The 230686-nt window shown below is 34.4% G+C and carries 172 protein-coding genes and 5 pseudogenes (2 of these 177 cut by a window edge); 79 read left to right on the top strand and 98 right to left on the bottom strand.

The window, feature by feature from the left end; genetic code table 11:
• The 3 genes in view from QLS97_RS12230 to QLS97_RS12220 are tightly spaced (at most 2 nt apart) and all read left to right on the top strand, a layout consistent with a single transcriptional unit that may run on beyond the window.
• Positions 1-626: the 3' portion of an efflux RND transporter periplasmic adaptor subunit gene (locus tag QLS97_RS12230; RefSeq protein WP_282717011.1), read on the top strand. 469 nt of this gene lie to the left of the window's left edge; only the last 626 of its 1095 coding nucleotides appear in the window; its start codon lies off the left edge, out of view; the stop codon is at positions 624-626.
• Positions 626-1882 carry an ABC transporter permease gene (locus QLS97_RS12225; protein WP_282717010.1) on the top strand — a complete coding sequence of 419 codons (1257 nt, stop codon included), beginning with the start codon at positions 626-628 and terminating at the stop codon, positions 1880-1882. Before QLS97_RS12230 ends, QLS97_RS12225 begins: the two co-directional genes overlap by 1 nt.
• A gap of 2 nt (positions 1883-1884) precedes the next feature.
• The gene (locus QLS97_RS12220) at positions 1885-2565 is read left to right on the top strand and encodes an ABC transporter ATP-binding protein (RefSeq protein ID WP_282717009.1); all 681 of its coding nucleotides are present in this window, start codon (positions 1885-1887) and stop codon (positions 2563-2565) included.
• A gap of 2 nt (positions 2566-2567) precedes the next feature.
• Here the strand turns inward: QLS97_RS12220 and QLS97_RS12215 are convergent, their stop codons facing one another.
• The 8 genes from QLS97_RS12215 to QLS97_RS12180 form a co-directional block, all read right to left on the bottom strand.
• Entirely contained in the window at positions 2568-3137 is a 570-nt protein-coding gene (locus QLS97_RS12215) for a pentapeptide repeat-containing protein (protein WP_282717008.1), read from the bottom strand.
• 98 nt (positions 3138-3235) lie between these two features.
• On the bottom strand, positions 3236-3670 hold the full coding sequence (locus QLS97_RS12210; protein WP_282717006.1) for a DUF6526 family protein: 435 nt from the start codon (positions 3668-3670) through the stop codon (positions 3236-3238).
• Between the two features lie 293 nt (positions 3671-3963).
• A complete protein-coding gene (locus QLS97_RS12205) occupies positions 3964-6123 on the bottom strand; it encodes a S9 family peptidase (protein ID WP_282717005.1) in 2160 nt (719 codons plus the stop codon).
• A gap of 167 nt (positions 6124-6290) precedes the next feature.
• A complete protein-coding gene (locus QLS97_RS12200; protein ID WP_282717004.1) occupies positions 6291-8075 on the bottom strand; it encodes a DUF885 domain-containing protein in 1785 nt (594 codons plus the stop codon).
• A 651-nt stretch (positions 8076-8726) separates the two neighbouring features.
• On the bottom strand, positions 8727-8933 hold the full coding sequence (locus QLS97_RS12195) for a hypothetical protein (protein ID WP_282717003.1): 207 nt from the start codon (positions 8931-8933) through the stop codon (positions 8727-8729).
• Between the two features lie 224 nt (positions 8934-9157).
• Positions 9158-9613: a hypothetical protein gene (locus tag QLS97_RS12190; RefSeq protein WP_282717001.1), complete on the bottom strand. Its 456-nt coding sequence runs from the start codon at positions 9611-9613 to the stop codon at positions 9158-9160.
• A 120-nt stretch (positions 9614-9733) separates the two neighbouring features.
• On the bottom strand, positions 9734-11221 hold the full coding sequence (locus QLS97_RS12185) for a Fic family protein (protein ID WP_282716999.1): 1488 nt from the start codon (positions 11219-11221) through the stop codon (positions 9734-9736).
• An 864-nt stretch (positions 11222-12085) separates the two neighbouring features.
• Positions 12086-12301, bottom strand: a complete 216-nt coding sequence (locus tag QLS97_RS12180; RefSeq protein WP_282716997.1) for a site-specific integrase — start codon at positions 12299-12301, stop codon at positions 12086-12088.
• 788 nt (positions 12302-13089) lie between these two features.
• On the opposite strand from QLS97_RS12180, the gene QLS97_RS12175 reads away from it, so the two are divergent.
• From QLS97_RS12175 to QLS97_RS12150, 6 genes are all read left to right on the top strand, one after another.
• On the top strand, positions 13090-14034 hold the full coding sequence (locus QLS97_RS12175) for a FecR family protein (protein WP_282716995.1): 945 nt from the start codon (positions 13090-13092) through the stop codon (positions 14032-14034).
• Positions 14024-14632: an RNA polymerase sigma factor gene (locus tag QLS97_RS12170; protein ID WP_282716993.1), complete on the top strand. Its 609-nt coding sequence runs from the start codon at positions 14024-14026 to the stop codon at positions 14630-14632. Before QLS97_RS12175 ends, QLS97_RS12170 begins: the two co-directional genes overlap by 11 nt.
• A gap of 86 nt (positions 14633-14718) precedes the next feature.
• Entirely contained in the window at positions 14719-18108 is a 3390-nt protein-coding gene (locus QLS97_RS12165) for a SusC/RagA family TonB-linked outer membrane protein (RefSeq protein ID WP_282716991.1), read from the top strand.
• An 11-nt stretch (positions 18109-18119) separates the two neighbouring features.
• Positions 18120-19784 carry a RagB/SusD family nutrient uptake outer membrane protein gene (locus QLS97_RS12160; protein ID WP_428831792.1) on the top strand — a complete coding sequence of 555 codons (1665 nt, stop codon included), beginning with the start codon at positions 18120-18122 and terminating at the stop codon, positions 19782-19784.
• A gap of 56 nt (positions 19785-19840) precedes the next feature.
• Entirely contained in the window at positions 19841-21103 is a 1263-nt protein-coding gene (locus QLS97_RS12155; RefSeq protein ID WP_282716988.1) for a YdcF family protein, read from the top strand.
• 9 nt (positions 21104-21112) lie between these two features.
• The gene (locus QLS97_RS12150; protein WP_282716986.1) at positions 21113-23179 is read left to right on the top strand and encodes a glycoside hydrolase domain-containing protein; all 2067 of its coding nucleotides are present in this window, start codon (positions 21113-21115) and stop codon (positions 23177-23179) included.
• 597 nt (positions 23180-23776) lie between these two features.
• Here the strand turns inward: QLS97_RS12150 and QLS97_RS12145 are convergent.
• The 8 genes from QLS97_RS12145 to QLS97_RS12110 form a co-directional block, all read right to left on the bottom strand.
• Complete coding sequence (locus QLS97_RS12145; protein ID WP_282716984.1) at positions 23777-25048, bottom strand: acyltransferase family protein; 1272 nt, start codon at positions 25046-25048, stop codon at positions 23777-23779.
• A gap of 84 nt (positions 25049-25132) precedes the next feature.
• On the bottom strand, positions 25133-28132 hold the full coding sequence (locus QLS97_RS12140; RefSeq protein WP_282716983.1) for a serine hydrolase domain-containing protein: 3000 nt from the start codon (positions 28130-28132) through the stop codon (positions 25133-25135).
• Between the two features lie 54 nt (positions 28133-28186).
• The gene (locus tag QLS97_RS12135; RefSeq protein WP_282716982.1) at positions 28187-29695 is read right to left on the bottom strand and encodes a sodium:solute symporter; all 1509 of its coding nucleotides are present in this window, start codon (positions 29693-29695) and stop codon (positions 28187-28189) included.
• A gap of 64 nt (positions 29696-29759) precedes the next feature.
• Positions 29760-30587: an N-acetylmuramic acid 6-phosphate etherase gene (gene murQ / locus QLS97_RS12130; RefSeq protein ID WP_282716981.1), complete on the bottom strand. Its 828-nt coding sequence runs from the start codon at positions 30585-30587 to the stop codon at positions 29760-29762.
• A 109-nt stretch (positions 30588-30696) separates the two neighbouring features.
• A complete protein-coding gene (locus QLS97_RS12125) occupies positions 30697-31893 on the bottom strand; it encodes an exo-beta-N-acetylmuramidase NamZ family protein (protein WP_282716979.1) in 1197 nt (398 codons plus the stop codon).
• A 200-nt stretch (positions 31894-32093) separates the two neighbouring features.
• Positions 32094-33029, bottom strand: a complete 936-nt coding sequence (locus QLS97_RS12120; protein ID WP_282716978.1) for a hypothetical protein — start codon at positions 33027-33029, stop codon at positions 32094-32096.
• 26 nt (positions 33030-33055) lie between these two features.
• Positions 33056-34654 (bottom strand): SusD/RagB family nutrient-binding outer membrane lipoprotein, encoded by a 1599-nt coding sequence (locus QLS97_RS12115; RefSeq protein WP_282716977.1) that lies wholly within the window; start codon positions 34652-34654, stop codon positions 33056-33058.
• Positions 34655-34666: 12 nt separating this feature from the next.
• Positions 34667-37735 (bottom strand): SusC/RagA family TonB-linked outer membrane protein, encoded by a 3069-nt coding sequence (locus tag QLS97_RS12110; protein ID WP_282716976.1) that lies wholly within the window; start codon positions 37733-37735, stop codon positions 34667-34669.
• Between the two features lie 244 nt (positions 37736-37979).
• Here QLS97_RS12110 and QLS97_RS12105 point away from each other — a divergent pair, with 244 nt between their 5' ends.
• The 3 genes and pseudogenes from QLS97_RS12105 to QLS97_RS12095 form a co-directional block, all read left to right on the top strand.
• Positions 37980-38729: a DeoR/GlpR family DNA-binding transcription regulator gene (locus QLS97_RS12105; RefSeq protein WP_282716975.1), complete on the top strand. Its 750-nt coding sequence runs from the start codon at positions 37980-37982 to the stop codon at positions 38727-38729.
• A gap of 133 nt (positions 38730-38862) precedes the next feature.
• The gene (nagB, locus tag QLS97_RS12100; protein ID WP_282716974.1) at positions 38863-40788 is read left to right on the top strand and encodes a glucosamine-6-phosphate deaminase; all 1926 of its coding nucleotides are present in this window, start codon (positions 38863-38865) and stop codon (positions 40786-40788) included.
• Positions 40789-40959: 171 nt separating this feature from the next.
• A pseudogene (locus QLS97_RS12095) lies at positions 40960-41670 on the top strand (FAD-binding oxidoreductase); the annotation flags it as partial.
• Positions 41671-42420: 750 nt separating this feature from the next.
• On the opposite strand, the gene QLS97_RS12090 reads toward QLS97_RS12095, so the two are convergent.
• The 4 genes from QLS97_RS12090 to QLS97_RS12075 form a co-directional block, all read right to left on the bottom strand.
• Positions 42421-43572: a M43 family zinc metalloprotease gene (locus QLS97_RS12090; RefSeq protein ID WP_282716972.1), complete on the bottom strand. Its 1152-nt coding sequence runs from the start codon at positions 43570-43572 to the stop codon at positions 42421-42423.
• A gap of 221 nt (positions 43573-43793) precedes the next feature.
• A complete protein-coding gene (locus QLS97_RS12085; protein ID WP_282716970.1) occupies positions 43794-45395 on the bottom strand; it encodes a hypothetical protein in 1602 nt (533 codons plus the stop codon).
• A 136-nt stretch (positions 45396-45531) separates the two neighbouring features.
• A complete protein-coding gene (locus QLS97_RS12080) occupies positions 45532-45849 on the bottom strand; it encodes a hypothetical protein (protein WP_282716969.1) in 318 nt (105 codons plus the stop codon).
• A 275-nt stretch (positions 45850-46124) separates the two neighbouring features.
• Positions 46125-46460, bottom strand: a complete 336-nt coding sequence (locus QLS97_RS12075) for a DUF6943 family protein (RefSeq protein ID WP_428831791.1) — start codon at positions 46458-46460, stop codon at positions 46125-46127.
• An 843-nt stretch (positions 46461-47303) separates the two neighbouring features.
• Here QLS97_RS12075 and QLS97_RS12070 point away from each other — a divergent pair.
• The gene (locus QLS97_RS12070; RefSeq protein WP_282716966.1) at positions 47304-48584 is read left to right on the top strand and encodes a DDE-type integrase/transposase/recombinase; all 1281 of its coding nucleotides are present in this window, start codon (positions 47304-47306) and stop codon (positions 48582-48584) included.
• A 192-nt stretch (positions 48585-48776) separates the two neighbouring features.
• Here the strand turns inward: QLS97_RS12070 and QLS97_RS12065 are convergent, their stop codons facing one another.
• The 28 genes from QLS97_RS12065 to QLS97_RS11935 form a co-directional block, all read right to left on the bottom strand.
• Positions 48777-49967 carry a DUF3570 domain-containing protein gene (locus tag QLS97_RS12065; protein ID WP_282716964.1) on the bottom strand — a complete coding sequence of 397 codons (1191 nt, stop codon included), beginning with the start codon at positions 49965-49967 and terminating at the stop codon, positions 48777-48779.
• An 11-nt stretch (positions 49968-49978) separates the two neighbouring features.
• Positions 49979-50200, bottom strand: a complete 222-nt coding sequence (locus tag QLS97_RS12060; RefSeq protein ID WP_282716962.1) for a DUF4266 domain-containing protein — start codon at positions 50198-50200, stop codon at positions 49979-49981.
• Entirely contained in the window at positions 50181-51083 is a 903-nt protein-coding gene (locus tag QLS97_RS12055; RefSeq protein WP_282716960.1) for an FAD:protein FMN transferase, read from the bottom strand. The genes QLS97_RS12060 and QLS97_RS12055 overlap by 20 nt, the downstream gene beginning before the upstream one ends.
• 26 nt (positions 51084-51109) lie before the next feature.
• A complete protein-coding gene (locus tag QLS97_RS12050; RefSeq protein WP_282716958.1) occupies positions 51110-51520 on the bottom strand; it encodes a thioredoxin family protein in 411 nt (136 codons plus the stop codon).
• Positions 51521-51851: 331 nt separating this feature from the next.
• Positions 51852-52667 carry a carboxypeptidase-like regulatory domain-containing protein gene (locus tag QLS97_RS12045; RefSeq protein ID WP_282716956.1) on the bottom strand — a complete coding sequence of 272 codons (816 nt, stop codon included), beginning with the start codon at positions 52665-52667 and terminating at the stop codon, positions 51852-51854.
• Between the two features lie 631 nt (positions 52668-53298).
• Positions 53299-54597, bottom strand: a complete 1299-nt coding sequence (locus QLS97_RS12040) for a serine hydrolase domain-containing protein (RefSeq protein WP_282716955.1) — start codon at positions 54595-54597, stop codon at positions 53299-53301.
• Between the two features lie 202 nt (positions 54598-54799).
• Positions 54800-55162, bottom strand: coding sequence for a DUF1801 domain-containing protein (locus tag QLS97_RS12035; protein WP_282716953.1), 363 nt, complete (start codon positions 55160-55162; stop codon positions 54800-54802).
• Between the two features lie 68 nt (positions 55163-55230).
• A complete protein-coding gene (locus tag QLS97_RS12030; RefSeq protein ID WP_282716952.1) occupies positions 55231-55629 on the bottom strand; it encodes a GyrI-like domain-containing protein in 399 nt (132 codons plus the stop codon).
• A gap of 210 nt (positions 55630-55839) precedes the next feature.
• The gene (locus QLS97_RS12025) at positions 55840-56310 is read right to left on the bottom strand and encodes a DinB family protein (RefSeq protein ID WP_282716951.1); all 471 of its coding nucleotides are present in this window, start codon (positions 56308-56310) and stop codon (positions 55840-55842) included.
• Between the two features lie 48 nt (positions 56311-56358).
• Positions 56359-57048 (bottom strand): DUF4386 domain-containing protein, encoded by a 690-nt coding sequence (locus QLS97_RS12020; protein ID WP_282716950.1) that lies wholly within the window; start codon positions 57046-57048, stop codon positions 56359-56361.
• 119 nt (positions 57049-57167) lie between these two features.
• Positions 57168-57992, bottom strand: coding sequence for a DUF4249 domain-containing protein (locus QLS97_RS12015; protein WP_282716949.1), 825 nt, complete (start codon positions 57990-57992; stop codon positions 57168-57170).
• 11 nt (positions 57993-58003) lie between these two features.
• Positions 58004-60415 carry a TonB-dependent receptor gene (locus QLS97_RS12010; protein WP_428831788.1) on the bottom strand — a complete coding sequence of 804 codons (2412 nt, stop codon included), beginning with the start codon at positions 60413-60415 and terminating at the stop codon, positions 58004-58006.
• 497 nt (positions 60416-60912) lie between these two features.
• Positions 60913-61296 carry a carboxymuconolactone decarboxylase family protein gene (locus QLS97_RS12005; protein ID WP_282716948.1) on the bottom strand — a complete coding sequence of 128 codons (384 nt, stop codon included), beginning with the start codon at positions 61294-61296 and terminating at the stop codon, positions 60913-60915.
• A 288-nt stretch (positions 61297-61584) separates the two neighbouring features.
• Positions 61585-61719 carry a hypothetical protein gene (locus tag QLS97_RS12000; RefSeq protein ID WP_282716947.1) on the bottom strand — a complete coding sequence of 45 codons (135 nt, stop codon included), beginning with the start codon at positions 61717-61719 and terminating at the stop codon, positions 61585-61587.
• Positions 61720-61907: 188 nt separating this feature from the next.
• Positions 61908-62300: a DoxX family protein gene (locus tag QLS97_RS11995; protein WP_282716946.1), complete on the bottom strand. Its 393-nt coding sequence runs from the start codon at positions 62298-62300 to the stop codon at positions 61908-61910.
• Positions 62301-62434: 134 nt separating this feature from the next.
• Positions 62435-63130 (bottom strand): LytR/AlgR family response regulator transcription factor, encoded by a 696-nt coding sequence (locus QLS97_RS11990; RefSeq protein ID WP_282716945.1) that lies wholly within the window; start codon positions 63128-63130, stop codon positions 62435-62437.
• Entirely contained in the window at positions 63123-64190 is a 1068-nt protein-coding gene (locus tag QLS97_RS11985) for a sensor histidine kinase (protein WP_282716944.1), read from the bottom strand. The genes QLS97_RS11990 and QLS97_RS11985 overlap by 8 nt, the downstream gene beginning before the upstream one ends.
• 380 nt (positions 64191-64570) lie before the next feature.
• Positions 64571-65914 (bottom strand): serine hydrolase domain-containing protein, encoded by a 1344-nt coding sequence (locus tag QLS97_RS11980; protein WP_282716943.1) that lies wholly within the window; start codon positions 65912-65914, stop codon positions 64571-64573.
• Between the two features lie 6 nt (positions 65915-65920).
• Positions 65921-66517 carry a hypothetical protein gene (locus QLS97_RS11975; RefSeq protein ID WP_282716942.1) on the bottom strand — a complete coding sequence of 199 codons (597 nt, stop codon included), beginning with the start codon at positions 66515-66517 and terminating at the stop codon, positions 65921-65923.
• A complete protein-coding gene (locus QLS97_RS11970; RefSeq protein ID WP_282716940.1) occupies positions 66514-66849 on the bottom strand; it encodes a PadR family transcriptional regulator in 336 nt (111 codons plus the stop codon). The genes QLS97_RS11975 and QLS97_RS11970 overlap by 4 nt, the downstream gene beginning before the upstream one ends.
• A 738-nt stretch (positions 66850-67587) precedes the next feature.
• The gene (locus QLS97_RS11965) at positions 67588-67791 is read right to left on the bottom strand and encodes a tyrosine-type recombinase/integrase (protein ID WP_282717230.1); all 204 of its coding nucleotides are present in this window, start codon (positions 67789-67791) and stop codon (positions 67588-67590) included.
• 786 nt (positions 67792-68577) lie between these two features.
• Entirely contained in the window at positions 68578-69066 is a 489-nt protein-coding gene (locus tag QLS97_RS11960) for a Crp/Fnr family transcriptional regulator (RefSeq protein ID WP_282716938.1), read from the bottom strand.
• 539 nt (positions 69067-69605) lie between these two features.
• Complete coding sequence (locus QLS97_RS11955; protein ID WP_282716936.1) at positions 69606-69818, bottom strand: hypothetical protein; 213 nt, start codon at positions 69816-69818, stop codon at positions 69606-69608.
• A 257-nt stretch (positions 69819-70075) separates the two neighbouring features.
• Positions 70076-70639, bottom strand: coding sequence for a Crp/Fnr family transcriptional regulator (locus tag QLS97_RS11950; RefSeq protein ID WP_282716935.1), 564 nt, complete (start codon positions 70637-70639; stop codon positions 70076-70078).
• 157 nt (positions 70640-70796) lie between these two features.
• Positions 70797-70994, bottom strand: a complete 198-nt coding sequence (locus QLS97_RS16935) for a LytTR family transcriptional regulator DNA-binding domain-containing protein (RefSeq protein WP_428831787.1) — start codon at positions 70992-70994, stop codon at positions 70797-70799.
• Positions 70995-71001: 7 nt separating this feature from the next.
• Positions 71002-71493: a LytR/AlgR family response regulator transcription factor gene (locus QLS97_RS11945; protein ID WP_282716933.1), complete on the bottom strand. Its 492-nt coding sequence runs from the start codon at positions 71491-71493 to the stop codon at positions 71002-71004.
• A gap of 213 nt (positions 71494-71706) precedes the next feature.
• On the bottom strand, positions 71707-72255 hold the full coding sequence (locus QLS97_RS11940; protein WP_282717228.1) for a sensor histidine kinase: 549 nt from the start codon (positions 72253-72255) through the stop codon (positions 71707-71709).
• Between the two features lie 740 nt (positions 72256-72995).
• A complete protein-coding gene (locus QLS97_RS11935; protein WP_282716932.1) occupies positions 72996-74423 on the bottom strand; it encodes a C1 family peptidase in 1428 nt (475 codons plus the stop codon).
• A gap of 225 nt (positions 74424-74648) precedes the next feature.
• Here QLS97_RS11935 and QLS97_RS11930 point away from each other — a divergent pair, with 225 nt between their 5' ends.
• Both QLS97_RS11930 and QLS97_RS11925 read left to right on the top strand, forming a co-directional pair.
• Positions 74649-75698 (top strand): sensor histidine kinase, encoded by a 1050-nt coding sequence (locus QLS97_RS11930; RefSeq protein WP_282716930.1) that lies wholly within the window; start codon positions 74649-74651, stop codon positions 75696-75698.
• On the top strand, positions 75695-76402 hold the full coding sequence (locus QLS97_RS11925) for a LytR/AlgR family response regulator transcription factor (protein ID WP_282716928.1): 708 nt from the start codon (positions 75695-75697) through the stop codon (positions 76400-76402). The genes QLS97_RS11930 and QLS97_RS11925 overlap by 4 nt, the downstream gene beginning before the upstream one ends.
• 684 nt (positions 76403-77086) lie before the next feature.
• Here QLS97_RS11925 and QLS97_RS11920 read toward each other — a convergent pair.
• Both QLS97_RS11920 and QLS97_RS11915 read right to left on the bottom strand, forming a co-directional pair.
• Positions 77087-78112 carry a serine hydrolase domain-containing protein gene (locus QLS97_RS11920; protein WP_282717226.1) on the bottom strand — a complete coding sequence of 342 codons (1026 nt, stop codon included), beginning with the start codon at positions 78110-78112 and terminating at the stop codon, positions 77087-77089.
• Positions 78113-78142: 30 nt separating this feature from the next.
• Positions 78143-78610: a transposase gene (locus tag QLS97_RS11915; protein ID WP_282716926.1), complete on the bottom strand. Its 468-nt coding sequence runs from the start codon at positions 78608-78610 to the stop codon at positions 78143-78145.
• A 785-nt stretch (positions 78611-79395) separates the two neighbouring features.
• Between QLS97_RS11915 and tnpA the strand changes: the two genes are divergently transcribed.
• From tnpA to QLS97_RS16930, 6 genes and pseudogenes are all read left to right on the top strand, one after another.
• Entirely contained in the window at positions 79396-79689 is a 294-nt protein-coding gene (gene tnpA / locus QLS97_RS11910; RefSeq protein ID WP_282716925.1) for an IS66 family insertion sequence element accessory protein TnpA, read from the top strand.
• Positions 79686-80015 (top strand): IS66 family insertion sequence element accessory protein TnpB, encoded by a 330-nt coding sequence (gene tnpB, locus QLS97_RS11905; protein ID WP_282716923.1) that lies wholly within the window; start codon positions 79686-79688, stop codon positions 80013-80015. The genes tnpA and tnpB overlap by 4 nt, the downstream gene beginning before the upstream one ends.
• 140 nt (positions 80016-80155) lie before the next feature.
• Complete coding sequence (locus tag QLS97_RS11900) at positions 80156-80449, top strand: hypothetical protein (protein WP_282716922.1); 294 nt, start codon at positions 80156-80158, stop codon at positions 80447-80449.
• Between the two features lie 16 nt (positions 80450-80465).
• Positions 80466-80774 carry a hypothetical protein gene (locus QLS97_RS11895; protein WP_282716921.1) on the top strand — a complete coding sequence of 103 codons (309 nt, stop codon included), beginning with the start codon at positions 80466-80468 and terminating at the stop codon, positions 80772-80774.
• Between the two features lie 222 nt (positions 80775-80996).
• Positions 80997-81614 (top strand): annotated as a pseudogene (locus tag QLS97_RS11890) (IS66 family transposase).
• Positions 81536-81703, top strand: coding sequence for a transposase domain-containing protein (locus QLS97_RS16930; protein WP_428831790.1), 168 nt, complete (start codon positions 81536-81538; stop codon positions 81701-81703). The pseudogene QLS97_RS11890 and the gene QLS97_RS16930 overlap by 79 nt, the downstream one beginning before the upstream one ends.
• 338 nt (positions 81704-82041) lie before the next feature.
• Here QLS97_RS16930 and QLS97_RS11885 read toward each other — a convergent pair whose 3' ends face one another.
• The 8 genes and pseudogenes from QLS97_RS11885 to QLS97_RS11850 all read right to left on the bottom strand — a co-directional run bounded on the left by QLS97_RS11885 (position 82042) and on the right by QLS97_RS11850 (position 90140).
• Positions 82042-82698 carry a tetratricopeptide repeat protein gene (locus QLS97_RS11885; RefSeq protein WP_282716920.1) on the bottom strand — a complete coding sequence of 219 codons (657 nt, stop codon included), beginning with the start codon at positions 82696-82698 and terminating at the stop codon, positions 82042-82044.
• Positions 82699-82771: 73 nt separating this feature from the next.
• A pseudogene (locus tag QLS97_RS11880) lies at positions 82772-83320 on the bottom strand (serine hydrolase domain-containing protein); the annotation flags it as partial.
• A gap of 15 nt (positions 83321-83335) precedes the next feature.
• Positions 83336-83542 (bottom strand): hypothetical protein, encoded by a 207-nt coding sequence (locus QLS97_RS11875; protein ID WP_282716919.1) that lies wholly within the window; start codon positions 83540-83542, stop codon positions 83336-83338.
• 156 nt (positions 83543-83698) lie between these two features.
• Positions 83699-84091, bottom strand: a complete 393-nt coding sequence (locus QLS97_RS11870; RefSeq protein WP_282716918.1) for a response regulator — start codon at positions 84089-84091, stop codon at positions 83699-83701.
• Positions 84084-86360, bottom strand: a complete 2277-nt coding sequence (locus QLS97_RS11865; RefSeq protein WP_282716916.1) for a PAS domain-containing sensor histidine kinase — start codon at positions 86358-86360, stop codon at positions 84084-84086. The genes QLS97_RS11870 and QLS97_RS11865 overlap by 8 nt, the downstream gene beginning before the upstream one ends.
• Positions 86361-86854: 494 nt before the next feature.
• A complete protein-coding gene (locus tag QLS97_RS11860) occupies positions 86855-87463 on the bottom strand; it encodes a hypothetical protein (RefSeq protein WP_282716915.1) in 609 nt (202 codons plus the stop codon).
• Between the two features lie 790 nt (positions 87464-88253).
• Positions 88254-89075 carry a YncE family protein gene (locus QLS97_RS11855; protein ID WP_282716914.1) on the bottom strand — a complete coding sequence of 274 codons (822 nt, stop codon included), beginning with the start codon at positions 89073-89075 and terminating at the stop codon, positions 88254-88256.
• A 714-nt stretch (positions 89076-89789) separates the two neighbouring features.
• Entirely contained in the window at positions 89790-90140 is a 351-nt protein-coding gene (locus QLS97_RS11850; RefSeq protein ID WP_282716913.1) for a hypothetical protein, read from the bottom strand.
• 1722 nt (positions 90141-91862) lie between these two features.
• On the opposite strand from QLS97_RS11850, the gene QLS97_RS11845 reads away from it, so the two are divergent.
• Together QLS97_RS11845 and QLS97_RS11840 are read left to right on the top strand one after the other, a co-directional pair.
• Positions 91863-96293, top strand: coding sequence for a beta strand repeat-containing protein (locus QLS97_RS11845; protein ID WP_282716912.1), 4431 nt, complete (start codon positions 91863-91865; stop codon positions 96291-96293).
• 760 nt (positions 96294-97053) lie between these two features.
• Entirely contained in the window at positions 97054-102135 is a 5082-nt protein-coding gene (locus QLS97_RS11840) for a tail fiber domain-containing protein (protein ID WP_282716911.1), read from the top strand.
• A gap of 695 nt (positions 102136-102830) precedes the next feature.
• Here the strand turns inward: QLS97_RS11840 and QLS97_RS11835 are convergent.
• Both QLS97_RS11835 and QLS97_RS11830 read right to left on the bottom strand, forming a co-directional pair.
• Positions 102831-102992, bottom strand: a complete 162-nt coding sequence (locus QLS97_RS11835) for a hypothetical protein (protein WP_282716909.1) — start codon at positions 102990-102992, stop codon at positions 102831-102833.
• Positions 102993-105902: 2910 nt separating this feature from the next.
• Positions 105903-106055, bottom strand: a complete 153-nt coding sequence (locus tag QLS97_RS11830; protein WP_282716907.1) for a hypothetical protein — start codon at positions 106053-106055, stop codon at positions 105903-105905.
• Between the two features lie 466 nt (positions 106056-106521).
• On the opposite strand from QLS97_RS11830, the gene QLS97_RS11825 reads away from it, so the two are divergent.
• The 9 genes and pseudogenes from QLS97_RS11825 (at position 106522) to QLS97_RS11790 (ending at position 121992) form a co-directional block, all read left to right on the top strand.
• Positions 106522-114732: a fibrobacter succinogenes major paralogous domain-containing protein gene (locus QLS97_RS11825; RefSeq protein WP_282716905.1), complete on the top strand. Its 8211-nt coding sequence runs from the start codon at positions 106522-106524 to the stop codon at positions 114730-114732.
• Positions 114733-114780: 48 nt separating this feature from the next.
• Positions 114781-116226: a redoxin domain-containing protein gene (locus tag QLS97_RS11820; RefSeq protein WP_282716904.1), complete on the top strand. Its 1446-nt coding sequence runs from the start codon at positions 114781-114783 to the stop codon at positions 116224-116226.
• A gap of 236 nt (positions 116227-116462) precedes the next feature.
• The gene (locus tag QLS97_RS11815) at positions 116463-117191 is read left to right on the top strand and encodes a T9SS type B sorting domain-containing protein (RefSeq protein WP_282716902.1); all 729 of its coding nucleotides are present in this window, start codon (positions 116463-116465) and stop codon (positions 117189-117191) included.
• Between the two features lie 2 nt (positions 117192-117193).
• Positions 117194-118108, top strand: a complete 915-nt coding sequence (locus tag QLS97_RS11810) for a PorP/SprF family type IX secretion system membrane protein (protein WP_282716900.1) — start codon at positions 117194-117196, stop codon at positions 118106-118108.
• A gap of 120 nt (positions 118109-118228) precedes the next feature.
• Positions 118229-118606 (top strand): Crp/Fnr family transcriptional regulator, encoded by a 378-nt coding sequence (locus tag QLS97_RS11805; protein ID WP_282716898.1) that lies wholly within the window; start codon positions 118229-118231, stop codon positions 118604-118606.
• 396 nt (positions 118607-119002) lie between these two features.
• The gene (locus QLS97_RS11800) at positions 119003-119209 is read left to right on the top strand and encodes a hypothetical protein (protein ID WP_282716895.1); all 207 of its coding nucleotides are present in this window, start codon (positions 119003-119005) and stop codon (positions 119207-119209) included.
• Positions 119210-119417: 208 nt separating this feature from the next.
• A pseudogene (locus QLS97_RS16925) lies at positions 119418-119789 on the top strand (nitronate monooxygenase).
• Between the two features lie 441 nt (positions 119790-120230).
• A complete protein-coding gene (locus QLS97_RS11795) occupies positions 120231-121250 on the top strand; it encodes a sensor histidine kinase (protein ID WP_282716894.1) in 1020 nt (339 codons plus the stop codon).
• A complete protein-coding gene (locus QLS97_RS11790) occupies positions 121231-121992 on the top strand; it encodes a LytR/AlgR family response regulator transcription factor (protein WP_282716892.1) in 762 nt (253 codons plus the stop codon). The genes QLS97_RS11795 and QLS97_RS11790 overlap by 20 nt, the downstream gene beginning before the upstream one ends.
• Before the next feature lie 127 nt (positions 121993-122119).
• Here the strand turns inward: QLS97_RS11790 and QLS97_RS11785 are convergent, their stop codons facing one another.
• Entirely contained in the window at positions 122120-122833 is a 714-nt protein-coding gene (locus QLS97_RS11785) for an alpha/beta hydrolase (protein ID WP_282716891.1), read from the bottom strand.
• An 87-nt stretch (positions 122834-122920) separates the two neighbouring features.
• Positions 122921-123340 carry an organic hydroperoxide resistance protein gene (locus tag QLS97_RS11780; protein ID WP_282716889.1) on the bottom strand — a complete coding sequence of 140 codons (420 nt, stop codon included), beginning with the start codon at positions 123338-123340 and terminating at the stop codon, positions 122921-122923.
• Between the two features lie 425 nt (positions 123341-123765).
• Here QLS97_RS11780 and QLS97_RS11775 point away from each other — a divergent pair.
• Positions 123766-125708: pseudogene (locus QLS97_RS11775) on the top strand (protein-disulfide reductase DsbD family protein).
• Positions 125709-125823: 115 nt separating this feature from the next.
• The gene (locus QLS97_RS11770) at positions 125824-126579 is read left to right on the top strand and encodes a DUF1223 domain-containing protein (protein WP_282716887.1); all 756 of its coding nucleotides are present in this window, start codon (positions 125824-125826) and stop codon (positions 126577-126579) included.
• 123 nt (positions 126580-126702) lie between these two features.
• On the opposite strand, the gene QLS97_RS11765 is transcribed toward QLS97_RS11770, so the two are convergent.
• From QLS97_RS11765 to QLS97_RS11755, 3 genes are all read right to left on the bottom strand, one after another.
• Positions 126703-126828, bottom strand: coding sequence for a DEAD/DEAH box helicase family protein (locus QLS97_RS11765; protein WP_282716886.1), 126 nt, complete (start codon positions 126826-126828; stop codon positions 126703-126705).
• Positions 126829-127142: 314 nt separating this feature from the next.
• Positions 127143-127328 (bottom strand): DDE-type integrase/transposase/recombinase, encoded by a 186-nt coding sequence (locus QLS97_RS11760; RefSeq protein ID WP_282717224.1) that lies wholly within the window; start codon positions 127326-127328, stop codon positions 127143-127145.
• Between the two features lie 230 nt (positions 127329-127558).
• Positions 127559-127924, bottom strand: coding sequence for a hypothetical protein (locus QLS97_RS11755; RefSeq protein WP_345956948.1), 366 nt, complete (start codon positions 127922-127924; stop codon positions 127559-127561).
• Between the two features lie 486 nt (positions 127925-128410).
• Between QLS97_RS11755 and QLS97_RS11750 the strand changes: the two genes are divergently transcribed.
• The 6 genes from QLS97_RS11750 to QLS97_RS11725 all read left to right on the top strand — a co-directional run bounded on the left by QLS97_RS11750 (position 128411) and on the right by QLS97_RS11725 (position 134984).
• Positions 128411-128896: a T9SS type A sorting domain-containing protein gene (locus QLS97_RS11750; RefSeq protein ID WP_282716884.1), complete on the top strand. Its 486-nt coding sequence runs from the start codon at positions 128411-128413 to the stop codon at positions 128894-128896.
• Between the two features lie 96 nt (positions 128897-128992).
• A complete protein-coding gene (locus QLS97_RS11745) occupies positions 128993-129505 on the top strand; it encodes a hypothetical protein (protein WP_282716883.1) in 513 nt (170 codons plus the stop codon).
• Positions 129502-130440, top strand: a complete 939-nt coding sequence (locus QLS97_RS11740; protein ID WP_282716882.1) for a hypothetical protein — start codon at positions 129502-129504, stop codon at positions 130438-130440. The genes QLS97_RS11745 and QLS97_RS11740 overlap by 4 nt, the downstream gene beginning before the upstream one ends.
• Positions 130441-130550: 110 nt before the next feature.
• The gene (locus QLS97_RS11735; RefSeq protein ID WP_282716880.1) at positions 130551-131237 is read left to right on the top strand and encodes a hypothetical protein; all 687 of its coding nucleotides are present in this window, start codon (positions 130551-130553) and stop codon (positions 131235-131237) included.
• A gap of 637 nt (positions 131238-131874) precedes the next feature.
• A complete protein-coding gene (locus tag QLS97_RS11730) occupies positions 131875-133593 on the top strand; it encodes a beta strand repeat-containing protein (protein WP_282716879.1) in 1719 nt (572 codons plus the stop codon).
• Between the two features lie 1142 nt (positions 133594-134735).
• Positions 134736-134984 carry an ATP-binding protein gene (locus tag QLS97_RS11725; RefSeq protein WP_428831786.1) on the top strand — a complete coding sequence of 83 codons (249 nt, stop codon included), beginning with the start codon at positions 134736-134738 and terminating at the stop codon, positions 134982-134984.
• Positions 134985-135880: 896 nt separating this feature from the next.
• Here the strand turns inward: QLS97_RS11725 and QLS97_RS11720 are convergent.
• The 7 genes from QLS97_RS11720 to QLS97_RS11690 form a co-directional block, all read right to left on the bottom strand.
• Positions 135881-136597: a PRTRC system protein B gene (locus QLS97_RS11720; protein ID WP_282716878.1), complete on the bottom strand. Its 717-nt coding sequence runs from the start codon at positions 136595-136597 to the stop codon at positions 135881-135883.
• Positions 136594-137208 (bottom strand): hypothetical protein, encoded by a 615-nt coding sequence (locus QLS97_RS11715; protein ID WP_282716877.1) that lies wholly within the window; start codon positions 137206-137208, stop codon positions 136594-136596. The genes QLS97_RS11720 and QLS97_RS11715 overlap by 4 nt, the downstream gene beginning before the upstream one ends.
• Before the next feature lie 350 nt (positions 137209-137558).
• Positions 137559-137735, bottom strand: a complete 177-nt coding sequence (locus tag QLS97_RS11710; protein ID WP_282716876.1) for a hypothetical protein — start codon at positions 137733-137735, stop codon at positions 137559-137561.
• A 3-nt stretch (positions 137736-137738) separates the two neighbouring features.
• Positions 137739-137957 carry a PRTRC system protein C gene (locus QLS97_RS11705; protein WP_282716875.1) on the bottom strand — a complete coding sequence of 73 codons (219 nt, stop codon included), beginning with the start codon at positions 137955-137957 and terminating at the stop codon, positions 137739-137741.
• Positions 137951-138490 (bottom strand): prtrc system protein e, encoded by a 540-nt coding sequence (locus QLS97_RS11700; RefSeq protein ID WP_282716874.1) that lies wholly within the window; start codon positions 138488-138490, stop codon positions 137951-137953. Before QLS97_RS11700 ends, QLS97_RS11705 begins: the two co-directional genes overlap by 7 nt.
• A gap of 27 nt (positions 138491-138517) precedes the next feature.
• On the bottom strand, positions 138518-138880 hold the full coding sequence (locus QLS97_RS11695) for a DUF7222 domain-containing protein (protein WP_282716872.1): 363 nt from the start codon (positions 138878-138880) through the stop codon (positions 138518-138520).
• Positions 138881-138925: 45 nt separating this feature from the next.
• Positions 138926-139315, bottom strand: coding sequence for a single-stranded DNA-binding protein (locus tag QLS97_RS11690; protein WP_282716870.1), 390 nt, complete (start codon positions 139313-139315; stop codon positions 138926-138928).
• A 304-nt stretch (positions 139316-139619) separates the two neighbouring features.
• Between QLS97_RS11690 and QLS97_RS11685 the strand changes: the two genes are divergently transcribed.
• Both QLS97_RS11685 and QLS97_RS11680 read left to right on the top strand, forming a co-directional pair.
• The gene (locus QLS97_RS11685; protein ID WP_282716869.1) at positions 139620-140087 is read left to right on the top strand and encodes a helix-turn-helix transcriptional regulator; all 468 of its coding nucleotides are present in this window, start codon (positions 139620-139622) and stop codon (positions 140085-140087) included.
• Between the two features lie 23 nt (positions 140088-140110).
• The gene (locus QLS97_RS11680; RefSeq protein ID WP_282716868.1) at positions 140111-140761 is read left to right on the top strand and encodes a nucleotidyl transferase AbiEii/AbiGii toxin family protein; all 651 of its coding nucleotides are present in this window, start codon (positions 140111-140113) and stop codon (positions 140759-140761) included.
• A gap of 145 nt (positions 140762-140906) precedes the next feature.
• Here QLS97_RS11680 and QLS97_RS11675 read toward each other — a convergent pair whose 3' ends face one another.
• The 3 genes from QLS97_RS11675 to dinB all read right to left on the bottom strand — a co-directional run bounded on the left by QLS97_RS11675 (position 140907) and on the right by dinB (position 145751).
• The gene (locus QLS97_RS11675; protein ID WP_282716866.1) at positions 140907-141356 is read right to left on the bottom strand and encodes a DUF1810 domain-containing protein; all 450 of its coding nucleotides are present in this window, start codon (positions 141354-141356) and stop codon (positions 140907-140909) included.
• A gap of 152 nt (positions 141357-141508) precedes the next feature.
• On the bottom strand, positions 141509-144565 hold the full coding sequence (locus tag QLS97_RS11670; protein WP_282716864.1) for a DNA polymerase III subunit alpha: 3057 nt from the start codon (positions 144563-144565) through the stop codon (positions 141509-141511).
• Positions 144566-144569: 4 nt separating this feature from the next.
• Positions 144570-145751, bottom strand: a complete 1182-nt coding sequence (dinB, locus tag QLS97_RS11665) for a DNA polymerase IV (RefSeq protein ID WP_282716862.1) — start codon at positions 145749-145751, stop codon at positions 144570-144572.
• A gap of 88 nt (positions 145752-145839) precedes the next feature.
• Between dinB and QLS97_RS11660 the strand changes: the two genes are divergently transcribed.
• Complete coding sequence (locus QLS97_RS11660; RefSeq protein ID WP_282716860.1) at positions 145840-146607, top strand: XRE family transcriptional regulator; 768 nt, start codon at positions 145840-145842, stop codon at positions 146605-146607.
• Positions 146608-146848: 241 nt separating this feature from the next.
• On the opposite strand, the gene dgt is transcribed toward QLS97_RS11660, so the two are convergent.
• From dgt to QLS97_RS11615, 9 genes are all read right to left on the bottom strand, one after another.
• Positions 146849-148243 carry a dGTP triphosphohydrolase gene (gene dgt / locus QLS97_RS11655; RefSeq protein ID WP_282716859.1) on the bottom strand — a complete coding sequence of 465 codons (1395 nt, stop codon included), beginning with the start codon at positions 148241-148243 and terminating at the stop codon, positions 146849-146851.
• Positions 148244-148253: 10 nt separating this feature from the next.
• Positions 148254-148853, bottom strand: coding sequence for a 7-cyano-7-deazaguanine synthase (locus tag QLS97_RS11650; protein ID WP_282716857.1), 600 nt, complete (start codon positions 148851-148853; stop codon positions 148254-148256).
• Positions 148841-150028, bottom strand: coding sequence for a PfkB family carbohydrate kinase (locus tag QLS97_RS11645; protein ID WP_282716856.1), 1188 nt, complete (start codon positions 150026-150028; stop codon positions 148841-148843). The genes QLS97_RS11650 and QLS97_RS11645 overlap by 13 nt, the downstream gene beginning before the upstream one ends.
• Position 150029: 1 nt before the next feature.
• A complete protein-coding gene (locus tag QLS97_RS11640) occupies positions 150030-150347 on the bottom strand; it encodes a hypothetical protein (RefSeq protein WP_282716854.1) in 318 nt (105 codons plus the stop codon).
• Positions 150348-150716: 369 nt separating this feature from the next.
• Positions 150717-151007 (bottom strand): hypothetical protein, encoded by a 291-nt coding sequence (locus tag QLS97_RS11635; protein ID WP_282716852.1) that lies wholly within the window; start codon positions 151005-151007, stop codon positions 150717-150719.
• A gap of 14 nt (positions 151008-151021) precedes the next feature.
• Complete coding sequence (locus QLS97_RS11630; RefSeq protein ID WP_282716850.1) at positions 151022-152224, bottom strand: tetratricopeptide repeat protein; 1203 nt, start codon at positions 152222-152224, stop codon at positions 151022-151024.
• Between the two features lie 396 nt (positions 152225-152620).
• Positions 152621-154603 carry a conjugal transfer protein MobC gene (gene mobC, locus QLS97_RS11625; protein ID WP_282717222.1) on the bottom strand — a complete coding sequence of 661 codons (1983 nt, stop codon included), beginning with the start codon at positions 154601-154603 and terminating at the stop codon, positions 152621-152623.
• A gap of 17 nt (positions 154604-154620) precedes the next feature.
• Entirely contained in the window at positions 154621-155937 is a 1317-nt protein-coding gene (locus QLS97_RS11620; protein WP_282716848.1) for a relaxase/mobilization nuclease domain-containing protein, read from the bottom strand.
• Complete coding sequence (locus QLS97_RS11615) at positions 155925-156311, bottom strand: plasmid mobilization protein (RefSeq protein ID WP_345956803.1); 387 nt, start codon at positions 156309-156311, stop codon at positions 155925-155927. The genes QLS97_RS11620 and QLS97_RS11615 overlap by 13 nt, the downstream gene beginning before the upstream one ends.
• A gap of 667 nt (positions 156312-156978) precedes the next feature.
• Between QLS97_RS11615 and QLS97_RS11610 the strand changes: the two genes are divergently transcribed.
• Positions 156979-157269, top strand: coding sequence for a hypothetical protein (locus QLS97_RS11610; protein ID WP_282716846.1), 291 nt, complete (start codon positions 156979-156981; stop codon positions 157267-157269).
• A 171-nt stretch (positions 157270-157440) separates the two neighbouring features.
• On the opposite strand, the gene QLS97_RS11605 is transcribed toward QLS97_RS11610, so the two are convergent.
• Positions 157441-159864, bottom strand: coding sequence for an aminotransferase class I/II-fold pyridoxal phosphate-dependent enzyme (locus tag QLS97_RS11605; RefSeq protein WP_282716845.1), 2424 nt, complete (start codon positions 159862-159864; stop codon positions 157441-157443).
• A gap of 156 nt (positions 159865-160020) precedes the next feature.
• Here QLS97_RS11605 and QLS97_RS11600 point away from each other — a divergent pair, with 156 nt between their 5' ends.
• The 4 genes from QLS97_RS11600 (at position 160021) to QLS97_RS11585 (ending at position 163462) form a co-directional block, all read left to right on the top strand.
• The gene (locus QLS97_RS11600; RefSeq protein WP_282716844.1) at positions 160021-160485 is read left to right on the top strand and encodes a DUF7793 family protein; all 465 of its coding nucleotides are present in this window, start codon (positions 160021-160023) and stop codon (positions 160483-160485) included.
• Between the two features lie 34 nt (positions 160486-160519).
• Positions 160520-161440 (top strand): helix-turn-helix domain-containing protein, encoded by a 921-nt coding sequence (locus QLS97_RS11595; RefSeq protein WP_282716842.1) that lies wholly within the window; start codon positions 160520-160522, stop codon positions 161438-161440.
• Between the two features lie 160 nt (positions 161441-161600).
• Complete coding sequence (locus QLS97_RS11590; RefSeq protein ID WP_282716841.1) at positions 161601-163103, top strand: MauE/DoxX family redox-associated membrane protein; 1503 nt, start codon at positions 161601-161603, stop codon at positions 163101-163103.
• Between the two features lie 92 nt (positions 163104-163195).
• Entirely contained in the window at positions 163196-163462 is a 267-nt protein-coding gene (locus QLS97_RS11585) for a hypothetical protein (RefSeq protein WP_282716840.1), read from the top strand.
• A gap of 57 nt (positions 163463-163519) precedes the next feature.
• On the opposite strand, the gene QLS97_RS11580 is transcribed toward QLS97_RS11585, so the two are convergent.
• The 3 genes from QLS97_RS11580 to QLS97_RS11570 are packed head-to-tail and all read right to left on the bottom strand — an operon-like array spanning position 163520 to position 170512.
• Positions 163520-166180 carry a S9 family peptidase gene (locus QLS97_RS11580; RefSeq protein ID WP_282716839.1) on the bottom strand — a complete coding sequence of 887 codons (2661 nt, stop codon included), beginning with the start codon at positions 166178-166180 and terminating at the stop codon, positions 163520-163522.
• Position 166181: 1 nt separating this feature from the next.
• A complete protein-coding gene (locus tag QLS97_RS11575; RefSeq protein WP_282716837.1) occupies positions 166182-167570 on the bottom strand; it encodes a RagB/SusD family nutrient uptake outer membrane protein in 1389 nt (462 codons plus the stop codon).
• Positions 167571-167590: 20 nt separating this feature from the next.
• Positions 167591-170512 (bottom strand): SusC/RagA family TonB-linked outer membrane protein, encoded by a 2922-nt coding sequence (locus tag QLS97_RS11570; protein ID WP_282716835.1) that lies wholly within the window; start codon positions 170510-170512, stop codon positions 167591-167593.
• 1072 nt (positions 170513-171584) lie between these two features.
• Between QLS97_RS11570 and QLS97_RS11565 the strand changes: the two genes are divergently transcribed.
• The 6 genes from QLS97_RS11565 (at position 171585) to QLS97_RS11540 (ending at position 182956) form a co-directional block, all read left to right on the top strand.
• On the top strand, positions 171585-171860 hold the full coding sequence (locus QLS97_RS11565; protein ID WP_282716834.1) for a helix-turn-helix domain-containing protein: 276 nt from the start codon (positions 171585-171587) through the stop codon (positions 171858-171860).
• Between the two features lie 94 nt (positions 171861-171954).
• Complete coding sequence (gene dptF, locus QLS97_RS11560; RefSeq protein WP_282716833.1) at positions 171955-173694, top strand: DNA phosphorothioation-dependent restriction protein DptF; 1740 nt, start codon at positions 171955-171957, stop codon at positions 173692-173694.
• A complete protein-coding gene (gene dptG / locus QLS97_RS11555) occupies positions 173691-175157 on the top strand; it encodes a DNA phosphorothioation-dependent restriction protein DptG (RefSeq protein ID WP_282716831.1) in 1467 nt (488 codons plus the stop codon). The genes dptF and dptG overlap by 4 nt, the downstream gene beginning before the upstream one ends.
• The gene (gene dptH, locus QLS97_RS11550) at positions 175138-180402 is read left to right on the top strand and encodes a DNA phosphorothioation-dependent restriction protein DptH (protein ID WP_282716829.1); all 5265 of its coding nucleotides are present in this window, start codon (positions 175138-175140) and stop codon (positions 180400-180402) included. The genes dptG and dptH overlap by 20 nt, the downstream gene beginning before the upstream one ends.
• Positions 180392-181966 (top strand): ATP-binding protein, encoded by a 1575-nt coding sequence (locus QLS97_RS11545; protein WP_282716827.1) that lies wholly within the window; start codon positions 180392-180394, stop codon positions 181964-181966. The genes dptH and QLS97_RS11545 overlap by 11 nt, the downstream gene beginning before the upstream one ends.
• A 36-nt stretch (positions 181967-182002) precedes the next feature.
• A complete protein-coding gene (locus tag QLS97_RS11540; protein WP_282716825.1) occupies positions 182003-182956 on the top strand; it encodes a hypothetical protein in 954 nt (317 codons plus the stop codon).
• Between the two features lie 15 nt (positions 182957-182971).
• Here the strand turns inward: QLS97_RS11540 and QLS97_RS11535 are convergent, their stop codons facing one another.
• The 5 genes from QLS97_RS11535 to dndC form a co-directional block, all read right to left on the bottom strand.
• Positions 182972-183595, bottom strand: a complete 624-nt coding sequence (locus QLS97_RS11535) for a class I SAM-dependent methyltransferase (RefSeq protein WP_282716823.1) — start codon at positions 183593-183595, stop codon at positions 182972-182974.
• A gap of 1 nt (position 183596) precedes the next feature.
• Positions 183597-184274 carry a hypothetical protein gene (locus QLS97_RS11530; protein WP_282716822.1) on the bottom strand — a complete coding sequence of 226 codons (678 nt, stop codon included), beginning with the start codon at positions 184272-184274 and terminating at the stop codon, positions 183597-183599.
• 126 nt (positions 184275-184400) lie between these two features.
• Complete coding sequence (locus QLS97_RS11525) at positions 184401-184793, bottom strand: DndE family protein (protein ID WP_282716820.1); 393 nt, start codon at positions 184791-184793, stop codon at positions 184401-184403.
• A complete protein-coding gene (dndD, locus tag QLS97_RS11520) occupies positions 184777-186876 on the bottom strand; it encodes a DNA sulfur modification protein DndD (RefSeq protein ID WP_282716818.1) in 2100 nt (699 codons plus the stop codon). The genes QLS97_RS11525 and dndD overlap by 17 nt, the downstream gene beginning before the upstream one ends.
• On the bottom strand, positions 186873-188237 hold the full coding sequence (dndC, locus tag QLS97_RS11515) for a DNA phosphorothioation system sulfurtransferase DndC (protein ID WP_282716816.1): 1365 nt from the start codon (positions 188235-188237) through the stop codon (positions 186873-186875). The genes dndD and dndC overlap by 4 nt, the downstream gene beginning before the upstream one ends.
• 734 nt (positions 188238-188971) lie before the next feature.
• Between dndC and QLS97_RS11510 the strand changes: the two genes are divergently transcribed.
• The 5 genes from QLS97_RS11510 to QLS97_RS11490 all read left to right on the top strand — a co-directional run bounded on the left by QLS97_RS11510 (position 188972) and on the right by QLS97_RS11490 (position 194129).
• Positions 188972-189379 carry a hypothetical protein gene (locus QLS97_RS11510; protein WP_282716814.1) on the top strand — a complete coding sequence of 136 codons (408 nt, stop codon included), beginning with the start codon at positions 188972-188974 and terminating at the stop codon, positions 189377-189379.
• Positions 189380-189620: 241 nt separating this feature from the next.
• Entirely contained in the window at positions 189621-190349 is a 729-nt protein-coding gene (locus QLS97_RS11505) for a hypothetical protein (protein WP_282716812.1), read from the top strand.
• Between the two features lie 384 nt (positions 190350-190733).
• Complete coding sequence (locus QLS97_RS11500) at positions 190734-191441, top strand: hypothetical protein (protein ID WP_282716811.1); 708 nt, start codon at positions 190734-190736, stop codon at positions 191439-191441.
• Between the two features lie 183 nt (positions 191442-191624).
• Complete coding sequence (locus QLS97_RS11495) at positions 191625-192659, top strand: hypothetical protein (RefSeq protein ID WP_282716810.1); 1035 nt, start codon at positions 191625-191627, stop codon at positions 192657-192659.
• 369 nt (positions 192660-193028) lie between these two features.
• Positions 193029-194129, top strand: a complete 1101-nt coding sequence (locus QLS97_RS11490) for a hypothetical protein (RefSeq protein WP_282716809.1) — start codon at positions 193029-193031, stop codon at positions 194127-194129.
• A gap of 427 nt (positions 194130-194556) precedes the next feature.
• Here QLS97_RS11490 and QLS97_RS11485 read toward each other — a convergent pair whose 3' ends face one another.
• From QLS97_RS11485 to QLS97_RS11470, 4 genes are all read right to left on the bottom strand, one after another.
• A complete protein-coding gene (locus QLS97_RS11485) occupies positions 194557-194733 on the bottom strand; it encodes a histone H1 (RefSeq protein ID WP_282716808.1) in 177 nt (58 codons plus the stop codon).
• A 171-nt stretch (positions 194734-194904) separates the two neighbouring features.
• A complete protein-coding gene (locus QLS97_RS11480; RefSeq protein WP_282716807.1) occupies positions 194905-196917 on the bottom strand; it encodes an ATP-binding protein in 2013 nt (670 codons plus the stop codon).
• A 90-nt stretch (positions 196918-197007) separates the two neighbouring features.
• Positions 197008-197211 carry a hypothetical protein gene (locus QLS97_RS11475; protein ID WP_282716805.1) on the bottom strand — a complete coding sequence of 68 codons (204 nt, stop codon included), beginning with the start codon at positions 197209-197211 and terminating at the stop codon, positions 197008-197010.
• Positions 197212-197519: 308 nt separating this feature from the next.
• Complete coding sequence (locus tag QLS97_RS11470; protein ID WP_282716804.1) at positions 197520-198233, bottom strand: LytR/AlgR family response regulator transcription factor; 714 nt, start codon at positions 198231-198233, stop codon at positions 197520-197522.
• 99 nt (positions 198234-198332) lie between these two features.
• Between QLS97_RS11470 and QLS97_RS11465 the strand changes: the two genes are divergently transcribed.
• The 10 genes from QLS97_RS11465 to QLS97_RS11420 all read left to right on the top strand — a co-directional run bounded on the left by QLS97_RS11465 (position 198333) and on the right by QLS97_RS11420 (position 219395).
• The gene (locus QLS97_RS11465; RefSeq protein ID WP_282716803.1) at positions 198333-198989 is read left to right on the top strand and encodes a response regulator; all 657 of its coding nucleotides are present in this window, start codon (positions 198333-198335) and stop codon (positions 198987-198989) included.
• A gap of 337 nt (positions 198990-199326) precedes the next feature.
• Positions 199327-201657 carry an outer membrane beta-barrel family protein gene (locus tag QLS97_RS11460; RefSeq protein ID WP_282716802.1) on the top strand — a complete coding sequence of 777 codons (2331 nt, stop codon included), beginning with the start codon at positions 199327-199329 and terminating at the stop codon, positions 201655-201657.
• A gap of 572 nt (positions 201658-202229) precedes the next feature.
• Positions 202230-202436, top strand: a complete 207-nt coding sequence (locus tag QLS97_RS11455) for a hypothetical protein (RefSeq protein ID WP_282716801.1) — start codon at positions 202230-202232, stop codon at positions 202434-202436.
• A gap of 394 nt (positions 202437-202830) precedes the next feature.
• Positions 202831-204081 (top strand): radical SAM/SPASM domain-containing protein, encoded by a 1251-nt coding sequence (locus QLS97_RS11450; RefSeq protein ID WP_282716799.1) that lies wholly within the window; start codon positions 202831-202833, stop codon positions 204079-204081.
• Between the two features lie 2 nt (positions 204082-204083).
• Positions 204084-206291 (top strand): peptidase domain-containing ABC transporter, encoded by a 2208-nt coding sequence (locus QLS97_RS11445; RefSeq protein ID WP_282716797.1) that lies wholly within the window; start codon positions 204084-204086, stop codon positions 206289-206291.
• Between the two features lie 673 nt (positions 206292-206964).
• Positions 206965-207417 (top strand): T9SS type A sorting domain-containing protein, encoded by a 453-nt coding sequence (locus tag QLS97_RS11440; RefSeq protein WP_282716795.1) that lies wholly within the window; start codon positions 206965-206967, stop codon positions 207415-207417.
• Between the two features lie 3 nt (positions 207418-207420).
• On the top strand, positions 207421-213831 hold the full coding sequence (locus QLS97_RS11435; protein ID WP_282716793.1) for an RHS repeat-associated core domain-containing protein: 6411 nt from the start codon (positions 207421-207423) through the stop codon (positions 213829-213831).
• 3 nt (positions 213832-213834) lie between these two features.
• Complete coding sequence (locus QLS97_RS11430; RefSeq protein WP_073355264.1) at positions 213835-214341, top strand: Imm26 family immunity protein; 507 nt, start codon at positions 213835-213837, stop codon at positions 214339-214341.
• A 236-nt stretch (positions 214342-214577) separates the two neighbouring features.
• The gene (locus QLS97_RS11425) at positions 214578-215354 is read left to right on the top strand and encodes a hypothetical protein (RefSeq protein WP_282716790.1); all 777 of its coding nucleotides are present in this window, start codon (positions 214578-214580) and stop codon (positions 215352-215354) included.
• A 30-nt stretch (positions 215355-215384) separates the two neighbouring features.
• Positions 215385-219395 (top strand): T9SS type B sorting domain-containing protein, encoded by a 4011-nt coding sequence (locus QLS97_RS11420; RefSeq protein WP_282716788.1) that lies wholly within the window; start codon positions 215385-215387, stop codon positions 219393-219395.
• Between the two features lie 192 nt (positions 219396-219587).
• On the opposite strand, the gene QLS97_RS11415 is transcribed toward QLS97_RS11420, so the two are convergent.
• Entirely contained in the window at positions 219588-221264 is a 1677-nt protein-coding gene (locus QLS97_RS11415) for an AraC family transcriptional regulator (RefSeq protein WP_282716786.1), read from the bottom strand.
• Between the two features lie 352 nt (positions 221265-221616).
• Here QLS97_RS11415 and QLS97_RS11410 point away from each other — a divergent pair, with 352 nt between their 5' ends.
• From QLS97_RS11410 to QLS97_RS11365, 10 genes are all read left to right on the top strand, one after another.
• Complete coding sequence (locus tag QLS97_RS11410; protein ID WP_282716784.1) at positions 221617-222357, top strand: hypothetical protein; 741 nt, start codon at positions 221617-221619, stop codon at positions 222355-222357.
• A gap of 331 nt (positions 222358-222688) precedes the next feature.
• The gene (locus QLS97_RS11405; RefSeq protein ID WP_282716783.1) at positions 222689-223558 is read left to right on the top strand and encodes a helix-turn-helix domain-containing protein; all 870 of its coding nucleotides are present in this window, start codon (positions 222689-222691) and stop codon (positions 223556-223558) included.
• An 89-nt stretch (positions 223559-223647) separates the two neighbouring features.
• Positions 223648-224853: a hypothetical protein gene (locus tag QLS97_RS11400; RefSeq protein ID WP_282716781.1), complete on the top strand. Its 1206-nt coding sequence runs from the start codon at positions 223648-223650 to the stop codon at positions 224851-224853.
• A 31-nt stretch (positions 224854-224884) separates the two neighbouring features.
• Positions 224885-225436, top strand: coding sequence for a hypothetical protein (locus tag QLS97_RS11395; protein WP_282716780.1), 552 nt, complete (start codon positions 224885-224887; stop codon positions 225434-225436).
• Positions 225437-225750: 314 nt separating this feature from the next.
• Entirely contained in the window at positions 225751-226224 is a 474-nt protein-coding gene (locus QLS97_RS11390) for a hypothetical protein (RefSeq protein WP_282716779.1), read from the top strand.
• 131 nt (positions 226225-226355) lie between these two features.
• A complete protein-coding gene (locus tag QLS97_RS11385) occupies positions 226356-226694 on the top strand; it encodes a DUF4134 domain-containing protein (protein ID WP_428831785.1) in 339 nt (112 codons plus the stop codon).
• A 58-nt stretch (positions 226695-226752) separates the two neighbouring features.
• Complete coding sequence (locus tag QLS97_RS11380) at positions 226753-227070, top strand: DUF4133 domain-containing protein (protein WP_282716778.1); 318 nt, start codon at positions 226753-226755, stop codon at positions 227068-227070.
• Between the two features lie 41 nt (positions 227071-227111).
• Positions 227112-229580: a TraG family conjugative transposon ATPase gene (locus QLS97_RS11375; RefSeq protein ID WP_282716776.1), complete on the top strand. Its 2469-nt coding sequence runs from the start codon at positions 227112-227114 to the stop codon at positions 229578-229580.
• A gap of 61 nt (positions 229581-229641) precedes the next feature.
• A complete protein-coding gene (locus QLS97_RS11370; protein ID WP_282716775.1) occupies positions 229642-230334 on the top strand; it encodes a conjugal transfer protein TraI in 693 nt (230 codons plus the stop codon).
• A gap of 31 nt (positions 230335-230365) precedes the next feature.
• Positions 230366-230686, top strand: partial view of a hypothetical protein gene (locus tag QLS97_RS11365; protein WP_282716774.1) — the 5' portion only. It continues 291 nt past the right edge of the window; the window shows 321 of its 612 coding nt (coding positions 1-321); it begins with the start codon at positions 230366-230368; its stop codon lies beyond the right edge, outside the window.

Raw genomic sequence — 230686 nt, 5'->3', positions numbered from 1 at the left:
GTTCCAAAATTAATTATGAATCGGCTCGAAAGCAATTGGCACAACTCAAAGCCCAATTGAAGAATGATCAAAGCAGAAACAGTGTCAACCTAAAAATCAATCAGAAATCCCAAAGTGATTTTAGTGTTAAAAGTGTCTTTTCCGGAAAGCTGTTTGATGTTTTGGTGAAAGAAGGAACGTTAGTTACGCCACAAACCCCTTTGGCAATAATTGGTCAGGAAAATTCATTTTTATTGGAACTGGAAGTGGACGAAAATGACATGGTTCGCGTGAGCACGGGACAAAAAGTACTGGTGACAATGGATAGCTATAAAGGACAGGTTTTTGATGCCGTCATTGATAAAATTTACCCGATAATGAACGAACGTTCCCGTACTTTTAAAATTGAAGCACATTTTATAAAACCACCCGAAAAACTTTACCCAAATCTTACAGCCGAAGCCAATATTATCATTCAGATTAAGCAAAATACCATTACGATTCCAAAAACATATTTAATCGAAGGCAAATATGTTTTAGTAAATAAAGACGAAAAACGCGAAGTGAAAACGGGTTTAAGCGATTATCAGAAAGTGGAAATAGTATCGGGATTAACCGCCGAAGAAACGATTTATAAACCCAAATAATGAATTTTAAACTTATTTTAAACATTGCATTGCATTTGCTTCGGGCGCGATTGAAACAAACGATTGTCGCGGCTATTGGAGTAACTTTCAGTATTGCCATGTTTATTGCTTTGGTTAGTTTTATGAATGGTTTGAATGACTTACTGGATGGCTTAATGCTCAATAGAACGCCCCATGTGCTGCTGTACAATGAAATTAAACCTTCAGAAAACCAACCCGTTTTCTTGTCTGAGGAGTTCAAAAAAAACACCAATTTTGTTCGTTCGATTAAACCTAAAGACAGAGGAAAATCCATTTACAACAGTAAAACAATTCTGGCTGTTTTAAAACAAGATCCACGCGTTATTGATGTTGCTCCAAAGGTGACTTCTCCGGTTTTTTTTAATTCGGGGACGATTGAAATTTCAGGGATAATTAATGGAATTGATGTTTTATCCGAAGATAAATTATTTAAAATCAGCGATTATATCATTGAAGGAAAAGTAGCTGATTTGCTTCAGAATAACAGTATTATTATAGGGAAAGGTTTGTCAGACAAAATGCTGCTTACCAAAGGAGATATCATCAAGATTACCACTTCTAAGGGAAATTTGGCTTCGCTCAAAATTGTGGGTATTTCAGAAATTGGAATTGCTGAAATCGACAATATAACGAGTTATACTTCTTTGGCTACAGCCCAAAAATTACAAGGAGAACCTACAAATTACATCACGGATATACAGATAAATTTATATGATATGGCTTCAGCACCTGCTGTTGCAAAAGAGTTTCAGGATACCTTTAATCTGGATACGATTGATTACCAAACCGCAAATTCTCAGTTTGAAACCGGAAGTACGGTACGAAGTATCATTTCCTATTCCGTTGGAGTAGTGTTGCTGATTGTAGCCGGTTTTGGAATTTATAATATTCTGAACATGATGATTTATGAAAAAATGGACAGTATTGCGATTTTGAAAGCCACTGGATTTTCCGGTAATGATGTGAAATGGATTTTTGTTTCGCTTTCTATCATTATTGGACTTGCGGGAGGATTGTTTGGATTGCTGTTTGGCTACGTTTTCTCTTCTATTATAGATGTTATACCGTTTGAAACGGCTTCATTACCTACGGTGAAAACCTATCCTATTAATTACAATCCCATATATTATGGCATCGGGATTACTTTTGCATTATTTACAACGACCATTGCCGGACTTTTCCCTGCTTTAAAAGCCAGTAAAGTAGATCCGGTAGAAATTATCAGAGGAAAATAACGATGGAAAACAATACTGTTTTAGAGACAATTGGACTAAGTAAATATTTTTACGATCCTGTAAAATTCGAAGTTTTAAAGGAAATTAGCATGCGTGTTAATCATGGTGAGTTTGTTTCTATAGTAGGAAAGTCGGGCTGTGGAAAATCGACTTTGTTGTATTTACTTTCTACGATGGATACGGATTATGACGGTCAGATATTGATTCACAACGAACTTGTTACGGGAAAAACCGACAAAGAATTAGCATTAATTAGAAATGAAAAAATAGGTTTTGTGTTCCAGTTTCATTACTTACTGGCAGAATATAATGTCCTGAAAAATGTAATGCTTCCGGGGATGAAATTAGCTAAATATTCGGATAAAGAATTAGAGCATCGCGCCATGGAACATTTGAAAACACTAGACATGGAAGATCAGGCACTGAAAATGCCAAATCAATTGAGTGGCGGACAAAAACAGCGCGTGGCAATTGCGCGTGCTTTGATAAACGATCCGTTAATTATAATGGGGGATGAGCCTACAGGGAATTTAGACAAGAAAAACAGTGACTTGGTTTTTGATATTTTTAATAAATTGACTCAGGAGAAAAATCAGACTTTGTTGGTAGTTACCCACGATACTGATTTTGCCCAAAAAACGAATAGAATTATTACTATGGAAGATGGAAAAATAATTTCGTAATATTATTGAACCATGATTTCATGTTTGTAGAGCAATCCTTTTATACCCTCTAAAGCAAAGACCGCTTTCTTTAATTTTGTTGTTTTGGGATCAATTGTATAATTATAGCTTGTTTTAAAATCAGCTTTGTTGGCAATTGCTTTTGCAAACTCAGAACGGTATAAATCGCAATTGTCAAAAACAACTTCAGTCAAATCAGTACTCATAAAATCAACGGCAATAATACTGCAATTGGTGAAGGATGTTCCTTTTATCTTTAACGTATAAAATTTGGAGAAATCCAAAATACAATTATTAAAAGTAATTTCGAAAATCAATTTATCACACATGGCAAAATTGACATCTTTGATTTCACAGCGATTGAAAGTCACGGTTCTAAAGGCTACATAATTTATTTTGGCATTGCTAAAAATGCAATCATTGAAAGTACAATCAATGAAAGTAACCGCCACAAAAGCACATTTAGAGAAATTACAATTGGTAAACGTACAGCACTCAAATTCCTTGAAATTGACTTCTTCCTCGTGGTATGTGATATCATTATACTCAATATCTAGAAAATATTCTGCCATTTATGGGTTTTAAATTCAGTTTTTAGTGCTGTTTTCGGAACAAAGAAACAAAATTCTGAATCGTTATATAGGATAAATTAGAGTATTATTTTTTGGATTTAAACTCTTTCATAGTCGCCTTTCCAGTGCTGAATCGCTTTTTTAATTTCCTTTCCCGAAAGATTTTCATTCATCGCTTTTTGCGTAAGCGCTGGAAATTCATCATCTGGTGTAAACCGCAAGGCAAATAATTGGTCGTCATTTAATCGATGCTCAAAATCCTCCAATCTTTTCCCTGTAATAGAAAAATAGCGGTACCGAAGCTCTAAACGTACTATTCGGTTTTGTAAAGTCAATGCATAATGTTGGCGTAGCATGAAAGCCAGACAAAACAGAACAACGAAAATTCCACTAATAAATACCCAAATTAATGAATCTTCGGTGGTGCAACTAAAATAAATACTAAACGACAAAAATATCATTATTATAGGATAGTAAACAAAATGATGGGGTGGGTAATACCGAATATGATTTTTATAGGATTGTGTTTCCATTATTTTATTTTAAAGTTTTTTAAAGATAGTCAAAACAACTTGCTTTGAAGGCAGCAGGTTTTTTAATTATGTAAATCCCAAAATTATATATGTTTTGGTAGTGTCTAATGATAAAAAACAAGACTTGATTTATATGAAAAACAATTCAATGTAGGTTACAGTATTGTATTATTAATGCTTCAACAAAACTTCTTCCTATTATAAAAAAAGCCCTGTCATTTTATAATGAACAGGGCTTTTCAGGTTTTTAGGATTTAAATCCCAGTATATGAATGTATAAACATCAGTTCCTTTTATTTTTTTTCAATTGATCTTTCAAAAAATTCATACGTTCGCAGCATTTGATCTATTCGTTGGCGATTGTCACCATTTCGAGTAATTTCATGAGTTGCGCCCGGATGTACTACAAATTCAACAGGACGATCTAATACTTTTAGACTGCGAAACATCATTTCGGCTTGAATAAAACCGGTACGACGATCGTTTCCACCATGAAAAATAATGAAAGGAGTTGTGATATTTTGAACATAACTTATGGGTGATTCCCGAGTTAGAATTTCCTTTACTTTTGGCTCCCATGGATATCCTCCAAAATAATTTGGAACTAATCGCCATGCATTTCCTTCGCCAAAAAATGTGTTAAGATCATAGACACCGCGTTGCGCACAAGCCGCTTTGAAACGATTGTCATGACTTATGATCCAAGCTGTCAGATATCCTGCATAAGAACCTCCGGTGATAAGCAACTTGGAGTTGTCGGCCCAACCTTCTTCAACGGTTTTATCTAATGCTGTCAATACATCACTTGCCGGACCTTTGCCCCAATCGTTGATGTTGCCTCTTAAAAAATCCAAACCATATCCACCCGAACCTCTTGGATTACTATAAACGATACCATATCCTTTACTGCAAAAATATTGGTACTCATGCCACATACTTTCTTCACCGGGACCCCACATTGCCGACGGACCGCCATGAATTTCTAACAATAATGGATATTTTTCTCCTTGTTTGTAGTTGGATGGTTTCATGATCCAATATTCTACAGTCATTCCTAAATCGTTGATGAATGTTTTCTTTTCAGGAATGGATAATTTTTTATTTGTAACCCAATCATTAAAATTGCTTACTTTTTTTTCATTTTTTAAATTGGCATCAGCAAAATATAATTCAGAAGGATTTGATACCTGAGTTTTTGAAAATACAATCGTATTATTTATAACGTCAAAACTTGAAATACCAGTATCAACGCTCGATAAAGCTTCTATTTTTTTTGTTAATCTGTTAATTCTGTGCAATACATTACCACCATTCATCTGAGAGGTGAAGTACAGGTGTTTATCATCTTTACTCCAGATAAGATTCGATTTATTTCGATCAAAAGGGATTGTTACCATATCTTTTTCGGTGCCATTCATGGGCATTATTGACAATGAAGGAACACTAATAAAAGAAGTATTACTGGACAAGAAAGCAAGCCATTTTCCTGATGGAGATATGGTGGCGCTGTTGTATCTTTTTCCATTTTCGCCTAAAATCATTTTAAAATTTTCACCATTTGTGTCAACTGTAAAAATCTCACTTTCTAATGACCGATCAGCATTTTCTATAGTGTCTACGTCTCCTGATAGAATTATTTGTTTCCCGTTTGGCGTGTAGTCCGCAGTAGCAAAACTATAAAATCCTTTAGTGAGCAAACGCGGTTCAGCATCTTTGGAGACATTTATTTCAAAGAAGTGATTGAAATTCATTTCTGAAGAGACATTCGATTCACTTTGAAAGTTTAATTTGTTCAAGACAATTGCTTTTTTGTCTATTGCGTTTTTATCTAAATAAGCCCTTATTTCGGATAAACTTCCGTTAGGATTTGGTTTCTCTTTATTCGTTAGTAAATGTTCATTTTTGTCAAAACCGGGCTTTTCCATTTTCCAAGTAGGAATTGTTTTTGATTTGTTTAAAATAGAGTCCTGAAGTAATTCTCGTAACGGGATACTTGATGAAAAAAGTATTCTTTTACCATCAGGCGACCACTTTGGATTGGTTGCACCGTATTTATGTTTTGTCAATTGCATGGGTTCGCCACCTTCCATAGAAAGTATAAAAATTTGCATTTTGTCCTCTACAGAACGCGTAAAAGCAATCTGTTTACCATCCGGACTCCATGCTGGTCTTGTCGCTCCATCTTTATTTGTGGTAAGTTGTACAGGTACGGAATTGTTTAATGTATTGGTAGTGAAAATCTGTGTGCGGTATTTGTAATCTAATTTATTATTTTCATCGGGTTCAATAGAAGTCACCGTAAAAGCAGCTCGTTTTCCATCTTTAGTCAGCGTTATGTTACCAACAGTTTTAATTTTCAACATATCAGTAATGGCAACAGCTTCTATTCCATTTTGAGCGATTGAAGATTGTAATTGTATTAAAAAAAATAGTACTATTGAAAATTTTCTCATAGATTGGATTTTAGAAATATTGGTTTATTATCAGTTAAGCCCAATTGAGCCTAATGTATTTTTATATAATGGTTTGATAGGTTAACTATTTAGTAAAAATATAAAATAAAAATCGGTTATCTGTATAATTTCTACTCAACAGTATTTATAGGTAAATGGACAAGTGATTATTTAATTTGTTCATTTGCCCAATTATCCATATACGTTTCAAACACACTTAAAGGCACAGAACCAACCTGTAAAATGGCATCATGAAATTTTTTGATTTCAAACTTTGGACCCAAACTTTTAATATATTTAGTTTTCAATTCCGTTATTTTCAATTCTCCTGTTTTATAGGAAAGTGCCTGTCCCGGTTGTGCCATATATCTTTCTGTTTCTGAAACAGAAGCATTTTTCTCTCTTCCCCCTTTTTCCATCATGTATTGGATTGATTCTTCCCTTGTCATGATTCCAGTATGCAATCCAACGTCTGTTACTAATCGTATCGCTCTAAATAGTTCTGATTTGTATGCCGCCAATTTTTGATAAGGATCGGTGTACAATCCTAATTCTTCACCCAATGATTCCGTATATAAAGCCCATCCTTCAGAAAAAACGGAATAGCCAGCAAATTTTCTAATTTTAGGCATGGATTGATTCTCTTGTTGCAAGGACAATTGAAAATGGTGTCCAGGAATGGCTTCATGCATAAAAAGATTGTCCATACCCAATTTATTGTATGTAGCAGCGTCAACGATGGGAACATTAAAATAACCGGGTCTGCTGCCGTCCGTTGTACCTCTTTCATAATTGGCTGCAGCAGTAGCTGCTTTGAACTTTTCAATGGCCTTTACCTTGAATGCTGTTTTGGGTACAATATTGAATAATTTTTTAAGGTTGGGTTCTATTATGGGCAGGATAGCTCTGTAACTTTCCAATATTTGTTCGTCAGTAGTGAAAGGAAAAAAGGAAGGATCGGTTAAGGCATGATTGAAAAATGCGGTTCTGTCTCCCTGAAAGCCAATTTTTATCTTGAGGTCATCAATTTCTTTGGTAATTCGTTCCACTTCCCGAAGTCCGGTTTGGTAAATTTCATCCGGTGTTTTATTAGTAGTAGTACTGACGCTAACCAAATATTCATACATTGCTTTCCCATTGGGCAAATCATTATAGCCTGACGTGGTTCTGGCTTTTGGCAAATAAACATCTTTTAAATACACTGCCAGTTTTCGGTATGTTGGGATAATTTTAGAGGTGATTGCCTTTTGATAGGCCAATCGTATCGCTTTTTTTTCTTTTGCAGAAAAAGAGTTTGGCATATTGAGGACCGGTTCATAAAAAATATTCTTAAGGGTATCTGTCGCAGTTTGTGCTTCCAGTTGTGGAATCATTTTAACAACCAATGCTTTGGGAAGAACCATTCCTATTGCAATACCTTTGTCAAAATTGGCTATGGCAGTATCGGCCCATATCGTAAAACTCTCTATTCGTTTGAGCCAATTTTCGTAATCTTTTACTGTTTTAAAAGGTTGAGCACTTTTTCCTGAACCAAGAGACGGTAATGAATTTGGTAATGATCTATAATGGCTAAAGGGCATGTATTCAAAATGGAATTTTTCTCTTTCCAGTGCTTGTTTTAATTGAAGGCTCGCGATATCGAAAGCAATTTTATCAAAGGAATTGAGCTTGTTTCTATCAAAATCTTCTAACCGTTTTTGATATTTTATGGTGAAGTCGTGTTTCTTTTTCAGATACGGTTTTGCGATATCGTTTGGCAATAAATCGTTGTATCTGTTATCGCCTCTTTCCGTGGCAGAAATAGGGTTTAATGGTAATCCTTCTTCGTAATAATCATCCAAAAATTTATTAAATTTAGTATTATTGGCTGGTTTTTGAGCCAATAGAAAAGTACTGCTTAAAACGAACAGGATTACTGTCGTTTTTCTAAAAAGGCTTTTTACTATATTCATGTGAGGATTGTTTAAAAAATGATTAAATGGTATGCATTAGATTGGGACTTCTTTTAAAGGTCTAATAGTGTGAAGGGTATGTTGAAATAAAGCCGTTTTTTGTATGTACTAATGTATACTTTATTTTATTAAGTATCGCAATTGTTCGGCCTTGTTTTTATGGCGCAGGTTTTGTCTCGGGTACATTTCATCCAATTTTGATAAAAAAAAACTTTCTAAATTCCGGACGCAAAATAAAGGAATCATAGATTAGTAAAGAATTTAGGAAAACTATTGGTTGGGCTTCCAAGGGTTATAGGTTAACCAATACATGGAAAATGAGATAAAGCAGTTACTTCTTTTCCATTTTTTACCAGCGGAGAAAGAGGATTAACTCTGTTAATTACAGAAGGGGCTTTGTTTGAAGTCTACTTTTAAAAACAAGCTTTTAGGAGAGGATTTGAAAATAAAAAACCCGTAAACATTGAGTTTACGGGTTATACTGGCGGAGAAAGAGGCTCCGATGCCTTTATAATAATACCAGTAAATACTGGACTTTTGATATACTATTTAAGAACAGGGTCACCAATAGGGTCACTAGACTTTCAAAGTCTTTTTTTGAACTATGTAAAGGTAAGGAATAAGTGTTTAATTGAATAAATTAATATTGACTTATTTTGATTCTGGCAATACCGCGACAGCTTTTCCCTCCATTGCTTCATTTACCAGATAGGCAATGAATTTAGAAAAAGGACTTATATCTTGATACGAACTTGCTCGTTCAAGAGCCTGCATGTATTCTGTTCTTTTTTCGACGGGTATCACAGTCAAAGGATATCCATTGGAAGCCAGCATGGTATTCATTAAAAATCGACTCATTCGCCAATTGCCATCCATAATATGGATGAATAAATACAAATATGAAATAGCCTAAAACCGCCCTGACAGAAGCTTCGGTCTCTTGTTCCAATAATTCAAACAAAATGGGTATGGTGTCCCGCATGGCATCTACACTTAGTGGTACATGTTTTGAATTACCTAATACCTGGACTTTCAGTCCTTCGTAAAACAAACCTCTGCACTTCAGTGCAGAGTGGTGTAGTTTATTTTGTTTGTTCTTGCTTGTAGGCACCAGTTGGGGGAGTATAGTTGTTTATCTCATCAAGTATCAACCTTTCAAATATTTCTTTTTCATTTTTATTTTCCTGTCGTGAAAAATCTTTGTTTATTTCTTTATAGTTACTTAAATCCATTCCATCACCTATTCCAACAAATGCTATTTTATTACCCCTTATCCAAGATTTTACAACCTTATTCCTATCAGGATAATAAAACCAAATATGATACCAATGGTCTTTTTTATCCCTTTTTCCGTCTATAAATCTTTCTTGATTTGATAATACATATTTAGGATTATCAGTTTTAAATTCTTCAACTGCTTTTATTAAAACTTCCTCTGAAACATCAAATTCATATATTTCTGAATACGGATAACTTCCTGGAGCAAAATCACAAGAAGTAAAAACAAACAATATAAATAAAGAAATTATTTTTTTCATAAAGCAAATATTTTAATTTACCTCTTTACTCTTAATTTACCTCTTTACTTTTAATAAGGCTTTGTCTCTGGTTTTATTATTAGAACCATTTTTGTATTCATATGGGACTTTAGGTGATAATTAATTTGACGGGCCGGATATTTTTAAGATATACTGGTCGCCTTCTTTAAATGCATTACTCTGCTCAAGAACGACTTTGATTTCTTCTGTGCTGATACCGGAAATTGAACTGCTGAAAAGCTGTGCCCTGTGTAGCATTCTAATATAGGTGTCAGGCTCCGATCTTCTTGTCAACTGTCGTAAACCACCTAAATAATCTTCACGGAAAACAGTTGGAATTATAATTTTAGACTGGCCTTCCTTGACCAGTTCAGCATTCATCATTATTCTGGCTATTCTTCCATTACCATCTAGAAATGGATGAATCTCACTAATCATAAACATCATGTAGGCTGCTTTTGCAAACGGATGAGATAAGGCTCGGTAGAAATTAAATCCTTCGTTAATCGTTCCCAGTACATGATTAAAATCTACAAAGGCTGTGTCTCCGGCAAAATTGTTTTTATCTTTAAAATTGCCCGGCAGTTTATCGGGTCTTGCACTCATAAGTATTTTATGGCGGTACCGAAGCATATCAATAAGTTGCTCGGCATTTGAAGGAGTCAAAGACATCTCAGCGCGGTTACTTACTATCTGGTAAGTACCTAGTACATCATGTGAATCTTGATTTCTTGCAGGCAGGGGTTTTTGTGTTTCTATGATCTGGCGTGCGTCTTCTACGTCAAATCTTGTTCCTTCTATGAAATTTGAGAAATAAGCTTCGTAAAATGCAAAATCCCTAAACTGCTCAGGATCTGTATTTCTGTCGAGAATGTCTGCAAAAGTTCTCTGCTGTAATTCGGTAAATAATTTTTCAAATAACTGAATTCTTAAAGGATCGTAGGGATGTCCAAATGCTCGTGCCTGCGCAAGAGGTGAAGTAAGTATACTTGAGGTATGAGTTGTCAGCAGTGCGCCAATTATACTGTTTAGTTTAACATATTCTTTCTGCAGATTTAGTTCTTCGCTGATGATCCTAGCTTTATCTCTTAACTCATTGAGTCCTTTTTCGCCTTGAACTCTTATGACAGTTTCCAGTTTCTCTTCTATAGCTTTTTTTTCAAGAGTTTTTGAGAACACTCCTGATTTACGAGACTCTTGTAAGTTCTCTAACAAGGCTCTTTCTCTTTGGGAAACAAATAGACCGCTGCTCATTTCATTATCTTCAGGCAGGGGAGAATGTCCCTTTGTTATACTTAATGTTATTCCTGGAAGGGAGGTCTTTCGGTCGTAGGTATAAGTTAAAAAAAGCTCGCCGTTTGGAGTCGGTGCAAATTCCAAAGCTGAACGATGGCTTAATAAAATGCCGGGATAAAGGTGCCCTAAAATCTTAAATAGGTTTCTTCTAATTATTTCAGAGGGCTCCGCATCAAAATTTGGTGTGTATATTTTTGGAGCAATCTTTCGCAGTTTTCCGTCCTTAACCAGTTTAGAAACAGTTCTGCTGATTTCAGGGTCACTTGATGAGTATATTATTTCTTGAAGATGCAGGGGGATTGCTTTGTCCATAACACAAATTTTTCAAGCTAAATTACAAAAAATTGTATTAGTACACAAATTTTTGAATTTATAAAGCCTATTATTTACAATTTTTTGCTATTATAATTTAAGAAAGACAAATATTTAGAAGTAATTGTTCGTTTATTTGAACTGAATACAAATTTTTACGTTTAAATCGGTCGATTTTTACAAATATTTGAAGTTATAATTTACTTTTATAAGATTTGGTAGTTTTTTACTTGACTACAGAATTGCTTTTGATAGCGTTATTTGTATAAGTGAACTTATCCCTTTTAAAATATTTTCAGAAGAAAAAAAAGAAAAAAAGAAAGTCGTCTCCTAAGTGGACCTTCAGCAGGACAGTAAGGTATGATACCTCCCGTTATAAAGCTCAAATAGAAAATTTTTACACACTTCTTGGCTAATAAATTCAATGTTACACTTATCTATGTATCCTTTAAACTTGTATGATAGCCTCTCTGTTAGATACTCATAAGCCTGGGCTGAAATTTTCTCGTACTCAAAATTGTTTTTCATAATACATATAGTTTAGCTATTTATATGATAATCAATTTTATAACTACATGTTATGCGAGCTATTTAAGAATAATTCGGTTTATCCACTGATTTACATCGCCTTTAACTAAAATACTTCGCATAAGGCCGACGCGTTCCTGGACTCAATTATACACTGGAATACTCTTTGAACAGCTTTTTCGGAGACAAAGCGAAGACCTCTGCAAATTTTTTGGCGGATATCTTTATCTCATTTCCGTATTTTTGGCAAAGAAGGTTTTTATTCAAGGCATGATCACCCTTATATATTTTTATATTTCTGCATTAATTTAAACATGTCTTCCATTACATTTGCATCTAATACCTTAGCATAATACTGTGTTTGCATAATATTAGTATGGCCATCATTGCTGAAACATTTTCAATCTTCACACCATTGCCTAATGTCACAGTCGTAGTAAAGGTATGTCTTGCTACATACCAAGTTAGGTTTTTATCAATCCCGCATAATACTCCAATTTCCTTCAAATAAACATTCATTTTTTGATTGGATATTTTAGGAATCAATCTCATTTGTTGATTTTTATATTTGTTAATTATCTTCAGCACAGGAGGGAGCACAGGCACATTGGCGCGAATTGCTGTTTTTGTTCTATTGGTTACAATCCAAAACAGCTCCGGTATAAAACGACGTAACCCCAACGTTTGTTGAGGGTTACGATTTCAGTGGAGAAGGAGGGATTCGTGTCTCTCTCGTTATGTCAGTGTTTACGATGTTTCGCAAACTATTTTAAAACAAGGGTCTCGATTTTATTCCTACAATTTATAGGTAAAAAACCATGTAATCTTATCGCAGTAAATGTATTGATAATTAAAGTTATATCAAAGATAAAAAAGTTCTTTAATTGTTTAAAATTTGAACTGGTTGGCTACTATTATTGATAGGCATTGGTTCAAAATTTAGTTCTCTAAAACAAAATTTCTATCCAATAATAAAATTCGACCTGTTCCATTTTTAAACAGGTGTATTGCCAGGACTCCTCTATGCCTACAAACCACTTCTCGAGCTTGTTCCGTTCCCGCCTGATGGTTTACAACAATCGATTCTTTGTCGATAGCCGTTTGTATTTCTAATGGATCGCGGTTTTAAGCTCTTATTCACTTTTTAGATTTAATAGTTTTGTAAAAATATAATTTTCTAAGCGAGGACCTACTTCCACTATAAATGGACTATTAACGATTCATTAACAATATGGTGTCGATTTGATGGTATTGAAAACTAGGGGTATTTCTCTTATTTTGACTCCTATAAGCAAAGGAAAATATTTATGCTGAATGTTAATCAGAAGGAAAAAAAATGTGTGAGGTATCTAGCCAATGAAATGTCACAAGCAGAGCGATCTGTATTTGAAATCGAATTGTCTTTGGATGATGATCTATTTGCCGTTTTTGAAAATTTTCAAACCATTTGGATTAGTTATCCCAATAGTGAATTACCAAAGCGAACTCTTTCTTTTGAAGAAATTCTTAATAAATATACCAAACCAGAAAAGGTTAGATCTGCAAAAGTTTCCATTAAAAAAAAGTTAGTTTTTTCCATGTCTTTCCTTTTGGTTTTTTGTCTAGGTTTTTATTTCATCGGAATGACACAATCTGAATATACCAATCATAGAATTGCGCCTAAAGGACAGCGGCTTACTTTTATTTTACCAGATAGCAGTACTGTTATTTTAAATTCGGGTAGTGAAATTAAATATTCCAGTGATTTTGGAAAACGAAGATATATTTGGTTGGAAGGAGAAGCTTTCTTTAAAGTTACAAAGAATATTAATTCTCCTTTTATTGTCCATACCAATGATTTTAATGTGAAAGTTTTAGGAACGGAGTTTAATGTCAGCAGCACTAGCATTAATCAAACTGTTTCTCTGGCAAAAGGAAAGGTAAATGTATTGCTTAAAGAAAGTAATGATGAAATTAACCTAATACCAAATGAAGAATTAGTATGGAATTCTAAAACCAAATTAGTGATCAAAAGAAATTTTGATGTTAATAAGGTCTCTGCATGGAAAGACAATATACTCATTTTAGATGATGAGAAATTTGAAGACGCACTTCCAAAAATTAATCAATTCTATGGAGTAAATTTTATCATTAAGGATTCTGATATTGCAAATCAGCATATAAAAGGAGCTTTTAAAAACCAGACAATTGATGAATTTATAACTTCTTTAGAGTTTATTTCAGATGTGAGTATAACAAAAACCATTAAAAATAACATCGAAATAACCAAGTACCATGAAAATTAATCAAACAAAAATGGGCAGTAGTGATTGTTTTTCAGACGATTATCTGTTTCAGCAAATTCGAAATGGTCAATACGAGGCGATGGAACTTTTCTTTAATAGGTATTATACTCCTCTGTGTCGTTTTGGATTGAGTTATGAATCGAACTCTTGCCTTGTCGAAGAAAGAGTAGCTGATATTTTTATTCAGTTGTGGACCAATAGAAATATTCTAGATAAAATTAAAAACCCTAAATCTTATATCTATGTAATAGTGAAAAACAGTTTAAAAACAGCACGGAAATCAGAGCCGTTTTACCAACAAATTGATGAAACTAAAACTATAAATTCTATGTTTTCGTCTAGTAGGGAGCAGGAGATTATTGAGAATGAACAAAAGGAAATGAATACCAATTTGATACGTGAAATATTAGATATAATTCCTAAAAAATCACGTCAAGCTTTTGAACTCAGTAGAATTGATGGATTAAAATACAAAGAAATTGCGGAAATTTTAAACGTCACTCCTAAAACGGTTGAAAATCATATCGCTATTGCACTCAAATATATTAGTAGGACTTTGGAATCATATAAAAAAAGAGGATTACTTAATTCCATCTAATAATTAGTAGAAAAATCGGCTTTTTAACGATCGGTTTTAGTTTGTTAAAACAACAATAAATAATCACAGATAAAATGAAACAAAAAATGATGTTAACCTTATCCTTATTACTTCTGTTTGGTAATGGGATATCTTATTCGAATACTACAAAAACAAGTACTGTTGAAGTAAATGTTGCTAAAAAAGAGAAAATCAATTTAAACCTAAAAGACGTTTCTATAAAGCAAACCTTTACTCTCATAGAACGGCAAATAAACAGTAAGTTTATTTATAGGTCAGATCAAAATTTTCTTCAAAAGAAAATTTCTATTACAATAAATAACCAAGATTTAAATCAAGTATTAGCCGTTTTGAAAACCAAAGTGAGTCTAGATTTTAAAATCACTAAAAATGGAGTTTTAGTAAAAGAACTGATTGGGATTACTCCAAATAGTATTCTTAAAAAGGATCAAGAAAACCGAAAAATTATCGGGATAGTTTTAGATGAATCTAATTTACCTATACCTGGAGCTTCTGTTTTTATAGCAGGAACCACGATAGCTACAACTACTGATTTTGACGGAAAATTTACAATCAATGTTCCTGCAAATACAACGGTTTTGTCTGTTAGTTATGTAGGATTTGGGACCAAAGAAATCAATATTGAAAACAAGACGGAAATTAAAGTAGTACTTTCTGAATCGGCTGCTCAATTAGATGAGGTTGTAATTGTAGGTTATGGTACAGAACAAAAAAGAAATGTTACCAGTTCTATCTCTACTGTAAAAATGAAAGAGATTAAATCACAACCCAAAGCAAATGTTGTAGAAATGCTTGAAGGCCGTTTGCCAGGTGTTCAAATCATGAGTGATAACAGCCCAGGAGGAGGATCTTCTATTCGAGTACGCGGGTTTAGTACTATTAACAATAATGATCCACTAGTCATTATAGATGGAATTCCAACGTCAAATGGTTTAAATGGTATCAATCCATCAGACATTGAAACACTTCAAGTATTAAAAGATGCTGCTTCTTCCTCTATTTATGGTTCTCGTGCGGCTAATGGAGTTGTCGTTATAACCACAAAAAAAGGAGGGAAAAGTGGTAAAACTGAAATACAATTTGATGGGTATTCCGGAGTTCAATCTGCTTTTAATTTACCTACTATGTTGAATGCACAACAGTATGGAGATTTACTTTGGCAAGCGACTAAAAATGATGGAAAAGTACCAGCAAGTGGAATCTATGGTAATAATCCCAATTCACCTGTAATTCCAGCGTTTCTTAATTCTGCCAATACGATTCCTAGTGGTGATGTAAAATGGATTAATGAAATCATGCAACCAGCAGCGGTTCAATCTTATAACTTATCCTTATCGAAAGGAGATAAAAAAAGTCAACATGCTTTTTCACTAGGTTATTTTAATCAGGAAGGAATTATAAGACATACTGGATTTGAACGTTATTCTGCACGATTTAATTCTAGTTATGCTATTAAAGATTTTCTGACTATTGGCGAAAACTTTACGGCTTCTTATTCGGAGCAAGTTGCAACTGGAAGTAACAGCGCTTTGGGAAGTATTGTTTACGATGCTTTACAATTTCCTTCCATTGTTCCGGTATATGATATAAACGGAAATTTTGCTGGAAACCCAATCAATGATATAGCTAATCCATTAGGAAATTTAACTCGAGCCAAAGACAATAAACAAAAGCGAATTCAGCTTTTAGGGAATGTTTTTGCCAGTGTTAAAATTAGTGATTTTACATTTAAGACCTCTGTGGGATTGGATTTTCAAAATTATAATTATAGAGGTTTTTCACCTGTTTATAATGAGATTCTTTCGCAAAATGTTAAAAATGCTTTAACGACAAGCAACAATTTTAATTACCAACTTACAGTATCCAACACTTTAAATTACCAAAAAAAGTTTGGTAAACACAATCTGGATATTCTTTTAGGACAAGAAGCTATTAAATATTATTACGAAGGTTTTGGAGCATCTCGTCAAAATTTCCTTTATGAAGATCCAAATTTTAGATATTTAACGTATGGTACTGAAAATCAATTAAACACGGGAACTGCAAATGAATGGGCCTTGAACTCTTATTTTGGTAGAGCAAATTACAATTACAATCAAAAATATATAGTAAGTGCTACCGTTAGAAGAGATGGGACTTCAAGATTAGCGAATAATAATTGGGGCACTTTTCCAGCAGTTTCTGGTGGATGGAGATTGGATAAGGAAGATTTTTTTGATTTTGGAAAGACCTTTAGTTCGTTTTTAGTTCGTGCCAGTTGGGGACAAACCGGGAATCAAGAATTACCATCCTATTCAACAGTAGATAGTTATTCTAACAACAATAATTATTCAGATTATGCCATTGGAGGTCAAAATGTGATTTCTACAGGATTAACACAAACCCGAGTTTCAAATGCTAATTTATCTTGGGAAACCACTACTCAAAAAACAATTGGATTTGATCTTGGTTTTTTTAATAATAAATTAAATGTTACGGCAGAATATTACACCAAGGAGACGGATGATATTTTGGTTTATAATGTGATTCCATTAACCTATGGGGGGACTAATGACGGACAATGGATTAATGATGGACAAATGAAAAACCACGGTTTTGAATTGGACTTAAATTACGCCGATAAGATTAGTGATTTTTCATACGATCTTGCCTTGAATTTGACGGGATACAAAAATGAATTGACCGCTTTGAATAGTGTGGCTTATTTAGGTATTCCTAGTTCTTCCTTGCATACGGTAAATTTTGGTCAGGAAATATCCAGGAGTGCCGTTGGACAACCTATTGGATCTTTTTATGGATTTGTTTCCGAAGGCTTATTTAGAAGTCAACAAGAAGTTTCGGATTATGGTATGCAACCCAATGCGCAAGCGGGAGATCTTAAGTTTAAAGATGTAAACGGTGATGGAGTAATTAACAGTAATGACAGAGCCTTTATCGGTTCTCCACACCCGGATGTTATGGTAGGTTTTAATATCAACCTGAAATACAAACAGTTTGATTTAGGAATGTTTTTTAACGGAAGTTTTGGAAATGACATCTATAATTTAACGAAGTATAAAACCAATTTCTTTAATCAGGCTGCTTACAATAAGGACAGTGCATTATTAGGAGCCTGGACGGTTGACAATCCGAATTCTACAATACCAAGATTGTCATTAGATGATAGAAATAACAACATTCGTCCTTCTTCTTACTACGTTGAAGACGGTTCTTATTTTAAATTAAACAATTTACAATTGGGTTATACTTTTTCTCCGGATGTTCTAGATGGAATGAAATTGCGATTGTATGGGCAGGCTAGTAATGTATTCACTATTACAAAATATAGTGGTTTGACACCACAAATTGGGCTACAAAGTTATTCTTCAAGCAACCGAAATCTTGATATAGGTATCGATAGAGGAATTTATCCCACTTCAAGAACATTTACTTTTGGTTGTAATTTAAACTTTTAAATTTAAAAATGATGCGAATAAAAAACACAATAAAAATAGTAGTTTTTCTAGCTTTAGGACTTCAGATGAGTTCTTGTTCCGATACATTCCTTGAAGAAGTTACCTATGGCGAAGTTGATCCTTCTGAAATGACGAAGCCTGCTAATGTAGAACGCGCTATTATATCAGCGTACAGCGTTTTAAATGGTCAAATTGACGGAGCCACTAATGCACTTAATTCACCAAGTTCTAATTGGAGTTTTGGTGATGTAACTTCGGATGACAGCTATAAAGGTGGCGGAGGTACTGGAGATCAGAACAATATTCACCAAATGGAGATTTATAATGAAAATTCAACCACTCTTGATATAGAACGCAAGTGGGTGGCACTTTACGAAGGGGTGAAACGGGCAAATGAAGCCATGCGTTTATTAAATGCTTCCCCTGATTTTGAAGCCAGTTTGAAAGTCAAACGAATGGCAGAATTGCGATTCTTAAGAGGTCATTTTTATTTTGAGTTGAAAAAAATATACAATCATATCCCGTATATTGATGAAACGGCAGCTACAGTTGCTGATTATGCCAAATCCAATACGACTTTTAGCTCGGATGAATTATGGACTAAAATCGAAGCTGATTTTCAATTGGCGTATGCCGATCTGCCAGATACACAAACGGAATTAGGCAGGCCAACCAAGATTGCCGCTAAATCCTATTTAGCAAAATGTTATGTTTTTCAAAACAAATGGCAATTGGCTTATGATGCAACGACTGAAATAATGAATAGTAATTATGGTTTATTAGCTGATTTTCAGCAAATATTTTTACCGGAAAATGATAATAATAAGGAAGTTATTTTTGCTATACAACTATCTGTAAAAGATGGTCAACCTAGTTCTTATAACGGAAGTATAGGAGATCGTTTGTCAGCACCCGGAGGTCCATTTTATTCGCAATATGGTTTTCACCGTCCTACACAGAATCTTGTAAATGCCTTTAAAACGGATGCTTTCGGTTTGCCAATAGAAAATAACATTAACATTATATCCAGTGACAACGTAGATCCACGTATTGATATCACGATAGGACGTCCGGGAATACCTTATAAGGATTTAGGCGTTTTATACCAAGACAGCTGGGCGAGAGATTTGGCAACTTATGGTGCATTTGCTCCTAAAAAGCGAATTGTTTCTGCTAAATCTGCTTTTCATGTGACCGTTTGGCCTTATGTAAATGCTTTAAATTATTACATTATTCGATATGCGGAGGTTGTTTTATGGAGAGCGGAGGCCGCAGTAGAAATCGGAAAAGTAGATGAAGCTCGAATTTTAGTGAATCAAATTCGGAATCGCGCCGCTAATTCTACCTATGTAAAAACTCTTGATGGTAGTGCCAACGCAGCGAATTACAATATTAAACCTTACAGCACTCTCTGGACCGATAAAATGGCAGCAAAAGCAGCGGTACATTTAGAGACTCGTTTGGAATTGGCTATGGAAGGCCACCGTTTCTTTAATTTGGTTCGATGGGGAGAAGCGGATACTGTTATCAATACCTATCTGGCAGTAGAAAAAACGAGAAGAACGCATTTGACCAATGCTGTATTTACGAAAGGAAAAAACGAATATTTCCCAATACCACAGCGGTATATTGATGCCTTGCCAGTAGGTACAGTAACCCAAAATAGTGGCTTTTAAAAAATTAAACTAAATTGGGCAATCGAAAAGGTTGCCCAATTTTTTATTAGAAAAAGATGAAAAAAATAATTTACATACTAATTGCGCTTGTTTTTATTTCAGGCTATAGCCAAAAAGAAAAAGGATTTGAATTGGGCTATCCCTCTTCTAAATCTAATTCCTTGATTCAGGATAAGAATTTTTATTTGTTGACTGCCATTCAAAACGATAAAGTTGTTAGTCAACTGCTAGAAAACAATAGTGTTTTCAAAACGATTTTTAATAAGCAGCAACAAGAGCTCAGTTCCAAATTAAATTCTTGTAAAGACAGTCTGTCCTGCTTGATTAAGGGCTATCAATTCAAAGAAAAAGAACTCGAAAGTATTGAAGAGGAACTTCGACTTTTGATGAAAGACAAAAAGGAACTGCAAGATTTTGTAAAAAATAATTTGCGTCCCTCTGGGAAATATGAGAATTTTAAAAATCTTAGTGATACTGAATTATTGCTAAAAGCATGGCAAGTTTGTGCTAAGGGAATGAACCGCATTATGAAGGTTTATGGTCTTGGGGAAGCCCCTCAATATGCTAAAATGGATTCTGTTTCTTATGACGTGCGCTCTGAATTTTATAAAGGATCTATTTTTATGTGGTCTGATTTTCTTCACAATAAAAAACCGAAAGGGAATAGGCTGTTTTTTCAAGAAAGCCTGGATCTCAGTTTATCTCTTTTGTATATGAACCATCGGGATGAGGTGGCTCGCTATGAACCCTTGGAGGAAAAGGAGAATAAGAAGGCAATTGCCAATTTAAAGCAAATCAATTTTGATGCTTTTGATTATGCGTCTGTTTTAATTTTGGGTAACGGACCAGAAAATTATCAAGACCGATTGTCTGCCATTGGGAAACTAAACCTACAATTGGGAGTACTGGAATATGAAGCTAAGAAAGCCCCTTTAATTATTGTTTCCGGAGGTCATGCCCATCCATTTAGAGCGGCTTATTGTGAGGCTATTGAAATGAAGAAAGAATTAATGAATATATATCATATTCCCGAAGAAAATATCCTTATTGATCCTTTTGCCAGACATACCACCACCAATTTGCGCAATGTCAGCAGGTTGATGATTGCTTATCAAATGCCTCTTGACAAGAAAAGTATTGTAGTAACGAATGCTAATCATAGCGATTATGTAGGAAATCCAAATTTTAATGCCCGTTGTATGGAGGAATTGGGTTATTTACCTGCCATTATTTTAAAAAGACTAAATTCAACTACGATAGAATTTGTTCCAAAAATAGAATCGCTGCATCAAAATCCAATTGATCCCTTAGATCCGTAAATGTATACCATGAAAAAAATACTTATTTTAGGACTTGCTTTGTTGATAGTGGCCTGCCAGCCTTTAAAAAATAATGTTACCAAAGTAGCATCGTCAGTAGAAAAAGTAAATGTCTTTTTGGGCAGTTCAGGAGATCATGGACAAATGTCTCCATCTGCTTCTTCTCCCTTCAATATGATTAGTATTGGACCACAAACTTATCCTCATATTCATTCTGGTTATGAGCATTTGGCAAAGCAATTTTTGGGCTTTACCCATAGCCGTATGGAAGGAGTGGGTTGTTTGGGAAGTGGTGGAAATTTGCTTATCAAACCTATTTTGGATGACGATACCGGAACTTTATTACTGAAAAAACAAGAATCTGCTTCAGCAGGTTTTTATCAGGTAGCATTTGAAAATGGGATTCAGGCACAAATGAGTGTAAAACATAATTTTGGAATTCATCATTATAAATTTCCGAGAAAAGGAGCAGGGCTTCATATTGATTTATCGCACGCTTTCGTCAATCGATTTGTTGCTGAAGAGCATGAAATTGGAACCCAAAGTATCAGTGGCTGGATAGATACCCAAACGACTTGTGATAAGGGAATATATCGCATTTATTATGTTCTTGAATTCTCCAATTTGGGAATGATAACAAAAACCGCCGACCATCAGTATCGTATTGCTGCTCTTGTAGACGCTACCGAAATGGAAGTTCGTGTTGGCTTTTCTTCTGTGAGTGCGGCTTTCGCCAAAGCTAAAATAGAAGTTATGCCTCTGGAAGATTTGGTTGCGCAAACAACTGCAGTATGGAATCATCATTTAAACCGAATTGTAGTTGGTGGCGAAAAAGATCGGGAAAATTTATTCTATTCGCTTTTATACCGAGGATTACAAGCCCCGTTTTTAGTTTCGGAAACTGATGGCACCTATAAAGCTATTGACGGTTCCATTCAAAAATCCAGTAGTCCTATATACAACGGTTGGGCTATTTGGGATAATTATCGCGAGCAATTGCCCATGCTTTCTCTGGCTTATCCGGAACGTTTTGGGCCCATCGTGCGCTCTATTGCTAATTTGTATCCGTATGGGAAGAATAATTGGGCAACAAAGCACGAATCCTCACCGACAGTCCGCACGGAACATGCGATTGTTGTTTTATTGGATGGCTATAGAAAAGGATATGCAGTAGATTTTAAGACTATTAAAGATTCCTTAATTGCGGAAGTGGATCGATTGCAATACAATTCACCAGATAAGGCTTTGGAATCTTCTTACGACAGTTGGGCGCTTTCTGAAATTCTGAAAATCACCAAAGACCCTTTGTTGAGTACCAAGTATTTGAATAAAGCGTTAGACTATAAACACTATTGGGAAAAAGATTTCGCTGATTTATCGCAGAAAGATATCGATAAAATGCCCGCTCGCGGAATGTATCAGGGCACTGTTTGGCAGTATCGCTGGTTTGTTCCTTTTGATGTGTTGGGGCTGAAAAAGTTAATAGGAGGAGAAGCACCTTTTTTAAAGCAATTGGATCAATTTTTTGCGGAGGACAATTACAATCATGCGAATCAACCGGACTTGCAAGTTCCAGGACTGTATAATGCGAGTTCCCAACCTTGGAAATCACAAAAACTGTTTCGGAATATTCTTTTGGATACGGTGGTTCAGGTTTATTTTAATGACAACAGTAAAGGGATTGATTCCTATATTGGAAGGATCTATAAGAACGAACCTCAAGCCTATGTGCGCACTATGGATGATGATGCCGGTACGATGTCATCCTGGTTTGTGATGCGAAGTATAGGTCTGTCTCCGGCGAATATTGGAAGCCCGATTTACTATTTGACGGCTCCGATCTTTGAGTCTGTAAAATTAAATTGGGAGAACGGAAAATCATTTCATATTCGAGTTAGCAATTACAATAAAGATCACTTTTATATTCAATCGGCTCGTTTAAACGGTCAGCCTTTATTTAGAAATTGGTTGACGCAGGAAGAGATTAGTAATGGTGGAACCCTAATCATTGAAACTGGAGCATTACCTAATAAAAATTGGGGAATTGAGGATCAGTGGATTTCAAAAACAGAGTAATACAATTGATTAATAAATTAGGGCTCAGTGATTTTTGCTTAAGATCCGTTACCCCATAAAACGAGAAGCAGAGTTGAATGTCCAGGCTTCTCGTTTTTACTTATAAGTTGCAATAGCTATTCAGATTAATTATTTTAAAAGGTTAGAAACTATTCCTAACCAATTATCAGCGGTTCGAACTGTTCCATTTTTAGGCTCGTGTATTGGCAGAATTCCTCGATTGATACCAACTCATTTTGAAGCTTATTCAACTCCTTTCTTATATTTTGTAATAATCTAATACTTTGACGGTAACTCTTGCCGGTTATGCGTTGTATGTCCTTTACAGCAAACAAACCTTTATCAATTTTCAATTGAAATACTGTGTTTAGTCAATTTGAAGTACTATTTTTTTTAAGAACACATTAATCTAGTGGTTGATGTTAATGTATAAAATTTTGTATTCATTTATAATATTTTTTAATGGCTCTTTAAGATATTTTTAATTTGATAGGTGCAATGGTTCGAGCTTCTTATTGCCCCAAATACTTTAAGCTATTATTTTAACTTGATGTGCAAACAAAAAATAGAAAAACTTATTTCGATAATTTTTAGGGGCTATACTTTAAAAATTAATTTATTTTTATAAAACGCCCACAAGATTAGAGACCAAAAAATAGCATAGACGACCGCAAAAGTTAATGAAGCATTCATAGGATTGCTGAAAATAGGAATAATATAAAATTTATAAAAATAACTCTGAATATTGATTTGTTCAGTACTTATCTCCGGGTTTTGAATTGTAATTGAGCTCAAAACTCTTGGAATAATTCCCGAAAAGAAAAACACAATCATAGGATTCACACCCCAAATTAAAAATAACTTTGTCCATTTTTTATAATTTGCAACATCTATCAGGAAGTACAATAATGTTAGGCATAACGTGGCGATGCCTGCAGAATATAGTACATAGGAACTTGTCCAAAGTGATTTGTTTAGCGGAAACAGTAGACTCCAAAGCAAGCCTGCGATTAGCAATGCAAATCCAGCGACTGCTATTTTTTTTAGAATTTCAGTTAGTTGGATTTTTAAGTTTAATATTTGGCCTATGAACATTCCAAGAATTCCTGTGGCTACAGCCGGAAGAGTACTCAAAATCCCTTCTGGATCCCAAGTTTTGGAAAAGCTCCATAGATGTCCTTTCAATACTAAATTATCCAACCACGCAGCTAAGTTGGTACCTTTTTCAAAATTTGCAGCACCAAATTCCGGAACTGGAACAAAAGCCATTGCAATCCAGTAACCCAATAAAATTGATGCAGCAACCAGAAGTTGTGTTTTGAGATTTGTTTTTAAATACAAAAGAGAGATAAAAAAATATACAATTCCTATTCGCTGTAAAACTCCTGGGATTCGTACATCCTGAAATGCTTCAATTTGGCTGTATGCTAAGATTATTAATATTGCAAAAATTCCAAAAACGAGATAGGTTTTGATTTTTAAACTAAAGTTTCCTAAAAGTGCATAAGCGACTGCAAAAGTTATCATCAACCTGATTAGTAATAAGTAAATTCCCTCTAAGCCCAATAATTCAATTCTACTGAAATAATTTAAAAATAATCCTAAACAGAAAATTCGTAAGGATCGAACAATGATTTTATTAAAAACTGCGTAGTCAAAATGTTTTGATGGCATTGCAAAAGGGATTGCTGTCCCCATAATAAAAATGAAAAAGGGAAAAACTAAATCGGTCGGTGTACAGCCATGCCACTCTGCATGTGCTAAAGGCGGGTAAATAGCGGCCCAACTTCCAGGGTTGTTTACTATAGTCATTAATAATATAGTAAATCCTCGAAATACATCTAGTGAAATTAAACGCTCTTTTGTCATTTTTTTAAATTTAGATTCTTTGATTGCTGAATTCAATTATTTTAACCTACTTTATTCAGTTTTATGAAAATGGTGTCAACACTTTTATTTGATGATCGACTCCTGAATTATTTGCTGAATGTCTTCTCGAATTTTTTCTTTAGATAATTTATTTCCTTCATTGGATACTTCGGGATAGGTTCTATTGGATAGGAAAACATATACAATTTCTGTTTTGGGATCGACCCAAGCTATGTTTCCCGTGAAGCCTGTATGACCAAAACTGGATTCAGAAACGCATGTGCAGGTAGATCCGTCTTTCCCTATTCTTTTATCAAAACCTAAACCTCTATGAACTCCTTCAGAACTGTAATAGGAAGTATTGAAGGCATCGAATGTTTTTTCGGAAAAATATTGCTTATTGCCGTAATTTCCTTTTTGTAAAAACAGCTGCATCATTTTGGCAACATCCATAGCGTTAGAAAAAATTCCGGCATGACCCGCTATTCCACCTTCCATTGCCGCTGCCATATCGTGAACGTATCCCCGAACAACCTGATGTCTAAAATAATTATCAACTTCAGTCGGTGCAATTCTATTTTTATCAACTCTTTCTAAGGGATTGTAAAGCGTATTATTCATTCCAAGTGAGCTGTAAAATTTTTTTTGGCTTAAAACTTCTAATTTCTTTTTAGTTTTTCTTTCGAGGTATTCTTTCAGGATAATGAAGGTGAAATCGCTGTATTTGTATTCTCTTTTAATTGCCAATGGACTATTTGCAATGATTTTCATTATGGTATCGTGATAATCATTTCTAATAAAAAGACCGTCGGCTACTTTTGTGGAAAATTGGGAGTCAGCTATTTTATGATAGTATTTTTCCAAAGGTTTGTTTTCGGTGTCCAAAGTTGCTTTGTAAAATGGAATCCAAGCCTGAAGCCCAGCATAGTGTGTCAGTAAATCCTTGAAGTTGATGTTTTCTTTATTTGTTTTAGAAAAAAGGGGAACCATTTTTTTTAATTTGGTATCCAGATTCACTTTATTTTGATCGTATAATTGCATCACGTTAGGCAGAGTTGAAATCATTTTTGAAATCGAGGCTACATCATATAAGTCTGAATTGGAAACTTTCGTAGTATTATCATAGGTATGGTAACCATAGGATTTCTGGAAAATGACATTTCCTTTTCGAGCGACAAGCACCTGCATTCCAGGAGTCATTTTACCATCAATTGCTTTTTGGGCTATAGCATCGATTTTAGATAAAATCAATGGATTCATTCCTTCATTTTCTGGGGTTGTAAAACCCAAACGGTTTAATTTTTTGGTTGATAAGCCCTCATTTATATGGAAGGATGAATTAATGGATACGGGTAATTTTCCTTTGGCTTCTATAGCTCCAAATAGTAATTCTGCTGAAACCACCTGACTTATATCAGAGTTTTGGTAGGAAACTACTAATCCTTCAATATCATCAAAAGTATTGATTGGCAATAGGGAATAAGGTTTTGTAAAAATATCTAAAATTACTTTGTTGTGCTTTGCAATTTTTTGTAACCAAAGCAATTCAGTTTCGGTAAAATTCTGTTTTTCCCAGGTTTTGTTTAATTTATGGAAACCAATGATAACAGTATTGTATTTTTTTAATTCGGTGTTTAAACTGTCAATATTGGTGTTAGATATTTCTGTCACTTCGGTATATTTTTTTAATGTAGTGACAAAAGTGCTGTTGACATCATCTCCCAGTTTTACGTATGCAATTTTCTGATCTAAATTTTTGATAGGAAGTATTTTCTTTTCATTTTTTAAAACAGTGATTGCATTTTCATACAATTTATAATGTAAAGCATCATTTTCTGAAGGATTGATGTCTTGAACTAAGTTTTCTAAAGCAATAGGCTTGTATTTATTCAATCCCGCTTTGTACTTATAACGCAATATTTTTTTTACCGAATAAGCCAAACGTTCTTCGGTAAGAATTCCATTTTTGTAGGCTGTTTCTAGTTTTTCGAAACCTGCCTGTACGTCTACTGGACCAAGTAAAATGTCATTTCCAGCAAGAATTACAGTTAATTCAAGATCACCAGGACCTAGGAAATCTGTGGCGCCTTTCATGGCTAAACCATCTGTAAAAATCAATCCTTCAAAACCCAGTTGCTTTTGAAGCAAGTTGGTTACTACATTATACGAAGCGGAAGAAGGCAGATTTTTTCTAGGATCTAAACTAGGAATTTCAAGGTGTCCAACCATAACGGAGACCAAACCTTCATCGAATATTCTTTTGTAAGGATACAGTTCCACCAAATCGATTCGTTCTTTTGAAAAATCAACCAAAGGCAATGTATGATGCGAATCGGCAGCCGTATCTCCGTGTCCTGGAAAATGTTTTCCGGTACTGAAAACACCTTGACCTTGAACGCCTTTCATGTAGGCGATGGCTTTGTCGCTAACATTAGTTTTATCTTCACCAAAAGAACGGTTGCCAATAATTGGGTTTTTTGGATTGGTGTTGATGTCAAGAACTGGAGCAAAATTAAAATGGATTCCCATTCGCTTGTTCTCATTCCCCATGTTTTTACCAACTTTCTCAATTAAACTTAGATCTTCGATCGCTCCCAAAGTCATGTTCCAAGGATACCGATAGGTAGAATCTAATCGCATGCTCAATCCCCATTCGGCATCTATTGCAATAAATAATGGGACATCAGATTTAGACTGATACGCATTAGTTAATTTCGCTTGACGCATTGGTCCACCTTGAAAAAAAAGGATTCCACCAACTTTATATTCTTCGATTAGGGCGTTAACTTCATTTTCGTGAACAGAATCTTTATTAGAATAAGCTGAAATCATATACAATTGGCCTATTTTTTCTCGACTCGACATTTTGTTGTAAATACTGTCAACCCAATTCGTTTCACTTTCAGAATTTTTAAAAAAAGTCTTTCTTTCTGATTTACTTTTAGGAACATAAATGTCTATTTCTTCTGAAAAGGAAGCTTTTTTTAAAGCGGTAATTGTATTGGTTTTTTTAGAAACAGCACAATTGGTAATCAAAAATATAAATGCGGTGTAGAGGCTAATCTTTATAAAGTAATTTTTCATCTAATTATTTTTTGGAGCAATTGATTGGTCAATTATTTGTGTTTTTAATGTGATTTAAAAACTAATTTTTTTAATGCTATGGGAACTTGTTACGAATAGTCCGATGTAAGTTAAGAGTCCGTTTAGTACTATTAATTCATTATCAAATACATAACCCGAAAACAATATTTTAGAGTTTTCATTTATTATATACGTTAAGAAAGGAGCTAATAGACATATAAATGGGACTAATTTATCATTTACGTTTCTTGATTTTTGAAACAGGCCAAAAGCATATAATCCTAATAATGGGCCATAAGTATAAGAAGCAACCTTGAATATCATCCCAACGACAGAACTATCATTGATTGAATTAAAAATGAGTATTACTAAGAAGATTAATGCTGAAAAACTGATGTGAACAATATGCCTTTTACGTACGGTATTTTGTTTATGGCTATTTTCGGCTTTGCCCATTCCCAAAAAATCGACGCAAAAAGAGGTCGTTAAAGCCGTCAGAGCAGAATCGGTAGTGGCAAAAGTGGCTGCAATAATCCCTAATAAAAATATAATTGCGGGAATTGTTGATAAATGATTCAATGCGATTTCAGGAAAAAGCAAATCGGTTCTGGGTTTATTTGTAATTAAATCAACAGGGATTGCAATTCCGTTTTTTTCAGCATAAATATATAGTAGGGCACCAACACTTAAAAAGAAAATATTGATTATAACGAAGATTCCTGTAAAGGTAAACATGTTTTTTTGTGCATCACCAATGTTTTTGCAGCTCAGATTTTTTTGCATTAAATCTTGATCCAGTCCAGTCATGGCTATAGTTACAAACATTCCTCCTAATATTTGTTTTACAAAATGAAATTTACTTCCTAGGAAATCATCAAAGAAAAATATTTGTGAATAATTACTGTTTTTAACTTCATTGAAAGCACTAACGGCACTTAAATTCATACTGTCGCAAATAAAATAGATGGTAAGGAAAACCGATGTCACAAGGAAAAAAGTCTGCAAGGTATCCGTAATAATAATTGTTTTCAATCCACCTCTGTAAGTGTAAGAGAAAATGAGTAGTAAGGAGATTAATACAGTTAATGCAAACGGAATATGATAGTAATCAAATACGAAACGCTGTAATACTATTACCACTAAATAGAGCCTGAACGCAGAACTTACCGTTCTGCTAATCAAGAAGATAGTGGCTGCTGTTTTATAGCTGTAAAGCCCCATTCTCTGTTCTATATATCCATAAATCGAGGTTAGATTCATTCTGTAATATAGGGGTAATAATAACTTTGTAATTATTATAAATCCGATAGCATTACCCAATACAAACTGAAAATATTTGAATTGTTCGCCACTGGCGGCGCCTACTTCTCCCGGAACAGATATAAAAGTTACTCCCGAAAGAGCGGTTCCTATCATCCCAAAAGCAACTAAATACCATTTTGAATTTTTATTGGCGGTGAAAAAAGCATCATTCCCATCATCTTTTTTGCTGACTCTATGCGAGATGTAGAATAATGTTGCGAAATAAACGATGATAAGGATTAGGATTGCACTTGGAGTCATTTTGTATCTTTATAGGTTTATTGTTTTTTATGAATCTGTAACAGACTTTAAAATAGTTTGTTTATTAAATTTCTAGATTTTTATTTTCAGCCAGTAAAACGGCTCTGACACTTTTGTGTTTTTTTAGTAATTCAGAAGCTAATTTCTCGCTAATGTGTAGTTCTTCTACAATCATTTCAACACCTCTTTGTACTAGTTTTTTATTAGACAATTGCATGTCGATCATTTTGTTGCCATAAATACGCCCTAGTTTAATCATAACAGATGTTGAGATCATATTTAAAACTAATTTTTGTGATGTTCCAGCTTTCATTCTCGTGCTTCCGGTAAGAAACTCTGGACCTACAATCAATTCTATAGGATAATCAGCTTGTTTTGAAATCAGACTTTCACTATTACAGGAAATACTTCCAGTTGCGATATTGTTTTCTTTCGCTTTTTTTAATCCGCCAATAACATAAGGAGTATTTCCCGAAGCTGCAATTCCTATAACCACATCTAAACTCGAAATGTCGTAGGCTGACAAATCTCTCCAGGCTTGATCAATGTCATCCTCGGCATTTTCTACTGCTTTTCTAATAGCTGAGTCGCCACCTGCAATGATGCCAATAATCCAATTGTCCGGAACTCCAAAAGTAGGCGGACATTCTGAAGCATCAAGAATACCGATTCTTCCGGATGTACCCGCGCCGATATAAAATAGTCTTCCACCAAGTTTCATTTTAGACACAATAATATCCACTAATTTTTCAATATTGGGAATTTGTTTTTCTATTATATCCGCTACTTTTTTATCTTCATTATTTATATTAGAGAGTAGTTCATTAGTACTCATTTTATCTAAGTTCGAATAGAGCGATTCTTGTTCTGTATCGGGATTAATTTTTGCCATTTCTTATTTTTTACTGATTAGAGATTTTTTATTTTTTGTAGGCCAGATTCAATGTTGTATTTCATTAAAACAGTGTCCTAGTTTTATTTGAAAATAAACAAGCATTTATTTAATAGATTACATACTTCATGCGCATTTTTTTAAAAGCTGTTAATCCATTTTTCCAACTTTTTCTTATTTTATTTTCTGAAATTCCGCTTTCAATTTGCTGCTGTAATTTTTTTGTCCCAGCAAGTTTTGTAAAAAAAGGATTGAAGAATTTCGTTTTGTCACTGGTATTTTGATAGGCTTTAATTAACCATTTTAGTTCTAATCGAGTTAGTTTAGGGTAAGCCGTTAAATCTTCACCAAAACACTCTTTTCCATTATAAAGCGGGTCTTTGGCTCCGAAATTTGGTTTTGGAGTAAAAGTAAAAGTGCTTTTCGTTAAAAAAGGAGAACCATAAATTTGAAATTGTTTTTCGGTTCCGCGGCCCACACTTACATTAGTCCCTTCAAACAAGCACAAACTCGCGTACAGATTTATGGATTGGTCATTTGGTAAATTTGGAGATGGTTTTTGGGGTAAACTATATTCCATTTTTCGATTATAATCAAGACAAGGAATAACGGTCAATTTGCATTGTGCCCCGTTTTTAAGCCATTTTTCTCCATTTATCATTTGTGCATATTCCCCGATAGTCATTCCGTGAAGGAGTGGAATAGGGTGCATGCCTACAAAACTGGTAAATTCTTTTTCTAAAAGTGGACCATCTATGATACTCCCATTAGGGTTTGGTCTGTCTAGAATTACAAGAGGAATTCCGTTTTCTGCGCAGGCTTCCATGACATAGTGCAGAGACGAAATGTACGTGTAAAAACGTGCTCCAACATCTTGTAAATCAAATAACACAATGTCAATCCCAACTAATTGAGTTGCGTTTGGCTTTTTATTATCACCGTAAAGAGAAATAATTGAGAGTCCGGTTTTGGCATCTTTTCCATCAACGATATGTTCACCGGCATCAGCAGTTCCTCTAAACCCGTGTTCAGGAGCAAAAATAGTTTGGATGGCTATTTTTTTTTCTAATAAAAAATCTACCAGATGGATTTTGTTTGTTAGAATCCCAGTCTGATTAGTAACTATTCCAACCTTTTTATTTTGTAACAAAGGGAGGTGTTTTATATAATTATCAGCACCTGTTTTAATTTTTACAGAATCAATTGAGATTCTTTTCTTTGCACTGTTATCTTCTGAATGAGAATAGCAACTGATAGTAACCATTAGCATTAAAAAATAAATATTTTTTTTTAAAATAAAATACATTGTAGTGTTTTTTAAAAGTGAAGAATTAATAAAATTGCTGTTGATTTAAGTACATAAGGAAGTGTGCCATAAATGAAATAGCTTTTTAGTTTAAATAGAAAATCTATTATTTAAAGGTAAAAACATATTTGCACTATAGGCCGACTGAAATTGGTAAACAAAAACCACTTTAGAATTTCTGAAGTGGTTTTTTTTTAATCTTATTTATTGGTATAAAATGTTATTACAGGAATGTTGATAGTCGAACTAGGCACTCCTGCGGATATTCCTCCAGCATAACCCCTGCAATAGACGGTATAAATTCTACCTGCTCTTGGAACAAAAATACCAGTTCCTGAATTAGCTTGATTCGCTACAAGAGCTGGAGCGGTTAGAGTTGGGTTGTTTGATGCGGATCCAGCAACGCGCAATTGTAATTGGTAGCCTCTGGTATCGGTAGGATCTTGTGGCTCTATGGCAATGAATTTTTCGTCTCCGCCTTTGAAAGTTATATTCTTATAAGTTTGAATCTCTTTTGTAACTACAGGAGTAACTCCACTAACTGAAGTTGTTTTTATAATTCCCAGATCGTAACCAGCTACAGGAGTGTTATTCATAACATTTATAAAGCGAATATACGCTTTGGTTTTATCCAAATTGGCTACTGACAAATCATCATTGATTTGAAACATTGAATAGGTAACCGGTGTAACTGTTGGTAGTGACCCGATTAGGAAATTGGTGTAAAATTTACCTTTGTCAGTTACTAGTTTGCCAACAAAACGTTCGACTTCCGCAGTTTGAGGAACAGTTGCAGTAGCAGCAATTAGTGGAGATATAGCACTCAAGGGCTGTTCGCCTGATTTTACCATACTGTAACTCGTAGAAGCTGGATACTGCGATCCGTAAGACGTTCCAACAGGAAGACCCACAGTAACGCCAACAGAGGATATTTTCTCTGCTCCCATAAAATAATTCACTTGAAAATTAGTTCCATTTGAACCAATCGCTGCGTGAATAAATTTTACGTTAGAAGTGTTATCAGACGCACTTACTGCGTAAGGAGTGAAATCGTGTTCCTCTCCACAAGATACAACCAGTGCTACTCCTAAAAGTGGTACAATGGATTTTTTAATAATATTAAGTATATTTTTCATGTAATACGTTTTATAGGTTTGATAAATTACGGTTTAGAAAACCACATTTCTATTGTATGATAATCCACTTTGTCTGCGCCAATTGCTTGTAAAGCCGCAAAATTCCATACATATTCTGAGTTGAATCTTGGACGAACTCGATATGGTAATTTTCCATTATTATCAACAAATAAGCTAGTTGGGAAAGCCATGGTTTTGTAAATATTTACATTGTCGTAGCGGTATTTTCGCATGTCTGTCCAAGCTTCTAAATTTCCAAAACCAAAAAGAGAAATGTATTTTTGCAGGATGATGTGACTCATTGTTAAGTTAGCTTCAGCCGGAACCACATTTACATTAGCAAGAAAAGTTGATTTTTCTGATGCAGATATAGCAGTTGTGATTGGATAAGTTGTACTAGTAATAGTATTCGCATTTACAAAATCGATACTCGCTTCAATTCCCTTTTTGTATGCTGCTAAAGCCATAACTTTATCTCCTTTAATGAAAGCCGCTTCTGCCTTGATAAATTGAATTTCAGCATAAGTCATTATAGGAAACGGAGCTTTATCTCTAAAAATATATCTGCCGGGTGTTGTAATACTTCCAGCCAAGAATGTACCCCAAAGATTAGGGATTCTGCTTGGTCCGGCCGTTGAAGAAGCCGTAGTATTCAATGGATTGCCAATAAAAGTATATTTGGTTGGGTCTGGATTTGCCGCTGATGCCGGAGCTGTTTCAGATGTTCCAATGGAAGGAGCTAAAATTCTTGACATGCGGGGGTCTACTGCGCCTGTGAATACAGATCCGTTCATTACTCTGATCATAAAATCAGTTTGGCGGAATGTTGAAATGTTGTTTCTACCTGGCCCGTTGAAATTGCTATCAGCTGACACGGAGCCGTTGTAACTAATTAAGGCATTATCTGCATTTGATGCCAAAGATTTGTCGCAGGCTTCAATCACAGCTGTTGGGTTGTAACTAGCTTTGTTTATTTGGTTATTCAAATTACGCGCTACTACACCCCAAGCAAATTTAGTCCATTTGGCTCTATCGCCGTTATACATTTTATCTCCTACAGCTGTATAGGTACTAGAGACTTTACCATCTGTGCGCGCTAAGTCAACAACACCTTCGTTTATCAAACGCAGTACTTCAGCATACACTTGTTCTTGTCCTACATAGTCAAAAGACATACGTTGCGTAAATGCTTGATCAAAATCAATCAATTCTGAATGATAATCTGTGGCAACCTGCCAGGACCAAGCTCTAATCACTTTTGAAATACCAGTAATGTCATGACGTTCTTCTGCAACTGCTTTTTCTTGCATTCGGGTCAAATTTAAGCCTATAGAAAAATAGGCCATTTTCCAAATTTCTCCACCTTGATCATTATTGGCAACATATCCATATCTGTCCCATTCGTTTCCTGTAGTGGCATTACTGAAATATTGCACATATCTTCCCAAATAACGATTGTCAAACTGCAATCCTACGGCCATTTGTTGCTCAATAGGGGGCATCAAGGCTTGTGCAGAAACATCAACTGGGAAACTTGGATTTACATTCAAATCTTGTAAGTTGTCACACGAAACTATAGTGGTCAACAAACCTATTACAGCTATATATTTTTTTATATTTTTCATTTTCTTTAAGTATTAAAATCCTAATTTTACTCCCATGTTCAAACCTCTTGGTGTGGAAAGCGTCCCAAAGTCAAAACCAGCTCCTCCCGCTCCTCCAGACGAGGCATTTAATCCATTAACTGCAGGATCTGCCCCGGTATAATTAGTTATCATAAAAGCATCGGTTAAGGTCAGGTTTAACGACAGCGATTTTATAGCTGTTTTTTCTAATTTTTCGGGAGACATTCTGTAACTAATGGTAATGTCTCTCATGCGCAACCAGTTAATATCTTTTTCAATAAAGTCAGCATCAACGGCACCAGATCGGTAATATTCATTTTGATAATATGGCGTTACCATCGCGTTATTCTGAGTAGGAGTGGCTGAGTTCTCTAGTCCATCTCTCAATATACCTTGTACAACGCGAGGTTGTTCTCTGTCTAAAGTTCTTGTGGAGATTCCATTTTGGTACATCCAAAATTCGGTTCCATTGAAAATATCTCCTCCTTTACGAAGGTCTAGTAACATTGATAAACTTAAATTCTTGTATTTGAAAGTGTTTTGAAAACCAAGTACAAAATCCGGATTTCTATCACCCGCGATAACAAAGTTTGGATTTTTAAGAGGATAACCTGTGCTTGGATCTATTAGTATTTGTCCTGCATTATTTCTTAAATAATCTACAGCTGTTATTGTAGTTAATGGACCACCTACTTTTACACCACCTCGAACATTTCCATAAAGCCAAGTATCAGATAAATAATATTCTGTCACTACTGTCGGAAGATTCAGTAGTTCTGAACGCGTTTTATTAAAATTGGCATTCAAATCCCAAGAAAAATTGGATGTTTTTACTGGAGTGGCGTTCAAGGTGATTTCTAAACCTTCATTTCTTAAGTCTCCAAAATTAGCAGATGTTAAAACGAACCCTGTACCGTAACTCAAACGCATATTTTTCAAGATTGGATCAACTGTTTTGGTGCTATATACGGTTATGTCTAGCCCTATACGATCGTCAAAAAATTTAATTTCTGTACCAAATTCAACAGACTTGCGAAACTCAGGAACTAAATTTGGATTAGCACCTGTTACTCCGTATGCATATCCGCCATTTGTAGTTAACTGTGGTTGATAAATAGGTACTGCAGAATAAGGAGAAGGGATGTTTGCTGCCTCAGCGTAAGAGGCTCTTATTTTTCCATAAGACAATATTCCTTTATCTTTTAAGCCCGGCAAATTAGAGAACATAAAACTAGTTGAGGCAGAAGGATAAAAGAAAGGATCAGGCAATACAGAAACCCAGTCTTTACGTCCTGTCAACGATAAATATACAATCTTGTCATAATCAAAATTTACCTCTGTAAAGAAACCTACGATTCGACTTTGAATGATTCTTTCCTGTGATCTTTGTGTTGTAGCTTCGGTATTATTAATAGAATTAAAATTTGGATCAAAATACTTATTTCCGGATGTAGATAAAATTCTAAAATAGTTATCATTAATAGCATTACCAAGCAAAATTTTAGTATTGAATTTTCCGAAAGATTTTTGGGCAGTTGCCAAGAAAGTCGTATTCAAGTTACTAGTGCTGTTATAGTACGTTTCTATGAAACCTCCTGTTGCTATTCCACCAGCTGATTCTGGATGAATTGCTCTGTATCCTTGACCTGAATTTACATCCCAACCTGCACGAGCTGTAAAATTTAACCATTCTGTTGGATCATATATTAATCCAACATTGGTAACAAAACGGTTGTTGAAATCTTCAGCCAAGTTCTTGTTTACATCCCAAAATGGGTTGTCAGTTTCAGTATCCAGCGCACCGGAAGTAATTTTCCTTCTTGATCCATCAGTATTCAAATAATTACGTACATCATCATTTTGAGGCCAACCCAATAGTGTTAATAAATACCCATTACTACCAGTTAGTGAACCTGATCCACCTTTTGATGCTTTTTGATTTTCCGATTTTGTAAAGCTAAAGGTACCTTCTGATTTAAATTTTGGTGAAATTTTTGCTGTAGCATTTAAGCTAGCGTTTAATCGGTTATATGATGTGTTAGGTGTAACGCCTTCTTGATCTAAATTACTTAACGACAATCTGTAGGAAGTAGTTTCTGAACCTGCTTCAAGCGACAAGTTATGTGTTGTAGATGTTCCTACTCTGAAAAAATTAGCCACATTGTCATAAAACTTCGTGTCTGGGGCAAATGCTTCTCCTAGTTGTCTTCTGTAATCAGTATTTGTTATTCCGTCAGCACCTCTTTGATATACTGACTGAGTTTCAGGGAATCGGTAGACTTGATCTAGTCTTGTATTGGTGGAGTAAGTAACTCTTCCCACTCCTTTTTTCCCTTTTTTAGTTGTAATTACGATTGCCCCGTTACCTGCTTGCATACCATAAAGCGCAGCAGCTTCCGGACCTTTAAGAATCGTTATTGATTCAATATCTTCAGGATTGATATCAGCACCTCTATTAGTATAGTCTTGATTTCTATTGGGAGCATTTGAGATCATCAAACCTTGGTCCAGAGTTTCATTACTTACCGGCAAACCGTCCACAATATATAAAGGTGAATTGTTACCACTTAAAGAGTTTACACCTCTTAATTGGATAGCAGCAGAAGCTCCAGGAGCTCCAGTAGTGCTTGTCACTGTAAGACCAGCAATACGACCTTGCAGGGCGTTGGCAAAATTCGCACGTTGTGTATCTGCGATTTCTTGACCTTTAACCGCTTGTGCGGAATATCCTAAGGAAGACTTATCTAAAGTTCTACCCAGCGATCCTATTATTACGACTTCTTTTAAGCTTTCAACACTTTCAGTTAAAGCTATATTCATTGACGAGCCTGTTACCTGTATTTCTTTGGTTTCAAAACCAATATAACTGAAGCTCAGTATTTGTTCTGATGATGCAGCAATACTGAAATTACCATCAAAGTCAGTGGTGCTACTTTTAGTAGTACCTTTAATGAGTACTGTAGCTCCGGGTATAGGAATTCCGTCCGCTTTGTTTTTAACAGTTCCTGTAATTGTTTTCGTTTGTCCAAATGTAACTTGAACGAACAAAACCAATAATGAAATAAGGAATAATTTCTTCATAATTATTTTGGTTTTATGGTTGTTGAACAAATATATTTATTTAATGCATATAAATGCAATATTTAGTCTTATTTTTTTTTAAAATAAACTAAATAACGCAAAAAAATGCATATTTTGTTTAAAAACAAGCTTTATGTTTATAAATTAATGATTTTGACGAGGTGCTCAATTGCAGTTGGTGGTGTTCCTCTACTTTTAAATGGAATTAATTGATATATTTGTCCTGAATTTTTAATTTAAAAAGATGCTGAAAGCCGAACGACATAAATACATAATGACTAAACTTATTGAAGATCAGAAGGTCATTACGGCTGATTTGGCTTTAGATCTAGATTTGTCAGAAGATACCATACGAAGAGATTTAAATGATTTAGATGACAAGAATTTACTCAAGAAGGTTTATGGAGGGGCGATACAGACAGTCGAAAAACCTAGTGATGTTTTCGATATTGTCATAACGGCTGAGGAAGAAAAGAGAAAAATTGTTTCTAAAGCATTGTCTTTGTTGCATGATGGACAGGTAATTATAATGAGTGGAGGAAGTACGAATTTGGTTTTCGCTAAATTGATTCCTTCGGAGTTAAAAGCTACTATATATACGTATAGTTTACCTATAGCAATGCAATTATCGCAGCATCCCAATATAGATTTAATATTTATTGGTGGAAAAATGCAAAAAAATGCAATGGTTACCATAGGAATGGATGTGATTCAAGTGTTGTCAAAGATAAAAGCAGACATTTGCTTTATTGGCGCCAGTAGTATTAATGTAAAACAGGGTTTGACAGAAGTGGGCTATGAAGTTTCTATCGTCAAAAAAGCAATGATTGATTCCTCTGACAAAGTGGTTTCTATGTTTTCTTCTAATAAATTAAATACTAAAATGCCACACATTGTATGTGATATCAATCAGTTAGATACCATTGTTACGGACTTAGATCCAGAAGATTCAAGCTTGGAAGAATATAGAAAACTAGGGGTTTCTATATTGTAATTTTAATCCCAACTTAAAATTGCGTTATTTTGCATTATTTTAATTTAATTTTATTAAATAACGCAAAATAAAATATTTCGTTTTGTTTTTTAGTTATATTTGTTAAACTAATTATTTAACCAAAAAATATAGTATGAAAACAAATACTTCTTTGATTTACGACATACCTGGAAAATTTGAAGAAACTCGCTTTGAAAAAAATCATAATGTGATTTTTAATAGCGCTATAGAAGCTTCAAAAGTCGTTGCTCATGAAATAGCAGCATTAATCAAATCGAAACAAACCCAAAATCAACCTTGCGTGCTTGGATTGGCTACAGGCTCTTCACCTATTAAAGTATATGAGGAATTGGTTCGAATGCACAAAGAGGATGGCCTCAGTTTTCATAATGTTATCACTTTTAATCTGGACGAGTATTATCCGATGACTAAAGAAAACCGCCAGAGCTATCATTACTTTATGCATCAGCATTTGTTTAATCATGTTGATATTAAACCTGAAAATATCAATATTCCGGATGGAACAGTTGTATTAGAGGAACTGAATCAATATTGCATTGATTACGAAGCAAAAATAAAAAATGCAGGAGGAATTGATTTTCAGCTTTTAGGAATTGGTCGTACTGGACACGTTGGTTTTAATGAACCTGGTTCTCATATTAATTCCGGAACCAGAATTATAACATTAGACCACATAACCAGAGTTGATGCTTCTTCTGATTTTAATGGTATTGATAATGTTCCTAAAAGAGCGATTACCATGGGAGTTTCAACTATTCTTAAGTCTAAAAGAATTGTTTTAATGGCTTGGGGTCAAAATAAAGCAGCTGTTATTAAGAAGACAATCCAAGGCGAAATCACATCAGAAGTTCCTGCTACTTTTTTACAGAATCATTCGAATGCTACTTTTGTTTTAGACCAATTTGCGGCTTCTGAATTAACACGATTTGAAACTCCATGGCTCGTTGGTGAATGTGTTTGGACACAAGAATTAAAAAGTAAAGCAATTATTTGGCTTTGCAAAGAAACAAAACAATCCATATTAAAACTTACCGATAGAGATTATAATAATAATGGTATGTCAGATCTTTTAGCTCAAGAAGGTTCTGCTTATGATTTGAATATTAATATGTTTAATGTTTTACAGCATACTATAACCGGTTGGCCCGGAGGAAAACCCAATACTGATGATTCTTACAGACCCGAAAGAACTAATCCTGCAAAAAAAAGAGTTATTCTTTTTAGTCCACATCCTGATGATGATGTAATTTCTATGGGAGGGACATTTTCTAAATTAATAAAGCAAGGACATGACGTACATGTTGTGTATCAAACTTCTGGAAACATTGCAGTTACCGATGATGAAGCATTGAAGTTTGCTGAAGTATGCCGTGATTTTATCGGAAAAGAGAACAGTGAAATTAATTTCTCATCGGTTATCAATTTTCTAAATAATAAGACTGAAAACCAAATTGATTCTTTGGAAGTTCGAAAATTAAAAGGGCTTATAAGAAGACGTGAATCGTATGCTGCTACCAGATACATAGGTTTAAAAGATGAAAAAACGCATTTTTTAGACCTACCTTTTTATGAAACCGGGCAAATAAAGAAAAACCCTTTAAGTCTGGATGATATTGCTATCGTCAAAGATATTATTGCCAAAATAAAGCCTCATCAAGTTTTTGCTGCTGGAGATTTGGCAGATCCACACGGTACTCATGAAGTGTGTTTGAATGCTATATTCGAGGCAATGAAACAGTTAAAATCAGAATCTTATATGAATGATTGTTGGTTGTGGTTGTATAGAGGTGCTTGGCATGAATGGGATATTCACCAGATAGATATGGCTGTACCTTTGAGTCCAGACGAAGTAACGATTAAAAGACATGCTATTTTGTACCATCAATCTCAAAAAGACAGAGTGATGTTTCAAGGAAACGATTCCAGAGAATTTTGGGTAAGAGCAGAAGAGCGTAATAAAAATACGGCAAAACTTTATGATGATCTAGGTCTAGCCGAGTATGAGGCAATTGAGGCATTTAAACGTTTTGATTATTAGAAAATTTGAATATCCTAAATTTTACAATGATGGATTTAAATTTGGTATTCACTTTTTGCAAGAATCTTCAGTTTAAATAAATTTTTAGTAGACTGAAGATTCTTGCGAAAAGTGTCAATCAGAATGTGTGATATTTTATTCTTTATAAACAACAGCAATTTACTCCAGTACATGTCAATCACGCCTCAATTACAAGAATTATCCCAATCATTAGAAGGAACACTTTTATATGATGATCTCCATAAAACATTGTATGCCACCGATGCTTCCGCGTATCGGATTATGCCAATTGCTGTAGCGATTCCTAAATCAGAGGAAGATATTATCAAAATTATTCGCTTTGCAGCAAAAAATAAGATTTCAATTACTCCTAGAACTGCTGGAACTTCACTGGCAGGTCAAACAGTAGGGAATGGAATAATTGTGGATGTTTCGAAACATTTTACCAAGATTGTCTCTTTTGATTCCGTAAAAAAAATAGTTACCGTCCAGCCGGGAGTAATTCGGGATGAACTGAATTTATATTTAAAACCACACGAATTATTTTTCGGACCCAATACTTCAACTTCAAATCGCTGCATGATTGGCGGAATGGTAGGAAATAATTCATCAGGAACCACATCAATTCGGTATGGAGTTACCCGAGATAAAATAGTGGAAATTAAAGCGGTTTTGAGTGATGGAAGTTCGGCAGTATTTAAAGAAATGACTTCTGCTGAATTCATTGAAAAAACAAAAGGAAACACGCTTGAAACTTCTATTTATAAAACGATTTATGAGGAACTTTCGAATACAGAAAGCCAAAAAGAGATTATTAAAGAATTTCCAAAGCCTAAAATTCACAGAAGAAATACCGGATGTTTTGATGATTTTTTGATTCAGTTCATAAATTTTATTTAAGTCTTCATTTTCATATAGGGTACTGAATAATTCATAAAAGCTGTCATTAATCAATTTCACATAAGCCAATTGATCTTTTAGCTCTTTCAGCTTAAAGCCTTTATTTTTAATAAAAGTGTAGGCATTATTCAATTTAGGAATAAACAAAAGCAGCTCCTGTATTTTTTTATTCCTTACAATAACATCGATGTCACTATTTAAATATTGATGTAGGAGAGGAAAACGACTTAATTGACCATATAACAGATTATAAGTCTCAGTAATTCTAGCTTCGTTTGATTCCGGATCCAGTTGTGTAATAGCATCAATCCAAAAAGCCTGATTGCCTTTATCAGCTAGCAAAGCATTGGAAAGAATTGCTGCAATACTGGTTATTTCAGATAATTTCGGTGAAGTATAGGGTTTTGCTGAAATAGTATTGATTATGGTTTGTAAATCATATCCTTGTGCACTGGAGCTAATAATGACATCTCCAATAGTAAGCATGTCTTTTATTTTAGGATGATTATTTAGTTTTGGTAAAAGAAGCTCAGGGGTTTTTCTGAACAAATCGGGAATTTCTTTTAAATCATTTTTAGTCAGCAATTGTATTGTAGCAATATCTAATCCGATATAGGAATCACCGGACTCGTAAATTTTACGAATGTGTTTAGTCGTTTTAGGAAATAATGCATAAAAAGAACTCGATTGTACTATTTTGGTTCGATTGTCGTTGTCCGGTTCAATAATGTCTTAAAAAAAACGATTAATAGTCAAGTGAAATAGCTTTTTTTCAAATTGTTTCGCAATAAGAAGGGATAATTCATTAATAATTGCAGCCTGCCAGTTAAAAGAATTTGTAGGAATTGGCAGTCCAACATCATCACTAAACAAGGCTATTTTTGTACGGTCTGATGTTTTAAGTTTATTTATTAAGCTCGTTTTGTCAAGAGCGTTAACTCCACAAATGGCATATTTATTTAATATCTCGTGAGCGTATTTAGTATATTCTTCTGTGTCTTTGCCTGCCGCTATTAATTCTAATACATCGTTATGTGCATTGTATTTCTCCTCCTTTAAAGAATTCTTTGGACGTCCTTTTATTTTCATATACTGCAATGCAAACTGTCTCATTGCTTTTACCTGTCCGTCGGTAAAAAAATCACGGGTTTTATTGTAGCCCATAAAATTGGTTACCATTGTAGAATCATTGCAGCTTTTGTATAAATATTTTTGATTGCCAAAGAATTTTTTCTGTGCCTTCGTGTCATCAATTCCATCTCCATCGTTGCAGCCCCCTTCAAAAATATGACTCAATCCCAACCAATGGCCGGTTTCGTGGGTTAACGTTTTGCTTTTATAGTTTACATTATCATAGTGGATGACGATTCCGTGATTGGTGGTTTCTACTGGGGTATAAGCACCTGTATTGGTATTGCAGATGTATACATTTAAATAAAGGTATGGATCATACAGCGGACTCTCCGCAAATGCTTTTCTCTTTTGATATTTAAAAACACGGGTATTCGTTTCTTTTCTGATGATTCCGCTTGTTGGAGTTCCATCAGGTAATTTTTTGGCAAAATCAAAGCGAATTTTAGAATCTCTTCTCTTGTATTCATTACCGGGAGGCCTGTCGATGTTATCAAATGGATTCTTTCCTTTAAAATCCTGTTGAAGAGATAAAAGTATTGCATTAATGGCATCGTCACTAACGTTCTCTGTATCATTATTATACAGCACATGGAAAATTACAGGAATTGTATCTATTTCAGTTTCATTAATACTTGTTCCTGCTGGTAACTGTACTCCGGTACCGATATGATCATCAGTGTGTCCTCTTCTAGTTGCACAGCTGGTGATGAATAATGAGCTAAATAATAATAAGAGTAATTTTTTCTTCATTTTAGGGATGTTTAAGTGGTATTGTGATTAATTATCTGATGAGTTTTTTGGCAAAATTGTTTAAATAATTCTCATTTTAGTTTATATCTATAAGTATATTCAACGTTTTGTAACTACTCGAAGGCTGGATTTTGAGCATTAACCTATCATTCTATAATATTTATTCAAAGCGAATGGATTATTTGACCGCTTCCGCACCATGGCTGTTACAATTATGCTTTCTATTGTAGCATATACTTAATACTATTAACTATTTCTATGTCCTTGGCGAAACCACCATGTTTTACAGCGGTTGATTTTCTCCCTTCAATTTCTGTTGATTTAGATAGAATAAGTCTGTTAACATTATTTTGAGGTAACATTAAAAAATCTGATATCTCATTTAGTATTGATTCTTTAGAATAGGGATGGTTCTTTCTAATATGTCTATGTAATCCTAAAATAAAAGCATCTGCTTCATTAGCATTTTTACCCTCAAGTATGCCTGAAATTAAATACAACAATGATCTAGTGTACAATAACCCAAGAACTGGGAATGGAATCAAATTATCTGTTCTTTCATATTCATCGTCCATGGTAAACATTCTAAAGTTATCAAATGTTTCTTGGTGTTTCATAACAGTATCTTTGAATAAGTCACAACGACAGGCAGGAGCCAGAAAAATCAAATTTTTAAATTTAAAAGACTTGTATTTATTGTCGGATTTTATTGTTGCAACCCATTTACGAGCTGCCACGGCACCAGCAATATGTGCAACAACATGGATTTCTAGGTCTGTATTTGAGAAATTTTGTACTAATTTATCCAGTAAATATCTCCCCGCAAACTGGTTAAGTCCAGTTGCTCTATCATTAGGCACCCACATATCTTCGGCTTGAAATTTCATCACATTCCAAATTTCAATCCCAAAATCATCCAAGTATATTTCTCTACAGGCTTCTTCAATAATGGTTGGCCAAACTCCATGATCTCTTTTATTTAGGAATCTTATGATACACCTTTTTGCGATTTTAGCCGTATACCAAAGAATTTTTGGATTTATGAATTTAGCTTCATTTTCTGAATCATCTTTGTATATACGATTAAAATCATCTTCCGTTAAATCCTCATCTTCTGATATTTCCTGTAGCTCATTGTAAATTATATTTTGTAGTTCTAACTCAGATTCAATGTTCCTTTTATATTCTCTGAAAGCTTTTACTAAATCATCTTCCGATAAATTAATGGTGCTTGACTGAATCAAATTCGCATAATTTTCTATTGAATGGGGTAGTATTCTATTGTCAAGGATTGTTAAATCAACTCCTAATTTTGCTCCTAGTAATTTTACCACTTTTGCAATCAATCTTCTTAACAATTCATCAGTTTGTAATATTCTTTTAAAAGTCTCTGGGAGTGCTTCCAAAAAGCCAGTCTCCCAAACTATTGATACAACATGTGTATCCTTTGAATCGACAAAATTATTGCAAAATGTTTCAGCGCTTTTCATTCCCATATTTTCACTTATTAAGCCTCCATGGAAGTGTAGCAACAATTTTTTAATACCATTATTTTTGATATGGTAAATAATTCTGTCAACATCTTGAGGAATAGAATGTACTTTTCCTGTGTCTTGAAAAGTACCGTGTCTGCTATTATTTATATAGTTAAGATCCGTAAATTGATTATTCTTTTCTAAAAATTCATGTTGCTCCGTTTTATGAAACATAATTTTTTCAGGAAATTTTCTTGTATCAAAAAATTCATTTCCATTATAATCATAAGAGTTATGTGACATATAGACAACATGTTTTTGCCCCGGTATATGTTGCCATGCAATCATGCTAGAATTGTTTGCACCATCTTTGAAAACTGATGAGGCATACTTTTCTATGCCTAAATACTGCCTTACGAATCTTACATTACTCCCATTATTTAGCTGAGATAATGCCAAATCAAAATTGTCAATATTTTTTATTTTATTGAGCTACCATTACCGCAAAGCATAACTGCGCATATTCTTTTATTTCTTCATAAAGTTCTTTTTTAGAAGGTGTTTCATCTTTACTGGGTTGAAAACTCCCAATTCTAATACTATTTTCCAAATTCTGTTCTGTAAAAATAATTGTATCGTTGTTTCGCAATTCAACTTCGTAATTTTCACCGTTTCGGAATACTTTAAAAACATTATTAAGTCCGAATGTTTCAATAGCTGCCTTTATTAATGCAATAGAGACACAGTTATTAGCTCCTTGTTGCCAAAATGCTACGATGATATCTTTATGTGATATATCCATATTAATTGATTCTATTATTGATTGTTTTTTTATTTTTCACTCATTTTAAAACTCGTATATAATTAAAACCAACTCAATCTAAACAACTAACTTCATTCACTTAAAAAAAAATGTCTTTAAGAATTTATAAAGATAATCAATTATCGTACTAAATTAAAGTTAAGTATTTGGTTTTTAGTTTCTTATTATGTTTTACAGTAACGATATAAAATAACTCTTCTCATATCTTTAATAAGAGCTATGTTTTGATGTAATTGTTCTTCTTTGAGTTCTAATTACCTCAAAGCATTTACATCTTTCTGATTGCTTTCAAAGTCCAATAGCATTTCATTGACTTTTGAGGCAAAATTTCCTTTGAAATACTGTATTCTTAAAAATGGAATTACGGATCCAATAAGCGATTGGTGCCAGAATTTAGATTTCCATAGGCTATAGGCCAACCAAAAAACCGTTTCCTGATCTTCTTCATTTTGAAATAAGATTACAAAGCTATTGGTAAATGGCTCTTTTTGTGACTTGCCATTGTTCATTCCTTTGTAAACGGCTTTTTTTTTGGTGGGTTTGAATAATAAAATTTGACATGGCTTCGGATTTAAAATTATCTGTCTCACTATGCTCAACACATATTGTTTTTAAAAAAAGAAAGAAAAAAGCCTCTCTCAAGCGGAGGTTTCTAAAAAGTCAAGTTTTTTTAATGAAATACTACCCAACTGTTGATCCAGATTGGAACTGTGATAACAAAATCAAATAATGTTTTGAAAATGTAAGGGAGGAGATTTTATTAAAAACTGAAAGCTAGAACTTTACTTTTCAGAAATCGAAACTTAGCTTTACTTTCTTTTATTTATCTTCCTTTCAATTGGGAAGTTTCTTCTGAAGGCAAATGCAAAAAAGTTGTTGGGAAAGATGATGTTCTTAAGAAAGGGTATGAAATTTTAAAGCAGAAAAATAAGTTGTATCCAATCAAACGGAATCACTTTTTTCGGCTTTAAAATTTCATACTTTTTCTTGGACTTGATTTTGTGGTGTAATAAATTGCTTGACCAAAACGGTGAATTTTTGAAGTAAAGTTGAATAGCAATTTATTGCACTTACAAAAACAATGCAAATACTTCCTAGTGCTTTGGCAGTAGCAAGGGTATCGATTTTCTATTTTTGAACAGGAATGCTTTTGATTGCTTTTCTTGGAGGTTTAATGCTTATTATCGGTTAAAGAAGTAAGGTTTATTGTTTGGAAGTAGTTGTTATGGAAACGCTGGACATTGAGCCAAAGGAAAAACAAAGGACTGCTTTGTTCCTGACAAATAAAAAAAACGATACTTTTGCTGGATTTTTTTGCTTTTGGGGGTGCCTGATAAAGAGTGATCAGCAGGAATGTGTTATGAAATGGTAAGTACCTGTAAAAGCAAAAACTTTTCTACTGTTTTTAATTTTATACAATTGTAAGACTATTTATGATTTATTCACCCTCTCGTATTTCATGGAATACCAATGTTAAGCATTACATCCGAAACGGATTATACGATAACTTACCCAATACCATAAAGGCGAAAATTTCCAAATCAAACAAGCACCGTTGGAAACATGAAACAGCCGATAAATACATCGGTTGCGAAGTAGCCAATTTTATAAAAGAAGAATTAGAACTCATAAAACGGACTGGAGAATCTAAAAATGCCAAAAAAGCCATTGAAGCCTTTTTTAAGCTTTCTGATACCTATCATGAGATTACCAGCGCAGTAAAAGGAATTAAGCGACAAATGATGCTGCAAAAAGAAAAATTGGTAAATGTCATCGAAAAGGTAAAAGACATAGTTCCCGTTGAAAGTGCGTTAAAAGTCTTCAATATTTCCAGAGCTACCTATCACAATTATAAAGTATTGGTTATCAATAAATGCGAGTCCTCGTATTTTTTGTGGTGTGTCAAACAATATCCGCACCAACTATTAAAAAAGGAAATTTTACGAATCAAAAAATATATGGAAAATGAAGACTGTCTGTACTGGTCTAAATCTTCTGTTTACTTATTGGCATTACGAAACAAAGAAATCTCTTTTGGTTTGATTACTTGGTACAAATATTCCAAATTACTGGGATATAGTACAACAAGACGCCTGCATCCTAAAAAGCGATATGGCTCGTTGATGAGTTATAGGCCCAATGAAATTTGGTGTGCCGATGTAACGATCGTGAAAACGTTAGATGGCAAAAAACACTATACCCATTTTTTGATGGATCATTATTCTAAAATGATTCTAGGATACAGAATTGAAAACAGTTCCAGCCCAAAAGCCATTAGAGATTTGTTGGAACAAGCATATTTGAAACACAAAAACAAAGAACCCATTACTTTTGTCACCGATGGCGGTGTGGAGAATGTAAACACTACAGTTCATGATTTTTTAGATACAATCAATCAAGACATCAAACACTTAATTACTCAAAAAGACATTACTTTTTCCAATTCTAAAATTGAGGCGTTCAATAAAATCATCAAACACCAGTTTTTGTTGCCTCAAAATTTATGCAACAGGAAACAACTTGAAACTGCTTTAGTGTCAGATGTGTTAATTTATAACACGATACGCCCACAACTCTCCCTACAAGGAAATACACCTCAAGAAACTTTTTTAGGGAAACTCTTAGCTTTAAAAAGCTATAGAACCCATTTTCCAGAACATAAAATCCTTAGAATATCAGAAAACCAACAAAATAGCTGCAAAGGTTGCAGGTAATATTGGAGCAGTAAAAAACCAATGCCGGTTTTTCCCTGCATTGGTTTTTTATAGCTTCAAAATATTCGTGCTTTATTTTGATAATTTTATAACAGCCTCACTTTTAAATCAATTCCTTATATGGAACCTTTTATTATAAAAGAATCGTGTTAGGAGCAGGACTATATACTAGATTATTGGCAATAAAAGAAATCAGTCTTTAGATGAAAAGAAAATAATAGATATACTATGTGCGTTAAGATTATTGGATCTTTCTAAAAAATTATAGCGTACCATGAATGACTTACTAATTAATCTATTGTCTTTAATTTTTTCATTTTTATATTTAATACCAATACCAATGTTGTATGTTTTAAATTTTGACAAATCAAAGTCTGATGTATAATAACTTTGTTCTATTGAATTTTTTAAATACTCATTGAAATATTTTGAGCTAGATTGAGAATAAAATCTAATATTTGGAATGATTGCTAGTTTTGAATTAACTTTTACAATCGTTTCATTTTCTAGAGAAAAAGCACGAATGCCAAAAGTATCTTCATAGACATTAAAAGTATTTTTAATGATGTAATTACCTGCAACAAAACTGTTGAGTCTTATTGCAATTGCACCTTTTAAACGTCTATTAGGAAGATTTTCAACTCTTAATGATCCATCAGAAAAATATACTCTATGGAATGGTGTTGCCAATAAACCTTCTTGGTATGTTAATTCTGGAAAAACGCCAAAATTATTTCTTTTGTTTAAAATCTTCCAAAGGCCTAGTTTAAAATTATATGAATTTCTGTTATAAACATCGTACCATTCTTTGTACCTTAATTCAGACGGATATATTAACTTGGTTGGAGCATAATATCCAGGATTTACTAATCCCCAACGTAAATCATCATTTGAAATTGATACATCAAAAGAATAGTTATGAGTTTTAGATTTATCCGTTTTTGAAATACCGAATCCATATGTAAAAGAAAGATAGTCAGATTCTATAGAAAGACCTCCATTGAAGTTCAAATTTAGATTTTTTGAAAATTTTCTTTCATACCCAAAATTTGTATAAACTCTTGCATCTAATACTGATGCTGAAGATTTTATATAATCTATATTGTCTGTAGATGCTGATGAAATTATATCAGAACCTATAGTGTATGAATAAACATTTTTATCGGAAATTTTCTTTATATTAAAAGATGGGCCATAAACTGTTAATTTTTCAGGACCTATACCACCTGTAATCGCAGAGTTATTTCCGTTTTGTATGTATTGATTGTACACCATTTCAATTTCGGTTCTTGATATTTTGGCAATACTGTCAATTTTAGTTTGAGCGTAGCCTGATAGATTCAGTAAGAGTAAACACCCTAATTTTAAATTACGATTTTTCATTGGACAAAAATTTAATTACAGCCGCATCCGCCACTTGACTTGTTTGTTCCAGCTGGAGTAGCACCTTCTCTAATGGAATATACATAGGTTGAAAATTTTTTACCACTATCAATTGTCATTTGCATTTCAGGATCGTTTACATATACTCTTTCATAAGGTTTGACCGAAGAGCAAGAGGTTAAGAGCAAAGCAATTATATAAATAATGAATACATTAAATACTACTTTCTGCATAGTGCATTTTTTTAGAGAAATAGACCTTATTTTTATCGTCTATAATTATACAATAGGTATGAGGTAATTGGTTAATAAATTTTATTCCATTCGTTTTTCCCATTACATAAACAGCAGTAGCAAGAGCATCCGAAAGTTCAGCACTTGGCGAAAAAACGGAAACACTTTTTATCCCTGATATTGGCATACCAGTAAATGGATTTATATTATGGGAGTATTTTATATCGTTATATAAAAAAAACTGTTCGTAATTACCCGAAGTTGCTACAGATGATTCATTTAAAGGGACATACATTAAAATTTCATTTTTATTCTCTGGATGTCTTATTCCTATTTTCCATTGAGTACCATCTGCTTTTGATCCAAAAGTGGTTAAATCTCCACTTGCATTGACGTAACCAGATTTTACTCCTTCATTAATCCACAATTGTTTTACTTTATCTGCAGCATAACCTTTTCCAATTGCAGAGAAACTGATTTTCATTCCATCAATTTTAAAAAATATACTTTGATTTTCTTTAGACAATTCAATTTTTTGATAACCAACAGATTGTAGCGTTTTAATTATTTCGCTATGACAAGGAAAATTAAAAAAATGATTTTTAAAAGAATAGATTTTTTTTAATGGGCTTACACTGATATCGAAACAACCTTTTGTGAGGTTTGAAATATTTTGGCTTCTTGAAATCAATTCAAAACATTCATTATTTATTAACAAAGGATTTTGCCTAGCTGTGGTGTTAATTTCATTTGTTGTAGAAGTAGAAATAAATTCAGACAATAAGTTCTCGATTCTAGTAATTTCCTGAACTCCAATTTGTAATAACTTTTCTGCCTCACTTTTTTTACTGTGCACAACACCCAATTCAAAATTGCTTCCCATTAATCTACATTTATGCTCAAACTCTCTCATTGAAAAATGAATATTTTAGATTTAATCTTCTTAATTAGGTCTTGGCTGTTTTCTTTGTTAGAAAACAAGATTTTTTGGTAGGTGTTTGAATCAATTTTTGATAAATAAATAGTTGGGAATATCCCATTAAAATTGCACTTTTCAGCAATTGATTTGTTGTATTTTATTACTTCTTTTGGTAGCGCTTTTTTTTGAGGAAAATCAATTTTATCAATTTTTATGTTTAATTTATCTAATTCCTCAATGAAAATTTTATTAGAAAGGACATTGTTTTCTAATCTTATACAATTTGAACACCAATCAGAACCTTGAAAAACTATCAATTTATATTTTGGTTCTTCAAAAGGTGTGTAACTTGAAAAAAAAGTTACTATAATAAATAAAAAAAATAATTTTATACATTTCATGATAATCTCAATTTTATGTTTCAGAAAGTTTAAGCCTAATCATTACAGTTACAACCAATATGGTTGATAAGACTCTCCCCATATCTATCGAATCTTTTTATTCCTTTTAATTTGGAAAGGACTGGTTTTGGAATTTACAATAATAGGAACCAACAATAAAGTAGTTGTAATAAATTTTCATTTTACCAGAATAATTATTTGTTAAAAGAATGATTGTTTGATGATGTGATTATTGTTTTTTTTAATCTGTTATAATTTCTTGACTTTTATATTTTTATGACGACTATGTCTAATTAAGGGTAGTAACTTCACTCTTTGTAAATGCCTTTTTTTAGTATCTCACATCCACATTAAAACCAAGGCTCACGGTACTTGTTTTTTTCCATTCACTAAAGCTGGTTTGTCTATGATAAATTTTATTTCCAATTAAACTTCCTGAAAAGTTCAAGCCTCCTTCACCAAGTTCTTTAACATACTCAATTGTAATTACTACATCTTGATCAACAACTATATTATATTTAGTTAAATCAATTGAGACTTTGCCTTTTTTTATATCTGTTGAAAAATAAATATTTTCAGAAAGTAAATTTTCGTAAGGCATATCATCCTTCAAAGAATATATATTTAATCTAAAAAAAAGAGTATCATATTTACACGATGTAATAAAAAAGTTAAATGAGTCAATATGTGTTGGCTTATCTTTTATTCTTATTTTGATGCCAACTTCACTACCTAAAGAATTGTTTTTAAAACCAGCTGCTATTAGTGAAGATTTGGTTCTATTTCCTTTATTATCTTTTTTTAGTTTTTTAGAAGTTATAACTACTTCTTCTAGTTGTTGATAATTTTCTTCTAATATTATTTGTTTTTTTGTGTTTATTAAACTGATGAAATCTTTAATAGAGTATTCTTTAACTTTGTAGCTAATATTTGATATAATAATTTTTGAGTCTTGATTTAAATTTGGTAAAATCAAACTGAAATAGCCGTTTTCGTCTGATACTGTCCCAATATCTTGACCTTTAATACCAATATTTGTATATTGAATAGGAACATTTAAACTATCCACGATTCTCCCATTAATACTTTGAGAATATATAAAAGAAGAAAAAAACATAAAAATTGGAATAAAAAATAATTTACTCATAGCTAAAAATTTAAAAATTGATTTTTTTTTGATTATAACGGTTTTATTTGCTGTTAGTTAGATAGTTTCGATTTTATGATTTTCCAAAGTAAGAAAGTTTAATTTTGAAATTTATTTTATAATATTCAATTTTTTTGTGGAATTCATAACATTTATTTTAGTTTTTACACTCAGGTCGAAATTTTTAATATATAGTTACAAGTTTATCTGCAAATAGTGTTTTGATTTAAGTATTTTAATCCAAGTTTGATGTCCTAAACGGTTTACACGTAGATCATTCGAATTTTTATACTCAAGGCTTAAATTGTTGTTTTTGTGTTTGAATGCTTTACTTAAATCGATATATGCAAATTTGATTCTTTTGGCTTCTCGTTGCAATTGTTGATTTACAAAATTTACAACATTGTTTTAATGTAAGCATCGGGATATTTATTTTTCACATTATGATTTGCTGGTTAAATACTATAAATATTAACTTTTGTTTTTTTTCTTACCGGTTTCGGGCTTTGCGAAGGGCGGGTTTTTTAGCACTAAAGTTCATGCGAAGAACAAATGTTTATCTTAACACAAATGTTTCTACGAAGCACGCCAGCCCGCCTTTTGCCAAACCGCTGTTAGCGGTAGTGCATTCTCATTTAAGTCGTTTTGTTTTAAGTTTTATGCCTGTGTCAATTAAAATTAAATCATATTGATTAGTTTCTTTGTTACTCATAAATATAAAACCGTCCTTAGTTGTAGGGCTTTCAAAAAAAGTATTTTCGCTGTCTGGATGCAATTCTGATTTTTTTCCATTTGGATCAACAAAAAATAATTTGTTACCTATTAATTCAATAGAAAAGATGTTTGTTAAATCAGCTTCCAATGCAAATTTCCCTGTATATTTCTTTAGTATTTCTGTTGAAAGTTGAATTTCTACACGATTTATTTTGTGGGGAACTTCATAAGGTTTTTTGTCAAGAATATTTATAATGTCAGCAGTTGCTTCTTGAAATGGAATGTCTGTGTAATTTGAAATAAAAATGAAAGTTATACCTGTCTTTAAATTCTTATAGAAATATGATCTGTAACCCGACCTTCCGCCTGATTGAGTTAATACACTATCTTTTCCAAACATTTCAAGTGCAAGGGGTTTTTTTAACACTTTTCCCAATAATATCTGCTGGCTGAAACTATACAAATCCGCAATAGTGGAAAGATAATTCCCTGTTTCAGCTTTTTTTAATTTCTTTATAGAAGTTGACATTAATTTCCCGTTCTCATTGTCAAATCCCATAGCAAATTTTGGAACTGACGTGGTAGAATTTAACTCTAATGTATTGTTCAACTTCATTTTGTTGAAAATTTCATTTTGTATAAAAGCTAAATATCCGTTGCTTGAACTCTTGTCAATAATATAATGCAACAGGAAATAGCCAACATTGGAGTATAACGTTTCTGACCCTGGCTCAAATTGCAACTTCTCTAATTTTGCCAAATCAACAACTTTTGAAAGAGATAAACTGTCGTAAGCATCTTTGTTTGTTAGCTCTCTTGGTAAACCTGATTGATGATGCATTAATTGTTCAATCGTTATTTTTTCTCCATTTGGAAAGTCGGGAATAAACTTGTTTAATTTGTCGGTAAGGTGAAGTTTTTTTAACTCTGCAAGTTTCAAAATACTAAATTTGATAAAAACTTTTGAAACGGAAGCGATGATAAACTTACTGTCTTTAGTAACTTTTAAGCTGTCAGTCTCTCCTGTGATGTTATATGTTTTGTCAAGAATAATTTGCCCATATTTTGAAATAATAACATTTCCGTTAAAATTTTTCAAGTTTGTCAAAGCTGTAAAATATTCGTCAACTTTGTAAGTTAAGCTGTCCTTTTTTACTTGTCCAAATAAACCAACTGATGTTAGTAGTATACATAAAATAGTTGAAATTGTTTTCATTTTTCGATTGTTTGTTTATAGTTGAATTTTGTCGTTGTTGCATTACCGCTAATGTTCCGCCTCTTTGAGATGGTGTGTGCTTCGTAACCTTTCAATTTTCGGCTTTGCAGAAAATATGATGCGAAACGGTAATTCCACTAAATCACACTATATATCAAAACGGCTGTTGTAGGCAGGAATAATTGGTAGTTTCATTTTTCAGTTATTTTAATTTTCCACTTTTGTAAAAATTAATAGCTTTTGTTAATATTTCTTTTATAGTTTCTATTGGCAAATCTTCGTTTGGCTCGAATAACATTATTTTCATTCTGGAACGTTTTTCAATAATCAGTTTCGGGTGTTCAAATCTATTTCCTTCTACAATTCCTAAATATGGGTTTTTATGTTTTTTATGAACCCATAAATAGCAAAACATTTTTCCTTTGTAACAAAAAAATGGCATCCCGTATTTCCATACATTTCTGATTTCAATATCTTGAGATAGAATAATTTCTCGTAATGCAATTAAGCAACCTTTTGTAGGTTCTTCTTTTTGCAAATAAAAATTATCTATTTCATTCTCCATTTTGGGTTTTAATTTAGCGAAATATAAATACCAACTTCTGCATTTTCTGGATTTTGTGCTTTTTCTCCCTAAACTTCAAAATCTGCTGAATATTTTCTGTCAATTTCTGTATTCCAAATTTTGGTCCATTCTCCAAAAACCATTCCTTGCAAAATATTTCCTTTCGCAACAAACTTTCTATAATTTTCATTTTCAAAAGTTTTTGCAACCATTTCGTTCGGAATATTTTCTATACTTGAAACTTTGCATCCAAGAATTGTTGTATAAGGTTTTGTATAATCTTTTTCATATTCTGTATAAATGCAATAAATTGTGTTGTCAATTTTGTTCGGAATTTTTTCGATTAAATTTTCCGACATAAATTTATTCCAAAGTTCAGGAATATCTGTTCCTGCTTTTCCATTTTCGTTTGTTGTTCTAACCGAAATTCCAATAACATAAAATTTTTCTAACTTTTCTGTTTCCATTTTCTTTACTTTTTTAATTCAGTTTTCTTTTTACCGAAATGTTGTGAAATTCTTGCCTACAACGGATACGGCCTGGCGATGTAGCGGATTTTTAGCACTACTGTTCATACGAAGCACAAATGTTCTGGTTTGCATAAATGTTTATACGAAGCACGTCAGCCTCCATATTGCCAAACCGATGTTAGCGGTTCGTTGTTTTTAGTCCGTTTGTTAGTCCCATATTTGAGGTCTTTCAAGTCCAAGTGTCCGTAAATATGAAAGTATTTGTCCTGTGTGAACTGCTTCGTGATATGCAATTCGTTGTAAATAATCTCCAATTCGTCTGCGTTGTCCTTTTTCTGAACGAATAATTTCAATTGTTGAAAAGTCTGTCGGACTGAATTCTTTTATCGTTTCTATAAAAGCCACTCTAAAAGGTTCGGCAAAGTCAAGTTCTCCTTGCAAATTTGTAAAAGGTCTGTTCGTCCAAGGTGAAACATAGTCGCCTAAATTTCCTCTCCTTTTAACTATCATATGGAACAAATGTTCGCCTTCTAAAACGTGTCTTACCATTTCAAGGCAATTCATTGCATTAATGTCTGGTCGCCAAAAATAATTTTCTGGTGTAATTCCTATCCAAAGTTTTATACTTCGTCTTCTAATTTCTTCAAAGTTTAGTATTATAATTTCGTTCTGTGTCATAATTCAATTTGTTAATTTGTCGTTTCGGGTTGTTCGGTACAATGACCGCTAACTATTTGCTAGTTGTGTTGAATTAAACCCTTTAGCAATCAGCCATATCGCCAAAGACATTTCATAGGCGAATACTGGAATTGCAAGTATTGCGCCCCAAACAGAAACTTGAAGAAATACTCCAAACATGACTAGCACTGCGCATGTAAAAATGAGAGGTCCTCCTACAAGACCAAAGATTGAGATGTAGCGCGGAACGAGTTTAGATTTATACAAAAAATAACTCATCATTAGTGTACTAGGGCCTAAAGCAAAGTTTGGGCCAAACAAGAATGTCCAATTGTGAACTGCAACTAATAGTTTGCCAGCAATTAAGAAAGAGGATACATTTTGATTTGATACTTTTGAGAAATCTTGGTTTAAAGTTACTAATGATAATAGGCTGATTATTCCTATAACTACGATACTACCTTCAAGAAGCCTGAAGCAAACATAACCAATTGCCATATTTTCATTTTTCTTTTTTAAGATTGGATACATCATATATGAGATGCCAATTACTGAAAAGGCGAGAATCAACTCAAAAAATGCTCCCCATATCACTTGGGTATTATTTGCTGCGCCTTTAATAATAAAATCTGGATCATTTAGGATAGGTTGGTATAGAGCTAAACCTATTATTGCTGAAACAGCTGCAAGTATAAATAATACTCCCACAATTATTGCATTTTTTCTAATTGAATTCATTTTGTATATTTAATGCTGTTACTTACAATTGTTACTTATTGTTAAATCATTGCTTACTAAGCCGTTCAGGTACATTATAAGTCACTTTGTTTAGTAATACAACGATGATAAAACTTAAATTATTGAATTGTATAGTTCTTTGTATCGGCTTCGCTTACTCTGAAATAGCCAAGAGGATAGTTTTCGAAATTCGTTTCGTTTTTTATATTTCCTTTCACAGTAGCTGGTGGGGTTTGAAATGGACCTCCACCCGAGCTTCCTGCTACACTTAATAGAATGCTCATGTAATTATAGTAAGTTTGTGATATACCATAGTGGGTAATTTCAACCTGTTCGCCAGGAGTAGTATCTTCTTCGAGTACCAAACTAAAAAATGTATTTCCTTGAAAAAAGAGATCATCATCTATGGAGTATTCCGGTTTTAGATTATTTGAGAATTTATATTTATAGAGATAATAATTATCAACGCCTGCCGGATCATTAAAAAAAGTTTTTAATTTTAGAAAGTCATTACCTAAACCCGTTTGAATTTCTTGCGTTACTGAAGTTATGGAAGCAACGGATTTCAAGGTTTCTGTGGCATTGTATGTCTGTCCGTTATTGATAACTGTTAATGTGTAGGTTTCGTCAATAACTGGAATAAAATTAGAACAAAGATATATTCCTGTATTAGGTGTTTCTGTAAAGTTGAAAATCACATTTGAACTGTTTTTTATTAAAACCGTTGCACCTGAAACCACAGGTATCACGTTGGTGTAAAAATCAGTTGTTGTTGACAGTTTTATGACTTGGTTATTACCAGTTGTTCCTTTTTGCCAATTTATGGAAGCATCAATAACTAATCTAGGGTTGTCTGTATTTAGAGAAATGTTAACTACATCTTCACAACTGTTAAAAAAGATAGCCGATAGTAATACGATTATTAAATTTATTTTAGTTTTCATTTTTTTCATTTTTAAAATTTAAAATTATAGCTTACAGAAGGGACAATTCCGAAAATTGAGGTTCGCATTGCTTCATTGTTTCCTGTATCTACATTTTGATTGAAATTTATTGAAGCAGCATTTTGGCGGTTGTACAAGTTGTAGATACTGAATACCCATTCTGATTTCCAACTCCGTTTGTCATTATTATGAGGTGTTAAGGTTGCAGAAATATCTAAATGATGGTAAACCGGTAACCTATTTTCATTTCTCAACCCATAACTTGGTACTAAAATATCCTGATAGGTATATTGTCCGTTTGGATAAGTTACTGGCTGACCTGATTGTAATATGAAATTAGCACCAAAACTCCATTTTTTATTTAAACTATAAGCACCAGTAACGGCAAGATTGTGTAATTTATCGTATGCAGAATTATACCATTGACCATTGTTGATACCAATTTCGGAACTGTTTCTTCCAGGAGTTTGTTGCTCTGATTTTGATAAGGTATAGGAAATCCAGCCTGTCAATTTGCCTTCGTTTTTTCGCAACATTAATTCTAAACCATACGAACGCATTTGCCCGTTCAGGATTACCTGTTCTATGGCTTCGTTTGCGATCAAATCAGCACCATCAATATAATCAATCCTATTTTGGATTTTTTTGTAGAAGGTTTCTGCTTCAAAAGAATATTCATTATCGTTGAAATTCTTGAAATAACCCAAAGCCACTTGGTCAGCAATTTGCGGTTTGATAAAGTTATCACTTGGCATCCAAACATCAAGTGGAGTTGGCGATGAAGTATTAGAAACTAATTGTAAATACTGAACCATCCTATTGTAACTTGCTTTTATAGATTGATTTTTATTTAATTCATAAGCAATAGAAAATCGAGGCTCTAAATAATTATAGCTTTGAATTACTTTGTTTTTATCATAAAATTTGGTTCCAATGGGAGTTGCTTTTTCATAAATCTGTGCATCTTGATTAAAAGTCACGGGTTCATTATTAGTATAAATATTTGTTGTTGATTTGCCTAACCTATAAAACAAGCTATATCTTAAGCCGTACGAAAGTGAAACTTTTTTAGAGATTTCCTGTTCGGCATCAATATATATTGCGGGTTCAAAAGCATATTTTTTATCTAGTTGTGTAGAATTTATTCCTGAATTAGGATTAGTTGGATTTATTGTTCCTGGATTGAAATCATAATAAATGCTATTGGCACCAAAATTTAATTTGAATTTATCAGATATATAATTTTTGAAATCATATTTTATATTGTAATTTTTAATTCCTGAATCCCATTTGAAACCAACTAAATCTAAATCTAATCCGAAGTAATAATCGCTATATATTACCGATAGATTTGAAAATAACTTATCATTAAATAAATGATTCCAACGCAGGTTTAAAGTTGAATTGCCATACGTATTTGTAAAACTTTTGTCCAAACTAAAAACATCCCGACCAAAATAGCCCGATAAGAATAAGTTATTGTTTGGGTTAAGCTTATACGATAATTTCGTGTTTAAATCATAGAAATAGGCTGCATTATTTTTTTGCTCTTCGGAGAGTTTTAAAAATAAATGTGCATAAGAAGCACGACCACCAATAAGGAAAGATCCTTTGTCTTTCACTATTGGGCCTTCAGCCAATAATCTACTAGAAATTAATCCAATTCCACCCGTCATGTGAAAACCAGTGCTACTACCGTCTTTTTGATATATATCTAAAACGGAAGAAGCTCTGCCGCCATATCTTGCTGGAATTCCTCCTTTGTATAATTTTAAATCCTTTATGGCGTCTGGGTTAAAGACCGAAAAGAATCCAAAAACATGGGAAGAATTAAAAATAGTTGCTTCATCTAGAAGTATCAAATTCTGGTCAGCACCACCACCACGTACATTAAAACCAGATGCGCCTTCGCCAGCATTGGTTACTCCGGGTAGCAGTAAAATAGATTTCAGAACATCAACTTCTCCAAGTACTACAGGCATTTTTTTTATCGTAGCAATAGAAAGTTTATTGATACTCATTTCAGCTTTTCTAATATTAGTTGCCTTTCTATTGGTTGTAATAACAACTTCTTCTAATTGTTCTTCGTTACTGAAAAGTTTGAAGTTACTTTTGGTATTTTTGTCGAGATTAACGTTTTCTATTATCGTTTCAAAACTCACAAAACTCAATTGGATTGTATAGTTGCCTTTTGGAATAGTGATAGAATAAAAACCATATTCGTTGGTGATTGTTCCTGTTTTTAATTCGGGGAAATAAACGTTGACACCAATTATGGTTTCGTTGCTTTTGGCATCAGAAACGGTTCCACTTAAAGTGAATTTCTGTTTCGTCAGTTCGCTGGAGCTTGTGTCTTGCGAAAACATGCTAGTAAAAAAAAGCAGCAGTGTCGAAGTTAGGAGATAAATTAATTTTGTATTCATGTTTTTATTTTTAAAAAGGGTTTTAATTTTAAATTGGTAAAAAGCATTACAAGTTTTTACCAACTTTCTTACGAATTGCTTTAGGAATGGCGTTATTATTGACCATTACCGAAATTGTTTTCGATAGTAAATATTCTTTCGACATGTGGAGTTAACCACCACAATCATTATTATCAGCGGAGTTATTTATGATATAAATGATCCCCTTTTTCATTTTCTGCAAGGCCAATAATGTGCATATTGTACATCTTTGGCGCGATTCAAACGCTGCTTGTATTCCGGCCTGACGCAAAACCCTTGTTGTTCGGGCATATTTCAACTGTGATTTGTTCACTCGAGACGTTTCCAGATGTACTTTTTCATTGATTCATCTAAGGGTGTTTTTGCTACTATATTTGTTAAATTAGCAACTGTCTTACTTCCAATACCTCCAATTATTTCAATCACATTTTGTTGAGTAAATCCAGCATTCAAAAAATCTGATATTTCTTTTGGTTCTATATGCCCTTTATATTTATTATTTGCTTTGTAAAATTTCTTAGACTTTCAAGTCTTTGGTCGTTTATTTGTTGTCCATTTCTTAATGCATTAATAATTTTTGTCGATACTTTAGTCATTTCCATTCCCCAAGAATGCAAAGCCACACAGTATGGACTGTTATTTTCAAAGCTAATTGTCATAAGAACTATTTGACCTTCTAAGAACCCTAATGTGGATTTTCCTAAAAATAAATCAAAGGATTGATTATAAGCTTGATAAATTGAAGGTGATACAGCTAATATTTTGTCTTGATTAGGTACAAATCCAAATTTATTAAAAGCGTTTTGAAGAAGGTCTTTTGAATTTTCAGGTGCTGTTTCTATTGAATATTGTTCAAACATTTTTTGATTTTTTATTGTTATTAATTTTAGCCTGACAGTTAAAAATGTGGAGCTTTGCGAAGAAGCGAGATTAAAAGCACAACTTTAAGTTTATTACATATATTTATAATTCTGAATGTTCAATTTATCACTGAACTTGCTTTTTTGCAGAACGCTTGTTAGCTATTCGTTGTTTTTCGGTTCTATTTAATTACTTCTGTTTCCGTTCCAATTCTTCTACTTTGTCTAACCACCTTTTTCTTAACTCATTTGTTGCAGTTTTTACAATTCCAATTTAAAAATCACTAGTTATGAAGAAGTTAGGTCTTTAGTATTCGCTTTTCCCAACCAAGAGCCATCCAATTGGTTTTGCTTTTTATTCTGTGTATTGATTAGGAACCCAATAAATAATATGATTATTGAAATTGAAGTTTTAGTTTTCATAATAAGGGAGTTTTAGAAAAATATCATTTGAAATTTATTTCAGTATTTATTATTTTAATTTATTAAGCAAAATTACATTCTGAAGCAATTTGCAGGATAGGACAAATATGAAGTTGAATAGGATTAATACAAATTATCTGTTGTTGTAAGTAAATAGTATTGAAGAACCCAAGTTAACAGGCTCTCTTTTATATTGTTACTTCACTCTGAAACGATTCCCTTTTAAGTAATAAGAAATAGGTTAGTATCAATACACAAAATACAATTACTGCTTTTATGCAGTCGGCATTGCTATTTATTGCACGTCCGGATATAAAAGCAAAAATCACATCAAAAGTGAAACCTGCAATTGCCCATTCTTTTAATCGTTTTAGATTAGGTATTAGTAAAGCTACTACTCCTGCAATTTTAGCAATGCCAAGAGTTAATATAAAATAGGGTGGATAACCCATTCTCAATGTCTTTGGATAGGTTGATGGGTTTTTGGTTATTTCCATAAAGCCGCTTATGGCAAAAAAAACGGCCAATAGTATTAAAAGTGACCAATAAAAATAAGTGATTTTTTTGTTTTCTGTTTTCATGATTTTTTTGTGTAAATTGTTATTATTTTATACAAAAGTCTAAGAATACAGCTAGGGCTACAATTTTATTATGCGAAGTGGGCTGAGATGTCTGTAAACTCGTATTTTAATTCTGCAACACATTTACTGAAAAGTTATATTCTGTTATTTATCATTTTAAAAAACAGCTCTTTATAGGTTTCGGAAATTGGAATAATCTGATTAGCAATTTTTATTCTCATTCTCTCGATGGATTCTATTTTGTTAATTCCAACCATATAAGATTTATGCACTCTGCAAACCAAATTGGAGGGTATGATTTGTTCTAGTTCACTAAAATTTTGTAGTGTCATAATCTTTTTATTTATCATATGAATTCTTCGGTAATCTCGCATTCCTTCGATAAATAAAATATCGCTTAAATCTATTTTTTCTAATCTATTTTCAGTCTTTACAAAAATAAAGTCTAATGGCACATTAGGAAGGTTTTGGTTACTATTTTCTTGTGCTTTGTTTACGGCTTTTAAAAACCTATCAAACGTAAAAGGTTTTAATAGGTAGTCGGTTACATTGAGTTCATACCCTTTTATTGCATACTCCTGGTAGGCAGTTGTTATAATAACCTGACTTTCTATTTTTGAACTTTCAAGCAATTCGATGCCGGATAATTCATCCATATTTATGTCTAAAAAAAGTAAATCGACTTTATTTGCTTTTAAATATGATAGGCCATCAAGTGCGTTGTCAAACGTACCACATAAATTAAGGAAGGGCACTTTGATTACAAAACTCTTAGTTCTCTCAAGCGCCAAAGGTTCGTCTTCTATAATAATACAAGAATATCTATCCATTTTTGATTGTTAATTTTACACTGTAAAGGTTCATTTGTTTGTCTAATTCTAATAGATGTTGTTCTGGATATAACAAATTTAGACGTTTTTGAATAAGATTATTTCCTAAACCATTACTTTCTTCTATTAATTTTCGATTGGAATCGAACTTGTTTTCACATACAAATAGGATGTTTTCCTTATTAATAAATAACTGAACATTAATAGCATTATCTATTTTTTTATTAGTACTGTGCTTAAAAGCATTCTCAATAAATGGAATAAAAACCATTGGGGCTATAGTAATGTTTATTGGATTACCTATTACTTTAAAGCTTACATAATTTGCATTTGCGGTTCTTATTTTTTGTAATTCGATGTACTTCTCTATGTATTCAATCTCTTTTTTAAGTAAAATCTCATCTGTTTTCGTTTCGTACAGCATAAAACGCAAAATATCGGATAGCTTATTTAAATAATTGGAAGCTTCTGTCGCATCTTTTAAAATCAGTACATCGATGTTATTCAGCGTATTAAATAGGAAATGAGGATCTAGCTGGGATTTAATCAATGCCATTTCTGTTTCATGATTTTTTTGTCTCAACTCTTCTTTTAATTTTATTTCTTTAACCCAGGTAATAAAACCTTTAATTATTAATGCTGCTAAACCAACTATTGAAGCAATAAAGCTCATAAATATTATTGTTTTGACTGCGGTTGACCTACCGTTTATTCCTCCTTGGTCCATGTCAATAAGATATCCCGTTTCTATTAAATACCGCATCAGTAAATACCCTATTATAGAAGTTCCTATTGAAATCATGATGCCAAAAATAAAGGAAAGAAAAAACTTTTTTTGTTGTAAGTATTTTGGAAATACAATTAAATAGCAACCATAAAATGTTATGAAAGAAGGTAGAAATGCAAAAAGGAAAAGGGATTTTAATGCATTTAAAACTCGTTCTGTTTGATCGACTTCATGACTACTACTTCTGAAGAAAACGGTTACCATGATTGCTATTAACAATAAATAGCACAACCAAAAACCAATATGTAATAAAATAACGATTGATTTTTTCATAAGATCAAATTTAGGGATTTAGAAGAACAATATTGGATGATTTTAAAATCATTAAAAAATATATTATTCCAACTGGGGATATATGTCTGCAAAATTGGGATAGTCTCATGTAGATGGCTAAATAAAAAGTAATGCTAATAGAATTGTTTATGTAATTTGGTACTGGATTTTTTTTTTGGTTGGACAAAAAGAAGCTGAAAAGAATTTATTAGGAATTTTAACTGGTAGTTTTGGGGTTTAAAACTATAAAATTTAGTGCAGCAGAAGTTAATAATTGGGGTTCAAATCCTTAAATACAATTGGAATCTGGAAAGCAAAAATCCCCAAAGCTTATATTTGGGGATTATTAGTTTAGTCTATTAGATGTCTTAAACTGCTAATTATTCTTTTGCAAATAAAAACTCTTGTCCACCTTGTTTTAAAACCATTTCTTTTTTATCGGTATTGAATTCAAGAACTAGTCCAGCTTGTTCAAACTTAAAAGCATTTATTGCCGTTGCTTCTAATGGAAAAGAAGGTTGTCCTATTACCTGACCAAGTAATTTATTTTCTTTTTTTGTTATATTAATTTTTATAGGAATTTGTTTACTTGTATATTGCCCCAAATATAAATCTAATATTTCTGATTTTAACTCAACATAGTTAAAATTAGGCATTGCAAATGGTTTATTAAAATAACAACTCATTGCACATGATAACACATTATTTATTGGATAAATTAATCCGTTTGATGTTAATGTAATCGATAGTTTTTCTTTGGGAAAATAGCTTGAAATAGATTGAAAATCATCAATTGCACCATTGTGACCATAACTTTTCTCTTCAAAATTCCTAAATTCTAACATACCCATCCCAACACCCATTCCGTGAAAATCACTCATAGTTGTCATTAGAGATAAAGATTTCTGCGAAATTAACTTGCCATTAAAAAGCTGTTCGATAAAAGTATTTAAATCTGTTGAATTTGATTGGATAGAACCAGCTCCCATTGGGATTGATAAATCCGTCTCCGTTCCTTTATCCCATTTATTTGTGAAATGATATGAGTAACTTTCATTATTCAGAATTTTGATTTTACCACCAAAATAGGTGTTTTTTAATCCTAATGGTTTTATGATTTTAGAATTTAAAATTGTTGCATATGATTTTTTATAAATTTTTTCAAGAATATAACTCAAAATAATATAGTTAGAATTGCTATATTCTACTTTGATATTAGGTTCAAAATCACTTTTTGTTTTAGCAATAATTTCAATCATCTGCTTTTCAGATTTAGGCTCGGTATTATAGCTAAAATAGCTTTTGTCATTGGTGATATCGTGTATGCCACTTCTGTGATTTAACAAATTCTGAATAGTTATTTTTTTTGAATTTTCAATTTCAGGGAAAAATTTGTCTAAAGATTGGCTCAATGATATTTTGTTTTCTTCAATAGCTTTTAAAATTAACGATGCTGTGAACATTTTAGAAATAGAGCCAACTCTATATTTGGTTTTGTCATCTGCTTTTTTTGAATTTTCTACATCAGAATAACCTATTGATTTTAAGTACAGTAATTTCCCGTTTTTTGAAACGGCTATACTTCCCATAAATTTATTGTTTTTTTCTAATGTTTGGAACAAGCTGTCTAGTCTTTGATTGTTAAAAGTCTGTGAAAAACAAATTGTAATAGTGAATGTAATAATGCTAGTAATTATGAATTTTTTCATTATGAATTTTTTCATTGTGAATTATTTTTGATTGATTGTTTTTTTTAATTTTAGTAAGAATGTGGTGAATACATAAAACAGAAAAATTGAAGTTAGCATAACTGGTATAAACCAATTGCCAAGAAGTTCGGTTACTCCGTTTTGGTTTGCTTTATTTGACCATCCAAAAAATAGAAGAGAGTTCTCTCGATAGAACATGCCTATTTCTGAAGGATAAATTATTTTGGCGGGAATTAAAAATACAAATCCGAATAGTAAGATATATAAAAAGAAGAATACTATATATGAAAGCCCATTAGTGAAATTTAAAGCCAAAGCTTTTAAAATATGAATGGGGTTGAATGTTCTGGTTGCTTGTTCTAATTTTTTATCAGCAATAAGCGGTTTTAAAACTTCTTCGGGGATGCCTAATTTTTCGAGAATATTCAATAACACATCAATTTCGTCCGCTCCATTTTTGTGTTGAATAGCTTCAAAAATATGGCTATTAAATTCCATATAGACATCGTTCTGATCCCTTTTTGAAAGCGAATCAGTTACTTTAATTATACGCTTCATGTAATCGTTATAAACCCTTTTTGAAGCTTCTTGACTGAATTTTATGTTTTCTATTTTCATCTAATTATCTTTTTAATAGCGTCTTCTAAATTTGTCCAATACACATTCATTTGAACAAGTGTCTTTATCCCAGTTACTGTCAAACAATAATATTTTCTGGGAATTCCAGTTTCTTGTTCCACCCAGTTTGAGTCCACTAAATTTTCGGATTTTAGCCTGTTCATTAATGGATAAAGGGTGCCTTCGGCAATTTCTATTTCGGTATGTTTTCTTATTTGTTCAATAAGTTCATAACCATAATACTCATTCTCTTTGAGTACATTCAGGATAATAAAGGTAAGAGTCCCTTTTTTAACCTGAGATTTCCAGTTTGTTACAAATGATTCGTTCATTTTGTAAATGTATAGCATAATACATAGCTATGCAATACTTGTTAAAAAAAATTAATATTTTTTTAACATATCTGCTTTTTAACTACTTATGAACAATAGCGGACAAATCATACAAACTAACTAATAATATCCTCTAAAAAACAGTTTTCAAATCATATAATGTTATATTAAGAATCCTTTGATCTAATTTTGTTAGATGTCTGTTGTAGTTTGTTTTCCCCCCAATAAATCTAAACGCAGAACCTCTTCCAATACAATATTTACCTACTTCTAAAATGATTTCTTTTTCTCTAGAAATAACAGCCATTATTTTTATAGTCAGCTATTATAACTGTTGTAGAAAGCAACTTATCAATATAATTAAGTCCCCTACTTTTGGATTATGTTTAATTTCCATATAAACAAGATGAGACAAAAATGAAGTTCTTTAATTTAAAAATTGAAAGTTGATTTAAAAGATAAATAGGTCACATATTTACTTTTTTTCGTTGCTTTTAGATAGTTTTCTGCGTTAAAATAAGATGTATCAAATGAAAAGGATAGATTTTCATAGTTAATGTTAAAGGAAATTCTACATTGATAAAAGTAGAAATATCAAAAAACAATATATTATTTATACAGAATTTTTCATTACTAAAATTTGATAAAAACCAAGAATTACGGGTAAAGTTTTAATAATTTATTTTTAATTTTGTATTAATTATTTTTTCAAAAAACAACTCAATTAAATTATCTTTATTAGTTTTTATTTTGCTTGAATTGAATATTGTTTATTGAAAATTTAGCGCTTAAAATCTTCATATCCTCACTTATTTTTTTGTCGAGAATTTTAGCATAATGTTGTGTAGTTTGAATCTTTTTATGATCAAGCATTTTGCTTACGGTTTTAATAGGAATACCATTTGTAAGCGTTACAGTCGTCGCAAAAGTATGTCTTGCAATGTGAAAGGTTAGTTCTTTTTCAATCTCACAAACTCCTGCTTTTTTTTTAGATCGGCATTCATTTTTTGATTTATTAAAATTGGAAGTAGTCTATATTCATTATTGCTTTTTGGGTGGTCTTCATATTTATCAATAATCATTTGCGATATTGGAAGAATTGGAATTTTGGAAGCAGTTTCGTTTTTTTGTCTGTGGGTAAATATCCATTTTTCGTCATCAATACTAATACTGCATGCGACTTTGTTGAGTTTTTTACATCGAAATAAGCCAAACCAGTATAGCAGGAAAAAATGAAAATATCTTTTACTAAAGTTAATCGTTCTGATGAAAATCTTTTATTGTAAAGTCTTTTCTTTCATCTGAACAGTCGTGAAGTATGCGATTGAAATTCTCTGGTAGGTTTTCTATAAATACTTGTCTACCATAGTTTATAATGATGTTTAGATAATGGTCAACCTGTTCTAATTTGTCAGGAAGTGCTGACTTGTCATTGTCAAAATGCCAAATGTACGTGGCTTCTTCTTTGTTCAGCGTTTCGAAAATAATGTAAATCTCTTCTTTTCCGGCTAAAATAAAAACAAACGAAAAAGGATTAAAGACAAATTGAATTTTAAGTATAGCCCTTTCGTGTCGGTCGGCTAAATTAAACCCAATGGTTTAATTCTTAATTTTCTGTGAAGGCTAAGTTAGTATATCCAAAATAAAAAAGTCTAAAATTTTAAAGTACCTACAACAATAATTTCCCATGCAACTGAGAGTGCTTTTTATGTATAAGTTAAAAAAAAATCATAATAGAATTCTTTTCCTAATTCTGCTCAAAGATTGTGGTTTGACGCCTACATAAGAAGCGATATGGTACTGAGGAATTCGTTGTTGAACTTCAGGGTAATTTTTGATGAAGCTTTCGTAACGTTGCTTTATACTGTCTTTATAAAATGATTTTAATTTCTTAACCACATCTATGATTTCATACTCCAATGCTAACCTTCCAAAACGTTCTCCATTTTCTACCTTAGAATAAAATTGCTGCAAATCGTTGTAAGAAATAATAAAAACTATACTGTCTTCTAATGCTTGAATATTTTGTAAGGTTGATATTTGAGGAACAAAACTTTCATAATCTGTCATAAAGCAGCCTTCGTGTCCAAAATAAAATGTTTTTTCTTCCCCTTCTTGATTGATATAATATCTGAACAAACCTTTTTTAATAAAACATATTTGCATAGAAATCTGCCCCTCTTTTAAAAAATAATCATTTTTTTTTATTTCTCTCATTTGAAAAAGTTGTTTTATAATTACTAAATCCTTTTCTGAAAGGTGAATGAATGACTTTATTTTATTAATTAATTCGACGTACATAATTTTATTTGAAATATTGTTTTACAATTTTTGCATATTACAATGGCTTGTTTTGGAATAAAAATTGTGACAGGAGATTAATTCGATATGAAATATCAATTTGAAATTAGAATGTTTTTTTTTATAATAGAACGAGATATATTAATAACCTTATTTAAGGTAAGTTGTAAAATAAAAAGATTACTATCATAAAGTGTATAATTAAGTAATAACCTTAATCATTAATGTTTTTCAATAGCAAATAAATGATTTATTGAATCGTATAGTTAATTTTGCCCACTTCACATAATCTGAAATATCCTAGAGGATAGTTGTCAAAATTTGTTGTACTTTTTAATATTTCCTTTAACGGTAGCTGGCGGAGTTTGAAATGGACTGGCATGTGAATTCCCTACAACTTTCAATAGCACATTCATGTAATTGTAATATGTTAATATTATTTTTTAATATTTTTTTTATAAATTCTTAAATCTTACAATGTTTCTCTCTGGAATTAAACATTTTATACTTACGTTCCTATTCCAAAAATTTTCTATATATTTTGTGTGCTGAATTATTCCATCAACAACTTTAATTCTAGTTTCAAATTTTTTTGCTAATTTTAGAGGCAACTCTATTTCAAAAAGAATATAGTTAATTCCGTTAATCGGGTAAATTAATTTTTCCATTTTTTTATTTTATTTATAAGCCTAACTGCAACAATATTTTTGTGTTAATAAGGATTAATTGTTTACTATAAATTTTTTTTTATTTGTAATTTTTGTTCAATCTAAAAATTATCGTTGAATGGGCGAGCTAGCAATTATTACCAAATCAATATTTTTATTTTTTTTAATTATTTACATATTTCCCTTCTTTTATTATTTACAAAAGCGCAAATATTTGAATTATTGAATTAATTTCATTAATCAAAAGCCTAAAAAAGTTAATGGATATTATTTCGGATTCGGCTTAAATGGCGAGGGGTCACGCCAAGTATAGATGCTAAATATTGTAGCGGAATTTTTTGCAAAAGCTGGGGCTCTTCTTTTAGCATTTTTTTATATCGCTGTTCTCCGCTGAGCAATATTAGGTCATGACGGTTTGCGTCTATACTGCAAATAGAATTTTCCAAAAAACCAATATAAAAATCTTTGAATCTGGGGATATCATTTATCAGTTTTTTAAGATTAGTTTTGCTAATTATACTAACGCTTCCATCTGTCAATGCTCTCACATTTTCAATAGCAGGAATTTCATTTACGAAACTTAAACGCGAAGTCATAAATGTATTTTCAATTGAAACATATGTAGTTCTAATTTCACCTTCTTTCAAAACGTAATATTGAAAGATACCGGTTTCAACAAAACCTAAATGTTTACTTATTTTATCTTCCTTTACAAAAAAATCGTGTTTTTTGAATATTTGGAGTCTAAATGAATTTAAAATTCTATCTAAATCATTCCCTTCAAAACCAAACACTTTAAAATATCTTTGTAGCTTTATCATGGCTGTTGGATTTATTTATACGCTGTTTTTTTGTATAAATTGTTACTATTTTATACAAAAATCCAAGAATAGAGTTAGTGATACAATTTTATTATGCGAAGTAAGTGAAGATGTCTGTAAACTCGTATTTTAATTCTGCAAGACATTTACTGAAAAGTTATATTCTGTTATTTAGTACCTGAAAGAAAAGCTCTTTATAAGTTTCTGAAATTGAGATTCTCTGATCAGAAATTTTCATTCTCATCCGTCCTATAGATTCTATTTTGTTAATCCCAACCATATACGATTTATGAACTCTGAAAACCAAATTTGAGGGTATGATTTGTTCTAGTTCACTAAAATTTTGGAGCGTCAAAATCTTTTTATTTATCGTATGAATTCTTCATTAATCCCTCATTTCTTCGATAAATAAGGATATCGCTTAAATTTATTTTCTCTAATCGATTTTCAGTCTTTACAAAAATAAAGTCTGATGGCACATTAGGAAAGTTTTGGTTGCTATTTTCTAGTGCTTTGTTTACGGATTTTAAAAACCTATCAAACATAAAAGGTTCTAATAGATAGTCGGTTACATTGAGTTCATACCCTTTTATGGCATACTCCTGATAGGCTGTAGTTATAATAATTTGACTTTCTATTTTTGAACTTTCAAGCAATTCAATACCTGATAATTCATCCATATTAATATCTAAAAAAAGTAAATCGACTTTATTAGCTTTTAAATAAGATAGACCATCAAGTGCATTGTCAAACGTACCACATAAATTAAGGAAGGGTACTTTGATTACAAAACTCTTGGTTCTCTCGAGTGCCAAGGGTTCGTCTTCTATAATAATACAAGAATATCTAACCATTTTTAATTCTTAATTTTACACTGTAAAGGTTCATTTGTTTGTCAAATTCTAATAGATGTTGTTCTGGATATAACAAATTTAGACGTTTTTGGATAAGATTATTACGTAAACCATTGCTTTCTTGTATTAATTTTCGATTGGAATCGAACTTGTTTTCACATATAAATATGATGTTTTCCTTATTGATAAATATCTGAAAATTAATAGCATAGTCTATTTTATTATTGGTGCTATGCTTAAAAAATTTTCAATAAATGAAATGAAAACCATTGGGGCTATTGTTATATTGACTGGATTACCTATTACTTTAAAGCTTACATAATTCGCATTTGCAGTTCTTATTTTTTGTAATTCGATGTACTTCTCTATGTATTCAATCTCTTTTTTAAGTAAAATTTCATCTGTCTTCGTTTCGTACAGCATAAAACGCAAAATATCTGATAGTTTGTTTAAATAATTGGAAGCTTCTGTCGCATCTTTTAAAACCAGTACATCGATGTTGTTCAGTGTCTTAAATAGAAAATGAGGGCCTAACTGGGATTTAATCAATGCCATTTCTGTTTCATAATTTTTTTGTTTCAACTCTTCTATCAACTTTATTTCTTTAACCCAAGTAATAAAACCTTTAAGTATTAATGCTGCTAAACCAGATATGGAAGCAATAAAGCTCATAAATAGTATTGTTCTGAAAGCGGTAGACGTACCGTTTATCCCTCCTTTATCCATGTCAATAAGACACCCCGTTTCTATTAAATACCACATCAAGATATAGGCTATTATCGAAGCAATTACTGAGATTATTATGTCGAAAAAAAAGGAAAGGAAAAACTTTTTTTGTTGTAGTTGTTTTGAAAATACTATTAAATAGCAACCATAAAATGTAAGAAAAGATGGGAGAAATGCAAACAAGAAAAGGAATTTGAATGCATTTAAAACTCGTGCTGTTTGATCTATTGCATGACTACTGCTCCTGTAGAAAACGGCTTATAGGATTGCTATTAACAGTAAATAACAAGACCAAAAACCAAAATGTAATAAAATAACGATTGATTTTTTCATAACCTCAAATTTAGGGATTTAGAAGAACAATATTCGATGATTTTAGAGTGTTTGGAAAATATATTATTCAAACTGGGGATATTTGTCTGCAAGATTAGGAAAGTTTTCTACAGATGGTTCCATAAAATATGCTTGTAATAGAATTGTTCTCTTAGTTCGGTACAAAATTAAATCAGCAGGATAGGACAAAAAAGAATTTGACTAAGCCTTATGTAAATTTTTTTAATATAACTTTAATTATAAAGAAGATATCTTTGATTTACGTTAGAATTTTTATTTGTTTATAGATTTTTTGCTGCTACATCTAACATTAAAAAAGTCGAAAATATTTTTCGACTTTTTGCTACAATTAATGATTAGATTTATATTATTATTATTGCTTTTTCAAATGAAAGAAACATTTATTAAAGGTGTTATTGTATCAAATGATAATTTAAAAAAGTTTAAATATTTTTTTTTACTTTCTTCATGATTGACTTTGGAATGGAATTTTTGTTGACCATCACCGAAATCGTTTTTAAAAGTAAATATTCTTTGGACATATAAAGATATCCTCCGCAATCCTTCGCATCGCCTGAATTTTTAACAATATAAAATCTGTTGCCTTTTTCGTTCTCTGCAATACCAATAATGTGCATATTATGTATATCTTCAGTTGTGCGATTATCAAATGCTGCCTGTCGAATTTGTTGTGTAATGATTTTAGTATCACCCAAAATTGCGAAACCATCGTTAAAGCCTTCATATATATCCCCATCCCAGCAAACGGAATAATTATGTATCAGGGCATCATCAATGACGGTACTGAAATCGTCTAATGGAAGATTTAAATATTGATTATTATTCCAGTTCGCCTCAATCTCTAAATTAAACTTTGAATAAAAAGGATGGTGGTTGAATGAGGTAATTTCCACATAATCATCTGGATTTATTCCAATCATTTCTTTTGCAAAAGATTCTGTGGTAAATTGTTTTCCATCGTAAACAAAAGTATCGGGAACTTTCCCCAAAGTTTTTGTCAGTATTTCATCCATGTCTCTTCTGTAAATCTCGGGGGTCAGATCTCCATGCGAGTTTTTATAGAATTTAACCTTCTCCAATAGTGCATTATTCATGTCTGCATGATCGTGTTTAGTATCAGAATCCAATTTTCCGGAATAAACGCTTTCCGGAATGGCCCCGAATTCCTTGTATGCTTTCATTACACTAAAAGTTAAATCTCCTTCGCCAAAAAAACTACTTCCATTCCTTCTTATATAATTCTCTGCTTTATTGATATATGTAGGTCTAACAAAAAACATTGGAGTAAGTACTACTGGTTTTTTCCCCAGTCTTATGGCTTCTGTTTCAATAAAGGAAGTGGTGGCAAAACTCCAGCAATCACCAGTAGCTTGCTGGTCTTTAAAAGGGGTGCTTTCAATTAATTTAATTATTTTATAACCTGCCACTTGGGGGTTTGTATTTGTTTTAAGTTTAAATACATAGTTAGTTCGGCTCAATTTTAAAGGTGTATTGCCACCCCATACACCGTCTATAACGGAATCTCCAGGCATAATTACTCCTTTGAAAATTAATGGAGCCGTCTCAGGCCATCCCAATGAATTTCTTGCATCTGCAAATACACTATCCTTAACCCTCCACATTTTATCTAGTGAGATGTCTTTTAATCTTTTATCCGGAAAATCCATATAGCCTTTGATTGAATTTTTTTTCAATTCAATTCTGAATAGAACTAATTCTGACATTGATAAGTCTTTGGTATTAGTTTTTCCCATCCATGAACCTTCTAATGGAGTTTGTTTTTTATTCTGCCCATTGATTACCATTCCGATACATAATAGGATAACTGTAATTGAAATTTTTATTTTCATAGTAAGGTTGTTTTAAAATACTTTGACAAACTACCCAATTTTATTTTCCTGAAAAAAATCTTTTATATGAATGTCTTAAAAAACAATTGGACTGACATCATTTAATGGATGAATTGAATACGAATTGAAATAGATTGAATTCAGATAATTATGGATTCCCCGTTGCTATTTTTTAATTATTAGTAATTATATTTACAGCTTAAACGACAAATAATGTTCAAAAAAATGAAGTTAAAAGGAAGAATTGAGCCGATTATACATTTTTTTATTTGGGGTTCTTTTTTTTTTATTGTTTGGTTGGAAGTTAGAACTCTGGGGTCTTTTCGCAAGCAGGATGAGAGTATTTACCTTCCTATGGTTTGGAGTACTATATTAAACATACTGTTATTTTATATTAATGCACTATATCTTATCCCGCGTTTTTTTTCTAAGCATCAGTACCGGTTGTATTTTATTTTATTGATTGTTTTATATATGGGGATTGTCCTGATAAATAGCATTTTTGATCATTTTTATGCCATATCACTTTTTTCGAGTGAGAAGGAGTCTTTTTTTTCGGATATTACCCTTAATTTTCAAACTAAAACATTTATTTTGTCTTTGTCATTAGGTTATGGACTAAGTAAAAATTGGATAAATAGCAATAAATTGCAACAACAATTGGTCAGTGATAAACTGACTACTGAATTAAAATATCTGAAAGCTCAGATCAATCCTCATTTTCTTTTTAATACATTAAATATGGCCTATGCCAGTGCCATTAAAAGTAATGATGAAGGGACTGCAGATATCATAGAAAAGTTATCAGGTCTTATGCGTTATGTTTTGTACGAAAGCAATGAAGAGAAAGTTTTACTTGAAAAAGAAATTAATTATATTGATAATTATATTAACCTTCAGATGCAAAGAATGTCTACAGAATTAGCAGACCAGGTAAAATATGAAGTTAAAGGAAATTATCAAAATTTAAGAATAGCCCCGATGATTCTCATTCCATTTATTGAAAATGTATTTAAACACGGGATCATGCTGAGTAAGAAAGCCGAAATATCAATATTAATTTTTTTTAATTTCGATACATTAATACTTGAAACGAAAAATTTAAAGAACAGTGGTGCAGTTGAGATCAAGAAAGAAAATTCAGGAATTGGAATGAATAATGTTAAAGAACGATTGCTTCTGCTGTATCCTAATCAACATCACTTGGAGATTAATAATGAGGAATTTTTTTTTAGGGTTAGATTAGAAATAAAGTTAAAACAAATCCAATTATGAAATGTATTGCTATTGATGACGAGCCACGAGCTCTTGAATTGATTTCAGGGTATATTGAAAAAACACCCTTTTTGGAATTTGTTGCTGGGTTTACCAATCCGTTTACGGCAATGAATTTTCTATTAAAAAACCCCATAGATTTAGTTTTTATAGATATTAATATGCCTGAATTATCTGGAATTGAATTATTGAAGGCGTTGCCTGTGTTGCCAAAAATAATATTTACCACAGCTTATTCGGAATACGGAGCGGAAAGTTATGAATTTAATGCAGTAGATTATCTGTTGAAACCTGTAAAATATGACCGATTTCTTAAGGGAGTGAATAAGCTCATTGACTTTTCTTCCCCAAAAAAAGAAGAGACCAATATGTATAACAGCAGCGAACCACATAGCCAATCAGTGCTTATCAAAAGTGGTTCAAAAACATTTAAAATAGCAACAGATGATATTTTATACATAGAAGCTGCGGGAAATTATATGCTGTTTTACACCCTAAAAGGTAAAATTATGACGTTGCTACCGATGAATGAGATATTAAAGTTGCTGCCTTCGAATAAGTTTAAACGTATTCATAAATCCTATATCATTTCATTAAAGCATATAGAAATTATTGAAAAAGCGGTTGTTATTATCAATAAAACCCGTGTACCAATTGGAATTACTTATCGCGAACATTTTTCGAACATGATTAAAAATGATTGATTATTAAATTTGGTTCATTGTACAGAAAAGATTAGAATAAAAGCCTTAAGGACTATAAGTCTAAAATCAATATAGGACTAAGCAAAAAAGAAATGATGGGGTACAATAGCTGTAAATACTACACTGCATGACTACTGCTCCTGTAGAAAACGGCTAATAAGATTGCTATTAACAGTAAATAGCAAGACCAAAAACCAATATGTAATAAAATAACGATTGATTTTTTCATAACTTCAAATTTAGGAATTTAGAAGAACAATATTTGATGATTTTAGAGTGTTTGGGAAATATATTATTCAAACTGGGGATATTTGTCTGCAAGATTATGAAAGTCTAATGGAGATGGCTGCATGAAAAATACTCCCAATAGAATTGTTCATGTAATTTGGGACTGAATTTGTTTTTCGGGCAGGACAAAAAAGAAGCTGAAAAGGAGTTACTAGGAATTTTTACTGATAGTTTTGGGGTTTGAAACTGTAAAATTTAGTGTAACAGAAGTTAATAATTGGAGGTCTAATTCTGCAATACAATTGGATATCTGGAAAACAAAAATCCTCAAAACCAATATTGAACTGCCCCAAAAAGTTAGACACTATTTGGGGGCAGTCTATATTTGGGGATTTTTAGTTTAGTTTATTAGATGTTGTAAACTATTATTTATTATTTTGTAAATAAAAACTCTTGTCAGCCTTGTTTTAAAATCATTTCTTTTTTATCGGCATCGAATTCAAGAACCAGTCCAACTTGTTCAAACTTAAAAACATTTATTGCCGCTGCTTCTAATGGAAAAGCAGGTTGTCCCATTACTTGACCAAGTAATTTATTTCCTTTTTTTGTTATAGTAATTTTTATAGGAATTAGTTTACTTGTATATTGCCCTAAATATAAATCTAATACTTCCGGTTTTAACTCTACATAATTAAAGATAGGCATTGCAAATGGTTTGTTAAAATAGCAACTCAATGCACATGATAACACATTATTGATTGGGTAATTTAATCCGTTTGATGTTAACGCAACCGATAGTTTTTCTTTGGGAAAATAGCTTAAAATAGATTGAAAATCATCAATAGCGCCATTGTGACCATAACTTTTCTCTTCAAAATTTTGAAACTCTAACATACCCATTCCGTTAAAATCACTCATGGTTGTCATTACGGATAAAGATTTCTGCGAAATTATCTTGCCATTAAAAAGTTGTTCGATAAAGGTATTTAAATCCGTTGAATTTGACAGAATAGCACCAGCTCCCATTAGGATTGATAAATCCGTCTCCGTTCCTTTATCCCATTTATTTATGAAATGATATGAGTAACTTTCACTATTCTGAATTTGGATTTTGCCACCAAAATAGGTGTTTTTTAATCCTAATGGTTTTATGATTTTAGAATCTAAAATTGTTGCATGCGATTTTTTATAAATTTTTTCAAGAATATAACTCAAAACAATATAGTTAGAATTGCTATATTCTACTTTGATATTGGGTTCAAAATCACTTTTTCCCTTAGCAATAATTTCGATCATCTGCTTTTCAGATTTAAACTCGGTATTATAGCTAGAATAGCTTTTTTCATTGGTGAAATCGTGTATACCACTTCTGTGATTTAACAAATTTCCAATAGTTATTTTTTTTAAATTTTCAATTTCAGGGAAAAATTTATCCAAGGATTGGTTTAATGATATTTTGTTTTCTTCAATAGCTTTTAAAATTAAGATTTATTTCTTAACTTTCTCCGAAGGCTAAGTTAGCATGTCCAGGTGCTGCTTGCTTAGCCTTTTATATGTTTGTCTTTGGACAACACCTTCCTTTTCGGCAATTTTAGCACAATTGTCAATTACTTTTTTTGCCAGTTTTGTATCAGTTTGAAATGTGATGTTTTTTTCTTGAACAGTAGAGTCAATCTGAACTTCTTTCAGACGTTTTCTAAAATGAACAAACTCATTGGGGTCAAACGGTTGTTTGGTTTGAAAGAAATCTTCTCCAGTGAAATATTGCCAATACGCATTCTCAATCCAACGTTTAACAACCGATTCATCACTTTCTTTAAACATTTCTTTCAAAAGCAACAATCGTACAATTTTTCTAATCGGAATTGAGGGTCTTCCTTGCTCCGTATATAAATTCTGGAGCTCAATCTCCATTTTATCCCAAGAAATCTCTCCAGCTAATTTTACCAAAGGATGCTCAAGGTTTATAAGGTTTGTCAACCTTGTTTTGAATAAATTTTGTTGAAAATTTGATTTTACCTAACATATTGCCACTTTTTTATACGGAAATATACACTTTTTGGCGATTTTACAGAGCTGTTTCTGGTAGTGTTTTAATACAAGTTGTTAATAATTAGATGGTTATTGTGTTTTTAAGGGATGACTATTTATCCTGTCTTGAAGATTGTACTTTGGCGCTTGGGTCACCTAAAAGGGATAAAGCACTTATTGAAAAAGCACCAAAATTAAAAACTTTGATTATGGAAATGAACCATGAATTATTAGCTCAGGCTTAAATTTTATTTGGCAATTTCAAAAATTTAAGTTCCGAAATGCGTTACTTAAAATTCATGGAAATAAAGCCAGATTTGTTCAATAGGGTACCACAATATCACTTAGCCGCTTATCTTGGTATGACCCCTGGATCTTTAAGTAGAATACGTAAAAGAATAATTTCAAGCAAACAGGTGAAATAATTAGATAATTGATTTGGTATTTTGAGTATTTATTAACGTTTTCGGCACCCTATAATTTATCTTTGCACCATCTTTGTTATAGATATTGGTTTACCACAACATTAATTTATGAAATTCGACATTTTGATCAATATCTAATCAATTTTTTTTACTAAATTGCTATTGGACCTAGCTTATAGTAGCGAAAATTATTTCAAATAAAGCGATACTTAGGCCATTTGTTTTTGTGCTACATAGTATCCACCCCACTAAAAGCATATTTCATACGTAAATCCGCTACTTTAAATTTGCTGATTCAATATTTAGAACATGAATCAACAAGAACAGATGTATACATTGGCTGTGCAATGGCGAGAGTCAGGATTACCAAATAGTAAATTTTGCAGAGAGCAGCATATCTCTTTGCACCAATTCAATTATTGGCTAAAAAAGTTCAACCAGATTGCTGGTTCCAAACAATCAAAACCAGAAGTTTCCTTTTTCTCTGTTGCTGAGAATCCGAGCAATGAAACAAAACAGTCAGCCTCAAAATTCTCAGATCTAAAAATGCGAATCGATCTTCGAGGAGGAATCACCATTACAATTTACTTTTGTTGGGATTGAGTTCACATGTTCGCTATCACATGTGTTGCACGTTGGTTGATATGCGAAAAGGTTTTGACGGACTTGCGGGCTTGGTTCGGAATTACCTGAACCAAAACCCTCAGGCAGGGGATGTTTTTGTTTTTCTGAACAAATTCAAAACCCACATCAAACTGCTTTATAGGGATGGTGATGGATTTACGATTTTCTACAAGCGACTCGAACAAGGAAGGTTTGATTTTTTGACAAACGATTCGGTTTCAAGAGAATTGAAAAAAGAAGAATTACTGTTGGTTTTGGGTGGTCTTAAATTGCGAGATTTCAAGAAAAAAAGAGATACAAAATAGAAAAAAAGTGATTGTAAATTCCTTTAAACCTTCCGTTTTTACTACTGATTTCCTATTTTAGGAGCATGGAAAACGCAGTAGATTTGTTTGATAATTACTCTAAAGAAGAGCTTTTGAAATTACTCAAAAGTTAGATAAAAGTGAATTCCAAATTACAATATAAGGCTAATAAATTAGAATTTTTCAATTCCAAATTAGAATCTAAATCCGAAAAACTAGAGATTGTAGCAACGAAACTCGAACAGGAGAACAGTTATCTCAAATTTCAGATTGAGCAGTTCAAAAGAGCGATTTACGGTTTTAAAAAAGAGAGTTTCATCACCAGTGAAAATCCAGAGCAATTAGCCATTCCTTTTGAAATTGACCAGCAAGAATTCATAACGGCTATTGAATCCGTAAGAACAAATCACTTACGAACGCGAGAAAGCAGTTAAAAAGCATCAAGGTCGTATGGCTTTGCCTTCACATCTTCCGATAAACGAAATCATATTGGAACCAACTGAAAATATTGAAGGAATGAAGTGTATCGGTCAGGAAATTACTGATGAATTGGAATACGCTCCTGTAAAATTGTTCATTAACCGCTATATCAGAAACAAATATGTTGCTCCTGCGGATGAAAAAGGAAATCAGCAAGTCAAAATTGTCTCCCTTGATTTTCGTCCGATCCCAAAATGTATTGCCGGAACGACTCTTTTATCTCAAATCATCAGCGATAACTTTGTAGATCATCTTCCACTTTATCGCCAGATACAGTGATTTTCAAGAGAGGGGGTCGTCATCCCTTCTTCTATGGTCGATTTCTGGGCTAGATTAGTTTCTTAATTACTTCGGCCGCTGTATGAATGTCACCGACAGCATACCCAGAACAACGGTTATCTTCAGGCGGACGAACCTCCAATAAAAGTAAAGGACACAGATAAAAAAGGGACAACACCTACCGGATTTATGTGGGTGCATCATGCGCCCATACCCTAAAGTATGTATTTTGGTTACCGAAAAAGACACGGCAGCGAAGGATCTTTGGAAATGCTAAACAAATTTGAAGGATATCTTCAAACCGATAGCTATGGCGTATATCCACAATTTGCACTCAAAGAAAACGTCACGCAAATAGCATGTTGGGCACATGCTCGTCGCTATTTTGAAAAAGCATTGGATTATAACAAAGCCAATGTATCTCACATAATGTTACAGATCCAGAAGCTGTATAAAATTGAACGAAAAGCGACTTCTCAAAACTTTTCAATTCAAGAAAGACAGACTTTGAGGCTGGAAGAATCTCATCCTGTCCTGAACGAAATAGGTAATTATATCGCAGCATAGTCAAAATTTTAATTACCCAAAAGCCTGTTAGGCAAGGCGTATGATTACTGCCTGAAACGCTGGGACAGCCTGATGGCTTATCTAAAAGGCGGAAATCTTCAAATTGACTATAATCTTGTTGAAAATGCCATTCGTCCGTTGGCCCTAGAAAAAAAAACTATCTTTTTGCAGGTTCGCACGAAGCAGCAAAAAACATTGCGAGGTACTATTCGTTTTTTACCACTTGCAAGAAAAACAATATCAATCCATCCCAATGGTTGCATCATGTTTTAAATAATATTAACGATACCAAATCATCAAAACTGCATTATCTTCTTCCTCAATACCCATATGTATGTTTTTATACCAAGCAAATTAAATAATTCTCCTGAATCATAGGCTTGATGCGTGCAATTATTTCTCCAAAAACATCTAAAAAGACATCGCCTCACTTAATTAAATAACAGTCATTTACAATAACATAACAAATCATGAATGATTAAATAGGAAATTTTTCGTTTAATACCATTTAACTGTTGTAATTAAAATCAGATATTCGTGATTGCTAGATTAGCAATTATCTAATTAAAACTATTACGGAAAACAGTAAGTACAGTGTTTTTTAATGTATTTTTATTCTATAAAGATTGTTGATTTTGAGCAATCTTAAATCTGGATGTTAACAGCCATTGTGAAAAATCGCCTTAGTTCAGTTTTATTTTTACATCAGTTTTTCAATTTTTAAAAGCATTTCTTTTGCATTTTGATTTGTAGGATCTAATTCTAACGCTTTTAAATAATCTTTTTTTGATAGTAAATAATCCTTTTTATAAAAATAGGATTCACCACGACTATCATAAACATTGCCTGAGTTTGGAAATTCATTTACATTAAGATTAAAAATTTCAAATGCTGATTCTATTTTATCATTTCCTAAAAAATCATGCCCTAATGAATTTAATTCGCTTTCATCAGAAAAATTATACTCGTTGTAGTTATTCTTTTTAAGTTTTTTATAATATTCTATTCCTTGTTTAATGTCTTTCAACGATTCTTTTCTAATGGCTAAAGAAATGGATTCTTTTCTTAATTCAAATGGAAAGTTTTTCCAATTATTCATACTTGCAATACTACGCGTTATGTCCTCTATTATTCTTCCTGAACCATCATTAGCCATGATTACAATTCCATTTCCATTTTCAAAGCTGCCAATGTAATTGCATCTAAACCCTTCATTACCGGCACTATGAGTAAAATATTTCACACCTTCAAAATTCATAGTAAAACCCCCCAGTTTATTATCGAGTCTACTAAGAGACATTTCGTTAGATAATATTTTATTCGATTTTCCTAATAAGGACAATTGAGTATCAATCATGTATTTCGCCAAATCTGTTGGATTGGTCCATAATCCAGCAGCTGCTTTTCAGGATAAATGTGAAACTTTCCTTTTACTTCTTTGCTATACGCGTTATATCCTGTGGCAAGTATATTTTCTCTTTCTGTAGCGGAGGTTGATTATAGGAACTGTTGTTCATTTCCAGTGGGGTTAAAATATTCTTCAGCATATAATCTTCATATTTTTCGCCTGTTCTGTTTTGAAGAATTAATTGAGAAATAGTAATTCCACCACCCGAATATTGAAATTTCAAATCCGGTTCAAATATAGAACGCACAGCCTGTTAACTGGCTGGTTTTAATCCATCAAGAATTGCTATTGTTGTTGGTATATCCTTTCCCCTTTCATACCCTGCAAAACAAGAAGTTGAAAGACCAGCCTCATGACTTAGTAATTTTGCCAGTGAAATTTTCTTCCCTTTTGAAATTGAATCGTATGGGAATTTCCATTCTTTTAAATAATCATTTATATCAGCATCCAAACTTAATTTTCCTTCTTCAGCTAGTTTTAAAACAGCAAGACTATTAATAGACTTACTTATCGAGGCCGCTTGAAAAAGTGTTTGAGTAGTTGCTAATTTCTTTTCAGAAACATCTGCATATCCATAAGCTTTTACCTATTCTACCTTGTAATCCTTTATTACAGCAATGCTCACCGCATTAACTTGATAATAAGCCATTCTTTCTTTTAAAGACCATTTTTTACTTTTTGATTTATCCCAATGATTTAAATTGTTTTCAAACAACTTAATTTTATCATTTACATCTTGTGAAAAACTGTTAAGAGAGATAAACAGAATGATAATTAAAATTAATTTTTTCATATTTTTTTGTTTTGAATAGTTAGTGTTTTTTTTTAAATTTTTTTCTCGATTCCGCTAAACTAAGGTTAACGCTCCATTAAATTTAATATGCTGCCATGCTGTCTGATATAATCAGAATATCCCTTTGCGTTAAATAGAACAATGGCTAATCAAAAATTACGGTTTAAGTATATTGATCTCTTCCAAATAATTTAGCCTTAATGGTTTAGAAAGAAACCCGCTTACAAAAGGATATTTTTTTGCTTTTTTTTCAAAGTCTTCTACGGAAGAGGATAGTACATAAATAATAAACTTTTCCTTTATTTTATGATTAAAATTATTGAATACTTCCAAAAATTCCCAACCTGTCATACTCGGCATATTTATGTCCAAAAAAAGAATAGCCTGTATATCTTCAGTGAAATCTCCAAAGCCTTTTCCAATTTTGTCAAGAGCTATTTCGGGTTCTGTAAACGTTGATACTTTAGCCTGTGGGTTAAACTTTTGAATGATAAATTTACAAATCAGAACACTTGTACTATCATCATCAACTATTACAAAATTATTCATCTTTTTCATCCTGAGTAATTGAATTTGAGTTTTTATTTTTAAATTCTAATGTAAACTGGGTTCCTTTATCTATCTCACTTAAAACACTAATTTTTCCACCTAATAATTCTACCAGCGTTTTAACCATGAATAAGCCCATCCCTTTCCCTTCAATATGGAGATGAAATCGTTGGTAAAGTCCAAAGATGTTTTTGCCTTTTTTAGATAGGTCTATACCCAATCCATTATCTTTATAGATAATTTTAATGCCTCCTTTACTTTTTTTAGAATAGATTTCAATTATAGGCGAAAAATCATGTTTGCGGTACTTAATACTATTTGTTATCAGATTGAAAAAAATGCTATGTAAATAGGATTTAACAGTTTCTAATTCAGGCATATCTTCGAATCTGGTAATGATCTGAACCTGTTCTTTTTGAAGCGAATTTTTTATTTGTAGTTTAATAGAACCAATAAGATTTTCTAATATAACAAACTCTCTCTGGAGTGAAATATTTGATTTTACCTGTAAGACATTGTTTAAATCAATAATGATGTTATCTAGCCGATTGGCATTATTAGAAATCTCCTGCATAAAAATTTCCTTTACTTCTGGAAGATATTCTTTCCCTTCCATTAGGTTGGCTAAGCCAAGAATGTTTGCCACTGGAGCACGCAGATTATGAGAGAGAATGAAGGAAAACTGCTCAAGATTTTTGTTTGCAGTAACCAGCTCCTTCGTATATTCTTGTAGATCTTTATTTAATTTTAGTAAACGAGAATCAGTTTCTTTTCGTAATGAAATATCTTTAAAATATACTGATAGCCCTTTGGAAGACGGATGCGCTGAAACCTCAAGCCATTTATCCATCAATTCGATATAAACTTCAAAATGTTGATTTTTTTTTTCTTCAACACATTTCGTATAATAACTAAAAAAAGAGCTGTGCAGAACTTTTGGAAATATTTGCCATATGTTTTTTCCTAATGTTTTTTGTTTTGAAATGTTTAGCAATTTTTCGGACTGCTTGTTCCAATAGGTTATCATCCCGTTATAATCCATAGCAAAAAAAGCATCCCCAATACTTTCAAGAATAAATTCTTTCTCTTCATTTGCTTTTAAAACTTCAGATTCGATCTTAATAATATTATTTATATCCTGAAAGCTTCCAATTATTCGAAGGCATTTTCCTTGTGAAAATTCTGGGACTACTACTACTCGTACCCAACGCTTAGTTTGTTTAGCTGTGATTATTTGTACTTCAGTATCAAAAGGCATGTTTTTTTTTTTACTATCTAGGAATGACTTCTTCATCATGTCAAGGCTAGAGCCAGTTATATAAAAAGAATAGACATTATTAAAATCGGGAATAAAGTCCGTCGCTACTTCATGTATCTCCTTAGCCATATCTGACCAGTAGATTTCATTATTGACAAAATCAACTTCGAAATTCCCGATTCTGGATAAAAATGTTGCTTTCTCCAATAGTTGTTCTGTTTTTTTTTTCTCCGTAATATCTTGCAAGGCACCAACTATGCGAATGATTGCATTTTTCTCATCTCTAATAATTACGCCGCGATCTATTACAAAGGCATAATTTCCATTACCTTTCTTAAAGCGGTATTTCGCGTGCCAATATTTGTCTGTTCCTTCAATTACTGCATTAACGCTATTGATTGTATTTAAAGCGTCCTGAGGGTGAAGATGAGATTCCCATTTGTTTCTTCCACAAGAATATCCTGAATCATGTCCAAATAAAGTATTGAAGCCTTCCCCCCAAAATAACCGGTTAGTTTTTGGATCCCAATCCCAAATGGCGTCTGAAGTTGCTTTACATGCAAGCTTGAATCTGGAATCGCTTTCCATTAAAGATTGTTCAGCTTTCATCTGGCCTGATATGTCAAATCCCACACCTTGAATTTCTCCTAATTCTCCAATAGTATTCGTTACATAAATGAAATCCCAATGTGTAGCTCTAATATAGCTAGTTCTTATCTCGGCCTGAAATATTCTGTTTGGATGATTCAAACATTTTTTTACTGCGGAAATTATCTTATTTTGGTGGTACTTTTTTAAAGGGGACAGGGAATTATTGCCAAGAATATATTTAGTGTCAAATAATAAACCAAAATCTTCTAAAAAATTATCATTGAAATAGGTAAATAGTCCTTCTACATCTGTCCTAATTATATAGTCTCTCATCGCTTGTGTAATACCCTTTAGGGATTCGTTTAAGATTAATTTTTTAGCATTATAATACTCCGTTACTGTATGAAAAGTTGCTTGCATGATAACTTAATATTATATTTTTCATCAATTCAACTCGTACCTGAAATTACTTTAATACTCCCTCAGGCAACAAGATGCTATATCGACATCAAATTTTTTTCCTCTACTAAAAAGAGGTTTTTGCCTATGTTTTTCCTAATTGTTAGCAGCTACAGTTTCAATAGTTTTCCAATCCGAGACATTTTCTAATTATTCTGAAGAATATTTTACAGTTAAAGCTCTAGATGAATCTAAAAGTGATATAAGAGTTTTATTTTTATAATGCTAATATCAGTAGTATCAAATAAAGTTTAATAGACAAAAGTCTAAAAATTAGAGAATATGATTTAGCATGCGATTTTTGGTCCTGAAGGGCATGCTAAGTACTATTGAGGTTATGTATGGAGCAAAATTTACTAAAAAATTAAGTTTCTCCTTTTATTATTTTTCCCATAAAATCATATAGGGTTGCCTCAATCCCGCTAAGCGTTTCTAGTTTGTATTTTTAGTATGTTTTAAAAATTTTGACCTATTGGTACCATATAAGTTAATTTAAGAAAATTACTACCAACAATTCCAATTCCCGCGATTGAAGCACGGTCTCTTGTTGCTATTTCACCATACATTGAACTTAAATCTGTTCTTGGTAAAGCGTTAAATGAATATTCAAAAGCAGTGCTATCATTTATTTGCCATCTGAAAGCAAGGTTCAATCCTAAAGATAGGTGTGATGATGCTTGATTATACGATATTCCTCCTCCCCAAGTGCCATGTCTACCAATCAATGTTGGTTCAATGCTTGGTATAAATATGGTGTGTATAGGTAGTTTTAAAGCATTGCCATAAAGATGGAAATGATACCCTATGCCTACCGTATATTTGTCAAAATCAAGTTTTGGAAACACTTCATAACCAATGTTTATTTCGACATTGTTACCTACCATTCCAAATTGGAATTGATAATTTAATGATGGCTCATCTTTAGTAGGGGGACTGCCTGTAATTTCATTTCTGATGTCAATACCTGAAGAAAATGAAATGTAGGTATCCTTTTGTTGTTGACTATAACTTGAAAAGATTGGCAGCGTTAGCAACAATGTTAAAATTGTTTTAAGTTGATTCATTTTTTTTTGGTGTAAACTTTATGCATAAAATGGAATAAAAAGTACTTGTAGTGCGCTCAATTATTGATGGTTTTGACTATTGTTCTTTGTATATCTTTTAACTATTTTTAAAGAGTAGCCCATTTGATCGAGTAGGTTTGATGAACGCTTTACTGGAAATTAATTTTAAAATAGTATTGTAAAAGTTGTTACCATTGCAAAAATTAAAAGTACAAGTGTTAAAATAATTTCGTGTTTCATATTGGTAAGGTCAATCTTTCTCGCGCAAATACGACACACTAATTGCTTTTTATAATCTTTCTTCTTTTTGAATAAAATTCTTTTTATAGAATTTAATTGGTTTGCTGGTTCTTTATAAATTTCTCGCATACATTCCCTATCTGGATGTATATTAAATCCGCAATTGCTACAATTTGACATGATTCTATGTATTAAGTCGTATATGAATAGTAAAAATTATTTATATGATATTTTAATTTAGTTGTGATTTTAGGGTGGTCCATGGAGTTTTAAATTAATGCAGAACAAAATATGTTTGGAACAATAGGTTTTGGTATAAATATGAGGCCCCTTTTTTATATTGTGCTGTATGTTTATATAAATTGTTTTAGACTGATTTCATAAGATGCTTTTCATAGGTTTTTAATACGATGCAAACTTGCGTTAATTTATATTGTTTATTGTACACCCAAGTTAATAAATAAAGAGGTATATGATTATTTATGTACGCTAATGACAGTACTTTAACGTCTATTATAAAGTGTAGTAGAAATGTCTTTTTTAAGCATTTTTATAATGGAATAAAGTGAAGTTTCCTATTTATTAAATCAGAAACAATTATCTGATCATCCAGTATAAAGAAATCAGAAGGGCCAGTTAAAGATTTTGGGGCTTTAATAGTATTCGTTCTGAGGTTAGAAAGTTGAAAAGAAAGTAAAGCCCCTTTTTTTTGAAATGGAAACCAATTGCTCGTATACAGTATGTTATTGTTAATATAAATCCCATTGTAATTTCCGGCCACTATAGCTAATTTTGTGAATGTGTTGTCTATTAGGTTTATGTATCCAATACTCCCATTCGCATCAGTATTGTTTCCAAAGGAATTTACATAAATTCTATTTGATTTTTTATGGTAAGACAATCCATTGATACCTAAAATTAATTTATCAGTTTTAATTTTCGAATAGGTTTTGTCAATTAAATTGACCTTAAAAATTTTATTTGTATCACTTGCAGAGATATATAAAGTATTTTTGTCCTGTATCGATATGTCTCTCAAATACGAGGTGTCTTTACTAAAGTTAATTTCGTATAATTTGTTTCCTGTTTTTAAATCAATTGCAATAAGACGATCAATGTCAGTAAGAAACAAGATTTTTTCAGTAACAGTAAGGCCTTTAGGGGCATTTAGCTTTTCTTTTATAAAAGTAGAGTCTATTATTTCGCCTTTACGATCGAGTCTAATTATTTTACCATCATTATCTTTAGTACTAGGATATAATATTTTACCTATATCAGCTAGATAAATAAAGTGACCATCAGTTGCAACACTTTCAATATTGTTGAAACCTGCGATAATTTTTGAGCTTTGTGCATTTGCATTAAATGTCATAAATATACTACATATCAAATTTAACTTCACTAGGTTTTTCATATATTTAGATATACATTTGTTTTTAAAATGGTCATGATTTGTTTTGGAGGCTAGGAATTAGAAGTTTTTTATAGTCTTATGATGTTTAAATATGTAATTAAAATTGCAGGTCAGTAATTAAAAAAAAATCAACTATGCAATTTCATTATCCCTCATTTTTAGAGGCTTTTTGTCTGCTTGAAATCATTTTTAAGAAAAACGATATTTGAAATATTGCAGCAGGAGAAATAAGTAAATAAACAAGCAACCAAGCAAACACCCCTTCCTGCTGGCAATAAATCGTGATATTAATTTTTCAGATACATCTTCTTCTTATTTTTAGTTGTTTAAGCATCCGGAAACTCTACCTTGACATTTTTCTAAAACTAATCCAGAAATGCTTTAATCTTATAGTTTTTATGTGTTTAGTTAATTATTATCTGCAATTAGCAATGTAATATCATTAAATTTATTTTCGTGTTTTTCTAATTTTCTTTCGGTAGTATTAAAGATGTATTGATTCTTTACAGGATTATTATTAACACTCTATATTGTTCCAATTTTTTTTAGATCAGTCTCCTAAAATGTAGGTATTATCAATTAATGTAATGATATTTAGAAACATCGTTTTTAATTTTGATTAGCAACAGTAAGAGAGATCAGGATTTTGTCAATCTCCGTTCAGATTTTTTATCAAAGAGCATTTACGAGATTAAAATAATACTTTAAATCTGTAACGATTTCCGCTCGTATTTTTGATGTGTCCAATAGTATTAGGTCGTCAATTTTTTGTAATTTCATAAATCTTTCTTTGCTAAACGTGCACATTATTAATGGAATTCCTTTTTTATATACTTTCATAAAATCAAATAATTCCTCTTCTGAATATATTACAAAAATGATAATAGAATAATCATTTAATGCTACATCAAAATACTTAAAATCACAATAAGTATCAAAAGAAAGATCTTCTTGAAATTCATATTTTAAAAGCCTCGAAAAATATTTTTGATTATCATACACTAACCCTTTCTTTCTAGTCATTATTTTCTAATTTCATTTAATAGATCTAATAGATCTTAATTTTTTTATAACTTAACCTTAGCTAGTTGTTCTGATTTTTTAAGTTGAAATTTTTATGAGCTAAAATTGATTTTATTTCAATATTTATAATTATTCCTGTTTTGTTCATTTCAAAGATCTTTTTTCTTCAAATTAAAATTGCTTAACTGATAAAAAATGAAGGTCTGTCTTTTAAAATTAGTATACTTATGGCTTACCATTGCTGATTAGGCTGCAGGAATTATATGAAATCTCTCTTACTAATCTAAAAATAAAAAATAAAAGCCGCCTAAAGCAACAAAATAAGTTACTAAAATTCAAAAAAATATATTTAGACCAATTATTTTGATCCAAAAAATCAAATTATTAATATTAGCAAGGTTTACTAATTTTCAATGACATTTAAGATAACCTAATAACAGATCAAATTATACAAATTAATTACATAAAATCATTTTTTTTGGTGCTATCGGGCTAATAATAGATTTTTCGTCTACTAGCAGAATGTTTATTTTTTAACCTCTCGTTTTTTTAACATTTGTGCAAAAATGCGATGTTTTTTTTAAATTTTTATGCACTCAAGTTAATAAGTGAATTGTGTGTTTTTTTTGTGTCCTTTTTTTAAAAGATTTAAATAAGCATTTGCAATTTTTCCTTAAGTAGTGATTCATCTTTCAATCGCGCAAAATATTGGTGCTGGGCAAGTTAATTTGGCTGGAGGTAAAAGTTAAGATGAAGTCTATATTTTAAAATATGAAATAGATATGTGAAGGAAAAAGCTGTTCAATTAAGAAATGAGAGAGCAAGCATCTTGGAACTTGCTGGAGATTTGGATCTGATGGTTTCACCGCTCTATTAAAGACGTAAAATACTCGAGGTATTTGGTGTGGGAAGTTTTTGTGATAAAGGAAATGTAAAACGGACTCTAGACAGGAAAATAGATATGAGCTGAAAAAAAAACTAATGGACGCCGAGTAGGAATGTTTGATGTTAAAAAAAACAATAAGCTTTTTTTAGGAACAGTCAATAAAGTATTTAAAATGAGAAGATATTTTCGATTGAGAAAATGTCTTTTCTAATAAGTAGGTTATTGTATAAATACAACAACCTTGTCCAACTTTTTTTGTTTCGAGATATTTTCAGTTTTACTTAAGTTTCAATTCTTTTTTTTTGGAAAAATAAGGCGCATCTATGAATATTTTTTTTTTTTTTTTATTTCTGAGAGCTCTAGATATTTATGTATGCCCGATTTTGCATGTCTGAAAACTGAGTTAATCTGTTGTTGCTTATTTTTTTAAAAATTGCAGTTTGTGAGTCGGTTAATAATTAGTAATTAAAATTTGATGAGCTGACTTTTATCAAACAACAACGATTTGTTTTTGGACATTTGTCTAGTGCGACTGATTTAAAAGCACGGTACTTTTGTAGTATGTATTTAAATGCGAAAGAAGAGCGTCGGATTTTGGTAGTCTCACGATTATTATTTTATAGTTAAATTCCTGTAAAATAATAATCATCCAGAGCTATATATAAACAGCATTAATCCTACGTGTTTGTGTTTTTTAAGTGGTTATGCGTCAAAAGCAAGCTTTGTGAGTGCTGTGGTTAACGGGTGCTTTGTTCTCAAAGAAAGGCTTTTGGGCTTTTGAGTGAGCCAATTTATTTTCGCTTTCTTATTCTTTAGATTTAAAATAGACAACTATAATGAACGATACGGCTAAATATTATATAATGTTTATTGGGTTGCTATTTGCATTTAATGCAAAGGCTCAGGTAGGAATCGGTACGAATGTTCCGGACACAAGTGCACAGCTTGAAGTGTTGTCTACTTCAAAAGGGGTGCTAATCCCAAGGTTGTCATTTGTGCAACGCAGTGCTATCAATAGTCCGGCCAATGGTTTGTTGATTTACCAAACTAATAATTCTCCTGGCTTTTATTATAATAATAATGGACAGTGGCAAAGATTGGTAAACAGTTCGGAGTTAACTGTTGGTAACGGGGTAAATGCTAATACCATTTTAAACGGGAATACTAATCCTTCGTCAGCTATTGGCTCAGATGGAGATTTCTATATAAATACCGGTAGTGTGGTTCTGTATGGTCCAAAAACGTCAGGAGGTTGGCCTTCAGATGGAATAGCGTTGGTAGGGCCAAAAGGGGGGGCGGGTAGTGGTGTCGCACCTGTTCTTAGTTTCGATTCTTCGTATAATTTATCAGTTAAAGATGGAAATTCAGTAAGTCTGAGTGACCTTAACCAATCGCTAAGTCTGACAGGTCCCATACTTTCTATATCTGGACCAAGAAATAGTCAAGTGGATTTTTCGGCATTGATTGGTGGTGGAAAAGTGTTGCATGACGGTTCGCTTACGGGTAATGGAACAACATCCGGATTGTTGGGTTTGTCAAATACAGCCGTCACCCCAGGTAGTTATACTGCGGCAAATATTACAGTGGATGCAAACGGAAGAATCACTGCTGCAAGAGACGGCTCAACTAGCGGAGTTTCTGATGCTACAACCGTAACAAAAGGGATAGTGAGGCTCGCCAATGATCTTGGCGGTACGGCTGATGCTCCAACTGTTCCTGGCTTATTGCTAAAAGAACCTATCATTACTAATTTACCGGTTACTAAAGGGGGTACGGGAATTACATCCTACACTCCAGGTAATTTTATTAGCGCCCTTGATGCAACTACGCTATATCAAAGAACACCAACGCAGGTAAAAGCAGCATTAGGTTTAGATCAGGTAAGTAACACCAGTGATGCCGAAAAGCAGGTAAGTACTGATACTCAAACGGCATTGAATTTAAAAGAAGACAAAGCAAATAAAAGTACGGATGGTACCTTCACCGCGAATTCAGATAACAGTTATCCCACTGAAAAGGCGACCAAAACATATGTTGATGGTCGAGTGAATACAGCCATTGCTGGTATAGCTGTTAGTGATGCAACAGCAATAGCTACGGGTAAAATTCAGCTAGCTGGAGATTTGGCAGGTACAGCCAGTGCTCCAACGGTTCCTGGACTATCGTTAAAAGAACCAATAATTACTAATTTACCGGTTACTAAAGGAGGGACAGGAATTACATCCTATACTCCAGGTAATTTTATTAGCGCCCTTGATGCAAGCACCTTAAGGGAAAGAACGCCAGCGCAGGTTAAATCAGATTTAAGTTTGGATCAGGTGAGTAACAGCAGCGATGCCAATAAACCGGTTAGTAATGCAACTAAAACGGAACTAAACAGTAAAATAGATATAACGGAAAAGGCTGTCGCTAATGGGGTTGCTACGCTGGATGCAATCGGTAAAATACCTTCCAGCCAGATTCCAGCGATTTCATTCTCATCAGTAGATGTTTTAAACAGCGAAGCGGCCATGCTTGCTTTAATAAACCCTTCGGTGGGTAGTACGGTAATCAGGACCGATCAAAGCAGAAGTTATGTATTAGCTGCTACTCCGGGGTCAATTCTTGTCAATTGGAAAGAAATACTTACCCCAGGAAGTGGTGTGCAGAGCGTAAATGGATACAGCGGAAGTGTCTCACTGACAAAAACGGATATACTTCTAGGGGATGTAAACAACACTAGTGACAATGCGAAGCCAGTGAGTGCAGCAACTCAAACGGAATTGAATAAAAAAGAAGACATAGTAAATAGAAGCACTGATGTAGCAGGTGACGGGACTCTTGATAGTAAATATCCGAGTGTAAAAGCAACCAAAACTTATGTTGACACAAATGTGGGAACCAAACAAAATTCCGATGCAGATCTTACAGCAGTAGCGGGACTTGGAACCAATGGAATTATAGTGCGAACGGGAAATGGAACAGCCACTACGCGAACCATTACGGGATCAACTGATGTCGTTGTAAATTCAGGAGATGGTGTTACTGCTGGCCCTTCAATTTCATTAAGCAATACAGCAGTTATTGCAGGCGATTATAATGCTGCGAATATTACAGTTGATGCAAAGGGAAGAATTACAGCTGCAACTAATGGTTCAGCAGGTGGAGCGGTAAGTACTGTATCGGTGGTAACTACTAATGGTATCAGCGGTTCAGTTGCTAATGCTACAACGACACCGGCTATAACGCTGACCTTAGGAGCTATAACGCCCACGTCGATAGTTGCTACAGGAAATGTGTCAGGAGCCAATTTAACAGGAACCAATACTGGAGACCAGGTATTTACAGGAGAGGTAACCTCTTCTGGAAATGTAACTACGATTGCAAATAAAGCGGTCACCCTCGCCAAAATGAACGATGTAGCCACAGGTACCGTTTTTTATCGGAAAACTGCCGCCATTGGAGTTCCAGAAGTACAATCGTTGAGCACCCTCAAAACGGATTTGGGATTAACCGGAACCAATTCCGGGGACCAGACATTTACAGGGGATGTTACCTCTGTTGGCAACGTCACCACGATTGGTCCTGCGAAAGTGACGTATAATAAGATCCAAGCTATGACCGCCGGCAAATTGTTGGGCTCGGGGCAAGCAGGAACTACTGTTAGTGAAATTACCCTGGGTGGCGGATTGTCTTTTGCGGGCAGTACATTGAGTGCGTCAGGCGTTGGAGGAGCCAATTTAATCTATACAAATTCCCCAACACAAGGAGTGGTATTGTCTGACACTGGAACGGATGCCACAATTCCCGCAGGATCAACTATCGATGCCAGTTTGATGTTGCCTTCCGATAAGATAAAATTAAATGCTATAACCGGAAGCAATACCGGTGACCAAATTACAATTACAGGCAATGCGGGAACGGCAACAACCCTTCAAACCGGTAGAACTATAAGTACCTCTGGCGATGTTGTATACACCTCATCAGCCTTTAACGGCAGTGCAAATGCCACAGGTGCGGCCACTATTGCTCCAGGCGCAGTCACTTATACCAAGATGCAAACTATGACCGCTGGCAAATTATTGGGCTCGGGGCAAGCAGGAACTACTGTTGGCGAAATTACCCTAGGTGGCGGATTGTCTTTTGCGGGCAGTACATTGAGTGCGTCAGGCGTTGGAGGAGCCAATTTAATCTATACAAATTCCGCAACACAAGGAGTGGTATTGTCTGACACTGGAACGGATGCCACAATTCCTGCAGGATCAACTGTCGATGCCAGTTTGATGTTGCCTTCCGATAAGATAAAATTAAATGGTGTATCCGGAAGTAACACCGGCGACCAAACAAATATCATCGGCAATGCGGGAACGGCAACAACCCTTCAAACCGGTAGAACTATAAGTACTTCAGGCGATGTTGTATACACCTCATCTGCCTTTAACGGCAGTGCAAATGCCACAGGTACGGCCACTATTGCTCCAGGCGCGGTCACTTATGCCAAGATGCAAACTATGACCGCAGGCAAATTGTTGGGTTCCGGGCAAGCAGGAACTACTGTTGGCGAAATTACCCTAGGTGGCGGATTGTCTTTTGTGGGCAGTACATTGAGTGCAACTGGCGGCGGAGGGGGAGCTAATTTAAGCTATACCAGTTCTTCAACGCAGGGATTGTTATACTCAGACACTGGAACGGATGTAACAATTGCCGCAGGATCAACTAGCGATGCCAGTTTAATGCTACCTGGAGATAAAACTAAATTGGATAAGATGGCGGCTATAACAGGTGCTTCCGATGCCAACAAAGTTTTGACGGTAAACGCGGGTGGAACCGCAGCAGCGTGGGTTGCCCCCTCCGGAGGGTCATCACCTGTTGCCTATCACCCGAATGGCAATGCTAATTACTTTGTCCGGGCAACGGGTGTGGGTGTCACGGCTGTTTTGACTGGTGCGAGCTTGGTGATAACCGTCCCTGTGGGAGTAGACCTGGACTATTTCAAATTTTCTACCTCTAAGGCTGCATTGGGTAACCCGGCTGACAACAAAATGGACATAACAATTACTGATTCTGCGGGTCGCTGGAACAACAACGCGACCGATGTTGTTTTGCCATTGGCTCTGATTGCCGATAACAACGTAATTACTCCCATTGTAAACTCAATACAAAGTCCGGCCACTACTAATTTCAGCTGGACGGTAATTAATTATGGGGCCGGAAGCATTACACTGCAGACAGCAAGTCTAGGCTCTCATAGCGGTGGAAATGGTTTTTATATAGTATTAAGACCTTAATGACAGAAAAAATATGAAATTATTCAAAATTTATATTATAGGTTTTATTTTATTGTTTTTTACCTTATCGGTTCATGCGCAAACTTTAAAGCAATTTAATGGACAATTAAACATCAACTCGGTCACTGCTCCAGGGGGCACGAATTATTTGATAAAAGGAGATTTTATTGATCTTTCAGGCTCATTCGACGCTGGCGGTGTATCTGTTGGGGATCGAATTATAGATGCAAATGGGAATACTTTCGAAATAATGTCGTTGACTGTTGATGGGTCTGAGATTAGCACCACTTCAAAGGCCTTTGATGCTCTCGCACCGCAATTAGGGCTGGGTATTATTTATAGCCCCAGCGATAGCGGATTCCCGTTAATTACGACTAATACTCCGCAAGGTGCATTTATCGCCGCTTTAAATACGGCAACCCTCTCAATCGATGCAAAATTACCAAAGTACAGTTCTGGCACTTCCGTGCCTGTTGGATCTAATGTTGTTGGAGAGGTAATTTTAAATACCAGCGATTCCAAAATGTATAAATTGACGGGGTCGGGATGGGTAACAATAACTGCTATTCCAGATGATTATAGCTCTCCCGTTTCCAGTGCGCCTCCCGGAGCAGTGGGCGACGTAATTAAATCATTTTGGGATAGTCAGTATTATGTTTTTGATGGCACCTCGTGGGTATCCCCGGTAACCCTCTCTTCGTTACCGACGACTTACAAAATGGGAGACATTTTTTATGCGACCGGCGAGAAGGCACTGTACATGAGGAATGCAGATTCACAATGGGCCAATATTAGCGGCTCTACCACTGCTGGAGGCACGGAGGCTGATATGCCAACAGGGGGTAAGCCTGGAGACCTTTTTTTTAATACGGATCTCAACATATTGTACGTTTTTGACGCTAACAGTAATTGGGTAGAAGTATCTACCAATGGATCGACACCATCAGGGACGGTCAATCCGGACCCAATTACAATAAGTGTAAAAGAAGGAGCATTATTTTATAACACTTCAGACCACCGTCTATATGTATATAACGGAACTGTTTGGATGCCGATGGATAACTCCCTCCCGAGCGGGAGAATTTTTGTGGGGAATTCCTCCAATGTGGCGGTTCCTGTTCTCCTATTCGGTGATGCAACGATGAGCAGCAACGGAAACCTGACGATTAAAAATAGCGCCGTTACCGAAGCAAAACTAGACAAGACAGGTATCACGCTCGATGGTTTCGCCAATCCTGCCAATAATGTCTCTTTGGGTGACGGGATGATTAACCATAAAATTATTAATCTTGCCAATCCATCTAGCGGAACTGATGCAACGAACAAAAGCTACGTTGATGGATTATTTACAAGTCCTACTCTACTTGCATTACCCAATAATAGCTTGTTTGTGGGAAATGCTTCCAATAGAGCAGCAGCCGTTTCAAAAAGCCTTGTTCCAATCAGTGGTTTTGCCAATGCAATCGCGAATATTTCTTTAGGCAACGGAATAACAAACTATAAAATTGTCAACCTGCTGGATCCAACTTTGGCGCAGGACGCAGCTACAAAATTTTATGTGGACACCAAAACGTTTAATCCAGCTAATATTAGCCTTCCCACAGGAAACCTTCTCATTGGAAGTTCCATAAATAATGCATCAGCCGTCGCAAAAAACACCATTTCGCTGAGCGGTTTTGCAGCGGCGACGGCGGACATTGATTTAGGGAACAAAAAAATCGTAAACCTTGCTGAGCCAACCATCGCTACGGATGCTGCGACAAAAAACTATGTAGATACCAAGGATATCGCTCCGGCTGATATTAGCCTGACCAGCGGCAACCTTTTTGTGGGGGATGGCACAGGGAAAGCATCCGATGTTTCTAAAAGCACTATTGCACTGAGCGGTTTTGCAGCGGCGACAGCAGATATTGATTTAGGAACCAAAAAAATCGCAAATCTTGCCGACCCAGTAGTATCCACGGATGCTGCGACAAAAAAATACGTGGATGATCTTTTTATTACGCCTGTCTCGATGCTTTCTTTACCTAATGGCAACCTGTTTGTAGGAAATGCAACGGGAAAAGCGGCTGCCAGTCCAAAGAACCTTATTCCCATCAGTGGTTTTGGCACAGCTACCGATGATATTTCTATGGGTGATATTGGAACACAATTCAGAATCAGCTTTTTAGCTGAACCAATATTCGATCAGGATGCGGTGACAAAATATTATGTCGATACCAGAACGGCAACGCCAGCTTATTTGGACTTGGCAGCGGATTATGTGCTTGTAGGGGACTTATCAAATAAGGCCACTTCGGTGCCAAAGAGTGCCATTCCATTAAGTGATTTAGGTGCCGCAATAGCGGATATTTCCATTGGTGGTTTCAAAATGAACAATCTTGCCGAACCAGCATCCGCTGCGGATGCTGCGACAAAAAACTATGTGGACAACAAGGTTATCGTTCCGACTAATATTAGTCTAACCAGCGGCAATCTTTTTGTGGGGGATTTCACAGGGAAAGCATCCGATGTTTCGAAAAGTACTATTGCACTGAGTGGTTTTGCTCCAGCGACAGCGGATATTGATTTAGGGACCAAAAAAATAGTAAACCTTGCCGAGCCAGCTGTAAATCAGGATGCTGCGACAAAGAGCTATGTGGATAACAAGATTATCGCGCCGACTAATATTAGCCTGACCAGCGGAAACCTTTTTGTGGGGGATGTGACAGGAAAAGCATCCGATGTTTCGAAAAGCACCATTTCGCTGAGCGGTTTTGCAGCGGCGACGGCGGACATTGATTTAGGGACCAAAAAAATCGTAAACCTTGCTGAGCCAACCATCGCTACGGATGCTGCGACAAAAAACTATGTAGATACCAAGGATATCGCTCCGGCTGATATTAGCCTGACCAGCGGCAACCTTTTTGTGGGGGATGGCACAGGGAAAGCATCCGATGTTTCGAAAAGCACTATTGCACTGAGCGGTTTTGCAGCGGCGACAGCAGATATTGATTTAGGAACCAAAAAAATCGCAAATCTTGCCGACCCAGTAGTATCCACGGATGCTGCGACAAAAAACTATGTGGATACCAGGGTTATCACTCCGACTAATATTAGCCTGACCAGCGGCAATCTTTTTGTGGGGGATGGCACAGGGAAAGCATCCGATGTTTCTAAAAGCACCATTTCGCTGAGCGGTTTTGCTGCAGCGACGGCGGACATTGATTTAGGAACCAAAAAAATAGTAAACCTTGCTGAGCCAACAATCGCTGCGGATGCTGCGACAAAAAATTATGTCGATAACAGGGTTGTCGCTCCGACTAATATTAGCTTGACCAGCGGCAACTTTTTTGTGGGAGATGTGACAGGAAAAGCATCCGATGTTTCTAAAAGCACCATTGCGCTGAGCGGTTTTGCTGCAGCGACAGCTGATATTGATCTAGGAACAAAAAAAATAGTAAACCTTGCTGAGCCAGCTGTAAATCAGGATGCTGCGACAAAGAACTATGTGGATAACAAGATTATCGCGCCGACTAATATTAGCCTGACCAGCGGTAACCTTTTTGTGGGGGATGGCACAGGGAAAGCATCCGATGTTTCTAAAAGCACCATTACGCTGAGCGGTTTTGCCGCAGCGACAGCGGACATTGATTTAGGAATCAAAAAAATCGTAAATCTTGCCGACCCAGTAGTATCCACGGATGCTGTAACAAAAAACTATGTGGATACCAAGGTTATTTTTCCGGCTGATATTAGCCTGACCAGCGGCAATCTTTTTGTGGGGGATGGCACAGGGAAAGCAGCTGATGTTTCTAAAAGCACCATTTCGCTGAGCGGTTTTGCTGCAGCGACGGCAGACATTGATTTAGGAGCCAAAAAAATCGTAAACCTGGCCGAGCCAACAATCGCTGCGGATGCTGCGACAAAAAATTATGTCGATAACAGGGTTGTCGCTCCGACTAATATTAGCTTGACCAGCGGCAACTTTTTTGTGGGAGATGTGACAGGAAAAGCATCCGATGTTTCTAAAAGCACCATTGCGCTGAGCGGTTTCGCTGCAGCGACAGCTGATATTGATCTAGGAACAAAAAAAATAGTAAACCTTGCTGAGCCAGCTGTAAATCAGGATGCTGCGACAAAGAACTATGTGGATAACAAGATTATCGCGCCGACTAATATTAGCCTGACCAGCGGTAACCTTTTTGTGGGGGATGGCACAGGGAAAGCATCCGATGTTTCTAAAAGCACTATTGCGCTGAGCGGTTTTGCCGCAGCGACAGCGGACATTGATTTAGGAATCAAAAAAATCGTAAATCTTGCCGACCCAGTAGTATCCACGGATGCTGTAACAAAAAACTATGTGGATACCAAGGTTATTTTTCCGGCTGATATTAGCCTGACCAGCGGCAATCTTTTTGTGGGGGATGGCACAGGGAAAGCAGCTGATGTTTCTAAAAGCACCATTTCGCTGAGCGGTTTTGCTGCAGCGACAGCAGACATTGATTTAGGAGCCAAAAAAATCGTAAACCTGGCCGAGCCAACAATCGCTGCGGATGCGGCGACAAAAAATTATGTTGATAGCAAGGTTGTCACTATAGCCAGCATTAGCCTTGCTGATGGGAATCTTTTTGTTGGGGATGCTACAGGGAAAGCTTCCTCCGTCCCTAAAAATAACATTCTACTTAGTGGTTTTGGAGTACCAACGGAAGATATTTTTATTGGCGGGTTCAAATTAAGAGGTCTTGCCGATCCATCTGCGAATCAGGATGCGGCCACAAAAAGCTATGTTGATTCAAAATCTTCAAAACCCCCGGTTAGCGCAACAGCTCCTGCCGCTCCGGTTACGGGCGACATGTATTACAATACGACGGATAATCATTTATATGTCTTTAATGGTACGGAATGGGTACCTATGGATAATAAATTGGCTGATGGGCAATTGTATATAGGGAATGCTGCGGGTACAGCCGTTTCAACAGCTAAAAATACCATACCGCTGAGTGGTTTTGGAGTGGCAACGGCTGATATTTACGTAGGCAGTGGAATCAATAGCTACAGAATTCGAAACCTTGCCGAACCGGAAAACGCCCAGGATGCAACTACCAGAAACTATGTGGATAATAGAGTTATTGGTGCAAGTAATATCGGCCTATCTTCGGGAAACATTTTTTTGGGGGATGGTACAGGGAAAGCAAGTGATGTTGCGACAAGTACCATTGCGTTGAGCGCTTTTGGAATGGCAACGACAGACATTTCGTTAGGCAATGGAACAATAAACCACAACATCGTAAATCTTGCCGATCCAACTTTCGACCATCAAGCGGCAACAAAAAGATACGTGGATGCTAGTATGACAAATGCCACAGCAGCGGGTAAGGATAATATGGGGAACCACACAGCTACACAGAATATTAAGCTTGCGTTTAATTTCATTAACAATGACGGTCAAAACGGTAAGGGATTAACTTTTGATACAGCTGGTAATACGAGTTTCGGACAGGATGTAACCGTGAATGGAAACTTCTACACCCCATCAGACAACAGGTTAAAAACCCATATCGAAACTTTGCTTAACGTGCTACAAAAAATAGAGCAGATTAGAGGCGTAAGCTTTGAGTATAAGGACCAGCATAAGTATGCGACAGGGCAAAAAATAGGTGTTATAGCGCAAGAACTGCAAAGTGTTTTTCCTGAAATGGTGACGCAAGATAAGGATGGTTTCTTAAAAGTGGATTATACCCAACTCGCAGGTGTTCTAATACAGGCGGTAAAAGAGCAACAGAAAGAAATTGATGCATTAAAAACCCGTATGGATCATCAGCAGGAGCAAATCAACAGCATCTTAAAAAAGAAGGATTAATATAAACTATTGTTCCAATTAATTGAGCGAAGACCGGTAGTCTGGGGTTCGAACGACGGGGTTAATCGAATAACCGGCACAATTGACTGGAGAGTATCAAAAGGAAGAGACGCAGGTTTCTCAACAAAAAAGACACACGTTATTTTGAAGACATTATTTACTATTTTTAAGTTTGTTTTTTTCTTATTGCTTACCGGAACCAGTGCTGTTTCGGCACAAAGTTCTTTTAAGGTAATTGGTGGTATTCCACATCTTCCCACGGTGGACCCATCAACAGTTAATTCCCCTATATCCGGAATGCTTATCTACAGCATTACAGACAACCAACCCCTTATATATAATGGTTCTTCTTGGGAAACGCTATGCAGTAGCAACATCGATTCGACACCTGTTAATGACTTTCTGGAGATAAAATCTGGAATTCCATTTTTACCCTCTTTAGGTGAAGATCCTATAGGGATAATTGAAATGGGGGCGGTCTATTTGTCAAAAACGCAAAACGCGATGATGATTTATGACGGGGCTAGGTGGGAATCGGTAGCTAGAATAGTCGGAAAAGGTAGTTTTGCAGAAAACAGTGGCTTTTCTACAGATAGCGGGTTGAAAGTTTCTAAGCTGCCTGCTTTCAATGATAATCCTATAGGAGTGTCGATGGGGGCCATTTATATTAATACACTTTCAAAAGCCATCCGGTATTACGATGGGATAGTATGGAAAGATATAAGTTGTCTGCCCATCATCTCGGCTATACCTGTTACCGGAATCACCAATATTTCCGCCGTTAGTGGTGTTGAAATTAGAAATAACGGAGGAACGCCTGTAATCACACAGGGAATCTGTTGGAGTACAAATCCCAATCCGCATATTGGATTGAATACCAGAACCAGTACCTTGATAATTGGTAGCGATATAGGTTTTTTTTCAAGCGTGATTAACGGATTGGAGGCGGATAAGATTTATTATGTGCGTGCTTATGCGATTAACGAATCTGGTATTGTGTACAGTGATAACATAACGTTCAGGACAGCTATGGCCGACAGGCCTATCATCGAAACCATAGAAATTGATGCTAATGTTTCTGTTGTTTATGCCAATAGCGGCGGAATAATCAGTAGTGATGGAGGATCGCAGATTTATCTGCGTGGAATTACCTGGAGCGTTGTTGGGGATCCTATCAGTGACCCAGCGGCAATCATTACTTCTGATGGTTCAGGAGTCGGTCCCTACCCGAGTCAGATAACAGATCTGTTGCGAAATACAGATTACTATGTTCGTGCCTATGCGGAAAACGTATCAGGGACCGCTTATGGTAACATGTATCACTTTAAAACCGACCCCGCTACGGCACCTGTGCTCAGTTCACCGAACATTAAAGTTAGAGACATTACTGATGTATCGGCAGTGAGTGAAGTCACCATCATTAACAATGGAGGTGAGGCAATATCAGGGCGAGGAATTTGCTGGAGTACAGACAGGGTCAATTTTGTTTATGTTCCCTCACTGGCATCCGGACCGGCAGATGTTGGCACATTTGTTTGCAACATTACCAATTTAGAATCGGGAAAAACGTATTTTATAAAGGGTTATGCCACCAATAGTGTAGGTACAAGCTTTAGTAGTGAGTCGAGTTTTATTACCACTTCTTTACCTACTTTAACGACCATTGTACCACATAGCTATGATGCTGCCAGTTTTAAAACGGGCTGGTTTCCAGGTCTTGACGGTACCAGGGCCTCTAGTGGCGGTGATATCACCAGTAATGGGGTTTCTTTAATTACTAAACGCGGGATCTGTTGGAGTACAAGTCCTGAGCCTACAATTGCTTTACCTACTAAAACGGTCGAGAATGTAACCGGAAGCGGTACCGGCACTTTTCACACAAGCTTTTCTTCATTAGTTCCGGCTACCACCTATTATGTGAAGGCTTATGCTACCAATAGCAAGGGGACAGCCTATGGTAATTCACACATTTTTACAACGCCACAACCGCCAGTGTTAACAACTACAGCTGCTTCCTTGGTTACCAGCACTACCGTTACCAGCGGGGGAGCTATTGCTTCAGATGGCGGGATGCCAGTAACGGAACGCGGCTTATGCTGGAGTTTAACCAACAATCCTACGATTAACGGATCACATAGCAGTAATGGAATAGGGACCGGTCATTTTATCAGTACGATTACTGGTCTGAAGGGGGGCACGACCTATTATATTAGAGCTTATGGCATTAATGCTACAGGTGTTGGTTACAGTACTAATGTAGTTGAATTTATGACCGCTCCGGCCGAAAAGGCTACCATTACAACCATAGAAGTACCTGATACCTCTGATCCTCTAGCCATTTCTGGCGGGCACATTACAGTGGATGGGGGTGCAGATATTAGTTCTCGTGGTATAACCTGGAGTTTTACACCTGATTTTGACCCGGAATTTTTTCTCATTAACAAAATAGAAAATATTGGTGGTTCGGCTACGTTTAATTGCAGCATTAAAGAGCTTGCGCCAAACAAAACATACTATGTTAAAGCGTATGCCACCAACAGTGCGGGTGTGGCATATGGCAATGAGATCAATTTCAAGACCTATACTATTGCTTCTTTAACTACAAAAGATGTTGAGGCAAGCAGCATCAGCAGTACCACTGCCGTAGGTGGGGGTGATATTTTTAGTGATGGGGGAAATAGAGTAACCAGCAGTGGAATAGTTTGGGATACAGCGATGAATCCAACTACTATATTAGCTACGAAAACCGACGGTGGCATCGGTATCGGGGGATTTCTCCATAATTTCAACGCACTAGCGGGAAGCACTAAATATTATGTCCGTGCGTATGCGGTTAATAAAGCGGGTACAGCTTATGGAGCTACTAAAAGTTTCACAACGCTTCCTCCATCCTTTGCGGTGATACAGACAGTTGATGTCACAAAAATCACAGGAAGTACTGCTCTGAGCGGAGGCCGTGTGCTCAGTAATGGTGGCGGACTGATTTTTGAAAGCGGAATTGTCTGGAGTACCATTTCCGGATTCTTGCCTAGCACCGCAACAAGTCAAAAAACCATACAACAAGCCACGGGCAATTTTAGCAGCAACATAAGCGGTTTAGATCCCGGCACAACATATTACGTACGTGCGTACGCGACTAATTCCGCTGGAACTACATTTGCCAGCAATGAGTTAAGTTTTAGAACGGCGCTCCTAGCTACCGTAACCACCCTTACGCCCACAGTTGGTTCCATTACCAGCACTTTAGCGACCAGTGGAGGCTACAATATAAATAACGGCGGATCGTTTATCACCAGCAAAGGCATCTGCTGGAGCAGCACAAAAAATGACCCAACTATTGCAGACAGTATCCGTAAAATTGGTTCCGGTTCGACCTCTTTTACTGCCGACCTTACGGATCTGTTGGGCTCAACCACGTATTTTGTACGTGCTTTTGCCACCAATAGTGCAGGTACCGCCTATGGTAATCGCGAAAGTTTCATGACATTGCCTGCGGTCCATGCCACAGTGGTTACCGAAAAAATAAGTGAGATCACCGGGAATACAGCTACCGGTGGGGGGAATATTATCAGTAATGGAGGTGCATCTGTGAATACTAGAGGAATTGTTTGGAGCAGCGACCCTGATTTCCTCCCTGAAGATGCTTCTGCAAACAGAACAGAGCAGACAGGTTATGAAAAAGGAATTTTCGTCAGCTACCTGAATAATTTAGCACAGGGCACCACGTACTATGTACGTGCTTATGCGGTAAGTGATGCCGGTCCCTCTTATGGGAATAAGGTTAGTTTTAGCACTCCCACGATGGCTACCATTACCACTAATCCACCGAATTTTGTGACCGCTACTACTGCAGTTTCAGGCGGAATGATAAGCGATTCCGGTGGTTCGGATGTGCTTAAAAGGGGAGTATTCTGGAGCACAATTGATGGGTTTACTCCTGATGCTCTATCAGTCGACCAAACCGATGATGGTACAGGGACCGGTAGGTTTGACAGTGTACTTAAAAACCTCGCAGCTGATACAACATATTATGTAAAGGCTTATGCAAGCACTATCACTGGTACCTCTTATGGGGCACAGTTTAGTTTCAGAACATCACAACCTGTCAAAGCAACAATAACGACCGTTTCGGCAACGGAAATTACCGACACAACGGCCAATAGTGGTGGGGATATAACAGATGAAGGAGGGGCAACCACCAATATCCGTGGGATAAAATGGAGTAGCCAACCTGGTTTTGATCCAGAAGTAGCAGGGGAGAAAATCGAACAGATTGGAGCAGGAGGGATAGGGATTTTTAGTTGTACGATCACCGGACTGATCCGGGGTACCACCTATTATATATGTGCCTATGCTACCAACGATGCAGGAACGAAGTATGGGGAGGTGCGTAGCTTTACTACTTCAGAGACAGCTGCCATTCCTGAGAAGGCTACCATTTTTACTAATCTGCCTGATTTTGTTACCAGTTCCAGAGCGGTTTTGGGAGGAACGATAACCAATTCCGGTGGCTCAGCTGTGCTTAATAAGGGAGTGTTTTGGAGCACTGTTCAGGGCTTTACCCCTGACATTTCATCAACCAACAAAACCAATGACGGTACTGGTACAGGTAATTTCTACAGTTATCTCAAAAACCTACAATCAGATACGACGTATTATGTAATAGCTTACGCAGTTACCAGTGCTGGCATTTCTTATGGGGACCCGGTTAGCTTCACCACACAACCACCTATTAAGGCAACATTAACTACAGTTTCGGCAACCGATATCACTGGTGATTCAGCCAATAGTGGCGGAGCTATTTTAGATGAAGGCGGCGCAACTACTCACACCCGTGGGTTAATATGGAGCAGTGACCCTAATTTTAATCCTGTCACAGCAACGGCGAACAAAACCATAGAAATAGGAGCGGGAACAGGTGCTTTTGGCAGCAAAATTACCGGACTGAATTTGGATACGACCTACTATGTTTATGCTTATGCTGAAAATGTTGCCGGTCGTTCTTATGGAGGTAAGATTAGTTTTACCACTCCCAAAAAGGCTGTCATTGAAACCAATTCATCTGGTATAGTAACCAATACTACTGCGATCGTTGGCGGTACAATAATCAGTTCTGGTGGTTCAAATGTGATTAAAAGAGGGGTGTTCTGGAGTACCGTAGCGGGTTTTGTTCCTAATATTACATCAGCAGACAAAACCGAAGACGGCACGGATACAGGAAGTTTCAGTACTGAATTGAAAAACCTCACACCAGCTACGCGATATTATGTCATAGCTTACGCAATTACTGTCTCGGGTATTTCATTTGGAGAACCGGTCAGTTTCACTACAGATCAACCAACTATAGCAGCATTAACTACAGTTATTCCAACCAAAATTACCGGCACAACAGCCGAAAGTGGTGGGGATATTTCTGATGAAGGTGGGATAACCGTTGATACCCAAGGCGTACTATGGAGCACCCAGCCTAATTTTGATTATGATGATATATTGCTGAGCAGAACCGTGCAGACTGGGGCAGGGAAGGGCATTTTTAATAGCGAGATTACCGGATTAAATCCGGGGACTACTTATTATCTGCGTGCCTATGCCATCAATGAAAAGGGGACTGCTCATGGGAACGAACTTAGCTTTACTACGCTGAATACTGCTACTTTAAGCACAAATGCTATTTCTGAAGATACCGGAATCACTGCTGTAAGCGGAGGCAAAATTCTTTCAGATGGTGGAGCACCGGTTTTTGAACAAGGGATATGCTGGAGTACAAGTAGTCTTCCAACGATAGGACTCTCCACTAGAACAAGCGATCAGGGAGCAGGTCTTTTTACCAGCAATCTCATTGGCTTAGAGCCTGCTACCATGTATTTTGTGAGATCTTATGCAATCAATAGCGTAGGTACGTCTTACGGTGACGAGATCTCCTTTACCACCAAACCGATTCTAGCTAGCGTAACTACCGTTGATCCTGAGATCACTTCCAATGACACTGCCAGTAGCGGAGGGGTCATCCGTTCTAATGGAGGAGCTATGATTACGCAATATGGTATTGTTTGGACAACTGACAAAGATATAGCTCCAGATACGATTACTTTGACCAGAACCAGTGACGGATCGGGTAATGGCAGTTTTATAAGCAACCTAACTAATTTAGTAAAGAGCACCACTTATTATGTACGTGCTTATGCGACCAATAGTGCAGGAACGGCCTATGGTAATCAATTGACAGTTGTAATATTTGCAACTTCACCGCTTCTGGATACTCATGAAGCGAGTTCAATTACAGCTACAACTGCAGGCGGAGGCGGACAGATAACCAGCGATGGCGGATCAGTGGTAACCCAAAGGGGAATTTGTTGGAGTACCCAACGAAACCCTACTATCGCCTTAATTACTAAAACAAGCAATGTTGATTTAGGCGACGGAAATTTTACCGGCGAGATGACCGGTTTATTGTCAAATACCCTTTATTATGTGAGAGCTTATGCCAAAAATGGAATTGGGGTCGCTTACGGCTTTGAAAAATCATTTATCACTCTTGCCGAACCTACTTTAACCGCCACTACGGATATTACAAGCATCAGAGCTACTACAGCTACCGGTGGAGGGCAAATCACCGATGATGGTCGTAGCCCAATACTTATTCGTGGAATTGTATGGGATACGTATAGCACCCCTACAATTGCTTTGAATACTAAAACGGTTGATGATGTGACACAGGGTATAGGTGTTTTTAGTGGGGGACTTACGGGTTTAACGCCAGATACGATCTATTATGTAAGAGCCTATGCTACCAATAGTGTTGGCACTACCTATGGTAGTGAGACAACATTTAGAACAAACGATGTGCTGCTTCCTGTTCTATCGGCAACTTCTGTTATCGATATTTCGGAATATTCAGTCAAAGGTCTTGGAGAAGTAATTGATGATGGGGGAATGCCAGTAACGGCTAGAGGATTTGTATGGGACACTAGTAACTTGCCAAGCATCGATCTGCAAACCAAAATTGTAAATGGTACTGCGGGTACTGGCTACTTTAGTGAATACTGCCCTGGTTTGATTCCGGGAACCAGCTATTATGTGCGTGCTTATGCGACAAACACTAAGGGGACTGCTTATGGTGATCAGGCAACCTTTACCACATCTGCGGCAGTTCCTCTATTGAGCGATGTGACAATCCTTCCGACTATTCTAATGAACAATGCAGAAGCAGTTGCTAGTCTGGTCTTTGACGGCGGAGCATTAATTACGGATCTTGGTCTGATCTGGAATACGATAGATGTGATCCCGATTGCAACACCGGGTAATAGCTTGTCCGTTGGAGCAGCTGGAACGTCAATTTCGGGGTCTCTTGGTAGCCTCTTGCCTGGTACTCTGTACTATGTTTGGGCTTATGGCACCAACAACCAAAGAGGAACGGGATATAGTTCATCCGCCACAACTTTTGCTACCCCAGACCGTGCTACACTTACTACAACCCCTACCGTTGCCTCAATAACGGTTAGCACTGCCACTAGTGGAGGTACAATCATTAGCACTGGGGGAATGCCAATATTGGATAGGGGGGTATGTTGGAGTACGACAACGACGGAACCAACCACTTCGGACTCCAAAACAAGCATTGGCCCCGGTAGTGGTGGTATCGGTACTTTTAGCAGTTCCCTAAGCGGTCTGACAAAAGGAACGCTATACCATGTGCGGGCATATGCCACAAACGGTATCGATACTAGTTATGGTAGTTCGGTGAGTTTTACCACTCTAGATTCTCCAAGTGTAACTACTGATTTTAATGTTACTTCTATTACGGCTAATACTGCAATTTGCGCTGGGGAGGTTCTTACTAATGGAGGTACAGCAATCACTTCTTATGGAATTTGCTGGAGTACAACGAGTAATCCAACTATTTTGAATAGCAGAACGACCAATAATGGTGCTTGGACTGGTGGATTCACTGCTAGTCTCGGCGCATTAACAAAGGGTACAGTGTATCATTTCAGGGCCTATGCCATTAATAGCGTGGGGACGGCCTACGGTGATAATTTTACTTTTACAACATTGGCAGCAGTTCCCACTATGAGCGATGTGACAATTTCTGAAAAGCAAATGAACAGTGCAAAAGGAACGGCTAGTCAGACCTCTGACGGTGGGGCAACAATAACTGCTCTTGGGCTGATCTGGAATACGACTAGTACGCTTCCGGTTGCATCCCCAAGTAACAGCTTGTCTATCGTACCTGCCGGAGCATCATTTTCAGAGACTTTTGGCGGCCTCTCGCCTGGTACTACGTATTATGTTTGGGCATATGGTACCAACCAAAGAGGAACGGGTTACAGTGCATTCCCTGCAACTTTTACCGCCCCAAATCTCGCTACGCTCACAACCACGGCACCTACTGCCTCCATTACAGCTATTTCTGCCAGTAGCGGAGGTACAATTAGTAATATTGGAGAAGTGCCGATAACGGATAGGGGTGTATGCTGGAGTACAACAAGTACCGCACCGACCACTTTGGATTCCACAAAAAGCATTGGTGCTGGTGGTGCCGGAACTTTTAGCACTTCCCTTACCAGCTTAACAAAAGGAACGCTATATTATGTGCGGGCGTATGCCACAAACAGCATGGGTACCAGTTATGGAGGCACGGTGAGTTTTACCACTCTTGATTCTCCAAGTGTAACTACTGATTCTAATGTTACTTCCATTACGACCGTTTCGGCAACTTGCAAAGGGAATGTTTTGGGTAACGGAGGTGCGCCAATAACTTCTTATGGAGTGTGCTGGGGAACAACGGCTGATCCAACGATTCAGAATAGTACAAAAACAATCAATAATGGTGCATGGACAGGCGCATTCACTGCTAATCTCGGCTCGTTAGCAACGGCTACCGTCTATTATTTCAGGGCTTATGCCACCAATAGTGTGGGCACGACTTACGGTGATAATAAAACCTTTACTACAGTAGCGATAGCTCCTACCATAGGCAATGTAACAATTTTAAACGTAACCACCGATTCGGCAGACGGTTCCGCAACGATAATCAGCAACGGGGGAGCTGCGGTAATCGCACGTGGTTTCGTGTGGAGCAGTAGTAACACTATGCCAACTCTTGGTATAGATAATGAGTTGCCTGATACCGTGTCGTCAGGAACGGTAATTGCAAATACGATTTCTGGTTTATCAGAAGGTCCAACGTATTATGTACGGGCGTATGCTACCAATGTTGGGGGAGGTACCGGATATAGTCCTTCAGCAAGCAGCTTTAAGATCTGTAATCCTATTACGCTTGCCCATATAGAGGGTGTTAATGGGGCTCCGGTAACTAAAACGGTAACTTATGATTTAGTGAGCAGTACTATTTCGGGTACAGCGAAATGCTGGATTGCGAAGAACCTTGGAGCGGACCAGAAGGCAGTGACGGTTAGTGACGATACGGAGCCCTCAGCAGGGTGGTACTGGCAATTTAACCGTTTAAAGGTACAGGGGTACAAACATGACGGGACTACACGTACTCCTAACACGATTTGGCCAAGCTTGGTTTCTGAAAACAGCCAATGGACAGCCACTAATGACCCTTGCAGGCTGATGTTTGGCGGGGACTGGCGCATCCCTACCCAAGCAGAATGGACTGCGGTTGATGCGGCTCCGCAAAACTGGACAACGAGTAGCCATGCGTATGCGTCGGTGCTGAAGTTACACAACGCAGGATTTTTGAATTCTACATCTGGTGCGCTGGTCGAGCGAGGAATTTCAGGAGGATACTGGAGCAGCACTAATTCTAACGGCACCAATTATAGTTATTATTTGTATATAAATAGCAGCAATAGTTACGTGTCGAACAATCTAAAACACTTGGCCTATCCTGTCCGTTGTCTGCGGAATGAATTTGTCTTGTCGAAACCTTCGGTGACAAATGTGACAATCTCAAACATGACAGCTACTTCGGTAGCCGGTGCTACAGCGATAACCAACAACGGGGGCGCTGCGATAACTGCGCGTGGACTGGTGTGGAGTGCAACAAACCTTACACCAACCGTTGACGATAATGTTTTGATTGATACTATGCCAGGTTTGGGAAGTTTTACAAATACGCTTTTAGGTTTATCAGACGGCACAACGTATTATGTACGGGCGTATGCGACCAATAGTGAGGGTACGGAATATAGTCCGTCGGTAAGCAGTTTTAAGATCTGCAATCCTTTTACCGTTTATCATGCAGCTGGATTTAATGGGGCTCCGGTAGATAAAACAGTAGTTTATAATTCAGTGAGCAGTAGTATTTCGGGTGCACCAAAATGCTGGATCACACAGAACCTTGGGGCTGACCGGCAGGCAATATCGATTACTGATGATGCGGAGATTTCGGCAGGCTGGTACTGGAGGTTCGATAGCTCGCAGGGTTACAAGCACGACGGAACTACACGTACTCCTGCCACAACATGGATAAGCAGCATTTCTGGGGCCAATGCCTGGACAGCAGATAGAGATCCTTGTGGGCTACTGCTCGGTGCAGGCTGGCGTGTTCCTACCCAAACAGAGTGGACTGCAGTAGATGCGGCTCCACAGAACTGGGCCACAAATGCAGATGCATATAGCTCTGTCCTGAAGTTGCACAATGCAGGGTTTCTTTTTAATCACGATGGTTCGCTAGGCCTTCGGCTTGGAGCTACCGGGCAAGGGTTTTACTGGGGCAGCACCAATGGCTATTATTTGAATATGACAAGTACCACCAGTGTTGTGGCTGGTCCCAATAAAGCCGGGGCTTATCCGATTCGTTGTTTACGGGATGAATTTGCCTTATCGATACCTACGGTAAGTAATGTGAACACCACTGCCATGACCCCTACTTCGGCTGACGTTTCTGCAACAGTATCCCTTGACGGAGGGGCTGCTGTCACCGAACGCGGGTTGGTGTGGAGCGCTACAGATCTTACACCAACTGTTGATGACAACAAGGTGCCCGGCGGGTTAGGCACGGGTAATTTTACAAATACGATTACTGGTTTATCGGAAGCGCTAACGTATCATGTACGGGCATATGCGACCAATAGTAAGGGCACGGCATATAGTCTTTTGACAAAAAGCTTTAAGATCTGTATGCCAATTACGGCTGCCCATACTGCAGGGTTTAACGGGGCTCCGGTAGGTAAAACGGTAGTTTATGATGTAGTGAGCAGTAGTAGTACGGGTACGCCGAAATGTTGGATTACCAGGAACCTTGGAGCCAGCGAGCGGGGGACGTCCGTTATTGATGCGTCGGAGACCTCGGCAGGATGGTATTGGCAGTTTAATCGAAAACAGGGTTACAAGCATGACGGGACTACACGGACCCCTTCCACAGCGTGGATAAGCAATATTATAGAAAGCAGTGACTGGACAGCCGCTAATGATCCCTGCGGGTTACTGCTTGGCATTGGCTGGCATATCCCTACTGGATCGGAATGGACTGCAGTCGATGCGACGCAAAACTGGACTACAAATGCGGATTCGTATTTGTCAGTGTTGAAACTGCATAATGCAGGGTATCTCGATGGAGGTTCTCTTAACTCTCGCGGTGGGATTAATGGAAGCGGAAACTACTGGAGTAGCACTGGTACCGGAACCACCACAGGCTATTATTTGTACTTGAATAGTACCAACAGCATTATGGGTAATTCTTCTAAAAACAGTGCCCTTCCGGTGCGTTGTCTGCGCGATGAATTTGCCTTGTCAATACCTTCGGTGAGCAATGTGAGTACCGGTGCTATGACCAATACTTCGGTAGATGGCTCTGCAACGGTAACCCTGAGCGGGGGTGCAGCGGTATTCGCACGCGGGCTGGTGTGGAGTAGTACCAATGCTATTCCAACCCTTCAGGACAATGTGTTGTCTGATACTTTGCCTGGCATAGGGAGTTTTATAAATACGATTTCTGGTTTATCAGAAGGAGCAACGTATTATGTACGGGCATACGCGACCAATAGCGAGGGTACGGGATATAGTCCTTTGGTAAGCAGCTTTAAGATCTGTGTTCCCTTTGCGGTTAACCATATAGCGGGGGCTAATGGAGCTCCTGTCACTAAAACGGTAACTTATAATTCAGTGAACAGCAGTATTTCGGGGGAGGCTAGGTGTTGGATCACGCAGAACCTTGGAGCCGACCGGCAGGCAACTTCGGTTACTGATGCGACGGAGAACGTTGCAGGCTGGTACTGGCAGTTTAATCGTAAACAAGGTTATAAGCATGACGGAACACGCACCCCTACAGCGTGGATAACTAATATTTCCGAAAGCGGTGACTGGACAACCACTAATGACCCCTGCAGTCTGATGCTTGGAGCAGGCTGGCGTATGCCTAGCCAACTGGAGTGGACTGCAGCTGATGCGGCTCCCCAAAATTGGAACAAAGATGCGGATGGGTTTGCGTCTGTGCTGAAATTGCACAATGCAGGGTACCTGTCATCTACCTGGGCTGAACTAACTTATCGTGGAGTCTACGGAAATTACTGGAGCACCACTAGTTATAGCAGCACCAATGGCTATTTTTTGACTATAGGAAGCGGCAGCAGTAGTGTATATTATACCACTAAAGTAACTTTCCATCCAATCCGTTGTTTGAAGTAATAGTAGAATTAAATAACAAAAATCAATAGGATAACAATGAATATAAAGATGATAGATAAACCATTAATGAATGCAGTACGGCTTTCTTGTATTGCAATATTGTACTTGTTTTCAATGCCTGTTAAAGGGCAAGCTCATGACATCAGTTTAAAAATACATTTGGCGGGCGTTGCCAAAAGTAAAATTTCGATACTGTCTTTGGCCGGATCTTCAATAAAAACAATTGTCGAAAATCCGGGAATAAATAATGGAGAAACGACCCTGTTGAAAATTCCTGAAGACAAGCTGCCCGGAGAGTTCGTGCTGCGTTTTGACTATCAGGAAAAGGAAAGCAGCAATCCATATCCTGCCGAAAAGCACATTTTTGTGAGTGATCAAAATTTGGAACTGTGGGCTCGGCCTAAAGCCTTGAATCAACCTGATAGTACCTATTTTCAAAAAGACGAAAGGGAAAACAGCTTGTTTGCGCGTTTTTCTGCAGACAATGGAAAGAAACGGGAGCAATTGGCTATGCTGCAGAATTTTCTGATTAGTTACGATCAGCCGGAATCAAAATTATTTTTGCTAGGCACTGAAGAATACGAAAACAGACGGCTGGTCTATAATAAATGGATCGCTGCTGAAGTAAAGCAGCACCAAACTGCCTTTGTAAGCAACGGGTTTGTGTTTCAGCACATCCCTCCAATGGTATGGAAAGGGTCGGAGCCGGATAGAGTGAACGGTGTCATTGAACATTATTTTGACGGGATGGATTTTAAAAACCCATTGATCATCAAAACCACCGATATCAAAGAATGGATTAATAAATATGTAAATATTTATGGGGCAATGTCCACTACCGTTGCGCTTCGTGATTCGCTGTTTACTTTGGCAGGAAAGCGCGCCATAGAAAAAGCCCGGCTGGGACATCCTTTGGTCTATGGCTGGATGGTGGACTATTTCTACAATGGGTTTGAGACTTTTAATATATCAGTGGGCATAAAAATGCTGGAACCTTACCTGAACGATCCACTTTGCCTTACCAACAAAAGAGAAGCCATAGCACAAAGACTGAAAGGAATGGAGACGCTGGTGGTGGGTTCTGTTGCGCCCGATTTTTCCTGGAAACTGAATTCTGGTAAGATGATAGCATTCCATCACTATAAAACGGAAGCTAAATATAAACTGGTACTGTTTTGGTCAGCCGATTGTCATCATTGCAAAGCTCTTATGGAGAAACTCTATCCTTGGTATCAGGAACCGAGTAACAGGGAACTGATGGATGTTTTCGCCATTAGTCTGGACGAAACGGAGACCGAAATCCTAGCATGGGAAAAAGAGAAGACTCAGCTTACCAACTTCAAACACAAAAGAGCAGAACAGGGAATCAGAAGCCCGGAAGCCAACGCCTATTTTGTGCTGTCTACTCCCACAATGATCCTGGTAGATAGCAAAACCAATACAATTGTGGCTCTGCCCGACACAGTCACAGCGTTGCAGAAGGAAATGAAATAACGGGTCTGATCTTTTTGCTCTTAGATTGGGTTTGACAGAAGGATAGTCTGTGGGGCCGTATCGCTTTCACAACGAATGGCAAAGATTAGCTGCTGTTGTTTTGTGAGACTCAGGATAAAGCAGCGATTTTAGAAACTACAACCAAGTCTAATACATTGGCAGATAAAGGGTTTTATAAATTAGTATAATAAAAAAAAATGAAAAAAATAACAGTATCCATTCTTATAGGAATTTCTATGTTTATAAACTCTACTGTAAAGGCACAGCTCAATATTGGGTCAGATGGCCTTTTTGTTGGAAACGGGACCGTCTTTTATACCGATGGTCTAACGATAGTTCCTTCTAACGATTGGAAAGTGAATAACCTGAATATCATGCAAGAGTCGTCGACGGTTATTTGGCCGAAGTTTAGCAGTATTGAGCGTATGTACAGGTTTAGCAGACCAATAGTCTTTATAGGAGAGCTTGGTTTTAATTATCAGGATGTAGCGTTGAATGGCAATGAAGAAAAAAATTTAGTATTGGCGTATACGAAAGCGACCAGTAACAACTACAATGATTTTAACCTTGTTAAAGAAAGTAGTGTCAATCCAGCACAGAAGTATATCAGCCAACTTTTTGGAACAGCGACTAATTTTTCGGATTTAACCGCCGTAAGTACGGAGTCATCACTTACGACTCCATATACCGACCTCGAGGCCAATAACATGATTACCCCGAATGGGGATGGGATAAATGATACCTGGATTGTAAAAAACATAGAGCAGTACCCTAATAACGAGTTGAATATATTCGATCGTGAAGGCCGTTTGGTTTTTACGACCATTGGTTACGATAATTCATGGAGCGGACAATCGAATAGCAGTCCGCTGGGAGAGGGTACCTATTATTATATCTTATACATTGATTCAGGTAAGGCTAAAAAGAGCGGATTCCTATCTATAGTGAAAGAAAAAAAGAATTAATAATGATAAAATTTATACTTGAAAAGTGCGTGATTGTAATCCTGACCGTGATTTGTATATTATCGGGCTTTCAAAAGGCAACGGCACAAAGCAGACCATTAGGTTCTCAGTATTATGAAAATCAGTACCTAAGCAATCCAGCTTTTGCCGGTATTGATCAGGGGCTTAATTTGAATCTGGACTATCGTAACCAATGGAAATCGGTACCCGGTTCTCCTGTTACTTTGAATATAAGTGGAGATTACCGTTTGGAAAGAAAGAGAATAGGAGTCGGCCTCGATGTTTATAAAGATAAGGCTGGATTACTGGGACAAACCCATATAAAGGGGAGTTATTCCTATCATTTGCCATTATATGGTGATAATAGAAATTTGCATTTAGGCGTCTCTTTGGCAGTGGTGCAGGAAAACCTGGATGAATCCAATATTATTGCTGACCCCGATGATGTGTTGGTAGAACTTTTTAACCAGCGTAAAAGTTATTTGGAAGGTAGCTTTGGTATTGTATATACCAATGAAAGGTTCACTTTGCAGGCTGCAGTACCTCATTTTGGGAAATTATTCTTTCGGAAGAATGAGCAGAATACGATAAATGGCTATCTCTATTTAGCAGCAATCTCCTATAAAATCGGAACCGACTTAGATGTGTTATCTATTGAGCCAAAAATTAGTTTCAGGGCAGCCAAAGAGATTGATAATGTTTTTGATATCGGAACCAATCTGAAACTTGAAAATAATACACTTTCTTTTCTGGGGATGTATCATAGCGATAATAGCGCTACTTTTGGTCTTGGTGTGAACTATGATCAATTTTTTATACAGTTCTATTATACCAGCCAGTTAGGCGGTATACGTCAAAATTTCGGAGGAGATTTTGAGATTAGTTTAAAAGTAAACCTTTTAAGAGATAAAAAATAAACTAATTACTCGATTTGGAATTAGGAACAATTAGAAAAAAGGTGATATTCTTCTTCCAGCATAATTTTCGGATATAGGATAGATTTTTTTTTCTTAACTTTGTTTTGTTTAACAACTTTTATGACAAAAATAAAACAATTAAAACTGCTGAATACAGATACTTTCATTGATTTTCTTGAGCACATGCAATCAATTGAAAATTTTGAACCATGGGAATTAGAGATGATGGCTGAAATGATTCAGGTGAAAAGGATAAAAAAAGGAGAAATCCTTTTGAACTTAGGAGAAATTTCTAATTTTTATTTTGCCAATAAGGGGTGTATGAGGACTTTTTACATTACCGAAAACGGTTCAGAATTTATAAGATGTCTTACGATGGACAAGTCATTTTGTTGGGCAATTCCAAGTTTTTTAAATCAACAAGCGAGCAATGAAAGTATCGAAGCCTTGTGCGATTCAGAGCTAGTAATTATTAGTAAAAAAACTTTGACATTTTAAATGATAAAAGCCCAAGATTTAGAAATGGGTATCAGAAAGCACTTGAAATGCTATGTATAAACTATGCTTCAAGAGTTGAAAGTTTCTTGACGATGGATGCTAAATTTAGATATGAAAATCTTTTGGCTAAAAACCTTGCTATCGTACAAAATTTACCTAATAAAATGGTATCTGCTTACTTGGGTATTACACAAGAGTTACTTAGCCAGCTAAAAAAATGACCTTGATTTTTTATTATTTGTCAATTTTATTCCGATATCAAAATGATAGTTTTTGTATAAAAATCTAATCATTACTAAATCATGGTGACAGAAAAAAATCAGAAACACAAAAATTGCTTATTTGTATTGGACGCTTTTAATACTATTGGCTATTTTTTTTACAATAAATGGGTTTTTGAAAATAGCTAAAAAAACCATTTACCTATCCAAAGATGCTAAAAATGGATTATTCGCCGTATTTTATTACAACATTGGCATTGCAAAAAATTTGTTAATTCTCAATCTAAAACGACTAAAAGAATGGGCTTTTGCAGGTTTTGTTTTCGATGTAATTTTTGCTTTTAGATCGGGACGTTCAATAAATAGCAATCTGACTCCATAAAAGCAGTAAGTTTTTGTATATTATTACTTACATCACTTTAAATTGAAATTGGACTGGTCAATATCGCTGGAATTTGCACTACCCTAGACAAAGCTCTTGTTTTATAAGCTGCCGGAGTTAATATGATTATCGCTTCCGGTTTTGAGGCTGAGGGGAGCACCGACCTTCATTCTTAGCTTCTGTCGAGTCGTCTACAGGTTCTTTTGTATTGTTGCAATTGATTAGAGAAAAAATAAAGGTACCAGTTATCGCTAACGGTGGTATCGCTGCCGGTAAAGGAATTGTTGCTGCCTTAGCCTTGTGACTGAGTACGACACAATTAGGGGCAGTATTTTTAGCCTGCAACGAATCGAATGCTTTTCCTATTCACAGAAAGATGTTGTTTTCTGATGCGGCAAAACACACTACGCTGCCAAGAGCCTATACCGGAAGGTTGGGCCGTAGTATTACGAGTAGGATTGCCAGAGAAATACCAGGTAATGAGAATGAAATTTTGCCTTTTCCATTACAGACTACCTTAATGTCTTCCCTGCGAAAAGTAGCCCTTGAGCAGAAAAAAATGAAATATAATATTGTTTAGGGGTGGACAAATCTTGCCCATCCTTCGACACAAAAAGCAAAGCACTTATGGAGTCTTTGATTGAAGAAACTACTGCTTATTTCGGTGAGTTGAAAACTTAAAATGATAAAAAATAAGAAACAACAATGCCAAGTCTGTTTACTCGGCATTGTTATTTAGGGAGCATGGGCTATTGGGTTGACTAGTTTAGGGTTGACCATGACTAATTGACAAATAGATTTGTCCTTTTCAAGCAGAAATCTTTTTCTATAGAAAGTGAATCCCTTAATTTTGGTAGCTATGCGCGTTAAAGTGCATGATGTATGACACCAATTATAGGCGATATAATTTTTGCATCATAAAATATATCCAAACTATAAAATGTGTTATGAGTATATAAAAATTACGCAATAAAGCTTTATCTTTAACTAGGGCTTTTTTAAATTTAAATTAAGAAATTCTATGGACAGAAAATCATTTAAAGTATCACCATGGCTCATTTGGGGCAGCTCCTTAGTCTTAGGGCTTTTGGCTTCAGTTCCAAAGATTGCTGAACGGCATTTTAATCTTGGTGAAGCTTTGGTTAATTCGATACTTACCTTTCTGTTTGCAGTATTTATATGGTATTTTAACATCTATATGCTTCCAAAAACCTATCAGAAGAATGATTCCCAAGGGATCTCAGTACTAAGATTGTTATGGAGTTTGCTTTTTGGGATTGGGATGATGCTGGCACTTTCTTTTCTGCAGCAGTTTTTACTTCCGTATTTAGAATTTGGTGCTTCAATGCTGATGTTTGAGGTTCGTGGGGTATTGATTAACCTTATATTCTTTATGTTTTTACACTTATTGTATCAAAGTCACTATAACCAACAGGTAGGAGTGGCGTTTGAAAGGTCAAAATCCATCAATCTGGGGGGGCAATATGAATTATTGAAGCAACAAATTAATCCTCATTTCCTCTTTAATAGCTTAAATACTTTAAAATATATGGCGGAAACTCATGATGAGCATACTGTGGAGTTTATTTTAAAGCTATCGGATTTCTACCGATTTACACTGGAGAGCAGAAAATTGGATTTAATTAAGTTAGAGGAGGAGCTGAAAATTGTCAATGCGTATGTGTTTTTACTTAAAACCCGATTTGAAGCCGGAATTGATTTGACTATTACTGTCGGAGATCAATATCTGAATTCGCTGCTACCTCCCTTTACTATACAGTTATTGATTGAAAATTGTGTTAAGCATAATGTTGTTTCACTAGATAAACCGTTGCTGATTAAGATATATACTGATGGCGATTTTATTACCGTAGAAAATGGGATTCAGCTCAAAACTAATCCTGAAACTTCGACTGCTATTGGGTTGGAAAATATCAACCAGCGTTACTTACATTTATTGAACAAAAAAATAGAAATAACTGATGTGAATGGAACATTCGCAGTAAAACTACCCCTAATTTATGAACATTTTAATCATTGAGGACGAGCTGAAAGCTGCTAAGTCTTTGATAATGATGATAAAGGCTTTGAGACCTGTTGCTATCATTGTGTCTGAATTTCAAAGTGTTGAAAGTGCTGTAAAGTATTTATCTGAAAATGAGATGCCTGGACTTATCTTTATGGATATTCAATTGGCTGATGGACTTTCTTTTGACATTTTTAAAAGTGTTGCTATTAATTGTCCTGTTATTTTTTGCACTGCATATAATGAGTACTCGTTGGAAGCTTTTAAAGCTAATGGTATTGATTATATACTGAAGCCTTTTTCGAGGGAAGATATAGAAATTGCTTTTGAAAAAGTAGAGCAGCTTAAAAATTACTTTCAACAAAATCTTGTTCCTGATATAGGGAATTTATTGAGCAGATTTGAGCCGCAAGGAGGTAAAAAGAGTTTTTTGGTATTTAAACATAACAAGTACGTTACCATTCATACCGATACAATAGCTTATTTTTGCATCAAGCATGAGATGGTACATACCGTTTGTCTTGATAAACAGGAGTATCCAGTCAACCAATCACTGGATCAAATTTATTCATTGTTATCTCCTTCTATGTTTTACCGATTAAACCGACAGTATATTATTAATTTTAATGCAATTAAGGAAATAGAACCTTATTTTGCTCGAAAATTGTACGTGAAGCTAATCATAGCAACTGAAGAAAGACTTCTGGTTAACAAGGAGAAATCAAGTAGTTTTTTGCATTGGATGGAAAATAGGTAATATTATATTTACCGATTGTAATTCTTTAATTTTAGAAAATATTGTTTTTTACCATAAACAAAAGTCGCTCCTTTAAAGAGCGGCTTTCTATGAATTAAACGAATTAAATCACAATTATAATTACTAATTACTTTTGCAATGACGCCTTGATAATTACGTCGGCAACTGCTTGGGGCTGCGAAATATAAACTACATAACCTCCTTTTAATTCGGTAACTTTTAATTTGGCATTTTTGTACATGCTTCTTTGAAGATCCGGATTAAGGGCCCGGTCGTTGACAGTCAGAATGCCATAGCTTGGTTTTATTCTCCAGGCCGCCTCAGTGAGGGGAGTGCCAAAACAATCTTTATGGATTGGTATTTGGGACGCATTCATAAAATCAGCATCTTCTTTGCTTAATTCGCCTGCAACACCGACCCTAAAAGAGCTTCTGTCGTAGAATACGAACCCTCCTTTGTCCGGCGCCTCTGTTCTCATTTCAGGAAGTCTCGGAAATGATTTTGCCAAGGTTCCAGTAGTTTCTCCCTTATCGGGTACAAACCCCGTTACATAAACCAAACCTGCTACTTTTGGATGTATACCTGCTTCAGTAATTACAGTTCCACCCCAAGAATGCCCTACTAAAATAGTTGGCCCATCTTGATTGTCTAAAATATTGTTTGTCGCTGCGACATTGTCTTTTAAGGATGTCAAAGGATTTTGTACTAAGGTTACATGATACCCTTTTTTAGTTAGTATGGAATAAACCCCTTTCCAACCGGAGGCATCTAGATAATGACCATGTACAATCACAATATTTTTAACAAATTTTTCCTGTGTATGAATTTTTGTGGTTCCCATAATTAAGGCTGTTACTACTAATGCAAGGGCTGCATATTTTTTAAACCACAATTATTGTTTTGACGAGGTTCTCATTTTTACCTAATTTTAGATTAGATTAATTGTAACATTGATGTTACCACGTGTTGCTTTTGAATAAGGACAGACTTGGTGCGCACCATCTACGATACTTCGAGCCACTTCAGGATCTAAACCGGGTATGCTCGCATTTAAACGCGCCTGTAGTGAAAAGCCCTCGTCACTTGATACTAAGTCAATCTCAGTGCTTACATAATGGTCAGCAGGAAGGATTACATTTAAACTACTGGCTGCCTTTCCCATGGCACCGATAAAGCAAGCTGACCAACCTGCTGCAAATAATTGTTCTGGATTTATACCAGGTCCATTACTTCCTCGAGATGAAAGTATAATGTCTAATTTACCATCAGAACTTCTAGATTCACCTGTTCTTCCACCTGTTGTGTGCGTTACACCTGTGTAAAGCACTTTTGCATTGTTTGTTTCCATTTTTTTTTATGATTTAAATATTAAATTATGGGGCAAATGTATATTGGCAATGTGCTAAACTCAAGAGAGAATAAGGTTAAAAAGACGAAGTTGACGTGAATTAGACATTTTCAAGCTTGAACTTTTTTGTCACTTAACGAAGCAATTTGATGGGCTATAGCAAACAATTACAGTGCGTAAAATGCAACTTCATTAGGACTGTAAGGTGTTAAAGAGTATAAAACTAAATTTCGGGCAGCTCTAACTGCTTGTTGTTACTGATTTGTAATTTAGTTTTCAATAAATGAAATGTTTAGTTTGGAAATGAAACGATATACAATTTAGGCCAAAATATGTCCGACTTATCCCTTAATATGTCTTGTTCCGTGTTTTTTATATTTTCCATGGTGATGTTGCGCTATAGTTTTGTTGAAAATTTTAGCATTATGAGACAGCTTAAACACATTTTATTAATCGTACTTTTTATATGCATCGGCGCAAATGCACAGATAATAACTCCTGTCAAGTGGCAGGTGAGTATTGAAAAAAAATCGGATACCGATTATCTCTTAACTTTTAACGGCACTATTGAAAAAGACTGGCACCTTTATTCTCAAGTTACTCTGAAAGGAGGTGCAGCACCACTGCAGCTTTTGTTTCCAAATAGTAAGAACAATTTCAGTATTATTGGAAAAGCTACTGAAAGTGCGACGACAACAAAATTTAATGATGTATTTGGCGTTAATGAAACTTTTTTTATAGATAAGGCACAGCTTCAGCAACGGATAGTAGTAACAGAACCGAATCATAAGCTGATTCAGGTGGAACTTGTCTACCAAGTATGTAAAGAAGTTTGCGTCCCGCAACGAACTTATTTTGAGTTTGATATTTCCAAGTTAGAAGGTAAAAATGTCAAAAGGTTTATTCCTATAAAAAAAGAAACAGAAAAGCAATCAGTGGTTGAAAAGCAAACTCCAGTAACTGAAAATGGACTATGGTCTATTTCCTTTATTGCTTTTTTATCAGGTTTTGCAGCTTTATTAACTCCTTGTGTTTTTCCAATGATTCCGATGACAGTAAGCTTTTTTACCAAACAAAGTAAAAGCAAAGCAAATGGGATTAAGAGTGCCATTATATATGGAGTTTCGATTATTTTAATTTATGTGTTTTTAGGAAGCGTAATTACGCTGTTATTCGGTTCAGATGCGCTGAACGCTTTATCAACTAATGTTTGGTTTAATTTGGTTTTCTTCGTTTTACTGGTAGTTTTCGCCTCCTCCTTTTTTGGAGCCTTTGAAATAATGCTCCCTAATTCCTGAGCTAATAAAGTAGATAAACAAGCAGATCGAGGTGAAATTCTAGGAATTTTATTCATGGCTCTGGCATTGGCGATAGTTTCCTTTTCATGTACGGGTCCGATAGTGGGTACCTTATTAGTTAAAACAGCCTCAAAAGGAGGTTTTGCACCAATAGTTGGTATGTTAGGATTTTCTTCAGCCTTGGCTTTGCCATTCATGTTATTTGCTTTATTTCCGGGGTGGCTCAATACATTACCAAAATCAGGCGGATGGTTGCAAACCGTAAAAGTATGTTTGGGATTTTTAGAGTTGGCATTGGCGTTCAAGTTTTTATCAAATGCTGATTTGGTATTGCAATTGCACTGGTTTGAAAGAGAGCTTTTTTTAGCCATTTGGATTGCCATTTTTGGAACATTTTCGCTTTATCTGTTTAGAAAAATCAGATTGCCATATGATACAATAGGAGAGATCACGGTTCGAAGATTGTCTTTAGGAATCTTAGTATTATCTTTTACAATTTATTTGATTCCCGGTCTTTGGGGAGCACCTTTAAAATTAATTAGTGGTTTTCCACCGCTATTGTCTTATGCTGAATCCCCTAGAGGGGTGGGAGGAACCCCTGAAGCGAAAACTGTCGTGGCATTGCCATTAGGTGCTGAATTAGGACAACATGGCATCACTACTTTTACCGACTATGATAAAGGATTGGCTTATGCCAGATCGGTCAATAAACCGATCCTCTTGGATTTTACAGGATATGCCTGCATCAATTGCCGTAAAATAGAAGATAATGTTTGGTCTGATCCTGCAATAATATCAATCTTAAAAAATGATATTGTACTGATTTCATTGCATGTTGACGACAAACGGACCTTACCGGAAAGCGAACAATATGAATCTGAGGAAACCGTAAAAACATTGAAACAATTGGAAACAAATGGAGCGATTTCCAGATTACACGCTATAAAGTCAATGCACAACCTTTCTATGTTATTTTGAATTCTGATGAAAACGATCTGAACCAACCTATAGGTTATATGCCAAACATACAGGAATATAAAGCATGGTTACAAATCGGTATGTCAAAATAACTGAAGGCAGCTTTTGACTACTTTGAGGGTTAATTTGTCCACTTCGTTCGGTTTAGGGTATACAACCAGATCTTTAACTATTAATTTGCTGAATAATTATTAAAATTCTTTGTACATGACACACATTAAATTCACATCCGTTTTATTGCTTTTAGCATTAACCTTTAGCATCATAGCTTTTGGGCAAAGCAGTACCAACAAGGCTACTAAAAATGGTTTTGCAGTTTTGGAACTTTTCACTTCAGAAGGTTGTTCCAGTTGTCCTCCCGCAGATGACTTAATGGGTAAAATCCAAAATGAATACAAAGACAAGCCCGTTTATGTTCTTTCATACCACGTTGATTACTGGGATGATCTGGGCTGGAAAGATGTTTTCAGCAATGCTGATTACACCAAGAGACAGTACGAATATGCCAAATGGCTTAAAAAGGAGCCAATCTATACTCCACAGCTTATTATCAACGGTAAATCAGATTATATAGGCTCGAAAGAAACACCTGTGAGAGGTGGTATTACAAAGGTACTTTCTAAACCTGCTTTAGTGAACTTAAAGCTTTCAATACAAAGAGAAAAAAGCGGGGTAGTAGTTCACTATAAGGTTTCAGGAAATTCAAAAAGCACCCGTTTGGTATTAGCCTTAGTGCAGAAATCGGTAAAAAGCAACGTTAAGCGAGGAGAAAACGAAGGTAAGTTGCTATCTCATTATCAAATCGTGAGGAATTTGATCTTCCAAAAATTAGCTGTTGGCGAAAAAGGAACCCTAAACGTATATTTTCCAAAAAATTTTGATTCTCGAAATGCGGAGATTATAGGATTCATTCAAGACAATAACACAGGTGCCATTTTAGGAGCTGTAAAATCTGGTTTTTGACACCCGTAAAATTAAAACAGTATCGTGATGTAAAATAAAGATAAGACATTTGGAAACAACCTAAATTTTTCGCTGAACAAATAGGGGTATCTTTCAGATGGTTTGAGAATATTTCAGCAAGCTTTAAATAAAAGAAATCGCTGTAAAGGTTTTACCTGAACCCGTTGCCATTTGAATCAAGGCTTTTGGTCGCTGGTCTTTAAAAGATTTTTCTAAATTGGTAATAGCTGTAATTTGATAATCACGCAAACCATCAACGGTAGTGTTTCAGATTAGGTGTTTCTATAAAATAATAATGTAACTATCTGAAAGGAATATAATTTAAAAATTTTGAACACTAAAGAGGCGATCAACTAGGTTGCCTCTTGTATTTTTAAGTTTTTAAAAAGTCTTAAAATGCTTTTTGTATCTTAATGTATCAAAATAAGTCATAGAAATAAGATTTAATTTTTGTAATGGTAAATACTGCATTGTCCCAGTAATTTCCTCTGCGACTCATACAACGGGTAATTTTTTATAGGAATCAAGAACATTTACAAACTTTTTGTTGCATATTGGACACCTCAGTCAGAATGAAAAATCAACCCTTTCTCAATATTTCGGTTTTTAACCGCCATTTTCCAAGTTCTAAGCGTAGTTTCATCTGTACTCATTGCATCGCTCAAACTCCAACCTATAATTTTTCTGTTGTATAAATCCATAATAGTTGTCAGGTATACAAATCTCTCTTTGGTTTGGATATAAGTAATGTCTGAAAACCAGGGTTTTGAGAGCGTTTTTACAATAAACTCTCTGCTTAATATGTTTTCAACGATTAAATAATTTATGATTTGTGTTGGTTGTTGCTTTGAATTTCTTGCTTAATTTACTTCGCAAGCCTAACTGTTTCATATGTTTTGCCACGGTAATTCTTGAAATTTTATAACCAAAACTCTGCAGTTCTAATGTTATTCTTGGACTTACATGTCATTGCTTGGATTCAAGATAAATCAATGTTACCTGTTCTTTTATGGTAATTTTTCGTTGCTGTCTTGCAGTGATTATTTGTTTTTTCCATCGGTAATAACTTCCACTGCTCACTTGTAGAACTTTGTACATTTTTTTCAATCGGGAATAGCTGTTCATTGTTTTTAATAAAACTATAAATCATCGACCGCTCTTGGAAAAAAATGTCGATTGCTTTTTTTAATATATCACGCTCTAACTCGGTATCTTTTAGTCTTTTCTCCAGTTCATGAATTTTTTCTTGCTCGGAAGTTAGTTTTAAATTTCCTTTTCCAGGAAAACTCCCTTCTCCAAGCTCCTCGAACTCTTTGCGCCATTTATACAACTGTGGTGTTGTTATTGCTAACTTCTCTGGCGAGCTCTGATATGTTGGTTGTCTTATAAATCAATTGAATAGCTCTCTGTCATAAATTTTGCGGGCTTGTTTCAAAAGTTAAATTAAGATTTGTTTCTTAACTATTTATGATGGCTAAGTTAGCATGTCCAACCAACGGATTATAAACTTGTTTATTTCATCCGAAAAAAAACATTTACTTTTTTATAGACATTTGTCTGGTTTTTTTTATTCAATATTTATTGTCTTTGCCTAGAACAAACATATATGAATAATTGCTTAATATTCTTTTTGACAGATTTTTAAATTAAAGGGTCTTAAAAGCTAATCTTAAATGAAAAGTATGGAAGAAAATATTATAAAATTTTTAAGCGTAATAGAGTTTTTGTTTTATCTAATTTCTTGTTCCGGCTTGTTTTTTTTTGCAGGTTTTTAATAATCGCTATATGTGAATTAAAAGGTGTTGGGTGGATTCTATATAAATAGCTAAAAATGATAAAATATATTTTCGTTATTCTTTTTTTTGCTTTGAATGCCCAGGGGCAAAAATTGCATCATCAGATGTTGTCTGCTCAGGGATCTCGTAAGGTCTTGAAAAGTGGTAGTCTTATAAATCAGACAATCGGGCAAGCAAGTGTTTCAGGTAATTTTAGAAAAGACAATTTGATAATGAAACAGGGTTACCAACAAATGATGTTTTATGGGAAGGGTTTATTAATTGTTTCTGAAAGTATAACAACAATGACTTACCCAAATCCTATGTCGAACCATATTAATTTTAGATTTTCATCTGCAATTAAAGGTTTTATTAAGGTGTTCTTTATTGATTTAACAGGTAGAATTGTTTTTTATCAAGAAAAAAAGAGTGTCGAAAATGTTTTGACTGTTGATAATGTTTATTTAGCTGAAGGTAAGTATTTAATTAAACTAATAGGGGAAAATTACAGTTATACAACCAAGATATTAAAACTAAAATGAAAAAGGCAATCTTATTTTTTCGTTTTTAGGAATATGTATTGTCAAGAAGTATTTTTTTAAAATGGAAAGAATTTTACGAAATATGATTTTAAAGTATTGTTTAAACAATCAAATATTGATTTTCAAAGTGGCTCCGGTAGTAGTAGTGAAATAGGTTTTCTGAAAAAAATAAATAAAAAATTAATTCTTAACATTGATTTGTCACTAGATGAATACAATGGAGTTAGTTTGTACGATGGAGCTGTTTATAAATGGAGTACAAAACACATTGGAATTCAGGATGCAATTATTTATAAGATTTTTAGAACAGGTGTTTTTGATTTTAATGCTAAAATAGGAATTAAAGCGAGTACGGTAAAATATGGTAAGCAAGAAATGGATAGAGTTGTTTATGATTTAATGGGTGAAAAGGAGTTCTCTGGTTTTGTGCTAGTAAATTTATTGGCTATTCAATTAAAAAGTAATATATCTAAAAATTCAGCAATAAGTTTAGGATATAATTACAATACAAGCTTTAATTTAGCGAATACATCAGAAGAAAAATTATCGTTTAATATAAATCAAATTCAGTTAGGTGTTTTTTTTTTAATAAAAAATAATATTTTATGAAAATATTCTTTTTTATAATAGCGCTATTATTTTCATCTCTTTTTTACTCGCAAACTAGTGGGATAACCTATCAGGCGGTTATTCTTAGTCCTATTGAAGGGCAAATTCCGGGTGTAAATGATCAAAATGCGCCGTTAGCTAATAAGCAAATTTGTTTGCAGTTTACGATTTTTGATTCTAATTTGATAAATGAATATCAGGAAAAAGTACAGTTGACCACAGACGAATTTGGAATGGTGAATGTAATTATAGGTAAAGGAATTCAAACCGATGGTTATGCAGCTTCATTTGGCAAAATTAATTGGAATCCAACTAAGATGAGTTTAAAAGTTTCAGTAGATATTCTAGGACTTTGCAGTTCTTTTGAGGAAATAAGTAATCAACTTTTTTCATCGGTTCCTGCTGCCTATACGGCTGAAAATGTTACGGGTATTGTTTTAATTGGAAATGGAGGAACGGGTGGTACTACAATAACTGAAGCTAAAATTAATCTCGACTTAGAGAATGTAGATAATACTAGTGACTTGAACAAGCCTTTATCTACTGTTGCTCAAGTAGCTTTAAACGGTAAGTTAGATAAAGTATTGAAAGTTCCGGAAGAGATAATTACTTCGAACTCTGGTACATTGGCCATTAGGGGCTTACTACAGTCGTATGCGATTGGAAACCAATTGATATCTATTGATCCAGTAACTGGGATTTTAAGCCGAGCTTCATTTACATCGTCAATAGATGAAACTGTAGTTGATTACAATGCTGCTGAAGGCCAAGTACTTTTTGCAACTCCAATACCTATAAGTAGTGGTAATAAGGTTAATGTATATCGTAATGGTATACGGATAAATGCTATTGTTGTAGATGCCAATACAATAAAATTAGAGGCAGGTGTAATCTGTTCTCTAAATGATGAACTAAAAATAATTCAATTTAACTGAATACTAATCTTAAATACCTAAACTATAATGAAAAAATAATAATACTTTTAAATTTTTACCAAATTAAACGAAAGTCGTTTTCAATATTCAAATTACAAAAATTTAAAAAAATGATTAAAACAAAAAATAATTTTACCAAAAAATATGTTTTTAAGGCTTATGGGATTCTTTTCCTTCTAATCTTAATGAGTAATCAAGCAACGGCGCAAAAAACCAGCGGAGATTTTATTAAAGGAGGTAATACTGTAAAAGTAGTAGATAATAAGGGTACTATAAAGTACTTTCAGTCTAGCAATGGTATTACTCAGATTACAAATACTACAAATGACAAAACAACTACCACTTGGCAATTAGGTGGTACTTTAACTGATAATACTTATATAGATGCGACAGGTAAAGTATTTGCTTTAGATGGATTAGCATTATCTGCATTACCAGCTTCAACAAATGCCTTGAGTGGATCGAAAAACGGTGACGGTGGTTCTGGATCGGGATACACTTTATTAGTTCGTAATGAAGCTACCGGTGCTGTCGAAAAAATGTTAGCCACGAGTTTGATAACTGGAGGTGTTGCAGAATTTGTTTTAGGAAGTGACTTTGCCGCGGGAGTTTATGTTACTGCAGTAATACCGGCAATTACAACAGTGCCAAACAAAATTTCAGTGTTTAGAAATGGAATTAAATTACGCCAAACCGGTTCCGCCGATTGGTCAATTGGAGGAGGCGTTGTTACTTTTACTGCTGCCGCAGGTGAATTTTATACTGGCGATGTTATTGAAATACAATGGATTAACTAATTTTGTTAATTGTGAAAATGGTATTTTTTTAGTAGAATAATATTTTTTAAATGTTATGAAATAAAATTGAAGCACTTTTTTTTGAATTTTATAATTCAAATTATTAAAATCTTGTAGTTAACAAAGTAGTAATTGTTTGATATATTTAGAGTTGCAGTTTTAAGAGTGATTCTTTTATTTATAGAATAATTTTTTATAAAATTTTAAAAAAAGTGTTCCATTATCTAGTAGGTGATAATATTGATAACTAAGAGTTCATTAAGCAAAGTTAAATGTATTCTTTGCACTATTTTAAACAATATTTTTTAGTTGTAAACAGATAATCGTTTCATTGATGTACTATATTGTAATATGATTTGCTGAATTTTTATTTAAAAATTATTGAATCCAATAGGTTTGAAAAACATACTAGATATGACACTAAATTATTTAAAAAGTACAAAAAGTTTAGTTTCCGTCAATATAATTTAAATATATTAGATATACAAATTCTTAATTTTGCAATTATTTAAAAATAATGATAAGAAACTTTTTTTTTATTCTTAATCTTTTCCTTTTTTTTTCTGCTACTTATTCACAAACTATTAATTTAGTTGATAATAAAGGAATTATTAGGCAAGTTGAATATAGTAAATGGATGACTTCCGGGACGGCAATTTATAATAAAAATAGTGGGACGGTTGTCATAGGTCCTAATGCGGTTATAAATGTTAATGCTGCACTTCAGTTTGCAGCCACTGATAAAGGGATACTTATTCCGAGGGTTACATTGTCTTCATTGAGTAATTCTGCTCCGCTTCAATCATTAGGTGTAGAGGATGAAGGTATTTTGGTTTATAATATTGCGACAATTGCTGATGTGACACCAGGTTTTTATTATTGGGATAAAAGCGTTTGGAAAGCAGTGGATTCTGCAATTGCTGAAAATGTTACAGGAATTGTAGCCGGTGCAAATGGAGGTACAGGGGTTGTAAATAGTGGTAAGACGATAACTCTTGGCGGTAATTTGACAACTACGGGAGCCTTTACTACGAATTTAACAGCAACAGGAAATACTGCACTAACGCTGCCTACCACGGGAACCTTGGCTACTCTTACAGATATTACATCTGCTAATGGTACTAATGCAAATCTAACCGGCCCAATAACAAGTATAGGAAATGCTACTTCGGTTGCCTCGCAAACGGGAACAGGAACTAAATTTGTTATGGATACTGGACCAACCTTCGTTAATAACATCACTACGCCATCTATTATTGGCGGTACAGCAACTACTCAATCTCTTGTTTATAAAACAACAACAGGGATAGGTGTAGCGAATGCTGATCATATATTTCAAGTAGGGAATAACGGAGCTACGGAGGCAATGAGGATTGCAAATAATGGAAATGTAGGTATTGGAAATGCTCCAAATGCAAAATTAGATGTAAAGGGTACTTTTCGACTTACAGGGGCAACCTCCGGTGGAGTAAATTTTGCAGTGCTAGCAGCTGCGGGTTCATCAACATATACTTGGCCAAGTTCAAGTCCGGCTTCTAGTGGAGTTTTACAAAGTAATAGTACAGGAACTTTAAGTTGGGTAACTGCAGCAACCGGAAATGCGTTAACAACGAATCCACTATCACAGTTTGCAACAACAACATCAGCACAATTATCAGGAGTACTAAGTGATGAAACGGGTACAGGTAGTGCGGTATTTTCATCATCACCAACATTAGTAACACCCAATCTAGGAACTCCATCAACATTAATAGGAACTAATATTACAGGAACTGCCACCGGCTTAACTGCCGGCACAGCAACAAATGTTACAGGAATTGTAGCCGGTGCAAATGGAGGTACAGGGGTTGTAAATAGTGGTAAGACGATAACTCTTGGCGGTAATTTGACAACTACGGGAGCCTTTACTACGAATTTAACAGCAACAGGAAATACTGCACTAACGCTGCCAGCTACTGGCACTTTAGCAACACTTGTTGGAACTGAAACACTTACAAATAAAACACTAGCTAATGTTACAAGCATTACTGGAACCTCGGGAGCGAGTACTATAGCTAATTTTAGTACCGTAGTCAATAGTGTTGCTGTGACAAATTATAGTTTAGTTCAAGCTGACAATGGAAAAATGCTCAATTTTACAAGCGCCTCGCCTATTACGCTAACTGTACCCGCTGGGCTTAGCCCGGGTTTTAACTGCTTGGTTGTGCAATATGGTACAGGGGTAATAACCTTTGCGGGGAGTGGTACCACTGTGGTGAATAAAAACAATTTCATTAAAACTAATGGTTTGTATGCCATAGTTACCATTGTAAGCCCTGTCACTAATGTATTTATCACTAGCGGTAACATGAATTAATTTATAAAAAGACGTAAAAAAAAATTTTATTATTAAGTATTTTTATGATTTGTCACAGATTACAGTACCTAGTTTTTACGGGTTATATCAGGAGGAGGTTTCCTTAAATCCTATTGGTAGCTTTGCTTACTGTAGTAGTATTTCACAGACTACAATTGTTCCTGTAATTTCTATAAACACCGGTAAAACGTGGATGGACAGGAATCTTGGTGCCAGTCGGGCGGCAACATCAGCTACGGATAAAGAAGCGCCTGGTTGTCTATATCAGTGGGGTAGAGGTAACGACGCCACGCGAGTGTCGAATGGACTTCTGCTACTACAGGAATTTCTATAAATGGAGCAGCCACTTCAACACTTGTTACTACCGATTTCCCTGGAAATGAGGTATTCATCTATAGTCCTTTTAGCCCTTACGATTGGAGAAGCGATAACAATGATACCCGTTGGCAAGGCATAAATGGAGTAAATAATCCCTGCCCGACAGGGTATCGCATTCCTACTTTGGCAGAAATAGATGCTGAATTTAGGAGTCTTAATATTACTAATTATATTAGCGCTTTTGACTCAATATTTAAGTTTACAGTTCCTGGAAATCGGTAGTATTTAAGCGGGTCCTTTTCTGAAACCGGTATAAGTGCTATCTATGTCAATAGCACCGTTACGGGAGCTGCCGGATTTGGTTTGTGCACATATATAACTGGCCCATCAGTTACTAATAGATCCTATGGCAGAGCACAAGGTTTTTCCGTTCGTTGTATCCAAAATTAGTTTGTAAATTCGGTTTTTGAAGGCAGTACAGCAAACATTTTCGTTCTTAATATTTGTCTAATGGCTAACCGGTTTGATAGGATAGTAGTGCACTATTTTGCTGGTGTAATTGGTTTTGCCATGATTTTTAATAATGTTTGAATAAATCTAAGTTCCCTTAATACTGTTGGTTTATATTCCAGCGTTGCCATCGTAAGTCCGGTAACTAATATATAAACCGCTACTGATAAAATAAATTAATTGGTTATAAAAAAATGAAGACATTTTAATAATTGCAAGTACTGGCGTAGGCAGAAGTTACTTAGGCACCGCATTGCATACAAGGTTTTAAAGTGGGTTATTTTAATAATTCGAAGCTGTTTGTTAAATTAAAAATGGACAAAGCAGATGGTTCTTATCTGCGAGAATTGGCCAAAATTGAAAGGCAAGATGTCATTATTTTGAACGATTTTGGACTCCAAACATTAGATAGTCATAATCGAATTACCTTTTTAGAAATCATTGGAGAAAAAACCATAGCTGATGCAATTTTGGATAGGCTTATACATCAATCTCACCGAATCTCACTGCACGGAAAATCTATGAAAAAGAAAAAAAAGCATAAACAAGGGATAATATTTTAAGTATATTTGAATACTAATTAACAGATGAAATAAAGTAATTTTTAATGAAAAATGGAGGTGGTCATTTTGCACCGAAATTAGGTAGTCATTTTGAATTGGAATCAGGTGATCCTTTAAATTGGAATTGGGTGGTTAATATCTCTGGAATTTGCAGTTTTGAATGCATTATGGATTTTGAAAAAGGCCTTGCTTTCCTCGAACATAGAGACATATGTGGTAAGTGGTATACCATCATATAAACCGCTGGTTGCTCCGACTAAGGAACTCGCACAAACTGAAAGGATTTTCGTATTGGCACTGTGCTTTTCTTTGATCCGTTTGAGGATAGGTCATCCGGTATCTTAGAACACGGTAATCATTGCAGAAATTACCACTACATCAGGTTTTATTTTTAAAGAATCTAATACGGTGAATGGTACATTTGGATAAATAAATAGCCCTTTGAGTAATACTATAACGCTTTTCCTTTCGACTCCAACATATATCTTTGCTTGTTTAGTCGCATTGAAAAGATAGTATGGTGCCACCAAATTGAATATCTCAGTACCTTTATTATTAGCAATAATCACAAGTATAGCTTTCAACTTTGGAATTAACTACTCTAATTTGGTATTTTTTATAATGAAAAGTATCACAAGAAAAGGCAATACTTTTAATTATCCTAAGTGAATATTTTTAGTAAGTGAGATAGCGTGTTGGGGAAATATTATACTATTAGTTTGAGCTAAAAAAAGATTTAGAGTTCGCATCGCTACAAACCCTAAATCACCTAAACAAGGTATAAGAAATAGCTAACTTTAAAATTGATATCTATATCCAAAGTCTGGCTGAAACCCAATTTGATCAACTTGGTTTATCTGTTGTGTTAAACGGTTGTAATCTTTGGAGAAAACAGTTCATGATAGTAGTTTTTTAATTGTCAGACCATTTTTTATCAGGGATTTTATCGGGAATTGTTTTTTGCTTCCCACAAGACCTTGCCAAAGTTGAATGATGTTTCCTTTCACAGGACTTTTATCTCCTATCAGGTGGCTGAAATAGCTGTTGAAGAAATACTGTTGCCACAGGGCAATAAATTCTTCCAAGAGGCAATCTGCTTTAATATTGACCGATACTGTACCCATGCAGACCCTGCCATCTTGATAGAGATTAAAAAAAGGAGCATGGGATAGGATGGTTAGTTCGTTGATGCCGGCATCGGAATCCATTGCAAAAATCCACAGTGTATTTTTAGAGGCTTTCCAAAGCAGGGGCGGTAGGGATGCCCTGCCATTTGGAATGCACAAAGCCTCCACGAAAAACAAATCGACCTTTTGGGCAGGAGTATGCCATATCGCATAGCCATTTTGGTCGGGATTCAAGTACAGTATATTTTTGGGAAGCAAACCTGACGGTTTTAAAAAATTACGTTTGAGTTCTTCTGAAGTATCGAGGGTATTGGCAAGATTGGTACTTTCATGCACGCTCAGCGGATGCGCGTTTAGGGGATAGCCATTTTTGTCCATATCGTAGGCTTCCACGTAGATACTTTTGTCGGATGTATTTTTCTGATAGACCACAAATGCTTTTACAGGATGGTATAATGTTCCGAAAGTGGCGGTGATGTCTTTCATGGAATTTGATTTAAAAGGGTACATAAGTCATTAAGTAGCGGAAAAAGTCGGTATTCAAAATCCAGTCCCTCAGTAGAGGGATTGTTCTGCGTGTCATATAGCTGTATCAGCGTGGGCTGTTCCATTTCTGAACACTCGTTGAATTCGTCATTGACCATTCTGGCGATGTTTTCATAAAGCGTGCCCTCGTTCTCGGCTACAAATGAAATGTACTGCTGTGCTCTGATGATACCATCGTCCTCTTCCAGTTCGGCATTGGAGGTCGAACGGAAAACGGTGTATTTGGGATAATCCTGCAATAGTACGTACGCTTTTTTGGCTATGTTCAGGCATTCCCTGTCAAAAGAACTCTTTTGTTTGTGGCAGTCAATGCGCTGTCTGAATTGGTTTAGCTGATACGGATTGTATATTTTACGGTGTATTATATCCCCATAAAAGGATGCCTTGTTGATTTCTAAATTAGTACTGTTTTTTTCGTCTGTTTCGTCTTCTTCCCAACCTTCCATCAGCCAGTCCTCCATACATTCGTAATAATAGGCAAGTGCGCTGTAGTTGTCCCTGTAATAGGGAATCCCTGCGATATGGTACAGATAGGCAAAGACAGACAGCAATAATTCTACATTCTGTTTTTGCTTCCTGTCCTGCAAAAGTCTGTACAGGGGCAGGACAGGAATATAGTACAAGGTCATGTCTGTATTGTAGGTATGACGGGTGAAGAGTTTTACCGTTTTATCATCAGCGAGGATTGCCAGTTCGATGTCCTGTCTTGATGCGCTTAATTCTTTTTGTGCATAATGGTGCGCCAATAGGATATTGTAGGGATACGGTTTGTCTGTTACGTTGCTTATCTTAAATCCATACAATCTTGTGAGGATGGAAAGGGATTCAAAAAAATCCTTTTGGGTGCTTGCCTTGTCGGGGAGTTCCTTGTCCCTCTCAAATAAGGGCAGGAATTGCTGTCTTAAAAAACCATCGGTAACAGGTCGAGTGGAGCAGACTTTGGTTGGTTTGTTTTTACTTCCTGTGCATCGGACAGACGGTTCAGGTCGCTTGTAAATTTGCCTAACTGCTGATAGAGTTTCCATTGCTTTTTATTTTTGGGCAGACTGATACTGCCTGTTATGGTTTTTGTTTTCATGGTTTATCCTTTAGTGCCGATTTGGGCAACAAATTTGTACTGGATGGCATCGTCATTAATGACGGGACCCTCTATGGTGGCTGTGGTCAGGATAGGATAGGTCTGCGCATAAAAATTGAGTACCGCCTCAGGGCTGTATGTCGTGGACGGGTCAGCGAGTTTGATATCCTGCTCTTTGTCTTTAAAGGAAAAAATCCTTTTTAAATGTGTGGCTGTTAACATGGCTCTTGGATTTTGGGTTCATTGAATAGGTCAGGGGCAAACTGTTTGGAAAGTCCCATCCGACGGTTGCGAATGGTTTCTGTGTGTTCGGGATAGATTTCTGTCTGCGGGACTTTTATCCATGCTTCACGGTATTTGCCATCGGCTTCGAGTTCGTCCACTTTTTTCATGGCTTGCTCGTACTGTTTCTGTTTGTCGCTCTTGTCCCTGTCTGCTTTGGAGGTGTTGTCCTTTTCCATTTGGGAGGTGATTTTTGCCTGTTCTTTTTGTTTAAGGAACTGCTCCATATTGGCAAATAATTGAGCCGTTTCTTTTATGGGCAGTTCGATGGCTTGAAAAAATTCATCATCGAGTTCCTGCGGTGTTCCTTTGAGCAGGATGGGCGGTACTTTTTTGCGAGCATCATCGCCAACGCAGTTGTTGTAGAACAGTACCGATACGATAAGTCTGTCAGCAGTTTCTTTTGCTATGTTTATTGTCCAGTCGCCTGCCACTTCGAGGGCAATGATGGATTTAAAAAAATTAGTTTCCATTGTCTTACGTTTTAATTTATTTTCAAATCAATTATCAAATACACTGCTATAAATAGTATAGCAGTATTCCTCAAAGCAAAGCCAACACATAAAAGTGTAATGAGGACTTTTAAAACGGTTTGGTATTGGCTCGCCAAGCCCGTCTTCCAAATCATTTTTAATGTTCTCAAGGTCTTCGAGATGGGCAATATAAAATGCTTTACAGTCAGCGTGATATATGAATTCACTTATCATACCGCTGATGCAACCGCCGTGTTGCAGGTCTTCCAAGAACAATCTCAACTTTTCTTTCTTCTTACCATCGTAACTCTCGATATGACCCAAAATTATTTTGTTAAATGCCGTACTTACCTCGTACGTACGGTAGGCTGTTTTTTCTAAGGCTTTCATAATAATGTATTTTGGCGTTAGTGATTTTTAGATTGGCATGTAGGATTAAAAGGGAATGTCAGAAGGTTCTTTTTCCTGTACGATGTTACTCGATGCACCGCTGTTGTTATTTTCCTGTACTTTTTTGGCAAATACCAATATTTTAAGGCTGTTGGTGTGAAAGGTCAGTCTACCCAAAGCCTTGCCATCGCTACTGTTGTAGACACTCAGTCCAATGCGCCCGAATAGCTGAACGAGTGCTCCTTTTTTGAGCCACTCGGCAGTCTTTGCATTTAGCCAGTACGAACAGTCTATATTCGTCACTATTTCCCTTGGCTCGGTACTGTTTTTAGGTTTGTAGCTGTCATTGATGGCGATGCTGAAATTAACCACCTGTTTGTCGCTATTCACTTTGTGAATTGTGGCATCTGCTGTAATGCGTCCTGTGATTTCCATGATGTAAAAAATTTGTGATTACTACTGTTTTGATTTCTTCCCCAGTCCCCGTAAAAAATATTTTCAAAAGAAAAAACGGAAAAAAAGAAAGCAAGAAATAAGGGGCTTATGGATGTGGAGAGCTATAAGTCCCGTAGGGTGGCCAGTGCAACGCAGCCATTATGCGCTTGCAGCATCCTAGAGACACTATCTTAGCTGCCTTTTAGTCCGTTTCGAGTGGAAATACAATCTTAGCCCAACCTTACTTTTCTTGTTTGCATATATTTAACAGTACTGTGTAAACAAAATTGTTTACTTTTGTACTATGAAAACGATACTTGATACTATTAAGGGGATCCATCCCGGCTATGTACTGGAGCGCGAGTTGGAAAAACGTCTTTTGCGTAAGGGGCAGTTTGCGCTTTCAGTTGGTGAGTTCCCACAAACCTTGACGGCTATTACCAAGGGCAAGCGCAGGATGAATATAACGCTGGCGCGTAAGATTGAGAAGGTACTGGCCATAGAGGAAGGTTATTTTATGGTTTTGCAGGTGTATTATGATATTGAGCAAGAGAAGAAGAAAGAAAATAAGCAACAAAAAAATGACCAAAAGCCTAATTTAGACCTGCTTCGAAAAGTCTTATTTTGGGATACGGACATCAAAAAAATAGACTGGCAGCAACAAAAAAAAGCGGTTATCAAAAGAATTTTTGAACGTGGCAATGAAGAAGAAAAAAAGGAGATTAGCCGTTTTTACGGTCCAGATACCGTAACTGCTATTCTAAATTCATAAATAAAAAAATCATAAATCAAACCATGCCATTATATTTCAATACCGTTACCCCACTTCTGAAAACCATTTTAGAGGATTTAATGCAGGCCAAGGAATTTGAATCTTTTAGACTCATAGGAGGCACGGCATTGAGCTTGTATTACGGGCACAGGATGTCTGTGGATATCGATCTGTTCAGTGATGCGGAATATGGAACTTTGGATTTCAACTCGATCGATGCATATCTGAGGGCCAATTATTTTTATGTCGACAGCATGGATATTGCTCCAATGGGCATGGGTAAATCGTATTATGTAGGAAGGAGCAGTGAAGAGAGTGTGAAACTGGATCTTTATTATACAGATGATTTTATAGACGAAGTACAAGAGTTCAATGGACTCAGACTGGCCAGTAAGGCAGAGATTGCAGCCATGAAACTTGATGTGGTGCAAAGGACAGGGAGAAAAAAAGATTTTTGGGATATCGACAGGTTAAAGGATGATTTTACAATCAATGAAATGTTTGTCCTGCATGAAAAAAGATACCCCTATACCCATGACAGGAAACTACTGAAAGAGAAATTCACGGACTTCACCCAGGCCGATGATGATTTTGAACCTTTATGCCTCAGAGGAAGACATTGGGAACTCATTAAACTCGATATGATGGAGTTTATTGGGCCACTGGAAGATTAATTTAATTATACAGTTGCCCTTATCAGGATATTATAATAATGATCCGATTCCTCCTTCGTAAAAAAAATCTAGTAGTATAAGTTCCGTATTGGGAAGGTCAAATATATTTTTAACACCGAGACCAGAAAAAAATAGGTCTGTATCGTTAAAGAGTGTTATTGCTTAATTTGTTTTTTACCAGTAACAGCAGGGTAGCTTCATCTTGCAATCCATTGAAATATTTATCGAGGACTTTAGCAAATACAGGATCTGTATTTTCAACATTTGCAAATAATGTCATGCAGGAGAATAATTTCAGATCGTCAGGAGTTCCGAATATATCTGTTGCTATTTTTCCTTTTATGTGCAATACCTCCGTAGCAATTTCAACCAGATGTTTGCCTAGAATGGGATGTTGTAAATAGGCAGTAGCCTCATTCAAATCTTTGATTCCATAGTACTGTGCCGTTTCACTGGAACCCAATCCTTTCATTTGGGGGAAGATATACCACATCCAATGGGTGTACTTTTTACCTTTTTTTATTTCAGAAAGCGCTTTTAGGTACACTTGGTTTTGTGCTTCTAAAAATCGGATTAATTGGTTGTTGTCCCTCATTTTTTTATGTATGTTGCCACTGAAAAATCGCAGGGCTAAATTAATTTATTTGTTTTTGTATTCAAAGAGTCAAAAAACTTTTTTTGCCATGATCTCATATCACTAGTATAGTAGTGTTGAAAAGTATCATCTTGAAAAAGTGTTACTAATTATCATGTACTCATTTTATACCTTGGCAGGTTGATTTCATGTTCCTGTGGGTATGGTGCCCGATGGGTCATGCTGACATCTTCCCGAATCTGTTCGTGTACTTTATACTGCCGGTCGCTGGTGTTGGAATATCTTGGATCGGGGATGAATGGCATTTTAACCATTTTGGAAATGGTAATAGTAGGAAAGTGGTAGTCCACTTCTACAGTTCCTAATAGCAAATAACAGCCACCGCCTTGGAACGGATATTTCTCCAAACTTTTAGTAAAATGCGCCGTGTCGAAATATTCCCCTTCTACGTCTATCCAAGTTCCAAAATACATCGTTCCCATTTTGGTGGGCACGTGCTTTCTGGAAATGAGATAGGCCAGCATCTTTACCGTTTTTTTATGGTGACTCAATAAATCTTTCGCCATTACGTCCCCTCGATATTTTGTCTGCAATAAATCGAAAGGGGTACAGGAGACCGGAAAACTCAGTAGTTCGATTTCATCAAAAGCATCTTCAAAAGGGGAGCGCTCCAGTATCGGGAGTTCGTATTCTTTAATTGGTTCCTGAAGGAGCATCAGATTTCTGTTTTCGGGTTTAAAGTTTACCAAAATGAGCCTGGCGATTACCAGCAATTGGTTTTTTGTTTTACCGGTAAAACGGAATGCTCCGATAAAAATCAAAATCTGTATGCCTTCTATACCTATGGGAATGCGGTTGATGAAATCTTCCAAAGATTTTAATCCACCATTTTCCTCCCGCTCTTTAACAATACCATGCGCTAGTTTACTTTCCAAACCTTCCAGATGCATGAAACCCAAATAGACATCGGTACCATAAACCGTAGTTTCAAAGTCGCTCTTGTTAACACAGGGATTCTGAATGGTCGCCCCCGACATTTTAGCTTCATGAACATATACTTCGGTACGGTAAAAACCACCTTGGTTGTTGATTACCGCTACCATGAATTCAATAGGGTAGTAAACCTTAAGATAAAGACTTTGGTAACTCTCGACAGCGTAAGAAGCGGAGTGCGCCTTACAAAAGGAATAGCCAGCAAAAGATTCAATTTGTCGGTATATTTCTTCGCTTAACTTTACAGGATATCCTTTTTGTGCACAACAGGCAAAGTAATTGTCTTTTACTTTTTGAAGTGCTGCTTTGGAACGTCCTTTCCCGCTCATGGCCCGACGCAGAATATCGCCATCGGCTGCGGGAAGTCCTGCATAATGTAAAGCAATCTTGATTACATCTTCCTGATAGACCATCACCCCATAGGTTTCTCCGAGTTGTTCCTTAAAAACGTCATGAAAATATTCGAAACGATCCGGATGGTTGTGCCGGAAAATGTATTCTTTCATCATACCGGATTGGGCGACACCAGGTCGTATGATGGAAGAGGCGGCTACGAGAGTCTTATAATTATCACATTTCAGTCGGCGCAACAAGCCACGCATGGCGGGGCTTTCGATATAAAAGCATCCAATGGTTTTTCCGTGGCTTAGAAAATGATTCGCCTTCGCCTCATTTTTTGATATAGCGGTATCTCGGATATCGACTTTAATCCCCTGATTTTTCTCAATAAGTTTCACACTGTCATCGATGTGACCAATCCCGCGCTGGCTGAGGATATCAAACTTTTCAAAACCGATATCCTCTGCAATGTGCATGTCGAATAACACTATTGGAAACCCTTTCGGAGGCATTTCCAAAGGCGTGTAATTGGTAATGGGTTCTTCTGAGATTAAGATACCGCAGGAATGCATGCTGCGTTGGTTGGGGTATTTTTCGAGTAACATACCGTATTCCTGCACTAGCTTTACGATTTGATTTTTATCATGTAACGCCATTGGGTTTTTAGTCAAAGTATCTAATTCCTCTTTGGGCAAACCAAAAACCTTACCCACTTCCCTGAAAATGGAGCGGTACTTAAATTCCACATTAGTTCCACAGAAAGCAACATGATCGGCACCGTAGGTATCAAAAATATATCGGAGAATGGTATCGCGTTCTTTCCATGACCAATCAATGTCAAAATCAGGGGGGCTCTTGCGGTTCACATTCAGGAAACGTTCAAAATACAAATCGAGTTCAATGGGGCAGATGTCGGTGATACCCAGACAATAACTCACTATACTGTTGGCACCGCTACCTCGACCAATATGTAAAAATCCCTGACTCATGCTGTATTGAATGATGTCCCAAGTGATTAGGAAATAGCCGCTGAATTCCAATTGGTCAATCACCTTTAATTCTTTTTCGACTCTTGCTAACGCTTGCGGATTATCGGCACCGTATTTTTTGAATAGCCCTTCGTGAGCTAATTTCGTCAAAAGCTGCATGTCGCTTTCCCGACTTCCGGAATAGTATTTTTTGTTTTTGGGAGTTTTAAAGTCAAATTCAAAATGACACAGATTCATCACTTTCTGCGTGTTTGCAATAATTTGCGGATACTGCTCAAATTTTGAAAGCAGTTCTTCCAAAGGTATCATTACTTCTGAGGTCTTGCAATAATCGTCCACAGTCAATTTGGACAAAATCACATTGGTATCAATAGCTCGAAGAATTTTATGCAGATTAAATTCTCTTTTAGTCCGGAAGGTGACTGATTGTAAAATCACCATTTTGCTAAGCCAAGAATTCCATTCGGGAAGAAATAATTTGGGAAGCTGATCTGGAGCAATACCTATAAATTCATGGTCTTTTAATTCTGTTGGCTTATTTTCGAAAGGATAAATAATACAGACGTTATTAAATGGAGGTGCTGCCAACGGTAAGACAGTACCTTCAAAATTATGTTGGGTCAGAAAACGGTTCATTTCGGCGAGCCCATCTGCATTTTTAGCCAAACCGATGTAGCGCAATTGATGGTTGCAGCGAAATTCTATTCCGACGAGTGGTTTTATCCCAACTTCGTTACAGGCTTTAGTAAAATCATAGATACCGGTAACCGTGTTGATGTCCGTTAATGCCATTGTCTTAACCCCACAAACAACAGCCTGCTGGATAAGATCCAACAGCGGAATGGTGCCGTAGCGCAGGGAATGAAAAGAATGACAGTTTAGGTACATTATGTTATAATTTGCGTTTTAAAATTTCGGATTTGTTATTCGGTTTGAATGTTGCTCCGGCACAACGCATCACCGCATCAAAGCCATAACGGCTTTTCATTTTATCCATCGCTTGGTATAGTGACAGCATTTCTTCGGTATCTTCAAATAAATTGATTTGATAGGTTCCACGAACCAACCCACTGAAGCGAATTCCTATTAACCGAAGTCGCATGCGACGTTGGTATACTTTATCAAATAAGTCGGTAACTGTTTTGGTCAGCGTGTGATCGGCTGAGGTATAGGCTACTTTGCATTGTTTGGTTTCCGTATCAAAATTGGAATATCTAATTTTAATTACCACAGTGGAAGTCAGCCATTCTTCAGAACGCAACTGAAAAGCCAATTTTTCCACCATACCAATAAGCACAAACTTTAGTTTTGGAATGTCAATGGTATCCTGAGTAAAAGTATGTTCCGTTGAAATGGATTTTCGTTCCATATAGGGTTCCACCGGATTGTTGTCGATGCCATTGGCTTTCTTCCAGATGTCGATGCCGTTTTTGCCTATCATTCGCTGTAATACTTCGGCAGGCATTTCTGAAAGGGTCTGAATGGTACGGATTCCAATTCGGGACAATAACTGAAACGTGACATCGCCCACCATAGGAATTTTTTGAATCGAAAGCGGATTTAAGAAAGACCGCACCCTATTTTCGGGTATTTCTAAGTTTCCTTTGGGTTTGGCTTCACCGGTACCAATTTTGGAAACGGTTTTGTTTATTGATAATGCAAAACTTATTGGTAAACCAGTTTCTTTAGTAACGGATTGTGCTAATTCGTTGGTCCATTTGTAGCTCCCATAAAATTTATCCATTCCGGTAATATCCAGGTAAAATTCATCGATGCTGGCTTTTTCTACAATTGGTGCTTTTTCTTGAATGACTTCGGTTACGTCATGCGATAATTTGGAATACAATTCCATATCGCCTTTCATCACTTTAGCTTGCGGGCAGAGGCGGAGTGCCATTTTAATAGGCATGGCGGAACGTACTCCGAAGGTGCGGGCTTCATAAGAACAAGAAGCCACGACACCACGATCTCCGCCACCAATAATCAAAGGTATTCCTTCCAGTTTTGAATTCCCCAGTCTTTCACAGGACACAAAAAAAGTATCTAAATCCATGTGTACAATTGCTCTTTTCATCTTCTTTTCTTTTTTATACGTTACAAAATTAGTACAGATACTAACAAATTTAAGTATATTTGTTGTTACAAATTATAACAAAATACCTATGTCTTTATTTTCCGACAACATTAGGAACCTTAGGGTACAACATAAAATTTCGCAAGAAAAGCTGGCGAAATCCTTAGGTATAACCAGGGGTAGGTATGTCAAATATGAAGACGGAACTTCGGAAGCTCCTTATGAAATACTAAAAAAAATAGCACATTATTACCACATCAGTATTGACCTGTTACTTTCTGTGGATGTTCGAAAAATACCGGTAGATGATTTGTTGAAACTTGGGGACAACAGAATATTATTGCCCATTACGGTGGATGCGGCCGGAGATAATTTTATTGAAATTGTCCCTCATAAAGCGAGAGCTGGATATCTTGCCGGTTATTCTGATCCGGAATTTATTGAAAACCTGCAACACATTTCGTTGCCGTGGTTGCGCAATGGCAAATTCAGGGCTTTTCCTGTGGATGGGGATTCTATGCCACCGCATAAAAGTGGTTTTTTTATTGTAGGTCGTTATGTAGAAAAATTAGGGGATGTTATGGATGGGAAGACGTATATATTGCTGACCAAAAACGAAGGGATTGTGTACAAGCGATTAAACAAAAATGGGAAAAACGCCTTAGTACTTCATTCGGATAATACCTATTATAAATCGTATGAGGTGAAGGCTTCAGAAATTCTGGAGATTTGGGAGTTTGCCTGCAGTCTGGCTACTGAAGAATTTAAGCCCGATAATTTAAGTCCGGAAAGTTTGAAAGAAATAATAATGGATTTGAGAAGAGAGGTTAGGGAAGTAAAGGATAAACTTTTCTAAACAGATCACAGCATTAGGAAATTAATGTAGTTGTAATTAAACTTCCACGGATTATTGTCTAGTTCATTTTTTACGGCTGATTTTATACTTACTGTATTGGTCAGCCATCTTGAGGAACAATAAATATGTTAATTGTTCTAGTAGTCACCATAGTCTACACCGTTGTCTCTAAGGGTTTGACAAAATGACCATACTTTATTGACTATACTAGAGGTTTTTGCTAAATATTATTTATTCATTTTTAGTTTATTTCAGGAAATTTGTGACCAGTTAAAGATCTGAATTGGTCTATAGCGAATGAATCTGTCATTCTAGATAAATAGCTTGATATTTTTAATAAAACTAAATATGGGTCCTCTCCTTTTTTTACTCTAAAATGGAGAGGAAGCATATTTATAATATTCTTACCATATTTATCATCAATATTTTCATAAGCATCCAAATATAGTTCTAGTAAACCTTTTATGACGTGTCTTCCTGATGATTCAATTGAAACAACTTTATCATAGCTAAAAAGTTTTTCACCTTTTATATCTTCAATTTTTATAAGTTGGTTTTTTTGAGGAATTAAATCAGTTAACTCAGAGTCAAATTCACCGGTCATTATTTTTGAATAATTTGTTTTAAAAACTTCAAAGCATTGATAAATTAAGCTATTAATAGATTTAGCTCTAAATGCCCCAACTTTTTCGCAAGGGTCTTTTATTTTTAATAATTCGTCTATACTGCAAGGGTCATTTTTGATGTTTTCTGTAAAAGGTTTTAATAAATTAACAACTTCATCGGTGCTGATTAATCCTAATTTATGACCGTCTTCTAAATCCATTATTTGATAACTTATATTATCTGCAGCTTCCATTACAAATGCTAAAGGATGCCGTGTATAATATATTTGCTTCTCAGATAATTGTAACAATCCTAATTCTTGGGAAATTTTTTCAAAAATTTCTTTTTCAGATTGAAAAAAGCCAACTTTTTTACATGATCTTCTTTTTAATGCGGATAATCCAAGTTCATTTTGTTCAATATCCCCACCACCACAAGTATATTTTGAAAATGTAGATAATGTAGAATAAGTCAGTTTTAAACCACCATCAAAGCCGGAAGGATGATCATTTGTTAGGATTCTAAAACCTTCCGCATTTCCTTCAAATCGAAGAAAATCATCTTGTTTCGTCTTATTTAATTTAGTAAATAATGATTTGGAGTTATTGTTTAAATGATTTTTATAATAATGTCTAAATGACTCTTCTCCAGAATGTCCGAAAGGAGGATTTCCAATATCATGAGCCATACATGAAGCTGAAATTATATTAGCAAATGTATCTGGTGTTATAATTTCATTTGTATGACCATCTCTAATTTCTCCTTCTTTTTCTATCACAAAAGTTCCTACTAACTTTCCTAAAGATCTTCCAATACTTGCGACTTCTATACTATGAGTTAATCTAGAATGTATGAAATCACTTTTGGGAATTGGAAAAACTTGAGTTTTATCTTGTAATCTTCTAAATGCTGAAGAAAATATTACTCTATCAACGTCTCTTTCAAACTCATTCCTTGCATCTGCTTGAAGATTTTTACTATCTGTACCTAATCGTTTACTTGTAATTAATTTATTCCAATCTAATTTCATATGTAGTATTTTAATCAATTTTTAATTCAAACCGAACTCTCATTTGTTTTATGCAACCAGAACATTTCCCACATGCAACATTTGAAACATGACAGGAATGAGCAAGAGATAATAGTTCAACAGGAACATTATATTTAATTGCTAATTCATGACTGAATAGGTCATTAGTTTCACATTTAATAGATATTTCGCCTTCTTGATAAGAAACTAATTTATTTATATATTCATAAAATTTTTTTGTTCCATCTTTGTGAAATTCATCTGATTTTACTGTTGCTAAGTGTAGTTCTTTTATTCCATCTTTAATACCTTGCATAAGTGCCAAAGTAATTATCAATTGGTTTCGATATGGCCACCACTCATCAGATGGAGAAAAACTTAAGTTAGTTGAATTTGCTAAAGTTCCTGAGCCTAAACTTTTACAATCAACACTAATTATTTGGTGTTCGATATTTAATTCTTTACAGATATATTGTGAGACATATATTTCTCTTTCAGCAACAGTTTGCCCATAATCTATTGTATAAGCAATTTCAGGTCTTAATCCATATGCTAGGCATATAGAATCAATACCACCTGATAACAAAACACCTTTTTTTATAGATTCCATATAGTATGATACATAGCTGTTGTTAAATGTTTGAATATTTTTATTTTTCCTGGCTTTAGCATTAATAATTTAGAATCTTCACAAGTTCTGTGGTAACCGATTATTTTTTTATTCATAGCTAATGAAAATCCGGATTCTATTAAAGTGCCTGAATCTAAATTATCAAATACACAAAATATAATATCTGAGTTTTTTATTCCTTCTAAGTCTTTAAAAGCAATGGATTCATCATCTCCCAATCCAATATCATGAAAAGGTGAAAATACCTTAACTCCAAATTCAAGAAATGCGTTCCTAATCTTGTCTATTAGAATTAATTCAGCAATTGAAAAGAATGGGGCTGCAATGTATATTTGTTTATCAATTAAATTTTTATTTTGAAATTCAATAAAATCATAATTAAATTCCTGGGTGTCAATATATGCTTTCTTATCACAATATAGAGAAGTTGTTTTTGAAGCGAGTATTGCACATTCTTCTAATGGAAGATTTTTTATCATCCAATAGTAACCAAAACTAGAAGTAAAAATGTCTCCTGAGCCTATTTTATTTACATTTTCTGTAACGTATGATGGAATATGGAATTCATTATTCTTATAAAATAGCTTAGCTCCAAATGGACCATTTTTGATAATTACTGCTATAGCATTTTCTTCATTAAAAAAATAATTTTTTATCTCTTCTATCGTATTGCAAGAAGAAATTGCTTTTGCCTCATTCAGATTTACAATATAAATAAGTTGTTCAGCTTTACCTATTTCACTAAATTTTTTTGGCTTTATTGGAGTTTGTGGGTCGTAAACTACTTTTCCCCCATTTGCTGTAAATTCTGACTCTAACATGCCATAGCAAATAATATTTTCATTATTGACTTGAATGTTATCTGTTTTTTTTAAATTTAAAATATGTGGAAAAATATTTGGATTGTCTAACGCAAAATTATATTTAAAAGTTATTAAATTGTCACTTTCAGTGCATTCAAACTTGAAATCGTTATATACTTTTTCGTTTTCTTTTAAATAATTTACTACCTCATCATTACCACTTGTGAAATATTTCACAGCACATTTATTTTCTAATAAAAATTTGCAACATCTGAAACCTGAACCATAGATATCCATAGAAATATCATCATAATCTATTTCACGATATGTACCACCAATAACTGAGATCATATTATATACTTTTTACTTTTACTTTACAAACAGGATAATTAATTTCAATTATTTCTGCCTGATAATGATTTCCCATTTTGATACATTCAATAATATCAGTTGTACTAGGATGAACAACGGAACCTATTATTTCTCCATCCGCATTAAGGGCAATTAATGCTTCATTTTTACCAATTTCAATTTCTAGAATATTTCCCACAAATAGTTTTTTAAGTACTATTAAATCTATACTAGAAAGATTTGTGATAATTTGACTTGTTTCACAATTAAATTTTGCTCTTTGTGGTGGTACGTATCCACCGCCTCCTGATCCACTCATATGTTTAAATTATTTATTTTAATTTTTAAGCTACTCCTACTTAATTCCTTTTTGAATCTACTCAGTTTAAAGTCCCTAATTGTTACAGACTTTGAGTAATACTATCTTATTATTTTTTCAGTACCACTTAAACGTCTTTATATTTTTTGAACTATTTTCTGTATTCTTCAATGGTAGATAATTCCTTGATTCATAATTATATATTTTAATTTAATTTTTATGTGGAAACCAATTATTATAGGAGGTAGAACAGCAATGATACATAACGTTGACCATGAAATAGTGTTCAATTTTATGGCTCAGATCAATTAATTTTTTTCAATTCTCCAGTTTTGGAGATAAGTAACTTATAAATAGCATTGAGGTTTTTTAATTATTTTTATGCCAACTATTAGCGATCCAATTTATGATGTTCTCTCTGTTGTCTTCCCCTCTTAAATCTTCATGATGCAATAATCTTTCAACATTTTGAAAACTTTCTTTTGTTTGAGGAATATCATATTTTTCAAGAAATTTATTGCAGAAATAAATAACCTCATATTCCTCAGTTTTGTCGACTTTTATTCTATCGAGAGTTCCTATATATTTTGGATTATCTCCACCATCTGCAGTTGTGGAATAATTATTGAATCCTAAATCTTTTTTTGTAAAATTTGCCATATTATTTATTGTTTTTAATTTATTAAGTTTAATATTTCATTAAAATTTTCAGACTGGATTCCAACCTTTCTAAAATCATCAAAATCTATTTTTACCATGTCAATCCAACTTAAGCTTTCATTAATGTTTTGTGATTTGTATTTTAAATAGATTGTTTTTGCTTGTTCGGTGTCTCCACTTAAGAGATAGGCATGTGCCAAATTTCCTTTGATTATCAAATCGGTTTCGTCAAGTTTTTCGCCTTCTTTTAAATATTTGATAGCCTTTAGGTATTGTTTGGTGAGGATGTAGCAATAGCCTAAATTATTATAGTCATCAAATTGCGATGTAGTTTGTGCAATTATGGCTAAATATTTGTTTATCGCATCTGCGTATTGCTTTCTGGCGATGTAACTGTTAGCTGTTTCTCTTTCTTTATTGTACAAATGATTTAATTCTCCTGTATCTGAAAGGCATTGTTGTCCAATTTCTTCAGCTATTTTGTTTTGTTCAGCTGGAATTAATTTCTGATAGTCTTGTAATTTGTAACTGGCTTCTAATTTTTCTAACAAACAAAGACAATAGTTATCGGGATTAACCATTTTTTTTGCTTCATAACTATTTCTACAATTTTCTAAAACATTTGTTTTGATTGTGTTGGTCCATCCTCGTGCTGCTTTATTATCAATCCACGGGACAATTTCAAGTACAATTTTTTCATCCATGAAACTATTGGTGCTTTTGAAACCAAACCAAATGTATCTAGTATTCTCATTTATACAAGTGGAACTTTTAATAGAGATTCGGTTTACTTCACTAGTGATTTCATTTGGATGGCTATAACAGGCAGTTTTGTAGTTTCCTGTCTTATAATAATTATCTGCATCTTCTTGTGAAGTAAAAATAGAGTAATAGCAGTTGTGATTACCAGACATTGTAGACATTAATGATATGGCGATAGCTGAGCCTTTTGAAATCCCGCTAGGATCAGGTAGCATGGACAATGCAGTGGCTAGGCCATCTACACTTTTTTGGCCTTCTCCCAGTACCGTTATACGATACACAAATTCTGTGGTGCCAATAGGAAGTTCATCAGATCGTATCCATGTTTTTGCACCAGCCTCTAAAATGGTTTCACGTTTCGTTGCTCTGTCCTTGTCCCAATATCCATCACTATTTTGAGCAGAAATACCTATTGAAATTAATAGAAATATAATTATATGTATAATCTTTGGCATTCTTTTTTTTGTCTTTACTATATATATTATTTTTCTTGAAACTATTTAGTTTGGGTAAACGTAGAATAGAAGTGATTTACAATTTCTGTATTTAAGAATTCTGTTTATAAAATTATTTTTCTACTGAAAGAAGGCTATCTCTTAATTTTTTTTTAAGAGATTACGTCAAAAATATATTTTAATAATTTATAATATTCAAAGTGGAACTGATTGTATTTTTATTTTAACAAAATAGGTAGTTTAACTGCATCTAATGTTAAAATTTTATTGCATTAATTTTTTGTAATTTAATCTAAGTACTACTGTTTTAGAGAAGGATGCAAATTATTTATTATAGTAAAAGGTGTTAAATGGTTTCATTTTTAAAGCGTACGACATTAGATAAAGAGTAAAAAATCATTTCTTCAATACCAAATAAGCTAGCCCCGGATCACCTAACAAACGCTCCATTTCAGACTGCATGATCTCTTGAATATCCTGTTTTACCTGTAGATAATTTCGTTGTACCATTGCAGTATCAATCTTCCTAATTACCGCAATATCTTTATAATTGTCTTCTTCTTTTTTTAGCGCCTCATGGTCATTGACTATTTCACAATGAAACGTCTTTAATTCAATTTTACAATCAGGATCATCGGCAACCATGCCTACAAATTCACCGGAACTTAAAGAGGAAATCTTGGAAGGAGGGACGGCTGACTCTAATTGTTTAGAACGGCTGATGGAGGTGTCACCACTATTTATAGATAGACTTTCTCTGTCCTGCATAATTTTCCCGAAACGTTCTGACAATTGCTTTGCTGTATCACCAGTTACTTGACCGCTGACAATGTTTCCGGTAATATTCATAATCACATCGGCTTGTTCACGACCGTAATCTTTTCGCAGCTGGCTAAAGTCTTGAATTCCCAAACAAGTGGCGACCTTATTGCTTCTGGCTGTGGCGATCAGGCTATCCATATTATTGAGATAAATAGTCGGAAATTCATCGAATATTAAACTGCTTTTCAGTTTCCCTTTTTGATTCACCAGCTTTACTAAGCGGGAGACATACAAGGATAATACGGCACCATAAATTTGTATTTTCTGAGGGTTATTGCCCATGCAGACAATCTTTGGTTCAGCCGGATTATTAATGTCTAATGTAAAGTCATTTCCGGATAGTACATAATACAACTGGGGAGAAGAAAGTCTGGCCATCGCAATCTTGGCGGAAGCAATTTGTCCCTCCAGTTGTTCCATGGCATCATTGAGATAGGCATTTATAAAAGGATTAATGAGGACTTCAATTTCTTTCTCCGTCCGCAAAATCGTAAACAGACTGTCATAGTCGAGCTGCATGAGTTCAATAACATGCGGCAGCGTACAGAATTGGCCATCCTTAAATTTCCTTAAATACCAAATGATAGCGGTGAGGAAATTGATAGGTGATTCGACAAAAAAGTCTCCCTGTCTTTTGATCCATTCTTTGTTGAGTCCCAATAAAATCGTTCTGGCTGATTCCGCAGCATCCGTGATGTCGGTCATAGCAGAGGGCTCTAGTGGATTGCATCGGTGGGTGCGAGTCAAGTCATCAAAATTAATCACATAAAATTGAGGTGGGATAGGATAGAGGTGCTTGTATTTAAGCCAGGTATTATAGGTGATTTTAGAAAGGTCATCAAATTTAAAATCATAAATAAACATGGTAAACCCTTTGCGAATGTGCTGGGTAATCACATGCCGAATAACAAAATAAGATTTACCCGATCCCGGAGTTCCCAAAACCATTAGAGCCCGAAAGGGATTGATGATGTTAATCCAGCTGTTTCGGACTTTATCTTTCAAATGATACCGCGCCGGAAGATTGATGGAATATTCATTTTCCAGCAATCGTTCTTCCTGCGGAAAGGTTTCATTTTCTTTATTGAAAATATCGTTGTTATTCAACCGGTTTTTTATAATTCGGGATAGTAATGTCCCTCCGGAAAGGATTACTAAAAATCCGATAGTCGTACTACCGATATAAACAATTGCTTTTGCAGTAGTATCTGTTTTTAGGAACAGCGATAAGTAGCTCAGAAAGTAAATTAATACACCTGTTATGATATAAGCAATAGCTGTTTTAAGATTTAGTTTTTCGTCTTTGCGGCCTTTTGCTCCAAGTAAGGAAATCAATAAAAATCCCAAAGTAAAAATCTTGGATTTATGAAAATAACGGAACAATCCCGTACGCTGTATGTTACCTAAAATAGAATCGCTGAAGGCACTAACAAAGCCCCATCCTTGGAAGGCGGTATAGCAGTAATAATAAAAATGGAGTAGTAAAAGTACAATACTGATGAGTCGGGTCATATCGAGAATTTTCCGCAATGCCTGTTCGTTTTCTCCGGTTTGCATAGCCATAATGGTTTCGTTTATTGGTTATCAGAGGATCCTTTTCGTTTCTTTTTTTTCTTTTTCCCTTTTAGTTGATTGGGCAGGTAGGAGGAATCGTGTTCCGACTGTGTGAGTGCGTTAACTAATTTTGCAATCTCGTTGGTAGCATTACCTGCTATACTTTTTTTAGAATCTTGACCAACAGAAGTAGGTCTGACTTCTCTGGAGTCTCCGTCCGTTGTAATTCCATTAGATTTTTTAACTTTGGAATCAGCTGTCTTTTGATGCACCAATTCATTTAAACCACAGCGCTCCTGAATGGCTTTTGCACTGTATAATTTGCCTAATGCACTTCCATTAAATACACTTTGAGTGTGGTGATCTACATATGTGATTCCGTAAAGTAAACCTTTCGCATTTTGCCGAAGAACCATTTTGATTCCAGACATTTCTACTATTTTTGCCAATTCCTGAATTGCCATTTTTTTGTTGTTCAATAATGCAATATCAACAGCATTTTTTATTCTTGATTTATGAGGAGTTCTCGTTTTTTCATTTTCAATAAAGCGTTCTTCTAAAAATTTAAGTGTTGGTTTGCTGTAAAAGTCACTCGCTTTAATAGGAACACCAACCTTATTACCACCTTGATCCAGTATGCGATATACTAATCCTCTGTTTTGGAAAATCCTTGAATTTTCGCTTCCTCGGTCTGCTGCAATGTTATACTGTTGGAGCACGGCATTTAATTCGGGCAGGCTGGTGTATTTATAATTCTGGATCACTTTATCCAAGACGTTGGTTATGGCCCGTTTGGATTCAGTACGTCCGTATTCCACTTTGTTGGTATCAAAAGGTTTTACGACCAATTCTTTTTCTCGTTTGTACTTCTCTGCTGGAACCAATCCATACGCTGTTTCAATTTCTTTTCGGGCTTTTTCAGACTGGTTTCGACCAATATTCTGCATGTCAATTCTGCTACCGTCGTCTCTGACTTTTAAGGAAATGATATGAATGTGAGGATGTCCCGCATCATGATGTTGATACACCAGATAGGGTTGTTCTTTAAAACCAATTTTCGCCATATACGTATCCGCTATTTCCATAAGTTTCTCTTTTGGAATTCCTTTTTCAGTTGTATCAAAATTTAGTGAAATATGCACGCTGTTCCGTTTCACATTTTCATTCAAATCAACCTGTTTTAAGAAGCGGTTTAGTTTCATGGTAAAGATCATTTTGTCGATATCAACTGGGTAATTTCCGGCGCCAATGCATTCTGCTACTCCCTGCTGAACTTTGTTTTCATTGTAGTTCAAAATGCGATTAATAGAATGTCCAGTTTTGATTATTGCAACCATGTTTCTGCAAATTTTTGAATGTGTTTTTTGATTTCATCGACCTTATTAAAAAGAATCTTTTTTTCCAATTCATAGCTAATGAGCCAGTGCTTAAAATCGTTAATCTGATGTAACGTATGAAGTTTTTTTACAGCCTGATTGAAGTTGTTCCCGATAGCATTAAGTTCCCCTCTCAGGCGAATCATTTCTGCCATAAAATCGTCTAAGGATTGATTTCGATAGGTACTGATTATAGGTTTCTGTAAAAGATTTTTTCTTGCATAATCGCTTATTTTTCGGCAGGTTGATGTATTAAACTCTTTCATTATCTTTTGATATTCATCAGGGGTTAACCGCAGATGAAGCCACTTTGTTCGGTTGTTTTGCTCTTCCATCATCTCTCATTTTATTGTTTTAAAGCTCTTTTAATCTTTCTGTGTCACTGCCCACGAGTTCCGAGTGAATAGGCAGCAAGATATCGGTTGTGATACAACCGGACATCTTGCCGATTGCAGGAACGTGGCAATCTTCCGGATACTTCTAATGTCTGTTAGACTTTGCAATACTTCTAAAATGCTCAAAAAGCTGATTTCTCATGTAGAACCTCTTTTTAAAATCTGATAATATAAAAACGGTCTTTCACAGGGTAAGAAGCACTATTAGTATAATCATTAAAATTTGATCGTTTTTAGAAAGCGTATTTTCATCTTGTATTTAGTACTCAAGGAAAGGGCACGCTGCCTATAATTTTGTACTGGTATAGCCTAGTAATCGCATAGCTGGTTTGGTTCATGATTTTCGATTAAAGGGACGTGCTCTTTCAAAGCAATAATTCGATTTTAAAGCGACAAAGTCCTGACTGTTTTCAGGAAGGTTTTTGTCACTTTCTTTAAAGGGAAAAAGTGTCAATAGCAATTTGCTTTTAAGTTCATTAGTATAATCAAATGCTAAGTTAAGTAAGCGGTAGGAATCTCACCCATCATAGGTATATTTTGCCCATGATAATTCAGAACGGCCTTTATACCTTTGTAACAGTAAATTATTAATTAAAACGTGAAAATTATGCTGACAACAAATGATGTGGCCAAAGTGTTTGATACGATATTGAGCACGCCTGGGATGAATGAGATGGTGAAAATAGATTTGAAAATTTCACGAAAAAATGTACTGTTATTAAACCATGTCATTGAGCGTGGTTTGTCTGCTAAAGAGGATGACAAATCGGTATCATTTTTAGGCAGTGTTCCTGAAGAGAGTTTGCAGGAATTAAAATTGGTAGCAGACGAATGTCTGCAGAAAGCCGGGCTTATAGAATTAAGCGAGAAACTCAATACACTCGGCGACAGGAAGTAGAAAAAAGCCGCCAATCCATTATGGAGAAGTTACATAATTTGGTACTCCATAATGGATTGGCGATTTTATAGAGCAATTCTATATCGGAGTATTATAAATCCAGTTTTTAATCCAGCATTCCGGTAAAAAAATATAAGATGAATTTGACTGTTTTTCTAACCGGAATACATTTTATTTGGTCTGAATGGCACCCATAAATTCCATCGAAAAATTATCTTTTGCCTGAACGTAAGCTACTTTTGGAATTACTGTGGCTCCCAGTTTTCTCTTTTCAAATGTGGCCGTAATTCCCAAATCAATCTTTTTATAACCCAGTTCCTTTGCACGTTTAATTCCCTGAAATAAAAGTTGACGGTATAAACTGAACTTTTTTGGAATGGTATAGTCCATACCAATTAGGGAAGGGACATACGTTCGACCTGAGTTTTTGTAGCAGAAAAGGATTCCGACAAGCGGACTTTCATTTTGTGTTTCTTTAGTATTTTTTAGATGCAGCAGTATAAATTCCCAATGAGTATTAGCAGCCATTTTTCTAAAGACATCGATCGAGTAGGTAAAGGTATTGACAGCATAATTATTATTTTTCACATGCTGGTAAAGATGGTATCCTTGCGTAATTTCATCGGCTGTCAATTCTTCTTTTATAACGATATCAAATGCATTTTCAAAAGGTAAAATCTCTTTCATAAAATGTTTTTTGGAACGGGGGGAAAGGGTAATGGTGAACTCCTCAATAGTATCCCAAGAAACATTTTCGATGATGCAGGTTTCTGGCATGTTTATTTTGATAAAGCCCTGATTGTGGAAGATGCGATTCAGCTGTATATCTTCGTCAAAATCCCGTAATACCAACATGTCTGCGTTCAAATTCTGATTTAGAATTTCGACCTGTTCTAAGAGCAGTATGACTGCATTTTTACACAAGGGATGTGTATCATTTAAGTAGCAATGATTGCCTTCGGTAAAAAGCGAACCCATGCCTAGTACTTTTGAGGTCAGGTACGAAGGATCTCTCATTCTTTTTTCTTCGAGCTGAAGTGAAACTGATTCAGGGGCAAGCATATCATCTTTCCACAACCCAAAGGTGAAAAAAGTGGCTAGTATCGGAACATCAGTTGCATCACTTATTAGATAGTAGTGAAAACTCCAATTATTTTCAGCATCTACGGAGCTTTTAAAAGCATCCTCCAGAAAACAAAGTCCATCCCAATCAAATGTACTTTGTCCGCCAAGAAGGGTATTCCAAGTGGCTTTATCAACTTGTTGTATCGATGTTTCATATTGAAAATTAAGTGATGTTTGAGGAATCAATTTTTCTTTTTTCTGCAAAATTTCAGGAATGCCAAAGGCCCTTGATACTTTATGCAGTGTGTTGGAAGTCTCTTCCAGTGCTTTTGGAAAATGGTATTCCAAAGCCTGAACTAGTCCTCTTATATCTTCTTCTTGATTGTTGCGGGAAACGGTAATACGGATGCCTGAATTTTTAACAGGAACAGCAGGATATAGTCCTGGATTAACAAAATACCCTTCGCTAAAAAGACGTTGCACTAATCGATAGGCAGTCAGTGGCATGGCTGTGCCAAGGAAGAAAACGGGAGAACTATTCGGGGCGATCATCGGAAGCGATGTAGCCTTTATCAGCGAATTGAAATACCCGATTTTTTGCGCCAGTTCTTCCTGTAAAATAGTAATTTCAGGAGAAAGATGGATTGCGGCCGAAGCCGACGCTGCAGCCACCGAAGCAGGCTCCAATTGGGCTGAAAAAGTGAGCGGTCCTCCAAAATTCTTAATTCGATTGCGCAAGGTAGTATCGGAGGTGATAAAGACCGCTCCGCTGGCACCAAATGTCTTGCTCAGGGTACCTACAATCATGATGTTTTCCGGTAGTTCTTTTAGCATGTCAAGAACGTAGCCTGTACCATTTTTTCCCTTCCAACTCATGCCATGTACATCATCAAAATAGAGTTGTAACTGTGCATATTTTTTGCATAGTTCCAGTAGATCTGAAATGGGGGCATAATCACCAAACATGGAATAAACACCATCGGCCATGTACCATATCTTTTTACATTTCGAGGACAACTCTTTGAGTTTGTCCTCTAACATTTGCAGATTGTTGTGCCGAATCATCTCAACAGGAATGCCTCTTAGTTTTAAAAGCTGGCAGGCATTCTGGACACTCCAATGTACCTGATGATCTAGCAGCACTCCATCTTCATCTCGTATCGCAGTTGGTATGACAGCAAAGTGTCCCAATGTGCTGTTCTTGGTTACAATTCCGGGCATACCATACATGGCCTCAATTTTGGTTTCCAGTTCATGGTATAAAGGATGAGAAAGGTACGTTTTAGAAAGCGGGAATTGGGTACCGTATTTTGTAATAGCAGAAATAGCAGCATCTTTTAGCCTATTGTCGTATTCAAGTCCAAGATAGCTTGTGGTTGCAAAATGAAATAGGGGTTTGCCATTAATTTGAAGGATACGTCCACTAAGGATTTTGTCTTCCGCATAGAGATGGATCGTGCCTTCATTTTTTGCTATTGCTAACATTTCATCGACAGTATCGATAAAATTGTTGTGTTTAATTTTTGCCATGAGTACTTCATTTTTAGTTACGTTTTTTGAATCTGTAATGTCATATTTTAAACCGTTAAAGTTCTGGTTTTAAGAGTACAGAATAGAAGTCACTTTGTAGATAATCCCGATTTGATAAGTAATAATCCCGAATTGCTATGTGTATAATAACAATGATTGATTACTAGTACATTTTCCCTTTTTTTGGTAACTAATGGTAGAAAAGAAATACCTAATTTGCCAGGTTCTAATAAAAGATTAGGTACTATGGATGATTATTTTGAAAATGACTTTGCACTATTCTGGATTAGCGAAAACATACTTTTTTTTGAGTATAAGCCTGGTGTGGACATTAATTTAGTGGCAGCACAGCGCATTGTAACAGACAGAATACAAATGCAAAAGGACAAAGCATATCCGGTTTTATGTGATGTCAGAGGTATTGCTGATTCTGATAAAGCCGCCAGAGATTATTTGGCACAACATGGTTCTGTTCTGGCTAAAGCCGTCAGTATATTGGTACATCAAAGTGTGTCGATTTTAATGATTTCATTTTATCTTAAAATCAGTAAGCCTCAGGTACCAACCAAGGTATTTAATGATCAGGCAAAAGCACTAGAATTTTTGAAAGCTTTCGTATAGAATTGAAATTTTTAACAATTTAATTAATGAAATTATGCATCAGGAAATAAATCAACAGCGTATACACAATATCTCCCAAATGATTTTGGAGATAACGGAAGGAAATTTCGCGTACCGCATACCAAGGACTGCAAATGACGACGAACTAGAGGCACTGACCGTCTTGGTGAATTGGATGGCAGAAGAAATGAAGGAGTCTGTATTCCATGCAAGTTTCATCAATCCCCATTTTAGTTACCGGTATGTAGTCCAAAGTACATTTGTCTTAGACAATAAATTTGTTATAAAAGATTTTAGCGGGAATGTCCCTGACCTTTTGAGATGTAACCCAAACGAACTTTTAGGGAAGGATTTTATAGCAATTCTTGCAAAAGAATCAGTATCCTTATTGGAATCTGTAATGGCTGAAATTCTGCAGAATGAATCCTATCATACAATTGTTTCATTCGAATTCGTGACCTCTGAAAAATTAGTTATTCCAGCCAGCTGCACGATCTCAAGTATCTATAAAAGTACAGATGTAGTAATTTGTTTGTTTTCTGCTATCATGGATAACACAATGGAAAAGTGGACGACAGCAAAGAAAATTTTTACTGCTGAAGAACAGAAAAGTCACAACTATTTAGATGCAAAGTCCACACAGGCTGTTTATGATTACATATTGGCAAATATGGATTCAACTATGCCAACCTTAAAAGAACTCTCTCATCTTTTTGGTACCAATGAATACAAATTAAAAAATAGCTTTAGGCATTTATTTAAAATGACTATACACCAATTCTACAATAGTGAAAGGCTGAATCGATCACAACTGCTTATAAAATATACAAAAATACCATTAAAAAACATTGCGATAATGGCTGGGTTTACTAACTATCCTAATTTTTCAAGAGCTTTCAAAATTAAATTTGGCTATTCTCCGACTGACATCGAAAAACAGTCTCCAATTAAATAAACTATCGCATTATTTGTCATAGTAGTAAGAGTATTGCAAAGCTTAAAAATTGGACTATTTCAAAAAATCCTGATTTACTATGACAAACTCCTGATTTGCTAACACTTATGTTGATTTGTTTTGGGAATTTTACAGAGTTAATCCTCAAATACTTAGTAAGATGAAATTTAGTGAACGTACAAAAAAAATTATTTTAGAAATAATTTGTCTACTTTATATACTGTTATTTGTTTATGCAGCTGTAAGCAAACTACTGGACTTTGAAAATTTTCAAGTACAATTGGGGCAATCACCAATGTTAAGTGCATTTGCTGAACTAGTATCGTATACAGTCCCTGCTGTTGAATTTATCATTGCTTTTATGCTTCTGACTGCACGGTTACGTTTAGCTGGTATGTATGCCGCGTTTAGCCTAATGGTAATGTTTACATTTTATATTTACATTATTTTAAATTACAGTTCTTTTACACCTTGTTCGTGCGGTGGAATTCTAGAATCTCTTTCATGGAATCAGCACATAGTATTTAACCTTTTCTTCGTAGTTTTAATAGCAGTTGGTATTTTTACTATTGATACAAATGCCAGATTTTTTAAAAGTACGCAGAGAAAATGTGCAACTCTTATCATTGCTGGGCTGGTAAGTTGCGCCATAGTATACCTATTATTTTCATGGTCAGAAAGAATAATGCATTACCACAATACTTTTGTTCGAAGATTCCCGCATTTTCCCGCATTTTTCGCAAAAGAAATTAACTTGAGTTCTTCTAATTATTATTTTGCTGGAGCAGATAATGACAAAATATATCTGGGTAACTATTCCGCTCCGTTGCAGATTACTGAAGTAAGCAAAGAGGGAACAATAAAGCAGCATGCAGTTCAATTAAGTCGTAAAAACTTACCCTTCACATCAATACAAATAAAGGTAATACCGCCTTACTTTTTTGTTGTAGACGGAAATGTCCCAACAATTTTTAAAGGTAAAATGAGCGACTGGCTTGCTAAATACACAATAAAAGGAAAATCCTATTTTTCCATTATTCAACCAATTGATAGTACTTCACTTATTTTAAGAGCTACGCTAATAAGCAGTAAGACCAACACTTTAGGACGTATTAATTTGAATGACACAACAAAGTTATCCTTTGCTCCCGAATTAATCCAAAAACAAATCGATGGAGTGTTTGACACGGATGGACAACTGCATTACGACACGTTCAACAAGAGAATTGCATACGTCTATACTTATCGAAATGAATATATAGTTGCCGATAGCAATTTAAATTTACTGCACAGAGGAAATACTATTGATACGGTTTCTCAAGCGAAATTAGATGTAGTAACCGTTAAGTCTAACGGTGAAACAAAGTTAGCGTCACCACCATTAATTGTAAATAAATCTTCTGCACTGCATAAGAATTTGCTTTTTGTCAATTCCCAGTTAGCAGGACAATATGAAAGTTTAGAAATGTGGAAAAAAGCAAGCATAATTGATATTTATGATATAAATAATAAAAAATATGTGTTTAGCTTTTATATCTATGATGTAGGCCACAAGAAATTAAGAAATCTCTATGTTCAGGGAAATCATTTGTACGCATTAATAGATGATAAATTAATACTATACAAGCTTCGAAAGTCAGTCACAAAAAATTATAAAAATTAAATGTTACAGCATTAAAGTATACCGGCCAGTATCAGGGGTAAGATTGAAAACCTGTAAAAAAGAGTAAATCAAAATTTTTAAATTTTTACATTATGATAAATAGTTTTAAAAAAGTAATCATGCCCATGGTAGTGATTACACTAGGCGTTTTTGGTGCAATTAGCACCAGTGCAATGAATCAAAAAACAACAGCTTTTGCTGATCGATGGGGGTATTCCCATATTGAAGGTGAAAACTGTGTTCAGGAGATTATGTGTAGTACTATTCCGGGACCACCCTGTAAAACAGTGGCAGGTGACCAACTATTTGACTTGGAAGATGGCGTAAGTTGTCCTAATCCATTGAACAAAAAACAGTAAGTGCTGTTTATTAATAAGCGAAGTGCAGTACTTTAAAAGTACTGCACTTTTTTTTGGTTAAGGATTTGCATTAGCCTCCATCCATAGTTTTGGTGGCCCATCCTTTAGATAGTAATTGAACCAGTCTGCAATTTTTAAAGTAAGATTTACTTGTTTACGTGAATCGGATAGAGAATGATACTCATCCCTGTAGCGCAATAGTGCCACTTTTTTTCCTAAACGTCGCAATGCCAAATACAATTCCATAGATTGCTTAGGAGCGACAATCCCGTCCTTATCACCCGTCCACAAAAGTAAAGGTGTCGTAATAGTTGAGGCATTAAAAACAGGAGAGTTATAGACATAATTATCCATGTCTTCAAATAACATCTTACCCATACGATTCGTATAATCTTCAAACCTCCAAAATTCAGGCCTTTTATAGGCTTCACCCACAGTGAGGTAACAACTCACCAGATCAGTTTGAGAAGCTCCACCAACAGCAACTGCGAATAATTTGCTTTTCGCTATAATATAAGTGGTCTCATACCCACCAAGTGAATGTCCCGTCAGTCCAATCCTTGCTAGGTCTACTATTCCTAATTTTTGAACTTCTTGAACGGCAGCACTTACACAATCCAATGCGGAATCCCCCGGCGATCCAACTTCATAAACAATGTCAGGCAATAGAACAAAATAACCGTCCATAACATAATTGGTGATATTAATTCCGTCACCATTATTCAGAGAGGGCTGGATATATCGATTTTTAAGGTAATGCTGGCGTTCGTACACCTGCACAATCATTGGATATTTACGACCCTCAACATAATCAGTAGGATAATACAATAGGCCGTTCAGCTTTTTTCCACTTTTATTAGAGTAGGTTATCGTTCTGTTGCTGCCCCAAAAATACTTCGCCTGTTGCGGATTACTCTGAAAAATGATTTTCGCCTTTTGCTTTTTATGCTTCTTAAAAATCAATCTGGGAGCAAGGGCATACGTTTCTTCTATATACACAAAATAATCTTTTAAAGCAGATTGTAACAACATGTATATGTTTTTGGAATCAAAAACCAAAGGGGTCACTTTTCCTTTCTCAAGCATAAAATACCCTTGTTTTGATTCCATTGAACTACTGGCCTCCAATAAAAGCGGGGTATTTAAATCAATAACAGTTGGATCTTGAACGGCAAAAAAAGCGTGAGGTTTTTTTCTTATATTTTTAGAAGCCAACCTATATTCAATTGCTTCCGCTCTTCCTGCTGTTAATCTTTTGGTACTTGTACCATCTGTACTAATTTGCCACAAATCATATTGATCATAAACAATAATATGTGTATCATCTTTTGTCCAGCCAGCAAATATATAAACATCAGGAGCACCAGCTTTATCATCGTTTTGATCATAAAAGGCGACACCAGCATCCTTAGTTAAATTTCGATGTATGTTATTCGAGATGTCGTAGCTAAACCAATTACCGTCTTTAAAATAAGCAATATACTTACCTGATGGCGACATAAAAGTATACAAACTATGACCGGAATGGCAAGGCAAGATTAGCTTACGTGATCCATTTGTTAAATCAGTCAGATAATAATCTCTATCCGCATCGTACTTAAATTGAGGCCCACAAGATTCAGTATTGGAACTTAAGGCCAACTTTTGGTTGCCGGATAGAAGTACAGAAGTTTCATGGGGCATAAAATCGAGAAGTGTGTCAGTTTGCGGATACCAAACCCAAGGTTTAGCCTTGTCTTTAGGATTGCCATTCATTTTTCTTTCCGTGTAAATCCGACTATCATCTCCATGCCAAATTTCCACATCTGGAGCACTATACAGCTCCGTCATTACAATTGGAACCAGCTGAAAGAGTATGCGCAAGCCATCCTCTGAAATGTTCAATTGACTAGCAGAGTTAAATACTATTCTTTTGTCTTTTGGAAATCCTGGAGTACCCTTTGGATCTAAAATATACATTTTCTTTTGATCAAAAACATAATATCCCAGCTGGATGTCCGCTGCAGCTGATGTTGCCGACGATTTTGAAGGATGTAAGGCAAAGGCGATCGATTTACCATTATTTTGCCAAACAATCCTCGAAACGTTATCGTTCAATTGTAAAGTTGTCAAAGGGAGTAATTGGTCATTTAGAGAAATAATACGCAGCGTACTGCTTCCCTCTCTTTCATTGCTATAGGCTAAGGCTGAAAAGTCATCTTTAAAACTGAAAACACCTACATTATTAAGCTGAGTTACATTTTTATGTCCGAGTTCAATTATACCTAAATCTTGCAGTCGACCTACTTTTTTCTGAACCCAAACCAAATTTCTTCCATCGGCGCTAAACTCAAAGTCCACAACATTGTCTATAATTTGCTCCTCACCAGTTGTCAATGATAGTATTACTAAGCGATTTTTATCTTTTAAACAGGCAAACCATTCAGATCCGGAAAAAGTTGCTTTACTGCCCTTGGGGTAACTGAATCTTTTGGCACCCTCAGTAGCACTCACAAATAAAGTATCTATACCAGATTCGTAGTGTACGCTATAACTTGTCCAACGTCCGTTATCAGAAATAGCATTAGCTTGTAACGAACTCCATAGTGAGTACTGCTCTTTCGTTAGCACTTGCTTTTGTTCAACCTGCCCCAGTACAGAGCAGGAATTTAAAACAGTAAATATAAATGCAAGCAGCGTGCAACAGGTTACGCTACCTTTTGTAGTATATGCTTTCATGTTAATAGCCAGGATTTTGAGGTTTCAAATTTGGATTCAACAACAGCTCGGAATCGGGTAGGGGAAATAGCAGATCGGTTGCATCCCATCCCGGTTTCAAGGGCGTTAAAGCGGATGATAAACCGTTAGTTCGCTTTAAATCAAAAAAGCGGTGACCCAATTCGGTAAACAATTCATGACGACGCTCTTCAATTATAGCCATTAGGATTTCCTCTTTATTTCCTGCAGTGGTGTTGCCAAGTCCAGCACGATTTCGAATTCTATTTAAATCTTCTTTTGCACCAGTCAATTCGCCTTGCTGCGCGCGGGCTTCTGCCCTAATTAGATACTGCTCTTCGAGGCGAAAAAGAATGGATCGTTCATCGGAAGTTCCATCCGTCCGTGACTTTTTATACTTAAAAGAATAATACCATGTGGTTGCCACGTCTGAAACGCCCTTAATCCAGTGGGATTTTCTCAAATCATTCGTTTCAAATGAAAGCAGCAGTGCACTCGACAAAGCCGACCTGGGAGGAGGGCCTGAAGCAAAAATGAACGTACTGCCTTCTTCTGTATTGTAGGTGGCAAGTGCAGGACTCAATTGCCAAATGGTGGCAGAACTACCCATTTTAAAAGTTGCATCAATAGAAGTCATAGCATAGCGTTGCGTATGATTCAATACGGCAGTAGCTTCATTAGATGCTTCTGCCCACAAACCCATATACAGGTTAACCCTAGCGAGTAAAGCATGTGCAGTATAAACGTTGGGGCGTGTTCTACCCGAACTCAAATAGTCTTGAGGCAATAAAGAAATGGCTTCATTTAAATCTGTTTTCACAAGGGAGTAAATCGCCTCTACCGGCATTCTTGTAACTTTGCTATTAGCTACATAGTCAGTAGTAGCAATATAGGGTACATTTCCATAGAGATTGGTCAAGTAGAAGTGAAGCAGTGCTCTTATAAACAGCGCCTCGCCTTTGAGTAAGTTGCGGTCAGCTGATGATAATGATTTAGAATGAGTTACGCCATGTATAATTGCATTGGCTGCATAAATTTGATTGTAGGAGGTGGTCCATAACGCTTTAAGTTCAGTGTCAGAACCTGTTAATGAATTAGTGTAAAAGTCGGTAGCAGATGCCCCTGTTCCAAAATAAGTGAGCTCGTCAGTATAAATACCTAAAGTATGGGACAAACCGTTCGATGCACCAGAAAGTATCCCGTAATCGCGGATCTTCGAATAAATATTGGTCATAGCAGAAGTGGCAGTAGCCTTATCTTCAAAAACAGCCGGTGCAGTCAATTGTGAATCAGGAAGGTCGGCCTGCACAAAATCATCGCAACTGATAAAAATCACAACCACGCTACAGAGTACTAATAGTGGTTTTATAATTGTATTTCTTAATATGTTCATTTGATTTGATTTTTTAATGGTTAAAAAGTAATCTCAACACCCGCAGTAATCATTTTAAGGGGCGGTAAGTAGTCAAACATTTTAAATTCCGGGTCAGCACCCTTAAAGTTGGTAAAGGTGAGTACGTTCTGACCTTGAAGAGAGAGGCGACAATCCACTTTAGTCCCTGAATTTTTTGGAAGGGTGTAAGATACAGCCACATTTTTCAGTCGAATGTACGAAGCGTCACTTATACTTGCCGTACTTTGCGAATACTGGTTGTAAGCGATCTTCGAAGCCGTTTTAGTAACAGAAAAACCTTGATAGGTGGCACTATCTCCAACATTTTGCCACTGGTCAATAATCATATTCGGTTGATTATTACGTGTACCCGGCATCGGAAATGTTCGAAGTATGTTGTAATTTTCCTGCTTCACAAATTGAAAGAGAAAATCCAATTCAAACTGTTTGTATTTAAAGTGATTTTGTAAACCACCGTAAAATTGCGGATTCAAATCTTTAACCACTTTCATGTCGTCATTCTCTGAAATTTCACCATCTCCATTAAAATCAGTAAACGTATACAGACCCGTCTCCGGATGTACTCCTGTAAATTCAAATACTTTTACAATGTTCAAAGGTTGGCCTACCACAAATAAATTGCGATAAGTGGAACCTTCTAAGCCAGGAAAGGATAATAATTTGTTCTTTGAGGTACTAAAATTTAAATGAGTCGACCAAGAGAAATTTTTTCCGTTGAAGTTTTCAGTTCGCAACGTAAGTTCCAATCCACGATTTTGTACCGTAGCGTTTAAGTTGGCTTGCAAACTTTCAAATCCTGTAGTAGTAGGGAGTGGAATGCCCACCAACTGATTAGAGGAACGGTTAGAATACCAGCTGGCACTAATCAAAATGTGATCTTTAAAGAAACCTGTCTCTAAGCCAATCTCAAATTTATTGTTCGTTTCCCATCCAAAATCAGGATTAAATAAACGAGTGGGTTCTAATCCTATTACACCCTCATAAGCAATACCAGTGTTGGTATAGGTATCAAGAAATTGATAATCACCAATCTGGTCACTTCCTGTAGTGCCATAGCTAGCTCGCAACTTTCCTAAACTTAAAACACGTTGCTCTTTAAGCCATTTTTCATTGCTGAAAAGCCAGGCAGCACCTACAGCACCAAAAGTAGCATACTGCTTCCCAGGGCCAAAACGACTCGATCCATCACGGCGGCCTGTAAAATTTATAATGTAAGTACGGTCCCAATTAAAGTTTACCCGACCAAATAGCGCTTGATAATGATACTCTGTTTTTCCATTTTGGCTTACCGTAACAGTAGAGGCTGCAGCAATATTCTCAATCATACTATTACTAGTAAAACCTTTCCCTAGATACAAAGTCTGCACTCCTTTTTGGGTCTGCAAAGTACCTCCCACAAGTACTGATAAACCAGCTTTGCCGAAGCTGTAGTTCCAGTTCAATTGAGGTTCAACAATCCATGTCTGGCGGTTGACATTATTTAAAGACAGATTGGAGCTACTGGTGCCAATTCCCAATGAAGGATTGTTAATCGTTGAGGGAATAGTAGCACTTTCCTGATGCCGAAGATCAGAAAAACCAAAAGCAGAAGTAAATTCTAACGACGGCAGCAGTTGATAAGAGAGCACACTATTGGCAATCAAATCATAGGTCATGGCATTGAATTTTCCGTTCAAATGTCGTAGCGGATTAATAAACGTATTATTTTCCCAATTCAAGTTGCCATCCGCATCATACAGCGCAGGTGCATTGGGAGATAACAAGCGAGATTCTCTAGTCAAGTCAAGATAGGGCTGATTGTTGTCTTGAATGGTATAACCTGCTGTAAATGTGGTTCTGAATTTTTGGTCTGCTGAAGTATGATTGACACTTACATGTGCATTCATCTTTTTGTATCGGAAATCTCCCGGAAATACAGTTGTCTGGTTGAGTACATTAGTACTCATTAAAAACTGAGTTTGGTCACTACCACCAGAAACGCTAGCATTCAAATTAGTAAATTGTGCAGTACCTCCAGTCAGTTTTTCTTGCCAATCCGTATACCGTTTTTCGTCCCATTTCCCATTTACATCATAAGCATTAGCGGGATAAGTTGTAATACCGTCATTTTCGTATGCTTCTTTCCGCATCGCTATATATTGCTCCGTTTTCATTAAATCCATAAATCGAGTCACACTTCCCGCCCCCGTGGAGGAACTAATCTGAAACTGTGTTTTACCTCCTTTCCCTTTTTTGGTGGTTATCAAAATCACACCATTCGCACCCCGTGAACCATATATGGCAGTGGCATCCGCATCTTTCAGCACTTCAATGCTTTCAATGGTATCGGGATTCAAACTATTCAAGGGACTGTTTTCACCTGCAAGAACACGCGAAGTCGAAAAAGAACCTATGGATTCAGAAGCGTAAGGGACACCATCAATAATATACAAGGGAGCATTTCCAGTCGTTCGCACACTATTCAATCCCCGAATCTGAATGTCAAATCCACCACCAGGCACTCCAGTAGTTTGCGTAATATTCACCCCCGCCATTCTGCCTTGCATGGCGGCCAATACGTTCGTTACAGGTTGTGTTTCAATATCCTTGGCCTTAATATGGGCAATACTTCCGGTGCGTTCTTTTTCTTTGACGGAATAATAACCCGCATTTACCAGGACTTCCTGCAATGAAGTTATGTCTTCCTGTAATTGGATGTTTATTGTTTTTCGTCCGTTTATGGGAACTATTGCTGTTTTGAATCCCAAGAAAGCAACCACTAAAATATCGTCAGGTGATGCTGTGAGCCTGTATTGACCATTAAAGTCAGAGATAGTCCCTGTTGTAGCTTTTCCTTTTATGGAAATGGTAACGCCGGGTAATGGGCTTGTGCCGTCCGTAATGGTGCCGCTTATTTGGATTTCTTGAGGTAAGGACTGCATTTGCCGCAGTCTTTTGTTGGCGTGAGCAGGGGTGCAGGATAACAAGAGCCCGATAATAATCAGGTACCAAAAAGCCGAATCCCCCTTGTAAAATGAAATTTTTTTCATAATATTGGTTTAGTTAAATGAAATGTGAGTTTTGTTTTGCTATGGTCCTCTAGTTTAGCTTGCCGGCGAGTTAGGGGACTTTTTTTTGTTTAGTCTTAAAGTCTCAAGTCGAATGTCTTAAAGTCTTTAGGGATGGTGTTTTTTACTATATCATAGGTATTTTTAGTTATGAGTTATAAGTTGATGTTGCGGCTAAATAATCTGTATCTCAACCATAAAGCCACAAGCACATCGTTGCTATAAAAAGTATAATTATTCCTATTTGTATTTGTTTGTAGTATTTCATAGGCATTTTTTAATTATCGGTTAAGGGTTATCAGTTATGTGTTAATCGTTATTTAGAACTAAATTACCTGCACCGGGCTAACAAATTCAAATTAAATTAACTAGGTGTTTTTATTCAATGGACCTTTGGGTGCAGGTGTTTTTTAGTTATTGACTTAAAGTTGAGCATAGGTATCTACTTCCAGCTAGGAAAACGGTGTTTTTTGGCTGGGATTTTATGCGGTTTAGTGATTGAAACCACTGCTAATGTTTAGCTTAAGCTGTTTTAAGTATGTATTTTATTTTACTCATAGGCATGCTGGTTTTAGAGGGTTAAACTGCTGCGAGACTATGAAAAGGATGAAGCGGTGCTAAGAATATAAGAGAGTATTGAGCCTAAAGAATAAAAAATGGCATGGAACTCAGCTTAAACGCTATCAAGGTACTGGTATACCCGCACACGAATAAGTGAGCCCACGCCATGGGACGTGAGCATCTGACTTATCATCTCGTGTGCTAAAATTACCAGTTTTTGATAACGAGATTCAAAGCGAATGCTTCAAATATTTTATATGAAGAATCGCAAAAATACATCTTATGATGTATTCATAAGACAAATATATGAAATTATTTGAATCATGGTCGAATTCGACCATAAAATTTTTCTTAAAAAAATTCAATTTAGTACAAAAATTATAAAATGGACAGTAAAGTGATTAATTTAGAACTACGAAAAAAAGTTGGAGACAAAATACAACTTATTAGAGGAGATGAGTCGTATGAAAAGATCGCTTCACGATGTAATTTAGATGCAAGTAAAATTAGCAAAATTGAAAAAGGTCGTATAGATTTTAGAATTAATACAATATTTGAAATTGCGAAAGGTCTTAGGGTTCATCCAAAAGAGTTGCTAGATATAGAGTTTAATTTTGAAGATTATTATAGAAAAATTGACCATACATATAAAACTACTTGATTTAGTTTTAAATGGATTATGAATAAAATGTGCATGTGTCAGTTATAACTTCTGATTAATTCAATCCTGAATTAACAATATTAAAAAAACATCAATGTCAATAAACCCATTACTTGAAGAATTAAAAAAATTACGAGAATCTTCAAAATATGCAGTCGCTCAGGGGAATGCCTATCATTTAGATGAATTTAAAAAGTATTTGCATATTGAAAGACATATTGAAGTTGTTCTTAAGAACATAATTATCAAGGCTAGTTCTAATAGTATTTCTCAATTAATTATTGTTGCAGGTAACGTTGGAGATGGAAAGTCACATATTTTATCACATCTCCATCACGAACTTAATAATGAGTTGGAAAAGTTCTTAATTCACAATGATGCTACTGAATCCCACAACCCACATGAGTCATCAAACACAACTCTTTACAAACTATTGGGCGGTTTTAAAGATGTGAATATACATACGTCTACTGATAAAATTATTTTGGCAATCAATTTAGGCACCTTAAGTAAGTTTATTGAAGAGTATGGCGATGAATTTTCACTTTTAAGAGGATATGTAAATGATAATAAAATATTAGATACTGAATTGCTTCCAGATGATGAATCTGTTTTAACAAGTAATTTTCATCACGTAAATTTTACAGATTACCATATGTATTCTTTGACTGATAAAGGAGTTATTTCAGATGTAATATCAACTTTATTAAAGAAAATAGTTTCTGATGATAAAGCAAATACTATTTATCAAGCTTATCAAGATTACAAAGAACATAATCATGACGTATACTATTGCCCAATCGTATATAATTATGAATTTCTCTTTTCTCAAAATAATAGAAATATATTAATTCAATTAATTGTCAAAGCGATAATTAGAAGTAAAGAAATCGTATCAGTCCGGACTCTTCTTAACTTTATTTATGACATAATTGTTCCGGTAGATCTATCAAATGCCAAGGAGTATTATTTTAAAAAACTTGAAAAGATGACTGGTGCAGAATATCTTTCTAATTTAATCCCCAATTATTTATTTGAGCATAAGGAATTATCTAGTCTTTTTGAAAAAATAGAGACTATTGATCCATGCTCCTATCGTCACGCTAAAACAGATGAAATTTTACTCACACTAATCAATGCAGAAGAAACTTTGGATATATTTTCTGAATTCATTGACGAGAGCTATTTGGTGACCATTAAACCTAAACTATTAAAAACTTCTACCCCAAAAATTCAGCTCGCAAAGTTTTTTATACGACTGAATTATTTCAGTAATTATCATACCATGGATTATTTGGCTGATACAGATTTTGATGAATATGTAATGTGGTTATTTCAATACAATAATAACAATCGTAAGTGCATTCAAAAATTATATAAACTAGTTGAAGAATCTGCTCGAAATTGGTACGGAGATCCAAAAACCAGTGAAAAAGTAATTTTAAACGTTGGTAAAAAACAAACCTTATTTAGGGTATTTAAAGATTTCAAGGTTCATCCTGAAGTTAATTTCGCGTTAGAAAAAAACAATTCAAAAATAGAAAGGTTCACTCAAGAATTCACACTTCAATTTAAACTTGACAATGGAAAAAAACCTGTCAAAATACATGTTGATTACAGTTTATTTAAGGTTTTGAAAATGGTATCAAAAGGATATAGACCCAATAAAAAAGATAATAACAACTATGTCTATTTTGTTAGTACAATAAATAAATTGATTAATCAAAACAATAGCACAGCTTCCTTATATATTGATGAAGTGAATGTTAAAAACGCAATCGATTATAAGTTTTCCAAGGATGCTTTTAGTGGTTACAAATTTCACATAGTATGAGCCAGATAGAATTAAAGAAAAGCGGACCTAATAGCATTGAAGCTAGAAATATAAAGAAAAATTCTTTTAGTCACACTACAGGAAATCAATTCAAAATTTTGCCATTTAAAACAAATCCTAGTGGTGATGTTTATAAGGAAGATTTTAAATCATTTCAAGGAATTATTGGTGAGTTATTCAGGACAATTAGTAATAAATCCCAAATCGAAAGTGCCGATTCCAATGTTTCATATAAATCAGAATTAAAACAAACAATAATTACTAATGCAATTGATAAAGTAGAAACAGAGAATATTGAAGAATTAAGCATGATGCTATCAAATCTGTTTTTTGATGAGCAAAATGGACTTATAAAATTTAATAGTAAGACTCTTTGCTATATGAATAACATCAATCCAAACAATGCAATTAAGGAAATATCATTGTTCATTTTTGATCTTTTTATCAAAGGAAATGAAACAGAGGATGATTTAGGAAAATCGGACAATGAAGAAAACTTACTGCATCAGTTAATGCTTGAGAGCTTACCAGAATTACCTGCATTAATAACGAAGGGGAAATACAGTCCCTACAAAAATTTATTCCATCAGATAAAAGAGCAGTTTAAAGCCGATTTGTCTTTTGTAGAACAGAATAACGAGTTCTATTTAAAGCATGTTGAGGATTTATTTAAGTACTATTATTTCCACTATTTATCACAGCTGGTATTGCGGTTTAATAATTTTGGTATTGATAATGGTGAAGTGAAACCTCTTTATTATACGTTGGAATGGGAAACCTTATCTGAAACCAGACTCTCATCCCATTCTCCTTCATGGAAGAATTTAGAGAGTTACTCTCCATTTCTATTTGCGCATTCTAATGCATTGGAATTACTAAATTATATACTAGTTGATGGAAAGGCTGTTGGTGATTATAATGATATAGCTAGGTTATATGAGAGTTTAAGCCTAGATGAAAAAGTAACTTATGTCGATTCGATTGAAGAAATAATATCCCTTTACAAAAGCACAATAACATTAAAAAGCGGCAGTTGGGAAGATTGTTACAGGTTACTTGATCTCGAATTGAGTTGGAGGAAATTTGAAAGCCATATAAATCAAAATTTATTCAAGCTGTGGTTTTGTATTAAATATCAATTTGAAAATACTGATAGGAAAGGAGCTGATTTGAAGTATGCCAGATGGTTTATTCAATTCGCTAAAGTCAATTATACTAAAAGTAGAGGCCGACTCGGAAGTACAACTGTATTATCGCAAGAGTTTTTACTTTTTATAACAAGGGTATGCATTGGTAATGAAGAAAAAATCAGATTAAAATTATTGTGGGACCGATTGAAGGATAGAGGTATCGTCTTTGATGAAACTTCAAAGCTTGCAATTACAAAACTATTTGAGAGAATTAATTTAATAGAGAAAAAAAGCGATAGCGGAGATGCACAATATGTCAAGTCAACTATATAAATACGTTTCGAATTTAATTTTCGAATCCTTTTCATTACAAAAAATCCAGCCTGGAGAAAGATTTAATCTCTATCTGGAAAGACAAGAGAATATCCAAAATCTCTATGAGGCCTTGGATAATAATTCATCATGGGCTTATGAAAAGTTCAACTATATACATCCTGAAGGTGGAGAAGCATATGAGACTTTCTGTATTGTTATTAATGATACAAAAATCATAATTGCTTCAAGTGAATTTGCTTCAGAAGATTATTTTACCATGCTTCGTAATAAAGTTGCTGACCAAATAGATGTATTTGCCGGGACTGCAATATTAATTCTTTTTAGCGGAAAACTTGATAGTTTATTAGGCGGTAGTGGCAGTTTGATTAAAGAGGGAATGCCTCTACATTTCACTAGATTTAAAAATCAAATTGAATTCGATGTTGAAAATAATTATTCTTTAAAGAAGCACGAGAAGGCAATATTGAAATTTATATTAGAGAGAAAAACGAAAAGTGTTGTTGAGGATAATAATACTATTTTTGATTATGAACAGGTAATTAATTGTTTAGAGAAAGGAAAAATAGATCTCGAGGATTATAAAGGTTTGGGCCTTTTCCCTCATAATGAGCTACCAACAAAAAGTGAGCCTTTAAAAGATTTAGATAGTAATTTTATTTTATATGAGAAATTTGAGAATATCTTTTTGAATGGAAATCCTTCTGTCATTTTGGAACCACTTCTGCCTGATTTTGCTTTAGCAAGAGTTATAAAGGAAGATTGGCATGAATTTGATTTCGCCACTCTCACAAAATGGATGGAGAAAGAAAAAGAAAAATTACCGCCTACTTTTTTATCTGTTGGAGGTGATAATTTAATTCAAACAATTTGGTATCGTACTGATGGTGATTCAGTTTCTAAAAATAGAAATATAAACGTTATAGTTTTTAATCCTTCTAGTGATTTTCCATTCAAAATCAACGTGAAATATGACCAAGTCATAAAAAAAGAAGGTCTAAATATTAAGCACGATTCCAAGAATATCAGGGCAATTGCAACAGGTCATAATATTGTTTTAGAATTTGCTAGATTTAATCCTGATGAAGTATTCACTCTAGTTGATTATAAAGATCCCGCGACGGACAAGAGATATAATATAAAGGTAATGCTCTTACCCTTTCAGCCTCATGTACTATCACAATTTGAAACTAATTTTCAATTAAAAGTTTCAAAATCAGAGTCATATTTATTAGTTAAAGAGTCCAAAGAGTTGGTTTTTAATCCCGGGGCTGATATCATTGTAAACGATGTATTAGCTATAAACGGTAACTATAATATAAATTCAGGACAAGAACTGAGGATTAAATATGATTCCTCAATTAGTCAGGAAGATTTAATATTATTTAATGTTGGGATTAGTGAAACAAATTTCCCTATTGCGATTAAGTCAGATTTTGAACCTTTAAAGCCGATAACTGGTCTTGAAGTTTGGAAAGAGAAAAGAGTTCATGAGCTTGATTATAAGTTTATTCAGGAAGAAGACACTATAAAACTTGTGTTTAAGAATAATGAAAAAACAGTAAGCGGAGATTTTAGGCATAATCTTATTCAGGAAAAGCAAATCATAAACTCCGACGCTTATTCATGGCTTTTACACAATGACAATTTATTAACGAGCAATATAATAGAATTAAAAGCTGAAGTAAAGATTGCTTTCGACAATTTGCGAGCCTATTATAGAGAAAAAGCTTTACAACCCAGTTTAGTTTATATTAATGATGAATTAAAAGAATTATCGATTGATTATTTAAATGTCTTTGTTCATCAAATGGAATCATTTAAGGAAAACATGTCGTTATCTCACGAGCAACAAAATTTATTATGGTTAGGTGTTGTTAAAGAAAATATTGGGGAACATAAAATTAAGTTCAGTCCTCTACATCCCTTGAATGTTGCTTATCAGCTATTAATAAATGATAAATTAAAAAATGAGGATGTTTATAATGCAATTTTAAAGCGCCTAAATGCGTACAATTTAGTGCCGTATTTGCAGGGCAAGAATGATGAGGTTTATGTTCCTATAGAATCAAGCCATTCTCCTGAATGGTTATATTATACAACTCATTTAAACTCGAAAAAAGCGGCATCAAAAAGTTTTGTTGCAAAACTCGTTGCAGATAAAATAAAAGACTTCACTACTAATTTTCAATTCTTATTTGGGCAATCTAATTCAGCGCCTGTAAAGATTAATGTAATCAACTTGGGCGATTGCAAGGAGGTGGTCAAGGGGCTTTTTGAATATTATCGGGCTTATCTCAATGCAAATGAAAACAAAAGACCTGCCGATTTATTACCTATCGAGGTCAGTATTTATGGCTCAGAGAAGTTTGTTACAAAATTTGAAGAACTTACTTTTTATGAAAAGGTGGAGGATATTAAAAGCCAATTGGAAGTTGAACTGTCTACAAGGAAATTCGAAAAAGAAGATTTGTTAAATGCTTTCCTTGAAAAAGTAAATTTTTATTCAAAAAAGCTACCTACTCAATTGGAAAGTTATGAATATGCGCATGTTACTTTTTTTCAATTCGACATTAATGAAACGAAAACCTCATATGACGATATGAGTATGGTAAAAACTGGCATATCAATGGATGGATTGATGTCAGATGTTTGTTCAACACCAACCGCTAATAATTATCGAACCGGCTACGGCTTAAAGGATTTGCCTGAGGTTCAGTCACAAATAATGCATTTATCAACCTTATTAAATGCATTTGTAAGAGTTGCCTCAAATGGTAATCCATATGAGAGAAACAAAGCCCTTTCTACAACAATCAATTATGACGTTAAAAAACAATTAGAAAAGTTATATCTGAATTCTCAGTGGGTTACTTATATTGATCCAAAGGTTGATTTAGACTTTTTTAAAGAAAATAGAGATCTAGTTATCATCCATTATAGTGACCAATACGTTAATTCTAATGGATATGATGCAATTACAGTAAGCAGAAAGACGAACCAATATGAATTTGTTGTAAAAGAGTTTTTAGAAAAACACAATGTTCAGTTTGATGCCACTATTGACACAATTCAAATTATTAATTTCTTTAATGCAATCAATGGTGAATGGCTACTTAAACTGATTCGCCAGCACAGTCACTTTCCTAAAGAGAAACTGAGTCTTTTATCTGGAATAAAATCGGCTTTAACTTTTTTATATAGTCCAAATATAATTTGGATTCCAATATCACTTGAAGAGATCTTGAGAGTTTCAGGGAATGCTGGATTGGATATGAGTGAAGGTCTATTTTCTGCCAAGAATTTGGGTGCAATTGGATCCTACAGTGACGACCTTTTATTAATTGGATTAGAATGGTTTGGCGAGAAATTGCTGATGCATCTTTATCCCGTTGAATTAAAAATAGGCGGACTTGGAATTGTAAAGAAAGGAATTAATCAAGGTAGTAGAACAGCCCACTTACTTTATGAACATTTAACCAAAGAAGGATTTCTTGGTGAATTCTATAAAAACTTTTTTGCAAAAATAGCAATTAATAATGCTGAGAAAATGAAGCTATTCCATGTTTGGGATAATCAAAACTGGGATCTAGTAATAGAAAATTATAGAAGGGATTTATTGAGCAACAATTTTATTATCAGCAATCGACTTGACTCTTCAATTGGAAGATTTGGACTTATCCACTTTGGAAATGATGTCTTCCAACGCAAAATTAGAATTGCAGATGGATTTATGAGAGTTGATCTGCTTGAGGCCGATGGTTTCAATTTTCTCGTAAAATCAATTGATGATTTAATTCATCTTTTCCATGAAACAGAAACAACAATCGTTAAAAGCAGTTTATTAATTAATAGTTTTTCAGAAGCTTCAAAGGAAGTGTTTACCCCTTACGAATTAGAAGAGGAAATAGAAGAGGAAATAGAAGAGGGCATAAAAGAAGAAAATGAAATAGTAAATGTTGCAGAAGATAAAGTGCAAAATGAAGATAAGAATGAAACTGCCTCAAATGATACTGTAGACGTAAGAGCCAAAATAGCTCCAGAAGTTAAGAGTAAAGCAAGCCCTGTTATTAATTCTGAAGAAGGAATAAAAATTGTTTTTGGAACTGATTTGGGGAGTTCAAAGCCAATTATTTGGGAACCAAACAATACAAATAAAGTGATGCATACCAATACAGGTATTATTGGTACAATGGGCACTGGGAAAACTCAATTTACGAAGTCATTAATAACTCAGTTATATGAAAACTCAGATAAAAATATCGGCAATGAAAATTTAGGAATCTTAATATTTGATTATAAAGGAGATTATATAAAAGATGATTTCGTTGACAGGACAAATGCTAAGGTTTTTACGCCTTACCATTTGCCTTATAATCCCCTGGCTTTGGATGCCTCACAGATATCAAAGCCCATGTTGCCTTTACACACTGCCAATGATATTAAAGAAACAATTTCAAATGCGTTTAACCTGGGTAATGTCCAAAAGCAAAGATTGAGAGATGTTATTGTAGAAGCGTATGAAAATAAGGGAATAAATAAAGCCAATAAAGACACATGGAGTAAAATACCACCAACGTTAGGTGAAGTTTGTGACATCTATTTGAGCAATGAAAAAGCTTCGCAAGATAGTTTATATGCAGCTATTTCAAATCTTTCCGAATTCGAAATCTTTGAGCCTGATGCAACCAAAACACAATCGCTTTATTCACTCATTGAAGGGGTAATAGTAATTAATCTTTCTGGTTATGATGAATCTATCCAGAACCTAATTGTGGCAATTACGCTTGATGCTTTTTATACTCAAATGCAACGACATGGCCATAGCGAAATAAAGGGCCATAACCGTGAGATAAAGAAAATGATTTTGGTAGATGAAGCCGATAATTTCTTGAGTAAGAACTTCAATTCCATTCGTAAAATATTGAAAGAAGGAAGGGAGTTTGGTGTTGGAACGATACTTTCCACTCAATTCTTAAATCATTTTGCAACCAGTGAGAATGAATACTCTAATTATATTCTAACTTGGGTTATTCATAGAGTCAATGAGATAAAAATTAAAGAAGTAGATTCTTTGTTTTCTTTAGAAAGCAAGTCGCAAAGAGAAAATTTAATCAAAACCATTAAAGGTTTGGAAAAGCACCAAAGCATTGTAAACTTGGCTGGCTCTGACCCAATTTTGATTAAGGATAAGGCGTTTTGGGAACTTTTAGGAAATAACGAATTATTGATATATGAAAAATAGAATACAAGATATTGATGCTACTCCATCAAAGCGAATTTATTTATCAATAATTTCAGATTATGATTTATCATTAGCTCTATGTGAATTAATAGATAATGCAATTGATTCTTGGACTTATAATGGTCAAATAAAACCTCTTGAAGTAAAAGTGAATTTAAATTATCAACAACAAACAATTGTGGTAAGTGATAATTCTGGAGGTATTCCAGAGAGTGAAATGAAATTAGTTATTAGCCCAGGTGAATCAAGAAATGAAATTGATAAAGAAGTTATAGGACTGTTTGGCGTTGGTTCTAAAAGAGCAGTTGTTGCCTTAGCTCAACAGATTAAAATATATTCAAGATATAAGAATAATAGAACAACTTTAGTAGAATTTGATGATAATTGGATTGCTGATCCAGATTGGAATATTACTATTTATGAAGCTGATACAATACCCGAAAATACAACAATTATAGAGTTAACAAAACTGAGGGACCCAATTAATCCTGACAATGAAAAAAGATTGATTAATCATCTGGGAGCAACATATTCTCAATTTATATCAAAAAATAATTTTTCTGTTTTGTTAAATTCAAAAGCAATTGAACCAATCGTTTTTGAAAGCTGGTCGTACCCTTCGAATTTTGAACCGAAGCATTACTCAGGTAAAGTTTCTGTTGATTCTAGAGAAATTAGTTTTGATATTATCTCAGGACTAACAAAACAAGGAGACCCTGCCGGTGGAGAATATGGACTTTATATGTATTGTAATGATAGATTAATTTCAAGAGCATTTAAAGGTTATGAGATAGGTTATAAAACAGGATTGGCAGGTCAACCACATCCATCTATTTCTTTAGTGAGAGTTATTGTTCGATTAAAAGGAGGTTCTCAACTAATGCCATGGAATAGTTCTAAATCTGAAATAAACACAAAAAACCATAGCTTTAAAGCATTAGAAAGCCAAATAATTCAGATAATTACTAATTATTCAAGGGCTTCTAGAAGTATGGCAGATGAATGGGCAACTAAAGTTTTTCCATTTAAAACAGGGAATATTAAAGAAGTTTCTGTTTCTGAATTAACACAAAGTACCGATTTGCATCTTGTTCCAATACCTAGAAAAACAAATCAAAAATATATTGATGTAATAAAACGAAATAATAAATCAATTGCAACAAAAAAACCTTGGGTAAAAGGGACTTACGAAGCATTAATTGCTGTTGAAGAAATTTCTAAATTAAATATTGAACAAAATAATAGAATAAGCCTGTTAATTCTTGATAGTACCCTTGAAATTGCATTTAAAGATTATTTAGCAAATGAGACACCTCCTAATACTTATGCTGCTGCAAGATTAGCTAGCATAATGGGAAATAGAGCCACTGTGCATACCGAAATAGCAAATTATATAAATTTTAAAAAAGACACTTGGGCTAGAGTAAACTATTATTATAATTTAAGATGTGAATTAGTACACAAGAGAGTTGCAGTAACAATAACAGAAGAAGATTTAAAAATTTATCGTGATTTATGTGAGTATATGTTTAAAAAAATGTTTGGACTAAACTTTCAAGTATAATTTTTATTAACCATTAATTTTATAAGAAACTAATTTATGACAATTAAGGAATCAATATTAAAGAGTTTAGAAGATATGAATAGTCTTGCTAATGCCTCAGAAATCTACAAACATATTGTCAATAAAGGTTATTATGAATTTGGCGCAAAAAAACCAATTGCCATTGTCTCAGCGATGTTGGGAGAATTTATAAAAAATGGCGATTCAAGAATTAAAAGGAGCAAGACTTCAGGTGAAACTTATAAGTATTATTTAACTAAAATAGAAAAAACGGTTTTAATTGATCAGTTAGATTCGGAAATAGATTCAGACAAAATAAAACCTAAAAAGAATGATTATCAAGAAAGAGATTTACATAAGTTATTGGTTAGTTTTTTAAAGAATACGAATACTTATTCAAAGACTATTTTTCATGAACAGTCATCAAATACCAAGGATAATCATCAAAAATGGATTCACCCAGATGTTGTAGGAATACAATTTTTGAATCTTCAATCAAAAATTAATCAAACTTTTTTAAAAGCAATTAATAAATTAGACATTTTTAAAATTTCTTCTTTTGAAATTAAACGTGAAATTAATTCTGATTATGAATTGAAAAAAACATTTTTTCAAGCAGTTTCAAATTCAAGCTGGGCTAACTATGGATACCTTGTTGCTTTTGAAATTAGTGATAGTTTGAATGAAGAAATGGAACGATTAAATCAATCTTTTGGAATTGGAATAATTGAGTTAAAAGCTAACCCCTACGAAAGTAAAATATTATTTCCTGCAAAATTTAAAGATTTAGATTTCAAAACAATTGATAAATTATGTAAAATCAATAAAGATTTTGAGAAATTTATAGAACATATTGAAAAGCTTATGACTGTGAGTGATAGATATTACAATTCAATAGAAAAAGAACTTGAAGCATTCTGTGATCTTTATTTCTTAAATGACACAGAAATAGAAGAATATTGCAAACAAAAATTTATACCAAATAACTAAAAGTAGTATGAAAAATTATTTTTTATTTTGGCAAAAAATGTGTAACCAAGAATTAGTATCATAGTTAGTACGCTTACCTTTTAGTTTTATTTCTAATATATTAAATCCAACATCTTTTAATATTTTTTTAATTTTATCAAGTTGATAATATACATAAAACTTATTGACTCCACCATATCTAATATCATTAAATAATTCCGAGCCCTTACCTTCTTTTAAGGAAATATAGAGAATGCCATCATTAATTAATGCATCTTTTATCTTATTTAAAATTAATTTTATATGATTCTTAGGAATATGTAATAAACTTGCTGAAGCCCATATACCATCAAATGAATTCTTTTCAAAATCCAAATCTAATATATCCATAACTTTAAAATTTACGTCTGCAAATTCTTTTTTCGCTAGTTTTATCATTTCTGAAGATAAGTCAATTCCTGTAACTTTAAAATCTAGATTAGAAAAATATTTTGAATGATGCCCAGGACCACAGCCTAAATCTAAAATCCGCCCATTTTGTTTTATCAATTTGGTAAATTCAAAAATCTCTGGGATCAAATCAAATTCAGAAACTATTTTAAAGTATTCATTAGCAGTTTCATCATAACTGCTAATAGTAATTTCCTTTCGACCTTTCATCTTAACTAATTAGATTTAGTATTTTTGATTCATAACTTATCAGTGTATTCTCTAATTCTTCAATTTTACTATTGATTTTAGAATTAATTTCATTGGGAAATACAAAACCTTCAAATTTATCAACTTGTCCCTTAATTTCGCAGTTAAAAGCCATTCTTATAGTCACAAGATGAGAAATTAACAGATTAATAAGGGTTAAGTCTTTATCATACGGTATATGCTTATATCCTTCACTAGGCTGATAATTATCCACGAACTCTCGATCACTTCCTATTAAGTAACTTTTTTCATGAATTAAAGTTTCTATTTTACTGCCTATATCAATAATTGTCTTCAATAAAGCTTTATCGTTTTGGTTTAATATCACTCTCATCTTTTCTTCTCCATACTCACATTCTTGGTCTAATAAAAACGTTAATGTTCTAAAATCATTAGGCTTATCTTTCATAAATATCTTAAAAAGAGTTTTACTTTGAGCCAAGTAATACCTAAGAGGAATATAGAACTCATTTAGTTTTTTTTCTAATACTTTTCTTTTTTCTATTAGGTCAGTTCTTTCAATTAGTTTTTTGTTTTCTTTACTAGTCTTTCTATTATTTTGTATTGAAATTTTAGCAACAATAACTGTTCCTGTAAATGTAATAATTGAAGCAATTACTGGTGCGCTAAATAAATCCATAATTAAATATGTATTAAGTGTAATAATAAATTTGATTATTACTAGTATTATAAAAATAAGAGAGAGAATTTGATTAAAATAAGGCATACAATCACAATAATATCTTTCCATTTAAAATAAGGAATATCAATAAATTTGTAGTGAAGTGTTAATCTTCTCACTCAAAAAATCAAAACCGTCAATATTGGAACGGTTATTTACCTCTTCGTTTAAAAGTTCTAATCCTTCATCTACGTGCATTTTGATGTAGCGACCAATGTCTTTATCTGTTTTGTATAAACCATAGTGTACACAAAGCATACCAAGATAAATATCGTAATATTCTCCAAAGAGAACTGATTTAGAATATTCTTTTCCTCCAGCATCTTTGATTTCGTTTAAGTCTAATTTTTTATCTTGAGATAGAGAGTAAGTATAGGCAATTCTTGCTATTACATTTTCGGTTCCTAGACCCAGTTTACGAGTTAACAAGGCAACCACTTCTTTATTTTCCTTGCTGGTTTTAATTTGCGTAAACATCTTGCTCTTGTTTTAAGTGAGTAAATAATTGGTCCACTGCAAATGGTTTGAAGCTGGAGCCGTTATTGTGGTTTTCGATTACAAAAACCTTATTCACGTTTGGTTTTAAATAGTCATATTCCAATTCCGATAATTCTTTTTCTAACAATGGAAACAGTACCACTTGCTCTGAAATAGCCGGATAAAACTCTTTTATAATATTCTTAGAGTGATATTTATCAAACTTCTGTAATGGGCTATCAATGAACACCGGGAATTTAATTCCGGATTCGTCTACTAATGCTTTTAATAAAGCCGTAGCGTACAATTGTTGTTCTCCTTTAGATAATGAATCTTTATCTATTATTTCATCGTTTTTGTCCAATAAATCAATATCCATCACATCATCAACTACATTTACTCTTACATTGTAAATGAAGTCGTTTTTGTGCATGATTTTTTTAAGACCAAGCATTATGGATTTTTGTAGTGAATACTTTTTATCCTCTTTTATTTTTTGGATAATAGTATTGATTTTGATTAGCAGCTTCTCTGTTACTTCAAATTTCTTTTGGTCTGTTTCAACCAATTTGAAATCCTTTTCATATTCAGACAATACCTTTCTTGTTGAAGTTAATCTAGTATTGTAACTATCATATTCTTCAATCAGTTTCCCTTTGTTAAGGGTTAAAATAGTGATTTTATCTTCGGCTTCTTTTTTCTCTTCACGTAACTTTTGCGCTAAAGGATTGTCTTTTCTAGCTTCCGCTTGTTTAATTTGTTGATATAGTTTAGAAAGATAAATTCTATTGTTTTTTTCTTCTTGAACCACTGCATTGAATTGACTTGAAAAAGCTCCTTTGATGTTGTTGAAAACCGCCTCAAAATTTCTGAATTGTTCCGTTGTATAATCTAAAAGCACTTTATCGGAGCTACTAGATTGTTTTGTAGTTTCCTTCTCTGAAATGGTTTCTTTTAGTGCTTCCTCCACTTTAGATTTAGTTTTGCTATCTAAATTTAAAGCTTCTAATTTTTTTAATAAAATAGTTGAGAATGAATTCAATTCTTCAGCTAGAATAGTTTTGTCAACTGAATTACTATTAATATTTTGCTCAAAAACTAATTGTTCTTTTAGTAATACTAATTTTTTACCCGCAATTACCAATGGTGCAATGTCCATTAGTTTTTTAAGTTTGTTTTTAATGCTTGCTGATTCCTCTTTTAAATTGTCTCTTTCGGACTTCATTTTTTGAAGTTCTTCGAGAGTAATTCCATTACCTTCACGTATCAACTTCTCTTGAAGGTTATCACTATTTATTTTGTGATTTGTAATTTCACGATCGATATTTGCTTGCTTATCTTGATTGATTTCAATCATTCCGAGCAATTCAGTTTCTGAATCTGTTAGATCAAACAACTTAGTTTGTTGCATTGGAGAAGCGCCACTTCTGCGAAGCTTCGTTAATAAGGTTTCTAGATTTTTTTTTAAATCTTCGTATTTTTTAATTCCTAAAACTTCGGAGTATGCTTTACTTAGATTTTTTAATTCGGCTTTTGATTTAGCTTCTGCAAGAGAAACTATTTTTTCTGCATCAAAAAAGAAAAATTTTGCAATCTCACGAGGTAAAATAAAATCGTTTATGAAAACTTCAAATCCAACCTCTTTGGTTAATTCGTTCTCTAAACCATCAATCATTATTTTTAAATCTTCGGAATCAGTTTTTAAATTATAAGACCTCTTTATCACAACCGATTTACAAGGTATAGAAGGAATCAGAATGTCCTTTAATTCTATTTCAACTGAAAGAACAGGATTGTTTTTTATATTGTTTTCGTAATCAGTTTTTACTTCTCTATTCAAAAGCGTTTTGATAAACTTTTCATAACCACCAGAATTCTTGATGTCTTTCTTATATTTATCTTCTACCTCGCTCATCATTTTTCCGTAGAATACCCATATAAGAGAAGTTAGAAAAGTAGTCTTACCAAAACCATTTTTACCAGCTATGATGCTGATGTTTTTGGAAGCATTAGGAGCAAAAAGTATTTCATTTTCTCCTTTGTAAATTCTAAAATTTTGAAATTTTATTTTATTTATTTTCATAGCCCATTCTCATTTACAAAACTTTCAATTCTCTTTTCCACATCATTATGAAGACCATATTTTGAAATCATCAATGTTTTGGTTTCTTGCAAAGCAATCAAATTGTCAATTAAATGATAATATCCGGGTTCTTCTTCACATACCTCTTTCAAGATTCTACGCTCTGTATCATCGAGCGATTTGATGTTATTGGTGCTAATTTCTTTATTGTAAATTTCTTTATAGAGGTCACCTACTGTATGGTCAAAATACCCATCTCTATTCCAAGTTACTTGAATAGCGATTAGCTCTTGATTATTAATTAATGTGATATGTGGTCTTTCTTTTTGAATTTCCTTTTGAACAAGTAACAAGTCTTTTAAAATTTCATATCTATATACAGAAGTATATGTTCCATTATTAGTTCCATCTTCCCGAACAGCTGCTTGATTATTTCTTCTTACATCCATTCTGTTTTCAGAAATGTTTCTACCTTCGACCAATCTATTTCTAAATGCCATCAAAGGTTCCATCCAGTTTTGACCATTATTAACCAATGATGACATTGACTTATCATTTTTCACAACTGTACATGTCCAACAGCCAAAACGACTTTGCCCACATGAATTATGTTCTTTGTTTACAACAACTGTCGGACATTCATAATCATCAGCACTAGCATCAGCATATATTTTGAAAAGTATGGAATTATCAAATCCCCAAGGAGATTTTACCGTATTAATTATATACCAAATTTCATCCACAATCATTTCTTTGATTGGAGCGTAAACATAGGTGTTTACTGTTGTTTGATGTTTTGATAATCTACTTCCGGTAACTTCGTGTTTTCTGATGGAGCGCTCTCTAGTGGCACTTTCATCATAACGAGTTCCCAATAAGACAATTGCTTCACCTTTTTCATCAATTTGCTCCACTAAAAAGTTTGAAGTAGGCCTTATTTTTAGTTTGTCTGTACACCATCTGAAGGTGTTATTTGGAACTGGATATCCTTTTCCAATTACATTAGTCCAAAAAGTTTCTTCTAATTTTGGTGTTGTTTTTTGAACAAATATTGGCAAATCTTGATCTCTTGCTGCTTCTGTTATTTTTGCAAGCACATCCTCCACGTAATTAGCTATAATAGGATTTTCTACCATGGTATCATTGCAAACTACATAAACTTTTCTTTGCAATTGAAATGGGTATGGCAATGTTTCTCTAATTCTTTGCAAAGCAATCCAAACTAGGGTAAGTAAGACTGTAGAATCCTTTCCGCCACTAAACCCAATAATCCACGGTCTGTCAGATTTATCGGCGTAAGCATATTGGTCTATAATTTCAGCAATTATGCCTTCAACTTTTTTATTTCTTATTGGAGTCATCCAGGAATATTTAGTATCTTAAAAGTAAAATAATTATAATAATAATTTTTGCGAATTTAGGCTTATTATAAACAATTTTCATCTCTTTTCTTTGCTTTTATTTTCGAGGGCTATCAGTTATGGTTGTTAAGATGTATGACATTATTTGGAATTATTGTTGTTGAAAACTATAGTGTAGGGATATAGAGTATAAATAGTATACGAGTAATACATACTAAGCTTTGTATTTGTAATAATTAAAACAGCATGCAAAGTAGTTTATGCGTGTGCCTTGGTTTAATAGGTCTTTACCTGAGAGGGAAGATTTATGAGTTTAAGAGGGATTATGATAAAAATGATAGTTGGAAGAGATAGAAAGATGCTGGGAGGTGTCTTTTTTGTTTTTACTTATAATTATATGTGAAGAAATCTTTGTGAAATATTTTTAGTTTAAATCAAATATCACTAAATGTGGGTATTGTGAATACAACTTAAAAAGATTCAATTTACAAGCCATGAAAAATAGCGCAAATCGAGTTGAAACTTTGAAAGGTGATTGCGTTTGATCTTGTTTACTAGTTGCGTACGCAGCGCGATCAATGAACCTGTATTGTACGGAAATGGAGGTGGTTTAAAAAGATAAATAATTATAGTTTAAATCACAATATTTACGTTCTAATTAAAAAAATGGAGTTCGTCTGGAGGTTTGAAGACTTACTGACGTTAGGCGATATCTTAAACAAAAAACATAGCATATGGAAATAATTGTACTTGAAGGATTTTCAAACACAGGAAAAACAACAACTATTGGAATATTATATAACTTATTATTGAGTAATGGGGGAATATCAACAAATAAACAAGCTTTAGGTAGAGATCCAAACGATTTTTCTGATATTGTTATAAATTATAAAAATTTAAAAATTGGAATATTTTCTATGGGAGATAATTCAACAGCTATTTCACAGGGTATCGTAAACTTCAATAATCAAAACTGTGATGTTTTTATTTGTTCCTTGAGTACAGGAACACCTAAAGTAAGAGCAAATAATCGAATTAATCGATTTCAAAACATTAGAATTCCAAAGACAATTGCTTCACAAAACATTACTGAAAACCAAGCGAATAATAATGATGCTAACCGATTGTTTGGATTAATTTAAAGTATAAAAAAAGGTGACATTAGTTAACTTAAAAAAGTTGTACATAGAAATTATAACAAAATGTGAGCAACGTTTTTATGAATTAAATTATTCCGAATGCAATGAAGAAAGATTAATTCTTGTAATAAAAACTTTATCAAAATACAAGAAAATACGATTTATATACAAATACAAATTGTTTCTTTCAATTTTTGTTTTCTATTCTTAATTTGTAATTATTAGTTTAAACGCAGGATAAAATATGTATAATAATGACTTTATTGAATTCGTTGAAAAAGGTATAAACGAGTTTTACATTGGAACAGGAAATCCAAACTCAAAAATTTTAATCATTGGAAAAGAATCTGCTATTGAAACACACGATTTATATAGTTTTGAATGGTATAGAAACAATGCAAAAGATTGGAAAAATCATATAGAAAATAAAACTTGTGAAGTTTTAGAATATCAGGTTGACGAAAAACATCCATTAAGAAAAAGTTGGGGTAAAAATACTTGGAGTAAATATCAAAAATTATCGGACTATATTTTAGAAAAGAAAACCGAAAATTTTAAAGTAGATTTTCTAAATCATATTTTCACATCAGAAATAAACGATTCGCCCTCAAAAACAACATCAAAAGCTGACAAAGCAAATATTTCAAGCAGAAAAGAGATTTTAAAAGTATCTGAATTTATTCAAAATTTCCCTGTAATTGTCTTGGCTTGTTCGAACTATATAACCAATAACGAAAACAACAGAGAAATTAATAATATTTTTGAGGTAGAATATGTTGGAGATGAAATTGGAACAAAATATTATTCTGCTGGAAATTGGTATTTTCTCCACTACAATAAAGACAAAACTAAATTAGTAATTCACACAAGACAATTAAGTACAAATGTGAATAACGAATTGTTAAAAGATTTAGCCGAAATAATTAGAAAACACTTGAATCAATATAAAACACAGCCATTAACTGCCGTTTGATAATATAGGGGTTTAGGGCCTAATTTGAAGTTGGTTTTGTATTTAGAGAGTTACTGCTAACCGGCTCTGTAAAGTATGTACTTTAGATAAGTAATTTTGTTGTAAATGTTGCAAATGTCTTTGACTTTGAGCAATTTTTTAATATCATGATTAAAATTAAAACCCCACATTTTTCACAAAGTATGATCTGCTGTTGTGAATTGCTTTCAAAATTGTATTTTAGTTTATAATTCCGAACTTACTACAGCTAATCGAAGGCTGCCGGAAAGAGTTTGAATTATAGTTGAAATCCCATATATTTACTTTCTAGTTATCAAAATAAAGTTCGTTTAGAGGTTTTTAGACGAACTGAAGTTTGCAGAATCCTTAAAAACCTGACCTAAAATGGAATATATAAACACTATAATTTTACTGATTGCCTTTTTGATTCTTTACTTTCTTATAAAGAATATGCTACCAAGTTACTTTGGAGAAAAAGGTAAAAATCTCGCAACAAAACAAGACATTACTGATATTACTGAAAAGGTTGAATCGGTAAAGCAGATTTTCACTGCTCAAAATGAAAAATTAAAATTCAATCTTCAATTTTTAACAAGCTCTCAACTTGGTTTGTATCAAGAGGAAAGAAATGCAATAATTGATTATAATCAGAAACTCGCCATTTGGATTAATGTTTTGACAAATTCTGATTTTGCGGGTATAGATACAAAAAGTAGTCTTGAAATCGAAGAGTATAAAAAGTTGATAAGTAACTCGTATTCCGATTTACTTGAAAGTGAAGCAAAATTTAAACTTTTTGTAGATAACAGTGAGCTTACAAATCAAGCAGATAACTTAAAAATTCTAATTTTAGATAAACTTTGCGATATCGCTAATTCCTGTTTAATAGAGTTGAAATATAACAATATAAATCTCGAGAGGTCTGGTAATGACACTGAAAAGTTACATGATGAACGAATGACCTTTCATGATAATTATAATAAGAGCATAGTCGAGAATATTACTCTTATAGCTCCAGTGATTAGGGAATTTCGTAAGAATTGCAAAGATTATTTGTACCGATTAATAAAAACCACGGAGCAATCACATTAGGTCATCTGCTAATAGCAAGGTTTCGTTGCATGCGCAGCATTAACAATAAAACCTGTGTTGAATGAAACCGGAGGTAGTTAAAAAGAATAATAATTGAAGTTTTAATCACATATATTTACATTCTAACTTAACAAAAACCAGTTCGTTTAGTGGTCTTTAGAGGAACTGACGTTGTGTGGCATTATGGCGGAATATTACGGTAAAGTACAAAAAAGAATGGCTTATTCAAGAGAAAAATTATCATCTTATTTAGACCCAAATTGTGATAAATCTGATTATCATGGTATTGTTCAGGATTTGGTCAACAAAGTTTTGTCGAATGAAACGATTAACCTTGCCGAACAAGAGTTCGTTTGTAGTATTATAAAAAACTTACGCAAGGAAAATAGTTTTGATTTAGCCTATAACATTGATGACTGTAAACCTTGTAAAGATTATAATTTTCGTCGAAGATATATGCTATATGCGAACGATTTAAATGGCCACAAATCAGTTGTAGATTTTTATGGAGAAGTTCCTAATGATAAAAAAAATACAGATGTAAAGTACCTAAATAAAGAGTGTTTAGATTGGGAAAGTTATATCAAGGATAAGACAAATGGAGGTAGATTAATTAATTATGTTGCGCAAGAAACCAGCGCACAAATTAAAATCGCGAAAAAAAATTGTGAGAAACTGCTAATTGGGAGCCATTATAGAGATTATTTAAAAAAATCATTAACACTCCACGGAAAATACGTTTATTTATTAGTTAAAGAATTTTATCAAGAATTAGGTTCAGACAATCAAATTATTGAATGCAATAATGAGAAAATACTAATTGATAGCTTCACTTACGTACATATAATGTTCAGACATTATGCAGAAGGGATAATGTCAAAAAATCAATTAAATAAATCTTACCACTTTGATGAAAATATTGGATTCAAAAAAATTCCTAATTTCTTGTTCGATTTATTAAACTGTTATAAATCTCTTGTGATAAGCAAACAATTCAACAATCAAAACATTGATTTTTTAATTAATGATAAGCCTTACGCAATTTATTTGAAACCGGTAATTAAAAACTTTAAAGGTAAGACACAAACGAAATATTTAAGAGTTCAAACTTTTTTTCCAATTGAAGAAGCGCGAGAACTTGAAAGAATTAAAACTTATATTACTATTAAATCTGACTGTGGATTTGATTTTTTGGTTAAAACGTCACATAGCAGCTAGAGTTTTGTTGCGTGCGCAGTCAAACAATAAAATCCGGCTCTCCACAGTATGTAATTTAGATAAGTAATTTTGTTGTAAGTGCTGAGCAAATGTCTTTGACTTTGCGCAATTTTTTTAATATCGTGATTAAAATTAAAACCCCACATTTTTCACAAAGTATGATCTGCTGTTGTGAATTGCTTTCAAAATTGTATTTTAGTTTATAATTCCCAACTTACTACAGCTAATCGAAGGCTGCCGGAAAGAGTTTGAATTATAGTTCAAAGCGCATATATTTACTTTCTAGCTAACAAAATAAAGTTCGTTTAGAGGTTTTTAGACGAACTGATGTTAGCAGGTATTGTTTGAAAATCATGAAAAAAAGAATAAATGGATAAAACAATATTTACTCTGGACGCAAGAGATAATGTTCGATTAGAAGTTCTGAAAGGTTATTTGGGACTAAATAAACATCAAATTTATGAAGAAATTAATGGGCTATTTGACGAGTTAATAGAAATATTAAAATCAAAAAAAATTGACTATGAAAAACTTAAAAGTTCACTAATTCCAAATTCAGATAAAAATGAAATTGTATTAGTATTTGATACTCTTCAAATAAAATCGAATTGGTATGGAAAAGAAATATTTGACAAAATAATTCCAGTTTTCGAAAATGAAAGCTCTCATAGCATATTAATAGGAGATTTTATTGGTAAAAGCAATTTGGCTGAAAAATTATTCGAGGAGTTTTCAGAAAATTTAATTACTCATAAAAAAGAAATAGATTATCAAACTCATGGACAATTCTACTTAGTCTTTTTAAATAATTTGAGTTTAAAAATGGTAAATGATCTCCAAAGTAATTTATCCAAATATGAACCTTTTGTTGGATATTTTGATTTAAAATATTCTTCATATCTAAAAACATACTTTTCAACTATTTTATGTAAAAGCTTCATAAAACATAAAAGAACAATAATTTCAGGTCATGAAGATGATTTAAGTAATGATGAAAATTGCAATATGAGTGGATTCTCTTTTGAGGAGAATGGATTTACTTGTAAAAGTTTGCAATCAACTTATACGGATTTATTTTTATCTTATAAAATAGAAAGAGAAGTATTTTCAGGTTTTGAAGATGATACAACATTTTCAATAAACTCAATAAGTAAAAACGTTTTTGAAATAAAAGATTTCAAAATTAATGTTGATGAAAGGAAATTGCAATATTTGATTGAAAATAAAGAAGGAATTTTAAAAAAATCAGGAATATTAAATATAAACACAACAGAGCTTGAAAAGTTAATTTTAGATAGAATAAATGAAAATTACATATATAATCTTACATATTTAAATAACTATGATACAGTTAAATTTAATATTCTACTTGAATATAAAGTTCCCGATAAAGATAGCATTGTAAAATTGAATGTTGCACTTGAGTATATTGAGACTGAAAAAAGTTTACGCTTAATAACGATGTATTGACATAGCAATAAAAAAGTTATTTTATGACGGGACATTGAGAATAGATAAAGCATAGATAAAGCATAGATAGTGTATGGATAATGCATGCTAAGTTTTTGTTTCGTTATGATTGAAATAGCTTTCAAAGTAGTTTATATCTGTTCTCTGGAAAAGGATATTAATATAGATACTATAGTAAGTAATATCTTTTAGATAGAATGGCCACCAAAGTCAGGAATATTAAAAAGTTTTCCTAGATTGGTAGAGCAGAATGGTTTACCGTTAAAGAGGCATAGGAGAAAATCAATGAGGCAATGGAAGTCCTTATTTTGCAGCTGGTAAGAAAGCTTGAGTATTGAATTATCGTGTAGGGAAGTCCAAACCAAATAGTAGTCAAATACAAAAAAGCCCTCTAGAAAATCCAAAGGGCTGATAATTGAAGATGAATTTATTTTTTTGATTCTTCTACAGAAACTTTTCTAAAATCTTTTAAAAGTTTTTCTAGTTCCAAAGTTGATTTACGAGCTCTTGGCCCAGCAGCTTTGACACCTTTCTCAATTAGTGATTCAGATTCTGTTTTGAATGTTTCGAATTCAGCGTTGATTTTTGCAACTAAATCTTTCATAATAGTACTATATTAAATTAGGGCGCAAAAATAGAATTTTGCTCCATAGACAGAAATAATTTGATGTTAAAATTAGTAGTGTTTTTAACGGTAACCGTGGATTTAGTTAAAAAAAACGGAGAGAACTTTGGGAAAAACTTATAAATGGGAAGGTTGTATAATAATAACCTATTAAAATACTATTTCTAGCGTAGTCCCATTTCCTGAACTTGAAGTAATTTTTAATTCACCCTGTAATATTTTAGTCCTGTCTTTAATGTTTTTTAACCCTATTCCGTATTTTACTTTTTCAGGATTAAAACCAATACCGTTATCCCAAATGCGGATGGTTATTTTATCTCCTGTCTTTAGTAGCATTATGAAACATCTTTCAGCTTGGGAGTATTTATTACTATTCTGTATGGCTTCTTGTATAATGCGATAAATATGTATTTTGTTAGCACTCGTTACAGTAGACCAATCAATGTATTTATCTACGGATAGATCAAATTTAGTATTGTATTGGTTTTGTTGAGAATCGACTAAGCTGATTAGAATCTCAGGTAAACTTTTATCCTCAAAAAGAAGATTTTGAGTTAAATCATGTGAAACTCTTCTTATTTCTTGCTCTGTTTTTTCAAGTTCATTTATTAGGTCCTGCTTTTTATTAGGAGAACCCGATTCTAATTGGATTAAATTAAAACGGGTAGTAAAAACGCTGTTGACTATGCCGTCATGTAATTCCATCGCTATGCGGTTTCTTTCCTCATTTCTTGCTTGTTCCGTTTCAGATTGCTGTGCCAGCATCAGCTGATATATTTTTTCGTTTGCTTCTTGCTGTTCTTTAATAAATAGTAACTCTTTGTTTTTCGATTTTAGACGATATAAAGCAAAAAAGCCCCCTAATAAAATTATAACAATTCCAGAACCAAGAATAATATTGGTATTTTTCTTAGATAGAATTTCATTTTTTTCCTCTATTTGATCCGTTTCATAGGCTATTCTTGCAAATTTATTTCGAGTTATTCTTTCTGCATTTTGAATACTGTCATTTACCTTGATGTATAAATTGGAATAATAGGTTTTGTTTTTGGAATCATTTTCCGTTAACAATTTTAATGATTGAATGATATCGTAATTGCTTTTAATTTTTTTTGATAAAGAAAGTCCTTCTTTTAAGTATATCAATGCTTTAATAGTATCCTTTTTGTAGAGATAATATTCTCCAATCCTTATTTTACTAGCCACAATACCTGGTAATATTTGAAGACTATCTCGGATTCGTAGAGATTCAAAAAACAAAGTATCGACTCCATCATTTACCCCTGATTTCATTTTTGAGTATCCAAGATTATTCAGTAACATGGCATGTAATTTCGGGTAATTCTGTTTTAAACCCCTAGTTTTTAGACCCGTTTCATATAATTGAATTGCCTCTTGATATTTCTCCATTTTTTCATAGACTCTACCCATATTATTATAACAAGAGGTTCTTGAATTAATAATTTTATCTTGAGGATAATTTTCTATATCTAGTTTATCCAATTGTTTTATAGCCAATCTAAAATATTCCAAAGATTTACTATAATTATTTAGCTCTTTTAATGAAATGGCGATCGTATTATGACATTCATAAATCAATCTGGTATTGCTAGTTTTCGAAATTAACCTTAAAGCCGCTATTGCCTCAATTTCACTTTCGGTATAGTTTCCTGCTTCGTATAATATTCCAGCTTTATAGAGTGACACTCTACCTGAATTTAAAGTGTCTTTAATGCTGGTATAAATTTTTTCTGATTGTGAATAGTAGTAAAAAGCACTGTCTAATTGTGTTTTATCCTCATAATACTCCCCTATATAGTATAATGATTTTGCTATTTGAGTACTATCTTTATCTTTAACAGATAAACAATGAACCTTTCTTGTTGCATTTAGATACCTATCAAGTGAGTTAGTATCATAAGATTTAACGGCAAGTTTAAAGTATAAATTTCTTGTAATAGAATCGTTTTTAGCACTCTGCAATTTTTGGTAAATAACTTCCAAGTATTTTTTCTCTTCATCGATTTTTAAAGAGTTGCTCTCCATCTTTTTAAAAAGCTTTACAATGTCATCACGTTTTTCAACCTCAACTTTCTTTTTCTGACAAGATACTAACAGCAGAACTAAATGAACAATTACAGCTATCTTTAATTTCGTTTTCAATTTTTAAAATTTTATAAATCGAATCAAAAATAAAGATTAAAAACCAGACAATCATATTTAAAATTTATTGTCTGGTTTTTATTGAAATTTCTATCCTTTGGTCTTATCCTTATTATCATCGCCATTGTAAAGGCCGGTAGAATTTGTTACATTCAGTGAGTCTATAATTTCAACTGAGAGGATTTCAGGATTATTTTTATTTGTAAAGTCTTTGGTTTCATCAATAGTGTCTGATGTACAAGATGATAGAACAATAGCTGCAACACAGCCCATAGCAATTAGTAGCTTTTTCATAAAAAGTGTTTAAAAAATTAGAAAATTTTTATACTGGCACTTATCCAAAATGGAGTACCTTTTTTAAGAAAAGCTGGGAAATAGCTATTCTGATAATATTGAGAATGACACTGCATAAAGGCAGATTTTCCCCATTCTCAATATTTATTTAGAAGCTTCTGTTGCGTTATAACTGGGGCAAATTAACGGGTAAAAAACCGTGTTGTTTTCTGTTTTTGGGAGGTTATAGTGAACCAGATTAGTACAATAGTTTAAGAGTGAATCTAAATGGTGAAACCATGTATTTTGAGAAAGAAATTTTATCAGGACTAAATATTTGTTTTTCTGATAATGGCATCAATATTATCCCTATAGGTTAGCGAGAAGGGTAGAATTTCATTGTAATTAAGGTAGCATTTTGATTTGCTGAAATGTATCCGGGATACATGATTAATGTTGACAATGTAACTTTTATGAATTCGCAAAAAATGGAATGGTAAAGTGTTCTCAAAATGCTTTAAGGTCTTATAAGCATTCACGGTTTTGCCATTGTATAATTGAATGTCTGTAGTGTTGTTGTCCGCTTTTAAATAGGCAATATCTTGTAGCGCCACAAATTGATAATCGCTATAGGATTTAATGCAAATAGTTGTGATGCTGGCGGGTGGATTTCTTTTTTCAAACCTAAAAAGACTTTTTCCTAATTGATGCAAGAGTAATGGGTCTACTATATAGTCGGAAAATCCCGACTGAACAGCTTCAAGGGCATAGTCTGGAGATGAAGCCAATCCAATAAAATAGGGCACTATGTCAACATATTGGAATAGTTCAGATATAGTTGTGAATGATAAATTCCCGTAATTAGATTTGACAGGAATTCTTTTCAATACGAGTTGTGGTTTTACTTTTATAATTTGATTTATGGCAGTTTGACTATCTTTGACAATACCAACACAAAAATAGTTCGGGAAATTTTCGAAGAGCTCTAAAGTTTCCTTAATTGTGGTGGTGTTATCGTCGATAATGAGAAAAGAAAAACGCATACTGCAGATCTAAAATAAGAGTATTGCAATCTAGACAAGTGCCTATTTTTTTTGTTGCAGAAAAACTGCCTATTTTGTTAAAGTTAAATAATCTAATTCATGAATATTTTTTTAGTAGATGATCATCCGATGACTGTAGAAGGCTATAGTATTGCTCTTTTAGCAACTCCTTTTGGATTGCATAACCCTATTTTTACAAAAGCTTATAGTTGTGAAGAGGCCTATGCTACATTATCAAGAAAATTATCTCTAAATGAATTATTTGATGTAGCCATTATTGATAAAGGCTTACCGGGTTATGATGCAAAATCTATCTTATCTGGCAGTGATTTAGCCATTTTGATACGAGAAAAGATGCCTAATTGTAAAATCATTATGATAACTGCCCATACCGAAGTTATCATTGTTTATGATATAGTTAAAAAAGTTCGACCTGAAGGACTTATCATAAAAAATGATATTACACCTGAGAAATTACAACAGGCCGTAATAGATATCATTGCAGGGGAGCAGTATTATAGTTCTATTGTAAAAAAATGCATCAATGAAATATGGAAAAAGGAATTAATGATTGAAGATTATAACCGTCAAATACTTTTATATTTATCAAAGGGGTTTAAAATAAAAGAGTTAGAAAGTATTATACATCTTACTACAAGTACCATTCAAAAACGCATCATCCGCATGAAAAAGGCTTTTGACGTTACAGACGATACCGGTCTGGTAAAAGAAGCCATAAAACAAGGATTTATTTAATACCACTTCTATTAAATTTTAACATATTTTACTCAAAAACTGCCTTCTTTGTTAAAGGTGGTTATCTCTGTATTTGTATTCCATTTCTTATTTATATTTTCGACGTCGGTAATTTTAATATTATTCATGCCGCATAGGCATTTACGTTCATAAATAATATTCTAGAAAAACTAGATATTGAGAAATCGAAATCTATAAGAGTTATTTCATGAAATATAATAATTTGATTATTAGTATGTAAAATTGTTAAATACGCAATTTGTCACAATAACAAGAAAATACATTTACAACATTATACATAAAAAATAAGCAGAAATTAACCTAATAATGAGAATCCATGAATAAAAGCTTTCATTTAACTATTCTATTAATACTATTTATTCCAATTACATTATTTTCTCAAATAAAAATAACAGGCAAAATTTTCAATCAAAAAGATGAAGTTTTAGAACTCATAGAAATACTTATTTTAAATAAAGATTCAATTGCAATAAAAAGCGAATTGACAAATGTTAATGGCGAATTTTCTTTATCAACTGAAAAAGGAGAATATTTTTTGCAAGTAAGGCAAATGGGAATCATTTTATACAAACAAAAAATTAATGCAAACCAAGACCTTCATTTAGGAATAATAAAAGTAACCGAGAAAGAACAGAAACTAATAGAAGTTGTTGTAACTAATCAAAAGAAACTTATAGAGCGCAAAGTAGATAGATTGGTTTTTAATGTAGAGAGTTCTATTGCTGCTGCTGGGGGGGATGCTTTGGATGTGTTGAAGGTTACTCCAGGATTACGAATAGAGAATGATGCTATTGGTATTGTAGGAAAAAGCAATATTAATGTGATGATAGATGATAAAAAAATTCAATTTAACGGAGAACAATTAATCGCCTACCTGAAGACAATACGCTCTGAAAACATTTCTAGAATAGAAGTGATTACAAATCCATCAGCTAAATATGATGCATCAGGAAACAGTGGTATAGTAAATATTGTTTTTAAAAAGAACCAAAATTTAGGTTTTAATGGTAGTGTTCAATCAAGTATTTTGAAAAATACCTATTTCGGTGGATCGAATGGTTTGAATTTTAATTTTCAAAACGAAAGATTAAAAATTTCATGGAAGGGTAATATTTCTAATAATAAAAATAGACCGTTAGAATATAATAGAATCGAAATAGAGACAGAACTCAGAGAAAATAATATTCAAAGAAAGGTATCTGCAAATATGTATAGTTCTAATTTAGGCGCGGATTATAAGTTGTCAGATAAGTCAAACATTGGGATTGCTTATAGTTTGGTTAAAAGAGATTTTAATAATCAAGGGGAGACAACTACTCTAATAAAAAAAAATAATCTTTCCCAAAATATATTTTCAAACACAAAAAATAATTTTTATGGATTGATTAATTCAGTAAATGGGTATTATAATTATAAAATAAATAATAAGAAAGTTAGTGTTGAATTAAATTACATTACCAATATTACAGATAATAATGTTGATAACACAAGTAATTCTCTCAATTATAATAATTCCCGAAATTTCACTAAAAATGGATTCAAAATTAGAACAGCTCAAATTGACTTTGAATTGCCAAATAGTTGGTGTAAAATTGAAACGGGTGCAAAAATAACAGATACTGATGCTAATAGTGAATTTACTTACTCTGAAAACAATGTTATTTCTGAAAACATCTTATTTGATTTAAATGAAAAAATAGGAGCTTTGTATTTTTCGTCAATGAAGAAAATTAGTAAAAAATGGGAAACTACTTTCGGTTTTCGTTTTGAGAATACTAATGTAAAGGGAGTTTCACAGTCACACGAAATAAACAAAAACACTTATAATAATTTATTCCCTACTCTTAGTGTATTATTTCAGCAAAATGAGGAATCAAGTTGGTCCTTAGCATATAATAAAAGAATAAACCGTCCAAATTATAATGATTTGAATCCTTATAAATTGTACGACACACCATTTTCCTATATTACTGGAAATCCATATTTGAAACCCTCGATTTCAAATAATATAGAGTTAAGTTACACCCACAACAATTTAAACCTAACTTTCTACGGATCAAGAATTCAAAACAACCAAGGTATTTTATATTCTATAGATGGGGATTTTCAAGTTAAAAAACCTGAAAATTACTATAGCCAGAATAGTTTTGGTTTAAATATGAGTTACACGCATAAATTTTTCAAAATTTGGCAATCCTCTTTCTATGCTGATGGCAATTATAATAAGTCTACCTCAGATGTTATTTTACAAGCTTCGAAATTTGAAGGTTGGGGAGGTTTTTTCTCTTCAAATAATAACGTATTTATAAATAAAACAAAATCATTGATATTATTTGCTAATTATTGGCAGACTACAAATACGAGGCAGGATTATAGAATTATAAAACCAAATGCTAATTTGAGTATGGGTTTTAGATATTCATTATTAGAAAAGAAATTGCAACTTTCCTTTACTGTAAAAGATATATTTAGGCAGGAAATGAAAAGAGGATTGTCAATTATTGAAAACGGGATTAATGTCTATGATAATTACTACGACGCAAGAAACTGTACAATTTCGGTAAGTTATAGATTCGGGAATAATAAAGTAAGAGGAAGTCAAAAAAATGTGATTAATGACGAGCAAAATAGAACTTTAAAAGAATAGACCTTTTACATATATAGATTTTAAGAATTGATTCTCTGTTTAATCACAAGCTAAACATATGAATAATTCAATCTATGCTGTGTCCAATTCTTCAGACAAGATTAAAGTTAAGAATTAGCATTAGTGCAATAACTGTTTTCACTATAACAAAAATTAAAGGTTAAATTAAAATTTTAAAAATCATGTTAAAGAATCGTCTAAAAGAATTATTACTAAAAACAGGTAATTCAAAAAAATAGAGGTTATTAAAGATTCAGTATTGGGTCTATAATACCACCTATATGTTCCAGATTAGCCTCTTGTTCTTGTAACGGAGTAGATGAGCCACCAATTAGAGATTGTGCTTGGAATGCTGATTAGTAAATATTAAAGAGAAATTTACAAACAGTGACTCATTGATACTTAAATACGGTGTCTATAGTTGGAAAATTAAATAAAGTATTTTTCTTAAACTATTCATATAAAACTAGTTTAAGTTTAAAAGTTAACATTAGCGTTAGGCGCCATAATATTAATGTTATAACCGTTGTCATTGCAACAAAAAATGAAGTTTAAATTAAAAATCAAATTAAATGTTAAAAAATCGTTTAAAAGAATTATCTAAAAAAGGTGATAATTTCTCAAAAGTTGAAATTATTAAAGATGCTGGTTTGATGCAAATAAGAGGAGGTCTAACAGATTTGTCTCTGTCAGATCCTACAACTTGTGGAAAATTAACGACTTGTGGATGGAATAGTGATGTCTGTCCAAACTTGACAAAATGTGACTGGAATGGTTAAAATTTGGGCAAAGCGTAAGCTTTGCCTATTTTTATTTAAACTTAAAAATAGCCACTGACAGACTAAAACAATAAAACCAATTGTAAATAGAATATTTTCAATTGGTTTTAATATAAAATTCAAACCTTATTTTTCACAAACCTTCTTAGAATAAAATATGGTGTAATAATAAAATTGCATTTATTCGATTTTTAAACAGTTGTAAAAACATAAAAAACATACTTGCAATTTAATCGACAACAAATATTTTGTTGGTTATTAAGTTGATGGGTACTGCCTAAAATTATTTAAATTAAATATGAAACTAACAAGATACCATTTAACAACTGACCACTTAGATGAATATGGATTTCAAAATAAATTAATTATTTTTTCCACTAGATCTGGCTCTTCAATGCTCTTAGATACTGATGTATACAAGGATTTACAAGAATCAAATTTTAAAGAACTTGATGCGGAAATTGTGTCCTTATTACAAGAAAATCAAATTATTGTGAATAAAGAAGAAGATGAGTTTCTGACAGTTGTAACCGAAAATGAAATAGGAAGAAATGGAGTCAATATTCTATCAATGACAATTCAGCCATCCGCTAATTGTCAGTTGGGTTGTCATTACTGTGCTCAAAATCATAGTAAAGATTACGCTAAGGATGATGTAATTGAGAAATATATTGAAAGAATACTTCACTTCTTGGATTTGGATAAAGTTGAGAGATATACTGGAATTAATATCACATGGTATGGAGGAGAACCATTAACAGGATTGACTTCAATAAAAAAAACAACAGAAAAACTATTAGAAATATGTAAAGAACGTGATCTTTCTTATTCCGCTACTATGATAACTAATGGATTGAGTCTTAAAGATAAAATATTCCAAGATTTAGTTACGAATTATAAGATAAGAGATTATCAGATTACAATTGATGGAACCGCAGAAACCCATGATAAAAGAAGAATTACAAAAGAAGGAAATTCTACTTTTGATATTATTATCAATAATATAATTGCATGCACAAAGACCGAAGCTTATCAATCAAAAAAAGGTGGTATTTCAATTAGAATCAATATTGATCAGACAAACCATATGTTTGTAGATCCATTGCTAGATTATATAGTTGAAAAAGGAATTAATGAATATGTTTCAGTAAGTTTTGCTCCTATTGTTGATTGGGGAGGAAATGACGCTGGTAAAATAGGTCTTAGTAACAAAGACTTTGCGGAAAAAGAGATTGATTGGCTAATGAAATGCTATGATAACAAGATTAAGTTTTCAAATTTATTGCCCAAAAGAACCTATTATGCATGCATGGTTGAAAGACAAGATTCTGAGGTTTTCGATGCGTTTGGGAACGTGTTTACCTGTTGGGAATTTCCTTATACCGACACTTATGCCACTGATGAGCATAAAATTGGTAACTTGTTTGACGACCCTAGTACTTTCAATACAAATGCTACTCTAAGAGATTGGCCAGAGGTAGTTAAATCGGGTGATACTTGGTGTAAAGAATGCACGCATTTACCTGTTTGTGGCGGAAGTTGTCCTAAATCGTGGTACGAAGGAACTCCAGCTTGTCCTGAGTTTAAATTTAATTACAAAGAAAAATTATTGTTAGATTATTATACAAGAAATAATAACGATTAAAAATGAATTTCATCCATCAACATGACCAAATGGATTGTGGTCCAGCATGTTTAGGCATGGTTAGTAGTTTTTATGGAAAAAATTACTCATTAGAAACATTAAGAAACAACTCCTTCATTACGCGTGAAGGAGTTTCTTTATTGGGAATAACAGAAGCTGCTCAAAACATAGGTTTTGACGTCGTTTCAACTAAATTAACTATTGAAACTCTTTTAGGAGAAAAAGATTTATTACCATGTATTGTACATTGGAATCAAAATCATTTTGTAGTAATTAAAAAAATATCAAAAAAAATATTTTCAAACCAATATAATTTTAAAATAGCTGATCCGGGTTATGGTATGATCTCTTTAAATGAGGAAAAATTTAAAAAATCATGGATCGCAGATGATAATAAAGGTGTAGCTTTATTTCTTAAACCGACAAAAAAATTCTATAATTTAGATCCTTCTAAAGCCGAAAAATTAACGATTAAATACATGTTGAGTTATCTAACTCCCTATAAAAAGCAATTGTCATTAATGTTTTTAATGTTATTTTTAGGTAGTGGTTTAACTTTGATTTTTCCATTTTTGACCCAAAATTTAATAGACAAAGGCGTTAATAAAAAAGACTTAGGCTTTATAGGTGTCATTTTGTTAGCTCAATTAGGTGTGTTTCTAGGTTCAGTAATTATAGAGATTATTCGTAATTGGCTCATGCTATTTGTTGGAACTAAAATCAGTATTACTATTATATCCGATTTTCTTAAAAAATTATTACAGCTCCCCATAAAGTTTTTTGACACTAAAATGATGGGAGATTTCAATCAAAGAATACAAGATAATGAAAGAGTAGAAACTTTTTTAACTTCCCAAAGTCTCGCTACATTTTTTTCTATAATCACTTTTTCTGTTTTTTTTGGAGTACTTTGTTATTATGATATTAAAATTTTATTTGTCTATTTAACGCTAACCTTTATTTCAATCTATTGGTCAATCTATTGGCTAAAAAAGATAAAAATTTTAGATTATTTCCGTTTTCAACAACGGAGCAATAATCAAGAATCTATTTATGAAATCATAAATGGCGTTACCGAAATGAAACTCAATCAATTTGAAGATTTTAAGCGCAATGAGTGGGAAGCAATTCAACAAAAACTTTTTAAAATAAATATTAGAATATTAAAACTCAATCAAATTCAATCTTCTGGTTTCGAGTTTGTTAATCAACTCAAAAATATTGTAGTAACATTTCTTGCTGCAACATACGTAGTTGAAGGAAATATGACTTTAGGCGAATTGTTGAGCGTTTCATTTATTATTGGACAAATGAACTCACCTGTTAATCAATTAATTGGCTTTTTTAGATCTTTGCAGGAGGCGAAACTTAGTCTAGAACGATTAAACGAAATGCAAAATCACCCAATAGAAGAAAGTGAAAGCTTATTAAAAATAGCAAAGCAAAATTTAACTTCTGATAATAATACTGTAAGAGGAATTAAATTCAATAATGTTTCTTTTCAATACGAAGGACCAAGATCTCCCTATGTTTTAAAAAATATTAATTTGTTTATCCCTGAAGGGAAAATTACCGCCATAGTAGGTGCAAGCGGTAGTGGTAAAACAACTTTAATGAAATTATTGCTAAAATTTTATGCTCCAACCGAAGGAGAAATATTCTATAATGCCGCAAATATAAAAGAACTTTCTCCAAAAAGTTTAAGAGAAAATTGTGGTGTAGTAATGCAGGATGGTTTTATTTTTTCAGATACTATAGAAAGGAATATTGGTACTGGAGATGAAATAGTTGATAAGGAAAAATTAATTAAAGCAGGTAAAATTGCTAATATCGTAGAATATATAAGAACATTACCGCTTCATTTTAACACCAGAATTGGAGCATCTGGAAATGGTATTTCTGGTGGTCAAAAACAAAGAATTTTAATTGCTCGTGCCGTTTATAAAAACCCACATTATATTTTCTTTGATGAAGCTACATCAGCTCTTGATGCTGAGAATGAAAAAATTATACATGATAATCTTCAAGAATTTTTTAAAGGGAAAACGGTTATTATTATTGCGCATCGTTTAAGCACCGTAAAAAATGCTGACAACATCGTAGTCCTTAAAGATGGTAAAATTGTAGAACAAGGAAATCACCCTGAATTGGTTTATAATAAAGCCAGTTATTATAATTTGGTAAAAAATCAATTGGAATTAGGAAATTAGTATGGAAGAATTGAATGACGGATTGAAAATTTATAGTGAACAAGTAAGAGATGTTCTTTCAGATCTACCTCTAGCTATTTTAAGATGGGGAAATTTACTTTTTTTAGCTTTAATAAGAACAGTATGTTATGATATTTTAATTACCACTGTCTGAATTTAACATAGTTTGCCTAAAAAAGACATCATTTGTTAAAGGTTACTGATGAAGTTTTTTTATTCTTTTTTGAGTAGCTATTTTCGAATAATTAATTTAAAATTAATTATTTATGAATAAAATTATCTTGCTCATAGCCATAATTATGGCATTCTTTTTTATTAAAGTTATCACATTAAATAGTACACAAACTAAAAGCCTTTCCCTATTTCAAAAAGAATTTCGTAAGGGAAGAATAGCATGCTGAATCGCTTATTTTATGGCACTACAGAAGTGATTGTAAAAAGTTATCTAAAAATTGTAGATAGTTAATTTTATCCGGCTATGTATCACCCTCGGCGCAGCTGTCGAGGGTTCCTATGTTTAGTACTTTACATTTAAAATTTTAACATTTATTACAGTAAAACTACCTCATTTGTTAAAGTAGGTTAGAGTTGTTTTTTTATTGTTTTTCAAGTGGTTACTTTCGTTTATGAATTTTTAATACTTCATCGTAAAACATCACGAAAAAAACTTAAAATGAAAAAAATCATCTACTTAATGCTATTATTAAGTGTTACTTTAAGTAATGCTCAAGACAGAATTACATTCACCTACGATAATGCTGGCAACCAAATCCAAAGAAGTCTGTGTCTTCAATGTACAACTTCCAAAACAGCGAATGTTAAACCCAAAGAAATAATAGCATTGAAAGAAGAAGATTTGCAAAAATTCTTCCCTGAAGATGTTATTTCCTATTACCCTAATCCTGTAAAAGAAGAATTGTATCTTAAATGGGAACTTATAGAAGGTAATCTAGTTACTTCTATACAAGTATTTGGTTTGAGTGGGCAATTGCTAAAGTCATATTCTGGATTAGAGAAAAATAATACTCAAAACATTCCTTTTCAAACATACGCATCAGGAACATATCTAATTGTTTTGTCTTACACCAATGGGGAACAAAAAAATATTAAAATCATTAAACAATAGCATATGAAGAATTTTTACTTTACCCTACTATTTGTGGGATTCTCTTTTTTTGTTTCTGCACAAGATTTAGAAGGAACACCTGTGCAAGGTTTGAAACCTATAAAAAGAATGCCAAATGCGCTAGAAAAAACATCAAATACTACGAGTCGAGTTAATCAAACTGCTAAAATACTGCCTGCTTCGGCTATAACTCCGACAGGAACATCTACTGAAGTAGGAATAACCGAAGGACAACTGTCAGTTTCACTCACCGGAGGAGCCAGCTATAGCATTCCTATTGCGATGTCACCAGGAATCAATGGGGTTGTTCCACAAGTAAGTTTAACTTACAACAGTCAAGGTGGTAACGGAGTGGCAGGTTATGGTTGGAATATCTCGGGAGTTTCTGCCATTACCAGAATTCCATCAACCAAGTTTCATGATGGTACAATTGATGCCGTAGATTTTGATAATCTGGATCGTTTTGCTTTTGATGGGCAACGCTTGATCGTTAAGAACGGCGGTGTTTATGGTGGCAATGGTACGGTTTACGAAACCGAGAGTTTTTCCAATGTAAAAATAACCTCTTATGGAGTACATCCAAGCGGTGCAAATTACGGTCCTGCTTATTTTCTGGTAGAATACCCAGATGGCTCCAAAGCTTATTATGGAAGGAATCAAAACCAACGATCAATAATGGAATGGGGAATTGCCTCTTGGGAAAATCCGCAAGGAGTACAAATTGTCTATGAATACATAGACGCTACTATTCCATTGGTTATTAAATCCATCTATTATGGAGCAATAATTGAAGAAGCAGGAATCAACAAGATTAATTTTCTTTATGAAGTAAGAAAAAGACTAGAACAGGTTTATGCTGGTGGGCAAAGCTTGGTAAATAACAAAATTCTAAAAAAAATTCAGGTTACTGGTAACGGTGTTGGTTTTAGGAATTATGATTTAGCGCATGATTTGACCTCGTTAGGTTATGAACGCTTGACAAGTGTAACCGAAAAAAGTGGTGATAATACCAAAAGCTACAATCCTACTATGTTTAGCTATGAAAATACTAATGAATTAATCACATATTCACCAATTACAGCCAGTTTGACCGTTGGAAATATATCATCACAAAATACTTCAACCGTTTCTGGAGATTTTGATGGAGATGGTAAAATGGATTTCTTACTGTATCCCACAACGGGTACCGATAGTAAAGCAAAATATTGGCTTTTTTCCGACATCAGTTCAGGAACTAGCACAAATATAGGTTGGGAACACCCTGTGGGTAAATTTGATGATATTTTCCCGGTCTCATGGTTAAGTTGGAGTAACAAATTGATGCCGATGCAGGGATGGGCCGTTATCAAATTAAACTCCTCCACAGATACCACTACTTTTAGTACTTATTCTGCGGGTATTACAAGTCCAATTTATTTTCAATACGAAAAAGCATATCAATTCCCGAAATTCATTTACTATAATGATTATAATTGTGGCGGCAATGAGCCAATGCTGCAACGAGTCAATAACACTAGTAGGATTATTGTTCCAATTGAAGAGGAACCACCTCTGCCGATTGAACTAGATATACCAAAAAGTTATGTAAATGGAGATTTTAATGGTGATGGTCTGACGGATGTAGTTGCTATCGAAAAGCCAATTACCTATTCTTATCAGTATGGATGCTACGGATATACCACAACACGTTCTGGAGGAAACTCTTATTTTGTAAACCTTGACAGAAGATTGACTGCTGATTTTGTAAATCATGCGGGCTACATAACATCCAACGCGAACAGCAAATTTATGGTTGCTGATTTTAACGGGGATGGAAAATCGGATATATTTGTTTTTGATGCAGGTTTTCTAAAAGTTTATACATTAAGTGATGCTAACTATTTTGTATTGCTCTATCAAAACACAACAGCTGATACTAGCATAGTTCTTGATAAACCAATCTTGATGGGGGATTACAATGGAGATGGAAAAACCGACTTTATTATTCCAAAAGCATATGGAAATAATTATGCGAAATATACATCAACTGGTGTATCATTTATAAAAACCGATGTAATTTATAGCATTCCTTATCAGCAAAATAATTCAGCCGATACCTTTCAAATTATTCCAAGTGATCTAAATAATGATGGGAAAACTGATTTGATTTTAGTTAGAACATATAGAAATAACACCAGTCAAACAGCTACAATAGCAGGAATTAATTCATACCAAAAAGGCTTTGTAAGTATGCGTTTATTCAGAAATATGGATTCTAATTTTGTTTCAGATATGTATAAGGAGACAGGACTACAAAGTAATATAGTAGCCTATCCTTTGCCTATCTTTCTTTCTGCAGACAAGCTTAATAAAAAACTTGAAATTTCCTTTGCTTCAAATAATAACATTCATCATTTCCAATCTCAAAAGGACTTTAGTGTTGACCGCTTACTTAGTACCATCACCACAGGCAATGGCGTTACCGAATCCATTACTTATCAACCATTAGATCCCCATTCAACAGAAGGTTATAATTCTATTTATACGGATAGCGGTTATACAGAAAACTATCCAAATACGGATATTGTTGTAGCTCCAACATTTCAGGTGGTAACAAAATTGGAAAAACAAAGTACAGCTGTTTATAAGAAACAATTATTTTCTTATTATGGTGCGGTTTCTAATTTAGAAGGCCTTGGTTTTCTGGGGTTCCGTTCTACGATGCGGACCAATTGGCATGATGATAACACAACCATTATATCAAGTATTTCAAAATTCGATGTAAATTTAAGAGGTGCCAATACCGAGAATTATTCTGTGCTGTATTTGGGGTATCTTTCAGGTAATTATACGGCTACTGATTTTATTTCAAAATCTTTACTGACATATGAAAGCGAACTTTTACCAAGCAAAGTATATAAAATCAAGAATACCATTTCACAACAGTATAATGGGCTGGACAATACCAATAGCGAGACCACAACCGTATATGACACCTATAATAATCCCACGCAATCGACCACAACGCTCAAAAATGGAACAACCATAGAACAAACCAGCGTGAGTAATGTAGGGTATGACAACCAACCGGCAGCATCGACCTATTATATTGGCAGACCCACCAGCAAAACACAAAGCGTGACGGCTTCGGGAGATACCATGACCAGTGAAGAATTATATACATTCACGAATCATCTGCTATCTCAAGTAAGGAAAAAGGGACATAATATGGATTATATTACCGAGGACAATATTTATGATACTTTTGGCAACATCACAAAAAAAACAATAACAGCAATAGGGCTCACACCAAGAGTTACAAATTATGAATACGACACCTCGGGGCGTTTTTTAACAAAAAGTATTGATATTGAGGGATTGGCAACAACATTTGCATATAACACCAGCAACGGATTATTAAACTCCGAGACCAATCCATCTGGCTTAAATACATCTTACAGTTATGATGCTTGGTTTAAGAAAATAAAAACAACCGATTATCTGGGCAAAAGCAATACCTATAGCTATACTCGAAGTTCCGAAAAATCCATTGTAACCACCACTGGACATGATGGCAGTGGCAGTCAAGAAGTATTTGACGATTTGGGAAGAAAAATTACATCGGCAGTCAAAGACCTCAATGGGAATTTTTCTACTGTTTCTTATTTATATGATATTTATGATCGAAATTATAAAGTAAGCGAACCATATTTTGGTACCAGTCCAACCCAATGGAATGAAACTCAATATGACGTTTATAGCAGAATAAGCCAAAGCATTTCCTTTACGGGAAAGACAGTTACCATGGGATATTCCGGATTGACCACAACGGTGAATGACGGAACAAAAACCAAATCTTCAACAAAAAATGCCATAGGCAATGTGGTGGCTATGACCGATACACCAGGGGGGACTATCAACTACACTTATTTTGCCAATGGCAATTTGAAAACTACAAATTATGGCGGAGTAATAACTAACATAGAACAGGATGGCTGGGGAAGAAAGACCAAACTGATAGATCCCTCAGCAGGAACGTATACGTATACCTATAATTTATTGGGAGAAACCACCAGTGAAACCAATCCAAACGGAGTTACGACCTATACTCTTGATGCTGTAGGCAAATTGACCAAGAAAACTATAGTAGGAACGAATACCAATAGCGAATCGACTTATGTTTATGACACAGCCACCAAGTTGCTTACGTCAAGTGTATTTAAGAATATTTTAGAAGGAAATACAATTACGAATAACTCGTATGAATACGATTCTTATAAAAGATTGTTTAAAACGACCGAAACAACGCCTTATGCCACTTTTACCAAACAATTCACCTTTGATGCTTTTGGCAGAATAGATAAAAAAACCAGTACAGCGGTAGTATTGGCAAACGGAAAAACAAGTGCAAAAACCATAAAAAACACCTACCAAAATGGTTCTCTTTGGCAAATACTCGATGATGCAACTAGCCAACCGCTTTGGCAAACCAATACGACAAATGCAAGAGGTCAATTGACAACTGCCTCCATTGGCAATGGTAATATTGCAATTACGAACACCTACGACAACTATGGATTTGTAACTCAAATAAAACATGATCGAATAGGTATAAGCCCGGGTAATGTGATGACTTTGAACACGGTTTTTGACCCGCAAAAAGGAAACTTGACTAGCCGCACCAATAGCTTGTTTAACTGGAACGAAAGTTTTCAATACGACAGTTTAGATAGGTTAACTTCTTATACGAATGCACAAGGATTGCAAGAAACCCAAACCTATGACGACCGAGGTAGGATAACGCAAAACGCAATAGGAACGTATAACTATACTACTACAGCCAAACCGTATCAAAATACCTCGGTAACCATTACACCGGAGGCCAAAACCTATTATACTCCCAAGCCTACCCAAAACATCAGCTATAACAGCTTTAAGAGCCCCGTGCAAATTGAGGAAGCAGGCATTGACAAAATCAGTTTTACTTACAACGATGGTAATGACCGTAGCACTATGTTTTACGGTGGATTGCAGGACGACAAACTGCTTAGACAATACCGCAAGCACTTTTCTGCTGACGGTACTATGGAGATAAAACAGAATAGTGCCACTGGCGAAGTAGAATTTGTAACCTATATAGGCGGCGATGGTTATACTGCACCAATTGTATTAAAAAGTAACGGTACAACCCAAAATTATTTATATTTACACCGCGATTACCAAGGCAGTATTCTGGCTATAACCAACGACACTGGACAAGTGTTAGAAAAACGCCTCTTTGACGCTTGGGGTAATATTGCAAAAGTACAGGACGGAACAGGGAATAATCTGAATGGACTTACTATTCTTGACAGAGGCTACACGGGGCATGAGCATTTGCAAAGTGTAGGACTCATACACATGAATGGGCGCTTATATGATCCTAAGTTGCATCGTTTCCTGCAACCCGATAACTATGTGCAAGACCCATTTAATACCCAAAATTATAATAGATACGGGTATTGTTGGAATAATCCGTTTAAATACACAGACCCTAGCGGGGAGTGGATTTGGATTGTAGTTGCCGCTATTGTAGGAGGTGTTGTCAATTGGGCTACTCACGGTTGCCAGTTTAATATGGAAGGACTTAAAGCCTTTGGAATTGGGGCAGCTGCTGGTACAATAGGAGCACTTACAGGAGGGGCTGCATTTGCTGCTGCGGGAGGAGCTGCAGGAGGAATCGGAGGTGCTTTAGCCGGTGCTGCTGGTGGTGCGGCAGGTGCTGCATACTCACAAGTTGTTTTGAGCGTAGGAAATCATATTGCTTTTGGAGACCCACTAATGTCGGGTAAAGAATTTATCACAGGTATTGCTTTTGGAGGTGTACTAGGAGGTGCTACCAATGGTATTGCAGCTTTGAGAAACGGCAGAACATTTTGGAAAGGCACACTACCGAATCCTCAAGTATCGCCAATATCTTTGCCAAGTGTTGGTATCAAACAAGGACAAGCCCCTGAAATAAAAACAGATGCAAAATTGCCTAGTACGACTCAGACTAACACAGCTCCAACAACACAAGCCAACACGACTGGTAAAGTTACTTTTACAAAAAATATTGACGGTAATGGTTATAAAATTGATGGTCTTGGGATCATAGATGATGGTGCTGGTACAAATTCAGTATATCAAGGTATAGATAAAGCTACTGGACAAGTAAAATATTATGGAATAACAGAGAGAGTTCCTGATGTAAGATTTGGCGAGCACTTTAATTCCATTGGTACTGGTAAAGAATTATTGAGATACGAGGTAATTGATGGAATGGAAAATTTGAGTAGAATAAATGCACGAATATTAGAACAATCATTGATAAATCAAGCAGGAAAAAGTAACTTATTAAATATCAGAAACTCTATTGCACCAAAATATTGGGTTCAGTATGGCATAAAAAATTAAAAAATGAAACGAGTAATTGTAAAAAAAGGGGATATCTTTTTTGTTAAAATTAATGATACTACCAAACGCTATTTTCAATACATAACAAATGATTTAAAACAACTTAATAGTGATGTGATTAGATGTTTTAAAAAGATATACTCAATAGAAGAAAACCCAAATTTAGCCGAAATAATAAAAGATGAAGTATTTTTTTATGCACATTGTGTAGTTAAGTTTGGAGTTAAACTAAGTTATTGGGAAAAAGTAGGTAATATAACCAATGTAGGAACTTTTGAGCATATTTTGTTTCGCGGTACTAATGACTATGGCACAATAGAAGGAGAAGAGCCTATTAAAGTTTCAAATAATTGGTATGTATGGCATATAAATGATGTCGTTTCTGAAAAAGTAGGAAAACTTGAAGGAGAAAATAGGAAGGCAGAAATAGGAATTGTTATGGATCCCGAAAGTATTGTACATAGAATTAGAACAGGTTGCTATGATGGATTTTATCCAGATTATGAATAGCTACTCTGATCGATCAGATATAGAAAAACCACGATGGCTGGGAAATACAAGAATTTCTCTCTTGAAAGATTGCGCGGAATTGCATTCCGTGTCCACAAATAAAAAGATTTAAGTGTATTGAAGCATAAAACGATCTAAAATTATACAAATGAAAATCCAAATTGTTTTATGGGTTCTCAATAGACTTAGATTAATTAATTTTATAATAGTAACAAGAAAAGAATCAAATAAATAAAATGAAACGAATACTCTATCTATTTCCACTGCTTTTTTGCATGTGCACGTCATCAGACGACGCTACAAATCAAAGCACTTTCAGCACAGCAATAACACCGTCAAAAACAACGGTTACTATAGACGAACCTTTTACCGTTACGGTTACAAGCAATGAAACAATGAAGTGGATGGCGGTAACTAAAGATGGCTCCGACCCGGTTGATTTTAGTGGTTCAAATTTTGGAACTTCAAAGGAGTTATATTTTAATTTTGACACTTTGGGTACCAAAACGATCAAGATAAAAGTCAAAAACGAGAAAGAGGAAGAAACGACAAAAACAGTTGTGGTTACGGTAACCAGAGGCAATGCCATTAAGATTACTGGCTTGCAAGTGAAATCGTTTTACAAGATGAGTACTGCTTGGGATCCGGAATATGCTGCAACGGATAGTAACCGTTTGGCAGATGTGTCATTTGGTTTGGTTAAACAACAACAAAGTAATCCTTTTTCTAGCGACTATTTTAATAATAATTCTTGGTGTCGTTCCACCGTCAAAGAAAATCAGGGCGATTTAACATGGGATTTGTCATCCTTAAATTTATTCATCAACCCAAATGCTTCTTTGCGATTTGGATTGGCCGATATAGATGGTCAATTGGGACAAGATTTACTAAATGGTCCACCGGATTATAAGACCATTAGTTTTTCTTCCTATCTTGCTACCAAACCCAGCACGATAACCTACTCCTTCCCGGAAATAAATCTAGAGTTTATAGTATCGGTGCAATGGCCATAAGATTAATATTTAGTAGGATAGAATAAACCCATGAAATTCAAACTATTTCTTTTAATGACACTTTACACCTCACTCGCTTTCTCACAACAGGAAGCGAGTGTTTGGTATTTTGGACAAAATGCAGGACTTAAATTCAATCCGGATGGTAGTGTTAATTCATTAGGAGATGGTAAACTAAATACAAGTGAAGGTTGTGCTTCTATTGCTAATAGCAATGGAGATTTATTATTTTATAGTGATGGTCGCACCGTTTGGGACAAGAATCATGTAGTGATGCCAAATGGAGATTATCTAAATGGGACTGGCTTGTTTGGAGATATTTCTAGTACTCAGTCCGCTATAATAGTTCCCAAACCAGGGAGCCCAAACCTATATTATATTTTCACATTGGATGAGCCTCACCAGGAGAATGCTGCTGTATATCCTAATGCATTTTCCGGAAATTACATGGAAACGGATAGTGGTAAAACACCCGATAATGATGATGGATTAAATAATGGGTTGAATTATTCGATTGTTGATTTAAGCAAAACCGGTAGTAATGGTAGTACAGGAGACATTGTAAGTAGAAACAATCATCTGATTACTTATGATACCAATCTCTTAGGAGAAGAAATAAAATATAAGTGTTCAGAAAAATTGACCGCTGTAAAAGATGCTTCAGGAAATGGTTATTGGGTTATTACACAGTTTACAGATAATTTTTACGCATTTAGAGTAACATCAAGCGGAGTAAGTACTACTCCAGTAAAGTCAGCTGTTTTACCCAGTATTCCTACCTTTGGATATCGTAGAAATGCGATAGGGTATCTAAAAGCATCTCCAAACGGCAAAAAATTAGCAGCCGCTTTTGATCAAATTGATACGGCAACTAGTCCTTATAATAATTATAAAGGCTCGTTGTATACATTTGATTTTGATACATCGACTGGTATTGTTTTAAACTCTAAATTAATTCTTTCTGATGTTAAAGCCTATGGAGTGGAGTTTTCTAATAATTCTAATGTTCTCTATGCGAGCTTTAATGCTTCGGTAGGTAATTCTTATCAGTTGGCACAATTTGATTTATTGAGTATGGATATTCCTAATTCAAAAACAGAAATTTTCGGGGGTAGTTATGGTGTTGGAGCTTTGCAATTAGCACCAAATAGAAAGATTTATTTTTGCACATACAGTTTTGAATCTTTGGCAGTTATAAATAATCCAGATATTTTGGGATTAGGTTGTGATTTTGATAAAGAAGGACAGAAACTTGCCCCAAATACAAAACGTATTTTGGGTTTACCTCCATTTATTACCTCTTTTTTCGATGCATTTTTTGATGCAAAAAAATTGTGTCTGGGAACTGCAACTGAATTTACATTAAATTCATCGGAAACCATTACTTCTGCCACATGGGATTTTGGCGATGGGAATACATCAAATGATTTAAATCCAACACATACCTATGCAACTGCAGGAACTTATACAGTTTCGGTAACAGTGACAGGTGTAACAGGTTCTACGGCAAAAACTAAAGATATTGTTATTTCACAAGTTCCCACAGCAACTGCTCCTCAAAACATGCTAATTTGCGACGATAATAATGATGGCTTATATACTTTTGATTTAACCACACAAAACCCGGCAATTCTTAATGGTCAGGATCCAAGTTCATATAGTATAAACTATTTTGCCAATGCTACGGATTACACCAATAATGTAGCTATTGCGGCTCCTAGCAATTACATAAACACAATTCCCTATCAGCAACAAACCATTATTGCTGAAGTTTCTAACAAGGTGAATACAACTTGCAAAAGCACCACAAGCTTTAGTATTGATGTTTTTGATTCGTCAATGCCGAGTTTAGCCATAAACATTCTAAATCTCACTGTTTGTGACAATACAAGTGTTGGTACAGATACCGATGGACGTGTAATTTTCGATTTAACACAAAGAGCATCCACAGTTTTAAACGGACAATCGGCTACCCAATTTTCACTTTCTTACTTTAAAGATGCAGCATTAACCCAACCTATAGTCATTCCTACAACCTACCAAAATACAAATCCTTTAGAAACGATATACGTGAAAATGGTTAATAAAGACAATGCGAGTTGTTCGGCAACAACATCGTTTACAATTCAGGTGTTGGCTTTACCGATAATTACCAATGGTGTCGATTTAAAACAATGTGATGATAATACTGATGGTTTTAGTGTTTTTAACTTAGAAGAAGGGATTTCTAAAATAACAAATAATGCGTCATCAGAAACCATTTCTTTTTATACAACGCAAACTGACGCTCAAAACAATATCAATCCAATAGCAAATGCTACAACCTACACCAATCAAATTGTAAGTGTAGACAAAGTGTATGTGAGAGTTACCAACAGCAATGGCTGTTATAGAATTGCACAACTGAATCTCATTGTTTCGACCACGCAAATTCCTTTAAATTTTACACAAACTTTTACGCAATGCGATGATGCAATTTCGGGCACGAATACCGATGGAATCAGTTCATTTGATTTTAGTAATTTGACCAATCAAATTCAGAATATTTTCCCCATTGGACAGCAATTAGACATTACTTATTATAGAAATTTAGTCGATGCTCTCGCCGAAAAAGAGGCCATCTCCGATATTTCAAATTATAGAAACATCGGTTATCCAAATACCCAAAACGTATACATTCGTGTAGATAGCAGATTGAATAATGATTGTTTGGGCTTAGGAAGTCATATCACGCTCAACGTAGAATCAATTCCAGTTGTAAAACCTGTTATTGAGAGTCATTGTGACGACAATCAGGATGGGATGTATGCTTTTGACACTTCAGGACTACAAACTAACTTGTTAAACGGATTAACCAATGTTACCGTTGCTTATTTGGATCAAAACAATAATTCATTACCCAGCCCTTTACCGAATCCTTTTACAACGGCTTCGCAAACGTTAAAAGTGGTCGTAACGAATAACACCCTAAAAGCCTGTTCTTTTGATTCAACTATACAATTTATAGTTTCCGATTTGCCTGAAGCATTTCCGGTTCCAACAACATTAACTACGATCTGCGATGATGAAACAGATCCTAATTTGCAGGATGGAAAATATGCTTTTGACACTTCAACCTTCCAAAACACGATACTAAATGGACAAACAGGAATGACGGTTCATTATTTTGACGGAAATAACAATCCGCTTTCGAATCCGCTACCTAATCCGTTTGTTACGGAAACACAAAATATAAGAGTAGAAGTCATTAATCCCTTAAACAATACTTGTGTGGCAACTGTAATTCTTCCGTTTGTAGTGAATCCAGTACCGAACATCAATTTAGTAGGAGACGAATTGGTGTGCAGTAACTTATCTACATTTACAAAAGTAATTGATGCAGGAGTTCAAGATGGTAGTCCGATTGCTAATTATAGCTATGCTTGGTTCTTTAATGGAAATCCAATTGCAGGCGAGAATAATTACACCCTAACCGTGAATAAAGCAGGTATTTACACCGTGGAAGTTTCCAATGCACAAGGCTGTTCCAGAACAAGAACCATTACGGTAATGGCCTCGGATATAGCCAAAGTAACAGGAATTAATATTGTAGATTTAGCAAATTCCAATAGTATCACTATTTCGGTATCGGGTGCCGGAGATTATGTGTATGGTTTGGATGAAGAATTTGGAGCTTACCAAACGGAAAACACTTTCACCAATGTTCCTGCAGGAATCCATACGGTTTTTGTCAAGGATTTGAACGGTTGTGGTGTAGTTCCAAAAGAAGTAGCCGTATTGGGAATACCTGATTATTTCACGCCAAACCACGATGGTTTCAATGACACATGGAATATTAAAGGCGCAAATGAAACACTAAATGTAAAAACGATCATCCAAATTTTTGACCGCTATGGGAAATTAATTAAACAAATCAGTCCGATAGGCGAAGGCTGGAATGGAACATTTAATGGGCAACAAATGCCAGCAACGGATTATTGGTATTCAATACAACTGAAAGACGGTAGAATTTTGAAAGGGCATTTTGCTTTGAAACGTTAAGACTTTTCTTGAGGGTAATGCTAATTGATATTGATTTATAATTAAGCTTACTGTACTTTAATGGTATTTTTATCCTACTAGTCTTGACTGGATGTAAAGTATATTAAAAACAATAATGTACTGTATACTAATAGATTTTTTTTTGCTAAATTGTTTACTACAATATATACATTCTATTTATAATTATTTAATCTATAATGTTGGGTAACTCTTTTTTAGTTCTTCAATAAAATAGGAGGTAGGCATCCCGGTTTTGGTCAAAAAAGCATTAGCAAACCGTTGCGTACTGCTAAACCCAGCTTCTTCAGCTAATGCCTTGTTTGTATAATTCCTTATTCTTTTATCTATTTTTAATATTGAAATTAGATAATCGATCTTTAAATCATTGATGTATTCCGTAAATTTCTTCTCTCTGTAATGGTAGATTATCTGTGACAGATATTTAGTATTAGAATCAAAAGCTACCGTGAGCTTTGCTAATGTTAAATCTTTTTCCAGAAATTTTTTATCCTTTTCAAATTTTTCTAATTGTTTCAAAACTGATGCAACGGTATCCTCATTTATGTCTAGTGCTCCTTTATTTATATTTTTGACTTGAACTTTAAGAACTTGGCTTTTTTTCATAAGCTCCTCAAATTTTTGTCTGTACATACTCTTGTTTCTAATATGTCTATAGGCAAGTAAAAGTATGGAGAAAAATAAAAAAATGATTACAGTTATAAATATGAAGTCATTGTGTTTTCTTTTATCAAGTTGGTTTTCAATATTTTTTTTCTCCGAAAGGATTTCTTTAGTATCATACTCTTTATGAATTCTACTGGATAAATATTGGTATTTATGGTCTAAAATACTGTCCGCTTTAAGTAATTTTCCAATGTAGTGAAGTTGTGCTTTCAGATTATCTTCGGACTTATAGTAGCGTATTATCAATTCGTAGTTCTCAAGGAGGTCAGGACGAATGTAACCTTTAGCATCAAAAATCACATCTACTTTTCTGAAATAAGGTAGGGCCATTTTAGGTTTCTTAAGTGCCCAGTAGCTTTTTCCGATATAAAAATACCCTACAGATTCATTTGCGAAATCTTCGTTTTCCTTTATCGCAGGTAGTGAATAGGTTATTTTTTTAATAGCTGTTGCGTAATTATTTTTGAAATACTGATTTATCCCTTCCGAGTGAATAAAATAGGACTCCATTTCATTATTAGCCAATCTTTTTCCTTCTGCCAGACCCTTTTCATTTGTTTCGGAACATAAACCGTAGTTACCTATTTTGTTATAGCAAAGCCCAATTAAATGGAGTGAATTCAAATACGCTCTGGCATTTTCATCTTTAAAATAAGTAATGCATTCCTGGAATAATGATAGTGCTTCATCATAAAACCTCAGATAGTATTTTATATTGGCAATATTATATTTCACCTTATAAATTAAATAGGTATCGTTAGTTTTAGAAATGAAATTATTTGCTATTAGGTAATTGTTTAATGCATAATTATGTTTTTTCTGAGCATAGTATACAATTCCCTTTGAAAGATAGGCGGAACCAATCAAGGCATTATCCCCCGATTTTTTTGCAGCATAAATCATGCTGTCTGCATACACTAGTTTTAAATTTTCAGGCGAGTAGTGAACATAATTTTTATAACCATTTACGATTTCTTCTGAATTCTTTTCTGCTGTAGCTTTTAATAAGAAGGTTCTAAGATACAGCGATTGTTTCACACTGTCTTTTTCTAAATCTTCTGCGCGCTCAAATAGATAATCGTAATTCTTATTTCGGAGTGTATCGGGGATTTTAAATCCATTTTGTTGTGCACAAACTTGGTTCCCTAAGCAGAGAGATAATATGAATAGATATATTTTAATCATAGGTTAAGTAAGAAATGGGGAACTATTTTCTCTACAAAATCAATTTTTAGCACAGGGCAATGCTTTACAAAAAGTCTTGGGATTGTTTTGCGAGAAATTACCTCAAATATAGTCTAAACAATTGATAATGATAAATTTTTAACAAAAAAAGGGGTGTGGATTTCCATGAAATCCATACCATAAATCGTGGAAACCCATAGGTAATGTGTTGCGATGCCGAAATTCAACTTCTAGCTTTGCCTTGAATTCAAAAGCAAAAATATTTGGCATCGTGCTAAATTAAAGTTCTGCTTACCCGGGTGAAATGAACTGACGAATAAAAGTACTCAGTACCATTTAACACATTTTAATCATGAAAAATATTTCATTATGCTTAGTGGTTTTTCCATTACTAATTATTTCCTGTACTGCTGACAGCGTTGATACTTCAGACAATAGTACTGATAGTAAAGTTAATAGCAAGAAATTAGAAAAATCAGCGCGTCTAGTAGAAAACTTGCCCCCTGAAAACCCGGCAAACGTTTATGACCTTGCCGGTAAGTTGCACAATGACATACTTGATACTTATTTGGCGGGTAATTATCAGTATAATACAATTTCACAAATTAGTCAACAGATTGAAGCCATAGCAGTTATGAATAATGATCTGGCACTTTTAAATTTTGCAACGAACGTACCTGTGAATCTTGAGGAGATACAAGCGATTGTAAATAATCCAGAGGCTGAACTCGATGAGGCTATTGTAAATTCGTCAATGACAAATGCAGCGAAAGGCAGCCTTTCCACCTTTATGAACGCAGCACTTTTATGGGAAAATGAGGAGTACGGAACGATTTATCAATCCATAGTTTCTTATGAATCATCGGTGATGACTAATTCTCAATTTAGCAGCGAGGACAAGAGAATAATCCTTACCACATCCTCTATAGCCAGGTATTCACTTTATTATTCCAAGGAGCGTAAAGATAAAGATTGGGAAACATCTGTAGGTAATCGGGTCGGAGGAGCAAGTGGCGCTTTGGATCAATCGCTTACCGCAATTAAGATGGCACTCATAACCGGTATTAGTCAAAATAATCTTGTAACAGATTAATAATGGACAGAATACTATTGATTGAAGCGAAAATAATAGACTCTTTTTACCTATTTCTGATCATTTTCAATCTGGTTAGCCTTTATTTCATCGTAGACTTATTGAGCTACGATGAAATAATTGGTTATCACGCAAACGGAGAGATAAAATGCTGTAATCCAAGGAATTTAGCATTTCTATTTTTCGGGACTACCGTTTCAAATTTATTGTTTGTTTCAGTTGCATTGTTAGCGAAATTACTTTCACAGAATCTTGTAAAAGAGATAAAGTAAAATAAGAGGTAATTCATTCATAGGCTCTATAAATTAAAATTTTAGTAAAAAATATTATTTTGGAAAGCAAGAAATCAGAATATAGTTATTTAGGATTGTTGGTTCATGTTCACGAAAATATTTCATCTAAAATGTCATGTCAAGAACTATTTAAGATGAACTGTTTTTCAATATTGATAGTGAACTTTGGTTATTTATGTATCCAAATAAAAGATACAGAGATTTATCTGTCTGCAAATGAAATTATCATGATTCCAACAAGGACTTCTTGTGAAATTTTGAATAGGAGTGATCAACTGCGGATTTCTGTGGTGTCATTTCCCTCAGCGTTTATTTTTAAAAACAGTATAAGGAGACCGTATGTAGGGTATTTTGAATTTTTTGTTACAAAAGTCCCTTCTAAGGTTTCTCTTAAAAGGAAAGACGTAGTAGTACTAATTGATTTATTTAAATTGATTGATAGTAAAAGAAGAAGTTCAAACGAGCACATTTTTAAAAATGAGGTAGTGCTCTTTAGTTTTAATCTATTACTGTATGAGTTAGCAAACATATATAGCAGATACTGCCGGTATATTAAAATAAAGTACACCAGAAAAGAAACAATTGTTATGCAATTTTTTAGAATTTTAGAAATTAATTGCAAGACACAACACGGTGTAAAGTTCTACGCTGATGCTTTGTTTATTACGACTGGTCACCTTACCAAAACGGTTAAGGAAGTAACAGACAAAACGACCAAGCAGTATATTGAAGAAGCACTTATTCTGGAGGCTAAGATCTTACTTCAAAACGAAGATTTGACCATTCTGCATATTATGGAAGAATTACAATTTAGCACTATTTCTTTTTTTAGCAATTTTTTCAAAAAATACACTTCGATGTCACCATCGGAATATCGTTTAAAATTAAATATCAATTCAATGGTTTAAATTAAAGGTTAGTAATAGTGATAATGTATTGATTAGAGTGCTTTTGATAATAAGTCGAAAGTACTATTTAGTAAACAAAAGTAAGAAGTATGAATCAGACCTATCTTTTAGAATGGCTGGATTTACTGGTAACTTTCACCCTAAATCCTAGCAAAACGAATGTAAATGCAATAACAGCAGTCCAGTCAAAGGCTATTGTTGAAAAGACACTAGAGCAAACACTATTCATCCAATCCCAATTCAAGATCAAAATTTTCTCTCTTAACAAGGAAAAGCAAATTAAGATTATCGTTGGGAACTATCATTCCTCCTTAATAATTTTCTTAGATAATGTGATCGAAAGAAGCCATAATGTTGAATTTGAGCGGCCTGATTTAAAAGAGGTTATAAACATGTTAATCTCGTGCTTTGATGAATTACTATCTTTTATAGAAACGAGGTTTCCCAACTACTTAACTTTAGATATGCGAGTACCTGCGACCTATTTGGTCGTATCAAAAAAGAAACTCAAACAGAAAATTGATAAATTGAAAAGTAGCGCAACTTTTACTGTAAATGATAAAAGATCTACCGCTATACTTTTTGATAATTTGTATTCTTTTGTAAATTCCAAGAGAAACAAAAAGATCACCTTTCGACAAGTACTGTACAGGAAGCAATTGATCAAAGAATTAGAATTGTTAGGATTCTTAGATAGGGCAGATCTACAAAGTTCCTCATTGAATGAGATTTTAATATATATGAACTTTAATAGCAGGTCATTCATAAGCTATTTTACACAGTGTGTAGCTGACAAAATAAATTGTTGCGAAAGTCCCACAGACAAAATGGAAAATCTTTTATTGTGTTTTAAAGAATTCAATCAGATTCATAGTAAAGACGGGGTGATCCTAAATCCGAATCACCAAGATATAAAAATAATCTTAAGCGATTGGTTCAAACATGAAATGATATATCTGGAGAAGAAGTTGCATTTTTCAGTTGTACCTCTGCGAAGTATAGATAAGAAACCAAATCAAACTGCGGTAATTGATGCAACTAGCGACAAAGTTTTATGCAAACTCTCTATAGACCAGACTGCATTAATACTGCGAGCCTCTGATGAATTGAAAATTCTCATCGCTAAATCAATGAATCATGTATTTAAAACAATAGTCCCATTCTTATCCACGCCTAACAAAGTCAATCTTTCTTATGATTCAATGCGGAGCAAATCTTACGTTGCAGAAGATAGAGATAAGAAAATCGTAATTGAAACATTAGAACGCATGATTAAACAGATAAAAGAATATTAATTGAATCGGAATAAATCTAAAATTTACAAAAATGAAAAAACTATCTTGCATTTTAACGGTTGCAATCATGACAATGACTGGTTGCAATACTAAGAACTTAGACGAAAAAACGGCTGTGGAACTTATTGTCAAGGAATACCGGTACCCGAGAGTTTTGGATTATGATATTTATCGCAGTGATCCACAGCATGCCCGAAAGGTTCGGCAGTCGGGATTGGAAGAGAAGGGATTAGTCACTGTTCTACGAACCCAAAAACTAAAGGATATTGGAGCGCCTTTGATACATTTTACAGATGCAGCTAAGCCTTATTTTCTACTTACTTCTGAAGATGATAAAAAAAGTAACATTCAAAAAGTAAAAATTGCGGATGAGGAATTTGGTACCATTATAGATATCAAAATTTGGAATTCTGGTAAAATGGCAATTGTAGGGTATAGCACCGTGCGAAATAACACTATTTTTGGATCCTTGTTGAGGAAAGGTTCTTCAACGATAAAGCAACACAAAGCTCATTTCTTACTAACGCAAAACGGGTGGCAGATTATGAAGAAGTCAGATGCTGATTTATTGATCCTCCAATAGGGAACAGGTTTATTGTGAAAGACGAGAGCTACCAAATTTAAGTTCTCTTTTCGTTTTAAAAAACTCGCTTAATCATACCGTTTATGGGACCTCCTCTTTGGAGTTTTTTTTATTTTTCTACATTTTTTTATCTTTTTTCCATTGATTTTGCTAGGGGTACAAAAGGAACAACTGGGGTACAACAAAAAGTTGGACTTGTGGCGCTTTGCGGTCTATCGTTTCTTTGCCCTGTAATGATGAACATCCCGGATTTGGAATACGTTTCAAATATCTGTGTTGGAAGAACTAATGTAGAACGATAAAATTAAGAGCGTATGTTTACAAACATTTCATGGGGCAATTATACAATTGTAGTTGTCCTGCTAGGAGCAAGTTGGTATTTATTTGTTGGGTTGCGATTTTACTTTACAGAACTTAAAGAGATCGCGACAGGAAAACGGAAGTTTCAATTCCAAAGTTATCCAGAAATCCAAACTAATTTAAGGTATCAGGAATCTCCTGATACTAGTTCATCTCAATCTTTTTTAACAGAATCCGACCAAACTTTTCAGGATATAGATCATCTGGTAGAAAGATTGAAAAATGTTGTCGCAGATGCGGCTCAAAGAAAATTGCTCCAACAGGAATTTGTCGATTATCTCGGATTGGTTCTTACCGAATATCCATCTGTGAAAAATTCTCCGTTTCGCTCCTCAGTCAGCGAACTGATTGTCTCTGAATGTGACAAACTCGAATCAATCCATTTAACCCAACAGGAAGCGGAAGCTATATGGAATGAAAAAAACTAATACAACATTGCGGAGGAAATGCCCCTGTCCGTCTCATGCGGTATGGTTTTATGTGATAGGAAAGAGGTATTGAGACAGTGGCTAAACCTCCGCTTTTTATCTAATTATTTGAATTTTTAAAATAATGTGTTATGAAAAAGTGTCTCTGGAATTTTAGAAAATTTACCCCACAAAGAATGAATATTGCCACTACAGTTTTGGTGCTGCTGGCGGTTAATTATCAAGCCCATGCCCAAGACGGTCTTGCAGGAATTAACGAGGCTAATGCGCAGGTGCGAAGCTATTTTGATGCGGGTACCCAACTAATGTATGCTATAGGAGCTCTTTTGGGTCTAATAGGTGCTGTGAAAGTGTATCAAAAGTGGAATGCAGGTGATCCGGACACTGGAAAAGTGGCGGCGGCTTGGTTTGGAAGTTGCGTTTTTCTAGTAGTGGTAGCTACGGTAATCAAATCTTTCTTTGGGGTTTAGATTAATTATTACGTAAGGTCGATTTATAAAAGAAGCAAATATTTAAGGAAATAGTACTATGGCAAACAGCGTATATCATATCAATAAAGGTCTTAATCAGAGTATTGAGTTCAAGGGTCTTAAAGCGCAGTATATATGGTATTTAGGAGGAGGTATTATAGTGTTGATGTTTTTCTTTTCGGGCATGTATATTCTCGGATTGCCATCGTTGGTCTGTATTGGTGTCATCGGTATTTCAGCGGCAGTATTGGTTATGAAAGTTTACAAGATGAGTCATAAATATGGAGAACATGGCATGATGAAAGCTTTAGCTAAAAGGCAGGTTCCCAAAGCGGTTAGAACGCCCAGCAGGAAAATTTTCAAAATGGGAAAATAACATTTTCCCGAAAATTTAAATACAGGTAAAAAGAGATAAAGATGGAAAAGATGATGGGTGATATTTTACCGATTATGGATGTGGAGCACGATTGTATCTTGTCCAAACAGGGTGATGTAACCGTAGTATTTAAGGCCGAGTTGCCGGAAATATTTACTTTGTCAGATCAAGAGTATGAAACGTTCCACCAAGCGTGGCTTAAGGCCATAAAGTTACTCCCAAAATTCAGTGTATTCCATAAACAAGACTGGTTTATTGATAGTACGTTTCAAGCTGATTTTACCAAAGAAGATACCAGTTTCCTCACACGAAGCAGTGAGCGGTTTTTTAACGAGCGTCCCTTTTTGGATCATTCGTGCTACATTTTACTGACCAAAAAACCTGCGGGCAGGAAAACATCCAGTTCCTTATTTTCTAATTTACTCAGGAGTTCAATAGTTCCCGAAGAAACATTAAAGGCACAACTGCGTCAGGAATTTATAGATAGTACGGGGCAATTCAGTCGAATATTGGAAGACAGCGGTTTTGTGAAATTAACCCGTCTGGGTAATGACGAACTCAGAAGTCATAGTAGAAAGATTGGAATTATCGAGCGTTACTGTTCCCTTTCTGAAAAAGAAGACTCTTTTGTTTTTAAAGATATCGCTTTCAACGACGGCTTGCAGGTTGGGGATAAACATTGCCAAATCTATACCTTAGGTGATGCAGCTGACCTGCCAGCGCTTTGCGGTTCCAGAATCAACTATGACCGATACTCAACTGATAAGACCAAATTCAGTATCGGCTTCGCATCCACCTTAGGACAGCTGCTTTCTTGTAATCATATTTATAACCAATATGTTTTTATAGAGGATGCTCAAAAAACGTTGCAGAAGCTAGAAAGTAAAAGCTTGCGATTACAATCTCTATCGGCGTATAGCAGAGCGAACCTTATTGCGCGGGATGCTACCAATGATTTTCTGAACGAAGCGATTAGCCAGCAGCGCTTACCGATAAAGGCTCATTTTAATGTATTGGTGTGGACAGCAGATAAGGAAGAACTGAAAAATATAAAAAATAAGGTTTCTTCAGCCTTGGCACAAATGGATGCAGCTGCCAAGCAGGAAACCGTTGGAGCAGCTCAAATTTATTGGGCAGGTATTCCCGGAAATGCCGCTGATTTCCCTATGAACGACACTTTTGATACGTTCGCGGAACAAGCGGTATGTTTCCTGAACATGGAAACTGGATACCGCTCGTCTTTAAGTCCTGTTGGAATACGTTTGGGCGACCGACTGACCGGTAAACCTGTACATGTTGACATCAGTGATGAACCTATACGAATGGGAATATGCACCAATCGGAATAAGTTTATACTCGGGCCCTCCGGAAGTGGGAAATCATTTTTCACTAACCATATGGTGAGAAGCTATTATGAACAAGGAACTCATATTGTAATTGTAGATGTAGGACACAGTTATAAGGGGTTGTGTGACATGGTGGGTGGGTATTATTTCACCTACGATGAAAAGAATCCCATCCGTTTCAATCCTTTTTATATCAGCGAAGGGGACAGCTTGGATACCGAGAAAAAGGAAAGTATAAAAACCTTACTGCTGGCGCTTTGGAAAAAAGACAATGAAACATTCAATCGAAGCGAGTATGTCGCTTTGTCCAACGCACTACAGTTATATTATGAAAAACTCGAAGCAAACAAAGAACTGTTTCCTTGTTTTGACAGTTTTTACGATTTCCTTAAAGGTGATTTCGTCAAGGTGTTAGAAGGGGATAAGGTAAAGGAAAAGGATTTTGATATCAATAATTTTATGTACGTATTGCATCCCTATTATAAGGGTGGAGAATTTGACTATCTGCTTAATGCTACTGAAAATCTTGAATTATTAAGTGAACGATTTATTGTGTTTGAATTGGACAATATCAAGGATCATCCGATACTTTTTCCGGTGGTGACCATCATCATTATGGAGGTCTTCATCAGTAAGATGCGTAAGCTAAAAGGGGTTCGGAAAATGATATTAATCGAAGAAGCTTGGAAAGCTATTGCTAAGGAAGGTATGGCAGAATATATAAAGTATTTATTTAAGACAGTTAGAAAGTTTTATGGAGAGGCAATAGTGGTTACACAAGAAGTGGAGGATATCATTTCGTCTCCCGTGGTCAAGCAGGCGATCATCAATAATAGCGATTGCAAAATATTGCTGGACCAGAGTAAATACCAAAATAAATTCGACCAAATTCAGGAATTGTTGGGACTTACGGAAAAGGAAAAAGCATTGGTTTTGTCGGTTAACAAAGCGAATGATCCCGATAAAAAATACAAGGAAGTATTTATCTCCTTGGGAGGAATGCTTTCTAAAGTCTATCGTACGGAAGTATCCCTTGAAGAATACCTGGCTTATACTACAGAAGAAACAGAAAAACTGAAAGTACAGGTGTATGCTAAAAAATTTGATGGAGACATCAAAAAAGGGATAGCGGCACTGGCTAATGATTTGCGTGAGCAAGCTTGAGGACAAAAAGGAAATAACACCCTGCCAATACTGGAGAAACAAACATTATAAATAATGAATTATGAAAGCAAAGAAAAAAATCATGGTCTGCTTGCTGTGCCTATTGCTTATAAGCACTCCTGCAAGACCGGCAGAAACAGTTGCGGCTGTTCCAATAATTGGATTGATTACCGCAGCCGTAAAGAAAGTTATAAAAGCAATTGACCTTCGGATCCAACGCCTACAAAACAAAACGATATGGTTGCAGAATGCTCAGAAAAAATTGGAAAATATGTTGTCGAAATTGAAATTGGAGGCGATTTCCAACTGGACACAAAAACAAAAAGATTTGTACAAAAATTACTATGAGGAACTCGCCAAAGTCAAATCCAGTATTACTTCCTATCAACGAATCAGGGATGTTACCCAAAAGCAAGTACGGCTTATTGCTGAGTACGAAAGGGCTTGGGAGCTGTTCCAGCAAGACGATCATTTTAATGCAAATGAATTAAACTATATGCAAAAAGTATATTCCGGCATATTGAGTGAAAGCATGAAAAATATCGACCAGATCTTTTTAGTATTGGACTCTTTTGCCATACAGATGAGCGATGCTAAACGGCTTAAAATTATCAACACTGCAGCCGATCAGATTGATGCGACTTATGATGATCTTTCTCAGCTTAACAGAGAGAACATCCAATTAAGTCTTCAAAGAGCAAAAACAAAAAGCGATGTGAATGTAATTAAGAAATTCTATGGTATTGGCAATTAAAAAAAATAAAGTCATGAAAAAAATACTGCTATTGCTACTTCTCACCGGACTTTTAAAGGGGAGTATTTACGCGCAACCAAAACAAAGAGAAGTACTACTAAAACAGATTGCTGCACTTAAAATGTATACCGGCTATGCTCAAAAAGGATATTCCATCGCTAAAAAGGGGCTGAACACGATAGGTAATTTTAAACGGGGGGAATTTGATCTTCATGCAGATTATTTCAATTCGTTAAAAATAATTAATCCAAAGATAAAAGACTATTCCAGAGTGTCTCAGATTATAGTACTTCAAGTAAAGATCTTAGATAAATACAAGAGTACACTAAAACAAGTTCAGGAAGATGATTTA

This window comes from Flavobacterium yafengii (assembly GCF_030010375.1).
In the GTDB taxonomy this organism is placed as follows: Bacteria; Bacteroidota; Bacteroidia; order Flavobacteriales; family Flavobacteriaceae; genus Flavobacterium; species Flavobacterium yafengii.
This window is presented reverse-complemented; position numbering and strand designations above follow the sequence as displayed.

What these genes read in the sequence shown, in the direction of transcription:
- QLS97_RS12225 (WP_282717010.1), top strand. Translation starts at nt 626, where the DNA reads ATGAATTTTAAACTTATTTTAAACATTGCATTGCATTTGCTTCGGGCG.
- QLS97_RS12220 (WP_282717009.1), top strand. Translation starts at nt 1,885, where the DNA reads ATGGAAAACAATACTGTTTTAGAGACAATTGGACTAAGTAAATATTTT.
- QLS97_RS12215 (WP_282717008.1), bottom strand. Translation starts at nt 3,137, where the DNA reads ATGGCAGAATATTTTCTAGATATTGAGTATAATGATATCACATACCAC.
- QLS97_RS12210 (WP_282717006.1), bottom strand. Translation starts at nt 3,670, where the DNA reads ATGGAAACACAATCCTATAAAAATCATATTCGGTATTACCCACCCCAT.
- QLS97_RS12205 (WP_282717005.1), bottom strand. Translation starts at nt 6,123, where the DNA reads ATGAGAAAATTTTCAATAGTACTATTTTTTTTAATACAATTACAATCT.
- QLS97_RS12200 (WP_282717004.1), bottom strand. Translation starts at nt 8,075, where the DNA reads ATGAATATAGTAAAAAGCCTTTTTAGAAAAACGACAGTAATCCTGTTC.
- QLS97_RS12195 (WP_282717003.1), bottom strand. Translation starts at nt 8,933, where the DNA reads ATGAGTCGATTTTTAATGAATACCATGCTGGCTTCCAATGGATATCCT.
- QLS97_RS12190 (WP_282717001.1), bottom strand. Translation starts at nt 9,613, where the DNA reads ATGAAAAAAATAATTTCTTTATTTATATTGTTTGTTTTTACTTCTTGT.
- QLS97_RS12185 (WP_282716999.1), bottom strand. Translation starts at nt 11,221, where the DNA reads ATGGACAAAGCAATCCCCCTGCATCTTCAAGAAATAATATACTCATCA.
- QLS97_RS12180 (WP_282716997.1), bottom strand. Translation starts at nt 12,301, where the DNA reads ATGAGATTGATTCCTAAAATATCCAATCAAAAAATGAATGTTTATTTG.
- QLS97_RS12170 (WP_282716993.1), top strand. Translation starts at nt 14,024, where the DNA reads ATGAAAATTAATCAAACAAAAATGGGCAGTAGTGATTGTTTTTCAGAC.
- QLS97_RS12165 (WP_282716991.1), top strand. Translation starts at nt 14,719, where the DNA reads ATGATGTTAACCTTATCCTTATTACTTCTGTTTGGTAATGGGATATCT.
- QLS97_RS12160 (WP_428831792.1), top strand. Translation starts at nt 18,120, where the DNA reads ATGCGAATAAAAAACACAATAAAAATAGTAGTTTTTCTAGCTTTAGGA.
- QLS97_RS12155 (WP_282716988.1), top strand. Translation starts at nt 19,841, where the DNA reads ATGAAAAAAATAATTTACATACTAATTGCGCTTGTTTTTATTTCAGGC.
- QLS97_RS12150 (WP_282716986.1), top strand. Translation starts at nt 21,113, where the DNA reads ATGAAAAAAATACTTATTTTAGGACTTGCTTTGTTGATAGTGGCCTGC.
- QLS97_RS12145 (WP_282716984.1), bottom strand. Translation starts at nt 25,048, where the DNA reads ATGACAAAAGAGCGTTTAATTTCACTAGATGTATTTCGAGGATTTACT.
- QLS97_RS12140 (WP_282716983.1), bottom strand. Translation starts at nt 28,132, where the DNA reads ATGAAAAATTACTTTATAAAGATTAGCCTCTACACCGCATTTATATTT.
- QLS97_RS12135 (WP_282716982.1), bottom strand. Translation starts at nt 29,695, where the DNA reads ATGACTCCAAGTGCAATCCTAATCCTTATCATCGTTTATTTCGCAACA.
- murQ (WP_282716981.1), bottom strand. Translation starts at nt 30,587, where the DNA reads ATGGCAAAAATTAATCCCGATACAGAACAAGAATCGCTCTATTCGAAC.
- QLS97_RS12125 (WP_282716979.1), bottom strand. Translation starts at nt 31,893, where the DNA reads ATGTATTTTATTTTAAAAAAAAATATTTATTTTTTAATGCTAATGGTT.
- QLS97_RS12120 (WP_282716978.1), bottom strand. Translation starts at nt 33,029, where the DNA reads ATGAAAAATATACTTAATATTATTAAAAAATCCATTGTACCACTTTTA.
- QLS97_RS12115 (WP_282716977.1), bottom strand. Translation starts at nt 34,654, where the DNA reads ATGAAAAATATAAAAAAATATATAGCTGTAATAGGTTTGTTGACCACT.
- QLS97_RS12110 (WP_282716976.1), bottom strand. Translation starts at nt 37,735, where the DNA reads ATGAAGAAATTATTCCTTATTTCATTATTGGTTTTGTTCGTTCAAGTT.
- QLS97_RS12105 (WP_282716975.1), top strand. Translation starts at nt 37,980, where the DNA reads ATGCTGAAAGCCGAACGACATAAATACATAATGACTAAACTTATTGAA.
- nagB (WP_282716974.1), top strand. Translation starts at nt 38,863, where the DNA reads ATGAAAACAAATACTTCTTTGATTTACGACATACCTGGAAAATTTGAA.
- QLS97_RS12090 (WP_282716972.1), bottom strand. Translation starts at nt 43,572, where the DNA reads ATGAAGAAAAAATTACTCTTATTATTATTTAGCTCATTATTCATCACC.
- QLS97_RS12085 (WP_282716970.1), bottom strand. Translation starts at nt 45,395, where the DNA reads ATGATTGCATGGCAACATATACCGGGGCAAAAACATGTTGTCTATATG.
- QLS97_RS12080 (WP_282716969.1), bottom strand. Translation starts at nt 45,849, where the DNA reads ATGGATATATCACATAAAGATATCATCGTAGCATTTTGGCAACAAGGA.
- QLS97_RS12070 (WP_282716966.1), top strand. Translation starts at nt 47,304, where the DNA reads ATGATTTATTCACCCTCTCGTATTTCATGGAATACCAATGTTAAGCAT.
- QLS97_RS12065 (WP_282716964.1), bottom strand. Translation starts at nt 49,967, where the DNA reads ATGAAAAATCGTAATTTAAAATTAGGGTGTTTACTCTTACTGAATCTA.
- QLS97_RS12060 (WP_282716962.1), bottom strand. Translation starts at nt 50,200, where the DNA reads ATGCAGAAAGTAGTATTTAATGTATTCATTATTTATATAATTGCTTTG.
- QLS97_RS12055 (WP_282716960.1), bottom strand. Translation starts at nt 51,083, where the DNA reads ATGGGAAGCAATTTTGAATTGGGTGTTGTGCACAGTAAAAAAAGTGAG.
- QLS97_RS12050 (WP_282716958.1), bottom strand. Translation starts at nt 51,520, where the DNA reads ATGAAATGTATAAAATTATTTTTTTTATTTATTATAGTAACTTTTTTT.
- QLS97_RS12045 (WP_282716956.1), bottom strand. Translation starts at nt 52,667, where the DNA reads ATGAGTAAATTATTTTTTATTCCAATTTTTATGTTTTTTTCTTCTTTT.
- QLS97_RS12040 (WP_282716955.1), bottom strand. Translation starts at nt 54,597, where the DNA reads ATGAAAACAATTTCAACTATTTTATGTATACTACTAACATCAGTTGGT.
- QLS97_RS12035 (WP_282716953.1), bottom strand. Translation starts at nt 55,162, where the DNA reads ATGGAGAATGAAATAGATAATTTTTATTTGCAAAAAGAAGAACCTACA.
- QLS97_RS12030 (WP_282716952.1), bottom strand. Translation starts at nt 55,629, where the DNA reads ATGGAAACAGAAAAGTTAGAAAAATTTTATGTTATTGGAATTTCGGTT.
- QLS97_RS12025 (WP_282716951.1), bottom strand. Translation starts at nt 56,310, where the DNA reads ATGACACAGAACGAAATTATAATACTAAACTTTGAAGAAATTAGAAGA.
- QLS97_RS12020 (WP_282716950.1), bottom strand. Translation starts at nt 57,048, where the DNA reads ATGAATTCAATTAGAAAAAATGCAATAATTGTGGGAGTATTATTTATA.
- QLS97_RS12015 (WP_282716949.1), bottom strand. Translation starts at nt 57,992, where the DNA reads ATGAAAACTAAAATAAATTTAATAATCGTATTACTATCGGCTATCTTT.
- QLS97_RS12010 (WP_428831788.1), bottom strand. Translation starts at nt 60,415, where the DNA reads ATGAATACAAAATTAATTTATCTCCTAACTTCGACACTGCTGCTTTTT.
- QLS97_RS12005 (WP_282716948.1), bottom strand. Translation starts at nt 61,296, where the DNA reads ATGTTTGAACAATATTCAATAGAAACAGCACCTGAAAATTCAAAAGAC.
- QLS97_RS12000 (WP_282716947.1), bottom strand. Translation starts at nt 61,719, where the DNA reads ATGAAAACTAAAACTTCAATTTCAATAATCATATTATTTATTGGGTTC.
- QLS97_RS11995 (WP_282716946.1), bottom strand. Translation starts at nt 62,300, where the DNA reads ATGAAAACAGAAAACAAAAAAATCACTTATTTTTATTGGTCACTTTTA.
- QLS97_RS11990 (WP_282716945.1), bottom strand. Translation starts at nt 63,130, where the DNA reads ATGGATAGATATTCTTGTATTATTATAGAAGACGAACCTTTGGCGCTT.
- QLS97_RS11985 (WP_282716944.1), bottom strand. Translation starts at nt 64,190, where the DNA reads ATGAAAAAATCAATCGTTATTTTATTACATATTGGTTTTTGGTTGTGC.
- QLS97_RS11980 (WP_282716943.1), bottom strand. Translation starts at nt 65,914, where the DNA reads ATGAAAAAATTCATAATGAAAAAATTCATAATTACTAGCATTATTACA.
- QLS97_RS11975 (WP_282716942.1), bottom strand. Translation starts at nt 66,517, where the DNA reads ATGAAAATAGAAAACATAAAATTCAGTCAAGAAGCTTCAAAAAGGGTT.
- QLS97_RS11970 (WP_282716940.1), bottom strand. Translation starts at nt 66,849, where the DNA reads ATGAACGAATCATTTGTAACAAACTGGAAATCTCAGGTTAAAAAAGGG.
- QLS97_RS11960 (WP_282716938.1), bottom strand. Translation starts at nt 69,066, where the DNA reads ATGAGAGAAATAAAAAAAAATGATTATTTTTTAAAAGAGGGGCAGATT.
- QLS97_RS11955 (WP_282716936.1), bottom strand. Translation starts at nt 69,818, where the DNA reads ATGGAAAAATTAATTTACCCGATTAACGGAATTAACTATATTCTTTTT.
- QLS97_RS11950 (WP_282716935.1), bottom strand. Translation starts at nt 70,639, where the DNA reads ATGATAAAGCTACAAAGATATTTTAAAGTGTTTGGTTTTGAAGGGAAT.
- QLS97_RS11945 (WP_282716933.1), bottom strand. Translation starts at nt 71,493, where the DNA reads ATGGTTAGATATTCTTGTATTATTATAGAAGACGAACCCTTGGCACTC.
- QLS97_RS11940 (WP_282717228.1), bottom strand. Translation starts at nt 72,255, where the DNA reads ATGTGGTATTTAATAGAAACGGGGTGTCTTATTGACATGGATAAAGGA.
- QLS97_RS11935 (WP_282716932.1), bottom strand. Translation starts at nt 74,423, where the DNA reads ATGAAAATAAAAATTTCAATTACAGTTATCCTATTATGTATCGGAATG.
- QLS97_RS11930 (WP_282716930.1), top strand. Translation starts at nt 74,649, where the DNA reads ATGAAGTTAAAAGGAAGAATTGAGCCGATTATACATTTTTTTATTTGG.
- QLS97_RS11925 (WP_282716928.1), top strand. Translation starts at nt 75,695, where the DNA reads ATGAAATGTATTGCTATTGATGACGAGCCACGAGCTCTTGAATTGATT.
- tnpA (WP_282716925.1), top strand. Translation starts at nt 79,396, where the DNA reads ATGAATCAACAAGAACAGATGTATACATTGGCTGTGCAATGGCGAGAG.
- QLS97_RS11895 (WP_282716921.1), top strand. Translation starts at nt 80,466, where the DNA reads ATGGCTTTGCCTTCACATCTTCCGATAAACGAAATCATATTGGAACCA.
- QLS97_RS11885 (WP_282716920.1), bottom strand. Translation starts at nt 82,698, where the DNA reads ATGATTGATACTCAATTGTCCTTATTAGGAAAATCGAATAAAATATTA.
- QLS97_RS11875 (WP_282716919.1), bottom strand. Translation starts at nt 83,542, where the DNA reads ATGAAAAAATTAATTTTAATTATCATTCTGTTTATCTCTCTTAACAGT.
- QLS97_RS11870 (WP_282716918.1), bottom strand. Translation starts at nt 84,091, where the DNA reads ATGAATAATTTTGTAATAGTTGATGATGATAGTACAAGTGTTCTGATT.
- QLS97_RS11865 (WP_282716916.1), bottom strand. Translation starts at nt 86,360, where the DNA reads ATGCAAGCAACTTTTCATACAGTAACGGAGTATTATAATGCTAAAAAA.
- QLS97_RS11860 (WP_282716915.1), bottom strand. Translation starts at nt 87,463, where the DNA reads ATGAATCAACTTAAAACAATTTTAACATTGTTGCTAACGCTGCCAATC.
- QLS97_RS11855 (WP_282716914.1), bottom strand. Translation starts at nt 89,075, where the DNA reads ATGACATTTAATGCAAATGCACAAAGCTCAAAAATTATCGCAGGTTTC.
- QLS97_RS11850 (WP_282716913.1), bottom strand. Translation starts at nt 90,140, where the DNA reads ATGACTAGAAAGAAAGGGTTAGTGTATGATAATCAAAAATATTTTTCG.
- QLS97_RS11845 (WP_282716912.1), top strand. Translation starts at nt 91,863, where the DNA reads ATGAACGATACGGCTAAATATTATATAATGTTTATTGGGTTGCTATTT.
- QLS97_RS11840 (WP_282716911.1), top strand. Translation starts at nt 97,054, where the DNA reads ATGAGGAATGCAGATTCACAATGGGCCAATATTAGCGGCTCTACCACT.
- QLS97_RS11820 (WP_282716904.1), top strand. Translation starts at nt 114,781, where the DNA reads ATGATAGATAAACCATTAATGAATGCAGTACGGCTTTCTTGTATTGCA.
- QLS97_RS11815 (WP_282716902.1), top strand. Translation starts at nt 116,463, where the DNA reads ATGTTTATAAACTCTACTGTAAAGGCACAGCTCAATATTGGGTCAGAT.
- QLS97_RS11810 (WP_282716900.1), top strand. Translation starts at nt 117,194, where the DNA reads ATGATAAAATTTATACTTGAAAAGTGCGTGATTGTAATCCTGACCGTG.
- QLS97_RS11805 (WP_282716898.1), top strand. Translation starts at nt 118,229, where the DNA reads ATGACAAAAATAAAACAATTAAAACTGCTGAATACAGATACTTTCATT.
- QLS97_RS11795 (WP_282716894.1), top strand. Translation starts at nt 120,231, where the DNA reads ATGGACAGAAAATCATTTAAAGTATCACCATGGCTCATTTGGGGCAGC.
- QLS97_RS11790 (WP_282716892.1), top strand. Translation starts at nt 121,231, where the DNA reads ATGAACATTTTAATCATTGAGGACGAGCTGAAAGCTGCTAAGTCTTTG.
- QLS97_RS11785 (WP_282716891.1), bottom strand. Translation starts at nt 122,833, where the DNA reads ATGGGAACCACAAAAATTCATACACAGGAAAAATTTGTTAAAAATATT.
- QLS97_RS11780 (WP_282716889.1), bottom strand. Translation starts at nt 123,340, where the DNA reads ATGGAAACAAACAATGCAAAAGTGCTTTACACAGGTGTAACGCACACA.
- QLS97_RS11770 (WP_282716887.1), top strand. Translation starts at nt 125,824, where the DNA reads ATGACACACATTAAATTCACATCCGTTTTATTGCTTTTAGCATTAACC.
- QLS97_RS11750 (WP_282716884.1), top strand. Translation starts at nt 128,411, where the DNA reads ATGATAAAATATATTTTCGTTATTCTTTTTTTTGCTTTGAATGCCCAG.
- QLS97_RS11740 (WP_282716882.1), top strand. Translation starts at nt 129,502, where the DNA reads ATGAAAATATTCTTTTTTATAATAGCGCTATTATTTTCATCTCTTTTT.
- QLS97_RS11735 (WP_282716880.1), top strand. Translation starts at nt 130,551, where the DNA reads ATGATTAAAACAAAAAATAATTTTACCAAAAAATATGTTTTTAAGGCT.
- QLS97_RS11730 (WP_282716879.1), top strand. Translation starts at nt 131,875, where the DNA reads ATGACTTCCGGGACGGCAATTTATAATAAAAATAGTGGGACGGTTGTC.
- QLS97_RS11725 (WP_428831786.1), top strand. Translation starts at nt 134,736, where the DNA reads ATGGACAAAGCAGATGGTTCTTATCTGCGAGAATTGGCCAAAATTGAA.
- QLS97_RS11720 (WP_282716878.1), bottom strand. Translation starts at nt 136,597, where the DNA reads ATGAAAGACATCACCGCCACTTTCGGAACATTATACCATCCTGTAAAA.
- QLS97_RS11710 (WP_282716876.1), bottom strand. Translation starts at nt 137,735, where the DNA reads ATGAAAACAAAAACCATAACAGGCAGTATCAGTCTGCCCAAAAATAAA.
- QLS97_RS11705 (WP_282716875.1), bottom strand. Translation starts at nt 137,957, where the DNA reads ATGTTAACAGCCACACATTTAAAAAGGATTTTTTCCTTTAAAGACAAA.
- QLS97_RS11700 (WP_282716874.1), bottom strand. Translation starts at nt 138,490, where the DNA reads ATGGAAACTAATTTTTTTAAATCCATCATTGCCCTCGAAGTGGCAGGC.
- QLS97_RS11695 (WP_282716872.1), bottom strand. Translation starts at nt 138,880, where the DNA reads ATGAAAGCCTTAGAAAAAACAGCCTACCGTACGTACGAGGTAAGTACG.
- QLS97_RS11690 (WP_282716870.1), bottom strand. Translation starts at nt 139,315, where the DNA reads ATGGAAATCACAGGACGCATTACAGCAGATGCCACAATTCACAAAGTG.
- QLS97_RS11685 (WP_282716869.1), top strand. Translation starts at nt 139,620, where the DNA reads ATGAAAACGATACTTGATACTATTAAGGGGATCCATCCCGGCTATGTA.
- QLS97_RS11680 (WP_282716868.1), top strand. Translation starts at nt 140,111, where the DNA reads ATGCCATTATATTTCAATACCGTTACCCCACTTCTGAAAACCATTTTA.
- QLS97_RS11675 (WP_282716866.1), bottom strand. Translation starts at nt 141,356, where the DNA reads ATGAGGGACAACAACCAATTAATCCGATTTTTAGAAGCACAAAACCAA.
- QLS97_RS11670 (WP_282716864.1), bottom strand. Translation starts at nt 144,565, where the DNA reads ATGTACCTAAACTGTCATTCTTTTCATTCCCTGCGCTACGGCACCATT.
- dinB (WP_282716862.1), bottom strand. Translation starts at nt 145,751, where the DNA reads ATGAAAAGAGCAATTGTACACATGGATTTAGATACTTTTTTTGTGTCC.
- QLS97_RS11660 (WP_282716860.1), top strand. Translation starts at nt 145,840, where the DNA reads ATGTCTTTATTTTCCGACAACATTAGGAACCTTAGGGTACAACATAAA.
- dgt (WP_282716859.1), bottom strand. Translation starts at nt 148,243, where the DNA reads ATGAAATTAGATTGGAATAAATTAATTACAAGTAAACGATTAGGTACA.
- QLS97_RS11650 (WP_282716857.1), bottom strand. Translation starts at nt 148,853, where the DNA reads ATGGAATCTATAAAAAAAGGTGTTTTGTTATCAGGTGGTATTGATTCT.
- QLS97_RS11645 (WP_282716856.1), bottom strand. Translation starts at nt 150,028, where the DNA reads ATGATCTCAGTTATTGGTGGTACATATCGTGAAATAGATTATGATGAT.
- QLS97_RS11640 (WP_282716854.1), bottom strand. Translation starts at nt 150,347, where the DNA reads ATGAGTGGATCAGGAGGCGGTGGATACGTACCACCACAAAGAGCAAAA.
- QLS97_RS11635 (WP_282716852.1), bottom strand. Translation starts at nt 151,007, where the DNA reads ATGGCAAATTTTACAAAAAAAGATTTAGGATTCAATAATTATTCCACA.
- QLS97_RS11630 (WP_282716850.1), bottom strand. Translation starts at nt 152,224, where the DNA reads ATGCCAAAGATTATACATATAATTATATTTCTATTAATTTCAATAGGT.
- mobC (WP_282717222.1), bottom strand. Translation starts at nt 154,603, where the DNA reads ATGCAAACCGGAGAAAACGAACAGGCATTGCGGAAAATTCTCGATATG.
- QLS97_RS11620 (WP_282716848.1), bottom strand. Translation starts at nt 155,937, where the DNA reads ATGGTTGCAATAATCAAAACTGGACATTCTATTAATCGCATTTTGAAC.
- QLS97_RS11615 (WP_345956803.1), bottom strand. Translation starts at nt 156,311, where the DNA reads ATGGAAGAGCAAAACAACCGAACAAAGTGGCTTCATCTGCGGTTAACC.
- QLS97_RS11610 (WP_282716846.1), top strand. Translation starts at nt 156,979, where the DNA reads ATGCTGACAACAAATGATGTGGCCAAAGTGTTTGATACGATATTGAGC.
- QLS97_RS11605 (WP_282716845.1), bottom strand. Translation starts at nt 159,864, where the DNA reads ATGGCAAAAATTAAACACAACAATTTTATCGATACTGTCGATGAAATG.
- QLS97_RS11595 (WP_282716842.1), top strand. Translation starts at nt 160,520, where the DNA reads ATGCATCAGGAAATAAATCAACAGCGTATACACAATATCTCCCAAATG.
- QLS97_RS11590 (WP_282716841.1), top strand. Translation starts at nt 161,601, where the DNA reads ATGAAATTTAGTGAACGTACAAAAAAAATTATTTTAGAAATAATTTGT.
- QLS97_RS11585 (WP_282716840.1), top strand. Translation starts at nt 163,196, where the DNA reads ATGATAAATAGTTTTAAAAAAGTAATCATGCCCATGGTAGTGATTACA.
- QLS97_RS11580 (WP_282716839.1), bottom strand. Translation starts at nt 166,180, where the DNA reads ATGAAAGCATATACTACAAAAGGTAGCGTAACCTGTTGCACGCTGCTT.
- QLS97_RS11575 (WP_282716837.1), bottom strand. Translation starts at nt 167,570, where the DNA reads ATGAACATATTAAGAAATACAATTATAAAACCACTATTAGTACTCTGT.
- QLS97_RS11570 (WP_282716835.1), bottom strand. Translation starts at nt 170,512, where the DNA reads ATGCAGTCCTTACCTCAAGAAATCCAAATAAGCGGCACCATTACGGAC.
- QLS97_RS11565 (WP_282716834.1), top strand. Translation starts at nt 171,585, where the DNA reads ATGGACAGTAAAGTGATTAATTTAGAACTACGAAAAAAAGTTGGAGAC.
- dptF (WP_282716833.1), top strand. Translation starts at nt 171,955, where the DNA reads ATGTCAATAAACCCATTACTTGAAGAATTAAAAAAATTACGAGAATCT.
- dptG (WP_282716831.1), top strand. Translation starts at nt 173,691, where the DNA reads ATGAGCCAGATAGAATTAAAGAAAAGCGGACCTAATAGCATTGAAGCT.
- dptH (WP_282716829.1), top strand. Translation starts at nt 175,138, where the DNA reads ATGTCAAGTCAACTATATAAATACGTTTCGAATTTAATTTTCGAATCC.
- QLS97_RS11545 (WP_282716827.1), top strand. Translation starts at nt 180,392, where the DNA reads ATGAAAAATAGAATACAAGATATTGATGCTACTCCATCAAAGCGAATT.
- QLS97_RS11540 (WP_282716825.1), top strand. Translation starts at nt 182,003, where the DNA reads ATGACAATTAAGGAATCAATATTAAAGAGTTTAGAAGATATGAATAGT.
- QLS97_RS11535 (WP_282716823.1), bottom strand. Translation starts at nt 183,595, where the DNA reads ATGAAAGGTCGAAAGGAAATTACTATTAGCAGTTATGATGAAACTGCT.
- QLS97_RS11530 (WP_282716822.1), bottom strand. Translation starts at nt 184,274, where the DNA reads ATGGATTTATTTAGCGCACCAGTAATTGCTTCAATTATTACATTTACA.
- QLS97_RS11525 (WP_282716820.1), bottom strand. Translation starts at nt 184,793, where the DNA reads ATGTTTACGCAAATTAAAACCAGCAAGGAAAATAAAGAAGTGGTTGCC.
- dndD (WP_282716818.1), bottom strand. Translation starts at nt 186,876, where the DNA reads ATGAAAATAAATAAAATAAAATTTCAAAATTTTAGAATTTACAAAGGA.
- dndC (WP_282716816.1), bottom strand. Translation starts at nt 188,237, where the DNA reads ATGACTCCAATAAGAAATAAAAAAGTTGAAGGCATAATTGCTGAAATT.
- QLS97_RS11510 (WP_282716814.1), top strand. Translation starts at nt 188,972, where the DNA reads ATGGAAATAATTGTACTTGAAGGATTTTCAAACACAGGAAAAACAACA.
- QLS97_RS11505 (WP_282716812.1), top strand. Translation starts at nt 189,621, where the DNA reads ATGTATAATAATGACTTTATTGAATTCGTTGAAAAAGGTATAAACGAG.
- QLS97_RS11500 (WP_282716811.1), top strand. Translation starts at nt 190,734, where the DNA reads ATGGAATATATAAACACTATAATTTTACTGATTGCCTTTTTGATTCTT.
- QLS97_RS11495 (WP_282716810.1), top strand. Translation starts at nt 191,625, where the DNA reads ATGGCGGAATATTACGGTAAAGTACAAAAAAGAATGGCTTATTCAAGA.
- QLS97_RS11490 (WP_282716809.1), top strand. Translation starts at nt 193,029, where the DNA reads ATGGATAAAACAATATTTACTCTGGACGCAAGAGATAATGTTCGATTA.
- QLS97_RS11485 (WP_282716808.1), bottom strand. Translation starts at nt 194,733, where the DNA reads ATGAAAGATTTAGTTGCAAAAATCAACGCTGAATTCGAAACATTCAAA.
- QLS97_RS11475 (WP_282716805.1), bottom strand. Translation starts at nt 197,211, where the DNA reads ATGAAAAAGCTACTAATTGCTATGGGCTGTGTTGCAGCTATTGTTCTA.
- QLS97_RS11470 (WP_282716804.1), bottom strand. Translation starts at nt 198,233, where the DNA reads ATGCGTTTTTCTTTTCTCATTATCGACGATAACACCACCACAATTAAG.
- QLS97_RS11465 (WP_282716803.1), top strand. Translation starts at nt 198,333, where the DNA reads ATGAATATTTTTTTAGTAGATGATCATCCGATGACTGTAGAAGGCTAT.
- QLS97_RS11460 (WP_282716802.1), top strand. Translation starts at nt 199,327, where the DNA reads ATGAATAAAAGCTTTCATTTAACTATTCTATTAATACTATTTATTCCA.
- QLS97_RS11455 (WP_282716801.1), top strand. Translation starts at nt 202,230, where the DNA reads ATGTTAAAAAATCGTTTAAAAGAATTATCTAAAAAAGGTGATAATTTC.
- QLS97_RS11450 (WP_282716799.1), top strand. Translation starts at nt 202,831, where the DNA reads ATGCTCTTAGATACTGATGTATACAAGGATTTACAAGAATCAAATTTT.
- QLS97_RS11445 (WP_282716797.1), top strand. Translation starts at nt 204,084, where the DNA reads ATGAATTTCATCCATCAACATGACCAAATGGATTGTGGTCCAGCATGT.
- QLS97_RS11440 (WP_282716795.1), top strand. Translation starts at nt 206,965, where the DNA reads ATGAAAAAAATCATCTACTTAATGCTATTATTAAGTGTTACTTTAAGT.
- QLS97_RS11435 (WP_282716793.1), top strand. Translation starts at nt 207,421, where the DNA reads ATGAAGAATTTTTACTTTACCCTACTATTTGTGGGATTCTCTTTTTTT.
- QLS97_RS11430 (WP_073355264.1), top strand. Translation starts at nt 213,835, where the DNA reads ATGAAACGAGTAATTGTAAAAAAAGGGGATATCTTTTTTGTTAAAATT.
- QLS97_RS11425 (WP_282716790.1), top strand. Translation starts at nt 214,578, where the DNA reads ATGAAACGAATACTCTATCTATTTCCACTGCTTTTTTGCATGTGCACG.
- QLS97_RS11420 (WP_282716788.1), top strand. Translation starts at nt 215,385, where the DNA reads ATGAAATTCAAACTATTTCTTTTAATGACACTTTACACCTCACTCGCT.
- QLS97_RS11415 (WP_282716786.1), bottom strand. Translation starts at nt 221,264, where the DNA reads ATGATTAAAATATATCTATTCATATTATCTCTCTGCTTAGGGAACCAA.
- QLS97_RS11410 (WP_282716784.1), top strand. Translation starts at nt 221,617, where the DNA reads ATGAAAAATATTTCATTATGCTTAGTGGTTTTTCCATTACTAATTATT.
- QLS97_RS11400 (WP_282716781.1), top strand. Translation starts at nt 223,648, where the DNA reads ATGAATCAGACCTATCTTTTAGAATGGCTGGATTTACTGGTAACTTTC.
- QLS97_RS11395 (WP_282716780.1), top strand. Translation starts at nt 224,885, where the DNA reads ATGAAAAAACTATCTTGCATTTTAACGGTTGCAATCATGACAATGACT.
- QLS97_RS11390 (WP_282716779.1), top strand. Translation starts at nt 225,751, where the DNA reads ATGTTTACAAACATTTCATGGGGCAATTATACAATTGTAGTTGTCCTG.
- QLS97_RS11385 (WP_428831785.1), top strand. Translation starts at nt 226,356, where the DNA reads ATGAAAAAGTGTCTCTGGAATTTTAGAAAATTTACCCCACAAAGAATG.
- QLS97_RS11380 (WP_282716778.1), top strand. Translation starts at nt 226,753, where the DNA reads ATGGCAAACAGCGTATATCATATCAATAAAGGTCTTAATCAGAGTATT.
- QLS97_RS11375 (WP_282716776.1), top strand. Translation starts at nt 227,112, where the DNA reads ATGGAAAAGATGATGGGTGATATTTTACCGATTATGGATGTGGAGCAC.
- QLS97_RS11370 (WP_282716775.1), top strand. Translation starts at nt 229,642, where the DNA reads ATGAAAGCAAAGAAAAAAATCATGGTCTGCTTGCTGTGCCTATTGCTT.